This is a genomic window from Stenotrophomonas sp. TWI587, from assembly GCF_039674145.1.
Taxonomy (GTDB): Bacteria; Pseudomonadota; Gammaproteobacteria; order Xanthomonadales; family Xanthomonadaceae; genus Stenotrophomonas; species Stenotrophomonas maltophilia_AY.
Genome location: NZ_JBDJMW010000006.1, coordinates 111,760 through 290,187 on the forward strand (window position 1 = coordinate 111,760; position 178,428 = coordinate 290,187).

Annotated in this window: 146 protein-coding genes, 1 other RNA gene, 1 pseudogene and 2 riboswitches (1 of these 150 only partly in view); of the genes and pseudogenes, 45 read left to right on the top strand and 103 right to left on the bottom strand. The window is 66.3% G+C overall.

Annotated features, from left to right (window positions below; genetic code table 11):
• Together secA and ABE464_RS11810 are read right to left on the bottom strand one after the other, a co-directional pair.
• On the bottom strand, window positions 1-778 hold the 5' portion of the coding sequence (gene secA, locus ABE464_RS11805; protein WP_346472108.1) for a preprotein translocase subunit SecA. It extends 1,955 nt beyond the left edge of the window; only the first 778 of its 2,733 coding nucleotides appear in the window; the start codon lies at window positions 776-778; its stop codon lies beyond the left edge, outside the window.
• Between the two features lie 168 nt (window positions 779-946).
• Window positions 947-1,897 (bottom strand): M23 family metallopeptidase, encoded by a 951-nt coding sequence (locus ABE464_RS11810; RefSeq protein WP_019182479.1) that lies wholly within the window; start codon window positions 1,895-1,897, stop codon window positions 947-949.
• Between the two features lie 12 nt (window positions 1,898-1,909).
• Here ABE464_RS11810 and ABE464_RS11815 point away from each other — a divergent pair, with 12 nt between their 5' ends.
• On the top strand, window positions 1,910-2,350 hold the full coding sequence (locus tag ABE464_RS11815; RefSeq protein ID WP_026069663.1) for a DUF721 domain-containing protein: 441 nt from the start codon (window positions 1,910-1,912) through the stop codon (window positions 2,348-2,350).
• A 296-nt stretch (window positions 2,351-2,646) separates the two neighbouring features.
• Here ABE464_RS11815 and lpxC read toward each other — a convergent pair whose 3' ends face one another.
• The 15 genes from lpxC to mraZ form a co-directional block, all read right to left on the bottom strand.
• On the bottom strand, window positions 2,647-3,558 hold the full coding sequence (gene lpxC, locus ABE464_RS11820) for a UDP-3-O-acyl-N-acetylglucosamine deacetylase (RefSeq protein WP_123728351.1): 912 nt from the start codon (window positions 3,556-3,558) through the stop codon (window positions 2,647-2,649).
• 216 nt (window positions 3,559-3,774) lie between these two features.
• The gene (ftsZ, locus tag ABE464_RS11825) at window positions 3,775-5,007 is read right to left on the bottom strand and encodes a cell division protein FtsZ (RefSeq protein WP_176990394.1); all 1,233 of its coding nucleotides are present in this window, start codon (window positions 5,005-5,007) and stop codon (window positions 3,775-3,777) included.
• Window positions 5,008-5,276: 269 nt separating this feature from the next.
• Window positions 5,277-6,512: a cell division protein FtsA gene (gene ftsA / locus ABE464_RS11830; protein ID WP_017355446.1), complete on the bottom strand. Its 1,236-nt coding sequence runs from the start codon at window positions 6,510-6,512 to the stop codon at window positions 5,277-5,279.
• Window positions 6,509-7,261 carry a cell division protein FtsQ/DivIB gene (locus tag ABE464_RS11835; protein ID WP_088433962.1) on the bottom strand — a complete coding sequence of 251 codons (753 nt, stop codon included), beginning with the start codon at window positions 7,259-7,261 and terminating at the stop codon, window positions 6,509-6,511. Before ABE464_RS11835 ends, ftsA begins: the two co-directional genes overlap by 4 nt.
• Window positions 7,258-8,241 carry a D-alanine--D-alanine ligase gene (locus tag ABE464_RS11840; protein WP_346472109.1) on the bottom strand — a complete coding sequence of 328 codons (984 nt, stop codon included), beginning with the start codon at window positions 8,239-8,241 and terminating at the stop codon, window positions 7,258-7,260. The genes ABE464_RS11835 and ABE464_RS11840 overlap by 4 nt, the downstream gene beginning before the upstream one ends.
• Window positions 8,238-9,674 (bottom strand): UDP-N-acetylmuramate--L-alanine ligase, encoded by a 1,437-nt coding sequence (gene murC, locus ABE464_RS11845; RefSeq protein ID WP_313210226.1) that lies wholly within the window; start codon window positions 9,672-9,674, stop codon window positions 8,238-8,240. Before murC ends, ABE464_RS11840 begins: the two co-directional genes overlap by 4 nt.
• A 37-nt stretch (window positions 9,675-9,711) precedes the next feature.
• The gene (murG, locus tag ABE464_RS11850) at window positions 9,712-10,806 is read right to left on the bottom strand and encodes an undecaprenyldiphospho-muramoylpentapeptide beta-N-acetylglucosaminyltransferase (protein ID WP_346472110.1); all 1,095 of its coding nucleotides are present in this window, start codon (window positions 10,804-10,806) and stop codon (window positions 9,712-9,714) included.
• Complete coding sequence (gene ftsW, locus ABE464_RS11855) at window positions 10,803-12,131, bottom strand: putative lipid II flippase FtsW (protein WP_346472111.1); 1,329 nt, start codon at window positions 12,129-12,131, stop codon at window positions 10,803-10,805. The genes murG and ftsW overlap by 4 nt, the downstream gene beginning before the upstream one ends.
• Window positions 12,131-13,216 carry a phospho-N-acetylmuramoyl-pentapeptide-transferase gene (gene mraY, locus ABE464_RS11860; protein ID WP_088433957.1) on the bottom strand — a complete coding sequence of 362 codons (1,086 nt, stop codon included), beginning with the start codon at window positions 13,214-13,216 and terminating at the stop codon, window positions 12,131-12,133. The genes ftsW and mraY overlap by 1 nt, the downstream gene beginning before the upstream one ends.
• Window positions 13,206-14,600 carry a UDP-N-acetylmuramoyl-tripeptide--D-alanyl-D-alanine ligase gene (gene murF / locus ABE464_RS11865; protein ID WP_346472112.1) on the bottom strand — a complete coding sequence of 465 codons (1,395 nt, stop codon included), beginning with the start codon at window positions 14,598-14,600 and terminating at the stop codon, window positions 13,206-13,208. The genes mraY and murF overlap by 11 nt, the downstream gene beginning before the upstream one ends.
• A complete protein-coding gene (locus ABE464_RS11870; protein WP_346472113.1) occupies window positions 14,597-16,078 on the bottom strand; it encodes a UDP-N-acetylmuramoyl-L-alanyl-D-glutamate--2,6-diaminopimelate ligase in 1,482 nt (493 codons plus the stop codon). The genes murF and ABE464_RS11870 overlap by 4 nt, the downstream gene beginning before the upstream one ends.
• Window positions 16,075-17,919 carry a penicillin-binding transpeptidase domain-containing protein gene (locus ABE464_RS11875; protein ID WP_346472114.1) on the bottom strand — a complete coding sequence of 615 codons (1,845 nt, stop codon included), beginning with the start codon at window positions 17,917-17,919 and terminating at the stop codon, window positions 16,075-16,077. The genes ABE464_RS11870 and ABE464_RS11875 overlap by 4 nt, the downstream gene beginning before the upstream one ends.
• Window positions 17,916-18,179: a cell division protein FtsL gene (ftsL, locus tag ABE464_RS11880; RefSeq protein WP_019182492.1), complete on the bottom strand. Its 264-nt coding sequence runs from the start codon at window positions 18,177-18,179 to the stop codon at window positions 17,916-17,918. Before ftsL ends, ABE464_RS11875 begins: the two co-directional genes overlap by 4 nt.
• Window positions 18,176-19,144: a 16S rRNA (cytosine(1402)-N(4))-methyltransferase RsmH gene (rsmH, locus tag ABE464_RS11885; RefSeq protein WP_346472115.1), complete on the bottom strand. Its 969-nt coding sequence runs from the start codon at window positions 19,142-19,144 to the stop codon at window positions 18,176-18,178. Before rsmH ends, ftsL begins: the two co-directional genes overlap by 4 nt.
• A gap of 14 nt (window positions 19,145-19,158) precedes the next feature.
• The gene (gene mraZ / locus ABE464_RS11890) at window positions 19,159-19,605 is read right to left on the bottom strand and encodes a division/cell wall cluster transcriptional repressor MraZ (RefSeq protein WP_019182494.1); all 447 of its coding nucleotides are present in this window, start codon (window positions 19,603-19,605) and stop codon (window positions 19,159-19,161) included.
• Between the two features lie 324 nt (window positions 19,606-19,929).
• On the opposite strand from mraZ, the gene ABE464_RS11895 reads away from it, so the two are divergent.
• Complete coding sequence (locus tag ABE464_RS11895; protein ID WP_346472116.1) at window positions 19,930-20,691, top strand: NRDE family protein; 762 nt, start codon at window positions 19,930-19,932, stop codon at window positions 20,689-20,691.
• Between the two features lie 179 nt (window positions 20,692-20,870).
• Here the strand turns inward: ABE464_RS11895 and rnpB are convergent.
• An RNA gene (rnpB, locus tag ABE464_RS11900) (RNase P RNA component class A) lies at window positions 20,871-21,221 on the bottom strand.
• Window positions 21,222-21,259: 38 nt separating this feature from the next.
• On the bottom strand, window positions 21,260-22,081 hold the full coding sequence (rsmI, locus tag ABE464_RS11905) for a 16S rRNA (cytidine(1402)-2'-O)-methyltransferase (protein WP_346472117.1): 822 nt from the start codon (window positions 22,079-22,081) through the stop codon (window positions 21,260-21,262).
• A 79-nt stretch (window positions 22,082-22,160) separates the two neighbouring features.
• On the opposite strand from rsmI, the gene ABE464_RS11910 reads away from it, so the two are divergent.
• The 4 genes from ABE464_RS11910 to ABE464_RS11925 are packed head-to-tail and all read left to right on the top strand — an operon-like array spanning window position 22,161 to window position 26,186.
• Window positions 22,161-23,882 carry a penicillin-binding protein activator gene (locus ABE464_RS11910; RefSeq protein ID WP_346472118.1) on the top strand — a complete coding sequence of 574 codons (1,722 nt, stop codon included), beginning with the start codon at window positions 22,161-22,163 and terminating at the stop codon, window positions 23,880-23,882.
• 5 nt (window positions 23,883-23,887) lie between these two features.
• On the top strand, window positions 23,888-24,256 hold the full coding sequence (locus ABE464_RS11915; RefSeq protein WP_346472223.1) for a YraN family protein: 369 nt from the start codon (window positions 23,888-23,890) through the stop codon (window positions 24,254-24,256).
• On the top strand, window positions 24,256-24,795 hold the full coding sequence (locus ABE464_RS11920) for a metal-dependent hydrolase (RefSeq protein ID WP_346472119.1): 540 nt from the start codon (window positions 24,256-24,258) through the stop codon (window positions 24,793-24,795). The genes ABE464_RS11915 and ABE464_RS11920 overlap by 1 nt, the downstream gene beginning before the upstream one ends.
• Complete coding sequence (locus tag ABE464_RS11925; protein ID WP_346472120.1) at window positions 24,795-26,186, top strand: FAD-linked oxidase C-terminal domain-containing protein; 1,392 nt, start codon at window positions 24,795-24,797, stop codon at window positions 26,184-26,186. Before ABE464_RS11920 ends, ABE464_RS11925 begins: the two co-directional genes overlap by 1 nt.
• A 91-nt stretch (window positions 26,187-26,277) precedes the next feature.
• Here ABE464_RS11925 and ABE464_RS11930 read toward each other — a convergent pair whose 3' ends face one another.
• From ABE464_RS11930 to ABE464_RS11970, 9 genes are all read right to left on the bottom strand, one after another.
• Window positions 26,278-29,214, bottom strand: a complete 2,937-nt coding sequence (locus ABE464_RS11930; RefSeq protein ID WP_346472121.1) for an autotransporter outer membrane beta-barrel domain-containing protein — start codon at window positions 29,212-29,214, stop codon at window positions 26,278-26,280.
• A 108-nt stretch (window positions 29,215-29,322) separates the two neighbouring features.
• Window positions 29,323-30,294, bottom strand: a complete 972-nt coding sequence (locus tag ABE464_RS11935) for a hypothetical protein (protein WP_346472122.1) — start codon at window positions 30,292-30,294, stop codon at window positions 29,323-29,325.
• A gap of 106 nt (window positions 30,295-30,400) precedes the next feature.
• Complete coding sequence (locus tag ABE464_RS11940) at window positions 30,401-31,078, bottom strand: hypothetical protein (protein ID WP_346472123.1); 678 nt, start codon at window positions 31,076-31,078, stop codon at window positions 30,401-30,403.
• A gap of 141 nt (window positions 31,079-31,219) precedes the next feature.
• Window positions 31,220-32,221 carry a fimbrial protein gene (locus ABE464_RS11945; protein ID WP_346472124.1) on the bottom strand — a complete coding sequence of 334 codons (1,002 nt, stop codon included), beginning with the start codon at window positions 32,219-32,221 and terminating at the stop codon, window positions 31,220-31,222.
• 64 nt (window positions 32,222-32,285) lie between these two features.
• Window positions 32,286-32,831: a fimbrial protein gene (locus tag ABE464_RS11950; protein ID WP_346472125.1), complete on the bottom strand. Its 546-nt coding sequence runs from the start codon at window positions 32,829-32,831 to the stop codon at window positions 32,286-32,288.
• Window positions 32,828-33,067, bottom strand: a complete 240-nt coding sequence (locus tag ABE464_RS11955) for a hypothetical protein (RefSeq protein WP_346472126.1) — start codon at window positions 33,065-33,067, stop codon at window positions 32,828-32,830. Before ABE464_RS11955 ends, ABE464_RS11950 begins: the two co-directional genes overlap by 4 nt.
• Before the next feature lie 393 nt (window positions 33,068-33,460).
• On the bottom strand, window positions 33,461-34,438 hold the full coding sequence (locus ABE464_RS11960; RefSeq protein WP_346472127.1) for a fimbrial protein: 978 nt from the start codon (window positions 34,436-34,438) through the stop codon (window positions 33,461-33,463).
• Window positions 34,431-34,976, bottom strand: coding sequence for a fimbrial protein (locus tag ABE464_RS11965; protein ID WP_346472128.1), 546 nt, complete (start codon window positions 34,974-34,976; stop codon window positions 34,431-34,433). Before ABE464_RS11965 ends, ABE464_RS11960 begins: the two co-directional genes overlap by 8 nt.
• Window positions 34,973-37,417: a fimbria/pilus outer membrane usher protein gene (locus ABE464_RS11970; protein WP_346472224.1), complete on the bottom strand. Its 2,445-nt coding sequence runs from the start codon at window positions 37,415-37,417 to the stop codon at window positions 34,973-34,975. Before ABE464_RS11970 ends, ABE464_RS11965 begins: the two co-directional genes overlap by 4 nt.
• A gap of 460 nt (window positions 37,418-37,877) precedes the next feature.
• Here ABE464_RS11970 and ABE464_RS11975 point away from each other — a divergent pair, with 460 nt between their 5' ends.
• Both ABE464_RS11975 and ABE464_RS11980 read left to right on the top strand, forming a co-directional pair.
• Window positions 37,878-38,390: a fimbrial protein gene (locus ABE464_RS11975; protein WP_070471763.1), complete on the top strand. Its 513-nt coding sequence runs from the start codon at window positions 37,878-37,880 to the stop codon at window positions 38,388-38,390.
• Window positions 38,391-38,466: 76 nt separating this feature from the next.
• On the top strand, window positions 38,467-39,189 hold the full coding sequence (locus tag ABE464_RS11980; protein ID WP_102789037.1) for a molecular chaperone: 723 nt from the start codon (window positions 38,467-38,469) through the stop codon (window positions 39,187-39,189).
• Window positions 39,190-39,229: 40 nt separating this feature from the next.
• Here the strand turns inward: ABE464_RS11980 and thiL are convergent, their stop codons facing one another.
• From thiL to glyA, 10 genes are all read right to left on the bottom strand, one after another.
• A complete protein-coding gene (gene thiL / locus ABE464_RS11985) occupies window positions 39,230-40,195 on the bottom strand; it encodes a thiamine-phosphate kinase (protein WP_346472129.1) in 966 nt (321 codons plus the stop codon).
• 8 nt (window positions 40,196-40,203) lie between these two features.
• The gene (gene nusB, locus ABE464_RS11990) at window positions 40,204-40,683 is read right to left on the bottom strand and encodes a transcription antitermination factor NusB (RefSeq protein ID WP_346472130.1); all 480 of its coding nucleotides are present in this window, start codon (window positions 40,681-40,683) and stop codon (window positions 40,204-40,206) included.
• The gene (gene ribH, locus ABE464_RS11995; protein WP_019182514.1) at window positions 40,680-41,147 is read right to left on the bottom strand and encodes a 6,7-dimethyl-8-ribityllumazine synthase; all 468 of its coding nucleotides are present in this window, start codon (window positions 41,145-41,147) and stop codon (window positions 40,680-40,682) included. Before ribH ends, nusB begins: the two co-directional genes overlap by 4 nt.
• Window positions 41,148-41,280: 133 nt before the next feature.
• On the bottom strand, window positions 41,281-42,396 hold the full coding sequence (gene ribB / locus ABE464_RS12000; RefSeq protein WP_346472131.1) for a 3,4-dihydroxy-2-butanone-4-phosphate synthase: 1,116 nt from the start codon (window positions 42,394-42,396) through the stop codon (window positions 41,281-41,283).
• Entirely contained in the window at window positions 42,393-42,995 is a 603-nt protein-coding gene (locus ABE464_RS12005; RefSeq protein ID WP_346462872.1) for a riboflavin synthase, read from the bottom strand. Before ABE464_RS12005 ends, ribB begins: the two co-directional genes overlap by 4 nt.
• Before the next feature lie 76 nt (window positions 42,996-43,071).
• Window positions 43,072-43,216, bottom strand: a riboswitch (FMN riboswitch).
• Window positions 43,217-43,404: 188 nt separating this feature from the next.
• Window positions 43,405-44,487, bottom strand: coding sequence for a bifunctional diaminohydroxyphosphoribosylaminopyrimidine deaminase/5-amino-6-(5-phosphoribosylamino)uracil reductase RibD (gene ribD / locus ABE464_RS12010; protein WP_346472132.1), 1,083 nt, complete (start codon window positions 44,485-44,487; stop codon window positions 43,405-43,407).
• 70 nt (window positions 44,488-44,557) lie between these two features.
• Window positions 44,558-45,079: a transcriptional regulator NrdR gene (nrdR, locus tag ABE464_RS12015; protein WP_346462874.1), complete on the bottom strand. Its 522-nt coding sequence runs from the start codon at window positions 45,077-45,079 to the stop codon at window positions 44,558-44,560.
• A 108-nt stretch (window positions 45,080-45,187) separates the two neighbouring features.
• Window positions 45,188-45,601 carry a hypothetical protein gene (locus tag ABE464_RS12020; protein WP_346472133.1) on the bottom strand — a complete coding sequence of 138 codons (414 nt, stop codon included), beginning with the start codon at window positions 45,599-45,601 and terminating at the stop codon, window positions 45,188-45,190.
• A 34-nt stretch (window positions 45,602-45,635) separates the two neighbouring features.
• Window positions 45,636-46,061: a hypothetical protein gene (locus ABE464_RS12025; protein ID WP_346472134.1), complete on the bottom strand. Its 426-nt coding sequence runs from the start codon at window positions 46,059-46,061 to the stop codon at window positions 45,636-45,638.
• Window position 46,062: 1 nt separating this feature from the next.
• Complete coding sequence (gene glyA / locus ABE464_RS12030; protein ID WP_346472135.1) at window positions 46,063-47,316, bottom strand: serine hydroxymethyltransferase; 1,254 nt, start codon at window positions 47,314-47,316, stop codon at window positions 46,063-46,065.
• A 220-nt stretch (window positions 47,317-47,536) separates the two neighbouring features.
• On the opposite strand from glyA, the gene ABE464_RS12035 reads away from it, so the two are divergent.
• A complete protein-coding gene (locus ABE464_RS12035; RefSeq protein WP_346472136.1) occupies window positions 47,537-51,106 on the top strand; it encodes an autotransporter domain-containing protein in 3,570 nt (1,189 codons plus the stop codon).
• Window positions 51,107-51,207: 101 nt separating this feature from the next.
• Here ABE464_RS12035 and ABE464_RS12040 read toward each other — a convergent pair whose 3' ends face one another.
• Window positions 51,208-51,690, bottom strand: a complete 483-nt coding sequence (locus ABE464_RS12040; RefSeq protein ID WP_346472137.1) for an RcnB family protein — start codon at window positions 51,688-51,690, stop codon at window positions 51,208-51,210.
• 235 nt (window positions 51,691-51,925) lie between these two features.
• On the opposite strand from ABE464_RS12040, the gene ettA reads away from it, so the two are divergent.
• Entirely contained in the window at window positions 51,926-53,590 is a 1,665-nt protein-coding gene (ettA, locus tag ABE464_RS12045; RefSeq protein ID WP_346472138.1) for an energy-dependent translational throttle protein EttA, read from the top strand.
• A 93-nt stretch (window positions 53,591-53,683) separates the two neighbouring features.
• Window positions 53,684-55,000 (top strand): NCS2 family permease, encoded by a 1,317-nt coding sequence (locus tag ABE464_RS12050; RefSeq protein ID WP_346472139.1) that lies wholly within the window; start codon window positions 53,684-53,686, stop codon window positions 54,998-55,000.
• A 35-nt stretch (window positions 55,001-55,035) separates the two neighbouring features.
• Here ABE464_RS12050 and bcsZ (ABE464_RS12055) read toward each other — a convergent pair whose 3' ends face one another.
• The 24 genes from bcsZ (ABE464_RS12055) to purL form a co-directional block, all read right to left on the bottom strand.
• Complete coding sequence (gene bcsZ / locus ABE464_RS12055; protein ID WP_346472140.1) at window positions 55,036-56,184, bottom strand: cellulose synthase complex periplasmic endoglucanase BcsZ; 1,149 nt, start codon at window positions 56,182-56,184, stop codon at window positions 55,036-55,038.
• Between the two features lie 100 nt (window positions 56,185-56,284).
• Window positions 56,285-60,766, bottom strand: coding sequence for a cellulose synthase subunit BcsC-related outer membrane protein (locus ABE464_RS12060; protein ID WP_346472141.1), 4,482 nt, complete (start codon window positions 60,764-60,766; stop codon window positions 56,285-56,287).
• Entirely contained in the window at window positions 60,748-61,911 is a 1,164-nt protein-coding gene (gene bcsZ / locus ABE464_RS12065; RefSeq protein WP_346472142.1) for a cellulose synthase complex periplasmic endoglucanase BcsZ, read from the bottom strand. Before bcsZ (ABE464_RS12065) ends, ABE464_RS12060 begins: the two co-directional genes overlap by 19 nt.
• A gap of 2 nt (window positions 61,912-61,913) precedes the next feature.
• Window positions 61,914-64,253, bottom strand: coding sequence for a cellulose biosynthesis cyclic di-GMP-binding regulatory protein BcsB (gene bcsB / locus ABE464_RS12070; RefSeq protein WP_346472143.1), 2,340 nt, complete (start codon window positions 64,251-64,253; stop codon window positions 61,914-61,916).
• Entirely contained in the window at window positions 64,250-66,400 is a 2,151-nt protein-coding gene (bcsA, locus tag ABE464_RS12075; protein WP_346472144.1) for a UDP-forming cellulose synthase catalytic subunit, read from the bottom strand. The genes bcsB and bcsA overlap by 4 nt, the downstream gene beginning before the upstream one ends.
• 99 nt (window positions 66,401-66,499) lie before the next feature.
• On the bottom strand, window positions 66,500-66,859 hold the full coding sequence (locus tag ABE464_RS12080; protein ID WP_346472145.1) for a hypothetical protein: 360 nt from the start codon (window positions 66,857-66,859) through the stop codon (window positions 66,500-66,502).
• Between the two features lie 27 nt (window positions 66,860-66,886).
• Window positions 66,887-67,345, bottom strand: a complete 459-nt coding sequence (locus tag ABE464_RS12085; RefSeq protein ID WP_346472146.1) for a cellulose synthase — start codon at window positions 67,343-67,345, stop codon at window positions 66,887-66,889.
• Window positions 67,346-67,569: 224 nt separating this feature from the next.
• Window positions 67,570-68,748: a nicotinate phosphoribosyltransferase gene (gene pncB / locus ABE464_RS12090; RefSeq protein WP_346472147.1), complete on the bottom strand. Its 1,179-nt coding sequence runs from the start codon at window positions 68,746-68,748 to the stop codon at window positions 67,570-67,572.
• A gap of 111 nt (window positions 68,749-68,859) precedes the next feature.
• Complete coding sequence (locus ABE464_RS12095; protein ID WP_346472148.1) at window positions 68,860-69,696, bottom strand: glycosyltransferase family 2 protein; 837 nt, start codon at window positions 69,694-69,696, stop codon at window positions 68,860-68,862.
• Window positions 69,693-70,559, bottom strand: coding sequence for a glycosyltransferase (locus tag ABE464_RS12100; protein ID WP_346472149.1), 867 nt, complete (start codon window positions 70,557-70,559; stop codon window positions 69,693-69,695). Before ABE464_RS12100 ends, ABE464_RS12095 begins: the two co-directional genes overlap by 4 nt.
• 115 nt (window positions 70,560-70,674) lie before the next feature.
• A complete protein-coding gene (gene gspD, locus ABE464_RS12105) occupies window positions 70,675-72,873 on the bottom strand; it encodes a type II secretion system secretin GspD (RefSeq protein WP_346472150.1) in 2,199 nt (732 codons plus the stop codon).
• A 9-nt stretch (window positions 72,874-72,882) separates the two neighbouring features.
• Window positions 72,883-73,671 carry a hypothetical protein gene (locus ABE464_RS12110; protein WP_346472151.1) on the bottom strand — a complete coding sequence of 263 codons (789 nt, stop codon included), beginning with the start codon at window positions 73,669-73,671 and terminating at the stop codon, window positions 72,883-72,885.
• Entirely contained in the window at window positions 73,661-74,404 is a 744-nt protein-coding gene (gene gspM, locus ABE464_RS12115) for a type II secretion system protein GspM (protein ID WP_346472225.1), read from the bottom strand. Before gspM ends, ABE464_RS12110 begins: the two co-directional genes overlap by 11 nt.
• Entirely contained in the window at window positions 74,373-75,521 is a 1,149-nt protein-coding gene (locus ABE464_RS12120; RefSeq protein WP_346472152.1) for a PilN domain-containing protein, read from the bottom strand. The genes gspM and ABE464_RS12120 overlap by 32 nt, the downstream gene beginning before the upstream one ends.
• On the bottom strand, window positions 75,518-76,381 hold the full coding sequence (locus ABE464_RS12125) for a type II secretion system minor pseudopilin GspK (RefSeq protein ID WP_346472153.1): 864 nt from the start codon (window positions 76,379-76,381) through the stop codon (window positions 75,518-75,520). Before ABE464_RS12125 ends, ABE464_RS12120 begins: the two co-directional genes overlap by 4 nt.
• Window positions 76,378-77,016: a type II secretion system protein J gene (locus tag ABE464_RS12130; RefSeq protein WP_346472154.1), complete on the bottom strand. Its 639-nt coding sequence runs from the start codon at window positions 77,014-77,016 to the stop codon at window positions 76,378-76,380. The genes ABE464_RS12125 and ABE464_RS12130 overlap by 4 nt, the downstream gene beginning before the upstream one ends.
• Window positions 77,013-77,429 carry a prepilin-type N-terminal cleavage/methylation domain-containing protein gene (locus ABE464_RS12135; RefSeq protein ID WP_346472155.1) on the bottom strand — a complete coding sequence of 139 codons (417 nt, stop codon included), beginning with the start codon at window positions 77,427-77,429 and terminating at the stop codon, window positions 77,013-77,015. Before ABE464_RS12135 ends, ABE464_RS12130 begins: the two co-directional genes overlap by 4 nt.
• Entirely contained in the window at window positions 77,426-77,845 is a 420-nt protein-coding gene (locus ABE464_RS12140) for a GspH/FimT family pseudopilin (RefSeq protein ID WP_346472226.1), read from the bottom strand. The genes ABE464_RS12135 and ABE464_RS12140 overlap by 4 nt, the downstream gene beginning before the upstream one ends.
• Before the next feature lie 90 nt (window positions 77,846-77,935).
• Window positions 77,936-78,367 carry a type II secretion system major pseudopilin GspG gene (gene gspG / locus ABE464_RS12145; protein WP_313209244.1) on the bottom strand — a complete coding sequence of 144 codons (432 nt, stop codon included), beginning with the start codon at window positions 78,365-78,367 and terminating at the stop codon, window positions 77,936-77,938.
• Window positions 78,368-78,416: 49 nt separating this feature from the next.
• Window positions 78,417-79,637 (bottom strand): type II secretion system F family protein, encoded by a 1,221-nt coding sequence (locus ABE464_RS12150; protein WP_346472156.1) that lies wholly within the window; start codon window positions 79,635-79,637, stop codon window positions 78,417-78,419.
• Window positions 79,638-79,674: 37 nt separating this feature from the next.
• Window positions 79,675-81,402 carry a type II secretion system ATPase GspE gene (gene gspE / locus ABE464_RS12155; RefSeq protein ID WP_346472157.1) on the bottom strand — a complete coding sequence of 576 codons (1,728 nt, stop codon included), beginning with the start codon at window positions 81,400-81,402 and terminating at the stop codon, window positions 79,675-79,677.
• 125 nt (window positions 81,403-81,527) lie between these two features.
• Window positions 81,528-83,381 carry a S8 family peptidase gene (locus ABE464_RS12160; RefSeq protein ID WP_346472159.1) on the bottom strand — a complete coding sequence of 618 codons (1,854 nt, stop codon included), beginning with the start codon at window positions 83,379-83,381 and terminating at the stop codon, window positions 81,528-81,530.
• Window positions 83,382-83,538: 157 nt separating this feature from the next.
• A complete protein-coding gene (locus tag ABE464_RS12165) occupies window positions 83,539-91,128 on the bottom strand; it encodes an ESPR-type extended signal peptide-containing protein (protein ID WP_346472160.1) in 7,590 nt (2,529 codons plus the stop codon).
• A gap of 450 nt (window positions 91,129-91,578) precedes the next feature.
• Entirely contained in the window at window positions 91,579-95,463 is a 3,885-nt protein-coding gene (purL, locus tag ABE464_RS12170) for a phosphoribosylformylglycinamidine synthase (RefSeq protein ID WP_346472161.1), read from the bottom strand.
• 293 nt (window positions 95,464-95,756) lie between these two features.
• On the opposite strand from purL, the gene ABE464_RS12175 reads away from it, so the two are divergent.
• Window positions 95,757-97,865 carry a glycosyl hydrolase family 18 protein gene (locus ABE464_RS12175; protein ID WP_346472162.1) on the top strand — a complete coding sequence of 703 codons (2,109 nt, stop codon included), beginning with the start codon at window positions 95,757-95,759 and terminating at the stop codon, window positions 97,863-97,865.
• A gap of 99 nt (window positions 97,866-97,964) precedes the next feature.
• Here the strand turns inward: ABE464_RS12175 and ABE464_RS12180 are convergent, their stop codons facing one another.
• Both ABE464_RS12180 and xerD read right to left on the bottom strand, forming a co-directional pair.
• Complete coding sequence (locus ABE464_RS12180) at window positions 97,965-98,744, bottom strand: thioredoxin fold domain-containing protein (RefSeq protein WP_346472163.1); 780 nt, start codon at window positions 98,742-98,744, stop codon at window positions 97,965-97,967.
• Between the two features lie 105 nt (window positions 98,745-98,849).
• Window positions 98,850-99,827 (bottom strand): site-specific tyrosine recombinase XerD, encoded by a 978-nt coding sequence (gene xerD / locus ABE464_RS12185; protein ID WP_346472164.1) that lies wholly within the window; start codon window positions 99,825-99,827, stop codon window positions 98,850-98,852.
• Window positions 99,828-99,897: 70 nt separating this feature from the next.
• Between xerD and ABE464_RS12190 the strand changes: the two genes are divergently transcribed.
• Entirely contained in the window at window positions 99,898-100,374 is a 477-nt protein-coding gene (locus ABE464_RS12190; RefSeq protein WP_346472165.1) for an RDD family protein, read from the top strand.
• Between the two features lie 691 nt (window positions 100,375-101,065).
• Here the strand turns inward: ABE464_RS12190 and lptG are convergent.
• A complete protein-coding gene (gene lptG / locus ABE464_RS12195; RefSeq protein ID WP_346472166.1) occupies window positions 101,066-102,175 on the bottom strand; it encodes an LPS export ABC transporter permease LptG in 1,110 nt (369 codons plus the stop codon).
• Complete coding sequence (gene lptF / locus ABE464_RS12200) at window positions 102,172-103,251, bottom strand: LPS export ABC transporter permease LptF (protein ID WP_346472167.1); 1,080 nt, start codon at window positions 103,249-103,251, stop codon at window positions 102,172-102,174. The genes lptG and lptF overlap by 4 nt, the downstream gene beginning before the upstream one ends.
• Window positions 103,252-103,355: 104 nt before the next feature.
• On the opposite strand from lptF, the gene ABE464_RS12205 reads away from it, so the two are divergent.
• The 5 genes from ABE464_RS12205 to ABE464_RS12225 all read left to right on the top strand — a co-directional run bounded on the left by ABE464_RS12205 (window position 103,356) and on the right by ABE464_RS12225 (window position 109,316).
• Complete coding sequence (locus tag ABE464_RS12205) at window positions 103,356-104,834, top strand: leucyl aminopeptidase (protein WP_346472168.1); 1,479 nt, start codon at window positions 103,356-103,358, stop codon at window positions 104,832-104,834.
• Between the two features lie 85 nt (window positions 104,835-104,919).
• On the top strand, window positions 104,920-105,345 hold the full coding sequence (locus ABE464_RS12210; protein WP_346472169.1) for a DNA polymerase III subunit chi: 426 nt from the start codon (window positions 104,920-104,922) through the stop codon (window positions 105,343-105,345).
• Window positions 105,346-105,390: 45 nt separating this feature from the next.
• Window positions 105,391-105,579, top strand: a complete 189-nt coding sequence (locus ABE464_RS12215; protein WP_346472170.1) for a YqaE/Pmp3 family membrane protein — start codon at window positions 105,391-105,393, stop codon at window positions 105,577-105,579.
• Window positions 105,580-105,622: 43 nt separating this feature from the next.
• Window positions 105,623-108,391: a valine--tRNA ligase gene (locus ABE464_RS12220; RefSeq protein WP_346472171.1), complete on the top strand. Its 2,769-nt coding sequence runs from the start codon at window positions 105,623-105,625 to the stop codon at window positions 108,389-108,391.
• Window positions 108,392-108,491: 100 nt separating this feature from the next.
• Entirely contained in the window at window positions 108,492-109,316 is an 825-nt protein-coding gene (locus ABE464_RS12225) for a DMT family transporter (RefSeq protein ID WP_346472172.1), read from the top strand.
• Between the two features lie 69 nt (window positions 109,317-109,385).
• Here the strand turns inward: ABE464_RS12225 and rimI are convergent, their stop codons facing one another.
• Genes rimI through pssA form a run of 3 tightly spaced genes read right to left on the bottom strand, consistent with a single transcriptional unit; the run spans window position 109,386 to window position 111,135 of the window.
• Entirely contained in the window at window positions 109,386-109,883 is a 498-nt protein-coding gene (gene rimI / locus ABE464_RS12230) for a ribosomal protein S18-alanine N-acetyltransferase (protein ID WP_121042847.1), read from the bottom strand.
• On the bottom strand, window positions 109,880-110,359 hold the full coding sequence (locus ABE464_RS12235; protein WP_346472173.1) for a hypothetical protein: 480 nt from the start codon (window positions 110,357-110,359) through the stop codon (window positions 109,880-109,882). Before ABE464_RS12235 ends, rimI begins: the two co-directional genes overlap by 4 nt.
• A complete protein-coding gene (gene pssA / locus ABE464_RS12240; protein WP_346472174.1) occupies window positions 110,356-111,135 on the bottom strand; it encodes a CDP-diacylglycerol--serine O-phosphatidyltransferase in 780 nt (259 codons plus the stop codon). The genes ABE464_RS12235 and pssA overlap by 4 nt, the downstream gene beginning before the upstream one ends.
• 73 nt (window positions 111,136-111,208) lie before the next feature.
• Between pssA and ABE464_RS12245 the strand changes: the two genes are divergently transcribed.
• The 3 genes and pseudogenes from ABE464_RS12245 to ABE464_RS12255 form a co-directional block, all read left to right on the top strand.
• Window positions 111,209-111,583, top strand: a complete 375-nt coding sequence (locus tag ABE464_RS12245) for a DUF4124 domain-containing protein (protein ID WP_346472175.1) — start codon at window positions 111,209-111,211, stop codon at window positions 111,581-111,583.
• A 98-nt stretch (window positions 111,584-111,681) separates the two neighbouring features.
• Window positions 111,682-113,373, top strand: coding sequence for a proline--tRNA ligase (locus ABE464_RS12250; RefSeq protein ID WP_346472176.1), 1,692 nt, complete (start codon window positions 111,682-111,684; stop codon window positions 113,371-113,373).
• A gap of 152 nt (window positions 113,374-113,525) precedes the next feature.
• Window positions 113,526-113,900 (top strand): annotated as a pseudogene (locus tag ABE464_RS12255) (H-NS histone family protein); the annotation flags it as partial.
• Window positions 113,901-113,989: 89 nt separating this feature from the next.
• Here ABE464_RS12255 and ABE464_RS12260 read toward each other — a convergent pair.
• A complete protein-coding gene (locus ABE464_RS12260; protein WP_346472177.1) occupies window positions 113,990-115,249 on the bottom strand; it encodes a threonine/serine exporter family protein in 1,260 nt (419 codons plus the stop codon).
• Between the two features lie 160 nt (window positions 115,250-115,409).
• Between ABE464_RS12260 and ABE464_RS12265 the strand changes: the two genes are divergently transcribed.
• From ABE464_RS12265 to ABE464_RS12280, 4 genes are read left to right on the top strand one after another with little or no spacing between them, the layout of a single operon-like run.
• Window positions 115,410-116,522 (top strand): ABC transporter permease, encoded by a 1,113-nt coding sequence (locus ABE464_RS12265; RefSeq protein WP_346472178.1) that lies wholly within the window; start codon window positions 115,410-115,412, stop codon window positions 116,520-116,522.
• Between the two features lie 3 nt (window positions 116,523-116,525).
• Window positions 116,526-117,356 carry an ABC transporter ATP-binding protein gene (locus ABE464_RS12270; RefSeq protein WP_346472179.1) on the top strand — a complete coding sequence of 277 codons (831 nt, stop codon included), beginning with the start codon at window positions 116,526-116,528 and terminating at the stop codon, window positions 117,354-117,356.
• 3 nt (window positions 117,357-117,359) lie between these two features.
• On the top strand, window positions 117,360-118,286 hold the full coding sequence (locus ABE464_RS12275; protein WP_121042588.1) for an MlaD family protein: 927 nt from the start codon (window positions 117,360-117,362) through the stop codon (window positions 118,284-118,286).
• A complete protein-coding gene (locus ABE464_RS12280) occupies window positions 118,283-118,942 on the top strand; it encodes an ABC-type transport auxiliary lipoprotein family protein (RefSeq protein ID WP_346472180.1) in 660 nt (219 codons plus the stop codon). The genes ABE464_RS12275 and ABE464_RS12280 overlap by 4 nt, the downstream gene beginning before the upstream one ends.
• Here the strand turns inward: ABE464_RS12280 and ABE464_RS12285 are convergent.
• Window positions 118,920-119,510: an alpha-ketoglutarate-dependent dioxygenase AlkB gene (locus ABE464_RS12285; protein WP_346472181.1), complete on the bottom strand. Its 591-nt coding sequence runs from the start codon at window positions 119,508-119,510 to the stop codon at window positions 118,920-118,922. The two genes, ABE464_RS12280 and ABE464_RS12285, sit on opposite strands and share 23 nt — an antisense overlap.
• 248 nt (window positions 119,511-119,758) lie before the next feature.
• Here ABE464_RS12285 and ABE464_RS12290 point away from each other — a divergent pair, with 248 nt between their 5' ends.
• Complete coding sequence (locus ABE464_RS12290) at window positions 119,759-122,587, top strand: rhamnan synthesis F family protein (RefSeq protein WP_346472182.1); 2,829 nt, start codon at window positions 119,759-119,761, stop codon at window positions 122,585-122,587.
• Here the strand turns inward: ABE464_RS12290 and ABE464_RS12295 are convergent.
• Window positions 122,577-123,206, bottom strand: a complete 630-nt coding sequence (locus ABE464_RS12295) for a CoA transferase subunit B (protein ID WP_346472183.1) — start codon at window positions 123,204-123,206, stop codon at window positions 122,577-122,579. The genes ABE464_RS12290 and ABE464_RS12295 overlap by 11 nt on opposite strands.
• Window position 123,207: 1 nt before the next feature.
• On the bottom strand, window positions 123,208-123,942 hold the full coding sequence (locus tag ABE464_RS12300; protein WP_346472184.1) for a CoA transferase subunit A: 735 nt from the start codon (window positions 123,940-123,942) through the stop codon (window positions 123,208-123,210).
• Window positions 123,943-124,102: 160 nt separating this feature from the next.
• Here ABE464_RS12300 and ABE464_RS12305 point away from each other — a divergent pair, with 160 nt between their 5' ends.
• On the top strand, window positions 124,103-125,452 hold the full coding sequence (locus ABE464_RS12305; protein WP_346472185.1) for a phosphomannomutase: 1,350 nt from the start codon (window positions 124,103-124,105) through the stop codon (window positions 125,450-125,452).
• Window positions 125,453-125,468: 16 nt separating this feature from the next.
• The gene (locus ABE464_RS12310) at window positions 125,469-126,872 is read left to right on the top strand and encodes a mannose-1-phosphate guanylyltransferase/mannose-6-phosphate isomerase (protein WP_346472186.1); all 1,404 of its coding nucleotides are present in this window, start codon (window positions 125,469-125,471) and stop codon (window positions 126,870-126,872) included.
• 135 nt (window positions 126,873-127,007) lie between these two features.
• On the opposite strand, the gene rfbD is transcribed toward ABE464_RS12310, so the two are convergent.
• The 4 genes from rfbD to rfbB are packed head-to-tail and all read right to left on the bottom strand — an operon-like array spanning window position 127,008 to window position 130,423.
• A complete protein-coding gene (gene rfbD / locus ABE464_RS12315) occupies window positions 127,008-127,898 on the bottom strand; it encodes a dTDP-4-dehydrorhamnose reductase (protein WP_346472187.1) in 891 nt (296 codons plus the stop codon).
• Window positions 127,895-128,452, bottom strand: a complete 558-nt coding sequence (rfbC, locus tag ABE464_RS12320; RefSeq protein WP_346472188.1) for a dTDP-4-dehydrorhamnose 3,5-epimerase — start codon at window positions 128,450-128,452, stop codon at window positions 127,895-127,897. Before rfbC ends, rfbD begins: the two co-directional genes overlap by 4 nt.
• Window positions 128,449-129,336 carry a glucose-1-phosphate thymidylyltransferase RfbA gene (gene rfbA, locus ABE464_RS12325; protein WP_346472189.1) on the bottom strand — a complete coding sequence of 296 codons (888 nt, stop codon included), beginning with the start codon at window positions 129,334-129,336 and terminating at the stop codon, window positions 128,449-128,451. Before rfbA ends, rfbC begins: the two co-directional genes overlap by 4 nt.
• 31 nt (window positions 129,337-129,367) lie before the next feature.
• On the bottom strand, window positions 129,368-130,423 hold the full coding sequence (gene rfbB, locus ABE464_RS12330) for a dTDP-glucose 4,6-dehydratase (RefSeq protein ID WP_346472190.1): 1,056 nt from the start codon (window positions 130,421-130,423) through the stop codon (window positions 129,368-129,370).
• A gap of 260 nt (window positions 130,424-130,683) precedes the next feature.
• On the opposite strand from rfbB, the gene ABE464_RS12335 reads away from it, so the two are divergent.
• The 4 genes from ABE464_RS12335 to ABE464_RS12350 all read left to right on the top strand — a co-directional run bounded on the left by ABE464_RS12335 (window position 130,684) and on the right by ABE464_RS12350 (window position 134,757).
• Complete coding sequence (locus ABE464_RS12335) at window positions 130,684-131,430, top strand: electron transfer flavoprotein subunit beta/FixA family protein (RefSeq protein WP_070426566.1); 747 nt, start codon at window positions 130,684-130,686, stop codon at window positions 131,428-131,430.
• Window positions 131,430-132,368 carry an electron transfer flavoprotein subunit alpha/FixB family protein gene (locus tag ABE464_RS12340; RefSeq protein ID WP_346472191.1) on the top strand — a complete coding sequence of 313 codons (939 nt, stop codon included), beginning with the start codon at window positions 131,430-131,432 and terminating at the stop codon, window positions 132,366-132,368. Before ABE464_RS12335 ends, ABE464_RS12340 begins: the two co-directional genes overlap by 1 nt.
• Before the next feature lie 68 nt (window positions 132,369-132,436).
• On the top strand, window positions 132,437-133,795 hold the full coding sequence (locus ABE464_RS12345; RefSeq protein WP_088432057.1) for a UDP-glucose/GDP-mannose dehydrogenase family protein: 1,359 nt from the start codon (window positions 132,437-132,439) through the stop codon (window positions 133,793-133,795).
• Entirely contained in the window at window positions 133,792-134,757 is a 966-nt protein-coding gene (locus ABE464_RS12350; protein ID WP_088432056.1) for a UDP-glucuronic acid decarboxylase family protein, read from the top strand. Before ABE464_RS12345 ends, ABE464_RS12350 begins: the two co-directional genes overlap by 4 nt.
• Window positions 134,758-134,982: 225 nt before the next feature.
• Here ABE464_RS12350 and ABE464_RS12355 read toward each other — a convergent pair whose 3' ends face one another.
• The 13 genes from ABE464_RS12355 to ABE464_RS12415 form a co-directional block, all read right to left on the bottom strand.
• Window positions 134,983-135,579 carry a hypothetical protein gene (locus tag ABE464_RS12355; protein ID WP_346472192.1) on the bottom strand — a complete coding sequence of 199 codons (597 nt, stop codon included), beginning with the start codon at window positions 135,577-135,579 and terminating at the stop codon, window positions 134,983-134,985.
• Complete coding sequence (locus ABE464_RS12360) at window positions 135,576-135,974, bottom strand: GtrA family protein (RefSeq protein WP_346472193.1); 399 nt, start codon at window positions 135,972-135,974, stop codon at window positions 135,576-135,578. The genes ABE464_RS12355 and ABE464_RS12360 overlap by 4 nt, the downstream gene beginning before the upstream one ends.
• Window positions 135,952-136,911 carry a glycosyltransferase gene (locus ABE464_RS12365; protein ID WP_346472194.1) on the bottom strand — a complete coding sequence of 320 codons (960 nt, stop codon included), beginning with the start codon at window positions 136,909-136,911 and terminating at the stop codon, window positions 135,952-135,954. Before ABE464_RS12365 ends, ABE464_RS12360 begins: the two co-directional genes overlap by 23 nt.
• 41 nt (window positions 136,912-136,952) lie before the next feature.
• Window positions 136,953-138,143, bottom strand: a complete 1,191-nt coding sequence (locus ABE464_RS12370) for a hypothetical protein (protein ID WP_346472195.1) — start codon at window positions 138,141-138,143, stop codon at window positions 136,953-136,955.
• A 396-nt stretch (window positions 138,144-138,539) separates the two neighbouring features.
• Window positions 138,540-140,414 carry a methyltransferase domain-containing protein gene (locus ABE464_RS12375; protein WP_346472196.1) on the bottom strand — a complete coding sequence of 625 codons (1,875 nt, stop codon included), beginning with the start codon at window positions 140,412-140,414 and terminating at the stop codon, window positions 138,540-138,542.
• Between the two features lie 2 nt (window positions 140,415-140,416).
• Window positions 140,417-141,328 (bottom strand): glycosyltransferase, encoded by a 912-nt coding sequence (locus ABE464_RS12380; RefSeq protein ID WP_346472197.1) that lies wholly within the window; start codon window positions 141,326-141,328, stop codon window positions 140,417-140,419.
• 68 nt (window positions 141,329-141,396) lie between these two features.
• Entirely contained in the window at window positions 141,397-142,722 is a 1,326-nt protein-coding gene (locus ABE464_RS12385) for an ABC transporter ATP-binding protein (RefSeq protein ID WP_216359442.1), read from the bottom strand.
• Between the two features lie 4 nt (window positions 142,723-142,726).
• On the bottom strand, window positions 142,727-143,533 hold the full coding sequence (locus ABE464_RS12390) for an ABC transporter permease (RefSeq protein WP_346472198.1): 807 nt from the start codon (window positions 143,531-143,533) through the stop codon (window positions 142,727-142,729).
• A complete protein-coding gene (locus ABE464_RS12395) occupies window positions 143,530-144,717 on the bottom strand; it encodes a cystathionine gamma-synthase (protein ID WP_346472199.1) in 1,188 nt (395 codons plus the stop codon). Before ABE464_RS12395 ends, ABE464_RS12390 begins: the two co-directional genes overlap by 4 nt.
• Before the next feature lie 119 nt (window positions 144,718-144,836).
• Window positions 144,837-146,207 carry a pyridoxal-phosphate dependent enzyme gene (locus ABE464_RS12400; protein ID WP_346472200.1) on the bottom strand — a complete coding sequence of 457 codons (1,371 nt, stop codon included), beginning with the start codon at window positions 146,205-146,207 and terminating at the stop codon, window positions 144,837-144,839.
• 152 nt (window positions 146,208-146,359) lie between these two features.
• Entirely contained in the window at window positions 146,360-146,578 is a 219-nt protein-coding gene (locus ABE464_RS12405; RefSeq protein WP_259261749.1) for a YdcH family protein, read from the bottom strand.
• Window positions 146,579-146,945: 367 nt separating this feature from the next.
• Window positions 146,946-147,827 (bottom strand): hypothetical protein, encoded by an 882-nt coding sequence (locus ABE464_RS12410; RefSeq protein ID WP_346472227.1) that lies wholly within the window; start codon window positions 147,825-147,827, stop codon window positions 146,946-146,948.
• A 14-nt stretch (window positions 147,828-147,841) separates the two neighbouring features.
• The gene (locus ABE464_RS12415; RefSeq protein ID WP_183073797.1) at window positions 147,842-148,225 is read right to left on the bottom strand and encodes a DUF4398 domain-containing protein; all 384 of its coding nucleotides are present in this window, start codon (window positions 148,223-148,225) and stop codon (window positions 147,842-147,844) included.
• 97 nt (window positions 148,226-148,322) lie between these two features.
• Between ABE464_RS12415 and ABE464_RS12420 the strand changes: the two genes are divergently transcribed.
• Window positions 148,323-149,450, top strand: coding sequence for a PilT/PilU family type 4a pilus ATPase (locus ABE464_RS12420; RefSeq protein WP_123731257.1), 1,128 nt, complete (start codon window positions 148,323-148,325; stop codon window positions 149,448-149,450).
• A gap of 68 nt (window positions 149,451-149,518) precedes the next feature.
• On the opposite strand, the gene maiA is transcribed toward ABE464_RS12420, so the two are convergent.
• Together maiA and ABE464_RS12430 are read right to left on the bottom strand one after the other, a co-directional pair.
• Window positions 149,519-150,175: a maleylacetoacetate isomerase gene (maiA, locus tag ABE464_RS12425; protein ID WP_346472201.1), complete on the bottom strand. Its 657-nt coding sequence runs from the start codon at window positions 150,173-150,175 to the stop codon at window positions 149,519-149,521.
• Between the two features lie 17 nt (window positions 150,176-150,192).
• The gene (locus tag ABE464_RS12430) at window positions 150,193-151,182 is read right to left on the bottom strand and encodes a fumarylacetoacetate hydrolase family protein (RefSeq protein ID WP_346472202.1); all 990 of its coding nucleotides are present in this window, start codon (window positions 151,180-151,182) and stop codon (window positions 150,193-150,195) included.
• Between the two features lie 388 nt (window positions 151,183-151,570).
• Here ABE464_RS12430 and ABE464_RS12435 point away from each other — a divergent pair, with 388 nt between their 5' ends.
• Window positions 151,571-152,971, top strand: a complete 1,401-nt coding sequence (locus tag ABE464_RS12435) for a DEAD/DEAH box helicase (protein ID WP_121042519.1) — start codon at window positions 151,571-151,573, stop codon at window positions 152,969-152,971.
• Window positions 152,972-153,092: 121 nt separating this feature from the next.
• Here the strand turns inward: ABE464_RS12435 and ABE464_RS12440 are convergent, their stop codons facing one another.
• The 4 genes from ABE464_RS12440 to ABE464_RS12455 all read right to left on the bottom strand — a co-directional run bounded on the left by ABE464_RS12440 (window position 153,093) and on the right by ABE464_RS12455 (window position 161,977).
• On the bottom strand, window positions 153,093-155,399 hold the full coding sequence (locus tag ABE464_RS12440) for a TonB-dependent hemoglobin/transferrin/lactoferrin family receptor (RefSeq protein WP_346472203.1): 2,307 nt from the start codon (window positions 155,397-155,399) through the stop codon (window positions 153,093-153,095).
• A gap of 177 nt (window positions 155,400-155,576) precedes the next feature.
• Entirely contained in the window at window positions 155,577-156,428 is an 852-nt protein-coding gene (locus ABE464_RS12445; protein WP_346472204.1) for an EF-hand domain-containing protein, read from the bottom strand.
• A gap of 248 nt (window positions 156,429-156,676) precedes the next feature.
• Complete coding sequence (locus ABE464_RS12450) at window positions 156,677-159,211, bottom strand: M14 family zinc carboxypeptidase (RefSeq protein ID WP_346472205.1); 2,535 nt, start codon at window positions 159,209-159,211, stop codon at window positions 156,677-156,679.
• Window positions 159,212-159,331: 120 nt separating this feature from the next.
• Window positions 159,332-161,977 carry a TonB-dependent receptor gene (locus ABE464_RS12455; RefSeq protein ID WP_346472228.1) on the bottom strand — a complete coding sequence of 882 codons (2,646 nt, stop codon included), beginning with the start codon at window positions 161,975-161,977 and terminating at the stop codon, window positions 159,332-159,334.
• 188 nt (window positions 161,978-162,165) lie between these two features.
• Here ABE464_RS12455 and queD point away from each other — a divergent pair, with 188 nt between their 5' ends.
• A complete protein-coding gene (queD, locus tag ABE464_RS12460) occupies window positions 162,166-162,519 on the top strand; it encodes a 6-carboxytetrahydropterin synthase QueD (protein WP_176990663.1) in 354 nt (117 codons plus the stop codon).
• A 203-nt stretch (window positions 162,520-162,722) separates the two neighbouring features.
• On the top strand, window positions 162,723-163,088 hold the full coding sequence (locus ABE464_RS12465) for a phasin family protein (protein WP_346472206.1): 366 nt from the start codon (window positions 162,723-162,725) through the stop codon (window positions 163,086-163,088).
• Between the two features lie 93 nt (window positions 163,089-163,181).
• Here the strand turns inward: ABE464_RS12465 and ABE464_RS12470 are convergent, their stop codons facing one another.
• The gene (locus ABE464_RS12470) at window positions 163,182-164,648 is read right to left on the bottom strand and encodes a HAMP domain-containing sensor histidine kinase (protein WP_346472207.1); all 1,467 of its coding nucleotides are present in this window, start codon (window positions 164,646-164,648) and stop codon (window positions 163,182-163,184) included.
• Complete coding sequence (locus ABE464_RS12475; RefSeq protein ID WP_346472208.1) at window positions 164,645-165,367, bottom strand: response regulator transcription factor; 723 nt, start codon at window positions 165,365-165,367, stop codon at window positions 164,645-164,647. Before ABE464_RS12475 ends, ABE464_RS12470 begins: the two co-directional genes overlap by 4 nt.
• Before the next feature lie 146 nt (window positions 165,368-165,513).
• Here ABE464_RS12475 and msrB point away from each other — a divergent pair, with 146 nt between their 5' ends.
• The 4 genes from msrB to ABE464_RS12495 all read left to right on the top strand — a co-directional run bounded on the left by msrB (window position 165,514) and on the right by ABE464_RS12495 (window position 170,161).
• Window positions 165,514-166,020 carry a peptide-methionine (R)-S-oxide reductase MsrB gene (gene msrB / locus ABE464_RS12480; RefSeq protein ID WP_346472209.1) on the top strand — a complete coding sequence of 169 codons (507 nt, stop codon included), beginning with the start codon at window positions 165,514-165,516 and terminating at the stop codon, window positions 166,018-166,020.
• 36 nt (window positions 166,021-166,056) lie between these two features.
• On the top strand, window positions 166,057-167,817 hold the full coding sequence (locus ABE464_RS12485; RefSeq protein ID WP_346472210.1) for a cytochrome c biogenesis protein DipZ: 1,761 nt from the start codon (window positions 166,057-166,059) through the stop codon (window positions 167,815-167,817).
• 11 nt (window positions 167,818-167,828) lie between these two features.
• Entirely contained in the window at window positions 167,829-168,575 is a 747-nt protein-coding gene (gene msrA, locus ABE464_RS12490; RefSeq protein ID WP_346472211.1) for a peptide-methionine (S)-S-oxide reductase MsrA, read from the top strand.
• A 155-nt stretch (window positions 168,576-168,730) separates the two neighbouring features.
• A complete protein-coding gene (locus ABE464_RS12495; RefSeq protein WP_346472212.1) occupies window positions 168,731-170,161 on the top strand; it encodes a PLP-dependent aminotransferase family protein in 1,431 nt (476 codons plus the stop codon).
• 3 nt (window positions 170,162-170,164) lie between these two features.
• Here ABE464_RS12495 and bioD read toward each other — a convergent pair whose 3' ends face one another.
• A complete protein-coding gene (gene bioD / locus ABE464_RS12500) occupies window positions 170,165-170,848 on the bottom strand; it encodes a dethiobiotin synthase (protein ID WP_346472213.1) in 684 nt (227 codons plus the stop codon).
• Between the two features lie 119 nt (window positions 170,849-170,967).
• Between bioD and ABE464_RS12505 the strand changes: the two genes are divergently transcribed.
• Both ABE464_RS12505 and ABE464_RS12510 read left to right on the top strand, forming a co-directional pair.
• Window positions 170,968-171,450 (top strand): GAF domain-containing protein, encoded by a 483-nt coding sequence (locus ABE464_RS12505; protein WP_070471648.1) that lies wholly within the window; start codon window positions 170,968-170,970, stop codon window positions 171,448-171,450.
• Entirely contained in the window at window positions 171,447-171,818 is a 372-nt protein-coding gene (locus ABE464_RS12510) for a TfoX/Sxy family protein (RefSeq protein ID WP_346472214.1), read from the top strand. The genes ABE464_RS12505 and ABE464_RS12510 overlap by 4 nt, the downstream gene beginning before the upstream one ends.
• 37 nt (window positions 171,819-171,855) lie before the next feature.
• Here the strand turns inward: ABE464_RS12510 and ABE464_RS12515 are convergent, their stop codons facing one another.
• Entirely contained in the window at window positions 171,856-172,434 is a 579-nt protein-coding gene (locus ABE464_RS12515; RefSeq protein WP_346472215.1) for a histidine phosphatase family protein, read from the bottom strand.
• A 152-nt stretch (window positions 172,435-172,586) separates the two neighbouring features.
• A riboswitch (cobalamin riboswitch) is annotated at window positions 172,587-172,819 on the top strand.
• A 123-nt stretch (window positions 172,820-172,942) separates the two neighbouring features.
• On the opposite strand from ABE464_RS12515, the gene btuB reads away from it, so the two are divergent.
• Window positions 172,943-174,784: a TonB-dependent vitamin B12 receptor gene (gene btuB, locus ABE464_RS12520; protein WP_346472216.1), complete on the top strand. Its 1,842-nt coding sequence runs from the start codon at window positions 172,943-172,945 to the stop codon at window positions 174,782-174,784.
• 113 nt (window positions 174,785-174,897) lie between these two features.
• Here the strand turns inward: btuB and gph are convergent, their stop codons facing one another.
• Entirely contained in the window at window positions 174,898-175,548 is a 651-nt protein-coding gene (gene gph / locus ABE464_RS12525; RefSeq protein ID WP_346472229.1) for a phosphoglycolate phosphatase, read from the bottom strand.
• 84 nt (window positions 175,549-175,632) lie between these two features.
• Window positions 175,633-176,535 carry a LysR family transcriptional regulator gene (locus ABE464_RS12530; RefSeq protein WP_346472217.1) on the bottom strand — a complete coding sequence of 301 codons (903 nt, stop codon included), beginning with the start codon at window positions 176,533-176,535 and terminating at the stop codon, window positions 175,633-175,635.
• 95 nt (window positions 176,536-176,630) lie between these two features.
• Between ABE464_RS12530 and ABE464_RS12535 the strand changes: the two genes are divergently transcribed.
• Together ABE464_RS12535 and ABE464_RS12540 are read left to right on the top strand one after the other, a co-directional pair.
• On the top strand, window positions 176,631-177,269 hold the full coding sequence (locus ABE464_RS12535) for an NAD(P)H-binding protein (RefSeq protein ID WP_346472218.1): 639 nt from the start codon (window positions 176,631-176,633) through the stop codon (window positions 177,267-177,269).
• 52 nt (window positions 177,270-177,321) lie between these two features.
• Window positions 177,322-178,245 carry an MBL fold metallo-hydrolase gene (locus ABE464_RS12540; protein ID WP_346472219.1) on the top strand — a complete coding sequence of 308 codons (924 nt, stop codon included), beginning with the start codon at window positions 177,322-177,324 and terminating at the stop codon, window positions 178,243-178,245.
• The last annotated feature ends 183 nt before the right edge of the window (window positions 178,246-178,428 follow it).

Here is a 178,428-nt window from a genome sequence, read left to right on the forward strand (position 1 = left end):
CCCAGAAATCGCCCTCGCCTTCCTCGGCTTCCTGCTTGATCAGGTGCGGGACGACGCGATTGACGCGGATGTACAGCTCCGGGGAATCATCGGCCGGGCCGGAAATGATCAGCGGCGTACGGGCCTCATCGATCAGGATCGAGTCGACTTCGTCGACGATCGCGTAGTGCAGGCCGCGCTGGTGGCGGTCCGCGCGCGACAGCGCCATGTTGTCGCGCAGGTAATCGAAGCCGAATTCGTTGTTGGTGCCGTAGGTGATGTCGCTGGCATAGGCCTCGCGCTTGTCGCCATGCGGCATGCCCGGGTAGACCACGCCCACGCTCAGGCCCAGCCAGTTGTAGAGCTTGCCCATCTGCGCCGAGTCACGGCGGGCCAGGTAGTCGTTCACGGTGACCACGTGGACGCCCTTGCCTTCCAGCGCATTGAGGTAGACCGGCAGCGTGGCGACCAGGGTCTTGCCTTCACCGGTGCGCATTTCGGCGATCTTGCCCAGGTGCAGGACCATGCCGCCGATCAGCTGCACATCGTAATGGCGCATGCCGAGCACGCGACGGCTGGCTTCACGGCAGACCGCAAAGGCTTCCGGCAGCACCTTGTCCAGGGCTTCACCGTCAGCGATGCGCTGCTTGAACTCCGGGGTCTTGGCCTTGAGCTGCTCGTCGGAGAGCTTTTCGATTTCCGGCTCCAACGCATTGACCTTGGCGACGATGCGGTTGAGCTGGCGCAGCTGTCGTTCATTACGACTGCCGAAGACGCGGGTAAGCAGGCTGTTGATCATTGAAGGAACCGGTTGGAATGAGACGCCCCAACGGCGGCGCTTTCCCCGGGGGATGCGCACGCCGCAAACGAAACAGGGCGCACCGCGCCCTGTCTATGGCAACACCCATTGTAGCTTGGGACGGGGGTCCGGCGTTTCAAGCACCCCCGTTCAAGTTCGTTACCGTGATCAGCCCCGCGAAACGCGGCCGACCGGGGTGTTGCCGCCATCACCGAGGAACTTGCGCGGATTGACCACCTGGCCGCGTTCCCAGACCTCGAAGTGCACGTGGGCACCGGTGGAACGGCCCGTGGAACCGGCCTTGGCCACTTCCTGACCGGCCCGGACCAGATCGCCCGGCTTCACCACCAGGCGCGAATTGTGCGCGTAGCGGGTCACATAGCCGTTGCCATGGTCCACGTCGACCACATTGCCGTAGCCGCCCTTCACACCGGCGAAGCTGACCACGCCATCGGCCACCGACATCACCGGATCACCGACCTTGGCGTGGAAATCCATGCCCTTGTGGGTGGCCGCACCGCGACCGAACGGATCGCTGCGGGTGCCGAAGTTGGAGGTGATGTAGGTGTTGCGGATCGGCATGCGCGAGGGCACGGCGTTCTGTTCGAGCTGGTGGTCGAACATCAGCGATTCCATCACCGACAGCTGGCGGCCTGAAGCAGCAAAGCGCTGCTCCAGCACCTGTAAGTCGGCGTTGACCGCGCTGACCGGGATGTCCTGGGTCGGGCCGGGCTCGCCTTCACCGAGGCCGGGGGTCTCGTTGAAGTCGAATTCGCCGTCTTCCAGCTTGCCCATCTGGGTGAGCCGTTCGCCCAGGGCATTGAGACGGGTCGCCTGTGCCTGCAGCTCGCCCATCCGCGCTGCCAGCGCGTTGACCTGGGTCTGAGCGTCCTTCTGGGCCTGCGCCAGTTCGCGTTCCTGCTGTGCGACCTTGGCGTGGAGCCGGGAATCGTTGAACATGCTGCCACCGATACCGGCACCGAAGCCGATCAGGCAGCCCACCCCCAGCACACTGCCCAGCAGGGCACGGGGGGAATCTTCGAAGTAGAAACGCAAACGCGCCAGCGGCGTCTTGGCCTGTCCTTCACGCGTTTTGATTACGATCTTTTTGAATGCCATCAGTGAGTTTTCATGTCTGAGCCGAAATCCAGTGCCCGTTCCCCATCCACGCCGAAGCCGGCGCTGGATGCGGTCATGGCGGACAAAGCCGGTAACCCGCTGCGTCGTGCCTTGTGGCTCGACGCGCTGGACCGTCAATTGCGCCCCCATTTGCCGCCTGCACTGGCCACCCGTTGCCGGCTGGCGAATGTAAACGGCGAGCACCTCGTTTTTCTCGTCGAATCTCCCGTGTGGCACGCCAAGGTCCGGCTTGCCGAAGCACAGTTGATCGACGCGGCCCGGTCCATCGGGCTGAAGGTCACCAAGGTGACCGTCAAAACAGCATCTGCCCCTCCCCCACGCTCCCCAGCGATCGATAACAGGAATGGCCCCCACGCTGTTTCAGCCGCCACGCACAAAGGGCTACGCGACGCGTTGGCTTGTCTCCGCGATGTGGATTCGTCCAAATCGTGAAGCCATCGGGGCATCCCGCCCCTTCCCGGCCGCGTCACGATCACGTGAACTTTGGCTGGGAGCCGGTCTGCACTGTAGCGGCGGAACCGCCGCCAGTCGTTAGTGTTTTATTAAATTAACGTTAAATCCGGCAGAAACCTTGATGAGGTTCACAAATCTGTGCGCTGTGCACCCCCACGGTTCATTGACGTCAAGATCACATGGCTCTCAACGCGTCTAAACCCCAGAGAACAGAAACGGCGCCATGGGCGCCGTTCTATTTTGTTTAAAATCAATTACTTGCACAATGACAGGACTCAGGCGTACGCCGGCAGACCGTAGACGACCGGTGCCTCGACCGCGGGCGAGTCATAGCTGACCCACTCCCAGGCACTGGCATCGGCCAGCAGCGCGCGCACCAGCTTGTTGTTGAGCGCGTGGCCCGACTTGAAGCCCTCATACGCGCCCAGCACCTGGCCGCCGGCCAGATACAGATCGCCGATCGCATCGAGGATCTTGTGGCGCACGAACTCATCGGCGTAGCGCAGGCCGTCGTCGTTGAGCACGCGGAACTCGTCCAGCACGATGGCGTTGTCCATCGAGCCGCCCAGGCCGAGGTTGCGCTCGCGCATGTACTCCAGATCCCGCATGAAGCCGAAGGTCCGGGCACGCGAGATTTCCCGGGTGTAGGCCTGGGTCGAGAATTCGATCTCGGCCCGCGATTGCTTGGCCGGGATCATCGGGTGATTGAACTGGATGGTGAAACCGAGCTTGTAGCCTTCGTACGGTTCGAAGCGGGCGACCTTGTCGCCATCGGTGACTTCCACCGTCTTGAGAATGCGGATGAAACGTTTCGGCGCGTCCTGCTCGGCGATGCCTGCCGACTGCAGCAGGAAGACGAACGGGCCGGAGGAACCGTCCATGATCGGCAGCTCGGCCGAGGACAGTTCCACGATGATGTTGTCCACACCCAGGCCGGCCAGAGCCGACATCAGGTGTTCGACGGTCTGGATCTTCGCCTCGTGATAGGTCAAGCCGGTGCACAGGGTGACTTCGGTGACCAGGTCCGCACGCGCAGGCACTTCCACCACCGGGTCCAGATCGACGCGACGGAAGACGATGCCGTGGTTGACCGGGGCCGGGCGCAGGGTCATGTAGACCTTGTCACCGCTGTGAAGGCCGACGCCGGTGGCGCGGATCGTGTTCTTGAGGGTGCGTTGCGGAATCATCGGGGGGCAGGACCAGAAAGCGCGCGGTCAGCGCGACTGTGACAAACAAGAATAACACGCACTACCGCTGTCCCTTCCGTGAACCGTGGTGCGTCGACAGCACTGCCCGGACGTGCGCGATGCACGACGGCGGTCAGACTGCCGGGCCGATCCTGGCCCGGCAGCATGGGACATGGAGGTGCTTACCGGGGAGGACAAGGCCCCGGCACGCGTTGCTCAGTCCGCCTGGCGGCGCAGGAACGCCGGGATGTCCAGGTAGTCGTTCGGCAGTTCAGCAGCCGCCGGACCCGATGCGCTCGGGGCGGTCGGTGCCACGGTGTCGGCGCTCGGACGACGCAGGCCCATGCCCATGCCCATCCCGCCCACGGCCTTGGAGACCGCATCGCCGCCATTGTCGAACTCGCCGAATTCCGGCTGGCCGGTGGTGGCATTGCGGACCAGCTTGATCGGCGCACGCTCGCCCGGACGCTGGGTCTTGGCGGTGACGGCACGGTTCAGGCCGGTGGCGACCACGGTCACGCGGACTTCGTCCTGCATGTCCGGATCCAGCACGGTACCCACGACCACGGTGGCATCTTCGGAGGCGAAGCCATCGATGGTGCGGCCGATCTCGTCGAACTCGGCCATCGTGAAGTCGGCGCCGGCGGTGATGTTGACCAGGATGCCGTTGGCACCGGCCAGGTTCACATCGTCCAGCAGCGGGTTCTGGATGGCCGCTTCGGCGGCAGCCTGGGCGCGGTCATCGCCACGCGCGGTGCCGGTGCCCATCATCGCCAGACCCATTTCGGACATCACGGTGCGCACGTCGGCGAAGTCGACGTTGATCAGGCCCGGACGCACGATCAGGTCGGCGATGCCCTGCACGGCGCCCTGGAGGACGTCGTTGGCGGCACGGAAGGCCTGGATCATGGTGGCGTTGCGGCCCAGCACGGTGATCAGCTTTTCGTTCGGGATGGTGATCAGCGAGTCGCAGTGCTGACTCAGTTCTTCGATGCCCTTCAGCGCGACCTGCATGCGGCGACGGCCTTCGAACGGGAACGGCTTGGTGACCACGGCGACGGTCAGGATGCCCATCTCCTTGGCCAGCTGTGCCACGACCGGGGCTGCACCGGTGCCGGTGCCACCGCCCATGCCGGCGGTGATGAACACCATGTCCGCACCCTGCAGGGCGTCCATGATGCGCTCACGGTCTTCCAGCGCGGCCTGGCGGCCGACTTCCGGATTCGCGCCTGCGCCCAGGCCCTTGGTGACGTTGGTACCCAGCTGCAGCTGCAGCTTGGCACCGCAATTCTTGATGGCCTGCGAGTCGGTGTTGGCGGTGATGAATTCCACGCCGTCCACACTGGTGCTGACCATGTGCGCCACGGCGTTACCGCCGCCGCCGCCCACGCCGATCACCTTGATCACCGCATTGGGTGCCATCTTTTCAATCAGTTCGAAATGCGCCATGTCCGTGTCCTCGTGTTGCCGTTTACGCGGGACGGGGGCTTCGGAGAATCCTTCTCCTGTCCTCCCCACCCATCGTGCCGGCGAGTTGTAGTTGGTATGCCGGGCTGGATAGAGCCAACCGCGACGGTGGTGCCTGCTTCAATGGTCGGCCAGGTGGCCGGGTAACGCGCTTGCTGTGTACGTCGTGTTGCGGTGTTGCATGGACGGTGTGGATTTTTCGGGAACTGCTTATCGCTTATTGCATGTGTACTGCGTGTTGCGAACCGCGCTCAGAATTCGCCGCGGAACCAGGTTTTGAGTTTTTTGAACATGCTGCCGGCGCGCCCTGTGGGCAACGACGGACGGCGCGGGTGTTCGATCTGGCTGCCCATCAGCAGCAGGCCCACGCCGGTGGCATGCACCGGGTTGCCGACTACTTCGCCCAGCCCGGTGACGTGCTGCGGAATGCCCACGCGTACCGGCATCTGCAGCATTTCCTCGGCCAGCTCGACCACGCCTTCCATCTTCGAGGCGCCACCGGTGAGCACCATGCCGGCGCGCACCAGTTCCTCGAAGCCGGAGCGGCGCAGTTCAGCCTGCACCATCTCGAAAATCTCTTCGTAACGGCCCTGCACTGCCTGGGCGAGCGCGTGGCGCGGCATCCGCCGCGGCGGACGATCGCCGACGCTGGGCACCTGGATGCTCTCCTCGGCGGTGGCCAGCTGCGCCAGGGCGCACGCGTAGCGCACCTTGATCTGCTCGGCTTCCGGCGTCGGCGTGCGCAGCATGTGCGCGATGTCGTTGGTGACGTGGTCACCGGCGATCGGCAGCGAGGCGGTGTGGCAGATCGCGCCCTGCACGAACACTGCCAGGTCCGTCGTGCCGGCGCCCATGTCGACCAGCACCACGCCCAGCTCGCGCTCGTCGGCGGTCAGCACGGCCACGCTGGAGGCCAGCGAGGACAGCACCAGGTCATCGACCTGCAGGCCGCAGCGCTGCACGCATTTGGAGATGTTGGCCGCGGCCGACTGTGCGCACACCACCAGGTGGGCGTGCACTTCCAGGCGCACGCCGGTCATGCCGACCGGGTTGCGGATGCCTTCCTGCGAATCGTCCAGCACGTACTCGCGCGGGATCGCATGCAGGATTTTCTGGTCGGCCGGGATCGCCACCGCCTTGGCCGCATCCAGCACGCGATCCAAGTCGCCCCAGGTCACTTCGCCGTCGCGGATCGGCACGATGCCGGGCGAGTTCTTGCACTGCACGTGGTTGCCGGAGATCGAGGCGTACACCGAGCGGATCTCGCAGCCGGCCATCAGCTCGGCTTCTTCGACCGCGCGCTGGATGGACTGCACGGTCGATTCGATATCCACCACCACGCCGCGCTTGAGACCGCGCGATTCGTGCGAGCCGATGCCGATGACCTCGATCGGATTGCCCGGCGAGTACTCGCCGACCAGCGCCACCACCTTGGAGGTGCCGATATCCAGACCAACGATCAGTGATTTGTCACCCTTGCGATTCATGTCCTGTCCTGCGTCCTGTGCGCCACATTGGCCGGCGTGGCCGGTGCGGCCGGAGCCGGGGTACCCCAGCTCAGCGTGAAACCATTGGTATATCGGAGGTCGGCGCGCTCGATCGGCGCCGCCTGGTTGGCCAGCTGCGGCAGCACGCGCACGAAGCGCTGCAGGCGCGAGCGGGCGTCGTCGCGGCCAACGACCACTTCGGTGCCGTTGCTCAGCACCAGCGACCAGCTGCCGCGTGCGTCCATGGTGACCCGCTTGACGTCCACCCCGGCCGGCGCGAACAGCGCGCGCGCATCGTTGTAGAGCGCAACGACTTCTTCGGTCTGGCTGTCCGGACCATCCAGGTCGGGCAGTTCCAGGTCCTGCAGCTTCTTCGGCGTGGCGAACAGCTTGCCCTGCTCGGAAAGCAGACGGTCATTGCCCCAGCGCGCGAACGGCTTGTGCTCGACCAAGGTGATTTCCAGCACGTCCGGCCACTGCTTGCGGACCTGCGCGCTTTCCACCCACGGCAGCGTCTCGATGGCGTCCTGCGCATCCTGCAGCTTGACCGCGAAGAAGCCGGACTTCGCATACGGCAGTACCACCTGCTGCAGCTGCTCGGCCGGGACCCGCTTGAATTCACCGTGCACGCGCAGCTTGGCCAACGGCCACCGCTCGGCACCGACCCAGCCGTTGAGCACCGCCACCACAGGCAGTGCCACGACCGACAGGGCCAGCAACCAGACGAAGATGCGCAGCACCGCGTTCATGCGTGGCTGTGCTCCTGGGCTGCGTGACCCGGCAGGGTCTGCTCCAGCACGCGCCAGACCAGCTCTTCAAAGCCGATCCCGGCCTGGCTGGCCGACTTGGGCACCAGCGAATGGCTGGTCATGCCGGGTGCGGTGTTCACTTCCAGCAGGTAGAAGCGACCCGTGCTGCGGTCGCGCATCACGTCCACCCGGCCCCAGCCACGGCAACCGGCGGCGCGGAACGCGGCCAGCGCGAGGCGGCGGATCTCGATTTCGTCGTCGCCGTCCAGGCCCGGGCACAGGTACTGGGTGTCCTCGGCGATGTACTTGGCGTTGTAGTCGTACCACTGGCCCTTGGGCACGATGCGGATCGACGGCAGGGCCTGGTCACCCAGGATCGCCACGGTCAGCTCGTCGCCGACCACCATCTGCTCCATCAGCAGCTGGCCGTCGTACCGCACCGCCAGCGCGACCGCCTCGTCGAGCCCGGCCTCTTCCACCACGCGGCTGATGCCGACGCTGGAGCCTTCGTTGGCCGGCTTGACCACCACCGGCAGACCGAGCTCGGCCGCAGCGGCGTGCACGTCGGAAGCCTGGTCCAGCGCGATGAAGCGCGGGGTCGGCAGGCCGTGCGACAGCCACACCTGCTTTGTGCGGATCTTGTCCATGCTCAGCGCCGAGCCGAGCACGTCCGAGCCGGTGTACGGCACCCCGAAGGCCTCCATCAGGCCCTGCACGATGCCGTCCTCACCACCGCCGTTGTGGCCGTGGAGGATGTTGAAGACGCGGTCGAAACGCTTCTCGACCAGCGCCAGCGCCAGGGCCGGGATGCCATCGACGGCGATCGCATCGACGCCGCGCGCGCGCAGCGCTTCGATCACGTTGCGGCCCGAATCCAGCGAGACATTGCGCTCGCTGGAGGTACCGCCGAGCAGCACGGCGACGCGGCCGAACATGGCCGGATCGGTGAGGCGCAGCGGGGGGAAGGTCAGCGCGTTCATGCGGCCGGGGTCTCCTGGAAGCCTTCGCCGGCGATCTGCTGGGCGATGTAGCCGATGTCGCCTGCGCCCATCATCAGCAGCAGGTCACCGTCCTGCAGGACGTCGGGCAGCACGTGCGCCAGTTCGGCGGCGTTGCCGACCACGACCGGCTCGCTGCGGCCACGCGCGCGGATGGCGCGCGCCAGCGAACGCGAATCGGCCCCCGGGATCGGCGCTTCGCCGGCCGGGTACACCTCGCTCAGCACCAGCGCATCCACTTCGGACAGCACGGCGGCAAAGGCATCGAACTGATCGCGGGTACGGCTGTAACGGTGCGGCTGGAACGCCACGACCAGGCGCTGGCTCGGCCAGCCGCCGCGGGCAGCGGCGAACACGGCGGCCAGCTCACGCGGGTGGTGGCCGTAGTCGTCGATCACGCGGACCTTGGCGCCGGTGTGCGTGGTGACGATGCCCAGGTCATTGAAGCGGCGGCCGATGCCGGCAAAGCTCTCCAGCGCACGCGCGATCGCGTCCGGGGCCACGCCCAGCTGCCAGCCCACGGCGGCGGCGGCCAGCGCGTTGAGCACGTTGTGCGCGCCCGGCAGGGCCAGCGTCACCGGGTGGCTGCTGCCTTCCGGCAGGCGCAGGGTGAAATGCATGCGCGGGCCGTCCTGGACCACGTCCTCGGCGCGCACGTCGGCGTTGCTGCTCATGCCATAGCTCATGACATGGCGCGGCGTCTGCGCAGCCAATGCGGCCACTTCCGGATCGTCGATGCACAGCACCGCCAGCCCGTAGAACGGCAGGCGCTGCAGGAACTCGGCGAACGCGGCCTGGACGCGGGCGAAATCGTTGCCGTAGTTTTCCAGGTGGTCCGAATCGATGTTGGTGATCACCGAGACCAGCGGGTTCAGGCGCAGGAAGCTGCCATCGCTCTCGTCGGCTTCAGCCACCAGCCACTGGCCACCGCCGAGCTTGGCGTTGGCACCGGCGGCGAGCAGCTGGCCGCCGATCACGAAGGTCGGGTCCAGCCCACCTTCGCTCAGCACGGCAGCGGTCAGGCTGGTGGTGGTGGTCTTGCCGTGCGTACCGGCCACGGCGATACCGCGGCGGAAGCGCATCAGCTCGGCGAGCATCGCCGCGCGCGGCATGATCGGAATGCGCTGGCTGCGCGCTTCCATCAGTTCCGGATTGTCATCGCGGATCGCGCTGGAGACGACCACGCAATCGGTGCCGAGCACGTTGGCGGCCGAGTGGCCGCGCATCACGCGCGCACCCAGGCCGGCCAGGCGACGGGTCGCGGCGTTGTCGGCGTTGTCCGAGCCGGATACTTCATAGCCCAGCGTCAGCATCACTTCGGCGATGCCGCTCATGCCGGTGCCGCCGATGCCGACGAAGTGCACGCGCGGGAACGCGCGTACCAGGTCGTTGGTGTCGTGGAGGCGGCGGATCATGCGCGGCCTCGCGCCAGGCTGACGCGCGTAGCGGTGTTCATTTGGATTCCTCGAGAATGATGTCGGCGATGCGCTCAGCGGCATCGACCTTGGCCAGGGCACGCGCGGCCTTGGCCATCTGCATGCGTCGGGCGGAATGTTCGGACAAATCACGCAACACGCCTTCCAGCTGTGTCGCCAGCGTTTCATCCTGCTTCAGCAACACAGCGGCGCCGCGCTCGACCAGATACTCCGCGTTGCGGGTCTGGTGATCGTCGACGGCGGCTGCGAACGGCACCAGCACGCTGCCCACCCCGACCGCGCACAGCTCGGCCAGCGTGGACGCACCGGAGCGGCACACCACCAGATCGGCCCAGGCAAACGCCTCGGCCATGTCGGCAATGAACGGCTCCACGCTTGCCTGCACGTCGACATCGGCATAGGCCTGCAGCGCTTCGGCATGCAGCTTCTCGCCGCTCTGGTGACGCACCTGCACCGGCATGCGGGCGCCCAGCGCGGCCAGTGCCTTGGGCACCGCGTTGTTGAGTACGCGTGCGCCCTGGCTGCCACCCAGCACCAGCAGGCGCAGCGGGCCCTGACGGTTGGCCAGGCGCAGCTCCGGCGGGGTGATCGCGGCGATCTCGGCACGCACCGGATTGCCGACCGCTTCCTCGCGCTGGGCGAAGCTGCCCGGGAAACCGGCCAGTACCCGGCGCGCGACGCGCGACAGCACGCGGTTGGTCATGCCCGGGGCGCGGTTCTGTTCGTGCACCAGCAACGGCAACCCGTGCAGGCGCGCGGCGATACCGCCGGGGCCGGAAGCGAAGCCACCGAAGGCGATCACCGCACGCGGCTGACGATCACGGATCAGGAAGCCGGCCGCACGGATCGCACGCAGCAGCCGCAGCGGCGCGCCGATCAGGGCCAGCTTGCCCTTGCCGCGCAGGCCGCCGATGGCCAGCGTATCGATGTGGATATCGTGCTGCGGCACCAGGCGCGTTTCCATCGCGCCGTCGGCACCGAGCCAGGTGACCGGCACGCCGCGCTCGCGCAGCACCTTGGCCACGGCCAGGCCGGGGAAGATGTGTCCACCGGTGCCGCCGGCCATGATCATGACCGGGCGCTGGGACGGATCGAGGCGGGGCGTGCTCATCCCATCCTCCCCAGCGTCGGCTCGATGCGTTGCTGCATGCGGCTGGTGCCACGCGTGGCGCTGTCACGCGGTGCGCTATCGCGTGCAGCGCTGTCCTGCATCGCCGCGGCGATGGCACTGGCGCTGTCGGCCTTGGGGACATCGCCCGGCAGCGGACCCTCCTGGTCGGCGCCCATGCGCACGGCCTGGCGGCGCTCGGCGCGGTCCAGTTCATAGGAGACGCGCAGCAGCAGGCCCATCGCCACGCAGGTCATCAGCACGCTCGAGCCGCCCGAGGAAATCAGCGGCAGGGTCAGGCCCTTGGTCGGCAGGATGCCGAGGTTGACCCCGATCGAGACGAAGCTCTGCATGCTGATCCACAGGCCGATGCCGAAGGCGATGTAGCCGGAGAAGTGGCGCTTCATTTCCACGCAGCGCATGCCCAGCCAGAAGGTCCGGCCGACCAGCAGCGCATACAGCGAAATGATCAGGCAGGTGCCCAGGAAGCCCAGCTCCTCGGCGGTGACCGAGAAGATGAAGTCGGTATGCGCTTCGGGCAGGTAATAGAGCTTCTGCACCGAATTGCCCAGGCCCACGCCGGTCCACTCGCCACGGCCCACGGCCATCAGCGCGTTGGACAGCTGGTAGCCGTCGCCCTGCTGATCGGCCCACGGATCCAGGAAGGAGGTGATGCGGCGCATGCGGTACGGTTCGATGATCGCCAGCGCGCTCATGCCGACCATGCCGATGATCACCGGCATGGACATGCGCGGCATGTTGACCCCGCCCAGCACCAGCATGCCGGCGGTGATCGCCAGCAGCAGGGTGGACGAGCCGAAGTCCGGCTGCAGCAGCAGCAGCACCACGAGCGCGCCAGCCACGCCGAGCGGCTTGAGCATTGCCGGCCAGGTGGCATTGACCTCATCGCGGAAGCGGACCAGATAGCTGGACAGCCACACGATGTAGAGCACCTTGACCGCTTCGACGGTCTGGAACTTGGAGATGCCCAGGTTGATCCAGCGGCGGGCACCGTTGACGCTGCTGCCCAGGCCCGGGATGAACACCACCACCAGCAGCGCGAAGCAGCCCAGCAGCAGGATCTGGTTGTACTGCTCGATGCTCTTGAGTTCGGTACGCATGGCGACGATCGCCAGGCCGATACCCACCGCCAGGAAGATCAGGTGGCGGTTGAGGTAATAGAACGGGCTGCTCATCAGCGCGATCGAGCTCGACGCGACCATCACCACGCCAAGCCCGGTGAGCGCGATGATCGCGCCCAGCAGCCACTTGTCGAAGTGGCCTCCGATGGCTTCCAGGCGGGTGGCTTGGCGCGACAGGTCGTTCATCAGCGGACCTTCAACGTGGCCAGGCCGATCAGGACCAGCACGACGGAGATGATCCAGAAGCGCACGATCACGCGCGGCTCCGGCCAGCCCTTGAGTTCGAAGTGGTGGTGGATCGGCGCCATGCGGAACACGCGCTTGCCGGTCAGCTTGAACGAGGCGACCTGGATCATCACCGACAGCGTCTCGATCACGAACACGCCGCCCATCACCACCAGCACCAGTTCCTGGCGGGTGATCACTGCGATCGTGCCCAGCACCGCACCCAGCGCCAGCGCGCCGATGTCGCCCATGAAGACCATGGCCGGATAGGTGTTGAACCAGAGGAAGCCCAGGCCTGCGCCGGCGATCGCCGCGCAGATGATGACCAGCTCACCGGCGCCCGGGATCTGCGGGATCTGCAGGTAGCTGGAGAACACCACGTTGCCCGAGGCATAGGCGAACACGCCCAGGGCGCAGGCGACCAGCACCGTCGGCATGATCGCCAACCCGTCCAGGCCGTCGGTCAGGTTGACCGCGTTGGAGAAGCCGACGATCCAGAAATACGCGATGGCCACGAAGCTGATGCCGGCCAGCGGCAGCGCGATCGACTTGAACATCGGAATGTAGAACGTCATCGCCGCCGGGACATCGGCGGTGTAGAACAGGAACAGACCGGCGGCCAGACCAAAGATCGACTGCAGCAGGTACTTCCAGCGCGACTTCAGGCCGTTCGGATCGCGCCGGACGATCTTGATCCAGTCGTCGTACCAGCCGATCGCGCCGAAGCACAGCATCACCGCCAGCACCAGCCAGACATAGCGATTGCGCAGGTCGGCCCACAGCAACACCGACAGCGTGATCGTCAGCAGGATCAGCGAGCCGCCCATGGTCGGCGTGCCGGCCTTGGCGAAATGGGTCTGCGGGCCATCCGTACGGATCGGCTGGCCGCCCTTGAACTGGGCCAGCTTGCGGATCATCGCCGGGCCGAGCCACAGCGACAGGAACAGGGCGGTGAGCGCCGCGAGGATGCCGCGCAGGGTCAGATAGCCGAACAGCCCGAACAGGCTCTCCAACTGCTGCAGCCATCGGGCCAGTTCAAGCAACATGGGGGGTTTCCTCTCCTTGCGCGAGCAGCGCTTTGACGATCGTGTCCATGGCGCTGCCACGCGAGCCCTTGACCAGGCAGCGCACGCCGGCATGCAGTTCGGTGGCGAGCGCGGCGGCCAGGGCCTGGTGACTCTGGAACGGCTGGCCGCCTTCACCGAAGGCGGTCGAGGCGGCAGCGCTCAGCGGGCCGAGCGTGTACAGCCGCTTCAGGCCGGCCTCGCGGGCGCGGCGGCCGGCCTGGGCATGCAACGCCTCGCCGTCCGGGCCGAGTTCGCGCATGTCGCCCAGTACCAGCCAGCCCTCGTCCTTCGAGGCAGCCAGGGCATCAATGGCGGCGGCCAGCGAACCGGGGTTGGCGTTGTAACTGTCATCGATCAGCACCGCGCCATTGGGCAGCTGGTGCGCGATCTGGCGACCCGGGACCGGCTCGGCGCGGGCCAGGCCGGCGGCGATCTGCGCCACCGCAATGCCCGCGGCCAGTGCCAGCGAGGCAGCGGCCAGCGCGTTGCTGATGTTGTGCCGGCCCGGCAGGCCCAGCGTGATCTCGGCATCGCCCGCGGGCGTGGACAGCACGAACTGGCTGCCCTGCGCGGCCGGGCGGATCGCACGTGCGGTGACATCGGCACTGTGGTCCAAGCCGTAGCGCAGCACGCGGCAGCGCGGCGGCTGACCGACGATGTGTTGTTCGAACCAGATCCCGAAGGCGTCATCGGCATTGATCACGGCCACGCCATCGGACGGCAGCGCCGCGTAGATCGCGCCCTTGGTGGTGGCCACGCCCTGCAGGCTGCCCATGCGTTCCAGATGCGCCGGGGCGATGTTGTTCACCAGTGCGTAGTGCGGGCGCACGATCTCGGTGAGGTAAGCGATGTCGCCCGGCTTGCCGGCGCCCATTTCGTAGACGGCGTAGTCGGCATCTTCCGGCGCGTCGAGCACCGCCAGCGGCAGGCCGATCTCGTTGTTGCGGTTGCCCGGGTTGGCATAGACCACCTTGCGGTCGTCACGTGCCACCTGTTCCAGGATCGCCAGCAGCAGGCTCTTGACGCTGGTCTTGCCGTTGCTGCCGGTGATCGCGAAGACCGCGGTGTCGCGGTCGCGCTGCATGCCGGCGGCGATGCGGCCCAGGGCATGCTCGCTGTCAGCGACCACGATCTGTGGCAGCGCCACATCCAGCAGGCGCTCCACCAGCATCGCCGAGGCACCGCGCGCCAGGGCGTCGGCTGCGAAGTCATGGCCATCGAAGCGCTCGCCACGCAGGGCCACGTACAGGCTGCCCGGGGCCAGCGTGCGGGTGTCATTGCTGATGGCATCGATGGCGGTGTCTTCGCCATGGATCTCGCCACCGGCCCAGTGGGCGATCAGCGAGAGCGGGGTGCGCTTCATGGTGCATCCTCCGCGCGCGCGGCCAGCACACGGCCGGCGACTTCAGTGTCGTCGAACGCGTGCTTGACCCCGTGGATCTCCTGGTAGGGCTCGTGGCCCTTGCCGGCGATCAACACGATGTCGCCCGCGCCGGCCTGGCCGATCGCGGTGGCGATCGCGGCGGCGCGGTCGCGCTGCACGGTGACGGCAGCGGGTGCCTCGAATCCCTTGAGGATGTCGGCCACGATCACGTCGCCGTCTTCACCGCGCGGATTGTCGTCGGTGACGATGACCACGTCGGCATGGCGTTCTGCGATGGCGGCCATCTGGGGGCGCTTGCCGGTGTCGCGCTCGCCACCACAGCCGAACACGCAGACCAGGCGCCCGGCCAGATGGCCCTGCACGCTGGTCAACGCCTGTTCCAGCGCATCCGGGGTATGGGCGTAATCGACCACGACGGTGGGCAGGCCACCCTCGCCGCCCAGGCGGTTCATGCGCCCGGCGATCGGCTGCAGCTGCGAGAGCAGCGCGGCGATCGCGGCCGGGGTGTGATCCAGTGCATAGAGCGCACCGGCCACGGCCAGCAGGTTGTCCACGTTGAAGCGCCCGAGCAGCGGCGACTGCACCGGGTGGCGCTGACCGTCCACGACCAGATCGAAGGCGATGCCGCGGCCGTCCAGGGTGAGCGAATCGGCGCGCAGGGTGGCCTGCGCGGCACCGCGCGAGCTCACACCGATCGGGCGCACGGTCTCGCCGACGGTGCGCAGCAGTTCACTGCCGAAGCTGTCATCGAGATTGACCACGGCGGCCTTGAGCCCGTCGCGGTGGAACAGCTTGGCCTTGGCCGCGCCGTACTGCGCCATGTCGCCGTGATAGTCGAGATGGTCGCGGGTGAGATTGGTGAACACCGCCACGTCGTAGTGCACCGCATCCACGCGGCCCTGGTCGAGCGCGTGCGAGCTGACTTCCATCGCCACGGCCTGGGCACCCCCGTCGCGCAGCTGTGCCAGCACCTCATGCATCTGCAGCACCAGCGGCGTGGTGAAGCCGGTCGGCACGACATCGCCATAAAGTCCGACGCCCAGCGTGCCGATACTTCCACTGCGGGTGCCGAGCAGGTGCCAGGCCTGGGCCAGCAGCTGGACGGTGGAGGTTTTGCCGTTGGTGCCGGTCACGCCCACCATGGTCATCGCGCGCGACGGATGGCCGTGGAACTGGTCGGCCATCGCACCCATGCGGTGGCGCAGGCCGGGCACGGCAATCGCATCGGCCGGCGCAGGCAGCTCGGCCGGGGCCGGCGGATCGAACAGGATCGCCCCGGCGCCATTGGCGCGGGCCTGATCGACAAAGCCCAGCCCGTGCGCGCCGAAGCCGGCGATCGCCACGAAGGCATTGCCCGGGCGCACCGCGCGGCTGTCCAGCACCAAGCCGGTGATGGTCGGGTCGTGGCTCAGCACCACATCGGGAAGCAACTGCGACAGCAACATCATCTGGCTCATTGCGTGCCTCCCTGCGCGGGCGGCACTGTGGCGTGCGCGCTGGGCAGCGCGGCATCGAATTCTGCGGCGGCATCGGGCGCGATCACCGTTTCCGGTGGCGGCGTCGGCAACGACGAGGCGGTATGCCCCAGCTTTCCGGACTGCTGGGCGGCCAGCCACGACTCGATGTCATCCGGCGGCACGTCCATCAGGCGCAGCGCGCCTTCCATGACGTTGTGGAACACCGGTGCGGACACCAGGCCGCCGTAGTACTTGCCGCCCTGCGGGTCGTTGATGACGATGACCGTGGCGAAACGCGGGTTGGTGGCCGGCACCACGCCGGCGAACAGCGCGTTGTAATGGCCACGCTCGTAACCGCCGGGGCCGGCCTTGCGGGCGGTGCCGGTCTTGCCGGCCACGTGGTAACCCAGCACCGCCGCCTGCTTGGCGCCGCCCTGGGTGACCACGGTTTCCATCATCGCCACCACTTCCTTGGCGATGTTCTCATCGATGATCTGCTTGCCTTCGTTGCGCTGGCCTTTGACGAAGGTCGGCGCGATCAGCTTGCCGCCGTTGCCCAGCGCCGAGTAGGCGGTCGCGATCTGCAGCGGGCTGACATTCAGGCCGTAGCCATAGGACATCGTGGTCTTGGACGGACCACTCCAGCGCGCCGGGCGCGGCAGCACGCCGGCCGATTCGCCCGGGAAGCCGCTGTGCGGGGCGACGCCATAACCGAAGCTGTGAATGTGGTCGTAGAAGACCTGGTCCGGCATCTTGGCGGCGATCTTGGCCGCGCCGATGTTCGAGCTGCGGGTGATCACGCCGGTGACGGTGAGCACGCCATTGTTCCGCGGCACGTCCTTGATCGTGTAGCGGCCCAGCGCCATGTAGCCCGGGTTGGTATCCACCGTGGTGTCTTTGGTGACCACGCCGGACTGCAGCGCCGAGGCGATGGTCAGCGGCTTCATGGTCGAACCCGGCTCGACCAGATCGGTCACCGCGCGGTTGCGGCGGGTGTCCGGCGCAGCGCCACCCACGGCATTGGGGTTGTAGGTCGGCAGGTTGACCATGGCCAGGATCTCGCCGGTGGCCACATCCATGATCACCATCGAACCGCCGGCTGCCTTGTTCTCGATCAGCGCGTTGCGCAGCTCCTTGAAGGCCAGGAACTGGATGCGGCGGTCGATGCTGAGGGTGAGGTCCTTGCCCGGCTCGGCGGCGCGCAGCAGATCGCTCTCCACCGTGTCGCCCTTGCGGTTGCGGATCACGCGCTTGGCGCCGGCCTTGCCGCGCAGCCATTCGTCGAAGGCCAGCTCCAGCCCTTCCTGGCCGCGGTCGTCGATGTTGGTGAAGCCGAGCACGTGCGCCATCGCCTCACCCTGCGGGTAGAAGCGGCGGAACTCGCGCTGCGAGGCCACGCCCGGGATCTTCAACGCGACCACTTTCTCCGCATCGTCCGGATTGATCCGGCGGCGCAGGTACATGAATTCCTTATCGGCCTTCTGCGAGAGCTTGGAGGTCAGCTCATCCAGCGGCATGCCCAGCGCGGTCGCCAGCTCGGGGATACGGTCCGGCGAACGCAGCAGTTCCTGCGGGTTGACCCAGATCGAGGCGACCGGGGTGGACACCGCCACCGGTTCGCCATTGCGGTCGGTGATCATGCCGCGCGAGGTGTTGATCGGCAGTTCGCGCAGGTAACGCGCTTCGCCCTGGCGCTGGTAGAACTCGCTGTTGATGATCTGCACGTAGGCGGCGCGGCCGACCAGCGAGACCGAGCACAAGCCGAGCGCCAGCCCCACCCACTTCAGGCGCTGGCGGAGGTTGAAGCTGTTGCGCGCACGGTTGCGACCCGACTTGTTCATGGCCGGATCACCACGACATCGGCCGCTTCCGGGAACTTCATGCCCAGGCGCTCGCGGGCGACGCGGTCGACCCGGGTCGCCTCGGCCAGGGTGGCCTGCTCAAGCTGCAGGCGACCGAACTCGATGTTGATCTCATCGCGCGCACGCTCGACCCGGGACAGCTCCACGAAGGTCTGGCGGTGGCGGTGGCGCATGAACACCACGCCGATCGCCGAGGCGACGGTGCAGGCCAGCAGCACGATCAACAGCAGGCGACTCATCCGGCCACCTCACGCTTTTCGGCGACGCGCAGCACGGCGCTGCGCGAGCGCGGATTGACTGCCAGCTCGTCGTCTTCGGCCTTGATGGCGCCGCCCTGCAGGTCCAGCGTCGGCACGAACGCGGCCAGCTCGGGCAACCGGCGGTTGCTCGGCGGCGCCTTGGCGTAGCGGTTCATGAACTGTTTGACGATGCGGTCTTCCAGCGAATGGAAGCTGATCACCGCCAACCGGCCACCGGGCTTGAGGCGTGCCAGTGCCGCGTCCAGACCGGCTTCGAGATCGGCCAGTTCACGGTTGATATGGATGCGGATCGCCTGGAAGCTGCGCGTGGCCGGGTGGATCTTGTCCTTGCCACGCGGCATCACCGAGGCGATCAACTCCGCCAGTTCGGCGGTGCGGGTGAAGGGCTGCTTGTCGCGGCGGGCGACAATGGCCTTGGCGATGCGACGGCCCTGGCGCTCTTCGCCATAGGTCCACAGCACGTCCATCAGCTCGCGCTCTTCAACGCGGTTGAGCCACTGGGCAGCGCTTTCGCCGCTGTCCGGATCCATGCGCATGTCCAGCGGGCCATCCTTGCCGAAGCTGAAACCGCGCTCGGCGACATCCAGCTGGGGCGAGGACACGCCCAGATCGAACAGCACGCCATCCAGGCCCTCGGCGGTGGCCTCCCAGTGCAGCAGATCGGCGAAGCTGCCACGGAAAATCGAGACGCGCGGGTCCGGCGCGAAATCGCGCTCGGCTACCGCAATCGCCTCGGGATCCTTGTCCATGACCAGCAGCCGGCCTCCAGGACCGAGTTGCTCGAGCACGCCGCGGGCGTGACCGCCACGACCGAACGTGCCATCGAGATACACGCCGTTTTCGATCACCTTCAGGCCATCCAAGACCTGCGTGTACAGGACCGGCAGGTGGCCTGCCGGCGACTGCGACACCGGAAGGTGACCGGTCTGCGCTGCTCCGCGCATCCGGGCACCCCGGCTCACAACTTCAGGTCGAGCAACCCATCGCCGAGATCCTCGTCAGACAACGTCTGCTGGATCAACGCGCGATGAGCCTGCTCGCTCCACAATTCGAATTTGTCGCCCATACCGAGCAGCACCGCCTTCTTTTCAATGCCAACGGCACCACGGTGGCTGGCGGGAATACTGATGCGGCCGTTGCCGTCCAGCTCCAGATGCGCGGCCGAACCGACCAGCTTCTGTTGCAGGAGGCGCACGACGCGCTGTGTGTTGGGCTTGGACATGACGTCGTCACGGACGCGTTCCCATTCCTGTTCGGCGTACAGCCACAGACAGCCGGACTCGAACGGGTTGTAGGTCAGGACCAGACGGTTGTTGCTCACACGCGCGACGAGGTCGCGATGCGCGGTCGGAACCGCCATGCGCCCTTTGTCGTCAACAGTGATGGCCGTCTCGCCTTGAAACACGACGTTTTCACCTTTCCTTCGCCCGGTGAAACATTGAACCACGAAAAACCACAAAAAACCCGGTTTCCCCTCTGATGCCCACCTTAGCAGTGCCGATTGGGTTGTCAACAACTTTGCGAAGGGGAAATCACTTTGAACATCAAGGGCTTGCAGCAATGTTTAGAGACTTGTTCAAGGCTTATCCACAAGTTGCTGTTTCGTCTCATTTTTTGAGATTTCGCCGAAGTTCAGGCCTGTGGAGACCGCGTGAAACATCAGCCCGTATTCATCCCAGCCGGGATCGGCATCGCCTCAGGGCTGCGCAGAACCGGCACAATGTGAGGCATGTGTCTGCTCGCGCTTGCCTGGAAAACGCACCCCCGCTGGCAGCTGGTGATGGCCGGCAACCGCGATGAGTTCCACGCGCGGCCGACCGCCGCCCTGGGCCGGTGGCCCGCGCCGGACGACGCCGTGGCCGCAGGCCGCGACCTGCGCTCGGGCGGGACCTGGGCCGGGATCGGTGCGCACGGACGGATGGCGGTGGTGACCAATGTGCGCGACCCGCTGGCCCGGCAGACCGGCCCCTCACGCGGCGCCCTGGTCGCCGACTACCTGCGCGACGCAGCGCCCGCCGCGTTGTTCGCCGACCAGCTCGCCCGGCGCGCGGTCGAGTTCGCCCCGTTCAATCTCCTGCTGGCCGACCACGTCAGCTGCCAGTTCCTCGGCAACCATCCCCTGCACCGCCACTCCTTGTCGCCCGGCGTCCACGGGATGTCCAACGGGCCACTGGATGCGCCCTGGCCGAAAACCGTGACATTGAACGCAGCGCTGCGCGCATGGGTGGACCAGGGCAACGATGATCCGGGGCCACTGTGGGATGCCCTGCGCGATGAGACCCGCGCTGACGACAGCGCCCTGCCGGAGACCGGCATCGGCCTGGAGCGCGAGCGCTGGCTGTCCTCCGCCTTCATCCGCAGCCCGGAGTACGGCACCCGCGCCAGCACGATCATCGCACTGGACGCCGACGGCCACGGCTTCATCGCCGAGCGCCGGTTCGATGCGGAAGGTGTCTGCGTGGGTGAAACGACGCTGGCAACGCACGACTGATCGTGGTCGGGACTGTGCCGTGATCGGCGAGCACCCAAACCCCAGGACACTCAAGCGGAGCAACAGCCCCCTTTAGTAAGGGGGCGCGCCGTCAGGCGCGGGGAATTGGAGGCTGGTAGCCCGGGGCCCAGGTTTGCGCTGCAAACCTTGGGGCTTTTTTCGCGAGTCCGCGAAAAAAGCGGCGGAGCCGGCCGATAAGCCGGGTTTTGTCGTGGACAGTCATTCTTCTAGGCGATGCGTCACCGCAGCGCTCAAGCAACCTACCCGAACCCGACGCGGGCCACGCCATTAGGTCCCTATTTGGTCTTGCTCCAGGTGGGGTTTGCCGTGCCGGTCTGTTACCAGACTCGCGGTGCGCTCTTACCGCACCATTTCACCCTTACCGGCTTCCCGAAGGAAACGTAGGCGGTATCTTTCTGTTGCACTTTCCGTCGGCTTGCGCCGCCCAGGCGTTACCTGGCACCTTGCCCTGTGGAGCCCGGACTTTCCTCGGCATCCGCAAGGGATGACGCGACTGTCTGGCCGACTCCGCCGTGCGCATTGTCCCACAAAACAAGGTCCATCGCGGTTACCCGCCGTACAACGCCTTGCGCGGGGCACCAGTGATTTCAGCCGCCAGCTTGGCCGCGGTCGAGGGCGGCAGGTGCTCGCTCAGCTTGGCGTACAGGCGCCGGCCCTGGACCAGCTGAGCCTCCTCATCGTCGGCCGCGCCCTGCACCATCACAACGAACTCGCCCTTGCGCTGGTTGTCGTCCGCCTCGACCCGCTGCAGCAGCGAGGCCAGGTCACCGTCGAGCACGGTCTCGAACAACTTGGTCAGCTCGCGCGCCAGCACCGCCGGGCGCTCCGGCCCGAACGCGGCGATCATGTCCGCCAGCGATTCGGTGATCCGGTGCGAGGATTCGTAGAACACCAGGGTGCGGGTTTCACCGGCCAGCGCGTGGAGGCGCTCGCGGCGGCCGGAGGCCTTGGCCGGCAGGAAGCCCTCGAAGGTGAAGCGGTCGCTGGGCAGGCCGGCCACGCTAAGCGCGGCGATCGCCGCACACGCACCCGGGATCGGGCTGACCTTGATCCCGGCATCGCGCGCGGCGCGCACCAGCCGGTAACCCGGGTCGCTGACCAGCGGGGTACCGGCATCACTGACCAGCGCCAGCGACTCGCCCGCCAGCAGGCGCGCCACGATCCGCTGCGACAACGCTTCTTCATTGTGGTCATGCAGCGCCACCAGCGGCTGCTGGATGCCGAAGTGGGCCAGCAGCTGGCCGCTGCGACGGGTGTCCTCGGCGCAGATCGCGGCCACCGAACGCAGCACGTGCTGCGCGCGCGGGGTCAGATCGGCGAGGTTGCCGATCGGGGTGGCAACGACATACAGCGTGGGGACAGCACTCATCAGCGGCTCTTCCGTGGTCAAGGGTAGAATCGTACCGTTCCCCGGCCACGGCCGCTGCCCCCATCGAATGGACCTGATCATGAACAAGCCCGTCGTACGGATCTCCGCCCTTTCGTTGTCGCTGATGCTGCTTGCCGGCTGCGCCACGACCAGCTTCACCAGTGCGCCGGATTCGCCGGCCCAGAGCCAGGCCCTGGCGCTGATCGAGCAGGGCAAGCCGCGCGATGCGGCGGTCCAGCTGGAAGCGCTGGCCAACACCCTGCGCGGCAGTGCCCGCAGCGCCGCGCTGGCCGATGCCGCCTTCGCCTGGCACGAAGCCGGCGATGCCACCCGCGCCCGCACGCTGCTGGCCCAGGTCACTGCGCGCCAGCTCAGCGGCGCCAGCCTGCAGCGGTATCAGCTGACCACCGCCGAGCTGGCCCTGGCCGACAAGCAGCCGGCGCAGGCGCTGGCCGCACTGAAAGAATCGGCCGAGGCGGTCACCCCATCGCTGCGTACCCGCTGGCAGTTGGCGCGCGCCAACGCACTGCAGGCCACCGGCGACAACCTCGGTGCCGCGCTCGAGCGCGCCCGTGCGCACGCCGCGCTGACCGGCAAAGCGCGTACCGACAACCAGCAGGCCATCGCCGGCCTGCTCGGCACGCTGGACGATGCCACCCTGCGCGCCCGCGCGGCGGCACTGCCGGCCAACGAGCCGCTGTACAACTTCGCCGGCCGTGCGCTGATCGCCCGGGGCCTGCCGCTGCCGCGTCCGTTCGATCGCGAAGGCGCCTCGCAGTTCGATACCAGCAAGCGCCCGCCGGCGATGAGCGATGGCTACCGCCCGCCGGTGAAGATGGCGGTGCTGCTGCCGCTCAGCGGCCGCCTGGCCACCGCCGCGCAGCCGGTCCGCGATGGCCTGCTCAGCGGCTATTACGGCGAAACCCGCCGCCGCCCGGACATCCAGTTCATCGATACCGCCGGTACCGCCGCCGGTGCCGTGGCTGCCTACGACAAGGCCGTGACCGCCGGTGCCGATTTCATCGTCGGCCCGCTGGGGCGCGACGAAGTGGATGCCGTGTTCGGCCGCCGCGAGCTGCCGGTGCCGGTGCTGGCCCTGAACCGCGGCAAGGACACCCCGCCGGCCGGCAGCGCCGGTTTCTCGCTGGCCCCGGAAGACGACGGCATCATCGCCGCCGAATACCTGCGCGGCCGCGAGCGCAGCAAGGTGCTGGTGATCCACAGCAACGACGACAACGGCCGCCGTGCCGCCGCCGCCTTCCGCGAGCGCTTCGCGCAGCGTGGCGGGCAGGTGGTGGCCACCATCGGCGTGAGCGACACGGTCGGCGACATCGGTGCGCAGGTGCGCGCGGCAGGCGCCATCGACGGCGTGCTGCTGGCGGTGAAGGCGCCGCAGGCACGTGCACTGACCCCGCAGCTGGCGCTGGCCGGCGCCGGTGGCGCGAGCCGCGTCGGCACCTCGCAGTTGACGGTCGGTGCCGGCAAGCCGGAAGAGGACATGGCGCTGGACGGCATCGTCTATCCGAACGAAGCCTGGAACGTGCGCGGCGTGCCCGGCCTGCCGGCCGCCTCCACCGCCGGGCAGATCCTGCCTTCGGCACGTGGCGCGTCCGGTCGCCTTTTCGCGTTCGGCTTCGATGCCTGGAAGATCAGTGCTTACCTGGACAAGGTCGCGACCGAAGGCGGCCTGGCCGGCGCCACCGGCACCCTGTTCCTGGACAGCAACGGCAACGTGCTGCGGGTGCCGGCATGGTCGACCTTCAGCGGCGGCCGGCCGATGCCGATCGCCAGCAGCAACTGAGCCACGTGCCCACCGGGCGCGCGGTACGCGGTGCGGCGGTGGAAGCCGCCGCACAGCACCATCTTCGTGAGGCCGGGCTGCGTCCGGTTACCACCAACGCGCGGTATCGCCGGGGCGAGATCGACCTGATCATGCGCGACGGCGATGTCGTCGTGTTCGTGGAAGTGCGCTACCGCGCCACTGCCCGCTTCGGCGGCGGCGCGGCTTCGGTGGACCTGCGCAAGCGACGCAAGCTGGTGATCGCCGCGCAGCTGTTTCTGCAGTCCCATCCCTGGCTGGCCGAGCAGCCCTGCCGCTTCGACGTGGTTGAAGCCAGTGGCGAGCCCCCGCAGCTGAACTGGCTGCGCGACGCGTTCCGGCTGGACGACTGCTGATGCCCTCCATCTTCACCCACGCCGCCATTCCGCTGGCGCTGTGGTGCGCCGCGGATCGCGGTCGCATCGCCGCGCCGTTGCTGGCCGCGGGCGTGGTCGCGGCGATGCTGCCCGACGCCGATGTGCTGGCCTTCGCGCTGCACATTCCCTATGCCGACAGCTTCGGCCACCGTGGGGCCAGTCATTCGATCGTGTTCGCTGCGGTGCTGGCCGTGCTCGCTGCGGTACTGCATACGCGCCTGCGCGCCAGTGCAGTGCAGGCCGCCGCGTTCGTTGGCATCAGTGCGCTGTCGCACCCGCTGCTGGACGCGTTCACCTCCGGCGGTCTCGGGGTTGCCCTGTGGTGGCCATGGAGTGGCGAGCGGTTGTTCGCGCCGTGGCGCCCGATCCGCGTATCGCCGTTCGCCGGGCAGTTCTTCAGCGCGCGCGGGCTGGCCACTGTTGTGTCTGAACTGCGTTGGGTGTGGTTGCCGCTGGCCGCCGCCGTGATCGGCTGGCGGCTGATCCAACGCGCCCCTGTGAATTCCCGGAACGCCTGATGTCGACCCCCCCCGCCCTGCCCGCCGCCTTCCTGTCCACCGTGCATGCCCTGCTGGGCGACGACGGGTGGCGCACCGATGACGCGGCACTGGCCGCCCATGCGCAGGACAACTCCTGGCGCAGCCAGCTGCCGCTCGGCGTGGCGTTTCCGCGTGACCGCGAGCAGGTGGTGGCGCTGGTCCGCGCCTGTCGCACGCACCACGTGGCCCTGGTGGCGCGCGGCGCGGGCACCGGCACCACCGGCGCGGCGGTACCGGTCAACGGCAGCATCGTGCTGTCGTTCGCGCGCATGGCGCGCATCCTCGACATCCAACCCGGCAACCGCTGCGCGGTGGTCGAACCGGGCGTGCTCAACGGCGACCTGCAGCAGGCGTTGATGCCGCACGGCCTGTTCTGGGCACCGGACCCGTCCAGCGCCGACATCTGCAGCATCGGCGGCAACCTGGCGTGCAATGCCGGTGGCCCGCGCGCCGTGAAGTACGGCACCAGCCGCGACAACGTGCTCGGCCTGGTGGCGGTCACCGGCGCAGGCGACCTCATCCACTGCGGCGGCGCTTACACCAAGGACGCCACCGGCTACGACCTCACCCACCTGCTGGTCGGCAGCGAAGGCACCCTGGCGCTGATCGTGGAAGCCACGCTCAAGCTCACCCCGCTGCCGGTCGCCCAGGCCGGGTTGCGCGTGCTGTACCGCGATGCCGATGCGGCCGCCGCAGCCGTGTCGCGCCTGATGGCGCAACCGGTGGTGCCCACGCGGCTGGAATTCATGGACGCGCGCAGCCTGGCGCTGCTGCGTCGCAATGGCGCGGACGTGCCCGAGGCCGGCGCAATGCTGCTGGTGGAAGCCGACGGCGACCACGACACCCTGCCCTACCTGCTGCAGGCACTGGCCACCGCCGCCGAAGGCGACGGCCTGCTGGCGCTGGACGTGGCGATGGAAGGGGCCGCGCGCGAGAAACTGTGGGCCGCGCGCAAGGCGCTGTCGCCCGCGCTGCGCAGCATCGCCCCGGGCAAGATCAACGAAGACGTGGTGGTGCCGGTGTCGCGCATCCCTGACCTGGTCGCCGGCGTGCAGGCGCTGGCGCGCGAGTACACGCTGACCATCGTCACCTTCGGCCATGCCGGCAACGGCAACCTGCACGTCAACATCCTGTACCACCCCGACGACGCCGACGAGAACGCACGCGCGCATGCCGCGCTGCCGAAGATCTTCGAACTGACCTTGGCGCTCGGCGGCACGTTGTCCGGCGAGCACGGTATCGGGCTGGCCAAGCGCGATTTCATGGCCCAGGCCTTCTCCCCCGCCACGCTGGCGGCGATGCGGGCGATCAAGCACGCGCTGGATCCGGACGGCATCCTCAACCCGGGCAAGGTGCTGCCGCCGGCATAGACCGCGGGCTCTACAACGGTGTGTCGTTCGCAGAATCGATCAGCGCTCTGCAGGGGTCGGATCCCAGCGGATCCGACCCCTGCAGCACTTCTTACCAGGCCATGCGCAGACCCACCTGGCCACCCACGTTGCGATAGCCATGGTCGCCGCGCTGCACGGTCATCCCACCCCATGCGCCCCAGCGCTGGCCCAGCTTCAGCTCCGCGCCAGCCTGTACCTCATAGCGGTTGCGCGGTACATCCGCACCCAGCGTGTCACCGTTGAACTGCAGCGTGCTGGTGCCGCTGCCACGCAGCCAGTTGACACCCAGGTAAGGCTGCACGATGTTGCCGGCTGCGGTGCCATGGCCGAACACACGCGCGCCCAGGCGCCCGCTCAGACCACCGACATCGGCCTGGTCGATCACCGTGCCGTTCGTTTCCACGTGTCGATCACCACGATAGTTGACATGGGACAGCTGCAGCTGAGGCTGCACATACAGCGCACTGGCAGCGCCCTGCCACACATTGAAGGTGTAGCCGGTCTCCAGCGATGCACTGGCCACGCGCGAATCATAGTGCTCCGGCTCCAGGCCAATGCCTTGCACCCGGTTGTCGAAACGGCCGTACTGCAGGTTCGCATCGATGTAGGCACCCTGCGTGCCATCGGCATCCTGCATCCAAGTGCCGTACACCCCTACCGCGTTACCGCGCACGCGACCCTTGGCGCTGTAGCCGGTCAGCTCGGACACTACGGTGCTGTCGGTGCGGCCGCTGCCCAACATCACGCCAAAGGCGGCATTACCCCGACGCAGCAGGTCGCTGCCAATCTGCAGTACCGACGTATTGCCATCCACCGACAGCTGACCGCCGACCGCGCTGAAATCCGCCTGTTGGCGGCCCATGCGCGCCCATGCAGTGGGACCGTCCTGTAGCGACACCGCGCCAATACGATCGTTCAAGCGATGGGCAAACATGTTGATGGCGGCCGACTGATTGGCCAGGTAGGCACCGGCCTCCGGGCGCAGCACCGGCGGCGGGATGACCGGGTCGCCGCCGCCGCCCTCACCTTCTTCACCGCCCTCACCCGGGTCAGGACCCGGACCGGGACCAGGATCGACCACACAGCCCGGCGCGTTCGGATCATCCGCACATACATCGAACCATTGCGAGCGCAGGTACCAGTTGCCGTCGGAAGGATCGGCAAGACCGCCCTGGAACAGGAAGTACTCATGGGAACCGCCCACCGCACGTCCGGCCAGCGCATAGGTCGCCTGCGATGCGCCATCCACCTCGATGAGCTGGATGCCGTCGGTCGTCTGAGCGCCGGCACCCCCGATGTTCCTCACCGCAATACTGGCATCACCCGAAGTATCGCCACGCACATGCAGGCGATCAAAGAGGCTGTCGTCACCGCCCAGCGTCCCCTGGAACAGGAACGTCGCACCTTCGCTGTGCAGATCGCCGTCCACGGTGAGCGTGTTGAATCGGCCACTACCGTCGGACAACGCCACGCCACTGTTGAGCACCTGCAGGTCACCCACCGTGGCGTCGCTGGTCAGCGTCCACTGGCTGCCGCTTTCGATCGCCATCGTCTGCACCAGATCCGACGAACCCTGCCATAGCGACCCGTCAGCCAGGCGTACATGCACATCGGACTGTGGCACCAGGCCGGCGTCCTCGTCCTCGGGGGTGATGACGATGTCGCCGACCATCTGCGAACCGCCTTGGACCACCACGTCGAAGCGCCCAGCCACTGCCGCGTCCAGCGCAACGGCAATACCATTGCCACCCGACACGTACGCGCCATTGGCCAGGGTCAACCCCGCATCACGGCTGCTGCGCACCCACACGCCGCCATGCTGCGCGCTTGCCAGCGAACCACCGTCGATGCCCAGGCTGCCGTTGTCGTTGATCACCGCGGCCCACGCCCCCTCGCCTTCGGTGCGGACGTGAGTGTTGATCAACGTCATTCCACCGCCGCCGCCGGTCAGTACGCCATGCGCCTGCCGTCCTTCAGTGAGGATGACACTGTCCTGCAGGTGGATGCTGCCGCCCTGGCGCGCCACCGCGCCAATCGCACCCGCGCCCGAGGTGTGAACCTGGGCCGCACGCGCAGTGATGATCGGGCCGGCGCCGATGCCAGTGAAGTCGGCATATAGACCATGGCTGCTCTCGCCGGACGTGGTCACACTCACGCTGTCCAGATCCACCGTACCGGTTCGTGCATCGATGCCGGCCGCACGATCACCCTCACTGATGACGGAACTGCGTGCCATTGCCAGCGTGGAGTCGGAGAACATCTTGACGGTTCCGGTCCCGTTGCCGGTGCTGTGGAAGCTGGAGTCCGCCACAGTGACTGCATTGCCACGGCCATTGATATCCAAGGCAATGCCGCTGGACCTCACGGTGCTTCCTGAAAGGTCGAGCAGGTTGCCATCGCCCAGCCAGATGCCCGACTCGCCTTCAATTGCAACGCCCGCCAAGGTCATGTTCGCACCGGTGGCCGACACCGCGCGGCTACCCAGCCCCATCGCCGAGATCGAGCCACCGGTCATGGTGATGTCACCGCCACCGGCGAGACCGACCGACGACACACCCTCCATGCGGATGTTTACATCCTGCAGCGTGGCCTGGCTGCCGGTATGCGCCACGACGCCCGTGCCGGTGCCCTTGTTGATGACGTCGGTCGCCGTCAGATGCAGTTCACCGCCCGTCGTCGCCAGCGCCGTGGTGGCACCAAAGCCGGTCGTGACCAGGGTCGAGCCGTTCAGTTCGATACGGCTGCCAGCACCTTCGGCACGGGCGGCGGATGCGCCATCGCCACTGGCGCTTACGTTGACCGCGCCCAACGGCACGATGCTGCCGCCGTTGAGCGCATGGAAGGCATGATTGCCGACTCCGGTTGCGCTGTAATCACCCGCTGCAGGGGTTTGTTCATCACCGTCGGCGATGACCTGCTGTGCGTGTGCACGGACGGGAATGCCTGCAGCGAGTACGGCGGCGAGGGCTATGGCCAGCGCTGAGTAGTGAATGTGATGGAATCGCACGTGGGGGGTCTGTGTTTGTCGAGACCGGCATGGTGGATGGCGTGTTGGGCACCCACCATGCAATTAGTTGCAATGTCGAATGGGACGTTTCGAGGCGTACGTGGCCGTTCAACGATGGTCGAGTGTCAACGTTGCTTCGCCACGCAGATATCCAGGCACCAGCGCAGCGTCGGTGCGGATGTACTGGATCTCAAAGGGAACACGCTGTCGACCGGCCGCGGAAAGGCCATGCCGCCAGCGGCTGGCAAACCGGACGGGCGCCCCGTCTCTCAGCAGCCGCAGACGCACTCCCCGGGCCACCGAATCGGTGGTTGGAACCAGTTGCCCGGGCACGCCGCTGTCGCCATGGACATCCGCCACGGTGAGGTTCAGCGGCGTACCCGCCGATCTGCAGTTCACAACGACCTCCAGCGGGCGGGTACCTGCGGTGGCCCCTGGTGTGGACAGATCCACCGCCTGCGCCGGTTCCAGCGCGAGCGCAGCATCGCTCGCCGTGCAGGGCAGTTGTGGCAGGCGGAGCCTCAGCACCACCGTGTACCGCAGTACAACCGCAGGATTGTTCTTCAACGAAAATTCCACACTGCCGCGGAAGGCTGGCACCTCCGTCATCACCCCGCCGCGCGAAAACAGAACCACCCCCAGCATTGGCTCGGCGACTCGGCCGAATCCGGTTTCGATCGTGGTCTCTGTGGACTGGTCGATACGCAGCGGAACCGGTTGGTTCATGGGAAGCCGCAGTACGCGAAACACAATCAAAGGCGACGACGCACTGAATGCGTATGCCGGGTACCACTGCCCCGACCAGAAGACGTCACGGATGTAGGTCAGTCCTGGCATCGACGGACGGATGAGGACCGGTACGCGGTCGCCCGTCGAGCATCCGGTGAAACGGGACACCGTGGGCGCCGACAGTGGCCCATCCAGTGGCACGTCGGCCGTGGGTTCCTGGGCAATGCCACGGTCGCCCCACAGTTCGTGCTCCACTTGATTGACAGCGGTGCAGGCCAGCGCCGGTGCACTGGCCATGGCGGCTGCCCACAACAGGCATAGACGCACGGAACCAACCGGGGACGGTGTCATGTCATCTCCTTGGCAGAAGTCATTTCACCCTCACCGCTGCCACCGGCCCACACCATCGAATCGGTTGCAGAAGCGCGGGCGCCCATGTGCTTGGACATCATGGGCGTTACCGCGCATCAGCGCTGAAGCGGGGCGCAAGATAGTAGTACGCACTGCTGTCCAAGCCTGGGAACATCGGTGAGCGCAGCGAGACCACTCCGGTACGGATGCTGGACGAGTGCATCTGTCCGCCGCGCGAGAACACCAGCGCCGTGTAGTTGATGGTGTATTGCAGGCCATCGCCGGCGCACGTTTCGTACATGATTTCCATCTCCTCGCCCAGGCGCAGCGGCCTGCGGTCGAAAACATTCCAGTACACGTCGAAGGCCAGCAGCGCCGAATCAGCCGAGGTGGCGTAGGACGCATACGTTCGGCCCTCGTACTGCAGTTCACCCACATAGGTAAGCCCCGGGATGTCCAGACGCACGATGACAGGAATCGGCCCACCGGGGAACGGACACTTCCTCATCGCCAAGCGCCCGCGCTCCTGATCAATGAAGATCCGCGGTTGTGTGGGAGCAGACGCATAGAACGAATCAAGCACAACGTCGGGATACGCCGTGTAGTGCTCGCATGCTGCTGCTGTACCGGAGACCATCAGCGCACCGGCAAGGAGCGCCGCCCCCTGCCGGAGTGGGCCGCGCAACACCTGCTTGTTACCGGCGATGGCCACGTCTGGTGCGCGGCGCACGTTGGTTCCGCGCAGTGAAGAGAAAAGTGTGGAACGAATGGACTCAAGTTTCATGTTGGCGCCTTGGCGAAGATCGGACGATCCTAGCCATCGCTGCTGTGCCAAACCATCCAATATGTTGCAGAATCGCCAACGCGCGGGTACCTGTCGGCGATTGCCCCACGCGCATCACCTGCACGGGCGAACTTCACGGTCTTACCAGTAGTCGACGTTGAGCACCGCCTCTCCCTTGATCAGACCAGGCATCAACGGCTCATCGGTCCGGATGTAGCGAGCGGTGAATGCAATGTCATGCGTTCCGCCAACACCCGGTTCGAAATTCCAGATACGTCCGAAGTTCACTTCACTCCCCGCTTGCAGGAGCTGCACCCGCACACCTTTGGCATCTGAATCAGCCGTGGGTGTCAGTTGGCTTCCCGAATTTGTCGGGTCGCCAGCATCGGTCAGGGTGATCTGCGCGCGCGGCGCATCCGTGCCGCAACTCAGGCGGACCGCCACCGGCTTCTCCTTGGCAGTGCTGCCCGGCGTGGGCAACTCTGCCCACTGGACATCCTGAAGCGTTTCAGAGACATCCTGCAGCGGACAGGTCACGGCCGGGAACTGGGGCGCGAGATAGTAGGCCGATGTCACATCAAGCTCAGGGTGTGCCGGCGATCGCAGCGACACCTGCCCGGTCCGCACGCTGGACGTGCGCATGCGCCCGCCGCGCGAGAAGACCAGCGCCGTGTAGTTGATGGTGTTCTGCACGCCATCACTTGAATTGGTTTCATACGGCAACTCCAGTTCCTCGCCCAAACGCACGGGCCTGCGATCAAGGAAGTTCGAGAAGGTATCGAAGGCAAGCAGCGCTGAGTCGGTGGCAGTGGCATAGGATGCGTAGGTCCGCCCTTGGTATTGGATGTCCCCAGCATAGGTCAACCCAGGAACCTCCAGGCGCACGAAGACCGAAACGATGCCACCGGGCAGCGCGCATTTTTGATAGGCAACCCGGCCTCGCTCCTCAGCCATGAAGACATTGGGTCCAGTCGGAGCAGACGTATAGACGGTGTCGAGCAGCACGTCCGGCTTCGCCGAGTATTGCTCACAGGCAACCACGGTACCAGCGGATAGCAGGAGTGCCAGCGAAGTGAACAGTTTCGCGGGGAGCGACATGCGCGTCGATACGCCGGTAGATGAGGTGCGGACAAGGACAGACATACAACGATCTCCATTTCAGCAGATAGCCAGTGGCCGGCGCACATCGCGCGCGTACGGCCATCACTCACTCGTAGTCAGCGGTAACCACGATTTCGGTGGATACCCCGCCGGCGCTCAGCGACGCACCGCTCGGCGCGTGGTAAGCCGCGCGCAGGTCGTAGCGCGCGGTGGCGCCGGTCACCGACACATCGATGCCGGTGTCGCCGTCCTTCAGATAGGTGGTGCCTGTGGTGCCCGACAGCAGCGAGATCGAGACGCCGCTGGCCGGATCGGTGGTCGCGGTGTTCTTCCAGCGCTCGGCATCGCCATCGGCCGCGGTGCCGGCGAAGGACAGCACGGCCTTGCTCACGCCCACGCAGCCGTTGAACTCCAGCGCGCCGGCCTTGATCTGGCTGTCCGCGCCGGGAGTGAGGTCACTGGCCTTGATCTCGTCCAGATCGATCGGCGCGGCGGTCAGCGTGCAGGTGCCGGGCAGCACCCGGCCGGTGATGGTGAGGGTGGCGGTGTCAGCCACGGCCAGCGGCGCGGCGGCCAGCAGGGCGGTGCACAGGGTGATGCGGTTGAACAGGTGCATGCGGAACTCCAGATAGAGAGAGGAAAGGGAACTCAAAACGAGGATTCGCCAGGCGCTTCCAGTGCGGCCTGCAGACCCGGGCTGGGCGCAGGTAGCGGGGTGCAGACCGCGTGGCTCCACGACAGGCCGTAGGCATCGGGGGTGGTGTATTCCAGGCGGTAGGCACGCTCTGGCGCGACCAGACCCAATGCCAGCGATACGGCGGCGGCCGTTGCCAGGCAATGGCGTGCGCGACGAAGAGGCGGAGCGAAGACAAGCGAGCATGCATTCATTGCAACGATGATTCGACGTCGGCTGAAACCGACACCGCCCTGGGGATGAGGGGCGCAGCGTAGGCGCCTACCCCGGGTCATCCCATGCAATTAGTTGCAATGCTCAATGCAATCACCGGAATTAAAGAGATTTTGCCTATCTCAATTTCAAGCGCATTCATTTTCCGAGCACCTCACGCACGAGGATGCCGCGTTGACCTCTTCGCTCTACCCCTGTCTGCCCACGCCGTCGCACGCCTGCCGGATACACCCCGCAGAAGCGACGGAGACCGCGTCCGGCACCGCGATAGGCGCTCACGCCGACGAGGGCATTACCCTGCTCGGCTGCCTGCAGCGCATTCGCCACGCGGTGTTGGCGTTCATGTCAGCGACGGCGGACACCGCCGTGCGGCGCTACCAGTAGTCCGCAGTGAAGATCGCCTCGCCTTTGATGGCGCCAGCACCGAGTGGCTCGCTGACACGGATGTAGCGCGCGGTGAATTCATGATCGTGAACACCATCGGTACCGGGATTGAAGTCCCACGCTTGGCCGAACTGCACTTCGACGCCGCTTCTCAACAGCTGCACCCGGACGCCCTTCGCGTTCGAATCCGCAGAAGGCGTCAGCATGCTGCCGGTGTTGGCGGCATCGCCAGCGTCGGTCAGCATGACATCGGCGCGCGGCACTGCGGCGGCACAGTCCATGCGAATGGCAACCGTTTTCTCCTTGGCGGTGGCGCCCGGCGCAGCCAATTCGGAGGCGGCCACGTCCTGGAGCATTTCGGACGCATCGCGCAACAAACAGGTCGTGGGGGGAAATGTCATCTTGACGCTCACCGGAACCGTCGCATTCAGTGTCGGCTGCAGAGGCGCTGTGAACTGCACGTCCGCCAAGGCCTGAAAGTCCCTCATCCTCCCACCACGGCTGTATACATAAGCGATCACAATCTGGTTGCCATTGGCATCCACCTTTTCGACTCTGTTGTTGCCAATCCGCATCGGGTGGTAAGTCGAGTCAACCGAGAGGACGAATCCGATCAGCGCGGCGTCCGGCCCCACTTCATACAACGGTAATGGACCGGTCAATGGATACGCGGTGAAATCGACATCCGTGACCCAGCGCATGCCCGGCGCACTCACCGTTACGTCGACCTGCATTGGTGTGGCTGCGGGGCACCCGCCAAAACCAACGTTGGTGCCATCGTCCCAGATCATCCTGATGGTATCGGGATGGGTGGATCTGCTCTTGTCGATCACGATGGGGGCCATCACCGTCGCGGTGCACGCCCGGGCCGGCGCTGAGAAAGCCACCAGCCCAAGGAAAGCGAGCGCTGTGCCGGCGAGGCACTTCCTTCCCGCGTGGTCCATCACGTTGCGCAGGGAGCTACTCATAGTCTGCTGTCACCACGATTTCCGTGGACACGTCACCGGCGCTCAATACCGCACCGGTAGGCGCGTAGTAGGCCGCGCGCAGGTCGTAGCGCGCGGTGGCGCCGGTCACCGGCACATCGATGCCGGTGTCGCCGTCCTTCAGATAGGTGGTGCCTGTGGTGCCCGACAGCAGCGAGATCGAGACGCCGCTGGCCGGGTCGGTGGTCGCGGTGTTCTTCCAGCGCTCGGCATCGCCATCGGCCGCGGTGCCGGCGAAGGACAGCACGGCCTTGCTCACGCCCACGCAGCCGTTGAACTCCAGCGCGCCGGCCTTGATCTGGCTGTCCGCGCCGGGAGTGAGGTCACTGGCCTTGATCTCGTCCAGATCGATCGGCGCGGCGGTCAGCGTGCAGGTGCCGGGCAGCACCCGGCCGGTGATGGTGAGGGTGGCGGTGTCAGCCAGGGCCAGCGGCGCGACGGCCAGCAGAGCGGTGCACAGGGTGATGCGGTTGAACAGGTGCATGCGGAACTCCGGATAGAGAGAGGAAAGGGAACTCAAAACGACGATTCGCCAGGCGCTTCCAGTGCGGCCTGCAGGCCCGGGCTGGGCGCAGGCAGCGGGGTGCAGACCGCCTGGCTCCACGACAGGCCGTAGGCATCGGGGGCATCGGGGGTGGTGTATTCCAGGCGACAGCGCTGCGCGCCGTCGGGGTCGACGATCAGGGCACCCTGCGCCGGCGCGCCGCGCAACTGGATCACCCCGCCCTGCCCGACCGCACCGAATGCGCGGCCGGCCTCGTCTTCAACGCGGGCGGCGAACGGCAGGGGCTGGCCCAGCGCGTCGGTGGCATCGATGAACAGCGTGCGCTCGCGCTTGGCGTTGAAGGCCACCCGCACGATGCTGCCGGCGGTGGGGGCGACACGCTGCGAGGTCTGCAGCAGTTCCACATCCAGCGGCAGGCCGGACGGGTCCAGGTCGATCTGGTTCCAGCGGTAGGGGCTGACGTGCGGCAGCAACGCATAGCCATTGCGCGCCACCCGGGTATCGCTTCCGTACCCGACCTTTGCCCCATGCGCACCCTCGGCCTGGATCAACGCAAAGCCGTCGCCCACCGGGGCGCCGAGGTTGACGCCGCCGCCATGCAGCACCACGCTGCCGGCCGCGCTGGCCGACACCGCGCTGTAGTCGCCGGAACGGGTATACCCCGCGCTGAAGGTGCCACGTCCGCCCTGGTAGGTGGTGTAGGCACTGGTACTGCGCTGGCCGTTGCTGGCATCGCTGGCCGACAGGCTGTAACTCAGTGCGCGGTCCTCACCCAGCGTGCCGTTGATGCCCAGCTGCGCCTGGTGACCGGCAGCGGACTGCCCGACCTGGCTGCTCAGGCGCGGCGCACTCGGGCTGCGGCCCAGCGGCACGCTCACGTTGAATGCATAGCGGGTGTCCTGGCGGCCGTTGCCCAACTGGTAGCGCATCGCGGAGATGCCGTAGTTGGCGCGGCCCCAGGTGCTCTGGAAGCGCAGCTGGAAATCGTTCTGGCGGTCGGCGCTGTCCCAGTAGCTCACATGGCCCCCGCTCAGCGACAGCGTGCTGCGCTCGCCCACTCGCTGCGAGAAGTTCACCTGGTAGCGCTGGCGCGCACGGCGGCCATAGCCCCAGTCGTCGCTGCGTGCGTCGGCGAAGTCGGTCAGGGTGAGATAGCCCTGCGTGCTGTAGCGGTGCGCGGCCAGGCCGAAGTTGGTGCCGGTGGCGGCAACATAGCGCTGGAAGTTGAGCCGCACACTGTTGCCGGTCACCTGCTCGCCGTTGCTCAGGCGTGCGCGCGAATGGGTGATGTCGGCACCGAACGCGCCGATCGGCGTGTTCACCGCACCGCCGACCAATGCCGCCTGGAAACCTTCACTGGCCTGTACGCCGCCCAATGCGGTGAAGCGGTTGCTGATGCCGCGTGCGTAGGTGCCTTCGGCAAAGCGCAGGTCTTCACCGCCGCGACGGGAGGCGCGCAGTTCACCAGCGGTGGCGCTGAAGCGGCTGGCGCCGGGGCGCAGCGCCTGCGGCACCGCCGAGAAGCTGACCTTGAAGCGCTGGGTCCGGCCGTCGGCTTCGGTGACAGTCACGTCCAGGTCGCCGCCGAAGTTGGTGGGGTACAGATCCTCGATGGAGAACGGCCCCGGCGCGACGGTCACCTCATGGATGACATGGCTGTTCTGGCGGATGGTGACCACCGCGTTGCCCTCGGCAATGCCCTGCACCACCGGGGCAAAGCCGCGCAGCGAATCGGGCAGCATGCGCTCGTCGGTGGCCACGCGTGCACCGCTGAAGGCCACGCTTTCAAACAACTCGCCGCCGGTGCTGCTCTGGCCGATCAGCAACTGGCTGTTGAGCCACGGCAGGTCGCGCTGCAGGTGGCTGCTGATCACATCGTGTCGCGAACCGTGCGTGCCCTGGCTGAACGACGCGCGATGGCGCAACCGCCAGGCACCCAGATTGATGCCCGCATTGACGCTGGCGTAGGTGTTGTCCTGCCCTTGGCTGCGATTGTGGTTGACGTTGTAGTCGAAGAATCCTGCCGTGACGCCATAGTCGCGCTGCGCCGGTGCCACGTAGCCACGCGCGGTGCTGACCTGTGCGGCCTGCGGAACCGTCACCAGCAGCTGCAACGCGCCGCTGTCGAAGCTGACCGTGGCGCCCGGCACGATGGCCACCAGGTCGACACAGGCCGACGCATCATCACCCAGTGGCGTCAGGTAGGCATCCTTCAGACCCAGTTCGCGCACCAGTGCCACCGGCAGGCACGGCACGGCGCCCTGTTCGCCCGGCACGAAGGTGATGTCGCGGCTTTCGCGGAACGCCCCGTTGACCACCAGGTCCAGCGGGTACACGCCTGGCGCCATCGGATTGCCCTGCGCGTAGCGCTGTAGGTCGATGGCCTCGCCGCCGATCAGGAACCCCTCGCTGAACTGCAGGCCGTCGAGCGGATCGGCCCGGCTTGGCGCGACCATACCCAATGCCAGCGAGACGGCGATAGCCGTTGCCAAGCAGTGGCGCGTGCGACGACGAGGCGGAGCGAAGACTGGCGAGCATGCATTCATGGCGACGATCATTCGACGTCGGCTGAAACCGACATCTCCCTGTGGATGAGGGGTCGCAGCGTAGGGGTCTACCGCGCGTCATCCCATGCAATTAGTTGCAATGCTCAATGCAACCCTTAGAACTAGAGAGATTTTGCCTATCTAAGTTTCAAGCGCATTCATTTTCAGCGTCACCCGATCTGCAGTTTTTGAAATGCGGCGGATTCCCTATAGGTGTCACGCGCGGGCACGGTGCGCCGTGCATTGAACGCCACCTGTACAAACGGCGGCCATTTAAGACACCGCCTATCGTTTGCAACTTATTGCATGGTTCCGAGATATGTCTGGAACGACACTGCGCTCCTCGTATTTTCCAACCCGAGTGCAGATCATGTTGAACAAATTGAATGTAGCGATCATTTCCCTGCTGGCTGCCACGGCCGCACCGTCGGCCATGGCCGAGAAGCTGGAGATCACCGGCGAGCTGATGACCTCCACCTGCGCGGTGGACTCCACCGGCGGCACCATCACCGTGGCCATGGGCCAGGTCGACCTGAAGTCGGTCAACGCCAACACCCGTGCCGGCCAGAAGAACTTCAGCATCGGCCTGGACTGCTCCGGTTCGGGCAGTTCCCAGGAGGTGGGTGTGCGCTTTGGCGGCACGCCGCATGGCAGCACCGGCAACCTGGGTGTCGCTCCGGGCGGCGCGCAGAACGTGGGCGTTGCGCTGTACGACGCCGCCGGTGCGCACCAGAAGATCGGTGAAGATCCCACGCAGTGGGTGGTCATTCCTGCCGACGGCAAAGGCCAGCTGGACTACAGCGCGTGGTACGCCTCGCCGGGCCAGGACGCAACGGCCGGCAAGGCCGATGCCTCCGGTGATTTCGTGGTGCTCTACAAGTAACTCAACGCCCTTTCGCCGTACCTGCCGCACGTGCGGCAGGTACGGCACTTTCTTCTGGAGCAGGTGAGCAATGAACATGCGCATTACATCCCGGGCGTTCGCCCTGGTGACGCTGCTGCTGGCGAGCCATGCCTCGCTGGCCGCGGTTACGCTGCAAGGCACCCGCATCGTGCACGACGCAGGCAAGGGTCGCGACGTCACAGTGAAGGCAAGCAACGGTGGCGACCAGCCGGCCATGGTGCAGGTGTGGGTGGACGCGGGCGATAGTCATGCCCGGCCGGAGAACGTGCGCACGCCGTTCCGGCTTACCCCGGCCGACCCGCGCCTGCTGCAGGCGCATCAGGGCCAGGCCTATCGCATCACCTATGCACCGCGCCCGTCGGAGGCACCGCTGCCAACCGACCGCGAATCGGTGTTCTATTTCAACCTGCTGGACATTCCGCCCAAGCCGACCGATGCCGCAGGCAAGAATCTGCTGCAATTCGCCGTGCGCACGCGTGTGAAGCTGTTTCACCGTCCCGCAGGGTTGCCCGGCAACGCCCGCGATGCCGCGGCTGCGCTGGTATGGACCGGTGCGGGCAATGCCTTGCAGGTCACCAACCCTACCGCCTACCACGTCACCCTGAGCACGCTGACGCTGGCGGACGGCCGCAAGGTGGAGGTGGACATGATCGCCCCGGGCCAGCAGGTGCGCTACGCGCTGCCGGCGGGTGCCCCGATGCCGGCGAAGGTGACGTTCCAGTGGCTGGACGACTACGGCACGCCGCGGGACCAGCAGGCGACCGTGAGCATCCCGTAACACCCGCATCGCGACCGTGGCGCCGGGCTCTGCCGGCTGCTCACTCCGCGAAGTGCTGGTAGCCGCCGGGCCCGGTTTCGCCTTCGCACTGCACGCCCTGCCCTTCCACGATGCGGCCGATGCGGGTGAGCGGCAGGCGCAGCGATTCGGCCACGGCATGCAGCGCCTCGCGCTGGTCGGCGGCGGCGGTGAAACACAGTTCGTAATCGTCGCCGCCGCGCAGGGCACACGCACGCGCGGCGTCGCGGCCAAGCACCGCACGCAGGGCCGGTGACAGCGGCACGGCGTCGGCATCCACTTCGGCACGCACGCCACTGCGCGTGGTGATGTGGCCCAGGTCGGCCAGCAGGCCGTCAGAGATATCCACGGCAGCATGCGCGAAGGCACGCAGGCGCAGGCCCAGCGTCACCCGTGGGGTCGGCCGCAGCAGGCGCAGGCGCAGTGTTTCGTAATCACCCAGCACGGTGGCGGTGGCGATGTTCAACTCGCCGCGCTGCCACAGCTGCAGGGCGCCAGCGGCGTCGCCGAGTGTGCCGCTCACCCAGATGTCATCGCCCACCTGGGCGCGGTCGCGGCGCAGCGCCTGGCCACGTGCCACCTGCCCCATCGCCGTGACCGACAGCGACAGCGGACCACGCGTGGTGTCGCCGCCGATCAACGCGATGGCGTGTTCGTCGGCCAGCGCGAAGAAGCCGTCGGCGAAGGATTCGATCCAGTCCGGGTGCGCGTCGGGCAGCGACAATGCCAGCGTGCACCAGGCCGGGCGTGCGCCCATCGCGGCCAGGTCGGACAGATTGACCGCCAGGGTCTTCCAGCCGATGTCGAAGGGCATGGTCTCGGCCGGGAAATGCACGCCGCTGTTGAGCGTGTCGGCGGTGACCACCAGCTGTTCGTTCGGGCGCGGCTGCAGCAGCGCCGCGTCATCACCGATGCCGAGCACCACGTCGTCGCGCTCGGCGGTGCGGGCACGGATGCGATCGATCAGATCAAATTCGGCAAGGGACATGGGGCCGATCAGCCCCCGTTTTCGACCTTGCGCCACTCGGCGGAAGCACGGTCCAGCACGCCATTGACGTAGGTGTGGCCATGCTCGGAGCCGAAGCGCTTGGCCGACTCGATCGCTTCGTTGATCACGACGCGGTACGGCACGTCCAGGCGGTAACGCATTTCATACGCAGCCACACGCAGCGCGGCGCGTTCAATCGCATCCACTTCTTCGATGCCGCGATCCAGGTACGGATCGATCGCCGCGTCCAGATCCTTGCGGTTGTCGAGCACGCCGTGCACCAGCGCTTCGAAGTAGGCCAGATCCGCGATTTCGCGGGCCTGCTCGTGGGCGAACTGGGCGATGACGCTCTGCGCGTTGCCACCGGAGATCTGCCACGCGTAGATCGCCTGCAGCGCACGACGACGCGCGCGCGAACGCAGCACGGGGTCGACGCCATCACGGCGGACGGGTTTACCGGAGGGCTTGCCCTGGTTTGACTTGTTCATGGCAGCTGCTCCAGAAGATTGACCATTTCCAACGCCGTCAGTGCGGCTTCCTCACCCTTGTTGCCGTGGCTGCCACCCGCGCGGGCTTCGGCATCCTCGACCCGTTCCACCGCCAGCACGCCATTGAGCACCGGCACGCCGAAGTCCAGCTGCACGCGCATCAGGCCCTCGGCGCAGCGGTCGGCCACGTGTTCGTAATGGCGGGTATCGCCCCGGATCACACAGCCCAGGGTGATGATCGCGGCATGCTGATGGGCAGCGGCCAGACGCGCGGCAACCAGCGGCAGTTCCCACGCGCCAGGCACGCGGATCACATCGATGGCGGACTCGTCGATCCCGTTACCGGCCAGGCTCTGGCGTGCACCGGCCACCAGCACGTCGGTGATGCGGGCATTCCAGCGGCTGGCGAGGATGGCGAAACGGGCCTTTTCCGGAGTACGGAGGTCGCCTTCGTAATGGCTCATGTTCGGCGTGGGGTCCATTTAATAGGTGAATATTCTAGCGCATGGCAGCGTGCAGCCGGGTCGCGGCGCGTTACGGGACGGGTCGGGTGCACAAGCCCCCTGAGTCAGGGGGCTGCCGGGAAGCGGCGGGGCGTCAGCGCGGATGCGATGACGTGTTCCCCACCGTCTCGACCACTTCCAGGCCATACCCGGCCAGGCCGACCTGGCGGCGGGGCGTGCCCAGTACGCGCAGCTTGCCCAGGCCCAGGTCCGACAGGATCTGCGCACCGGCACCGTTGCGGCGCCACTGGCTCACGTCCTTGTCCTTGCCCGGCACGACCGGTGCCGGCTGCTGACGCAGGCGTGCCAGCAGGCTGTTGGTGTCGCGCGGCGCGGACAGCACCACCATCACGCCGCGGTCGGCGGCGGCAATCGCGCGCAGGGCATCGGTGGAGGCCACGCCGAAATCATCGCGGCGCCAGTGCAACAGATCGGCCAGCGGGTTCTCGACCTGCACGCGGACCAGGGTCGGCTCGGCATCCGGGGTGCCGCGCACCAGCGCGAAGTGCAGGTCGTGGGCGATCCGGTCGCGGTAGGTGACCAGCGTGAACGGACCGAACTCGGTCTCGATCGCGCGTTCGTCCACACGCTCGACTGTCTTTTCAGTGGCCAGACGGTAGGCGATCAGGTCGGCGATCGAGCCCATCTTCAGGCCGTGCTCGCGGGCGAACACCTCCAGCTCCGGACGGCGCGCCATGCTGCCGTCCGGATTGAGGATCTCCACCAGCACGCCGGCCGGCTCCAGGCCCGCCAGCATGGCCAGATCGACACCGGCCTCGGTATGCCCGGCGCGGGTCAGCACGCCGCCCGGCTGGGCGATCAGCGGGAAGATGTGGCCCGGCTGATGCAGGTCGGCCGGCTTGGCATCAGGCTTCACCGCCGTGCGGATGGTGTGCGCGCGGTCGTAGGCCGAGATGCCGGTGGTGACGCCTTCGGCAGCCTCGATGCTGACCGTGAAGTTGGTCTGGAACTGCGCGGTATTGGCCTGCACCATCGGCGCCAGGCCCAGATCGGCGGCGCGTTCGCGGGTCAGCGGCAGGCACACCAGGCCACGGCCATGGGTGACCATGAAGTTGATGTCCGAGGGCTTGACCAGCTCGGCGGCCATGATCAGGTCGCCTTCGTTCTCGCGGTCTTCGTCATCGACGATGACGACCATGCGGCCGAGGCGGATGTCCTCGAGAATCTCGGGAATGGGGGCGAAATTCATGCGCGTGCTCCTGCACCCAACAAACGTTCGACGTAACGGGCGACCAGATCGATTTCAAGATTGACCGCACTGCCCACGGCCGTCGCGGCGAAGGCGGTGTTGGCGACGGTATGCGGGATGAGGGCGACTTCGAAGCCCTGCTCGTCCACCTCGTTGACGGTCAGGCTGACCCCGTCCACGCAGATCGAGCCCTTCTTGGCGATGTAGCGCAGCAGCGCCGCCGGCGCGGCGAAGCGCCAGCGCTGGGCGCGGGCGTCGTCATGCACCGACAACACCTGGCCCAGGCCATCGACATGGCCGCTGACCAGATGGCCACCCAGGCGATCGGTCGGGCGCATCGCGCGTTCAAGATTGATGACGGCGCCGTCGGTCAGCTGACCCAGCGTGGTCAGGCCCAGCGTCTCGGTGGAGGCGTCGGCCTGGAAGCGGGTGGCGTCATAGGCGATGACGGTTAGGCAGACCCCGTTGATGGCGATGCTCTCGCCCATCTGCACGTTTTCGAACGGCAGGGTGCCTACGTCAAAGGTAAAGCGGACATCGCCGCCAAGGGTGTCGCGTGCGGCCAGACGGCCGACGCCTTCGATGATTCCAGTAAACAAGGAACGTTCTCCGCGGAAAGTGAGCGAAAAACGCCGCAAGGCATATAGGTGCACGCCGAGCACCAAGGCCCGGCCGCACCGTCTTCTTTCATCCGGACTATACCGTCGGCTCCGGCATCGGACCGGATCTGCTGACCTTCCCGCGGACCGGGAAGCGCTCGCGGGCTCGTGCTTGCGCACCTACCGCCGGTGGGGAATCGCACCCCGCCCTGAAGACGTTTGTGTACCGGCGAACCGGCCCGGCTAGTGTAACAGGGCACCCTGACTGGGCGCTTTAAGTTAAATAAGTGTTAAGCTCAACCGCTCAGCTCGCTGCCGATGAACGGTGGGGCAGCTGCATCGCTTACTGATCGGGCTGCGGGGTCCTCGCCGCGCCCTGATCGAACGGGTCCCGCAAGGGGCCCGTTTTTTATGGGCGCAGCAGCAACCGCAGGTCGCTGCCTACCAGGCGCTGGTCCACCACGCGCATCCGCCGCTGCTGGTCCATCGCATGGATACCCAGCCCGGACAGCAGCGGCAGGCCTTGCTCACCGAGCAGCGTCGGGGCCTGATAGAGCAGCAGTTCGTCGACCCAGCCACCGGCCAGCAGCGCGCCGGCCAAGGTCGCGCCGGCCTCGGTATGCACTTCATTGATGCCGCGCTCGGCCAGCAGGGCCAGCACTGCGCCCAGATCCAGCCGACCGTCATGGCTGGGTACGCTGGCGAACTCGGCATCGGCGGCATCCGGCGGGCTGACCGCGGCGTCATGCACGTACAAGGTCGGCGCCCCGCCCTCGCGCACCCGCGCACATTCCAGCGAGCGCAGCCGCGCATCGAGCACCACCCGCAACGGCGGCAGCACCTCGGTTTCGGCCAGCCGCACGGTCAACATCGGGTCATCGGCCAACACGGTCGCCGCGCCGGTGAGAATCGCACCCGCACGCGCACGCCAGTGCTGCACATCTTCGCGGGCCGCCGCACCGGTGATCCACTTGGAGCTGCCATCGGCCATCGCGGTACGGCCGTCCAGACTGGCCGCAAGCTTCACCCGCACCCAGGGCCGGCCGCGCTCGATGCGCGAGAGGAACCCGTGGTTGAGCTCGCGCGCCTGCGCAGCCATCAACCCTTCGGCGACCTCGATGCCGGCCTCGCGCAGCAGCACGAAACCGCCGCCGTCGACCTTCGGGAAGGGATCGCGCATCGCCGCGACCACGCGGCTCACGCCCGCGCCGATCAGGGCCAGGGCGCACGGCGGTGTACGGCCATGGTGCGCGCACGGTTCCAGGGTGACGTAGGCCGTGGCACCGCGGGCCTGTTCACCGGCCTGGCGCAGCGCGAAGACTTCCGCGTGCGGACCACCGGTACGCTGGTGCCAGCCCTCGCCGACCACCACCTCGTCGCGTGCGATGACGCAACCCACCATCGGATTGGGCCGCGCGGTATACGCGGCGCGCTCGGCCAGGCGCAGCGCATGCGCCATGTGCTGGTGGTCGAGAGCAGTGAATTCAGTCATGGCGATAAGCGTCCGGCGGCAGGCAGCCGCGATGGTAGCTCAGCCGTGGTGGCCGCGATGCGGCCCAGTCTCAGCCTTTCTTTTTCTTGGTCAGCGCGATCACATCGCCGAGCAGTTGCAGCTGCTCCGTGCTGGAGGGCAGCTCGCGCTCCAGCTTCTCGATTTCTTCGCGGAAATCGGCGACGTCTTCGAAGCTGCGGTACACCGAGGCGAAACGTACGTAGCCGACATGGTCGAGCTTGCGCAGTTCGTTCATCACGAACTCGCCGACCGTGATCGACGGAATCTCGCGCTCGCCGCAGATGCGGGCCTGCTGCATCACCGCGCGCACCGCCAACTCGATCTTGTCTTCGGGCACCGGGCGCTTCTGCAGCGCGCGGTCGAAGCCACTGCGCACCTTGCGGGCGTCGAAGGCCTCACGGCTGCCATCGCTTTTCACGATCGCCGGCAACTTCAGTTCGATGGTTTCCAAGGTGCTGAAGCGCTCGTTGCAGGCCTCGCACTCGCGGCGACGCCGGATCGTCGCGCCGTCTTCAGAGACGCGCGAATCAATCACACGGGTGTCGGCATGCTGGCAGAACGGACAATACATGGAACGCCTTGCATCAGGAAAACGTCATGCCGTGGTCACGGCAGCGTCGCAACGGTACCTGAGAGGGACCGGCTACAGCAAATGGACAGGGGGAGAGTCCAGCCCTGTCTAGGTGGCCCGCCGACGCAACCACAGCAGGTGCGCCGCACAGGAGAACAGCGGGAGGCCCGCCATCAGGAGCACGACAGCCGCGGGCAAGGCGCCATCGAAGAGATGAACGTGGAAGATCGACCGCAGCAGACCGGCCCAGACAATGCCCGTTGCGACGAGGGCGGCCACCAGACCCGCCCACCATGCCGTCGAGGCGGCCCGAAGGGCGACCGGGCCGCCCTGCCACCAGCGCCGGGCAAGGATGAGCCAGATCAGGACGATGAGACTTGCCGTGCCGAACCATGCCGCTGCCCAGCCCGGCGCGTCGCCCGGCCCGCCGTACTGGTGGAGCACGTCACGCAGGCAGAGCCCGACCCCGATGAACACCGCCACCGCATGGGGCAGTCCAAACACGCCCACGTGCAGCAGCATCCCTCGCCGCTGTCTGCGATGGATCTCCATCCGATCAGGTGCCCTGGGTACGCCGCAGCTGCAGCAGCATGACGGCAGGCAGCAACAGCGGCGGCCCCGCCAGCAGCAGGACCAGCGCCGTTGGACTGGCGGCGGCCTGCCAGACCGCCATGCCGACGACTGCCACGGCGGCCAGTGCTCCAAGACCCAATGCCGCCCACGGCCAAGGCCCGCTGTCGCGCAGGCCGGTGCGTCCCGCTCGAAGATAGCGGCTGCTCAACCATAGCCAGCCGAGGACCCCGATCAGGCCCGCACTGCCCCAGCCCCCGATCAGCAGGCGCGAGGCGCGGTCCAGATAGGCGGGTTCGACGAACGCGACCCAGACCCCGATGGCGGCGAAGGTGCCGCCGCCGGCCATTCCCACGATGCCGCAGATGAGGGCCAGCACGGCGTAGCTACGCCGTTGCCGGCCCTCGTCCATGTCAGCCGTAGACCGGGTACTTGCGGCACTGCGCGCTGACCGCGTCGCGGACGCGGGCGATCACCGCCTCGTCAGCCGGGGCATCGAGTACGTCGGCGATCCAGTTGGCCAGGTCCACGCAGTCCTGTTCCAGGTAACCGCGCGTGGTCACCGCCGGGGTGCCCAGGCGCAGGCCGGAGGTCACGAACGGCGAACGCGGGTCGTTGGGCACGGAGTTCTTGTTGACGGTGATGTGGGCCAGGCCGAGCGCGGCTTCCGCGTCCTTGCCCGAGACATCCTTGCCGATCATGTCGACCAGCATCAGGTGATTCTGGGTACCGCCGGAGACGATCTTGTAGCCACGCGAGATCAGCGTGTTGGCCATTGCCTGGGCGTTCTTGACCACCTGCTGCTGGTAGGCCTTGAAGCCCGGCTCCAGCGCTTCCTTGAAGGCCACGGCCTTGCCGGCGATGACGTGCATCAGCGGACCGCCCTGGATGCCCGGGAACACGATCGACTGCAGCTTCTTCTGCAGGTCTTCGCTGGCGCCCTTGGCGATGATGATGCCGCCGCGCGGGCCGCGCAGGGTCTTGTGGGTGGTCGAGGTGACCACGTGGGCGTGTGGCAGCGGGCTCGGGTAGACGCCGGCGGCGACCAAGCCGGCCACGTGCGCCATGTCCACGAACAGGTAGGCACCGACCTTATCGGCGATCGCGCGGAAGCGCGCCCAGTCGATGACCTGCGAGTAGGCCGAGAAACCGGCGACGACCATCTTCGGCTTGTGCTCCACCGCCAGACGCTCGACCTCGTCATAGTCGATCAGGCCGGCTTCATCGACGCCGTACTGGATGGCGTTGAACAGCTTGCCCGAGGCATTGACCTTGGCGCCGTGGGTCAGGTGACCGCCATGGGCCAGGCTCATGCCCAGGATGGTGTCGCCCGGCTGCAGCAGCGCGAAGTACACGGCCTGGTTGGCCTGCGAACCGCTGTGCGGCTGCACGTTGGCGTAGTCGGCGTCGAACAGCTGCTTGAGGCGATCGATGGCCAGCTGCTCGGCGATGTCCACGTATTCGCAGCCACCGTAGTAACGCTTGCCCGGGTAGCCCTCGGCGTACTTGTTGGTCAGCTGGCTGCCCTGGGCTTCCATCACCGCCGGGCTCGTGTAGTTCTCGCTGGCGATCAGCTCGACATGGTCTTCCTGGCGCTGGGTTTCGGCGGCTATGGCCTTGGCCAGTTCGGGATCGTAGGTTTCGATGCGGACGTCACGCGGGAACATCGGTTACTCCAGGCAGGGAGGGGACAGCAGAGCCCCTGATTGTAAGCGGGCTGGCCTGCCGGGGCGACCGCTGGTCGCGGGGCGCGCCCCGGCCCATGGCACAGCCACCCCTTTCCCGAACCGTGACGCAATTCCTTGTGAAACTGAATTGTTTAGCTGTCCGGCCTAAAGACCCGCATTTCGACGCCGATACGCCCTGTCCAAATCAGGGGATTTTCGCGTGATTCATCCGCACCATGTCTGCTCGTCGGCCACGACGCTGGCCACCCGTCGCACCAGCACCTCCACCACCGCCCGCCGCGCCTCGCTGCTCGCACTCGCCGTCGGTCTGGCCGTCAGCGCCGGCGCGCAGGCCGTCAATACGTCCCGAACGGGCGATGGCGACTGGTATGACGCGACCCGCTGGAGCAGCGGTGTCCCGACTGCCACCAACAGCTGGGCCTACGTCGATGGCTACACGCTGAGCCTGCAGACGCCGGGCGCGCAGTCCTGGCATCTGTACCTGGGGACCTCGGCCGACGCCCATTTCGACATGAGCAACGGCGCCACGCTGGATACCGCAACGGCCACCCTGGGTGCCGTCGCCGGCCACAGGGGTTCTGCCGTGCTCAGTGGCGCCGGGACCTCGTGGGACATCCAGTACGACATCGGCGTGGGCCACCTGGGCCGCGGCGAACTGTCCGTGCTCGGCGGCGCCCACCTGTATACGACCAACGCCTGGATCGGCTCGATGCCGGGCAGCACCGGCCTGGTGCAGGTGGATGGTGCCGCCAGCCGCTGGGACGCCGGCACGATCTACGCGGGCGCCCAGGGTAACGGGCGGGTGGAAATCACCAATGGTGCAAAGGCCACCAGTGACAGGACGATCCTGGGATGGACCAGCAGCGGTGTCGGCGCGGTGGTCGTCAGCGGCACCGGCTCGCACCTGACGTCCACCGACCTACAGGTCGGGGCGGCTGGCATGGGCGAAGTGATCGTGCAGGCCGGCGCAGGACTGCGCAGCACTACCGCGGTCCTGGGCGCCGGCGGCAGTGGCCTGGTCACGATCAACAACGCCGGTTCGCAATGGATCAACGATGGCCTGCTGACCATCGGCAGCCGCGGCCACGGTGACCTGCAGGTCTACAACGGCGCCAGCGTGGTCACCCACGGCCTGCTGGTGGCCACGCAGGGCGGCAGCGGCATGCTGACCATCGGCGCGGATGCAGGCGTCGACAACAGCGGTGCCACGGCCACCTTCGGTGACAGCAACGCGGCCACGATCAACGTCGGCGGTCTGCTGGTCACCGACACGGCCATTCTCGGTCGTGCCGTGGGCAGCTTCGGCGAGGTGCTGGTGAACGGCCCCACCGCCAGCTGGATCAGCAACACGTTGCAGGTAGGCCAGGATGGCATCGGCACCTTCAGCGTCGAGAACGGCGCAACGGCCTCCGTCAGCGGGTCGATCCTGCTGGCCGCGGAGGGGACTGCCCGTGGCTCGCTGGTGGTCGGCAACAACGCGACCCTGGCCGTTGGCAACAGCGCAGGCAACGAAACCATCCGCACCGGCGACGGCACCGGTAGCCTGGAACTGGCCGGTGGTGTGCTGCGCAGCAATGGCTGGGTGACCGTCGGCAGCGACGTGCTGGTCAGCGCTGCCTCGCAGCTGGATACCGTGGGCAACCTGGGCATCCAGGGCGACATCACTGGCAACGGCGCGCTGCGCAAGACCGGTGCGGGCGTGTTGATGCTCAGCGGCACGAACACCTTCAGCGGCGGCCTGCAGATCGATGCCGGTACGTTGTCCTTGAGCGGCGCCGCCTCGGCCGGTCGCAGCGTGGTGACGCTGGGCGATGGCACCTCCCTGGGCCTGGTCAACATGACCACCCTGGAAAACACCGTGCGTCTGCTGGGCACTGCAGGCGTGTGGATTCCCAACGGCAACAGCGTGACCTTCGGCGGCGGGCTGAGCGGCGTCACCGGTGCCGTGCTGGAAAAGAACGACGGCGGTGAGCTGGTGCTGAGCAACGGCGCCTTCAGCGGGGTCACCCGCGTCAACGGCGGCACCGTGCGCGCGATCGGCAATGCCATGCCGACCGGCGATATCGAAATCGGCAGCGCGGGCCGCTTCCAGACCGATACCACCCGGGTGGTCACCTACGCCGGGCGTTTCAGCGGCAACGGGCAGCTGCTCCAGGGGCGCCATTTCCTGGCACTGACCGGCGACAGCAGCGCGTTCACCGGCACCACCGTCGTCGATGGTGGACAGCTGGCCGTGGAGGGCGCGCTGGGCGGCACGGTGCAGTTGGGCAATGCGGCCTGGCTCACCGGCAACGGCCGGCTGGGCGATGTCGAGATCCGCGGCGGCAGCACCCTGTCGCCGGGCAGCAATCTGACCGGGCTCATCGGCCGTCTGTCGATCACCGGCAATCTGGTGTTCGACAGCAGCGCGATCTTCAATGTGGATGTAGCCGCCAATGGCAGCAGCGACCACGTCGATGTGGCCGGCACCGCCACGCTGGGCCAGGCCAACACCGTGGCGCTGGCCTCCGCCGGCGAATGGGCGCCGTCCACCCGCCACACCCTGCTGACTGCGAACGACGGCGTGGAGGGCCGCTTCGCTGGCGCCACCAGCACGCTGGCCTTCCTGACCCCCACCCTGGACTACGACGCCAACAACGTTTACCTGACCCTGGCGCGCAACGACATCGCGATGCCGGACATCGAACTGGCTTTCCCGGACGTAGTGGTCAACACCAATCAGAAGCAGGTCGCCGGCGCAGTGGAAGCGCTGGGCGCGGGCAATGCGGTGTATGACGCCGTGGTACGCCTGGACGTGCCGCAGGTGGTGCCTGCCTTCGACAGTCTGGGCGGTGAAATCCACGCCGCCGCGCGCACCGCACTGCTGCAGGATCACTTCCTGCGCGATGGCATCCATCAGCGCCTTGACGGTGCCGCGATGAGTGGCGTCCTCGCCGGTAATACCGGCGTGTGGGTAGCCGGCAGTGGCAGCTCGCTGCGCCTGGACGCCGATGGCCTGGGCGCGCGTTCGCGTGTGCAGCAGCAGGGCCTGATGGCCGGTGCCGACTGGCGCATCAGCGAGCGCGTGCTGTTGGGCGTGGCGGTGGGCGAGCAGACCGTGACCAATCGACTGGACGCCCGCCAGGCCAAGGCCGACGCGGACGCCACCGAATACGGTGTGTACGGCCAGTTCCAGGGCGAACACTTCGGGTTGCGCGGTGGCGTCAGCCGCACCGACTACCGCATCGACACCACCCGCGAGGTGACTGTCGGCAGCACCTTGTCGCAGTCGTTGGCGGCGCGCTCGGATGCCACCGCCACGCGCGTATTCGCGCGCGCAGGCTGGGACTTCACGGCCCGCACTCTGACGTTGACCCCGGAGATCGAACTGGCCCATGTGCGTCTGCGCAGTGACCCGATCGCCGAAACCGGCGGGAGCAGTGCCTTGCAGGTGCAGGCCAACCGGGATGAGCTGAGCACCGGCGTGGCAGCACTGCGTGCAGTGTGGGACATCAGCGGTGGGCAGCGCGACCGCGCGGCGATCACTGCACGGGTCGGCTGGCAGTATGCCGACGGTGACCTCGGGGCGGCGACGCGTGCGCGTTTCGAGAACGGCGCTACGGCGTTCTCGATGCAGTCCGTGCCGCTGGCGCGCAGCATGGGTCTTGCCGAGCTGGGCGTGGCGGTCAGCCCGACCGCGGCAAGCCGCCTGTCGCTGCAGGCGCAGACCAGCGCCGGTGATGGCCAGCGCGATGTGGGCGTGCAGCTGAACTGGTCCGTCCAGTTCTGATACAGCGCGTTGCTTCAAACGAAGGGCCCGCTTGCGCGGGCCCTTTGTCGTTGTGCCGTTCGAACACCAAGGTCAGCGTGTCAGTGCGATGCCAAGCCTGCTCACCGGTTGATCACGTAGTCCGCAATGATCCCGGTGGCGATGGCGACCAGCAGCAGGTTGCCGCGATCATCGCGGATCCACTGGTGGTCGCGCGGCGGGCGACGCACCGAGTAGCGGCTGTAATCGTTGACCACGTAGACCGGGCCGCCGTAGTACTCACGGTAGCGGTGGCCGCGGGCCCAGCCGTAGGAGCCATACCCCGGCGCCGGGCGATAGACCACACGCGGCGGCGGCGGGGCGTAGTAACGGCGGTCGTTGTGGCGGGCGTCGCGGTAACCCTCCCGGTAGCCGTTGCTGTAATGGCGGCGGTCGTCACGACGGTTGTCGTGGCGGTCATGACGGTCATGGCCGCGGCCACGGTCATCACGCCACTCCCGGCGGTCGTGACCGCGGCCACGGTGGTCATCGGCAAAGGCCGGGGCCACGGTGCCCAGGGCCAGCAGCGAGGCGACCGCCCCTACTACAAATCGATTCATGCGCATGACTGGCCTCGCTTGGTGGGTTGATGGCTCCATCATGCGCACCGCGTCTGAACGGTCTCCGGCTGGAAACGGTTTCCAATTCAATGGCTTTGACCCCGCATTCAGGCGGCGGCAAGCCCCAGCGGGCGGGTGTCCCGGCGGCCCTGATCGCTTCCGGCTATAATTGGTCCATCCTTTTCTTCTTCTGTTCCTGTTCCGTCCGGAACGGGCGCAGGGTTGCGCCTTCGGAGAGCTCATGTCCTCGCAATACATCTACACCATGAACCGCGTCAGCAAGGTGGTCCCGCCCAAGCGGCAGATCATCAAGGACATCTCGCTGTCGTTCTTCCCCGGTGCCAAGATCGGCCTGCTGGGCCTGAACGGCGCCGGCAAGTCCACGGTGCTCAAGATCATGGCCGGCGTGGATACCGATTTCGAGGGCGAAGCCCGCCCCCAGGCCGGCATCAAGGTCGGCTACCTGGCCCAGGAACCGGAGCTGGACCCGACCAAGACCGTGCGTGAAGCGGTCGAGGAAGGCGTCGGCGAAGTGCTGCAGGCCCAAGCCCAGCTGGACGCCGTCTACCTGGCCTATGCCGAGGAAGGCGCCGACTTCGACAAGCTGGCCAAGGAACAGGAGCGCCTGGAGGCGATCCTGGCCGCCGGCGATGCACATACCCTGGAAAACCAGCTGGACGTGGCCGCCGATGCGCTGCGCCTGCCGCCGTGGGATGCGGTGATCGGCAAGCTGTCCGGTGGTGAAAAGCGCCGCGTGGCGCTGTGCCGCCTGCTGCTGCAGAAGCCGGACATGCTGCTGCTCGACGAACCGACCAACCATCTGGACGCCGAGTCCGTGGAATGGCTGGAACAGTTCCTGGCGCGCTACACCGGTACCGTCGTGGCGGTCACCCATGATCGCTACTTCCTGGACAATGCCGCCGAGTGGATCCTGGAACTGGATCGCGGCCGCGGCATTCCGTGGAAGGGCAACTACACCGACTGGCTGATGCAGAAGGACGAGCGCCTGAAGCAGGAAGACAACCAGGAAAAGTCCCGCCAGAAGGCGATCCAGAAGGAACTGGAGTGGTCCCGCCAGAACGCCAAGGGTGGCCGCACCAAGGGCAAGGCCCGTCTGGCCCGCCTGGAAGAGCTGCAGTCGGTGGATTACCAGAAGCGCAACGAAACCAATGAGATCTTCATCCCGCCGGGCGAGCGCCTGGGCGCGTCGGTGATGGAGTTCAAGAACGTCTCCAAGAAGTTCGGCGATCGTCTGCTGTTCGACGAACTCAGCTTCCTGGTGCCGGGCGGCGCGATCGTCGGCATCATCGGCCCCAACGGTGCCGGTAAGTCGACCCTGTTCAAGATGATCACCGGTCAGGAAAAGCCGGACTCGGGCGAGATCACCGTCGGCCCGACCGTCAAGCTGTCCTACGTGGATCAGAGCCGCGACGCGCTGGAAGGCAACCACAACGTCTTCCAGGAAATCGCCGGCGGCCTGGACATCCTCAACATCAACGGCATCGAGATCCAGTCGCGCGCCTACATCGGCCGCTTCAACTTCAAGGGCCAGGATCAGCAGAAGCTGGTCGGTTCGCTGTCCGGTGGTGAGCGTGGCCGCCTGCACATGGCCAAGACCCTGCTGCAGGGTGGCAATGTGCTGCTGCTCGATGAACCGTCCAACGATCTGGACATCGAAACCCTGCGTGCGCTGGAAGATGCGCTGCTGGAGTTCCCGGGCAACACCTTCGTGATCTCGCATGACCGCTGGTTCCTGGATCGCATCGCGACCCACATCCTGGCGTTCGAAGGCGATTCGCACGTGGAGTTCTTCCAGGGCAACTACCGCGAGTACGAAGAAGACAAGCGCCGCCGCATGGGCGACGACGCCGCGCCGAAGCGCCTGCGCTTCAAGGCGCTGAAGTAAGAAAGGAAAAACGGCCGCGCATTGCGCGGCCGTTTTGCATTCCGGTAGGTCACGACCGTTGGTCGTGACACCTTGTCGCCACGAGATTCCCCCATGTCCCTCCCCGAGCGCCTGTTCCAGCTGCAGCAGCACGGCACCTCCGTGCGCACCGAACTGCTGGCCGGCCTGACCACCTTCCTGACGATGTCCTACATCGTCTTCGTCAACCCGGACATCCTGGCCACCACCGGCATGGACCCGGGCGCGGTGTTCGTCGCCACCTGCCTGGCCGCCGCGCTGGGCTCGCTGGTGATGGCGTTCGCGGCCAACTTCCCGGTCGGCATGGCTCCGGGCATGGGCTTGAATGCCTTCTTCGCCTTCACCGTGGTCGGCGCGGCCGGCCTGCCCTGGCAGCAGGCGCTGGCAGCCGTCTTCATTTCCGGCCTGGTGTTCCTGGTGCTGTCACTGACCGGCGTGCGCGCGTGGCTGGTGGCAGGCATCCCGCCCTCGCTGCGTGCGGCGATCGTGGCCGGCATCGGCCTGTTCCTGGCGATCATCGCGCTGCAGAAATCCGGCGTGATCATCGCCAACACCGACACGCTGGTAGCACTAGGGCCGCTCAACACGGCGCCACCGCTGCTGGCGCTGGCCGGCTTCCTGCTGATCGCCATCCTGGAGGCCCGCAAGGTACGCGGTGCGATCCTGATCGGGATTCTGGCCGTGACCGGTGCCGCCTGGCTGCTTGGTGATGTGCAGTTCCACGGCCTGATCTCGCTGCCGCCGAGTCTGGCCCCCACCTTCCTGCAGCTGGACCTGCCCGGCCTGCTGCATCACGACGGCGGCGCGCCGATCGCGGTGTTGCTGCAGGTAGTGCTGGTGTTCGTGCTGGTGGAGGTGTTCGATGCCACCGGCACGTTGTATGGCGTGGTCGGTCGCGCGGGACTGCTGAAACTGCCGGGCGCACCGAAGCGCTTCGGCCGCGCGTTGCTGGCCGACAGCACCGCGATCGTGGCCGGCTCGCTGCTCGGCACCAGCAGCACCACCGCCTTCGCCGAAAGCGCGTCGGGCGTGCAGGCCGGTGGCCGTACCGGGTTGACTGCATTGGTCGTCGCCGCGCTGTTCCTGGCCGCCCTGTTGTTCTCGCCGCTGGCGGCGATGGTGCCCGGCTATGCGACCGCCCCTGCCCTGCTCTTCGTGGCCGGGCTGATGCTGCGTGAGCTGGTCGATGTGGACTGGGGCGACCTGACCGAATCGGTGCCGGCCGCGCTGTGCGCGCTGGCGATGCCGTTCACCTACTCCATCGCCAATGGCCTGGCCTTCGGCTTCATCGCCTACGCGGTGCTCAAGGCCGGTACCGGTCGCTGGCGCGAGGTGCACCCGGCCGTGTGGCTGGTGGCCGGGCTGTTCGTGCTGCGCTACGCGTTGGAATGATGGAGACGGACCGGCCATGGGTCGGTGCGCGCTGATCAGACCCAGGACGGGCGCAGCTGGCCATCCGCGGCGAATCGATAGCGGCCTTCGTACCAGCCCAGGGCGAACAGGCTGAGCACCTGCTCGTAGTAGCGCGGCGGCGCGGCGCGCTGCTGTTCCGGCGTCGGTAGGGCCGCGGCCAGTGCCTTCGCACGATCCGTTTCACCCTGCGCCTGCAGGTACGGTACCAACGCCGCCTCGAAACCGTAGTTGCCCGTGCCTTCGCGCGTCCCGGTCAGTGTGTTGACCTTCTCCGGCATCGGCTGCCCGTCGCGCAGCGCACTCAGCGGTCCGTGCAGCGCCTCCAGCACCGGGCGGAAGCTGGGATCGTTCACCGCAGTCATGCCGGCCCACAGATAACAGCGGATGGCGTCGTAGCTGCCCACCGGCCCTTTGTCCGGGTCGGCGATGAAACCGCCATTGCGCCATGCGGTCCAGTCCGGCGCGAAGCCGTGCGGCGCGGTGTCGCGCAACAGTCGGATGCTGTTGCCGATCACCGTGGTCCACGGCCCGGTCGGGTCCAGCGCGGCGAACCGGCGCAGCAGCGGCAACGGGACGTAGCTGGGATTGAAGCGCCAGGTATCCTCGGTGGCAAAGCCGTTCGGCCCCGGCATCAGCATCGTGCCCAGGCCCGGCACGTTGACCACTTCCTGCGCCAGGATCGCGGCCAACATCGCCTCGGCGGTCTGCCGCAGCGCGGGCCGTTTCCACAACCGCGCCGCTTCGTGCAGCGTGTAGGCCAGCCACACGTCCGAGTCGCTGGCCGGGTTGTCGTCGAGCACCTTCCAGGCGCTGGCGGCGGCATCCCGACCCCACAGCCAGGCCGGCAGGCGCTGGGCCATGCTGCCGCCGGCGAGGTTGTCTTCGGTCCAGCGCAGGATGCGATCAAACAGCGGCTGATCGTTGTCCACCAGCGCGAAGAACAGCGCGTAGGACTGGCCTTCGGAGGTCGAGCGCTGGTCGGCGTTGTTATGGTCGACCATGCGGCCGTCCGGGGTCACGCTGGAGGCGCGCATCACCTGCCACGCCGTCCACGGGCCGGGGCCACGTGCCGGACCATTGGCCGAACAGGCCAGCAGCGGGGTCACGGCCAGCGCCTGCAGCAGGCGGCGGCGCATCGGGTGGAACGCTCGGGAATCAGTCACGGGACATCAGCCTCTTCGCAGCAGGAACCAGCCAAGCCTGCGGGACACCCGCAGCCAGGTAAAGCCTGGCAGCGGGCCGGTCATCAGCGCATGACGGTGATCATTCACCCGAGGCGTACGGCGAGCGCAGCGGCTGCGGCTGCTTGCCCAGCCCGGCGCCGAGGCGGTCGAGCAGGAAGCGCAGGTACAGGCTGGTGCCGAACTGTCGGTAGTCACGCGCGTTGTTGAACTCCATGCGCCCGCCCAGGAACAGCTGCGAGGACAGCTGCCATTCGGCGGCGGCGCTGAGGTTGTAGGACACGCCGGTCTTGGTCTGGCCGGTGTAGACCGGATCGACATACTCCGTGGTCAGGCCGAGCAGCGCGGCCATCGAGGCGGCCTCGTAGGCAGCCTGCTGCATCGCCGGATTGGTCGGGAAGTACGGCGCGGCCTCTTCCTTGAAGTGCTGTACGCCGACGCTGGTATCCAGCTGCCAGGCCACGCGGCCGCTGGACGTACGACCGTTCCAGTGCACCGGGAAGCCGACATCCACATAGCGCTGCGGGCTGAAGTAGCCACCGTGGCCGTAGGTGAAGCCGCTGAGGTTGCGGTCGTACTGCATCGCAGTCAGGTTCAGGCCGGCGGTCAGCGACTGGTTGGTGGTTTCCAGCGCGTGCACGTATACGCCCACACCGACTTCCTGGCGGTCGTTGTCGGCCACGTTCTCACCTTCCAGGCGGTGCCAGGACGCGCTGGCATAGCCGCCGAGCTGTCCGTTGTCGACGGTGGCGGCGAGCTTGGCGCCGCTGGCAGTCACCCCGCCCCAGCGCAGGCCGTTGCGCCCGTCTTCCACCCCGGCGAACGACAGCAGGCTGTCGGTCACGGCGCGGCGCGAGGCTTCGCCGGACCAGGTCAGCGCATCGCCGATCTGGCCGCGGTAGCCGATCCCGCCGACGATCTGGGTGTCATCGAAGCCAAGCGGCGTACTGCCCACATCGGCGCGGAAGCCACCACGTTCGTAACCCACCGAGACGCCGGCACCGCTGGCATCCTGCGAGCTCATCCGTTGCGAGCCGGCCGCATTGGCCACCATCGCGTACAGGGTGTCCTGGAAGGCCTGTGGGGTCTGCGATCCACCACCGCCCTGGGCGAGTGTCTTGAGCTGGGCCTGCTCGGCCGCAGTCAGCCCGCGCACCAGGCCGGCATTGCCCAGCACCTGGGTGGCGATGTCGCTGATCGGTGTGTTGGCCAGGTCACGGCTGAGGATGTAGCTCGGCAGCGGATCGGCAAACAGCAGCGCACGCGCGGCCGCCGCACGTTCGGCCTGGGTGAGCGAACCATCCGTCTGGTTGAACAGCTCCTGGTAACGGCCGTTGTCCAGGGCGCGGTCGTAGATCAGATTGCGGGTGGCATTGCTCTCGCCACGGGTCAGCAGCGTCTGGTACAGCGACGAGCCGACCAGGTCATCGACCGGTGTGCGGTCGGCGGCCAGTGCACCGGCCACGGCGGCCTGCGGGCCACCGCCGAAGCGGCTGGCACTGGTGTATTCGGGATCGGGGCGACCGGCATCGAGCACGGTCGGGGTGACCGTGACCTTGAGCTTGCCATCGCCGACCGCGAACTGCCCTTCCAGCGGCACCTGCAGATCATCGAGTTGGCCCATGCCGGCTTCACCCGCGCGGGTGCGGTATGCCGCGCCGACCGCCAGGCTGCTGCTGTTCTCGGCCTTGAGCGCGCGCAGCTCATCGAGCACGCCGTTGCCAGTGGTAGCCGGCGGCAGCGGGCCAAGCGCGGTGTTGCGCGAGGCGCGCGGTGCGCTCGCCTGGCTGGGCACCTGGCGCGAGCCGGGCACGGGCAACGGCAGCGCGACACCGCCACTGGCCGCAGCCGTGGCCATGACCGGGTCCGGCAGGCCATCGGCATCGATCACCGGAGTGACGCTGGCCGGGCCCAGGCTCATGGCCATCGACGGACCGGCGTCCATCGGCAGCGGTTCGGCAGCCAGGCGTGCAGTGGCGGCCGGCAACGGCAGGCCACCGTCGCGCAGCGCCGCAGTACGGGTGACACCGCCACGGTTGAGCCCGGCGAACGGATTGAAACTGCCACCGCCTGCCAGCATTGCGGTGCTCGCCTGCGGGTAGCCATTGTCGAGCTGGCCACTGCCCTTCGCGGCGGCTGCCAGCGACGCGCGGAAGTAGCTTTCGGCGCGGCGGTTCTTGCCGGCCGCGCGATACACACGCCCTGCCGCCGCCAACACATCCGGCGATTCCGGTGCCTGCTTCAGCGCGCGCTCGAGATACTGTTCGGCCAGGTCCATGTCGCGCATCGCCGCGGCACTGCCAGCCGCGGCGACCATCGCATCCAGATCGCCCGGCGCCAACTGCAGCTGCTGCTGATACAGCGCCAGGGCCTGGCCGTTATCGCCCGCGGCGGCATACAGCCGTGCCAGCGCGGCGATGTTGCGCGGGTCCTGCGGGCGCTCGGCCAAGGCCGGGGCCAGCACCGCATAGGCACCTTCCAGATTGCCCAGCTCACGCAATGCATCGACCTGGCGCAGCACGTAACCGCTGCGCAGATCGTTCAAGCGGGTCTGCTGGCTGGCCGAGAGCGGCACATCGGTGAGCTGGCGCAGGATCGCGGCGACTTCGCCATCGCGACCGGCGCGCAGCAGCACCGAGGCATATTCCAGGCGATTGTCGACGCTGGGCGAACCGCCTTCGATCAGACGCTGCGCGAGCACAAGGGCGCGCTGCTGGCTGCCGATGTCGGCGTAGGCACCGGCCAACGCGGCCACGATGGCCGGATTCTTGACCCGGTCGCCGAGTGCGGCTTCGGCGCGGGCCAGCAACAGCTGCGCTTCGCCGCTGCGCTGGCGCTGCATGAGCGAACGCGCCTGGGCGGCCTGCACCTGCACCCACGCGGTGTCATGCAACGCGGTCATTTCCGAATCACGCGAAGCGGTGGGAATGCGTTCGAGCAACGCGTATGCGCGCGGCCAGTCACTGTTTTCCTGAGCGAACAGGGCCTGCGCATACAGCGAGGTCGCCGAGCTGTCGTCCAGCGCGCGCAGCCCTTCGATCACCCCGTTGGCCTGGTCCGGACGACCCGCGCGCGTGTACAGGCGCGCCAGTTCCAGCCGCAGCCACGGATCGCGCGGCTGCGCCAACAAGGCGTCTTCGAGTTCGATCTGCGCCATCTCGATGCTGCCTTCGGCCAAGGCCTGCTGCGCACGGGCGCGAGCGAGGTTGGCACGCAGCACGGACTGACCGCCGGCGCTTTCCTGCTGGGCCGGGGTCAGCCGGTCGAACAGTGCGGCCGCTTCATCGGCGCGGCCAAGACGGCCAAGCAGGCCGACCAGGCCCTGCAGCGCACCGGCATTGCCGGCATCCAGTTCCAGTGCCTTGCGGTAGCTGCGTTCGGCGGCGGCCGGATCGCTGCCGCTCTGCAGGTCGGCAAGCGCAACGTAACCCGCAGGCTCCTTCGGCTGCAGCGCGATGACCTGCTGCACACGGGCGATGGCATCGCCGCTGGGCTGGCGACGCACGTCCTGCAGGGTCAGCCAGTAGCGCGCGGCATCGGCCGCGCTGCGCCACTTGCCGTTGATCGCAGCCGCCGGGCGTAACAGTTCATTGGCTTCGCCGAAACGTTCCTGACGCAGACGTACCGAACCCAGCCCACCGAGTGCTTCGGCATCGCGCGGCCGCGCGCGCAGTACCTGCGCAAAGCGCGCTTCGGCCTGGGCCAGATTGTTGCTGTCCAGCGCGCGGAAGCCTTCGCCGAGCAGGCGCTGGTTCGGGTCCTGCGGCACGGGACGGCTGGCCACGGCCTGCTCGCGCAGCTGCGCCTGCTTGGCCGCCACTTCACGATCATTCGGCACCACGTCCAGGAAGGCCTGGTACAGCCCGGCATCGGCGGTGGTGGCGTTGAGCCACAGCAACGCCTGGCGCCAGGCTGCACGCGCGGGGCCGGCGGTGTCGGTGGCCTGGCTGAGTGTTCGCAGCTGGGCGATGCCCTCGCGGCGGGTCGGCTCGCGGTAGGTCAGCACCTGGGCCAGCGCGAGCTTGGCCGGGTTGTTGTTGCCGGTGGCGATACGGCGCAGGCCATCGCGCGCGCGCGTCCAGCCTTCCGGCGTACCGGCCAGTACCTGGTAGTACTCCAGCGCCAGATCATTGGGCGGACCGCCCGCACCGAAGGCCTCGTCATAGGCACGGACCGCTTCGACATAGCGACCGGCCGCCGCCGCGCGCCGTGCGGTCTGCAGCTGGTTGCCACCGCCGCCACCGCCGAGCGCCATGCGCAGGCGCGTGGTCTGCGCCGAGGAGGGGTGGCGCGCCTGCAGCTGCTGCAGCCGCTTCTGCGCCTCGGCACGGCGGCCCTGGTTGAGATCGATCAGGCCCAGGCCCAGCAGGGCGTCGGCCTGGTTGGGGTCGGTGGCCAGCAGCTTGCGCCACGCGTCGGCGGCCAGATCCTCACGGCCCTGGTCCTGCCAGTAGTTGCCCTGGCTGACCAGTTGCTGCGTCGAGGACGCGTTCTGCGCGAAGGCCGGCACGGTGAACACACACAGGCCAACCAGGCAAAGAGGTGTCAGGGTCTTGCGGAACATGGCGAACTCCACGCGGGCAGCAGTCGCCCATCGGCAGAAAAACGGTAGCGGCGATCCATCCAGCCCTTGCCGAACAGCACCAGGGCACGATCGTAATAGTTGAGGGTGCCGGCGGCGGGAATCCGCGCCAACTGTGCCTTGGCCAATGCAGGTTGGCCAAGCGCGCTGAGATACGGCAGCAATGCGGCGGCAAAGCCCGGCGACGGCGCCCCGCTGCCCACGCCCAGGCGCGTGTCGATTTTCTCGGCGAAGCCGGTCTGCGCGCGCAGCATCGCCACGGGGCCGGACAGGCCATCGAGCAGCGTGCGGCGCAGCGGGTCGGCCGGATCGGTCATGCCCGCCCAGAGGTAGCAGCGGATCGCATCGTAGCTGCCCGTGCCGCCCTTGGCCGGGTCGACCACGAAGGCCTTGCCGTTCCAGGCGATCCAGTCCGGTGCGAACCCGACCGGCGCGCTGGCGCGCGTCATCGCCACGCTGCGTTCGGCCAGCCGCGCCCACGGGCCACGCGCATCGACGGCGGCGAAGCGGCGCAGCACGAACAGCGGCAGGTAACTGGGATTGAGCGTCCAGCGGTCGGCCTGCACGAAGCCCCGATTGCCCGGCAGCAGCATCGGGCCGAAGCCGGGCAGCTCGACGATTTCGGCCGTGCGCATCAGCGCGAGCGTCTGCCGCCCGGCCTCGACCAGGCCCGGGCGCTTCCACAGGCGGCCGGCTTCCAGCAGCGCATACGCGATCCACAACTCACCATCGGAGGCGGTGTTGGGGTCGAGCACGCGGAACTGTCCATCGGCCGCCTTGCCCCACAGCCAGGCCGGCAGATTGAGATCGGCGCGGCCGCGGCAGAGGTGGCGGCGGGTCCAGGCCAGAATGCGGTCGAACAGCACCGGATCGTTGTCGACCAGCGCGAAGAACAACCCGTAGGACTGCGATTCGGAGGTGCTGCGCAGGTCCGTATTGAGGTGATCGACCACGCGCCCATCCGGCTCGATATGCCGATCGACGAACGCACGCCACTCGCGCCACGGCGTACCGCAGGCCTGGGCCAGCGCATCCAGCGGCAGCACGGCCGCCGCACCCGCCGCCGCGAGCACCTGCAGGAAGCGGCGGCGCGTGGGCGCCACCGCAGGGACGGACAGGTCGCGCATGCTCAGCCGGACACCTTGACGCGTGCGTTGGCATTGCGCTTGAGCAGCCAGCGCGCGATCAGCGCCAGCAACAGGCAGGCCAGCCCCACGAAGCCGGCCAGCAGCAGCGGGCTCTGCGAGAAGTACCAGCGCAGCCAGGTCAGCGGCGGCAGGTGGCCGACGTAGTAACTCTGGTTGCCGGCCAGGCTGCGTACCTTGTCTTTCTGCAGCAGCACCACGCTGCCCTGGAAATCGCGCAGACGGTCCGGATCGAACCACGCCTCGAACAGGCGATTGACCTGGGCCGGGTCATCGGCCATCACCGCGATCACGCTGCGGCCCTTGCGCAAGGGGGATTCAAAGCCCATCAGCACCACATCGCCGGCATCCGGGCGCACCGACACTTCGGCCGTGGTCGGCAGGTCGGTACGGCGTGCATCCGGGGACAGGAACGAGGGCATGCGCTCGAACACCCAGTCCGAGAGCTGGAAGCGGCGCGACTGCCCCGCCTCGCCGATCGGCAGGTGCGCGGCCCATTCGCCGAACAGCGGCTGGCTGCGGCGCGAGCCCAGCACGACCAGATCCTGGTCGGCATGTTCGCCCACCTGGCCCGCCGCGATGATGCGGTTGCGCAGCGCCGGGTAGCCGGTCGAGGCACCCATGCGGCCGAGCAGGGTCAGCACATTGCCCACGTCATCGGCGTTGGGGTTGTCGGGCAGCACCAGCACGGTCTCGGACAGATCGGCCAAGCGCGTGAACGGGTAGCCGGCGTTGCCGAAGGCCGCCAGGTTGGGCATCGCCATGTAATGGTCGAAGCCACTCAAGTCGATGCTGGTATCGCCGTCGATGGCCGCGGAGACATCCGGGAAGGTGTTCTTGCACTCGGCCGCCTGCGGGCGATCGAAGAAGAAGTGGAAGCGCAGCTGGCTGTTGGACGAGAACGGGCCGGTCGGCAGCATCACTTTCTGCTGGATCGGCATCACGCCCGGCGCCTTGATCTTGTTCCACAGCATCTCCGACACCGAGCGCGGTGCCGGGCGGCCGTTCAAGGGCAGCGTGGTGACGAAGGCATCGTTGATGCTGATGTTCAGCGCCGACTTGTTCGCCCCTTCCGGCAGCGTGTAGCGATAACGCAGGTCCAGCGGGATGCCGTCACGACGCCACACGAACAGATCCGGCGGCAACTGCAGGCCGATGCGGATCAGATCCGGGTGGTAGCCGACCACGTTCAACTCGCTGGTCTGCTGGACCAGCTCGGACACGCGTACCGGGCGATCGCTGGGGATCCAGTTCGGCGCGTCGTACGGCTTGCGCGGCGCGATCTCCTTGAAATCGCCGATGCTGGCGGTCGGGCCGGACAGCGGCGTGCCCAGGGTCAGCGCGGTGGCCGCGATGCGCAGTTCACCATCATCGCGGCCGAGCACCAGCAGCAGCTTGCCGTTGGCATCGTTCGGGTTGGCGATCACGGCCAGGGTCGGCCCGCTGATGTCGGGCAGCACCAGGCCGGCCGGCGGGTTGCGCGGGGTCGCCACGACCACCGCGTTGCCTTCCAGCGGTACGGTGTCGATCGAGGCCGGGAACAGCGCGCCGCGATAGCCGGCCAGCGCGCCGAACCACGAAGAGACGATGCCGGCCGACTGCAGCAGCCCCTGCCCCGGCTGCCCGGTGAACACGAACGGCAGCTCCAGCCGGTTGGTGTCACGGGCATCGAAGAACGGCACCGGCAGCAGCGACAGATCATTGGTCAGCTGCAGCGGCGCCCAGCCCAGTTCCAGGTAGCTGCCGGCGTCGATGTTGGCCCACAGACTGGTGTGGTCCGGGTCTTCGCACTCGCGGGTGTAGTGACCGATCAACTGCAGGTTGATGCGGTTGTAGTCGATGATCATGCGCGGATCGATGTCGATGTCGCGCTCGATCATCCGCCCGGCCTGCTCGACCGGCGTCGGCAGGGTCGCCACGGTGACGTCGTTGACGGTGACCTTCAGGTGCGACAGGTCGGGCAGCAGCGCCGGCGAATAGCTGTACTTCAAATGCAGCGAGGCGCGATCGACCACCTGATCGTTGCGCACCGAGAACGGCACGCCCGCGGTGCCCTGGATGCCGCGCAGGGTGATCTCGTAATCGATGCCCAGCTGCTTGAGCGTGGAGCGGCTCTGCCGCGAACCGGCGGCCGGCGCGGCGGGCGGCACGGGCACTGCCGGGGCGGCATCGGCGGGTGCGGCGACCGGTGCGGCCGCTGCCGGTACCGGCGGATCCTGCGCGTAGACCGCGCCACACAGCAGGGTCAGGGTGAACGCCACCGCTGCGGCGGACGGACGCGGCATGCGCACCGGGCGGAACAGGGAACGGTGACGACGGGTCATGCGGAATCTCCGGTGCGCGGCGGGGTGGGGCCATCCTTGCGGCCTCCCGCAAGAACGAAACTGCCCAGGCGGTGGAAGCCGCGCATGCTGGCCTTGAGGACGTCGGTGGTGGAACGCAGGAACGTGTCGCGGTCATGGCGACCCCACAGCTTCACCCAGATGTCGGCACGGGCGAAGGTGGAGGTGACCAGCCAGCGTTCCTGCTCCAGGGTCAGCTCGCCGAACTGGATGCTGATGCCCTGGTCGTCGCGATCGTGCCGCACTTCGGCCGGCAGACGCTCGCTGCGCTGGCGGTGAGCCAGTTCGACCTCGACCTGCGTGCCCGGCTGCACCGGCTGGGACTGGTCCAGCCGCAGCGCCATGCCGCCGGTGGAGAAGTTCAGCGTGCGGCACGGCAGCGCCTGGCCATCGGGCAGGTGCAGCACGGCCCGCATGTTCAGCGGCACCCGGTGCGAGCGGCGGATCTGGCGCTGTTCGCTGGAGGTGGCGATGACCGCGCCCAGCATGATCATGTTGTAGACGGTCCAGCCCAGGTTCAACCAGATCGTATTGACCTCGCCACTGGTATCGGCCATCACCATCCGCACGATGCCGGCGACCACGCCCAGCAGGTTCAGCAACAGCAGCAGCAGGTACGGGCGGGCGATCTGCGCGTCGAAGTAGCTGCGCTGGACCAGGCCGCCCTTGGCGGTCACGTTGAACTTGCCCAGCTTGGGGTTGATCACCGCCATCAGGGTCGGGCGCAGGATGTACCAGGCCAGCGTGGTTTCGTACACCTCGTTCCACAGCAGATGGCGATGCTTGCCCTGCACGCGCAGGTTGGTCAGGTTGGCCATCACGATGTGGGGCAGCGCGTAGGCCAGGATCATCAGCGCCGAGGCGTGGATGACGTGGGCGCCGAAGAACAGGAAGGCCAGCGGCGCGGTCAGGAAGATGATCCGCGGCAGGCCGTAGAAGAAGTGCAGCATCGCGTTGGTGTAGCAGATGCGCTGCATCAGGCTCAGCCCCTTGGCGAACATGGGGTTGTCCACCCGCAGGATCTGCGCCATGCCACGGGCCCAGCGGATGCGCTGGCCGACGTGCGCCGACAGGCTCTCGGTGGCCAGGCCGGCCGCCTGCGGCACCGGGATGTAGGCACTGCGATAGCCGGCGCGGTGCAGACGGATCGCGGTATGCGCATCCTCGGTGACGGTTTCGATGGCCACGCCACCCACTTCCTCCAGCGGGCCACGCTTGATCACTGCGCAGGAGCCGCAGAAGAAGGTCGCGTTCCACTGGTCGTTGCCATCCTGCAGCAGACCGTAGAACAGCTCGCCTTCGTTGGGCACGCGCCCGAAGTTGCCCAGGTTGCGCTCGAACGGATCGGCCGAGAAGAAATAGTGGGGCGTCTGCACCACGGCCATCTTCTCGTCGAACAGGAACCAGCCCATCGACATCTGCAGGAACGAACGGGTCGGCATGTGGTCGCAATCGAAGATCGCCACGTACTCGCCGCTGGTCTTCTTCAGCGCCGCGTTGATGTTGCCGGCCTTGGCGTGGTTGTTGTTGGTCCGGGTGATGTACTTCACCCCGACCTCTTCGCAGAACTCGCGGAACTCCTCGCGGCGGCCGTCATCGAGTAGGTAGATGTTGAGCTTGTCGGCGGGCCAGTCCAGCACGGTGGCGGCCAGCACGGTGGTCCGCACCACCGACAGCGGCTCGTTGTAGGTCGGGATGAGCACATCCACGGTCGGCCACAGCGACTGGTCTTCGGGCAACGGCATCGGTTTGCGATGCAGCGGCCAGGCCACTTGGAAATAGCCGAGCACCAGCACGATGAACGAGTACACCTCCGCTGCCACCAGGCCCAGGCCCAGGGTGAGGTCGACGAAGCTGCTCATGCCCATGGTGTCGGTCAGGCGCCAGTACATGTAGCGCGTGGACATCACCAGCGACAGGCCCATCAACACCAGCGGAATCAACCGGCTCTCGCGATTGCGCAGGCACAGGGCGATCAGGAACACCACGGCCGAGAACAGGAACTGCTGACCGATCTCCATGGGCACGGTGATCACGAAGGCCAGCAGCATGGCGCCGCCGACCACCAGCGCAAGCAGCGCCAAGCGGGCCAGAACGGCATCCCCTCTCGGGGTGGAAGTTTTGCTCATGATGTTCCCCAACACGGCCGCACGCAGCGGCATCCCCTTGCATCAGCCGGCACTCCCGCCCCACCCCGAAGGGCGTGGCGAGCGATCACCGGCTACGTTTCACGCCCCGCGCAGCCGGCTCAGCGGACTGTGCCCCGGCGAAGCACTGCGGGCGCCGGCCAGACGCTGGAACAGCTGCTCCAGCGGTGTGCTCTGAGCCGGTGTGGCCACGACCGGTGTTTCCACCACGGTGGTCTCGACCGGCGCGAACACAGGTGCCGCGCTGACCACCGGCGTCAGGATGGCAGCCGGAATCGGCGGCACCTCGGCGCGCGGTCGTACCGGCGCACTGACCCGGGTCTGGCTGCGGGAAAAATCCTGGTAGGCGCGCGTGTCATCGCGTCCGCCGAGGCGGTTGAACAGGCCAGCCACGTCGTCGTCGTGGCTCTCCGTATCGGCAGGTTTCAGAAGCTTGCTCATGGCACCATCGAAAAGGGGGAGAGAGATTCAGAACACACGCGACAGCGTGTAGGTCGCTACATCCGGGTTGTCGCTCTGCAGGTACCGGACATCCAGTACCGACACCATCCCGGCGGCACGGAACCATTGCCGGTACACACCTTCCAGAAAACCAGTATCCCACCCGACGCGGCCGCCGAGTAACGCCGACAACGGCGCGGCGGCATGGTGAATGTGAACCTGTTCTGGCAATTCCTCAAACGCTACCTGCCCCCACTCGGCAGAGGACCAGACCGCATTGGCGGCATCCTGCAGTTCCTGCAGGGTCGCCACCGCCGGCAGCGCATGGGCACGGCCGAAGCGCTCACCGATCCGCGCCATCAACCGCGCGAGTTCGGCATCGGGCAACGCGCTGTCGAACTCTTCGCAGAGCGCCAGCAGGAAGCCGCGCCACTGCCGGGAGCAGGCGTGGGTTCGGTAGTAATCGAGTGGTGCTGATGAATTCATCCGGGAAGCCTAGACGAACCACGATGCGGAGGCGTTATACGGGACAATTACCGGCATCGATGTCGGTCAAAAGTGTGAACTGCGCCTCATATTATTGTGGCACATCTGGCTTTCCTGCATAGCGAGCGCGACGCGTCGCTTCCTGACGCGCAGCGTCACCTGCCCCGGCCGGGCTGAACGGAATCGTCGAACGGCCGGACGGGCGGGTTGCCCTGCCGTAGTGCTCAGCCCTCGGCGGGCAGCTCGAACACCTGGCGCAGGTAGGCCAGGTAGCCCGGGTCATCGCACATGCTCTTGCCCGGTGAATCACTCAGCTTGGCGACCGGCTGGCCATTGCAGCGGACCATCTTGATGACGATGTTGAGCGGGGTCGGGCCCAGATCATTGGTCAGGTGCGTGCCGACCCCGAAGGCCACCTGGCAGCGGCCGCGGAAGTAATCGAACAGCTGCATCACCTTTTCGATGTTCAGCCCGTCACTGAAGACCAGCACCTTGCTGCGTGGATCCACCCGGCGGCTTTCGAAGTGCGCCAGCATGCGGTCGCCCCAGCTGAAGGGATCACCGGAATCGTGGCGGACGCCATCGAACAGCTTGCAGAAGTACATGTCGAAGTCGCGCAGGAAGGCCTCTAGCCCGACCACATCCGACAGCGCGATACCGAGGTCGCCGCGGTACTCGCGCGCCCAGGATTCCAGCGCGGCCACCTGCGAATCGCGCAGCCGGGGCCCCAGCGCCTGGAAGGCCTGCAGGTACTCATGGGCCATCGTGCCGTGCGGGGTCATGCCGTACAGCCGGGCGAAGTGCACGTTGCTGGTACCCACGAACTGCGCACCCAGCGCATCGCGCAGCATCGGCAGCATCCGCCCATGCCACTCGCGCGAATACCGGCGGCGGCTGCCGTAGTCGGCGATCCGGCACAGCTCGAAGCCGGGGGTATCGCGCAGCAGCGCGGTCTTGGCCTGCAGGCGGCGCTCACCCTCGCTGAAATCCGAGTCGGTGGTGTTGCGGAACCAGACTTCGTTGATGATCGCCAGCAGCGGCACTTCGAACAGGATGGTGTGCAGCCACGGGCCGGTGATGTCCAGGTCGATCTCACCGGGAACGGTGGTCGACGGGCGCAGCGCGATGTATTTGCGGTCCAGGTGGAACAGGCCGAGGAAATCGGCAAAGTCCGGTTTGACGAAGCGCAGGCCGCGCACATAGTCCAGCTCTTCGGCACTGAAGCGCAGGCTGCACAGGTGATCGATCTCAGCGTTGATCTGGTCGATGAACTGCGCCAGGTCGATGCCGGGGGTCCGGCACTTGAACCGGTACTGCACCTGCGCGCCCGGGTGCTGATGCAGCACCGCCTGCATCATGGTGAACTTGTACAGGTCGGTGTCGAGCAGGGACTGGATGATCATGCCGACGATTATGCGCCTGACGTCGTGTACCGACCAACGACGGGCATCAGCCCAGGCAGTGAGCGTTCACGGCATCTGCCGGCCGCCATGGGGGAATCGCCGTCAAGGCACTTACCGGCGACGCAGCAGGCGCGGCACCTGCACCAGGGCATGCGCCCAGATCGCCCCCCACACCGCGCAGCGCACCGGAAAGGCACGTTGCGGCGCCTCGAACTTCCGGAAGTAACGCCACAGCCCGCGGTGCTTGTGCCACTCCACGAAGAACGGCCGCGAGCGGCTGGAGACACCGCGAACATGGGTGACCTGCAGGTCGTTGGCGATCGCGATGACCGCGCCGGCCTCGCGCGCGCGGCGGCACAGGTCCAGATCCTCGGCATGCAGGCGATAGCCGGCATCCCAGCCACCGATCCGGTCGAACAGGGCGCGCGGCATCAGCAGCAGCGCGCCGGACAGGGCTGGCACCCTCTGCAGCGGCTGGCCGTGGTCGGCCGGGATGGCCAGCTTGGCGCCCTGGCCGGGGTTGCGCAGCATCGCGGCGAAGTCCGGATCGCGGCGGCGCACCGCATCGTCTGGCCGGCCATCCTCATCGACCTGCTCGACCCCCAGCAGGCAGTCGCCGAGCGGCAGCGCGCGTTCGCGCAGCAGGGCCAGAGTCTCGGGGCCAACCATCAGGTCCGGGTTGATGAAGGCCAGCCACGGCGCCTGGCTGTCGGCCACGCCCTGGTTGTTGGCCGCAGCGAAGCCGGGGTTGTCCGGGTTGGCGATGAAGCGCACCCGCGGATCGGCGCTGGCATGGCGCTGCACGATCTCCAGGGTGCCATCCGTGGAGTCGTTGTCGACCACGCGGATCTCGGCGATGTCGCGCGCCTCGCGCAGGCGCAGCAGGCAGGCGTCAAGCGTGCTGGCGCTCTGGTAGCTGACGATGATGGCGGCGATGGCAGGGCTCAAACGGGCGACTCCGGGGCGGCAATGACAGGCGGCGCGAACAGATCGCCCTGCGCCTTGGGCATTATCGCCTGCCGATGATGCTGCTGCAGGTCGTGGCGTGCCTGTTGCAGTGGATCGGCCATCAGGAAACCCGCCAAGCGCGGGGGCCAGGCAGGCCAGCGTGTCGCCAGTGCGTCCATGTCGCCCTCGCCGGTCAGGCCTTCGGCAACCCGGGCGACGAAGGCGGTCTCGCACAGCGCGTTGCGCCAGCCGAGGCCGGCCATGCGCAGACTGAGGTCGATCAGCGCTGCGTTCCACGACGCGTAGCTGTGCATGTCCAGCCCGCCAGCCTTGCGCCGGGCATTGCCGCGCAACAACACAGCGTGGGTCACCGCCGAGGGCAGTTCGGGATGCAGCGGCGGCATCGCCGCGCAGGCCTGGGCCAACGGCGCCAGATCCAGATCGTCCGGCAGCGGATTGATCTCGCCCAGGCGCGGCCAGGCGGTCGTCTCACCGGCATTGCACCACGGGGTGGTCGAGCCGATCGAGGCATCGCGGGCCAGACAGGCCTCCATCTGCTGCAGCCAGCCCGGTGCGGGGATCGCATCGGGGGCAAGCACCACGACGTCGGCGCCGGTACACGCTGCAAGCATTTCATCCAGATGCGCGACTTCGCCGATCGCCCGGGCGCGGCGGGTGTACTCGGCCTGCAGTGGGGTCTGTGCGAGCCAGTGCTCGATCACGGCCTGGGCACGCGGCCCGGCCTGGCCATCGTCGGCCAGCCAGATCGCCGTTCCCGGCGCGGTACCGGCATCGAGCGCAGCCAGGCAGCGGTCCAGCGCGGCATCGTCGACCCCGATCGGCAGCAGGATGACCGTGCTCATGCGGACCTCTGCGTGCTGCCGTCTTCGCCGTGTCGCTGTCTCATCGCGGGCTCCCCTGGGCGCGGCCAGCGTAGCAAGATCGGCCCCCGCGGTGACAGCGCGGGCCCGGCATCGCTCAGCGCTTGGCCTTGGGCTCGGGGAACGGCTCCATCGCTCGGAAACGGCTGCTGTACTCGTCGGTCAGGTTCCGCGACTCCTGCGCGTTGCGCACGATGGTCGGGGTCAGCAGCACGATCACCTCGGAGCGCTCGGATTTCTGCGTCTTCCTGCCGAACAGCGCACCGACCACCGGCAACCTGCTCAGGCCGGGCACGCCACTGGACCCCTGGTCGGCGGAATCAGTGATAAGGCCCGCGAGCATGATGGTGTCGCCACTCTGCACCGCCGCTTCGGTGGAGATCTTGCGGGTATTGATCGGCGGGTTGCAGGTGGTGCGGGTCGGGTCGCAGCCGCTCGGGACGGCGCCGGCCGAGCTGACCTCCTGCACGATGTCCAGGAACACCACGCCATCGCGGGTGATGCGCGGGCGTACCTTGAGAATCACGCCGGTATCCAGGTACTGCACCTGGCTGTAGGTGTTGTCCCCGCCCACGCCGGTATTGACCGACACCGAGTTGATCGGAATCTGCGTACCCACGTTGAGCGTGGCTTCGGCGTTGTTGCGCACGAACAGCGACGGGGTCTGCAGCAGGCGCAGGTTGCTGACCTTGTCCAGCGCGCTGACCACGGCGGCCGCGTTCTTGCCGAGGAAGGTCCAGCCGACACTGTCACCACCCACCGTCCCGGAAATGCTGCCCCAGATCGAACGGCCGAGTGCGCTGGGCAGGTCGATGCCGCTCTCGGTCTTGCCGGTGGCCACGGCCTGCTCGAAGAACCAGTTCACGCCGTAGCTGAGGTCACCGGTCAGCGCGACCTCGGCCACCTGCGCTTCGATGTGGACCTGCATCGGCATCACGTCGAGCTTTTCGATCACCTCGCGGATCGAGCGCCAGGCCTGCGGGGTGGAGCGCACCAGCAACGTATTGGTTTCTTCTACCGCCGATACACCGACGGTATCGCCCTGCACTTCCAGGCTGAAGCTGGCGTTGCCGGACTGGCGCTGGGGCAGGCTCATCGTGCCTTCGCCCAGCCCACCACGGCTGCTGCCATTGCTGCTGCCGGTGTTGGAAAAATTATTGTTGTTGCTGTTGCCGTCGCGGCTGCCGATGTCCATCGGCGACGCGCCTGGCGCCAGCGAGCTGCTGCCGCGACCGCTGCGGCCATTTTCGTTGGCGAAGGCCTCGGCCAGGCGCTCGGCCAGGTCCTTGGCCTTGACGTAGCGCAGCTCGTAGGAGAACAGCCGCGCGTTGCCACCGGCGGTATCGATGCGGTCCAGCCACTGCTGGATCTGGTCGAGGTAGCGCGCCTGCGGGGTGATGACCAGCACGGCGTTGGCGTTCTCCAGGGGCAGGAAACGGAACATGCCGGCGCTGGGCGTCTTGCTCTCCTCACCGAATACCTTCTCCAGATCGGCGGCGACCTGTTCCGCCTTGCCCGACTGGATCGGGAACACGCCCACGGACATGCCCGAGAGCCAGTCCACGTCGAAGATTTCCACCGTGCGCAGGTAGTTCTCCAGTTCGCTGCGGGTGCCGCCCAGGGTGATCACGTTGCGACCGTTGTCGACATTGACGATCGCGTTCGGGCGCGCGTACGGCTCCAGCACTTTCTTCATCTCGGTGGCCGAGATGTACTGCAGTGGCACCACGCGCACTTCAAAGCCGCGCGCGTTGGCCGGCGAAGCGGTGCTCGGCGAGACCGTACCGGCCAGCGCCTGGTCGGCGGCCACGATGTTGTAGCGGCCCGCGCTGTAGACCATGCGCGCGTTGTTCCAGCCCAGCACCATTTCCAGCAGGTTCAAGGCCTGCGCCGAGGACACCGGCTTGGGTGTGGCCAGGGTCACGGTGCCCTGCACGCCCGGCGCGATCACGTAGTTCTGCCCGAGGAAGTCGCCCAGGATCGCCTTGACCACCGCATGCACCGATTCGCCTTCGAAATTGAAGGTGGCGTTGCCGGTGGAGGCATTGCCCAGCGAGGGCTGCGGCGCTGCGGCGGCGCTGCGGTTGATCATGGTGCCGGTGCCACGGCGGATCACGGCTTGTGGGGCGCCGGTGCCAGCCAACGGTTCGGCATCGACCCCGTCCCGGGATCCATCACCGGCGACCACCTGATGACGGTCGAGCACCGCATCGCGGCGTACCTCCGGCGCGGGCACGGTGGTGCAGCCCACCAACAGGGCGACAAGGAAAGACACGGGGAAAAGGCGCAGGGTCATGCTGTCACTCTAAGGGTTGTGGCCGGAGCCGCCCGCGGGCGGTTTCTGCGACTGCTGTTGCTGTTGCTGCTGCAATTGCTGGCGGCGCGCCTGGATGCGCTCGCGGATCGCCTTCATCTGGTCTTCGCTGGGGCCCTGCGCGCTCTGTGCGGGGCCCGACGCGTTCGAGGGCGTACCTGCCTGCGGCGCAGGCGGGGCGGCCGGTGGTGGTGCGGGCATGGGTGCCGCCGTGCCGTTGATCGGCCGGGCACCGGTACCGGCCGGCGGAACGCTGGTGAGCGGTGTGCTGCCCAGCACCGTCGGCGGTTCACCGCCCTGCCCGTTGAACACCGGCAGTTCCAGCGTCTGGGTACCGCCCGGCCCGCTGACGGTGGCACGGCGCGGTTCCAGCGCCAGCAGCTGCCAGCCGTTCACCGCTTCACCGTTCAAGCGCAACCGCAGCGACTGACGTTGGTCGGTGGTCAGGATCGCCATGCCGAAGCCGGGCGTGAGCAGCACGCCGGTCAGCGCGACGCTGCTCGCGGTGCCCTGCTCGGTGCCGCCAAGCAGATACGGGCGCGGTTGCCGGTCTTCGGCGAACAGCGGCCGCGCGCCGATCTGCGCGTAGGTGCTGGCCGAGGCCATCCGCTCGGGCGCGGCCGGCGCCAGCTGCGGCAACGGCCCGGGCCCGACATCACCCTCGGTTGCCGGGGCGATGCGGCTGCCCAGCCCGAACAGCGTGGCGATCCAGATCGCCAGTGCCCACAGCGCGATGCCGCCCAGCCACCAGGTGCGCAGACCGGCTGCTTCAAGCTTCATGCTCGACCTCCTCGGCAGCATCCGGCTCGGGCGCCGGTTCGGCCGCGTCGACCGGCGTTGCCGCGCCCGGGTCGGCAGCCTGCTCGGCCGGCAGCGGGAGCGGTGCCTGATCCGGTGCCGCCGCACCGGACGCCAGCGCGGCGCCTGGGCGCAGATAGCCGACCAGCTCGAAGGACACGTCCAGGCCGGTGCCGGTTTCGCCGGGCGATTGCTGGAAGCGCTGCGCGAGCAGATTGAGGTTGTCCACGAACAGGCGAGGGCTGCCGGTCTCCAGCGTGTGCAGCACCGCCGCCATTTCCGGCACGCCACAGCGCAGGCGCACCTGCAGGGCCACGCGTGGGAATGCCGGTTCGCGACTCGCATCGGGCAGCGGCGTGCGATTGCTGATGGTGCAGCTGCGGTTGCCCGGACTGGCCGAGGCCACCGCGTCCTGCAGGCGGCTGGACAGCGCGGCAGCCGCCGATTCGGCGGTCGCCTCGCGCAGGAAGCCGGGGCGACCCTCAAGGGCTGTCTGCACGTCTCGCAGCTGGGTGGCGATCTGGCCGCGCTGCGCCAGCTGTGCCTGCACCCGCTGCTGGCGCTCCTGCACGGCGGCGATGTCGGCCTTGATCGCCAGCAGCGGACGGGTCAACCACGGATGCACCAGCAGCAGGTAGGCCACGGTGATCACCGCCAGCAGCAGACCCAGTGCCAGCCAGCGATCACGGCGCGTCGGTTGTGCTGCCATCGGCAACCTCCTTCGCATTCGGCGTCGCGCCGGGCAGCGGCTGCAGTTCGGCCGTCAGCGTGAACCGGTCGCGGCCACTGGTCGCCCCATCGGCCTGCAGCACACCGGTCAGGTTCACCTTGCGCCACAGCGGCGAGTCCTGCAGCAGCGGTACCAGCTGCGAGGCTTCGCGGCTGAGCCCGATCAGCTGCAGCGAGGTGCCTTCGATCGACATTTTTTCCAGATACGTTCCATCCGGCAGCAGGCGGGTAAGTTCATTCCAGATCTCCACCGTACTGGCGTGCTCGGCACGCTTGCCCTCGAGGAACGCGGCGCCCTCGACCAGGCTCTGAAGCTGTTGCCGCTCGGCGGCGACCTGGCGTGCGTCACGCGCGGCGGTATCGACCTGCTCGCGCAGCGCATCCGCCGCCGACCGCCGATTCTCAAGCACCTGATGCCCGGCCAGCGCGAGCAACACCACCGCGCTGATCGCCAGGATCCAGTTCCAGCGTGCCATGGGATCGCGATACGGCTGACGCTGTGCGACCGGCAGCAGATTGACGTCCAGTGGCTGTCCATCGGCGTCGACGGCATCCACGCCGGCCACAGCCTGGGCCCATGGCCCGGCCTGCTGTGCCCAGTGCTCCAGTTGCTGGCGCGGGATCACCACCAGTTCCACCTGCAGCTGGCCATCCGGCAACGCACCCAGATCACGCACGTCATAGCTGACCTGGCTGGCATCGAACGGGGTTTGCCGATCGATTTCGAAACCGACCACATCGCGCAGTCGCTCGGCGGCCGCCGCCGGCAACCGCAGCGGGCGACGCAACACGCTGCCGGCCGGCAGCAGCCAATGCCGCGGCAGGCTGCGCAGGCGTGCATCCAACAGGTTGTCCAGCGCGGCCGGCGACACCGGCCAGGGCAGTTCGGCAATCGCCTCGAGCTGTTCACCGGTCTGGCGCTGAACGTGCAGCACCTCACCGTCGCGCTCGAGCAGCAGCCGTGAGCGTGACCAGCCCATCGCCCATTGCCAACGCACCGGCAGCCAGGCCAGCAAGGATTGCCGCCACCAGCGCAGGCTGCTGCCCACGCCAGGCGACAAACGCCCGCGGGCCCGCACCAGACTGTCACGCCATGCCGTCATCTTGCTGCCATTCCCTGTTCCCAGCGAAGTACTGTGTATGCCGCTCCCGGCGTGCCTGCCGAGCCCATCCTCACCACGGCGCGCAGTACCGATATCCGGCCGCGTTCGTCCGTGGCGCGACTCTCGATACTATAGGTGCCACTGCCACCTGCAAGCGGTGCGACCGGTAATCCTGCGTCATCTGCGGCTGCGGCACGCTCGCGCTCGGCCAGCAGACGCTCCGCATCCAGTCCCAGCGCGGTCAGTACCGGACCGGCGGCAAAGCGCGGGTCAGGCCGCGCCTGGCGGCTGTACAGGGTCAGCATCGGCTCGATCCGCGCATACAGCCCCGCCTCCATGCCGAGCACGCGCTGCAGCTCGCCCACCGTCTCAAAGCGCGCGTTGCGTGCGCCATACGGCAGGCCCGCGGCGACGTAATCGGGCGTCTCGGCGCCACCTCCGGGCTGCTTGAGGCTGTCGGCATCGCGCCAGTCGACGATGGCACCGGCCAGCTGCTGGGCGCGGCCGGGCTCTTCCCCCATCGCGCGCAGGAACGCGGTGAGGAAGTTGGCATCGGCCAGGTTCAGATTCACTTTGCCGTTCTCATCGAGGATCGCCAGATCGATCCGGCGTTCGTCGAAGGTCCAGCGGTAGCGGCGGCCGTCGGCCACCCAGGCCGGCTGGCTGGCACGCGGCTGCAAACGATGCAGGGCGTATTCCAGGCCCGCGCGCGCGTACTCCTGGCCGATGGCATCGTCGCCGATCACCCGCTGCTGCATGTGCTCCACGCGTGCGCTCAGCGCGAATGCGCCGATCACCGCCGTGAGCAGGGCGATCAACCACAGCACCAGCACCAGCGCCGCACCGCGCGCGCGCCTCATGGGCGATCTCCGCGTGGCGGCGGCAATGCCGCGATCATCGGCGGCCACGCTGGCCCCTGCAGCGGGATGATCTCGATCGAGACCAGCAGTGGCAGCCGGCGGGTATCGTCCCAGCGGTCCAGCCAGTCGGTCATCTGGCCAGTGCGCGGATCGGTGCCGCGGTAGCGGAAGCGGACCTCGCGCAGTTGGTCGGCCAGCATCTCCGGTGGTCGTGGCGGATCTTCTTCAATCGCTTCACCGTTCTGCAGCAGGGTCAGACCTACCTCCAACTGTTCTTCCCCACCCGCGCGACGGACCTGCAGCTCGTGCGCATAGGGCCCCCCGCGGCCCAGGTAGCCCGGCAGATCGGAGACGAACAGCATCCGCTGCGGCTCGCCGACGAAATACACCGGGTCGCGGGTGGGATCGGGGGGCGAGGTGGCAATGACCAATGCGGTTGACAGTCGACGGCGCAGGAAGCCCTCGACCGCGCGCATGCGTTCGTTCTGGGCGGCCATGCGCTCACCGCGCTGGCTGATCGCCATCGCCGAGCGCACGGTGGCGAAGGCCAGTGCCAGCCCGCCCACCAGCAGCGCGGTAGCCAGCAGGATCTCGATCAGCGTGAAGCCGCCGGCGCGGCGTGGGCGCAGCGTCATCGCGGTGCGCCCGGTACCGGCGGCAACAAGCGCAGGCTGCGCCACTGCAACTGCTCGCCATTGCCTTCGCCCCAGCGCACCTGCAGCGTGATCTGCGCCAGGGTGGGGCCGCCGACGTCGGTGGTCGCCGGTGCGGTGGTGGTACGCGGCCCCGCGTAAGGCTCCACCTGCAATCGCCAGCGGTACTTGCCCTGCTCCCACTCGCCCTGGGTGTTGCCTTCCTGCAGCGGCGTTTCCACCCCGGTACTGGCCAGCAGCGACTGCGCATACAGCGTGGCCCGGCTGCGCACATCGGCCTGGCCCACCTGGCGCGCCGCACCGGACAGACTGCCCAGCAGCAGCGTCAACGCCAACGCCAGCAGCGCGAAGGCGATGATCACCTCCAGCAGCGAATAGCCACGCTGGCGCCTCATCGGCCCTCCCGGCGCGGGCCCGCACGGACTTCACCGGTGATCCAGCCGACGTGGATTTCCCACACTGCGCCGCGCGTGCTCAGGTCGATGCTGCCGCCACTGGCCGCGCCGTCGGCGAAGAAGGCGATGCTGCCCTGCCCCGGTGCGGTGCTGAGCTGGCTCGCCCCGCGGAACTGCACATCCAGCGCGGCCGGAAGCTGCCCGTGACGACCATTCGCCGCCTGCCAGGTTCGCGCACGCGGGTCGATCACGAAGCGCTGGGTCTGGCCGGTGGCAATGGCCTGGGTACGCGTGTAGCGCAGCTGGGTGGCGATTTCCTTGCCGGCGTTGCGCAGGCGCATGCCATCGATGCCGCCGTTCATCGCGGTGGCGGTCACCACACCGATGATGGCGATCAGAGCGACCACCAGCAGCATCTCCAGCAGCGACAGACCGCGTGCATGGGTGCCCGCGGGCACGCGATGCGGCGGTCTGCTCGGCACGGGCCACAGCGCTCCCAATGCCGATTACTCGTACCGGATGTCCGCGTCGTAGCTGCTGCCACCTACCTTTCCGTCCTTGCCCAGGCTGATCAGGTCATACGGCTGGCTTTCGCCCGGCACGCGGTACTCCAGCGCGTGGCCCCACGGATCGTTGAGGTCGGCCGGCTTGGCATACGGGCCGAGCCAGCCCGCGCTGCCGCTGGGCTGGGTCACCAGATCATCCAGCTTGGCCGGCAGCTTGCCGGTGTCCAGCTGGTAGTTGTCGATCTTGCCGGCCATGGTCTGCACCTGCGCCTTGGCGATGTTGGCCTTGCCGCGGTCGGCGCCGCCGAGCACACGGCTGCCGACCAGGGTCAGCACCGCGCCGATCAGCACGATCACGATGATGATTTCCAGCAGGCTCATGCCGGACTGGTGGCGCGCGGAAGAGAAGCGGGTCAGGCGACGACGTTGCATATGGCAGGCTCCTTGCATCGAAAACATCGGGGTGTTCACCAGCGGCCGGTCAGCCGATGGCATTGGTCAGGTCGTACAGCGGCACCAGCACGGCCACGATCACCAGGCCGACCACCGAGGCCAGCACCAGGGTGATCACCGGCACCAGCGCCGACAGCAACCGGTCGATCGCCCGCGCGCTTTCCTGCTCGAACGTATCGGCGGCCTTTAGCAGCATCGTATCCAGCGCGCCGGATTCCTCGCCGACCTGGATCATCTGCAGCGCCAGGCGTGGGAAACGCTTGCCGCGCGACAGCGACGCCGACAGGCCGTTGCCGTTCTTCACCTCGTCACTGGCTGCATCGACATCCGCAGCCAGCGCGCGGTTGCTGAGCACGTTGCGGGCGATGCCCAGGCCGGACAATAGCGGCACGCCGTTGCGCAGCAAGGTGCCCAAGGTACGGGCCAAGCGCGCGGTTTCCAGCTTGGCCAACAGCGAGCCGATGCCCTTGCGCTGCAGCAGCCAGCCATCGACGGCCAGGCGCGTGGTCGGTTGCCGCAGCCGCCGTTCCACCACCAGCGCGATCACCGCCGGCACCACGATCATGACGATCCAGCCTTCGCGCACGACCAGGCCGGCGGTGAGCACCCACTGGGTGAACCACGGCAGGGCGACGTCCAGGCTTTCGTACATCAGCGCGAACTGCGGCACCACGTAACCGAGCAGGAACAGCAGCGCGCCGCCGACCACCGCCAGCAGGATCGCCGGGTAGATCAGCGCGTTGATGACGCGCCCTTTCAGCTCAGCGCTGCGCTCCAGGTAATCCGACAACCGCTGCAGGGTGTCATGCAGGCTGCCCCCGGCTTCACCGGCGCGCACCATGTTGATGTACAGCCGCGAGAACAGGCCGTGCTGGCGTTCCAGCGCGGTGGAAAGCGGCGCGCCGCCGCGCACGATGTCGCGGATGTCGGTGACCACCCGGCGCGTGCGCTCGTCTTCGGGCAGCTCGAGCAGGATGCTCAGCGCGCGGTCCAGCGGCTGCCCCGCACCCAGCAGCGTCGCCAGCTGCTGGGTGAACTGCACCAGCCCGCCGCCGTCGAACGGTTTGCGGCGCAGCAGTGCCGCCCAGGACGAGGCACCGGCCACGCCCTCGCTGGCCAACCGCGCTTCCATCGGCATGTGCCCTTGGTCCTGCAGGCGCGCCGCCACCTCGGCTTCGCTGGCCGCCTCCATCTGCCCGTCGAACAGCTCGCCATGCGCGTTGAGCGCCTTGTAGCGGTACTGGGCCATGCTCAGCCGCCCACCCGGTACCGACCGTGCGCGCGCATCAGGAATCCTCCGTCACGCGCAGCACTTCTTCCAGCGTGGTGTAGCCCTGCAGCGCTTTGGACAAGCCATCTTCGTACATGGTGCGCATGCCGGCCGCACGCGCGATCTGTTCGATCTCGCCCATCCCGGCGCGCCGCATCACCGCACTGCGCAGCGCATCGTTCATCACCAGGAACTCGACGATGGTGGTCCGGCCGAGATACCCCGTGGGCGCGATCGCCGAGGGCTGCGCGCGGTACAGGAAGATCTCGCCTTCCGGCTGCAGCCGGCGCAGCCCGAACTTCTCGATCTCCTCCGGCGAGGCGGGATAGCGCTGTGCATGCTGCGGCTCCAGCCGGCGCACCAGACGCTGGGCGAGGATGCCGTTGATGGTGGAGGTCAGCAGATAGTCCTCCACGCCCATGTCCAGCAGGCGGGTGATGCCACCGGCGGCGTTGTTGGTGTGCAGTGTGGAGAGCACCAGATGACCGGTGAGCGCAGACTGGATCGCGATGCGCGCGGTTTCCAGATCGCGCATTTCGCCAATCATGATGATGTCCGGATCCTGGCGCACGATGCTGCGCAGCGCATTGGCGAAATCCAGCCCGATCTGCGGCTTGGCCTGGATCTGGTTGATGCCTTCGATCTGGTACTCGACCGGGTCTTCGACGGTTATGATCTTCACGTCGGCGGTGTTGAGCTGGCTCAGCGCCGTGTACAGCGTGGTGGTCTTGCCCGAGCCGGTGGGGCCGGTGACCAGCAGGATGCCGTGCGGCTGCTCCAGCACCTTGCGGAACTGCGGCAGGAATGCCTCGGTGAAACCCAGCCGATGGAAATCGAACACCACCGTATCGCGGTCGAGCAGGCGCATCACCACGCTTTCGCCGTGCGCGGTCGGCACGCTGCTCACGCGCAGGTCCAGCTCCTTGCCCTGCACGCGCAGCATGATGCGGCCGTCCTGCGGCAGGCGGCGTTCGGCGATGTTGAGCCGCGCCATGATCTTGATGCGGCTGATCACCGCCGCGGTGAGATTGACCGGCGGGCTTTCGCCTTCGATCAACACACCGTCCACGCGGTAACGCACCTTCAGGCGGTTTTCGAACGGCTCGATATGGATATCCGAGGCGCGCAGTTCCACTGCCCGCTGGATGATGAGATTGACCAGGCGGATGACCGGCGCTTCGGAGGCCAGATCACGCAGGTGTTCGATGTCATCGACCGCAGCACCTTCGCCATCGGCGGTTTCGATGATCGCGCCCATCGCGCTGCGGCCCTGACCGAACCAGCGCTCGATCAGATCATCGATCTCCGAACGCAGGCCCACGTGAAGGCGTACCGGCAGCCCCATCGCGAGCTGCACCGCGTCGGCCGTGTACGGGTCCTGCGGATCGGACAGCCACAGATCCAGCGCATCGTCGTGCAGCGCCAGCGGACAGACGTGGAATTGTTTGAGGAAGCGCAACGTCAGCGGCAGCCCCTCGAGCAGCGCCTCAGGCGGCGACTCCGCTACGCCCTTGGCCTCCAGCAGCGGCAGGCCGAGCACCTCGGCGCAGGTCTGCGCGTGGTCGCGCTCGGAGACCAGCCCCAGGCGCACCAGCAGGCCCAGCAGGCTGCCGCCGGACTCACGATGCAACGGACGTGCCCGGGCCAGGTCGCTGTCCTTGAGCCGACCTTTCTCCAGCAATACCCCGACGATGCGGGATTCGGCAGTGGATTCTGCAGTGGGATCCTGGGCAACCGCGTTCAAGAACATTCTCCTGGCAACCGCTGCGACTTTAGCAGTTCACTGCGATGCTACGCGGGTTTGCGCGCGCTCCAGATGCAAAAACGGGAGCCCGTCACATGACGGACTCCCGTTGGGTTTTACCTGTCTTACTGGTTGGCGAGGATGCTCACACCGCTGAACGCGGACTCGCCGACCACCTTGATGTAATACGTACCGGCAACCGGCGCGGTAAAGCGCACGGTTTCACTGTTGCCCGGACGCGTGGACTTGGCGTCGAACGCTGTCGCGGTCGGCTCCTTGCCCTGGCTCACATACACCGACACATTGCCGCTGCCGCCGTAGGTGAGCAGGCTCAGCACCTTGCCGGCCTGCGCCTCGAAGCTGTACAGCACTTCGCTGCCACCCGCACCGCTCAGGCCACCGACGGCGACCTTGTTGGTCAGCGGCGTGGCCACCGGCCCGCAGTTCTCGGTGCACTCTGCTTCCAGCGCTTTATCCAGGGCGGCCTTGGCATCGACGATGCCGGTGCCGATCGGGGTGGCGGTCGGGATGGTCACCGGGAAGGCCCGGGCGGTCTGCTTGAGCAGCGCTTCCAGTGCAGCCGGGGTGAGCGGATCCTTGCCGGCCGCGGCCACCGCGCCCTGCACCAGTGCTGCCACCGCCGCCACGTGCGGGGAGGCCATCGAGGTACCGGCCATGCCCATGTAGCTGTAGGCACCCGAGGTCGGCGTGGTCAGGCCGTTGTAGCCGGACTGCCACACATAACCACCCGGATTGCCGTCCACGCTGCCACCGCCGCCAGGACCGGACAGATCCACCGCCGTGCCGAAGTTGGAGTAGTAGGCGATGCCACCGGTGATGCGGGTCGCACCAACGGCCACTACGTTGGCGCAGCTGGCCGGACGGAAGTTGGCTGCGTTGGAGGCCGAGTTGCCGGCCGCGACCACGACGGTGGTACCGCGCGACACGGCGCCATTGATGGCGTCCTGGTACAGCGCATCACACGCGCCGCCGCCGCCCAGGCTCATGTTGATGACCTCGGCCGGATTGGCATTGGCCGGCACACCGGCCACCGTGCCACCGGAGGCCCAGGTGATCGCGTCGGCGATGTCGGACAGGTAGCCACCGCACTTGCCGAGCACGCGCACCGGCAGCACGCGCGCCTTGTAGGCGACACCGGCCATGCCGACGCCGTTGTTGGTGGACTCGGCGATCGTGCCGGCCACATGGGTGCCGTGCCAGGAGCTGTCATCGGCCAGCGAACCGGCATAGCACTCGTTGTCGTTCTCTACCCAATCGCCGTAATCCAGCGCACCCGGGACGCGCTCATCGGTCGGGCGGCGCGACGTTTCCGCATCGCTGATGAAGTCGTAACCGGCCAGCAGATTGCCGGAGAAATCCGGATGCTGCGGCAGGATGCCGGTATCGAGCACCGCCACCACCACACCCTCGCCCTGGGCGATGTCCCACGCGGCCGGCGCGTTGATGCCGCCGGTGGCACTGTTCAGATGCCACTGGTACTGCGCGTAGTACGGATCGTTCGGCACCAGCTGCGGGGTGGCGTCACGCGGGCGCACATCGGTGCGCTGCAGTTTCACGTCCACTTCGGCGTACTGCACGGAGGGATCGGCCTTGATCTCGGCCAGCACCTTCTGCAGTTCGGCCGGGCTCAAGCGGCCCTGCAGGCGGATCAGATCGGCACCGACACCGAGTTTGCGCACGATCTGCGGGTTCACCGCACTGGCACGGCCCGCGGCGGAGCCACCGACACTGGCGCGGGCGACCGCCGACTGCACGGCCGTCAGCTTGGCCGAACGATCCGTGGCCGCAGCCGTGCCCGTGCGGTACTTGACGATGATGCGCTCTGCGCCCTGGGCGGCAGCCGGCTGGCGCACCGGCTCCTTGGCCGGCAGGCCCGCTGCATAGGCGCTGGCGCCTGCGGACAACGACAGCACGGCGGCTGCCAGCACATTGATGCGAAGGTTCTGCTTACTGGTCACGTTGACGTCCTCTTCAAGGTCATGGATCAAACGACTGTTCAGGCCAACACTCCATGCGAGCTCCCTGGCCGGCCCTGGCCAGGGTTCCCGTGACCCGCCCCCTCAGGCCTTGCATTGCGTTGCAGCGGGGCCGTGCACGGCCCCGCGTTGAAGCGGCTTACCAGCCAAAGCCGGCGCCCACGCCGACCGAGCTGTCATCACTGCTGAAGGCACCGCCCAGCGTCACCGTGGCGCGCTCGCTGAGTGCACGCTGGTAGCCCAGCGACAGTGCCGATTCGCCGCCCTGGAAACCGACGCCGACACCGACGCGGTTCTGGGTGCGTACCCCGGCTGCGCTGGTGGCCATGTTGAGCATCGCCGCGCTCATCGCACCCTGGCGGTCGATGCGACGGTCCTGGTGACGCAGGCGCTGGTCGATCTCGCCCTTGTAGATGTCGAAGCTGTCGGCCATCGAGGTGAAGCGCTGGTCGGTGTAGCTGTTGGCAGTGGCGATGCCCCCGTCCAGCTGGCCCTTGTTGACCGCATCGGTGGCCTGCGTACCGGCGGCGACGTTGGCGACCTGGCGTTCATTGCCAACGCTGCCGACCGACACCGTATCGGCCCGATCAGCGACCGAACCCTGCCCCAGTGCGACCGAGTTGGCGGCCGATGCGGTCGCACCCTGGCCGATCGCCGTGGCCGATGCGCCGCTGGCGACCGCACCGTCCCCCATCACCACCGCATTGACGGCGGCAGGTGCGGCGGCCGGCGCGTTGATCGGCTGACTGCTGCCGACACTGGCAGCGGTCGGCGCACCTTGCACGTTGGCGACGGCGGTGTCGTTGGCGGCGCTGATGACGCTGGCCTCCTGCACAGTGTTGGTGTCCGCTGCGACGCTGGCAGTCGCCAGCGAGGCAGTCCGTGCACGTGCACTGCCACTGCTGCCACCGGCAACACGCTGATCAAGGTCGCTGACCTTGCGGTCCAACGCACCCAGTGCATCGCCTACGTTGCTGTACGTCGCGCCCTGGATCACATAGTTCGGCGCGACGAACACGCCCTGCATGCCGACGCTGGCCCCGCCACCGAGGAAGGTGGCGACATCGGTCAGCGACTGGAACAACTGCCCACCGTTGATCGCCTGGCGGCTGCCGGACGCGATCGAACCGCTGCCAACGTTATCCAGAGTGGTGCCCTGCAGACCCGACAAGGTCACTGTGTCGCGGCTGCTGTCGTCGTAGGTCAGCGCATTGGCGGTGACGTTCTCGACCGAGCCGATGCGGGTGTCGATATCACCGACCTGCGTCTCCACCGCCCCCACACGCTGGTTGGTAGTGTTGAGCTGGCCACCGGTGACGGCATCGGTGCTGCCTGCGGCGATGCGACCGGCACCGACGTTGACGATGCGGCGCGTGGCCGGACCATCGGTACCGTTGCCACCACCGACCGAGACGACATTGGCTTCGACGGCACGAGACCCTGCACCGAGTGCCACGGCGTTGGCACCGGAGACGCCCGCCGCCGACCCGATCGCGATGCTGTTGGCCCCGTTGCTGGCGAATGCGCCGTTGCCGATCGCAACGCCGTTGGTGGCATTGGTCGAGGCCTGGCGGCCCAGCACCGTGCTGTTGGCACCGCGTGCCGAGGCATCAGCGCCGACGGCCGTGGCACCGGCAGCCGAGGCGACGGCCGCAGTACCCAGTGCACTGCTGCGGGTTGCGCTGGCGGTAGCACCGGAACCGGCGGCGAGCGCATCGCTGCCGCTGGCCGTCGCCACGCCGCTGCCGCTGGCCTGGAAGTGCTTGCCGACCGCATCGGCGGTGGCGGCGACCGAATCGAGCTGCGACTTGGTGACTGCATCGCTGGCATTGACCGCCTCACCCACGTTGGTGATGCGGCGCGTGGCCGGACCGGTCGTGCCGTTGCCACCACCGACCGAGACCACATTGGCCTCGCTGGTACGTGCACCGGCGCCGAGCGCAACGCTGCCTGCGCCACTGGCCGACGAGCTGGTACCCACGGCCGTGGCATTGATGCCGCTGTAGGCATAGCTGTCCTGACCGATGGCCGTCGCGCCCTGCGAGGTCGCCCAGGCCAGCTGCCCCACTGCCGTGGTGCGTGCGGCGGTGGCCCAGGCATTGGAGCCGGCGGCGACGCTGTTGTCGCCCGTGGCCTGCGATGCGTAACCGATCGCATTGGCGTAGCTGCCCGAGGCAGTGCTGCCCCAGCCGAGGGCGGACGCGTAGTCACCACTGGCCTCTGCCCCGTAACCCAGCGCCGTGGTGCGTGCACCACTGGCTGCGCTGAAGGTGCCGACGGCCGTGCTGTAGTCACTACCGGCCTCGGCGCTGTAGCCGAAGGCCGACGACTGCAGCCCCGCTGCGGTGGACCCGGCACCGGTGGCGGTACTGAAGCTGCCCTCGGCCTGTGCGCCGGCGCCGAGTGCAGTGGAACCGACGCCATTGGCGCTGGTGGCCTGGTCGAGCAGCACGTTGCCATTGTCATCTTCGTAGTACAGCGCACCACCGATCGCCGTGGCCGAATCCGCCGTCGCGGAGGCATTGAAGCCGGATGCGGAGGCATTGCGGCCGGCGGCCAGCGCGCCGCTGCCGTAAGCCGAGGCCCCGGTGCCGAACGCGTTGGCGGCCTCGCCCGCCGCAGTGGCGTACGCCCCATCGACGTAGCTGCCGACGTCATCGCCATTGCCGCTGCCCGACGCCTGGAAGTACCGGCTGGTGGTTTCGGCCACATCGGCGACTGCATTGAGCTGATCCACGTTCACCGCATCGGTACCTTCGGTACCCGCGGCGACGTTGGTGATCTGGCGTTGGGCGGTGGCCGTGCCGACCGAGACGGAATTGTCACGGTCCGCGGTAGAACCGGCACCGAGGGCAACACTGTTCACGCCTTCCGCGCTGGCACTGGCGCCCAGGGCGGTGGCATTGCCTGCATCGGCCCACGAGTTCCAGCCGATCGCGGTGGCGTAGTCATCAGTCGCCCAGGCGCCTGCACCGAAGGCGGAGGCACCGGTGCCCGAGGCACGCGATGGCAGCAGACCGTAGAAGGTCGTGCCACCGATGGCCACGCTCTCATCGCCGGTGGCTTCGGAGTATTCACCGACCGCCACCGCACCCGAGCCGGACGCGGTGGATGCTGCACCCACTGCGACGGCGTAGGCGTTGGAGGCCACCGCGCCATAGCCCAGCGCGGAGGACAGCTGGCCCGTCGCCTCGCTGTAGCTGCCAAAGGCCGAGGCACCGGCTTCGGACGCACTGGCGCGGAAACCATTGGCGGTGGCCTGTTGGCCTGCCGCCGTGGACTGGCTGCCGGTAGCCGTGGCATACGCGCCGCCGGCCTGCGCACCGGCACCCGTGGCGCTGGCGCCGATCTCGCTGGCGCTGGCGCCGTTGCCGATGGCCACGCTGTCTTCGCCGGTGGCCTGCGCATCGCTGCCCAGTGCCGCGGCACCGTCAGCGCTCGCCAGGGCGTTGAAGCCAACGGCGGTGGCATTGTCGGCAATGGCGGTGGCACCGCTGCCAAGCGCGCTGGCGCCGTTGCCGATGGCATTGGATGCCTCACCGGCAGCCAGCGCATTGTCACCTTCCACGTAGGCACCGGCGTCGCTGTCATCACTGCCGCTGGCCTGGAAGTACTTGCTGGTCGTCGCGGCCGCATCGGCCACTGCATTCAACTGATTCACGTTCACCGCATCGGTGCCGTCGGTACCGGCGGCGACGTTGGTGATCTGCCGCTGTGCATCGGCACTGCCGACCGAAACGCTGTCATCGCGATCAGCGATCGAGTCCGCACCGAGCGCTACGCTGTTCGCACCGCTGGAGGTGGCCGCATTGCCGAGCGCGGTGCTGTTCACGCCCGGTGACCATGCACCGCCGCCGACAGCCGTGGAGTAATTGCCCGAGGCTTCAGTAGGCAGCAGGCCGAACAGCGCACCGCCGACAGCGACGCTGTTCGTACCGCTGGCCAGGCTGCCCTGGCCGGTCGCGGTGCTGTAGGCACCGGAGGCCTCGGCATCGCCGCCGACCGCCACGCTGTTGGAGCCGGTCGCCTGGGCGAAGCTGCCCAGTGCGGTCGCGTTGAAGGCCGAGGCCACCGCATAACCACCGATCGCAGTGGTGTAACTGGCGGTCGCTTCGGAGGCGAACCCGTAACCGGCCGAAAGGGTGCCGCTGACCACGCTTTCCGCACCCACCGCGGTCGCGCCATCGCCGCTGGCACTGCTGAAGTAGCCCAGAGCCACGGATTCTTCACCGGCCGCGTCAGACAGCGCGCCACCGGCCAGACTGCCGGCGCCGGAGGCGACGCTGGCCGCACCCGTCGCGGTGCTCTGCTCACCCGACGCCAGGCTTTCCGCACCGGTCGCCGTTGCGTATTCGGCGGTCGACTGCGCGTTGGCGCCCGTTGCGGTGGCGTTGGCGCCGCTGGCAACGGCATTGAAGCCGACCGCACTGGCGTTGTCGGCCAAGGCGAAGGCGCCGCTGCCAATGGCCGATGCACCCGTGCCTGCCGCGAAGCTGCTCGAACCGACGGCGGTGGCGTAATCGCCCTCCGTAGCCGCGTTTGCACCGGCGGCCACACTTTCCTCGCCCCCGGCGACGGCAACCCCCTCGCCGCTGGCCTGGAACTGATCCGTCGCTGCGGTCAGCTGATCCAGATTGACGGCATCGCTGCCCTCGGTCCCGGCGGCAACCTGGGTGATCTGGCGCTGCCGGCCATCGTTGCCGACCGAGACGGTGTAGGCACGGTCGGCAATCGACCCGGCGCCAAGCGCCACGGTGTTGGACGCACTGGCATTGCTGCCCGCACCGATGCCGATCGCGCTTTCACCGCCGGCCACCACGTTCGTGCCGATGGCGATGCTGTTGATGCTGTTGCCAAGCGCCTGGAAACCGACCGCGACACTGTTGTCACCGTAGCTGAAGGCGCCGCGACCGAGCGCGGTGGAACTGCTGCCGCGCGCCCAGCTGTTGTAGCCGATCGACGTGGCGCCGGTGCCACTGGCCCAGGCCGACTGACCGACGGCGGTGGCGTTGGCTTCGGTCGCCCATGCACTGGAACCGAACGCGGTGGCGCCATCGGCGGTGGCCCAGGCATACGCGCCGGTCGCCGTGGTTTCTTCACCGCTGGCGAGGGCATTGTCGCCCTGCGCCACGCTGTAGTCGCCGGTCGCACGCGCCTTGTAGCCGCTGGCCAGGCTGTTGCTGCCGGTTGCCTGCGCGCCACTGCCGAACGCATTGCTGGTGGTGCCCGTCGCCTGTGCGCCAGCACCGACGGCCACGCTGTCCGGCGCCGCAGTGGCACCGATCAGGATCGCATTGCCCTGGTCATCGATCAGCGGCTGGTTGTACTCGTCATACGCCTGGCCGAGGCCACCAATGGCGACACTGCCGTTGCCGGTGGCGCTGCTGTTGCGGCCCAAGGCCACCGTGTCATCCCCGACCGCCGTCGCACCACCGCCCACGGCGGTTGCGCCGGCGCCCAGCGCATTGCTCGCTTCACCGGCTGCCAATGCATCCTCGCCGTCGGCGAACGCTCCGACCGCACCGCTGGCCGCACCGTTGGCCTTGAATTGCGCGGAGGTTGCCGATGCCGACGTCGCGACCGCATCGAGCTGCGCTTTGTTGACCGCATCAGTGGCTTCGGTACCCGCGGCGACGCTGGTAATCTGGCGCTCGTTGCCAACGTCACCCACCGAGACCGTGTTGGCACGGGTGGCGGTGGAATTGGCGCCCAAGGCGACACTGTTGGCGCCGCGTGCGGCGCTGTAGAAACCGACCGCCGTGCTCAGCTCACCGCTGGCCCAGGTTTCCGCGCCGAGCGCCGTGGCACCTTCGCCCGGCGCGTAGGCGAAGTAGCCCACTGCCGTGGCTTCCGTGCCGGAAGCTTCGCTCAACGTGCCGTTGGCCACGGCGTAATCGCCACTGGCGATCGCGCCGGCACCGACCGCAGTGGCGGCTTCGCCACTGGCCTGGGTCTGCACGAAGAAGCCCAGACCTGGGAGCAGATCCGCCGGACCACCGATGGCGGTACTGCTGTTGCCGGTCGCCAGGCTCTGCGTACCGACCGCCGTGGAATAGTCGCCGGTGGCATTGGAGACCGCGCCGAACGCCGACGCCTGTGCACCCGAGGCATAGGCACCTACGCCGTACGACGACGACGCGAAGCCTGCGGCTTCCGCACTCGCGCCGACCGCCGTGCCACCAACACCGGCGCTGGTTGCACCGGTATCGACCGGCACGCCGCCGTTGGTGATCAGCGGGTTGCCATCGGCATCGACTGCTGCACCGCCGACCGCCACGCTGCCCGGACCATTGGCCTGCGCATTGGTGCCGAAGGCCGCACTGTTCTGACCGGTGGCGCTGGCGTTGTAGCCGACGGCCGTCGCGTTCTGCGCGGTGACCGTGGCGCCGCTGCCGAGCGCGGTCGCGCCGTCGGCCAGCGCGTTGGACGCCTCGCCGATCGCGGTCGCGTTATCGCCTGCTGCAAACGCACCGGCATCGCTGTCGCTGCTGCCGGTGGCCTGGAAATACGTGTCCGTGTTGGCGGCAACCGCGCCAACCGCGTCGAGCTGCGCCTTGTTCACCGCATCGCTGTCTTTGGTGCCATCGGCAAGGTTGGTGATCTGGCGACGCAGGCCGTTTTCCGCGTTGCCGACAGATACCGTGTCGACGCGATCCGCATACGATCCGGCACCGAGTGCCACGCTGCCCACCGCGACGGCCGCCGAGTTCGCGCCGAGCGTTGCGCTGAAATCCGCGACCGCAACGCTGAACGCGCCGACCGCCACGGAGGCCTCACCGGCACTGGCCGCTCCACGGCCCAGCGAGGTACTGCCCGGCCCGATGGCCAGTGCACCACCGCCGATCGCGGTCGCGCCATCGGCGCTGGCTTCTGCCAGACCGCCAATCGCGGTGGCGGCGCCGTTTTCACTGGCTGCCACGGCGGAAGCACCGAGGGCGACATCGCCCAGACCGAATGCCGCCGCGCTCTGGCCGAGCGCGATGCTGGCATCACCGAAGGCCATGCTGCCCTGACCGAATGAACTCGCCCCAAGGCCAACCGCGAGTGCCTGGTTGCCGACGGCAGTGGTGGCATTGCCGATCGCCTGGCTGCTGTTGCCCAGTGCCGTTGCGCCGTCGCCATCGGCGTTGGCGCTGGCACCTGCGGCCAGTGCACCCTCGCCATCGATCGTCGCCGCATCGGCGCCGGTGCCGTCACCATCGGCCTTGAAATAGCGGGTCGCGCCTTCGGCAGCGACCGCCACCTTGTCCAGCTGTGCCTTGTTCACCGCATCCGTCGCAGCGGTACCGGCCGCCACGTTGGTGACCTGGCGCTCCTTGCCGGCATCACCGACGGACACCGTGTTGGCGCGGTTGGTCTTCGAGCCGGCGCCGAGCGCCACGCTGTTGGCGCCCGAGGCGGTGCTGTTGCTGCCGATCGCCACCGCATTGGTGCCCGAAGCCGTGGCGTTGCCATCGACCACGCAGCTGTCGACGATGTTGCTGTTGAGCACCAGGCAGTTGGCATTGCCGCCGACCTCCACCGACTGCGCGTAAGCGGTCTGCGACGCGCCTGCCGCGCCTAATCCGAGCGTCAACGCGATGGCGGCCGAGAGCAGTGCACTGCTGCGTCCGCCAGCAGTTCGGCGTTGATCGATGACGACACCCGAGGACTGGCTGCTGGCCAATTCCGAGGCGACGACCATCTGCCCCAATGCTTTGTTCCAGACCTTGCGATAAATCCGATTCATCGATGCGGCTCCTGATTAGGCTGGTTTTAGGCAAAGCGACGCCAACGCCGGACCGCGTGGTCCAACGTCCCCTGGGGGCGTTTTTTCGCTTGATTTACTGCGTTGTGCGCAATGGCTGGCAGATACCTACAGCGTGCACGCCATCCATGCGGTTACTGTGGAACTGAACGCTGTCGAAATGAGGATGCAGTGTTAACGTACAGTTTCAATAACGTCAAGACTTTGACGTTGATTTTCATATGACCGTGTCACGCGTCACAAAACCGCCTCGTTATTGAGCATTTTTGTTAGCTGCATGTGAGCAAACGATATAACGCATTTTCACGTTGTAACGCTGTGTAACTCATTGCTCCCGATCAGTTTGTCGGCCGTGCAAAAGAAAACCGCCGGACAAGCCGGCGGTTTCTTCACGCGATTTTCACCGCGTCGCATTCGAGCTCGTGCGCAGTATCAGCCGCACCATACTCTTGCGTTGCGGAACATCCGCAGCCACGGCGAATCGCCGTTCCAGTCGTCCGGATGCCAGCTGTGGTTGATCGCACGCGGGGTACGTTCCGGGTGCGGCATCATGATCGTGGTGCGGCCATCGGTGGTGGTCAGACCGGTGATGCCATCGGGCGAGCCGTTGGGATTCAGCGGGTACTGGCTGGCCACGTTGCCATCGCCATCGATGTAACGCAGCGACACGCGCGCGGCCGCCTGATCGACTGCATTGGCGAACACGGCCTGGCCTTCGCCATGCGCCACCGCGACCGGCAGGCGCGAGCCGGCCATGCCACGCAGCAGGATCGAGGGCGATTCCACCACTTCCAGCAACGCCGTGCGGGCCTCGAACTGCTCGCTGCGGTTGCGGCGGAACTGCGGCCAGTGCTCGGCACCGGGAATGATGTCCTTGAGCTGGCTCATCATCTGGCAGCCGTTGCACACCCCCAGCGCGAAACTGTCCTCGCGGGCGAAGAACGCCGCGAAGGCATCGCGCAGCGCGCTGCGCTCCAGCACCGAGGTGGCCCAGCCGCGGCCGGCACCGAGCACGTCGCCGTAGCTGAAGCCGCCACAGGCCACCAGGCCGGTGAAATCGGACAGCGCGACACGGCCTTCAATGAGATCGCTCATGTGCACGTCGAACGAGCTGAAGCCGGCACGTTCGAAGATGTTCGCCATTTCGATCTGGCCGTTGACGCCCTGCTCGCGCAGCACCGCCACGCGTGGGCGCGCACCGGTGTTGATGAAGGGCATCGCCACGTCTTCGTTGATATCGAAGGTCAGCTTCGGCTTCAGGCCCGGCGCGTTGAAGTTGCGCGCGATCGCACGCTCCTGGTCGGCGTTGTCCGGGTTGTCGCGCAGCTTCTGCATGGCATGGGTCACCGACCACCAGGCATCGAACAGCGCTTCCCAGCGCCACTCGACCAGGCTCTCGCCCTGCAGCGAGACACGCACCACCGGGGCGGTGGTCGGGCGTGCGATGCGCTGCGCGCATTCGGTCAGTGCATGACGTTCGACCAGATCAGCAAACGCGGCGCGGTCTTCCTTGGCGATCTGCACCACCGCACCCAGCTCTTCATTGAACAGGCTGCGGAACGGATCATCGCCCCAGGCATCCAGCGTGATGTCCAGACCAAGACGCGAGGCGAAGGCCATCTCGCACAGCGCGGCGAACGCGCCGCCATCGCTGCGGTCGTGGTAGGCCAAGAGCAGGCCGGCCTGGCGCGCATCGCGGATCAGTTCGAAGAAAGCGCGCAGACGCTGCGCATCGTCCAGATCCGGCACGGCACCGGCGAAGGCCGGCAGTGCGGAATGGTCGGCGTGCACCTGGGCCAGGATCGAGCCACCAAGACGCTGCTTGCCGGCACCCAGGCCGATCAGCCACAGCTCGCTGTCGGCATCACGGTCGAGCAGCGGGGTCAGCTGGCCGCTGGCATCGGCGACCGGCGCGAATGCCGAGATCACCAGCGACACCGGCGACACCGACTTGTGGGCCTGGCCGTTGTCCTGCCACTGCGCCTGCATGGACAGCGAGTCCTTGCCGACCGGAATGCTCAGGTCCAGCTGCGGGCACAGCTCCATGCCAACCGCACGCACCGCGTCATACAGCAGCGCGTCTTCGCCGTGATGGCCAGCTGCGGCCATCCAGTTGGCCGACAGCTTCACCGTTTCCAGCGCATCGACCGGGGCCGCGCACAGGTTGGTGATCGCCTCACCGACCGCCATGCGCGCCGACGCGGCCGCATCCAGCAGGGCCAGCGGGGTACGCTCGCCGATCGCCATCGCTTCACCGGCCACGGTATCGAAACCGGCCAGGGTGATGGCGACGTTGGCCAGCGGCAGCTGCCACGGGCCGATCATCTGTTCGCGTGCGGTCAAGCCGCCGACGCTGCGGTCGCCGATGGTGACCAGGAAGTTCTTCGAGGCTACCGAGGGATGCGCCAGGACGCGCAGACCGGCTTCGTACAGGTCCAGCCCGGCGGTCTTCAGCGCCGGCCAGCGCGGTGCCGCCGGGTGCACGGTGTCGCGGTGCATCTTCGGCGCCTTGCCGAACAGCACGTCCATCGGCAGATCGATCGGGGCATCCACCGGGGTATTGCCCACGGTGGCGCCGTACGCCACGACGAGACGCTCCTCCGCAGTCGCCACGCCAACGGCGGCGAACGGGCAACGTTCCCGCGCGCACAACGCGGCGAACTCGGCCAGGCGCGCCTGCGGCACACCGAGTACATAGCGTTCCTGCGATTCATTGCACCACAGCTGCATCGGCGACAGCGACGGGTCATCCGCCGGAACCTTGCCCAGATCGATCACACCGCCCACGCCGGAGTCATGCAGCAGCTCGGGAATCGCGTTGGACAGGCCACCCGCGCCCACGTCATGGAACCAACGGATCGGGTTGTCCAGGCCGAGCGCGACGCAGCGGTCGATCACTTCCTGGCAGCGACGCTCCATTTCCGGGTTGTCGCGCTGCACGCTGGCGAAATCGAGGTCTTCGGCACTTTCACCGGAGGCCACCGAGCTGGCGGCACCGCCGCCCAGGCCGATCAGCATTGCCGGGCCACCGAGCACGATCACCGCATCACCGGGCTGCAGGCGCAGCTTCTCGACCTGGTTCTGGTCGATCGCGCCGAGGCCACCGGCCAGCATGATCGGCTTGTCGTAGGCGCGGGTCAGGCCCTCGCCTTCGGGCAGTTCGAAGCTGCGGAAGTAGCCAAGCAGGTTCGGGCGGCCGAACTCGTTGTTGAACGCGGCGCCGCCGAGCGGGCCGTCCAGCATGATGTCCAGCGCCGGGGCCATGCGCGGGTTCAGCGCGCGCGGCGCCTCCCACGGCTGCGGCAGGGTCGGAATGCGCAGGTGCGAGACCGAGAAACCGGTCAGGCCGGCCTTGGGCTTGCCGCCGCGGCCGGTCGCGCCTTCATCGCGGATTTCACCGCCGGCACCGGTGGCCGCACCCGGGAACGGGGCGATCGCGGTCGGGTGGTTGTGCGTTTCCACCTTGATGCAGAACGCCGAATCCACCACGGCTTCGCTGCGGTACTGGCCGGTGGCCGGGTCCGGGCGATAGCGCGCGGCCGGGAAGCCAGCAACGACCGCGGCGTTGTCGCTGTAGGCGCTCAACGTGTGCTGCGGGGTCTGCTGGTGGGTGTTCTTGATCATCCGGAACAGCGAGTGCGACTGGTCGGCACCGTCGATGGTCCAGCTGGCATTGAAGATCTTGTGGCGGCAGTGCTCGGAGTTGGCCTGCGCGAACATCATCAGTTCCACGTCCGACGGCTTGCGGCCCAGTTCGCCGAAGCGCTGGCGCAGGTAGTCGATCTCGTCCTGGGCCATGGCCAGGCCGAGGCGGCTGTTGGCCGCTTCCAGATCATCCAGGGCGATGCGTTCCAGCTCGCCGCGCGCCGGGGCGCTGAACAGCGACTGCGCCTGGGTGGTCTCGGCCAGCACGGATTGAGTCATCGGGTCGTGCAGCGCGCGGATCACCGCTTCCTGCGCGGCGGCATCGGCCGGCCAGCCGACCAGGTCGATGCGCAGGCCGCGTTCCACGCGACGAATCGGCTGCCCGGCACCGCGGACCAGCTCCGTTGCCTTGCTCGACCACGGCGACAGGGTGCCCAACCGCGGCACCACGAAGCGCGATACCGCCCCGTCCTCACGCCCGGCCAGCGTCGGCTGAGCTTCCAGGATCCGGCTCAGGATCGCCGGTTCCGGGGCCGCATCGCCCTCGGTCTGGATGAAATAGACGTGCCAGGCACCGGTGATGCGCAGATCGGCGGCCAGGGACTGCAGGCGGGATTCAAGACGTTCGCGGCGGAACGGCGAAAGGGCGGATGCGCCCTCGAGGACCATCATGTCCGGGGAACCGTGGTTGGGAACGGGGCCCACTATTGTACCCAAGTCCGCCGCCGCGGCCCGACCGCCGGGTTCGGCCTGCCCGGGCCGGGGCCAATCCTGTTCACACCCGAACCATGCACTGGTTCACGGATTGCACCCGGATTACATGACAACGTTATCACCACCTGGCCCAGCGCCAGGTGCTGTCCGTCCCCCATGTCGTTGCCGGCCTCTCTCACCGGCGCCCGGACCTGCTGCACGCATGCCGCCATCCCGGCGGCATGCGCACACCACCTGATCGGAGACCGACCATGCCAGACCCGATTGCGCGCCGTGCAGTGACATCGTTTACCTCCCCTGCCCCCACCCTGCGCCGACGGCGCTGGCTGCTGGCGCTGGCCTTGGCCGCTGCGGCCGCCATGCCCACCCTCGTGCAGGCCGCGAACTGTACCGGGGTGCCCGAATGGAACGGGGCCGCCATCTACCTGGCTGGCCAGACCCTGCAGAAAGGCGGCGTGCTGTACCGCGCCAACCAGGACATCTGGAACGCCCCGCCCGACCACCCGGCCGGTGCGCCCTACTACACCAACCTCGGTGCCTGCGATGGCAGCGGCAGCAACCAGCCGCCCAGCGTCGCGCTGACCTCGCCCGCCGCCGGGGCCAGCTTCACTGCCGGCAGCAGCATCACGGTCAGCGCCACTGCCAGCGATACCGACGGCACCATCAGCAAGGTCGAGTTCTTCCGCGGTGGCACCTCGCTGGGCATCGACACCAGCGCGCCCTACAGCGTGGTCTGGAGCAATGCCGCGGCCGGCAGCCACACCTTCAAGGCGGTCGCCACTGACAACAACAACGCCGTGACCTCCTCGGCCACGGTCAATGTGACCGTCACTGCGGCCAGCAACGACATCACGCCCCCCAGCGTCCCGGGCGGGCTGGCGTCCCCCTCCAGGACCGCGACGACGGTGAACCTGGCCTGGAACGCCGCCACCGACAACAGCGGTGGCAGCGGCGTGGCCGGCTACGACGTGTACCGCAACGGCAGCCTCGTCGGCTCGCCCAGTGCCACCCAGTACACCGATGGCGGCCTTGCCGCGAGCACGGCCTATACCTACACGGTGCGAGCACGCGACAACGCCGGCAATGCCTCGGCGCAGAGCGGCTCGATCAGCGTGACCACAGCCGCCGGTGGCGGTGGGGGCGGCAACAAACGCGTGATCGGCTACTTCACCCAGTGGGGCATCTATGGCCGCAACTACCAGGTCAAGAACATCGACACGAGTGGTTCGGCAGCGAAGCTGACCCATATCAACTACGCCTTCGGCAATGTCCGGAACAACCGCTGCGAAGTCGGCGTGACCCAGACCTCCGACCCGAACACCGGCGTGGGCGGCGATGCGTACGCCGATTACGGCAAGTCCTTCGCTGCCGGTGCCAGCGTGAGCGGGACCGCCGATACCTGGGACCAGCCGCTGCGTGGCAACTGGAACCAGCTCAAGCAGCTCAAAGCCAAGCACCCGAACATCAAGGTGCTGATCTCGCTCGGCGGCTGGACCTGGTCGCGCGGGTTCTCCAGCGCGGCGCAGCCGGCCAACCGGCAGGCGTTCGTGGCCTCGTGCATTGATGCCTACATCAAGGGCAACCTGCCGGTGGCCGATGGTGCGGGCGGCGCGGGTGCGGCGCTCGGCGTGTTCGATGGCATCGACATCGACTGGGAGTACCCGGTGGCCTGCGGGCTGAGCTGCGGTACGCCGGCCGACAATGCCAACTTCACTGCATTGCTGGCCGAGTTCCGCCGCCAGCTGGATGCGGTGCGCCCGGGTCTGTTGCTGACGGTCGCGGTGGGCGCAGGCGTGGATAAGATCCGCGTGACCGATCCGGCCAGCTACCACCCGTACCTGGATTTCATCAACGTGATGACCTACGACTTCCACGGCGCGTGGGATCCGCAGACCAACCACCACTCGGCGCTGTTCGATTCACCGGCCGATCCTTCCACCGGCGACCAGAAGTTCTACAACAGCAACGATGCGATGGAGGCCTTCCTCAGCCGTGGGGTGCCGGCCAGCAAGTTGAACCTGGGCATCGGTTACTACGGGCGGGGCTGGACCGGCGTGGCCAGCGGCAACAACGGGCTCTACAAGAGCGCCAGCGGCGCCGCACCGGGCACGTATGAAGCCGGCATCGAAGACTGGAAGGTGCTGAAGAACCTCAACTGGCCGGTCTACACCGACAACGTCGCCAAGGCCACGTGGATCTCCAACGGCACCACTTTCTGGAGTCTGGACACGCCGGCCATGGTCACCGAGAAGATGGGCTATGTGAAAACACAGGGCCTGGGCGGTGCATTCTTCTGGGAGTTCAGCGGGGATGACGCGCAGGGCACCCTGACCAAGGCGATCAGTGATGGCTTGGAGTAAGCCCGCCTGGCACGGGGCGCTGCCCCGCTGATCCCGCAGGGGACATGCCCCGTTGATCGCAACAACGAGACGCCCCGGCCTGGCCGGGGCGTTCTGTTTTCAGCGGCTGCCGCCTGCCGAGACGCGCTCCAGCGCGGCCTTGAGCTGCGCCGGCGGCAGGTAGCCGCCGAGCTGGGTGCCGTCGGCGGCGAAGATCGCCGGGGTGCCGTTGACGCCCATCTGCTGGCCGAGCTTGTATTGCATCGCCACCGGGTTGGTGCAGTTCTTCGGGGTGACGGCCTTGCCGGTCTTGGCAGCGGTCAGGGCCTGCTTGCGGTCGGCGGCGCACCAGACCGAGATCATGTCGGTGTAGTCCTGGCTGCCCAGGCCCATGCGCGGAAATGCCAGGTATTCCACCGTGATGCCGTTGCGGTTGAGCTCTGCGATGTCCTGGTGCAGCTTGCGGCAGTAACCGCACTCGATATCGGTGAAGACGCTGACGGTGTACTTGGCATTGGGCGCGGCAAACACGATGCGCTCGTTGTGCGGCACGCCATCGAGCAGCTTGCGGCGGTAGCTGAGCAGGCCCTGGCTGCTGACCGGCGCCTTGTTCTGGATATCGTACGGCTGGGACTGCATCAGGTAGCGACCGTCGTCGGACACGTACAGCACCTGGCCACCCACCAACACCTCGCGGAAACCGGGGAACGGCGCCGCGCCGATGAAGTCGGGCTTGAAGTTGGGGTCCAGCTGCTGGAGCGCGGTGCGCACGCGCTGATCGGCATCGCCGGTAGCGGCCGGCGCCGCGGCAGTGGATTTCGCCGCCGGGGCGGACGGTTGCTGCGCGCAGGCAGTCAGGCTGAGCGCGCCGAAGAGCGCCGCAATGGCAACACGGAGCATCGAGCATTCCGGTGTGAGGAGTCAGGCTGGATTCTCGCACAGCTGCCTGCTCACACAGCTGGACCGCAGTGGAACGGTGACGCGCGGCCGGGTTTGGCCCCCGCCTCAGCCGCGCGGGTGGTGCTTGGCGTGCAGCTTCTGCAGGTGCTCGCGGGCCACCAGCGTGTAGATCTGGGTAGTGGACAGTGAGCTGTGGCCGAGCAGCATCTGCAGGGCGCGCAGATCGGCGCCCCGGTTGAGCAGGTGGGTGGCGAAGCTGTGGCGCAGGCCGTGGGGGCTGATCCGGGCGGGATCGATCCCGGCCAGCACGGCATACTTCTTCACCAGCCCCCAGAACTGCTGGCGGCTCAAGGGATGCAGCGAAGGCTCCAGGAACATCGGCACGGCACCGTCCTGCGGGGTGGGCACGTTGCGTTTGCCGGTGAGCTGCGGGCGCGATTCAGCCAGATAGCGTTCGAGCCAATGCTGCGACTCTTCGCCGAGCGGAACCAGCCGTTCCTTGCTGCCCTTGCCAGTGACCCGCAGGACGCCCTGGCGCAGATTGACGGCATTGGCCGGCAGATTGACCAGTTCGCTGACGCGCAGGCCCGCCGCATACATCAGCTCCAACATGGCGCGGTCGCGCAGCCCGAGCGGCGTCTCGATGTCGGGACTGGCCAACAGCGCATCGATCTGGCTTTCGGCCAGCGCCTTGGGCAGCAGGCGGGGCAACTTGGGCGGATCGAGCAGCGCACTGGGGTCATCACTGCGCTCGCCACGGCGGACAGCATCGGCAAAGAACGCCCGCAGCGCGGAGAGCAGCCGGGCGTTGCTGCGCGGCGACCAGCCATGGCGCGAGCGCCAGGCCAGGTAGTCGAACAGCCCGGCGCGATCGAGACCGGCCAGCCCCCCGGCGGCGCCGTCACGCCAGCGCGCGAGACCTTCCAGATCGCGCCGGTAACTGTCCAGACTGGCACGCGCCAGGCCGTGTTCGGCCCAGGCCGTGTCGAGGAAGCGCTGGATGCGGACATTGTCGTCGTCGCGCAGCGCCGGCAGGTGTTGGATGAGCTGGCGGCGCAGTGCGGGGGTGGTGGCATCGGACATGCGCACAGCATACGGAGCAGCGGGTACATGGGCCATCGAACGCGGACGGCGGGCCGGGTATGCTCCGGACATGACCGATACCGCCCTGTCGTCCCCTGCTGCTGATCGCCCTGCATCGTTGCTGCTGTGGCGGCTGCTGTCGTTGTTATACGACTTCTTCCCCGCGCTGGCGCTGTGGATGCTGCTGGGGGCGGTGTTCGTGGCGATCTATACGGTGAGCGGTCACGCAGAGCGGGAGAACATCGCCCCGTTCAGTGCGTGGCAGTGGGCGTTGTGGGCGTGCTGCTGGGTGGTGACGGGGCTGTACGCAACGATGAGTTGGCGCCGCGGGGGCCAGACGCTGGGGATGCGGCCGTGGCGGTTGCGGGTGGTATCGCTGGACGGCACGCTGCCGACGCGCAGGCAGTTGTGGCGGCGGTATGCGGTGGGGACGCTGTCGGTGTTGGCGGCCGGCCTGGGGTTCTGGTGGGCACTGGTGGATCGGCAGCGGTTGACCTGGCATGACCGCGCCAGCGGGACGCGGGTTGTTCGGCTGCCGAAGCGCTGACGCTCTACAGCTCTGACGCTCTGACGCTCTGACGCTCTGACGCCTTACAGAACAACGCGAAAAGCAGCGTTTCCACTCTCTCTGCGTTTGCGGAGAGGCGCAACCCATTTCTGGGCCCGCCGCAAGTACGTCCCTGTAGGCTCGAAGTGCGCCATCCATGGCGCACTACGGCCCTGAAATGGGCTGCGCCTCTCCGCATTGACAGATTGCGAAATGCGGTTGGTCAAAGCGGATTTGCTGCGCAGCGGATGTTTCGCTTCGAGCACCGATTCTCACGCACGACACGGCTTAACGAGCGCAACCTTGATAGCGACGTTCAACCTTCGCTCAATTGATCAAGCCTTCGTCGATAAATTGCTCAGTCGCTCAGTCGCTCAGTCGCTCAGTCGCCAAGATTGAACGCGAACAGCGGCACTGCGCCAATCCACCAGACCGCGAAGACCCGCACCATGCCGGCATGCTCTTGCTCTCCCTACCCCAACCAGCACACGGTCGGAGGCGCGGCGGGATTGCCAAGCCGGGACCGTGTGCTGCCATGGATGGCAGCACACGAGCCTACATGGACGTACTTGCGGCGGGTCCCGGAATGGCGAGCCCGTCGCGCCTGGCTCGAGAGCACATGGAGGCCGCTTCGGCTTCGGCTTTTGACTTCGGCGTTTGACGTCTGGCGTCTAGCGTTCGAGCAGAGCAATCAGCCCGACTTACGTCGGAACAACAACCCCGAGACCACCATCATCACGATCGGCGGCAGCGCATACGCAATCCGGTAATCGAACTTCAACGCACCGGCCATACGACCGAAGAACAACTGCAACAACCAGAAGCCCAACGCAAACAGAATGCCCAGGAACAACCGCTTGCCCATCCCGCCACTGCGCAACGAACCGAACGCGAACGGCACCGCCGCCAGACACAGCGCCAGCACATTCAGCGGATAGAACCACCGGCTCCAGTACACATCCTCGTAATCGCGCGAATCCAGACCGTTACGCTTCCGATACTCGATACTCGTCCGCAGATCCGACGCCTTCAGATTGCGCGGCTTGGAAATGCCACTGGCCAACGCCGCCGCATCCAGACGCGACGCCCACGGCTCGGATTCCACAGTCTCGCGCGTCGCCGAACGCTCACCGAACGTATCGCGACGGACCTTGTTCAACACCCAGCCGTTCTTTCCATGCTCGGCGGTGGCAGCGTAGGTCAGCGACGCCAAGCGACCATCGTCGGCGATCTTGTACAGACGCACGTCGTGCAGGACCAGGCGCGTGCCGCCAGCGGCCTCCAACTGCTCGTCGCCGCTGAGCGCATTGAGGAACGTATCGCCTTCGCGTGCCCACACCCCCGAATACCGGGCCGTGCTCAAGCTGTTGCCCCACTTGGCACTGGCCTTGATCTCGTCCGCCTTGCTCTGCCCCCAGGGGCCGAGCGTTTCACCACTGAACACCATCACCGCGGTCATCAGCGACAGCGCGATCGCCACCGAGGCGCTCAGCCGCTTGCGCGACAGGCCCAGCGCGCGCAGCGCGGTCAGTTCGGAGGTGGCGGCCAACTGGCCCAGACCCATCAGCGCGCCGATCACGGCGGCGGTCGGGAAGAAGGTGTAGGCGCGGCGGGGCACGGTATAGAGCACCCAGGCGGCGGCATGGCCGAGGGTGTAGCTGCCCTTGCCGACGTCCTTGAACTCGCCGGAGAAGGCCATCACCACGTCCAGCCCGACCAGGACGGCCCAGGTCAGCAGGACAGTGCCGAACACGGCACGGCCCAGGTACAGATCAAACCGCATGGGGCGGAACAGGGTCATGCGGTCCTCCGGGGACGCGACAGTTTGCCGTCGCGGAAATACATCCACAGCGCGAGCGCCAGCAGTGGCAGGGTCAGCCACCACAGGCCGGCCGCGCCGGGCAGCTTGCCATCGGCGATCCAGCGGGTGCCGATGAACATCAGGTTCATGCCCACCATGTAGGCCAGGAAGGCCAGCATCATCCGGCCGTAGCGCTGCTGGCGCGGCGAGCTGCGGGCCAGCGGCAGGGTCATCAGGGCGAAGGCCAGCGCGATCAGCGGCGGTGCGATGCGCGAGTGCAGCTGGGCCTGGGCCTCCGGGCGCTCGTCGCCGAACAACTGCGTGGTCGGCAGCAGCTCGGGATCGTCGTCCTTGCGGGTCTCGGCACCGTCGGGCATGGCCACGTCGTTGCGGGCGAAGGTCATCAGCTTGTAGTCCAGCGCGCCATTCGCCGGGCCCTGTACCTGATGACCCTCGTCAAGCTCCAGGTAGCGCTGCTTGGCCCCTTCGAAGTACATCCGGCCACGATCGGCGGAGATCACCTCGATGGTGTCCTCCTTCTGGCGCTGCATGAAGACCTTGCCCAGCTGGGTGCCGTCGGGGGAGACCGAGGACAGGTAGACCACGCCGCCATTGGGCAGGGAGGTGAACTTGCCTGCCTCCAGGCCGGCCATGACCACGCTGCGGTTGGCCTCGTCGATCATTTTCTCACCGGTCCGGTCGGCCCAGGGGCCCAACCACAGCGAGCACAGGGCGATCAGGCCGACCACCGGCACCACCAGCATCAGCAGGGGGCGCAGCAGGCGCTTGGGACCAACGCCGATGGCGGTGATGACCGCCATTTCCGAATCCCGGTAGAGCCGGGCCGTGGCCAGCAGCAGGCCCAGCATCAGCGCCAGCGGCAGGATCAGCGGCATATAGACGATGAACTGCAGGCCCAGCTGGGAGAACAGCAGGCGGGCGGGCAGGCGGCCGTCGGCGATGTTGCCGAGGATGTCCACCAGGACACCGCCGACGCTCACCACCAGCAACACGATGAGGGTGGCCAGGAAACTCTGGACGAAATCACGCAGGAGATAGCGATCGAGCTTCGACATGGGGCGGTGGTTTAAACTCTCGGATTCGTTCGCGATGCTGCCCAGTCTACTGACGGGACGTAAACAGCTCGCGATTGTACGGATTTGCCAACGGAATCTGATCAATGGCCCTGGAATTCACCCTGAACCACGCAGCGCCGGCCTCGGCCGAGTGCGATTGCGTCATCGTCGGCGCCTATGCCGACCAGACCCTGAGCCCGGCGGCACAGGCCCTGGACACCGCGTCCGGTGGCCGCCTGTCGGCCCTGATTGCCCGCGGCGACGTGGGCGGCAAGACCGGCAACACGACCCTGCTGCACGATCTGCCCGGCGTCACCGCCGCACGCGTGCTGGTGGTCGGGCTGGGCGAGCCGGCCAAGTTCGGCGTGCCGCAGTACCTCAAGGCGGTCGGCGATGCCAGCCGCGCCCTGAAGAGCGGGGTCAACCACCATGCGTTGTTCACCCTGACCGAGATCGAGGTCAAGGGCCGCGATGCCGCCTGGAACATCCGCCAGGCCATCATCACCGCCGACCACGCCGCCTACCGCTACAGCGCCACGCTGGGCAAGAAGAAGGCCGACGAGCCGGGCCTGACCACGCTGGCCATCGCCGGTACCGACACCCAGGCACTTGCACAGGGCCAGGCCATCGCCGCCGGCGTGCAGCATGCCCGCGAGCTGGGCAACCTGCCGCCGAATGTCTGCACCCCGGCCTACCTGGCCGAGTCGTCCGTCGCGTTCGCGAAGGCGCATGAAGGCGCCGAAGCGGAGGTGCTGGACGAGCACCAGATGGAAGCGCTGGGCATGGGGTCGCTGCTGGCCGTGGCCCGTGGTTCGGCCAATCGCCCGCACCTGGTCGTGCTGAAGTGGAACAACGGCGGCGACGCCAAGCCCTACGTGCTGGTCGGCAAGGGCATCACTTTCGATACCGGTGGCGTCAACCTGAAGACCCAGGGTGGCATCGAAGAGATGAAGTACGACATGTGCGGTGGCGCCAACGTCATCGGCACCTTCGTCGCGGCCGTGACGGCCAAGCTGCCGCTGAACCTGGTGGTGGTGGTGCCGGCGGTCGAGAACGCCATCGACGGCAACGCCTACCGCCCGTCGGACGTGATCACCTCGATGTCGGGCAAGACCATCGAAGTGGGCAACACCGACGCCGAAGGCCGCCTGATCCTGTGCGACGCCCTGACCTACGCGCAGCGCTTCGAGCCGGCCGCGCTGATCGACGTGGCCACCCTGACCGGTGCCTGCCTGGTCGCCCTGGGCCACCAGACCGCCGGCCTGATGACCAAGCACGACGATCTGGCGAACGAACTGCTGGCCGCCGGTGAGCACGTGTTCGACCGTGCCTGGCGCCTGCCGCTGTGGGACGAGTACCAGCCGATGCTGGATTCCAGCTTCGCCGACATCTACAACATCGGCGGCCGCTGGGCCGGTGCGATCACCGCCGGCTGCTTCCTGTCGCGCTTTGCCGAAGGCCAGCGCTGGGCCCATCTGGACATCGCCGGCGTGGCCAGCGACGAAGGCAAGCGCGGCATGGCCACCGGCCGCCCGGTCGGCCTGCTGAGCCAGTGGCTGCTGGACCAGGTCGCCCGCGCCTGATGCCCTGCCCGATCGCGGCCGCCCCACGGTGGCCGCGGTCCCGCCCGGCCTGGCGCCGGGTTCTCCCTCCGCTCCAGGCCCTGCCATGTCCCGTGCTGATTTCTACCTGATCGCCAAGCCCCGCTTCCTGACCGAGCCGTTGCGCCTGGTCTGCGAGCTGGCCCGCAAGGCCAACGACGCCGGGCTGTTCACCCTGGTGCTGGCGCGCGACCAGGCCCAGGCCGAAGAGCTGGACGAGCTGCTGTGGGCGTTCGACAGCGATGCCTACATCCCGCACCAGATCGCCGGCGAAGACATGGACGAGGAAGAGGCGCTGGTGCTGATCGCCGTTCCCGGCACCGAGGCGCCGGCCCGGCCCTTGGTGATCAACCTGCGCGACGATCCCTACCTGGCCGCCTGCGACCGCGTGCTGGAAGTGGTGCCGGCCGACCCGGAAGCGCGCGAACCGCTGCGCGAGCGCTGGCGCCAGTACAAGGCGCTGGGCTTTGACCTGAACAAGTACGACATGTAACCCGCGCGGCGCCCGTCCGGACGCCGCCGCCCCCGGAGACCCTTGATGCGCCTGTTGATCGCCCTGATCTTTCCCTGGTTCGCCTTCTTCACCATCGGCCGCCCGATCGCAGGCATCCTCTGCCTGATCCTGCAGATCACGCTGATTGGCTGGCTGCCCGCCGCGATCTGGGCCGCCTACGCGGTCTCGCAGTTCTATACCGACCAGAAGATCCGTCGCGCCTTCGGGCGCTGAGCTTCCGGCACCCCCACCTTCCGTATTTGATCCTGGTTCCCGCATGACCCAACTCGCCTCCAGCTACGACCCGAAAACCTTTGAAACCGCGCTGTACGACGCGTGGGAGAAGGCCGGCCATTTCAAGCCGTCCGGCAAGGGCGAGCCGTACACCATCCTGCTGCCGCCGCCGAACGTGACCGGCACGCTGCACATGGGCCACGCCTTCCAGCAGACCCTGATGGATGCACTGGTGCGTTACCACCGCATGCGCGGCTACGACACGTTGTGGCAGGTCGGCACCGACCACGCCGGCATCGCCACCGAGATGGTGGTGTCGCGCAACCTGGCGCTGGCCGGCAATGGCGAGACCCGCGATTCGCTGGGCCGCGACGGCTTCATCGAGAAGGTGTGGGAGTGGAAGGGGCAGTCCGGTGACACCATCGAGCGCCAGATGCGCCGCCTGGGCACGTCCAGCGACTGGTCGCGCAGCACCTTCACCATGGACCCGCAGCCGTCCGAAGCGGTGGTCGAGGCGTTCGTGCGCTGGCACGAGCAGGGCCTGATCTACCGTGGCCAGCGCCTGGTCAACTGGGACCCGGTGCTGAAGACGGCCATCTCCGATCTGGAAGTGGAAAGCGTGGAGGAAGACGGCTTCCTGTGGTCGATCAGCTACCCGCTGGCCGATGGCAGCGGCACCCTGACCGTGGCCACCACCCGCCCGGAAACCATGCTGGGCGATACCGCCGTGATGGTGCACCCGGACGATGAGCGCTATGCGCATCTGATCGGCAAAATGGTGAAGCTGCCGCTGACCGACCGCGAGATTCCGGTGATCGCTGACGATTACGTGGACCGCGAGTTCGGTACCGGTGTGGTCAAGGTCACCCCCGCGCACGATTTCAACGATTACCAGGTCGGCCTGCGCCACAGCCTGCCGATGATCAACCTGTTCACCCCGGAAGCGGCGATCAACGACAACGCCCCGGAGAAGTACCGCGGGCTGGACCGTTACGAAGCGCGCAAGGTGATCCTGGCCGAGCTGGAAGACCTGGGCATCCTGGTCGAGACCAAGGCACATAAGCTGCAGGTGCCGCGTGGCGATCGCACCCAGCAGGTGATCGAGCCGTACCTGACCGACCAGTGGTTCGTGAAGATGGACGTGCTGGCCAAGCGCGGCCTGGAGCTGGTCGAGAACGGCGCGATCCAGTTCGTCCCGGCCAACTGGATCAACACCTACCGCCACTGGATGGAGAACATCCAGGATTGGTGCATCAGCCGCCAACTGTGGTGGGGCCACCGCATTCCGGCGTGGTTCGACGACGCGGGCAACTGCTATGTCGGCCGCGACGAAGCCGAAGCGCGCGCGAAGAACAACCTCGCTGCCGACCTTGCCCTGCACCAGGACAGTGACGTGCTGGAAACCTGGTTCTCGTCGCAGCTGTGGCCGTTCTCCACCCTGGGCTGGCCGAACGAGCAGGCGATGGACGCACGCGGTTTCGAGCGCTATCTGCCGTCGTCGGTGCTGATCACCGGGTTCGACATCATCTTCTTCTGGGTGGCCCGCATGATCATGGCCACCGACAGCTTCACCGGGAAGATTCCGTTCAAGGACGTCTACATCACCGGCCTGATCCGCGATGCACAGGGCCAGAAGATGTCCAAGTCCAAAGGCAACGTGCTGGATCCGCTGGACATCATCGACGGCATCTCCATCGAGGACCTGGTGGCCAAGCGCACCACCGGCCTGATGAAGCCCAAGGACGCGCCGAAGATCGAGAAGGCGACGCGCCGCGAATTCCCCGAGGGCATCATCGCCCACGGTGCCGATGCGCTGCGCTTCACCATCGCCGCGCTGGCCACCCACGGCCGCGATATCAAGTTCGACATGAACCGCGCCGAGGGCTACAAGAACTTCTGCAACAAGCTGTGGAACGCCAGCCGCTTCACCCTGATGAACACTGAGGGCAGCAGCTTCACCGGCGTGCCGCAGCCGCGCACCGATGCCGAGCGCTGGATTCTCGCGCGCCTGGCCGCGGTCTCGGCTGAAGCGCAGACGCATTACGCCAACTACCGCTTCGATCTGCTGGCGCAGTGCCTGTACGAATTTGCCTGGAACGAGTTCTGCGACTGGTTCCTGGAACTGACCAAGCCGGCCCTCAACGGTGCCGACGCCGATGACGCCAACAGCACCCGCCACACCCTGCTGTACGTGCTCGAAGCGCTGCTGCGCCTGCTGCACCCGCTGACCCCGTTCGTCACCGAGCAGCTGTGGAGTCAGGTCGCCCCGCGCCTGGGCCTCACCGACGACACCATCTCGCTGCGTCCCTACCCGACCGCCGAGGAATTCGCGGGTGATTTCGCCCGCGCCGAAGCCGACGTGGAATGGCTGAAGTCGATGGTCAACGCGCTGCGCCGCGTGCGCAGCGAGTTGAACGTGCCGCCGTCCAAGCTGGTGCCGCTGCTGCTGCAGGGTGGCAACGACGATGATCGTGCGCGCATGACCCGCTTCACCTCCTCGCTGTCGTTCCTGCTCAAGCTGGAGCGCATCGAGTGGCTGGCCAACGGCAGTGACACGCCGCCGGCGGCGGCCGCGATCGTGGGCGATCTCACCCTGCTGGTGCCGCTGGAGGGCCTGGTCGATCTGGGTGCCGAACGCGCGCGCCTGGACAAGGAAATCGCCCGGGTGGAATCGGAGAAGGAAAAGAGCGAGACCAAGCTGGCCAAGTTCACCGACAAGGTGCCGGCGGCGGTGGTGGAGCAGGAGCGCGTGCGCCTGGTCGAATGGACCGCCCAGCTGGATGGCCTGCGTTCGCAGCGCGCGAAGCTGTAAGCGCATGGGCGGCCGACCTGTCGGTCGGTCGCCTTTCAAAATGCCCGCGCATCTGCGGCATGATGCGGGCTCGTCCACGGAATGAATGATCGCCTGCACGATGTCGCTGTCCCTCTTCTGCATCGTGCTGTTCGCCGCCCTGCTGCATGCCAGCTGGAATGCGATCGTCAAACGCGGCACCGACACCCTGCTGACCACGATCCTGGTCACCGGGTCGGCTGCCCTGATCGCGGCGATCGCGCTGCCGTTCGTACCGGCCCCCGCGCCACAGAGCTGGCCATGGCTGGCCACCTCGACCCTGCTCCAGACCGGGTACTACGTCCTCGTCGCGCGCACCTACCAGCTGACCGACATGAGCGCGTCCTACCCGCTGATGCGCGGCTGCGCGCCGATCCTGGTCGCGCTGGTCAGCACGCTGTTCCTTGGCGAGCACCTGGCGTGGATCGCCTGGAGCGGTATCGCGCTGATCTGCCTGGGCATCCTGTGCATGACCCGCGGCACCTCGCGCCAGCATCTATGGCTGCCGCTGCTCAACGCCGGTGTCATCGCCACCTACACACTGGTGGATGGCTGGGGCGCGCGTCATTCGGGCGCTGCGGTCAGCTACACGCTGTGGCTGTTCCTGCTCTCCGGCCTGCCCCTGCCGCTGTGGGCGTTGTACACCCGCGCGGGCGCGCTGCGCGACTATGCGCGCCGCAACTGGGGCTACGGCATCGTCGGTGGCGTCGGCACGCTGGTCTCATACGGGCTTGCCCTGTGGGCCATGACGGTCGCACCGATCGCGATGATCTCCGCCCTGCGCGAAACCTCGATCCTGTTCGGCATCCTGATCTCGGCCTGGGTACTGCGTGAACGCGTTACCGGCCAGCGCTGGATCGCTGCAGGCCTGATCGTGCTGGGCGCGGTGGTGCTTCGGCTGGCGTAGCGCCAGCCCATGAGTGGCTGCACGCCAACCCGTGGACGGTAGTGCCGGCCGCTGGCCGGCAACCCAACATCAGAGCGGCGGCATCACCTGGATGTCGTCGTCCACCAGTTCGATGGCCATCACCAGCGCATCCTCGCGGCCGTCGCGGGCGGGGTAATAGCGCGGCCGTCGGCCGATCTCATTGAACCCTTCGCTGTGGTACAGCGCGACGGCCGAGGTATTGGACGGGCGCACTTCCAGGAATACGCGGTGCGCACCGTGGTCACGCGCCAGCTTCACCAGCGCGCGCAGCAGGTAGCGGCCATGACCACGCGACTGGCACAGCGGGTCCACGCAGATGTTGAGGATATGGGCTTCGTCGGCGGCGATGCTGAGCAGGCCGTAGCCCATCAGCAGGCCGTCTTCTTCCATCGCCAGGCCGGGATAACCGGCACGCAGGCAATCCTGGAAGATGCCGCGGGTCCAGGGATAGGGGTAACCGCGCACCTCGATGGCCATGACCGCGTTGAGGTCGCTTTCGCGCAGCGCGCGCAGCGACAGCGGCCGCGGCGAGCTCACCGCGCTCATGCGCGGCCCCGTTTGCGCAGGGCGCGCAACTGCGGCCACAAGGCGCGCTTGGCGGCGGCACTGCTGCGCAGTTCGTCCAGGTTCCAGCTGGCCATCAAGGCCTGGGTGTCCGGCTCGGCCGGGTTGCAGCCGGAAGCGCGCAGCAGGGCGATCTGCAGGCGGTCAGGCATCCGCACCGCGGCGCGGCGGCCGCCTGCACGTGCCGGCGCGGCCGCCGACGCGGTGGCGGGTGCTGGTTCCTCCACCGTGCGCGGGGCACTGCGGCGTGCCGGCGAAGGCGTGTCTGCCGGTGGTGCCTGCCGCGACGGGCGCGCAGGCGCCGGTGGCTCGGCAACCGGGGCCGCGCGCAACTCGACCTCCGGCACCATCGCCGCTTCCGGCTCGACGCTGCCGTCGACGAACACCGTATAGCCCATCGCCTGCAGCCAGGACTGCTGCGCCGGCGACCACAATGGCGGCAGCGCCTGCCCGCTCACGCGTTCGGCTCGACCGTCTTGCGGGTGCGCTGCCAGACCCAGTAACACGGGCCGGACAAGGCATACACCACGCCCACCGCGAACAGCACGCGCGGCAGATCAATGACCATGATCGCAATGGCGATCGGCACCAGGGCCAGCGCCAGGAACGGCACGCGGTCCGCACGCGGCCCCTTCTCGCCACTGCCCTTGAAGCTCCAGAAGCGGATCCGGCTGACCATCAGCAGCGCCGACACCAGGGTCACGCCCAGGGCCACATAGCGCAGCTGGTTACCGTCCCAGCCGAGGTTGCCATCGGCAAACGCCCAGACGAAGGACATCATCAGGCCAGCTGCGGCCGGACTGGCCAGGCCGATGAACCAGCGCTTGTCGACCACGGTGACCTGGGTGTTGAACCGGGCCAGGCGCAGCGCGGCGCAGGCGGCGTAGAGGAAGGCGACCGCCCAGCCCACCCGGCCAAGCACCGGATCGTCGAATTTCAGCCAGGACAGCGACCAGTGGTACATCACCAGGGCCGGGGCCATGCCGAAGCTGACCAGGTCGGCCAGCGAGTCGTACTGCACGCCGAATTCGCTGCTGGTGCCGGTCAGGCGGGCCACACGGCCGTCCAGGCCGTCCATGACGGCCGCGACGAACACCGCGATGGCGGCATTGACGAAGTCGCCATTGGCCGCGGCGATGATCGCGTAGAAGCCGGCGAACAGGCCTGCGGTGGTGAACAGGTTGGGCAGCAGGTAAATGCTGCGCGAGCGCGGCGGGGGTTTCATCTGATCCATGCGGGGAGTTTAGCTTGCCAGCACCGGCCCCGGGGTGCTGCAATCGCGCTTCTGCCCCGTTCCCGGAGTTGCCATGCGTGCCCTGTCCCGTCTGAGCGCCCTGCTGCTGCTCGCCAGTGCCACGGCCAGCGCCGGCACCGTCTACAAGTGGAAAGACGCCAACGGCGTGACCCAGTACTCGGAGAAACCGCCGGCCGGGCAGAAGTACGAGGCCCGCGAGGTCCAGGCGCGCGACCCGGCCGCGCGTGAGGCCGCCGCCGCCCCGGCCGAGAACAAGGCCTGCACCGATGCCCGCGGCAACCTCGCCCTGCTCAACGGGTCGGGCAAGGTCATGCAGGACACCGATGGTGACGGCAAGGCCGATACCGCGCTGACCGAGGCGCAGCGCAGCGCCCAGAAAACTCTGGCCGAGGCCGCCATCCAGGCCTACTGCACGCCTAAGGCCTGAGCCGCTGAACCGGGTGGAGGGGCCAAAACCGCCCGCAACACCCATCGCGGCGGCCGGACTGGCAGAATATCGGCTTCTGCCGTTCAGCGAAGCCGACGATGCGCCTCTCCCAGTTCCACCTGCACACCACCAAGGAAACCCCCAGCGACGCGGAGCTGACCAGCCACCGCTTGATGCTGCGCGCGGGCATGATCCGCAAGCTGGCCTCGGGGCTGTACACCTGGTCGCCGCTGGGCCTGCGCGTGCTGCGCAAGGTCGAGCGCATCGTGCGTGAGGAAATGGAGCGTGCCGGTGCGGTGGAATTCCAGATCCCGACGATCCAGCCCAAGGAACTGTGGGAAGCCACCGGCCGCTGGGAAAAGTTCGGGCCGCAGCTGCTGAAGATCAAGGATCGCAAGGAGCAGGTGTTCTGCTACAGCCCGACCGCGGAAGAAGCCGCTGCCGATTTCGCGCGCCAGGAGCTGTCCAGCTACAAGCAGCTGCCGGTCAATTTCTTCCAGATCCAGACCAAGTTCCGCGATGAGATCCGGCCGCGCTTCGGCGTGATGCGCTCGCGCGAATTCCTGATGAAGGATGCGTATTCCTTCCACCTGCACGATGAGTGCCTGGTGCGCGAATACGAGAACATGAAGTCGGCCTATAGCCGCATCTTCACCCGCCTGGGCCTGGATTTCCGCATGGTGAAGGCCGACTCCGGTGCGATCGGTGGCGATGCGTCACAGGAATTCCACGTGATCGCCGATTCGGGCGAAGACGCGCTGGTGTTTTCCACCGGCTCGGATTACGCGGCCAATATGGAAGCGGCCATCGCCGCGGCCCCGGGCGAACGCCCGGCCGCCAGCGAAGCGCTGCGCAAGGTCGATACGCCCACGCAGAAAACCTGTGAGGCCGTAGCCGCCCTGCTCGGCCTCGGGCTGGAGCGCACCGTCAAGTCGATCGCGATCATGAGCGAAGGCGGTTTTGTCCTGGCCCTGGTGCGCGGCGACCACGACGTCAACGAAATCAAACTCGGCAAGGTCGCGGGTCTGCAGGGGTATCGCATGGCCAGCGAGGCGGAAATCGCCACGCACCTCGGCAGCGAGCCAGGCTTCCTCGGCCCGCTCAACCCGGCACAGCCGATCCGCATCGTGGCCGACCGCGACGTCGCAGCGCTGGCCGATTTCGTTATTGGTGCCAATGAAGCCGGTTTCCACATCGCCGGCGTCAACTGGGGCCGTGACCTGCCCGAGCCGGAAGTGGCGGACATCCGCAACGCCAAGGCCGGTGATCGCGCTGCCGATGGCGGTGAACTGAAAATCGCACGCGGCATCGAAGTCGGCCATGTGTTCCAGCTCGGCCGCCAGTATGCGCAGGCGTTGAATGCAACCGTCCTTGACGAAAACGGCAAGGCTGCGGTGTTGGCGATGGGGTGCTACGGCATCGGCATTTCGCGCATCGTCGCCGCGGCGATCGAACAGAATCACGACGACGCCGGCATTATCTGGCCCGATGCGATGGCGCCGTGGCAGGTCGTGGTCTGCATGATCAATCCCAAGCAGGACGAAACGGTGTCGTCCACGGCTGCCGAACTGCTGGCGCAGCTGCAGGCTGCCGGCCTGGATGTGGCGCTGGATGATCGTGGCCTGCGCCCGGGCGCGATGTTCGCCGACATGGAACTGATCGGTGTGCCGCACCGGATCGTGGTGTCCGAGCGCGGCGTCGCCGCCGGCACATTCGAATACCGCGCGCGCAGCGCGGCCGAAGCGGAGGTCCTCGACCGGGACGCACTGCTGGCCAGATTGACGAAGTGATGACAGGGCCGGGTGCAATATCCCGGCCTTTTCAATGGTGCCGCCGGTTTCAATATGTCCGGTTTGTTTGTGTATTTCGCAAAAGAGAATGTATGCTGTTTCCGATGCCAAGGACCGGCTCACCCTGTCCTTAATATATTGCGGAGTAGTAGATGAGTATCGACCTGAGCGGCCTGTCCGCCAAAGAGCTGGGCGCGCTGATCAAGAACGCCAAGAAGCAGCAGACCATCGTGGCCAAGCGTCCGGCGATCACCAAGGTCCGTGCGCAGCTGACCAAGCTGGCCAAGGCCCAGGGCTATTCGGTGGAAGAGCTGTTCGGCGGCGCCGCCCCGGCCTCGCGTGGCCGTGCCGCGAGCAAGGCCACCAAGGCCCCGGCCAAGGCCGTGCGCAAGCTTGGCAAGGTCGCCCCGAAGTACCGCAACCCGGCCAACCCGAAGGAAACCTGGACCGGCCGTGGCAAGCAGCCGCGTTGGCTGGCCGCGCATACCGCCAAGGGCAAGAAGGTTGAAGAGTTCCTGATCAAGAAGTAAGCCGATCAGTCACTGCTGCATATGAAAACGCCGGCCTCGCGCCGGCGTTTTCTTATCCATTGATCGAGCGGGCCTGGCCCGGGCGGTCAGAGATTCTTGCGCGCCGGGATCAACAGGTTGCCGAACAGCAGGCCGGCCACCAGCGCCATCACCACGTTGAGCACGGTCATCAGCACGGTCTGGCCGGCACTCATGTCCTGCTGCTGGACCAGGGTCAGCACGCCGCGCAGGCTGGTACTGCCGGGTACCAGCATGATGATGCCCGGCAGGCGGATGATCGCGCCCGGGCGCTGCGCCAGGCGGCCGAACAGATTGCCCGCCGCGGTGAGCAGCATCGCCGACATGAAAATGCCGGCGGGTATGCCCCAGGCCTGGCCGGCGAATTTGGAAATCGCATAACCGGCGACTGCCGCCGCCATTACCCACGGAAAATCGCGACGGTTGGCCTTGAACAACATCGCGAACGCGAACGCTGCCAGCAGCAGCGCCCCCCATTCGACCCAGTCCGCCTGCGGCCGCGAGGCACGCACCAGCGGTTCCAGCCCGACGATGTCCGCCAGTGTCACCGCGATCACCGCGCCCACGGTCAGTTTCAGGATCGTGGTCACCGCACCGGCAAACCGCGCCGTGCCGGAGACCCAATGCTGGCTGGCCAGCTCGTTGACCGCATTGGTCAGCGACATCCCGGGCAGCAGCACCACCAGCGAGGCGATGATCACCGTATTGAGGTTGAGCGCCCCGATGAAGGAGGCCACCAGCGTCGCCACCGAGCCGGCCAGCAGCGCCGCCAACGCTTCGTTGGCCTCGCGCGTGGCCGGGCGGCGGTCGGTATACATGCCCATGACGCCGATCAGCAGACCGATCACGCCGGCGGTGGCGATATCCAGCCACGGCAGCTTCCACAGGCCGGCCACGCCTGCCGCGCCCAGGCTGTAGGAAAGAATGGTGCGGATCTTGCCCCAGCGGCCCGGATCCTTGTCCAGCTGGCGCAGCGCGGTATGGCCCTGCGCGATGCTCATGGTGCCGTTGGCCACCGCATCGGTGATCTGATCGGCGATGCTGAGTTTATGCAGGTCGTTCTCGCCCGGTGCCAACCGGATCACGCGGGTGATGTCCGACGAACCGATCGCCTTGGTCGGGTCGCTGAAACTCAGGATCAGCCCGGTCGGGTTCGACCACGGCTCGCAATCCAGGTCCAGCCGCTGCGCCAGCGCGACCACGGCCGCTTCCAGCCGCTGCGCGGTAGTGCCATAGCTGTGCAGGCGCCCGGCCATTTCCGAAACGAAGGCCACGCGCTGTGCGTAGGTGGCCGGTGGTGCAACGATGGTGGGGGCGTCGGCAGACATGCGGCGTAGTATTACCCGAACGCGCCCCGGCCTGAAGAATCCTGATGGCCCCGCGTGTCCACGCGCGTGATCGGCCCATCACCAGCGACGCGTTCAGCCCGCCACGGCGCATACGCGAGCCATGCACCCGGACAGGGTATGCTGCGCGCAGGACGCCTACATGACCTCAGACCAAGCCCCCCATCTCGAGCAGGATGCCCAGGACCCCGGCCTGATCCGGTTGTCTGGCCATTGGACATTACGCACCGCGCTGGACGCGGCCGAAGTGCTGCGCGGCCTTCCGGAGAACGTGACCGGTCTGGATGCCAGCGGGATCACCTCGCTCGACTCGGCCGGCGTGCTGCAGTTGCTGCGCGTGGCCCATCGCGCTGATCTAGGCGAGGACGCGGTAACGTTCCGCGAAGAGCATCGCGCGCTGGTCTCCACCATCGAGGAAGTCGCCGACGACCGGCCCAAGGCCAAGCGCGACTTCGGTGTGCTGGCCGCGCTGGAACGGCTCGGTGTCAGCGTGCACGGCATGGGCCACAACATCGTGGCGCTGGCCAGTTTCCTTGGCGAGAACCTGGTCAAGGGTGCGCGCCTGATCAAGGAACCGCGCCGCTTCCGCCTCACCGCTACCGTCGCCCAGATGGAACAGGTCGGCCTGGATGCGGTACCGCTGGTCGCCCTGCTGTCGTATCTGGTGGGCGCGGTGATCGCGTTCCTCGGCTCCACGATCCTGCGCGACTTCGGCGCGGAGATTTATGTGGTCGAACTGGTCAGCATCGCCTTCCTGCGCGAGTTCGCGGTGCTGCTGACTGCGATCGTGCTGGCCGGCCGCACCGCCAGTGCGTTCACCGCGCAGATTGGTGCGATGAAAGCCCGCGAAGAAATCGACGCCATGAAGACACTGGGTCTGGACCCGGTCGATCTGCTGGTGCTGCCGCGCTTGATCGCCCTGCTGATCACCCTGCCGCTGCTGACCTTCATCGCGATGGTCGCCGGCCTGGCCGGTGGCATCACCGTAGGCGCGTTCGATCTGGATATTCCGCCGCAGATGTACATCGCGCGGATGCACGACACCATGGAAGTGCGCAACATGCTGGTCGGCCTGGCCAAGGCCCCGGTGTTTGCGCTGGTGATCGGCCTGATCGGCTGTCTGGAAGGCCTCAAGGTCGAAGGCACCGCGCAGTCGGTCGGCGAGCGCACCACCTCCAGTGTGGTGCAGGCCATTTCGCTGGTGATCATCCTCGATGCGTTCGCCGCGCTGTGGTTCATGAAGATGGGCTGGTAACCGATGATCACCGACACCGCCCCGGCCCTTGACCGCGACGACACCACCACCGCTGACGGTGAACTGCTGATCCGCGTGCGCGGGCTGACCAACCGTTTCGGCTCGCAGGTCGTGCACGACGGGCTGGATCTGGACGTGCGCCGCGGCGAGATCCTCGGCGTGGTCGGCGGCTCGGGTACCGGCAAATCGGTGTTGATGCGCAGCATCCTCGGCCTGCGCACGCCCGACGATGGCCAGATCGAGGTGCTGGGCGTCGATGCCCGCTCCAGCGACCCGGCCAACCGCCTGCATATCGAACGCAACACCGGCGTGCTGTTCCAGGATGGTGCGCTGTTCTCCTCGCTGACCGTGGGCGAGAACGTGCAGGTGCCGCTGAAGGAACACCACGGCGAGCTGCCCGAGCGCTGGCATTACGAGCTGGCCCTGCTCAAGGTGAAGCTGGCCGGCCTGCCGGCCGATGCGATCAACAAGCTGCCCTCGCAGCTGTCCGGCGGCATGCGCAAGCGCGCCGGCCTGGCCCGGGCGCTGGCGCTGGACCCGCCGCTGCTGTTCCTGGATGAGCCCACCGCAGGGCTGGACCCGATCGGCGCGGCCGCTTTCGACCGCCTGATCAAGACCCTGCAGGAAGCGCTGGGCCTGACTGTCTTCCTGATCACACACGATCTGGACACGCTGTATGCGATCTGTGACCGGGTGGCGGTGCTGGCCGACAAGAAGGTCATCGCCAATGCCCCGCTGCACGAGATCGAACAACTGGACCACCCGTGGATCCAGGAGTACTTCCACGGACCGCGCGCGCGTGCTGCGCGCGATGCAAAGCACGAGAGCGAGTAAGCCATGGAAACCAAAGCCAATTACGTCCTGATCGGCGCGTTCACCCTGGTGGTGGGGCTGGCGCTGCTGGCCTTCGGCCTGTGGGCCGCCAAGTACTCCTCCGACCGCACCTGGACGGAATACCGCGTGGTCTTCCGCGAGGCCGTCACCGGCCTGTCGGTGGGCAGCCCGGTCCAGTACAACGGCATCGCGGTCGGCTCGATCACCGAGTTGAACCTGGTGCCGGACGATCCGCGCCAGGTGGTCGCGCGGATCCGCCTGAACTCCAATACCCCGGTCAAGACCGACACCCGTGCCAAGCTGGCCATCACCAGCCTGACCGGCCCGTCGATCATCCAGCTCAGTGGCGGCACGCCGCAGTCCGCTGCGCTGACCGCGGTCAACAAAGACCCGGCCCCGATCATCCCGACCACCCCGTCGGCGCTGCAGAACATCACCGACGTGGCCAACCGCATCGTCGAGCGCATGGACCAGGTGTTGAGCGACCGCAACGTGGCCAGCATCAACGCGACCCTGGCCAACCTGGAAACCATCAGCGGCGGCCTGGCCGACCGTGACCAGGGCACCCAGGCGTTGCTGCTCAGCGCGCGCGATGCCGCGCGCAGCCTGGACGTCACCCTGAAGAGCACCAACGGCACCATCCAGCGCCTGGACAAGAACCTGGTGCAGCAACTGCCGCCGATCCTGGACAAGCTGGAGACCACGCTCAGCAAGCTGGACTCGGCCGCCGGCAACGCCGATTCGATCCTTGGCGAGAACCGCGCCGCGATCAACAGCTTCGCCAACGACGGCCTGGCCCAGCTCGGCCCGACCCTGACCGAGCTGCGCGGCCTGATCCGCGACCTGCGCCGGGTCAGCGACCGCCTGGACAACAACCCGGCACGTTATCTGCTCGGCCGCGACGCACCCAAGGAGTTCGAACCCAAATGAGCCGCCCGACCTTGTTCCGGCCTCTGCTGCCGATCGCCCTGATCGCCGCGCTTGGCGGCTGCTCGCTGCTGGGCAGCAACGAGCGCAGCGCGGTGACCATCTATTCGCCCGTGGTCCGCATCCAGGCCGACCCGAGCTGGCCGACCGTCGATTGGCAGCTGGTGCTGGTCAAGCCCAGCGCCGCGCGCGTGGTCGACAGCCCGCGCATCAACGTGCGCCCGACCCCCTCCGAACTGGAGGTCTACAAGGGCGTGAGCTGGGCCCAGCCGGCCACCGACATGCTCGATGACGCGCTGGTGCGCGGTTTCGAGGATTCCGGTCGCATCAACGGGGTGGCCCGGGTCACCACCGGCATCCGCGCCGACTACAAACTGGCGATGGACGTGCGTCGCTTCGAAGCCGATTACCGTGGCCAGACCACGCCGACCGCGCTGATCGAGGTCAACGCCAAGCTGATCCACGTGATCGACCAGCGGGTGGTCGCCGATCGCACCTTCCGCCAGGAAAACCCGGTCAGCAGCACCGACGTCGCCCAGGTCACCGCCGCACTGGAACAGGGGCTGCAGACACTGACCACGAACGTGGTGGGCTGGACGCTGGTCACCGGCGATCAGGATCACGCCCGCAACGCGGTCACCCCTGCCCGGGTGCGGTAATCCAGCGGAAGGTCAGATTGAGGCGCTCGGCCAGCGGCCGGGCGCTCTTCGGCAGGGAATGCTGGTAAAGGCGCTGTGTCTGCCCGCCCATCACCAGCAGATCGCCATGGTCGAGCAGCACCTCGGCCTTCTTCGCATGGTCGTCCCGACGCCGTAGCAGGAACCGGCGGGCCGCGCCCATGCTCAGTGACGCGATCACCGGCGTCGGCCCCAGTTCGGGCTCGTTGTCGCTGTGCCAGCCCATCCCATCATCGCCATCGCGGTAGCGGTTGAGCAGCACGCTGTTGAACGGGTGGCCGCAGAAGGCGGCCAGCTGATCGCGCAGCGGCAGCAGCGCCGGATGCCACCGCTGCGGCACGAACTCGGTGCCGGAATAGCGGTAGCGCGCAGCCGGGTCGCCCATCCAGCAGCTCAGCCGCGGGGAATCGACCTGGCGGCCGAACATGCGGATCTTGTGCACCTCCCACGGGACGTCGTCGCGGAGGGTGCGTTGGAGGGTGTCGGCGGCGGCGTGGGGCAGCCAGTGGCGGTGCCAGTGCACCTGGGCGTCGGGGAGGTGGAGATCCATGGGTGAACGCTAGCACTCCTTCCCCGGTGTGCGTATCCCGTCCAGGGCAGGATCCTGCGGATTTGCCCCCTGTCCACCAAAGATCGAAAATGACCGTCTGCCGGACCGGCATCGTTGAAAGAGCATCCCATGGCCCCACTTCGCCTCAGCGCTTCAAACACCGCGCCGGCTACCAGCGAGGCTGTGCCCAGCGCGCGCCACGTCGCTGCCCCAGCGCCGCTCGCTGCGCGCCACCAGGATGTGATGCGATGACCTCCTCTGTGAACCGCGCGGTCCGTGCAGCCAGCCAAGCGGTCTCCCGACATGGCGGTGGGCTGACCGGGCTGTGGTCGGTCCTGCGGCGCGCTTTCAAGGTCGCCTCTGCGATGGGTGTTCGTGGGCTCGTCAATCGATTCAAGCAGGCCAGTGCATCACGGATCCAGGTTCCGCAGCCAGTGGAGCACCTGTTTCCCGCACCCGTGCCCCTGGCCCGGTTCCAGCAGCGCGTCGGGCTCATGGCGCATGTGTACTACCCAGATCTGATAGAAGAGTTCGCCGAGCTCTTGGCGCACATCCCCTTGCCGTTCAAGTTGCTCGTGTCCGTGATGGACGATATGGCCAAGGTCCAGGCCGAAGAGCGCTTTGCAAGGCTTCCCCATCTTTCTGCATTGCACGTTCGCGTTGTGCCCAATCGGGGTCGCGATATCGCGCCGCTGCTGGTCACGTTCCGCGCCGAAATCATGGCCTTGGATATCGTCGGCCATATCCACACCAAGAAGTCGTTGTACACGGGCAGCGAGCAGGAGCAGTGGCGGCGTTACCTGCTGCGTTCGCTGCTGGGAAGCGAGACGCGGGTCGCCTGGATTCTGGGCATGTTCGCCGCCGATCCGCGCCTGGGTATGGTCTACCCGGAAACCTATGAAAGCCTTCCGCCCTGGGCCCACACATGGCTAAGCAACGCCGATGTCTGCGCAGCATTGGCGGCACAGCTGGGCATGGAAGTAGACCACACTGCCTACATCGATTATCCGGCAGGCTCCATGTTCTGGGCACGGGTCGACGCGCTGCGCCCCCTCTTCGCATTGAATCTGACTACCAGCGATTTCCCCGCCGAAACCGGCCAAGTGGATGGCACCCTGCAGCATGCAGTGGAGCGCCTTCTGGCCACCATCACGCGTCACCAGGGTCTGCTTGTGGGTGTACTTGCCCCGGGCGACACACCGCACCTGATCAGCGAAGGGCAGCGCAACTGGACAGCGGCGTTCGCCACACCGGTTGCCACCCGCATCCGGCTCTCTGCGCTGGATGCGGACCTGGTCACTACCGATGTATTCGATACGCTGGTGACACGTCCGTTCCTGTCACCCCACGCTTCGCGTGATTATCTCTCCTTCAAGGCCCTGGCCCAGTTCGACGTCGATGATTTCTCTGGCGCCCGCCAGCTAGCGGAGGAGCGCGCGCGCATTTCAAGCGGACGCGACCCCACACTTTCGGAGATCTACGCGCAGTTCCCTGCGTTGGAATCCCCCGTGGATCCGCAGGCGCTCTTGGAACTGGAAGTCACCACCGAGCAGCGTCTACTCCGTCCGCGCGAAGGAGTGCTGGCGGCCATGCAGGCATTGCGAGGCAAACGCCTTGTCGCGCTATCGGACATGTACCTGCCGGCCACATTGCTCAGACGGGTGCTGCCGCCTGCCGTGTTGGCGCTCACCTCGGAATGGTGGGTGTCGTGCGAGACAGCGATGCGCAAGGACGATCCCGCCACATGGACCTCGATCTCACAGCGTGAAGGCGTCCCGATGAAACGCTGGCTGCATGTAGGCGACAACGAACACGCCGACGTGCAGATTCCTCAGTTGCGCGGCCTCATTTCCCCCGTTCATATCGTTCGGCCTTCGGCGTTGCTGGACATGGTGCCGGCGCTGCGCCCGCTTCGGCATGCAGCCGGACTCAACGCACCGTGGCCTGAGCAGTTGTGGCGGGGTCTGCTCGCCAACCATTTCGCCGCAGTGGGCGATCGAAATCCGACACATCTCTCGCCGCGCCCCACACTGGATGCCTGCAGTGCTGGATACACCGTTCTGGGGCCTGTGGTTCTGGATTACCTGGTCTGGCTGGCGAAGCTCGCGAAAGAGCGCGAGGTCGGAACGTTGCTCTTCCTCAGCCGCGAGGGGTTCTTGCTGCAGCAAGCATGGGACATCCTGGCCGGCAGCGCACCTGCTCTCCAATCGCTGACGTCGTCTTACCTCTTGGTCTCCCGACGCGCCGCTGGCATGGCCAGCCTGCGTGAAGCAGGCGATCTTGAGCGGCTGCTGCACGGTACGTATACGGGCCCCTTGGTGAACCTTGTTGCCTCACGCTTGGGCGAAGAGGCCGCTGTGGCCGTACGTGAGCAGGTGGGGACCCTGGCATATCGCGACATCTATCTACCTGAAATGCTGGATCAGGCCATCGCGATGCTGGCGCCAGCGCTCCCCTCCCTGCTGATCCTCTCAGCGCGCGAACGCGACGCTTACATGGACTATTGGCGCGAGACCGCTGGAGACGATGCAGCCCTGGTCGCAGATATCGGCTACGCCGGCACCATCCAGACCTATCTGTCGAGCATCATTGAACGCCCCTTGGGCGGAGCGTACTTTGCATTGCGTGCCACCGCCCGGAAGGTGGAGGGACATGGTTGGGCCGCAGCCCGGTATCACGACGCGCGTACGGCGCCGGACGAGGACTCGCCGATTCTTGCCCACGACCTGCTGCTTGAAGCGTTGCTGGCAGCGCCAACCGGTCAATTCTGCGGCTTCAAAAACACCGACAATGAACGCGAGGCGATGTTCGCGCCGCCAGAATTGTCAGCAGCCGGTCAGGCGTCCCTTGCCCAGGTCCATCAGGGGGCGTTGGCCTTCATCGCTGACACCTGCGCGGCCTTGGGAGAGGATGTGCAACACCTGAACTTCGACCCCAAGGGTGTGCTGCTGCCGCTTCAGTGCCTGGCCGATGGACATTGGTCTGCTGGCCCTTGGCTGGAAACGCTCGCAACGGAAGACAGTTTCACCGGCCGCGGCAAAATCGCGGCCGGTGTCTCCGGACCGGTCAGTCGCTGAACACCACGCCGGTCTTTTCTTTCAGCTCATCGATACCCACGCCCGGGGCCGCCTCGACCAGCACCAGCCCCTTGTCGGTGATATCGAACACGGCCAGCTCGGTGATGATGCGATCCACCACACCGACGCCGGTCAGTGGCAGCGTGCACTCCGGCAGGATCTTGTGCTCGCCGCTTTTGGCGGTGTGCTCCATCAGCACCACCACGCGCTGCACGCCGGCGACCAGATCCATCGCCCCGCCCATGCCCTTGACCATCTTGCCCGGCACCATCCAGTTGGCCAGATCGCCCTTGTCGGTGACCTGCATCGCGCCGAGGATAGCCAGATTGATGTGGCCGCCGCGGATCATCGCGAAGCTGTCGTGGCTGCCGAAGTAACTGGCGCCCGCACGTGCGGTCACTGTCTGCTTGCCGGCATTGATCAGGTCGGCGTCGACTTCCACCTCGGTCGGGAACGGGCCGATGCCCAGCAGGCCATTTTCGGACTGCAGCCAGACATCCACGCCGTCGGGAATGTGGTTGGCGACCAGGGTCGGCAGGCCGATGCCCAGGTTCACGTAGGCGCCATCGGTCAACTCGCGCGCGGCGCGCTGTGCCATTTCATCGCGGGTCCAGGCCATCTCAGTTCGCCTCCTGGCGCACGGTACGCTGTTCGATACGCTTCTCGGGCTGCGGGTTGTGCACGATGCGGTGCACGTAGATGCCCGGCAGATGCACCTGGTCCGGGTCGATACTGCCCACCGGCACCACCTCTTCGACTTCCACGATGCACAGCTTGCCGGCCATCGCGCAGGCCGGGTTGAAGTTGCGCGCGGTCTTGCGGAACACCAGGTTGCCGGCCGCATCGGCCTTCCACGCCTTGACCAGCGCGACATCGGCCCGCAGTGCCGTCTCCATCACGTAGTGCTTGCCATCGAACTCGCGGGTTTCCTTGCCCTCGGCCACCACCGTGCCGTAGCCGGTGGCGGTGAAGAAGGCAGGAATGCCGGCGCCGCCGGCACGCAGCCGCTCGGCCAGGGTGCCCTGCGGATTGAACTCCAGTTCGAGCTCACCGGCCAGGTACTGGCGCTCGAATTCCTTGTTCTCACCCACGTAGGACGAGATCATTTTCCGGATCTGGCGGGTCGCCAGCAGCTGGCCGAGGCCAAAGCCATCCACGCCCGCATTGTTGGAGATCACGGTCAGATCCTTGGCACCGGTATCGCGCAGCGCGGCGATCAGTGCCTCGGGGATGCCGCACAGGCCGAACCCGCCGACCGCCAGGGTCTGACCATCGGCGATGGCACCTTGCAGCGCCTCGGCCGCACTGGCGTACTGCTTGCCACGTCGCCCGGCGTTGTCTGGGGACTTGCTCATCTACGCCCTCACCTCGTTGATGTAAGCGGCCATTGTAGCCATTGCCCGAGCCTTTCCCCTGCCCCGGGGTCCTGCGTTGCCTCGACCCGCCCCGGTGAAAACGATTCCCATACACGGCAGCGGCTAAACTACTGCGCTGACTGTCAGAAGGACTGAAAAGATGACGCTCCCCGCTTTCAAGGCGTACGACATCCGCGGCCGGGTTCCGGATGAACTGAACGAAGATCTAGCCCGCCGCATCGGTGTGGCGCTGGCGGCGCAGCTGTCGCCCGGCACGGTGGTCGTCGGTCACGATGTCCGCCTGACCAGCGGTGCCCTGCAGGACGCTCTAGCTGCCGGCCTGCGCGGCGCCGGCCGAGAGGTACTCGATATCGGCCTGTGCGGAACCGAGGAAGTCTATTTCCAGGTCGATCACCTGAAGGCCGCCGGTGGCGTGATGGTCACCGCCAGCCATAATCCGATGGATTACAACGGGATGAAGCTGGTCAAGGAGCAGGCACGCCCGATCAGCTCCGATACCGGCCTGTTCGCGATTTCCGACGCGGTCGAGGCCGACAAGGCGCCTGCCGCCGCGCCGAGCGCCGGCCTGCAATCGCACCCGGACAAGAGCGAGTACATCGCGCATCTGCTCAGCTACATCGAGCCGAAGGCCCTCAAGCCGCTGAAGCTGGTCGTCAATGCCGGCAACGGTGGCGCTGGCACGATCGTGGATCTGCTCGCCCCGCACCTGCCGCTGGAGTTCATCCGCATCTGCCATGAACCCGATGGCAGCTTCCCGAACGGCATTCCGAATCCGCTGCTGCCGGAAAACCGCGAACTCACCGCGCAGGCCGTGCGCGAGCACGGCGCGGACTTCGGTATCGCCTGGGATGGCGATTTCGACCGCTGTTTCTTCTTCGACCATAACGGCCGCTTCATCGAAGGCTATTACCTGGTCGGCCTGCTCGCGCAAGCCATCCTGGCACGCCAGCCCGGCGGCAAGATCGTGCACGACCCGCGTCTGACCTGGAACACCGTGGAAATGGTGGAGGAAGCCGGTGGCCAGCCGGTGCTGTGCAAGAGCGGCCACGCCTTCATCAAGGAAAAGATGCGCTCTGAAAATGCCGTCTATGGCGGTGAAATGAGTGCGCACCATTATTTCCGCGAGTTCGCCTACGCCGACTCCGGCATGATCCCGTGGCTGCTGATCGCCGCGCTGGTGTCCGAATCCGGTCGCTCGCTGGCCGATCTTGTCGAAGCACGCATGCAGAAGTTCCCCTGCAGCGGCGAGATCAACTTCAAGGTCGCCGACGCCAAGCGTTCCGTTGCCCGCGTGATGGAGCACTATGCTGCGCAGGCACCGTCGCTGGACCATACCGATGGCATCAGCGCCGATTTCGGCGACTGGCGCTTCAACCTGCGCAGCTCCAACACTGAGCCGCTGCTGCGCCTGAATGTTGAAACCCGCGGTGACGCAGCACTGCTGCGCGCACGCACCGATGAAATTTCGCAGTTGCTCAAGGACGCCTGAGGCGAGTACCCCCACCATGCAGAACCTTCTTCCCGTCATTCTCTCCGGTGGCTCCGGCACCCGCCTGTGGCCACTGTCCCGGGAGTCCTACCCCAAGCAGTTCCTCGCCCTGGCCGGTGAGCAGACCATGCTGCAGGCCACCTGGCAGCGCGTCGCCCCGATTGCCGGCCGTGCGCCGCTGATCGTCGCCAACGAAGAGCACCGCTTCGTGGCCGCCGAGCAGCTGCAGCAGCTGGGCGTGGAGCCGCAGGCGATCCTGCTGGAGCCCGTCGGCCGCAACACCGCACCGGCCATCGCGGTGGCCGCACTGGAAGCGACCCGCGATGGCGATGATGCGCTGCTGCTGGTGCTGCCCTCGGACCATGTGATTGCCGACGAGAATGCGTTCCGCGCCGCCGTCCTGCGTGCGGTGCCGGCAGCAGACTCCGGCAAGCTGGTGACCTTCGGTATCGTGCCGACCGGCCCGGAAACCGGCTATGGCTACATCAAGGCCGCCTCCGGCGGCGATGTCCGTGCCGTGGACAGGTTTGTCGAGAAGCCGGATGTGGAAACCGCAAGCACGTATGTGCAGTCGGGTGAGTACTTCTGGAACAGCGGCATGTTCCTGTTCAAGGCCTCCCGCTTCCTGGCCGAGCTGGAAACGTTCCATCCTGCGATGCTCGCTGGCAGCCGCGCTGCCTGGCAGCAGGCACGTCGCGACAGCGATTTCACCCGTCTGGACAAAGACGCCTTCGCCGCAGTGCCGTCGGATTCCATCGACTACGCGGTGATGGAAAAGACCGCCGATGCCGTGGTCGTGCCGCTGGATGCCGGCTGGAACGACGTCGGTTCGTGGACCGCGCTGCGTGACGTGTCCGAACAGGATGGGGATGGCAACGCGCACCACGGCGACGTGATCGCGATCGACTGCCGCAACACCTTTGCCTACGGCGAGCGCCTGATCGCGCTGGTCGGCCTGGACGACGTGATCGTGGTCGAAACCGACGATGCGGTGATGGTCGGCAAGAGCGACCGCATGCAGGAGATCAAGCAGGTGGTCGCGCGGATCAAGGCCGATGGCCGTCCCGAAGCGACCTGGCACCGCAAGGTGTACCGCCCGTGGGGCGCCTACGACTCGATCGACAACGGTGCCCGCTTCCAGGTCAAGCGCATCACGGTCAAGCCGGGCGCGACGCTCAGCCTGCAGATGCATCACCACCGTGCCGAGCACTGGATCGTGGTCAGCGGAACGGCTGAGGTCACGCGCGGTGACGAGGTGCTGCTGCTCACAGAGAACCAGAGCACCTACATCCCGCTGGGCGTGACCCATCGCCTGAAGAACCCGGGCAAGCTGCCGCTGGAACTGATCGAAGTGCAGTCCGGCAGCTATCTGGGCGAAGACGATATCGTGCGGTTTGAGGATACTTACGGGCGTACCTGATCGACGGCAAACAGATAAACAAAAGCCCGGCCAAGGCCGGGTTTTTTGTTGCCTGTAGAGCCACGCCATACGTGGCTGCCCTGCCTATGATCCTGACACCGCGTCAGCCACGCATGGCGTGTCTCTACGCCTGAGTCAGCATTCCGCGATGACCCGCTTCAGGCCTTGCTGCCAGCTTGGCAGCGTGATACCAAAGTCCTTCTCCAGCTTTGCCACGTCCAGGTGCGAATACGCCGGACGCTTGGCCGGCGTCGGGTACTCGGCCGTGGTGATCGCCTCGACCTTCGGCGCACGCGGTAGTACGCCTGCTGCCATGGCCTCAGCAAAGATCGCGTCGGCAAAGCCGTGCCAGCTCGTTTCGCCCTTGGCGGTCAGATGCCAGGTGCCGGACAACCCGCCGCCATGCTGCAGCACCTGCGCGGTCACATCGGCAATCAACGCTGCAGGCGTCGGCGTACCCACCTGGTCGGCGACCACGCGCAGCACGTCGCGCTCCGCGCCCACCCGCAGCATGGTGCGCAGGAAGTTGGCACTGTGCGAGGCATACACCCATGCCGTACGGAAGATGAGGTGCCGCCCACCGCCCGCACGGATGGCGTCCTCACCGGCCAGCTTGCTGGCGCCATACACGCCCAGCGGCGCCGTCGCATCATCCTCGCGATAGGGGCGCGTGCCCTGCCCGTCGAAGACGTAATCGGTGGAGTAATGCACCAGCGGGACGCCGGCCTGCGCGCACCAACGCGCCAGTACACCGGGTGCCTCGGCGTTCGCACGGAAAGCGGCCTCGCGGTCGTCCTCGGCCCGGTCCACCGCAGTGTAGGCGGCGGCATTGACCACCAGCGTAGGCCGGACGCGGTCCAGCAGTGCGGTCAGCGAGCCGGGCTGGTCGAAGTCAGCCACCTCGCACCCGTTACCGTTGGGCAGCGTGCCGCTGCGCGTGGTCGTAACGATCGTGCCCTGCGGAGCCAGCGCACGTCGCAGTTCCTGACCCAGCTGACCGTTGGCACCGAGAAGCAGGATCGTCATGGCTGGTAGACCGGCAGGCGGTCCTCGGCAATGTCTTTCAGGAACGGCGCAGCCTCATCCTTGGCCGAGAGCGTCGGTGCGCTGATCGGCCAGTCGACGGCGATGTCGGCATCGTTCCAGCGGACGCCTGCGTCAAAGTCCTTCAGGTACACCTCGGTGCAGAGGTAGCTGAAAACAGCCCGTTCGGAGAGCACGGCAAAACCATGTGCGAAGCCTTCCGGAATCCAGAACTGCTTCTTGTTCTCCGCACTCAGCACAACAGCAGCCCACTGACCGAAGGTTGGCGAGCCACGGCGAATATCTACCGCAACGTCGTAGACCTCGCCTTCGAGCACGCTGACGAGCTTGCCCTGCGGTCGCGGCCATTGGTAATGAAGGCCGCGAAGCACACCCTTGGCCGAGCTGGAAACGTTGCTTTGCACGAATTTCGTCGGCAGTCCATGTTCGCCGAAACGGGCCGCATTCCACGTCTCGAAGAAAAAGCCACGCTCGTCGCCGAACACAGCCGGCTCGATAACCACGCAACCGGGCAACTTGGTTTCAATGATCTTCACGGTACAACTCCTCGCACTGCCAGCTTATGCAAATATTGGCCGTAGCCGTTCTTGATCAGCGGCGCAGCCAAAGCTTCAAGCTGATCGGACGTAATCCAACCCTGTCCAAAAGCGATTTCCTCTGGGCAACTGACTTGAAGACCTTGGCGGGTCTGAATCGTCTCGATGAAGTTGGAGGCTTCCAGTAGTGACTGGTGGGTACCGGTGTCCAGCCACGCGTAACCGCGCCCGAGCGGTTCCAGATGCAACGCTCCTTCGTCCAAGTAGCGCTGATTGAGGTCAGTAATCTCCAGCTCACCGCGTGGCGAGGGTTTAAGTTCAGCCGCATAGTCGCTGGCTTTGCCGTCGTAGAAGTACAAACCGGTCACGGCATAGTTGGAACGAGGTTCGGTAGGCTTTTCGACAAGACCAATGACCTTGCCATTTTTGTCGAACTCAGCCACACCGTAACGTTCCGGATCATTGACCCAGTAGCCGAACACCGTTGCGCCGCTTTCGCGGGCATCGGCGCGCTTGAGCACCTCGGTCAGGCCATGTCCGTGGAAGACGTTGTCGCCCAGCACGAGGCAACTCGGCTTCCCGTCAAGGAATTCGCGGCCGATCAAATAGGCCTGCGCCAGCCCGTCGGGGCTGGGCTGCGCGGCGTACTGGATATCCATGCCCCACTGCGAACCATCGCCCAGCAGCTGCTGGAACAAGGCCTGCTCGTGCGGCGTGTTGATGATGAGTACTTCCCGGATACCCGCCAGCATCAGCACGCTGAGCGGGTAATAGATCATCGGCTTGTCGTACACGGGCAGCAGCTGCTTGCTGACGCCCTTGGTGATCGGATACAGGCGCGTGCCCGAACCACCCGCGAGGATGATGCCCTTGCGTTGAGTCATGCGGTTGTCCTCTCTCTGGTGATCACCGCCCTCAGGCGGTGGTGCCGATGCGCTGCAGGCGGTAGCTGCCGTCGAGCACGCCGTTGACCCAGTCCTGGTTGTCCAGGTACCAGTCCACGGTGAAGCCGATGCCCTGCTCGAAGGTGTACTTCGGCTCCCAGCCCAGCTGGTCCTTGAGCTTGGAGGCATCGATCGCGTAGCGGCGATCATGACCGGGGCGGTCGGTCACATAGGTAATCTGGCTGGCGCGCGGCTGGCCATCCTCACGCGGGCGGCGTGCATCGAGCAGTGCGCAGATCGCCTGCACCACCTCGATGTTCTGCTTTTCGGAGTTGCCGCCGACGTTGTAGGTCTCGCCGACCTGGCCCTTGGCCAGCACGGTGCGGATCGCTTCGCAGTGATCGCTCACGAACAGCCAGTCACGCACCTGTTTGCCATCGCCATAGACCGGCAGTGGTTCCCCGGCCAGGGCCTTGGCGATCACCAGCGGGATGAGCTTCTCGGGGAAATGGTACGGGCCGTAGTTGTTGGAGCAGTTGGTGGTCAGCACCGGCAACCCGTAGGTGTGGTGGAACGCGCGCACCAGATGATCCGAGGCCGCCTTCGACGCCGAGTACGGCGAGTTGGGCGCGTACGGGGTCGTCTCGCTGAACTTGCCGGTCTCGCCGAGGGTGCCGTACACCTCATCGGTGGACACGTGCAGGAAGCGGAACGCCTGGCCCTTGTCCGTCGGCAGCGCCTTCCAGTAGTCGCGCACGGCCTCCAGCAGCGCCAGCGTGCCGACCACGTTGGTCTGGATGAAGGCGCCGGGGCCGTCGATGGAGCGGTCCACGTGGCTTTCGGCGGCGAAGTTCAGCACGGCGTCCGGGCGGTGTTCGGCCAGCAGGCGCGAAACCAGCGCCTGGTCACCAATGTCGCCCTCGACGAATACATGTGCCGGATTGCCCTCCAGGGAAGCCAAGGTTTTCAGGTTGCCCGCATAGGTCAGCGCATCGAGATTGATGACACGCACGCCCTTCGCGACGGCTTCGAGGACAAAGTTACCGCCAATGAATCCGGCACCGCCGGTGACAAGCCATGTGGGCACTACCCATTCTCCTGTTCGATGTGCGTGCTGGGGGCGGCCTGCGCCCCAACTCAGCGCAACAGGATACATGGGGTCCGTCTTCACGACTGCCCGTCAAGCGTGAACAGCAGGCGTTTTCCGTCGATTTCATGCCGCACTGCAGCACAACCATACGCATTCGCATGGTGACCTTGCGCCAGTTAGAATCGGTGTCCCACCCCCGAACCGGTTGCTAGTCAAAGAACCGGACGTTTCCCCGTTATTGAAGGATCCAGCACCAGATGAAAATCCTCGTCGCGTACAAGCGCGTGGTGGACTACAACGTCCGCATTCAGGTCAAGCCGGACGGTTCCGGCGTGGTCACCGACGGCGTCAAGCTGTCCCCCAACCCGTTCGATGAAATCGCGCTGGAAGAAGCGTTGCGCCTACGTGACAAAGGCATCGCCACCGAGGTCGTGGTCGCCACGATCGCACCGGCCGATGCCCAAGCGCACCTGCGCAACGGCCTGGCCATGGGCGCCAACCGCGCCATCCACGTGGTCACCGACCAGGCCATCCAGCCGCTCACCGCCGCGCGCACCCTGCTCAAGCTGGTCGAGAAGGAACAGCCGGACCTGGTGATCCTGGGCAAGCAGGCCATCGACGACGATGCCAACCAGACCGGCCAGATGCTGGCCACGCTGTGGGGGCGCCCGCAGGCGACCTTCGCCAGCAAGCTGGAGATCGCCGACGGTAAGGCCACGGTCACCCGTGAAGTCGACGCCGGCCTGGAAACGCTGGAGGTCGACCTCCCGGCCGTGGTCACCACCGACCTGCGCCTGAATGAGCCGCGCTTCATCAAGCTGCCCGACATCATGAAGGCCAAAGCCAAGCCGCTGGAGACCCTGCAGCTGGCCGACCTCGGTGTTGAAGCCGCCGATACCTTCAAGACCACCCAGTACGCCGCGCCGGTGAAGCGCAGCAAGGGCGTGATGGTCAAGGACGCGGCCGAATTAGTCGCTGCACTCAAGCAGAAGGGGTTGCTGTAATGACCAAGATCCTCGTTGTCGCTGAACACCACGACGGCAAGCTCAACGCCGCCACCGCCAAGACCGTCAGCGCAGCCGCTGCGATCAGCGGCGCCAGCATCGATGTGGTGGTGCTGGCCGCGGACCCGACCGCCGCCGCCGCTGAAGCGACCCAGCTGGCCGGCGTCGCCAAGGTGCTGACCGTGGCCAACGCCGCCAATGCGCAGGCGCTGGCCCAGGTGCTGGCTCCGCAGATCGCGAAGCTGGCCACCGGCTACACCCACGTGTTCGGCCCCTCGACCACCTTCGGCAAGGACCTCATGCCGTGCGTGGCCGCCCTGCTGGGCGTCAACCAGGTCTCCGACCTGATGACCGTCGAAGGCAGCCACAGCTTCAAGCGCCCGATCTATGCGGGCAATGCAATCATCACCGTGGACGTGCCGGCCGACCAGATCGTGGTCGCTACCGTGCGTGCGGCCTCCTGGCCGGAAGCGGCCAAGGGTGGCAGCGCCAGCGTGGAAGCGGCCAGCGTTGACGCGGCCCTGCCGAGCCACACCCGCTTCGTCGGCCTGGCCGCCGGTGCCACCGACCGCCCGGACCTGCAGAGCGCCAAGCGCGTGGTCTCCGGCGGCCGTGGCGTGGGCTCGGAAGAGAACTTCAAGGTGATCTTCCAGCTGGCCGACAAGCTGGGCGCCGCCGTCGGTGCCTCGCGCGCCGCCGTGGACGCCGGCTACGTGCCGAGTGACCTGCAGGTTGGCCAGACCGGCAAGATCATCTCGCCTGAGTTGTACGTGGCCGTCGGCATCAGCGGTGCCATCCAGCACCTGACCGGGATCAAGGATGCCGGCACGATTGTCGCGATCAACAAGGATGCTGAATCACCGATCTTTGAGATTGCCGATATCGGGTTGGTGGGGGATCTGTTTACGATCCTGCCGGAGCTGGAAGCAGCGCTGTAAACTCTTGAGCTGCCGCCATGACGCCCCGTCTATCGACGGGGCGTCGTCCGTTCTAGAAGAGGTCATTGATGAAAGTAGCAATTTTTGGTGCGGGCTATGTTGGATTGGTCACAGCCGCATGTTTGGCAGAGGTTGGCCATGACGTGATCTGTGTTGATACCGACGCCGGCAAGGTCAAGCGACTTGAGCAGGGAATCATTCCGATTTACGAGCCGGGGCTCGAGTCGATGATCACTGCCAATGTCGCTGCAAATCGTCTGTTGTTCACGACGAGCGCAGAAGCCGCAGTGCGACATGGCAATATCATCTTCATCGCTGTGGGAACCCCTCCAGGTGAAGACGGAAGCGCCGATCTCACCCATGTCCTGGCTGTGGCTGAGACTATTGGCCGACACCTGGACCACGATGCGGTGATTGTTGACAAATCAACCGTACCCGTAGGCACCGCTGGAAGAGTTGAGCAGCAGATCGCACAGGCACTTTCCGGGACCGGACGGAAAGTCGCATTCCACGTGGTTTCCAACCCCGAGTTTCTCAAAGAAGGCGATGCGATCCGCGACTTCATGCGTCCGGACCGGATCATCATAGGTACTGCGGTGCCATCTGCTGCTGATCAGATGCGGGAGCTCTATCTCCCGTTCAATCGCAATCACGACCGCCTGATCGTGATGGACGTGCCGTCTGCGGAGCTCACCAAGTATGCGGCAAATGCCATGCTTGCCACCAAGATCAGCTTCATGAACGAGATCGCCAACATCGCCGAACGCGTTGGCGCGGACATCGAACAGGTTCGTAAGGGTATCGGCTCCGACAGCCGAATCGGATATTCCTTCATATATCCCGGCGCCGGCTATGGCGGATCGTGCTTTCCCAAGGACGTACAGGCGCTGGGAAGGACATCGGATTCGGTCGGCTATCAGGCCGAGCTGCTCAACGCAGTCGAAGCGGTCAACTACCGCCAGAAGCAGAAACTGTCGCAACTGATCGCTCGCCACTACGCCGACGATGTCAGTGGTAAGACATTTGCAGTGTGGGGGTTGTCCTTCAAACCAAACACAGACGATATGCGCGAGGCACCAGCACTCGTCCTCATTGCAGACCTGATCGCTCGCGGCGCTAAGGTGCGTTGCTACGACCCTCAAGCCATGACAGAGGCACGCCACCTGCTTTCCTCCTGTGGCGATGCGGTTTCGTTCGCCAGTTCTGCGGATCAGGCACTGATCGCTGCAGATGCACTGGTCATAGTAACCGAGTGGAAACAGTTCCTACTTTCCAGCTTCGAGCCGCTACTGCAGCTGCATGACCGTGTCATCTTCGACGGCCGCAACATGTATGACCCTGCCAAGGTGGAATCCATTGGAATTGCGTATTACGGCATTGGCCGGGGCCGCTCCGTGACCTGCGACAGAACCGGGAATGTGAAATGAAAAACTACAACAGTCGAAAGCGTGTGCTGGTAACGGGTGGAGCCGGCTTTCTTGGCTCCCACCTGATCGAGCGTCTGCTGGATCGCGGTAATGAAGTCATCTGTGCCGACAACTTGTTCACCGGCAGCAAGCGCAACATCGAGCACCTGCTGCCGAATCCTCATTTTGAGTTCCTGCGGCACGATGTGACGTTCCCCATCTACGTTGAAGTCGACGAGATCTGGAACCTGGCCTGCCCCGCGTCGCCGATCCACTACAGCCACGATCCGGTACAGACCACGAAGACGTCGGTTCACGGAGCAATCAACTTGCTTGGCCTTGCCAAGCGGCTCGACTGCCGCATCTTTCAGGCCTCGACCAGTGAAGTGTATGGCGACCCCAATATCCATCCGCAACGCGAGGAATACTGGGGCAACGTCAATCCGATCGGCCCTCGCTCGTGCTATGACGAGGGTAAGCGCTGCGCGGAAACCCTGTTCTTCGATTACCACCGGCAGCACGGTCTGGACATCAAGGTCGCACGCATTTTCAACACTTACGGCCCCCGCATGCACCCCAATGACGGGCGGGTTGTCTCGAACTTCATCGTGCAGGCCCTTCGCGGCGAAGACATAACTATCTATGGCGAGGGTAAGCAGACGCGTTCGTTCTGCTACGTGGATGATCTGATCGAAGGCTTCCTGCGACTGATGGACAGTGAGCCTGGCTTCACCGGGCCATGCAACCTTGGAAATCCCGGCGAGTTCACCATTCGCGAACTCGCCGAAAAGGTCATCGCACTGACCAACTCCGGATCAAAGCTCGTATTCAAACCCTTGCCGGTTGACGACCCGATGCAGCGTCAACCTGACATCACGCTTGCCAAGAAGAAGCTTGACAACTGGGAGCCACAGATCCAGCTAGAAGAGGGCCTGCGCCGGACGATCGCATACTTCGACAATCTGCTCAGCGAGAACAACTGAATCGAGCGGGCTGAAAATGACAAGGGGCGCCTTTAAGGCGCCCCTTCTCTTTGCAGCAAGATTCAAAGTCATTGGATCCGTTGCAATGGATTCCCCACATCATTCACTGATATCAAGAAGCGGCAGACAAATCCGCAGGGCCGGTCTCTTGCCCCCCCTCTTCGGACAACTCGACTGTGCTTGAAAGCGCATCAGGATTACAACAGCAATGCAGCGCCCTTTCTTTCACCTACAGCGATAGTCCACGTTCTCAAGGCTATGCCGGAAAGGGTCCGTAAGGTCATCGGAATAGACACCAAGCAGGAGCCTACGTTTAGGCAGCAGATTTTTGCGATAGAACCTGCTCAGCGTAGCAATGCGTTCACCCTTTTCCGTCAAGCGGACGCACCCATTGACGATCTGTACAGTTCCGGAGCTCTCCTGCTCAGTCAAGCGCACATCGACCAAGCGATGTTCGACCATGTACTCCTTGATGAACACATCTTGGAAGGCATCCTGGCGGATCCCGCCTCCGCGCTGTTCCAGCTTTTCCAAAATGTAGAACGAAAGCGACCGGTCGACCACCGTAGGAACGGAGATCGCAAAAGAATACCCTCCCAGCAGCCAGATGACGCAGAGAAGAAATCTTTCCAGGCCGGACAGGGACCCGAACCAGGGCAGCAGCAGCAACAGGCCGGTGATGGCAAGGGCAATGAACGCGTCCCCGATCGCCGCGTAGAACACAACATCGACAGCGAAGTAGCGCATGTGGGTCACATACACGGCAAGCAGCACGACGATATAGACACCGGTCAAACCGGCCGCCTTTAGGAACTTATTCATACCTTGAATACCAACATACGATTGCCTAGGAAAGAAAGAACAAGTTGAACGCCGCTGATTGCAACGAAGCCGATCCGATAATCGAAAGCAAGCACGTCAGCCCATAGAGCCATTAGCGCCCCGCTCAGAAACGCCAATGCCGCATACAATGCGGAGAACCTGAGAAGTTCCTTGCGAATGCTGCCTGTCTTCGACGCGAATACGAAAAAACGATTGCCCATAAATGATGCAAAAATCCCAAATACCGCTGCAATGGAATTAGCCACACCCTTGGATTCCACGTGCATGACCTCAACCAGAAAGGTCAGCACCCCAAAATGAACCGCGGTCGCAGCCAATCCATTCGCTATGAATCGGGCAAACTGGCGAAGATCAACGCTGCGCAGCACTGCCACGCACCTCACTCGCGCATGTGATGTAATCCATGAATGCTCCCCTCTTCTGGATTCCACCGCGAACAATGCCACTAAGCATGAGTGTCATGAGTGTAAGCGTGCCCGTCTGCAGGAACACAAGGAACAGGACGCCTAGTGCCATCGAGAACCAGCCGGGAGTTGCGTAGCCCGCCAGCTTCAAGAGAGTTGCCACAACTGCAAACATGATGGAAACGGAGGAAACCACGACACACATCAGACCGACCCTGACCAGCACATCCTCTGCAAATACCATGAGGGCGCGGAAACCATGCAGCGTCAGTCCGACAAAGTTCATTTTGCTGTGACCCGCGTAGCGAGGTCCCCGGTCTATGGGGCACACGGCTAGGCGCAGCTTGCTAGCAATGATCCCGCCAGCGACGTGTGTCCATACCTCGTGCATTGCATTGGCCCGACAAACGGCTGGACGCTTCAGCGCCATGAAATTTCCGAAACTGATCGATCGGCCGGTCAGCAACTGGAAAATGAACTTGTAGACGATATAGAAGGCCTTAAATCGGAGTGTCTCCACCCGACTTTTCCGCTGCGCCACCGCGACATCCACATTTTCGGCTTCCAGTGCGCAGAGCAATTCGGCAATAGTAGCCGGCAAATCCTCACCGTCCGAGTCCATTACCACGACACGTTGCGCATCGGGCAACGTGCTTTCCACATAACTGAGCCCAATGGCAATGGCCTTCTGGTGACCCACATTGCGGCGCAACGTAAGCACCACGCCGTTAACGCCCGCCACCTCGAGATGCTCAGCAAGTACTGGCTCGCGCAATGAGCCATCATCAACCGCAACTACGTAGACGCGGTTGCCGTAGCAGGATGCAAGCTCGCTGAACAGTCGGCTCGACGCAGTGCGATCCTCGTAGACCGGAGTAACGACTACGAACTCGAACTCGGGTTGCATATATGACCTCGGATATCCAAGAGAAGAAAATTGGCACGCCCCTACTCCCGCTCATGCTTGGGAGTTAGGTCAACGAGCAGAGCGCAGGTCGCGAGAAGCCACACGGGTAGCAGAGTGCGGTCCGCGCTGGTGGAAAGATGCCAGGCAAGGTCATTCGGAGTGCTCATGTAGACCGCAAAAAGAACTGCGACATATGTGCCGCATGCAGGCAGCACATAGAGCGAAATGCTGTTTCTCCGAGCGGCAAAGGCGATGACCAGTAAGGGCGGCAGCAAAATCATGCTCGGCAGGCGAAGCAGTAACGACTCGATCAGCAGCGAATAGGAATGGACGCTCCGAAGCCTGCCAGATATCTGACCCATTAAGTCGGAGCCGGCGAGATCGTTGGACAGACCTGCATGGGAGACGCTCAGCTTCCAAGCCAGCAGAGGCAACAATGCCGTAGCAAGGCAGACCACCATTCCAAGCTTCACTCCATGCCTGCGCACAAGCGTACCAACGAGTCCCGCCAGCGTAGCGCACAGAAGCAGCGCGGCGCCTTCATTCTTTACGAGTGCCAAGATCGCTGCCGTCAGGGTCAGCTGCAAGTACTGCCCAAAACCAGGCCGATCGGCCGCCATGATCTCATTGATCAGAAGAAAGGTCGCAACGAAGGACAACGCAAGCAGAGCATCAACGTAGCCATCGACAAGGTGATTCCCACCGAGAACGACCAGTACCACAAGGAACACCATGCGCCACTCTAGCCGGGGAATCCGGGGAAGGATGACCAGTAGTGCCGGCAGCATCGCCAATGGGACAACGACTTTCGGAAAGACGTCATTCCAATAACCGAACACATGCGCAACTGACGCCATAAGCGCTGGGACGAATGAGGGATAGTCGTTGTGACTCCAGATCGCGTAATTGTCCAACTGCGCGTAGAGCGAGGCGTCGTAGAAGATCCGTTTCCCATGGAACAACCAGATTGAACGCGCGTCCCATGCGGGCGATGGGCTGGCTAGCGCTATGAGGGATAGAGCTAGAACGAAAACGACCGCCAGTGAGTTCTGTCGAGAGAACAGGTGCGTAAAAGCAACCACCAGGAACATGCCCAAGCACGCCACCACCAAGGCGGTGAGCAGCACGCCCCCTGCACCCGCTGCATAAAACAAATAGACAAGAAGCAGCGATGCACTGAGCCAGGTCGAAGGATGGGTTCGTGCATTATCCGCAATCGAAGATACGCGCATGGGCCCCCTCCGACTTCAGCCGGCACGCCGGCACAGCGGTAGCTACATCCGTAGCCAATACGCAGCTATCGCTGCTCGAATCAATTCTCACGGGGTAGATGGCCTCATAACTCCGTTGCATCAGCAGGCTGTCCGACGCCACTTCTTGGCTAAGCGAACAAGAGACCGGCACCTTGGGCTGGATACGCAGAAGGCGTGCGAACTCGCCCACTGCCGGCGGCAACGACTCCGACTCCCCAGCGAGCGGCTGAAACGCGGTGCGCAGAATCTCAACTGAGGCGCCCGATGAGGTTCCCAGCGACGAAAGCTGCCAGATAAGCAGAACCCCCAGCATCAGGCGGATCGCCGAAGTGAATGCGCGTGACGTGTCATGCTCGTCGCGACTATTCCTTTCCGTCATTTCAGACCCCGTAGAATGCGGGTCCACTTCCAAGAGGACGACTGCAGAAGCTGCCTGATATGAAAATCAAGATCTGCCTCATTCATCAGCCAGATGCGAGGTGGACGCACCCAAGGCCTGCCCTTCAAGGCGCTAAGCAACACTCGCAAAGGCGCGGTGATCTGCCAGGATTTGGAGGTAGTGAGTTCGTAATAGCGCTCCCTGAGCTCGGCGAGCCTTTGCTCATCGTCAAGTAGCACACCATTTGCCAAGGATTCGACACCCTCTTCGGCACCGACGTCAACATCGCCCTTCAGACGCTGCAACTCCGCGTACATGTTGCGCAGTCGGTTCGCTGAGCCCTTTGGGAGTAGGAACGGTCGGTCGTTCAGTTTCTTGAGCGTATTCAGATAGTTACTGGTCCACTCGAACTGCGAATGGGACGTGTAGGACGTACCCGTAGTCCAGTGTCGGTAGATGCAGCCCACATCGGTTGAGCTGCTCACGCCGCACAATGGGGCAGCTCGGATGATGAGATCCCAGTCCTCAGCGGTACTGTGACCTGGATCGAACTGGAAACCGAGATGGCTGAACAGTGCCCTCGGGAACGCGATGGAGTGAAGCGGCGTCCGGTTCTCCACGATGTGCGCAAAGAGATCGAAATTTGCGGGATAGATGGACCTCATGCCACCGATTGATCTGGAAGCTGCATCGCATCCAGTAACCGCAACCCGGTCCCAGTCCTGTGCAACGGTGCACTGCCGTAGCAGTGCCCCAGGCGCTCTTTCCGCCAGCTTTTTGAAGGTCTCGACCCAACCACCGAACAGCAGATCGTCGTCGTCAAATGCGACCACGTAATCTCCGCTCGCAGCATTAAAGCCTGTATTGAGCGGCACGGAGCGACCGCCACCGTCCACACGTACAAGACGGACCCGATTGCGGAACGCAGGATGTAGATGCTCAATGAGGCGCTCGACCTCGATCTGAGCCGGTATCTCCAGATTATGTCCGACGATCAGAACTTCAAAATCCTGATCACTCTGCGCAGAGAGGCAGAGCAGGCCCTCGCGGAGGGTACCAATCCTCATTCCCGTCGTGCGGATCACAACGCTTAGGAAGGGCTTCACCTCATTCCCAACCACACCAGCGACATCCGCGCCCACCTTGGGCATAGGGCCTGGCAGGTATGCCCTAATGAACTGATTCACGTAGCCGTACTGATCCGCGCCCTCCCTCAACAGGGCAAGGAACTGGCCCAAAGGAGTGTCACCAGACAGGCCCGGCAAATTGCCCGGAAAGTGTTGATCGCTTTTTCTGAGGCTGAAATCGTGCTGATAGACCTCGTGCCACCCGTGATCACGCGCCAGCCGTACCAGTGTATCGTTGGTGAAGAAACGGATATGCGTGCGATCTAACAGACCAGCATCGGTCCAGTCGAAACGACCAAACGCGAGTTTCGTCCCAACATCCCGATGAGAGACATTTGGGACCGACAGGATTAAAGGTGCATTCCACGGTGCGGCGATCAACGCCAAGTCGGCCAACAGCTGTCCGGGATGGTTGATATGCTCTATGAAGTCGAGCGCGGTGATCGCAACGACTCGGGCGCCCGCCGGTAGTGCAGCGGAGATCTGCGCCGCCAGATCCTGCTGCCCTGCTATGAACTGGACCGCATTGAATCCCCGTGAACGCAGCGACTCAAGGGACTCGGCGTCCGCGTCCAGGCCCAGATACTCAATACCAAACCTGTCGCGGAGTATTTCCGCAATGCGTCCGTAGCCGCATCCGATGTCAACAATGTAATCACCCTGGCGGGGCTCAAAACGCGCCACCAGTTGAACCACATGCCCATACGGATTGCTTTCTGAGAAAGCGTTGTCGTAGATATCCATCTTCAAACGAACCTGTGACGAGCGTAGAGGCCATCGCGGAAGTACGCGATCTTGTGATCGGAATCAAGTCGATCAGGCAACGTTCCATCTTCCCGGCGCTTCTCGAATGATGCCAGCGCATCAAGCCACACCTGATCGCCACTTTCCGCGAAGAATGTGGAGATCTGCTTTACGCGATCATCCCGGCAATACTTGTACGCCATGAGCAGCCCCGCTTCCGCCGAATAGAACTTCTCGGCCCAACCAACTGGGCGCTCGCCACCGAACTGCATTCTCTTGTCATGGAAGACCGCCGCCTGCGGGCAGTAGATAAGCTTGTAGCCCTTCAGGCGCGCACGCCAAGAAAGATCCACATCGTCACAATAGAGAAAGAAGGTGCGCGCATCGTAACCCTGAAGCTCGCTCAGCACCGTGCGCCGGACAAGGGTACAGGCCCCCGACGCCCATGGCGTTTCCCCTGAAGCCGGGTTGTATTCCTTGGGATGTTCAAAAGGCAGCTGCTTGGGCTCGCTCATGCCTACAGAAGGGTCAGCAAATGGGCGTGCGAGTTCGATCAGGGCATCTGGCGCAAACATGATGTCCGGGTTCATCAGAATGGTGAAGTCCGTCTGATCGAGTTCCATCAAGGCATTATGGCCGCCAGCAGAACCCATGTTCTTCCCAAAATGGACGTATTCGACATCTGCAAGGGCGCTACAGGCTGCCCCTGCATCTTCAATCACCGAACGCAGGGAATCGGTCGGCGATGAGTCACCGTATGCAAGTGTCACTCGACCAAAGGCACCTACCTGAATCGCAAGCTCCGCGGCCCGATCCAAATGCTGGATCGTACGTAAAATAGATTCCGGCTCGTTTCCGTAAAGAACAGCCTGCACACGCAGCCGTCCAAGTTTTGGAAGCTCTTTGTTTTCCATCGTTGCCTCTCCAATGCATTGCGGCGATCGAGCGCCAATCACGTACGGCCCTGCGCTATAGGGCAGGTCTAATTGGCGACATCCATTCTGATATCCAACATCGGTATCCCGATAAGACCGGTTGACACGCTGGTTGATCGGCTTGAAAGGATGAGCGCGTCATGAATCCACTGGTGCATGACATGCTGCTTCTGAGTTCCATCGCTGACAGCAACACTGATGGCATAGTCTCCTGAAGGCAGCACGGGCATGCGGAAAGTAAAGGCTGCCGTGCAGACACCCTGCGCATCGAGCGCCAAAGGGTTGTCCAGATAGGTCAGCTGGGTATTCTCGCCGAACAGAGGCTGCCCCTGTTTGTCTTTGACAACGAAGCCGACCAGCATCGAGTGGATGGCGACATGTGCCCTCAACTGAAGTCTCAGCGTCACCAGCTCGCCGCCAACGACCCAATTGAGCCTGCGTCCGCCTTCATCGAAGAGCCCACCGGCCTCGAACACAACACCACCCGACCCGAAGTCATGCTGAATCGCAAATGGAAACACTTCGATATCGTTGCGCAAGGAGGTTGTGTTGATCCACGCAAGACGTGCATCGACCTCATCGGCGGTGAATGCCGTGATCGGAGCGTCGCGTGCGGCGGCCGAATTGACGGCCTCTGTTGCGCCGGCCTGGTCATATAGATCCGCCAGATATGCCCCCGCTACCTCTTTCGGCGGCGCATCCATGAACACCCGACCGTCCTTTAGCCAGATGACGCGGTCACATAGCGCAGTGACCGCACCCATGTCATGGCTGACGAACACCAGGGTACCGCCATTGTCGCGGAAACCGTGCAGGAAGCGCATACACTTTTGCACGAAGAAGGCATCGCCCACCGCCAATGCCTCATCCACGATGAGCACGTCTGCATCGACGTGAGCAACGACCGAAAACCCCAAACGGGTAAACATGCCGCTGGAGTAAGTCTTCACCGGGCGGTCAATGTAATCGCCGATATCCGCGAACGCAATGATGGAATCCCTGCGGGCATGTATCTGCCCCTCGGTCAGCCCATAGATCTGTGCGCAGAGATCAATATTCTCGCGACCAGTCAGTTCAGGATTGAAGCCTGCCCCCAATTCAAGCAACGCCGCCACTTTCCCATACGTGCGGGCCACTCCGTTATTGGGGGTGAGCGTGCCGCACAAGATGCTCAGCAAGGTCGACTTGCCTGCGCCGTTACGACCTACAAGGCCGAGCGTCTGGCCTCGCGGAACTTGGAAACTGATGTCCTTAAGAACCTGATGTTCGCGATAGAACGTCCGCCGATTGCCCGCCAACATCTGCCAGAGCCGGTGGGATGGTTTGTCGTACAACAGAAAGCTCTTGTCGACATGGGCGACTTCAACGATCAACTGATCAGAGCACATCGGCAAAGCCCTTGCGCGTACGCATGAATGTCCAGTATCCGAGGCTCATCACTAGCAGCGCCACCACGGAGTAAATGGCTAGAGTGAGGAAGTCAGGCATCTGGCCATGTATGGCTACGGCTCTCACCTGCTGGATGATCACGGTAGTCGGATTCAGATAAAGAAACGGGCGATACTGCTCAGGTACCATTTCCATCGGGAAAAAAATGGGGCTGGCGAACATCATCAACGTCAGCACCAATGGAACAACTTGCTGAGTATCGCGGAGAAAAACCGCGAATGCAGACAGCAGCCATGACAGTCCCAAAAGCAGGGGCAACGCCGGCAGGAGTACAACAAAGATCAACGGCCAAGTTGGTGGGACACTGCCGACGATGAGCAGCTGACCAACCAAAAGAATCGACAAGTTCACGCAAAGATGAAACGCAGCCGTTGCCAGCGTCATCCAAGGCAGCACAGTTAGTGGGAACACCACTTTTTTCACATAGGTGGCATGCTCGAATATTAACCCCGAAGAGCGCCCGATCACTTCTGCGAAGAAGAGATGGGTAATGAGGCCAGAAAAGAGAATCACGGGGAATGCAGCTTGCGGGGCCGAGCCGAAGCGAGCCTGCAAAACCACTCCCAAGAAAAACCAGTACGCGCAGAGCAGCAGCAACGGCGTGGCGAATGACCACAGCGTACCGAAGATCGACCCCTGATAACGACCACGGATATCCCGCTTGATCATGCGCCTCAGCAGCGCGCGGTGATCCCACACGTCGCGAAGCGGGCCACGTCCGTCGACAGTGCTCATCGGTCAGCCAGCGCCTCTTCCAGATCCACCTGCAGATCCCCCAACTCCTCAACCCCAACACTCAGCCGTACCAGCGCATCACTGATCCCCAGCTTTTCCCGGCGTTCCACCGGAATCGAGGCATGCGTCATCACCGCGGGATGATTCACCAGGCTTTCCACGCCACCCAGCGACTCGGCCAGGGTGAACAGCTCGGTCTTCTCGCAGAAACGCTTGGCCGCCTCGTAACCGCCCTTCAGCACGATCGAGACGATGCCGCCGTAGCCGTTCATCTGGCGGGTCGCCAGTTCATGCTGCGGGTGCGAGGTCAGGCCGGGGTAGATCACCTTCTCCACGGCCGGGTGCTTTTCCAGCCACTGGGCCAGGGCCAGCGCGTTGGCGCAGTGCGCCTTCATGCGCAGCGGCAGGGTCTTCAGGCCGCGCAGCGCCAGGAAGCTGTCGAATGGGCCCTGCACGGCACCGATGGAGTTCTGCAGGAAGGCCATCTGCTCGGCCAGCTCGGCGTTGTCGCCGACCACGACCATGCCACCGACCATGTCCGAGTGCCCGTTGAGGTATTTGGTGGCCGAGTGCAGGACCAGGTCCGCGCCTTGCTCCAGCGGACGCTGCAGCATCGGCGAGGCGAAGGTGTTGTCGACCACCACCAACAGGTTGTGGCGCTTGGCGATCGCAGCGACCGCGGCGATGTCCACGATCTTCAGCATCGGGTTGGTCGGGGTCTCGATCCAGACCATCTTGGTCTGCGGGGTGATCGAGGCTTCGAACGCGGCCAGGTCGGTCAGGTCGACGAAGCTGAACTGCAGGCCGGCGGTGCGCTTACGCACGCGCTCGAACAGGCGGAAGGTGCCGCCATAGATGTCATCCATCGCCACCACATGGCTGCCGGCGTCCAGCAGTTCCATCACCGTGGAGCTGGCGGCCATGCCCGAGGCGAACGCGTAACCGCGGCTGCCGCCTTCCAGAGAGGCCACGCAACGCTCATAGGCGAAACGGGTGGGGTTGTGGGTACGCGAGTACTCGAAGCCCTGGTGCTCGCCGGGGCTGGACTGGGCGTAGGTGGAGGTCGCATAGATCGGCGGCATCACCGCGCCGGTGCTCGGATCCGGCGACTGGCCGCCATGGATGGCCAGCGTGGCCAGGGCGAGCGAGCGGTCGCCGTGCCCGGAAGAAGCGTGATCGGACATGTTGTTTCCCAGCAAGAGGAGCCCCCATAGGGGCCCCCGCAAAAGGAGCGGAAGTCTATCAGCGGTGGCTTAATCGGCCGTTGACGCGGATAAACATGGGTTCATTGCGACATAGCCGCTTACTGTACCCGGCGGCGCAGGTAGTTCAGCAGGTCGATGCGGGTGATCAGGCCGAGGAAGTTGGCGCCGTCCATGACGATGGCGACCTGGCCACGGTCGAACACCGGCAGCAGGGCCTCGATCGGGGATTTCACGTCCAGGCGGTCCAGCTTGCTGACCATCGCGGTGGCGACCGGGTCGCGGAAGCGGGCTTCGTCGCCATAGACGTGCAGCAGAACGTCGCTTTCATCCACGATGCCGACCAGCTGGTCGCCGTCCATCACCGGCAGCTGCGAGACGTCGTACAGCTTCATGCGCTGATAGGCCGTGGTCAGCAGGTCGTTCGGGCCGATCACGACGGTGTCGCGCTGGCCGTACGGGCGCAGGATCAGGTCGCGCAGGTCGCCGGACTGCGGGCGCTCCAGGAAGCCGTTGTCCAGCATCCAATAGTCGTTGTACATCTTGGACAGGTATTTGTTGCCGGTGTCGCAGACCAGCACCAGCACCTTCTTCGGGGTGGTCTGCTCTTTGCAGTACTTCAGCGCCGCGGCCAGCAGGGTGCCGGTCGAGGAACCACCGAGGATGCCCTCCTTGCCCAGCAGCTCGCGCGCGGTATGGAAACTCTCGGCATCGGTGATCGCGTAGGCCTTGGTGACGCGGCTGAAATCGGCGATCGAGGGCAGGAAGTCCTCGCCGATGCCTTCCACCAGCCAGCTGCCCGACTTGTCGTTGAGCACGCCGTCATTGATGTACTCGGCCAGGATCGAGCCGACCGGGTCGGCCAGGACCAGCTCGGTCTTCGGCGACAGGGTGGAGAAGGCGCGCGACAGGCCGGTCATGGTGCCGGAGCTGCCACAGCCGAACACGATCGCGTCCAGGTCGCCGTCCATCTGCGCCAGGATTTCCGGACCGGTGCCGAATTCATGGGCGGCCGGGTTGTCCGGGTTGCCGAACTGGTTGATGAAGTACGCGCCGGGGGTTTCCTCGGCCACGCGCTTGGCCATGTCCTGGTAGTACTCCGGGTGCCCCTTGGCCACGTCCGAACGGGTCAGGCGCACTTCGGCGCCCATGGCCTTGAGGTTGAAGATCTTCTCGCGGCTCATCTTGTCCGGCACGACCAGGATCAGCTTGTAGCCCTTCTGCTGGGCGACCAGCGCCAAACCCAGGCCGGTGTTGCCGGCGGTGCCCTCGACCAGGATCGCGCCCGGCTTCAGGTCGCCACGCTGCTCGGCGGCTTCGATCATCGACAGGCCGATGCGGTCCTTGATCGATCCTCCGGGATTGGCACTCTCGAGCTTCAGGTAAAGCTCGCAGACACCGGTATCCAGGCGCTGGGCCTTGACGATTGGGGTCTGGCCAATGAGTTCGAGTACGGAGGAGTGGATTGCCATCGGTTCACATCGATTCGCGCCGCTGGGCGGCCGGACCAGTGATTATCCGACGGTTGGCGGCGAAAGTCAGGTTGCCGCGTTCATCAAGCGGCGCGGACGGCACCGGTCGACGAGGAGACCGGAACCGCCCGCGACGTACGGTGGTAAAGGGGTTAATGCATGGGGGAGGCGTACAACCGTTCCAGCTTCTGCTTGGCCAACAGCTTTTCTCGCTTCATCTGTCCCAGGGTGAGACGGTCTATAGGAAGTACGCCCAGCTCGGCATCCATGCACTTTTTGTTCAACTTCTGGTGCCGTTCGTACAACGCCTTGAATTCCGGATCACGCTGGCGCCGTGCGTCGATATCGCTCTGGGGCTGACCTTCAAACATGATGAACCTCCTATCGCTTCTGCTGAAACAAGAACGCCCCGGCCTGACGGCACGGGGCGCTGCTTGGGGCGGAGTACCGCGCATCCTTGGCCTGCGAACCCGCAGCGCCCTCCAGCACATCGCGCTGGACCTGGGACTGCGGTGATTCGTGGCGCTGGTGCATTGCCGGCCCTCCAATCGTCCGGGCCGCGGAAGGCGACCCGGACAACTGACCCTACGCTTGCTTCGGGGTCGGTTCAACCCTTTCAAACGATATCGTTGGCGCTGCCTAGGCAGGGTTCAGCCTGAACACGCAGAACAACGAAAATTAAACAAAAACAAGGATTTGCGTCACAACCTATGGGTATGAGCAGACCCGCAACTGGCATCAGGGCGCGATGATGACCTCGGCCGATCGCGCCTTGGTCGCCGCCGCCTTCTTGCCACTGACCTGCAGGCGGCTACTGCTCACACCGGCCGCCACCAAGGCATCACGCAAGGCCTCGGCACGCTGCTGGCCGACACCGGCCGCGGCGTCGTAGGCCTCGATCCGGACCCGGCCCTTCTTGCCGATGTTCAGGTACTCGGCCAAGGCCTTGGCCTGGCCCTTCGCGCCACCGGACAGGCTGCCCTTGCCGGCAGCGAAGGCGTCGCCATTGAAGGTGAACACTTCGCCGCGGCTGTCGAACTTGGAGCCCGGCAGTTTGCTGCCCGCCACCAGTTCGGCTTCCTCGCGGGCCAGCTTGGCCGCGTTCTGCTGGGCCGCGCTCAGGCGGGCGGTCTGCTTGCCGGCCACGCTGGTCAGCGCGGTCTCGGCGTCCTGGCGGGCCAGGGCTTCCTGCTCAGCCGCCTGACGCAGGCGTTCGCTTTCCTCGGCCTGGATCTGGGCCTGCACGCGCAGGCGCTCGGCTTCCTGGCGGGCACGCTGGGCATCGCGGCGGCTCGCTTCGATCAGCAGCTCGCTGCGGGTGCGCTCGAGCTGGTCGACCTCACGCTGGGCCAGCGCGGCACGCACGCTGGTCTCGGCGATCTCGACCCGGCGCTCGGCCAGGTAACGGGCCTGGTCCAGATCCCGGCGCTTGGCCTTGGCCAGATCGGCCACGGCCTGCTGGGCCTGCAGGCGCTCGAAGGCAGCCAGCTGTGCGGCATCCGGGTTGGCCTGGATGGCCATCAGGCGCTGGGTCAGCTGGGCCACGGCCGGGTCGTCGGCGGCCTGGACCATCAGCGGCAGGCTGAGGCTGGCGGCCAGCAGCAGGCAGGGCATGCGCATCTTGGTGGACATCATCAGCGGTCTTCCCCGGTGGCGAGCTGGCGCTGCAGCTGGCTGACTTCATTGCGGCGCAGCTGCAGCTGGGCGGTGGCGGTGGCTTCTTCGCTGCGGGCGCGGGCCAGGTCAGCATCGACCGTGGCACGAACGGCCAGCATCGGCGCGTTCTTGCGCTCGCGGCGGTCACCGGCGGCGCGCTGGGCCTGTTCCAGCCCTTGGCGGGCCACGGCGATCAGGTCCGGGGCGTACTGGTCGGCATCGGCCTGGGTGGCCTTGTCGACCGCCTGCCGGGCCTGCATCAGTTCCAGGGCGCCATCCTGCGCCTGTGCGGCACCAGAGAGCGCGAATGCGCACACCGTCACATACAGGGCCCGTCGTATTTGTGCGAAGCTAGGTTTCATTGGGGGTGCCGTCGCCAGAGTTGTGTGCGCGGCCATTGTCGGAAGCCTGCGGTGCGCTTGCAATGGCAAGCCGCTGATTGTTGGGGAAACATTTCGCATGGATATCGGCTATTTCCTGAAGCTGATGACCGAAAAGAACGCGTCGGACATGTTCTTGACGACGGGAGCACCGGTATACATCAAGATCGAGGGGAAACTCTATCCGCTCGGCAATACCGGTCTGCCGCCCGGGATGGTCAAGAAGATCGCCTACTCGTTGATGGATGAGGGCCAGGCCCCGCAGTTCGAGCGCGAGCTCGAGCTCAACATGGCCATTGCCCTGCCCGACGCCGGGCGCTTCCGCGTCAACGTGTTCAAGCAGCGCGGCGAGGTCGGCATGGTGATCCGCGCGATCCGCAGCAAGATCCCCAGCATCGAAGAGCTGAACCTACCGCAGGTGCTCAAGGACGTCATCATGACCCCGCGCGGGCTGGTGCTGGTGGTCGGCTCGACCGGCTCGGGCAAGTCGACCTCGCTGGCCTCGATGATCGACCACCGCAACAGCACCACGACCGGGCACATCCTCACCATCGAGGACCCGATCGAGTACCTGCACAAGCACAAGATGTCGATCGTGAACCAGCGCGAGGTCGGGCTGGACACGCATACCTTCCACCACGCGTTGAAGAACGCGATGCGTGAAGCGCCCGACGTGATCCTGATCGGCGAAATCCTGGATGCAGAGACCATGGAGGCGGCGATCGCCTTCGCCGAAACCGGGCACCTGTGCCTGGCCACCCTGCACTCCAACAACGCCGACCAGACCATTGAGCGCATCCTCAACTTCTTCCCCGAGAGCGCGCACCGCAACGTGCTGATGAACCTCTCCCTGAACCTGCGCGCGGTCGTGTCCCAGCGCCTGGTCAAGGGCAAGGACGGGCGCCGCCTGCCGGCCACCGAAGTGCTGATCAACACGCCGATGATCCGCGACCTGCTGCGCCGCGGCCAGGTGCACGAGATCAAGGCCGCGATGGAAGCTTCGCTGGAAGAAGGCATGGAGAGCTTCGACCAGTGCCTGTTCCGGATGGCCAAGAACGGCATCATCGAACAGGAGGAAGCGCTGCGCGCGGCCGACTCGCGCGATGGTCTGGCGCTGAAGTTCCGGCTGTCCGAGGGCGGCAACGAGCACGATCCGTATGCGGATTACTCGGCCGCCTCGGCACCGGCGATCACGCACGGGTTCTGACGGGTAGGTCCCCACCGTTGGTGGGGGCAATGAGCCAGGCGCATCGACCAACGGTCGATGCCTGCCTGTCACCCTGCGTCGATCTGATTCTCCGGCCGTGCCGCATCGAATGCCGGCAGGTCCAGACACGCCGCTTCAATCCGCTGCAGGGTCGGGTACGGCGCCAGATCCAGGCCGAACCGGTGCGCGTTGTACAACTGCGGCACCAGGCAGGCATCGGCCAGCCCGGGCTGATCGCCATGGCAGAACGTACCGGTCGCCGCATGGCCGGCCAGCAGCGTTTCCATCGCCGCCAATCCCTCCGCCATCCAATGCAGCGTCCACTGCGTGCGAGCCTCGGCGCTTGCCTGCAGCGTGCGCTCCAGATACTGCATCACCCGCAGGTTGTTGAGCGGATGGATGTCGCAGGCCACCAGTTGGGCCAGCGCGCGGACGCGCGCCCTGCCCTCCGCATCGACCGGCAGCAACGGCGTGGCCGGGAACACCTCGTCGAGGTACTCCAGGATCGCCATCGACTGCTGCAGAACTTGATCGCCGTGGCGCAGGGTCGGCACCAGTTCCTGCGGGTTGAGCGCGGCATAGGCCGCGCTGTGCTGCTCGCCGCCCTCACGGACCAGGTGCACCGGGGTGATCCGGTGCGGCAGGCCTTTGAGATTCAGACCGATGCGCACACGGTAGGCCGCACTGGACCGCCAGTAACTGAAGAGTTCAATCGGTTCCATCACCGCCTCCGCCGGGGCGATCAGGGCTTGGCCGCCTGCTCGATGCGCTGCTCGATCGCACCGAAGATGCTCTCGCCCGCCGCATCGAACATCTCGATCCGCACCACGTCGCCGAAGGACATGAACGGCGTGCTCGGCTTGCCGTCGCGCAGGGTTTCCACCGTGCGCTGTTCGGCGAAGCAGGAAGCGCCCTTGCTGGTGTCTTCGTTGGCGATGGTGCCCGAGCCGACGATCGCACCGGCGCCCAGCGGGCGGGTCTTGGCCGCGTGCGCGACCAGCTGGGCGAAGTTGAACTGCATGTCCACGCCGGCTTCCGGCGCGCCGAACCAGGCGCCGTTGATATGCGTGACCAGCGGCAGGTGGACCTTGCTGTCCTGCCAGGCGTCACCCAACTCATCCGGGGTGACGAATACCGGCGACAGCGCCGAACGCGGCTTGGACTGCAGGAAGCCGAAGCCCTTGGCCAGCTCGCCCGGGATCAGGTTGCGCAGCGAGACGTCGTTGACCAGGCCGATCAGCTGGATGTGGCCGGCCGCCTGCTCCGGGGTCACCGCCATCGGCACGTCGTCGGTGATCACCACCAGCTCGGCTTCCAGATCGATGCCGTAGTCCTCGCTGACTACCTTGACCGCATCGCGCGGGCCGTAAAAGCCGGCGCTGGTGGCCTGGTACATCAGCGGATCGGTGTAGAAGCTCTCCGGCACCTCAGCGCCACGGGCGCGGCGTACGCGGGCCACGTGCGGCAGGTAGGCGCTGCCGTCGACGAACTCATACGAACGCGGCAACGGGGCGGCCAATGCCTGCAGGTCGATATCGAACACGCCGTCGGCGTCGCCGTCGTTCAGCGATTCGTACAGGGCGTTCAGGCGCGGCGCCAGGTGGCTCCAGTCTTCCAGCGCCTGCTGCAGCGTCGTAGCGATGCCGGTGGCGCGCACGCCCTGGCGCAGATCGCGCGAGACCACGATCAGGGTGCCGTCGCGGCCGCCTTCCTTCAAAGAACCAAGCTTCATGGGTGGGTATCCGGGATCGCGAAAATAGGTTTCAAGTGTAATCAAATGCTTGGCGGGCCTACCAGCTGCACCGCCGCATTGCCTTACCGTAACCCCTCCCAAGCTGAACAGGGGGATTTGGTATGGGTCTCAAACATCCGTTAGACTATCCGGGTCTGCAGCGGCCGTCCGTTTCCCTTCGGGATCGCCGGCGATATGGATCATTGATCCGTCGCCCGCCCCCACTCCGACGCCATTCGTCATGCATTCCAGTCTTCGCACCGCGTCGACTGCACCCAATTCTCGCAGCGCGGTTTACGGGAACGCTCCGAGTCAGCCGATCACATTGATCTGCCTCGCGTCCGGCCATTCGGCCTGGCGTTACTTATGTCTTTGGAGCTTCCACCCGATGTCTTTTGAATCCTTGGGCCTTGCCCCGTTCCTGCTGCGCGCGTTGGCCGAGCAGGGCTACGAAACCCCCACCCCGATCCAGGAGCAGGCCATCCCGCTCGCCCTGGAAGGCCGCGACCTGCTGGCCGGCGCACAGACCGGTACCGGCAAGACCGCCGCGTTCGGCCTGCCGCTGCTGCAGCACCTGGGCACCAACCCGCAGGCCGTCGATGGCCCGCGCCGTCCGCGTGCACTGGTGCTGACCCCGACCCGCGAGCTGGCCACCCAGGTGCATGACAGCCTGCGCGGCTACAGCAAGTACCTGCGCATCCCGAGCGCCTGCATCTACGGCGGCGTCGGCATGGGCAACCAGTTCGATGTGCTGCGCCGTGGCGTGGACCTGCTGGTCGCCTGCCCGGGCCGCCTGATCGATCACATCGAGCGCCGCAGCGTCGACCTCTCCGGCATCGAAATCCTGGTGCTGGACGAAGCCGACCGCATGCTCGACATGGGCTTCCTGCCGTCGATCAAGAAGATCCTCGCCAAGCTGCCGCGCCAGAACCGCCAGACCCTGCTGTTCTCGGCGACCTTCGAAGAGAGCATCAAGCAGTTGGCGCTGGAGTTCATGCGCAACCCGGAGCAGATCCAGGTCACGCCGAAGAACACCGTTGCCGAGAACATCAGCCACCGCGTGCACCCGGTCGATGGCCCGCGCAAGCGCGAGCTGCTGCTGCATCTTCTGGCCCAGGACAGCCGTGAGCAGACGCTGGTGTTCGGCCGTACCAAGCACGGCTGCGACAAGCTGGCCATGTTCCTGGACAAGTCCGGCATCAAGACCGCGGCGATCCACGGCAACAAGAGCCAGGGCCAGCGCCTGCGTGCGCTGGGTGACTTTAAGGCCGGCCGCGTGACCGTGCTGGTGGCCACCGACATCGCCGCGCGTGGCATCGACATCAACGAGCTGCCGAAGGTCATCAACTATGACCTGCCGATGGTGGCCGAGGATTACGTGCACCGCATCGGCCGTACCGGCCGTAACGGCTCGACCGGCCAGGCGATCTCGCTCGTCGCGCAGGACGAAGCCAAGCTGCTGCGCCAGATCGTACGCCTGCTCGACAAGGACATGGACATCCGCGACGTGCCGGGCTTCGAGCCGCAGACCCCGATCCGCTGGGGCAACAGCGCGCCGGGCAAGGCCGAACTGCCGGGTGGCGATCGTTCGCCGCGCAAGCACGCGCGTCGCCCGCACGCCGAGGCCCCGCGCCACGCCCATGCCGGCCCGAAGAAGGCCGGTGGCGGTCAGCGTGATGGCGCCGGCCGCGGTGCACCGCGCGGTGGCCAGCCGCAGGGCCAGCGCCGTGGCGGTGGCAATGCCGGTGGTGGCCGCAGCCAGGGCGGCGGTGGCGGTCGCGCCAGCTGATTCCTTCGGGCATCGCTGAAACATGAAAAGGGCGACGCATCAGCGTCGCCCTTTTCGTTTGTCGGGAGTCGGCCAGCGGCCGGCACTACCGGCAGCTCGGCCCAGTGTCGGTGCACCGGCTTCAGAAGCTGTAGGCCACCGTGATCCGCGCATTGCGGCCCGGCTCGCTGTAGCGGCCGATGCCTTCATCGTTGACGTAGCCGTACAGCGTGGTGGTGCCCTTGTTGACGTTGCGCACGCGCTGCCAGAGGTAGTACTCCTCGTTGGTCAGGTTGTAGATGCCGGCGCTGAGCTTCCACTGCGGGGTGACGTTCCAGGTGCCGTACAGATCCAGCACGGTGTAGCCGTCAGCCTTGTCGACGAAGGCCGGCGTGGTGACCCTGCCGGTGGCGGCATCAGTGGTGTAGGCATCCTTGGCCCTCTTGGCCACGGCGTGGGTGATGCTGGCGGTGACGTTCCACACCGGGGACGGTGCATAGCGCACGCCGAGCACGGCACTGGCCGGCACGATGCTCTCCAGCGGATCGCCGTTGCGCTTCTCGCCTTCGCTGTACGAGGCCGCCAGGCGCGAGGACCACGCATCGCTGATCTGCCAGCGCCCTTCCAGTTCCACCCCCTTGACCGTCACTTCGCCCGCGTTGGTCGGCATGGTGTAGTTGCGCGAATACAGCACCGGGCCGGTCGCGGCGGTGCGGAAGCCGCCGGGTACCGACTGCACCAGGTTGGTGTATTCGATGAAGTTCTCGTAGCGGTCGCGGAACACCGACAGGCCCAGCTGCGCACGGTCGGTACTCCAGCGGTAACCAAGTTCCAGGTTCAGGCTCTTTTCCGACTCCAGGTCTGGATTGGACACGGTGTCATTGAGCAGCAGCAGCTGGCCGTTCTGCGCGTTGATCACCTGGGTGGCGCTGGTCGGCGAATACATGTCCGCCACGGTCGGCGCACGGAAACCGCGGCCCACCTGGGCCCACAGCGCGTGGTCGGGCAGGAAGCGATACTCGACGCCGGCCTGCCAGCTCGGCGAGGCGAAGCTCACATCGCGCACGGTGCCGGTGCGGTCCACGAACGTGGCATCCACCTGCGGCGCGTAGTCGTAGCGGTCATACCGGGCGCCGGCGCTGAGGGTCAGGCGTTCGTCCAGCAGCTGCACGCTGTCACGCAGGTACAGGTTCCAGGCGGTCACATCGGTCTTGGGCACCTGGCGCGGATCGATCTCCACCGATGCCACGGCACCGGCGTCATTCCAGCGGGTATCGACGGCAGTGAAATCGATGTCGCGCTGCTGCCAGGCCAGGCCGTAGACCACGTCATGACGTGCACCGGCGGTGGCGAACACCTTGCTGAAATCGGCCGCGGCACGGTCCAGGGTCTGCTCGGTCGAGCGGTTCTCGCTGCGCAGGCACGGCGTGGTGCCGCCCGGGCAGCCGCTGCCGGCCACGATGGTGGTGATGCCGCGGCTGTCGGTCACCTGCCGGTCCAGCTGCGCGTCCAGGGTATCGAACAGCGCGTTGTCGGCCCGCCACTGGTAGTTCACCCCATAGCGATCACGGTCGTTGGTGTCATGGCCTTTGCGCGACAGGTAACCCGGCGCATAGACACGCGACAGATTGTCCACGTCGTTGGTGGCGCGGCCGCGCTCGTACAGGAAGCCCAGCGTATTGGCCTCGTTGAGCTGCAGGTCGAGCTTGCCGAGCAGGTTGTCGCGGGTGCTGTCGACCGGATCCGGCGTGCGCCGGCCAATGCCGATGCGGTCATTCGTGGTGTCGTACCACGCCTCGGATTCGTGGCCTTCGCGACGGGTGTACACCAGCATCGATTCGACGATGCCGGTGCGGTTGGCGAACGTCAGCGTGCCCATGGTCTCGTCATTGGCACCGGAGTACCCCGCCTTGAACCCAAGGTGGGTATCGTTGCCGCTCGCCTTGAGATGGTCCGCCGGATCCTTGGTGGTGAACACCACCGCACCGCCCAGCGCACCGCTGCCGGCGCTGATCGAGTCGGCGCCCTTGATGATGGCCAGGCTCTTGAGCGTATCGATGTCCACATCACCGCGGCCGCCACGGAAGAACTCATAGGAGCGTGCGGTTTCCACCGATTCGCCCAGGCTCAGGCCATCGACGGTGATCGCCACGCGGTCGCTTTCCAGGCCGCGGATGTTGAAGCCGTTGTCGCCGAAGCGGCCCATGTCCACGATGCTGACGCCGGGGATGTAGCGGATCGCCTCCTCCATCGTGTTGGCCATCTCGTTGTCGAGATCGGCCGAAGTGAGCACGGTGACGTTCTGGTTGGTCGAGCGCGTTTTCTTGGCGCGCTCGGCCTGCACGCGCACGGTATCGAGCGTACTGGCGTCGGCGGCGGTTTCAGCGTGCACGGTGGCGGACAGGCTGGCGGCAACCGCCAAGGCCAGCAGGGTGAGGGACGACTTCATGATCAGACTCCGCAGGATAGAAAGGGAATGGCGTAAGCGCCGCGGTGGCGGCGGGCCGTTCCTGGCTGCGGCGATCAGTGGATCGAGCGGGGCTGGGAGGCACAGCGGCGCGCAGGCAGGCGCGCGCCGGAATCATCGTTGGCTGATGCGTGGGACGTGCACGGCACGCCCGGGTCGCTAGCGGTTGCCGTTGGCCGAGTGCGCGCCGGCGACCGGCTCGGGATCACGCCCATCGACGACGCCGTCACCGTTGCTGTCGGCGCGGTCGAACATGCGCTTGCCCGAGAGCTGGTACTCGATGAACGTCATGCGGCCGTCGGCGTCCTTGTCCAGCGAGGCGAAGCGCACCCGCGCCTGGCGCTCGGCATCGGCGCGCACGCGCTGGCGCTGCTGATCCAGGCGGCCTTCGAACTCGGTGGTGTACTCGGCCAGCGACAAGGTGTCGTTGCCGTCGGTATCGGTGGCGGCGAAGCTCGCTGCACGCACCGCATCGAATTCCTCACGATCAACCACGCCGTCCTTGTTGCGGTCGTACAGCTCCAGCATGCCGTTGGCGGTATGCGAGGTCGGCATCTTCAGTGGATCGCGCGAAGAGGCCGCGGCGGTCTCCTGCGTGGCGTTCTGCGACGTCTCGTAGCCCGCCCAGGTGCGTTCGCCGGCCGCATCGTACTCGGCGCGGCTGATCACGCCGTTCTTGTCGCGGTCCAACGCCTTGAAGCGGGTGTCGGTCTGGCGCAGGTGGCCGGCACGTGCGTCGGCCAGACGCACATCGAAGCGCTTCAGGTACTCATCGACGTATTCCTGCTCGTCGACATGACCGTCATGGTTGCGGTCGGTGTCGGCATAACGCTGTTTGCGGAAGGCCTCGAACTGGGCCCAGCTGACGCTGTCGGTCCCATCGGTGGCGAACTGGGCGAGGAAGGCGGCCGCGGTCGGCGAGGCGGTGGCGGTCTTGCTGGCCGGCTGCGCGAGGACGGCCGGGGCCAGCACCAGCGCCATCAGGGCAGTGGTGAGCGGGACGATCTTCATGGTGGTTCCCCTGGAAGGACGGCTGCGGGTCGAGCCGGCGGGCGCCATCCTATTCGTATTGAGAATGATTCGCAATACGGAATTTTCACATGGGCTGTGATGGGTGTCTGACAAGCAGCAACAGCCGACGCTGGTCGGCTGTTGCTTGGGGGATAGAGCCCCGCCATCAGGTGAGTGCGGCGGAGCTGCGCGTCGCGTGGTAAGGGTCCGGAGCCGGCCAGCGGCCGGCACTACCGGTACCCGGCGCGTCAGCCGCGCGGCTTGGTGGGGTTGAGCTGGTTGCCGAAGAAGATCGCGTTCAACAGCAGGCGCTCGGTGCCGTGCCAGTACTTGCGGTGCGCCGGGTCATCGGCGAACAACACCACATTGCCCTGCCCCTGCGGCGACACCACCAGCCACGCGGCACCGGCGACGCGGCTGCGGTTGCGTTCGGACAGGTAGCCGTTGACCTTGGGCGTGTCGTCGATGCGCACCACGGTGGAGAATGGATTGCGGCTGGGCTGGAAGCTCAGCCCGTTTTCCTTGTTCACCGCCAGCTGCCGGCGCGGTACGCCGAAGCCCAGCGGATGCGTGTTGTCCACGTCTGCGCTCAGGATGTTGCCGCTCACGCGCTCGATCGCCGCGATATCGCGCTGATCACCGAACGCACGACGTGCGGCTTCCGGTTCCTTTTCCTCCGGACCCAGCACTTCGTCGCTGAGCTTCTGTTCGATCGCCCAGCGGGCGGCCGTACCGTAGGTGATCAGCGAGCCACCGGCGTTGATCCAGCGCTTGAGCGCAGCGACGGCGGTGGCATCCACGCCGGCATAGGTCCCGCCGGCCAGGACGATCGTGGTGTAGCGATCCAGGGTGATCTTGCCCAGCTGGGCCGGGTCGATCTTGCTGGCCGGCAGTTGCAGGTGCTGGTCGAGCAGGAACCACGCCGAGCCGATCTCGGTGGCGCTGACGCCCTCGCCCATGACCAGTGCGACCGCCGGTTTGCGCAGCGCCTTGACGCTGTCACTGCCCAGATCGATGCCGCCACGGCTCTGCCCGCTGGACAGCGCCTGGATGTGCACGCCACTGCTGCGTGCGGCCGCGTCGACCGCGGCGAGCAGCTCGGCACCGGCCAGCGGCTGACCTGCCACCGGCACCACCACGCTGCCATAGCCGAATGACTGCTCGCCCTGCGCGGTGGCCGCGGTGAACGGCTGGAACGCCGCGCGGGTCAACACGCCCTTGGCCTGCAGCGCGTACAGCGCGCGGCTGGCGTTGTAGTCGCGCCAATCGAACACGTAGGCGTAGCCCGCCTGCCCACCGACCACGCTCCCGTTCGCGACGGGGACGCTGGCCACGCGCTCGCCACCGGCAATCCGGCTGCGGCTCGCGGCGAAGGCGATGCCGTAGGCCGGCGCGATCGCATAGGAGGTGCTGCCGTAGAACACATCGCCCTTGATCGGCGGGGTGTCGGCGAAGATCGAATGGACCAGGCGGAACTGCGGCTGCGCAGCCTGGACCACGTAGGCGCTGCCCGGCTCGAAGCGTTGCCCATCCACGGTCACCGGGGCACTCAAGGCCTGCACGGTGATCTGGTGCTGCAGCAGCAGATCCAGCAGGCGCTGGGTCAGGCCCGGATCGGCCGCGTCGCCGAACACGAAGGACTTCACCGGCTGCTGGTTGGCCTGCTTCAGCGCGGACTGGAAGAACTCCTTCTGCAGCTTCAGCAGCCCATCGCGTTCGGTCACCGCGCCGCGAACGGTGCCCAGACCGGTGGCCACCTGGTTGCGGATGGTGAAGCCGAAGGTCAGCAGGCCATTGACCGATTCCTGCACGCGTCCGCGCGAGCTGGCCTGCTCCACGGTCACCCCCACTGCGCCGTGGAAATCCGGGTAGGTCGAGCCATACACCGGCGAAAAGTTGTCGTAGTTCTCGCCGGTGTAATACAGCGAGCCCAGGGCATCCAGCGACTGCGCGTGATACTTGGCCAGGGTCTTGTTGAAGTCATACGACGACGCCGGAATCAGCGGGCTGTGCATGCTCGCCGGCGAGGGTTCGAAGTAGTAGGTGCTGTCCTTGCCCATCTCGTGGAAGTCGATCTGGACGTTGGGATACCACTGGTGGAAATAGGCGATTTTCGGCCGCGTGTCCTGCTGGGTCAGCGCCAGCCAGTCGCGGTTGAGGTCGGTGAAGTAGTGATTGGTGCGGCCCTGCGGGAAGGGCTCGACATGTTCCTTGTCGGCCGGATCCGCCGACGCCGGCGAGGAGGCATACGCGTTATGCCAGCTCGCCGCCCGGTCGCGCCCATCCGGGTTCTGCGCCGGGTCGAACAGCACCACTGCCTGCTGCAGCCACTGCGCGGTCTCCGCGCTGCGGTTGGCGACCAGGTAGTAGGCGGTCAGCATCGCCGCTTCGCCGCTGGAGGTTTCATTGCCGTGCACGCTGTAGCCCAGCCATACCACCACCGGGCTGCTGCCGGCGGCCGAAATCGGCTGCGCCGGATCGGCCAGGGTGACGTGCTGGCGGCGCAGCGTGTCCAGATTCTGCAGGTTCTGCGCCGAGGTCACCGTGGCGATCAGCAGCGGGCGGCCCTCGTAGCTGCGGCCGATCTCCTCCACCTTGATCTTGTCGGAGTGTTTCGCCAGTTCGTTGAAGTAGGCGACCAGCTGATCGTGCCGCGTGTACCGGCTGCCGATCTCATAGCCGAGGAACTGCTGGGGCGTGGGCACGGCGGGATCGAAATCACCGCCGGCCGGGAAGAAGTACGCGCTCTGCGCGGAGGCGGGCGCAGCAGACACAGACAGCACCAACGCCAACCAGGCGATGGGAGAAAGCAGACGACGTTGCAAAGACACAGCGATTCCCCGAAAGACGGGCCGGTTCCTTCCGGCCCTGTGGATGCGCACGCTCCGGTGCAGTGGATGAGGTCAGAAGCGGTAGTCGAAGCCGACCGTGAAGTAGCGGCCGCGCAGGTCGTACTGACTGAAGTCGTACGGCGCACGGATGCCCGGGAACGAGGCGTCATACGGCGGTTCTTCGTCGGCCAGGTTCTGGATCTTCGCGTACAGGGTCAGCTTCTCGATGCCGGTGTAGCCCAGGTACAGATCGAACTGGTTGTAGGCATCGACCCGATCCTGCACGGCAGTGGCCGCGGCGCTGGCCTTCTGGTCATACCCACTGGTGTAGTACCAGGTCAGCGCGGTGCGGAAGTCACCGTAGCTCCAATCAAAGGTGGTGGTGGCCTTGTTCTTGGGCAGGGTGGCACCGAGGTTGCTGCCGGCGTAGTCCACCAGCGGACCACCAACCACGGTGGGTCGGCTGTAGTTGCGCACGTGGGTGAAGGCCGTGCTCAGGCCGAAGTCGCCGGCCTGCGTGGTCGGGAAACGCTGGCGCAGTTCGACATCGAAGCCGGAGGTCTTCAATTCGCTGAGGTTCTGGTAGCGGTTGAACACCGCCAGCAGCTTGCCGCGCTCATCACGGCTGACCGCACCCGGCACGTCATTGGTGACCAGCGTCTGGGTGTTGTTGGTGCCCACCAGGTTTTCCAGCTCGATGCGGTAGTAATCCACGCTCAGGCTGGTGTTGGACCACGGCGAGAGCACGATGCCGGCATTGAAGCTCTTGGTACGCTCGGGCTTGAGATCGTTGTTGCCGACGGTGAAGAAGGTCGGGTTCTGCCGCGAGCCCGGCACGTCCGGGTCGCGCGGATCGATCACGCTGCCGTAGGCGATGCTGGTGCTGTTGGAGTTCTCCGACAGCGACGGCGCACGGAAGCCCTTGGAGGCGGCGGCACGCACCAGCAGGATGTCCCACGGCTGCCAGCGCAGGCTCAGCTTGGGCGAGAACGCGTCGCCGAAATCGCTGTAATGATCGGCGCGGGCAGCGGCCTGCAGTTCCAGACGCTCGGCCAGCGGCACGTTCACTTCGGCATAGGCCGCGGTGACCTTGCGCTCGCCATGCACCTCGGCGATCGCCGGGCGGATCTGCAGGCCTGCATCGATCTGCCAGGGATTGTTGGAATCAAGCTTCTCGCGGCGCCATTCGGCACCGGCGGCGAACCCGATCTCGCCGGCCCAGGTGTGGCCGATCGCCCCGGAGATCTTGGCATCCACGCCCTGCAGCACCGACTCGGCCGGGCGCAGCGTGCTGATGTTGATCGCGTTGAGCACGTCCTGCGAGGTCGCCGACGGATTGAGCAGGTTGTAGCTGCCGGTGGCGAGCGCATCGGCCAGTGCATAGCGGTTGGCAAAGCCGCCGGAGACGGTCTCGCGCTCGCTGCTGCGCGCGCCGAAGGCACCCACTTCCCAGTCCCAATTCTGCAGGCTGCCGCGCAGCCCGACCAGGCCACGGTAGGCCCGCGAGCGGTTGGTCTTGATCGTGCCGCCCAGGTTGAAGAACGTGTACTCGATCGGCACCGCACGGCCGTAGGGGTTGTACGGGCTGCTCGCCGGCAGGTTGGAGGACACCGGCTCGGCCAGACCGGTATCGGCGTTGAGCGCGAAGCGGCCACTTTCCAGGGTGAAGAACGGGCTGCTGCCGAACCAGGAGACCCCCTTGATATCGCTGTAGAGCACTTCGCCGAACGCTTCGACGTTGTCGTTCACGCGGAAAGTGCCGTTGACGTAGGCCTGGTAGCGCTTGGTCGAGGGGATCAGCGTGGTGTACGGCGCCTGGTTGAACCCGCAGGTGTTGCCGGCCAGGCCATCGATCGGCGCGCTGGCCACCAGCGTGGTGCCGTCCGGGCAGTTGCCGCTGGCATCGAGCATCGGCACCGAGATGCCGTTGACCAGATAGCGCGCGCCCTTGGCCGACCAACCGTTCCAACGGCCGCCGGGCTTGTCGGTGTAGATGCCCGATTTGGTCAGGTCGCGCTCGTCCTGGTCCAGGCGCTCGCGGTTGTAGCCTTCCAGGCTGACCAGGATGTTGTAGCCATCCGTGTCCAGATCACCGATGCCGCCGATGAACTTCAGGTTCTGCTCGTCCAAGCCACCCTGATCGGCGGTACCGACGCTGCCACCGAGTTCGGCGCCCTGGAAGTTCTGCCGGGTAATGATGTTGACCACACCGGCCACCGCGTCGGAGCCGTACACGGCCGAGGCGCCGTCCTTGAGCACTTCGATGCGTTCCACCGCGACCAACGGCAGTGCGTTGAGATTCACGAAGGTGTCCGACAGGCCGCCGGCCGGGAAGCCGTAATTGGCCAGGCGGCGGCCGTTGAGCAGCACCAGCGTGTTCTTCTGCGACAGACCACGCAGGCCGATGCCCGCCGAACCGGAGGCCCAGCCATTGTTGGTGGTTTCGTTGTTGGCATTGCCGGTGTTGGCCGAGATCGAGCGCAGCAAGTCGGCGACGGTGGCCTTGCCGGTCTCCTCCAGCTGCTGACGTTCGATCACCTGCACCGGGTTGGCCGACTCGGTATCGGTGCGCTTGATGTTGGACCCGGTGACCCGCACGGCGGCGAGGGTCTTGCTGTCGCCGGTGGCGGCGGCATCGGGGGCGGCGTCGGCAAACGCGGTCAAAGGCGTTGCCAGAGCGACGGACAACGCCGCTACAAGAAGAGTGTGCTTGGGCATGAACTTCAGTGGGGTGGTGGACGACAAGTTCCGCAGTAGTCCATGCCTGGCTGAACCACGGCCAATAACATCTCTTCATACGGATATAAGAGAAACTACCATCTCTTCATCCGGATGGAAATGTTTTCGTTAGCAACAATTAACGGCCGGCCCCTCTCATGCCCCTGGCCCGCCGCTACAATGCAGCCATGGAAATCTTCAAAGTCTTTACCCTCGAGGCCGCTCACCACCTCCCCAACGTGCCGCCGGGCCATAAGTGCGCCCGCCTGCACGGCCACTCGTTCCGGGTGGAACTCAAAGTGGAGGGCGAGCCCGGCGAGCAGACCGGCTGGATCATGGATTTCGGCGACGTCAAAGCGGCCTTCCAGCCGATCTATGACCGTCTGGACCACCACTACCTCAACGATATCCCCGGCCTGGAGAACCCGACCAGCGAACGGTTGGCGATCTGGATCTGGAACGAACTCAAGCCGGCCCTGCCGGAGCTGAGCGAAGTCACCGTGCACGAAACCTGCACCTCCGGCTGCCGCTACCGCGGTTGATCGGTGGCGCGCGGGCACCACACGGCGCGGTAGTGCCGGCCGCTGGCCGGCTCACAGCCCATCGCCACCACCCGCAATCGCTCGTAACCTATTGATCTGTAAACGATCAAGATAAAACCGGACCATCAATGGCAACGGAATGTTGCAATGCAATATTTTCGGCGTATGCTGCATTGCATCAACGTTCTCGAGCCGTCCTGACCATGGCGTCCGCGTTCACCGATTCCTTCAGCGACTACACCCGCCAGCTGGCCGCCACGGCCACGCGTGCCAACCGGCTCGCACTGGAAAATGCCGAAAGCATGTTCGGGGTGCAGTTGAAGACGCTGGAGAAGAACATCACCGCCACCAGCGGGTTCTTCGGTGAAATCGTGCAGTCACAGGATTCCGGCACGCTGCAGTCGCTGCTGCCCAAAGGCGCGCAACTGGCACGTGACAACCTCGCCCGTTGGACCAGCGCCAGCCAGGAAGTGGCCGGCCTGGGACTGAAGGCCTCCGAAGCCTTCAGCGAACTTGCCCGGCAGCCGTTCGCGGCCGCCACGCCCAGCGCAGGCAAGACGCGCGGCTGAGCCAGACAACATCGAATTTGCGTGGGTCCCTCCCCCCACGCAATCCCAGACCCGACAGAACCCTCCCTCTGTCGGGTCTTTTTTTGGGCGGCGTTATCGCATGCCCGGCAGCGAAAACACGAACAATGCCCCCTCGCGGCTCTCCAGCAGGCGGATGTCACGCCCGTGCAACTGCAGGATGCGATGCACGATCAGCAGTCCCAGCCCGCCGCTGTCCGGCCGCTGGCTGCTCAGTGCGGGCATGGCCGTGAACAGGGCATCGCGCCGTTCCGCGGGGATGCCGGGGCCGCTGTCGGCCACGCTGACCTGCACTTCGCCGTCCGCCGCACGCAGGGTAACCGCGATACGGCCGCCTTCGGGCGTATGCCGGATCGCGTTGTCGAGCAGGTTGGTCAGCACCCGCTCGATCAACGCCAGATCCGCGATCACCGGTGGCAGACCCGGCGCAATGTCGGCGGTCAGCGTCTGCCGGCGCGACTGCGCCGCGAGCTCGAACTTCTGGAACACATCCTGGATCAGATCGGGTAGCGAGAACGCCTGGCGGTCCAGCACCACCCCGCCATGTTCCAGCCGGGCCAGCTCGAACAGCGCCTGCGCCAACCGACCGACCTTGTGGCTCTGCGACAAGGCAATGGACAGGTAGCGCTGGCGTTCCTCGGCACTGAGCGTGGCGTCCTTGAGCGCCAGCGTTTCCAGATACCCGTGCAGCGATGACAACGGCGTGCGCAGGTCGTGGGAGATGTTGGCGACCAGCTCGCGCCGCTGCAGGTCCTGCTGGCGCAGTTGCTGCCACTGCTCACCCAAGCGTTGGGCCATGTGCCCGAAGCTGTGCTGCAGGATGGCCAGCTCATCGCGCTCGCCGGTGCGCAGCGGCGCCGGCGGCGGCGCGGCATCGGGTGTGGCGGCATCGACATCGAAGGACTGGATGCGCCGGGTCAGCTGGCGCAGCGGCCGGGTCACCCAGCGGAACGCGACCAAGCCACCGAGCAACCCTACCACGGCGACAATCGCCAGCGACCACAGCGTGGTCCGCAGCGTGCTGTTGGCGGCGATGTTGGCGGCCAGTGCTTCGCGCTGTTCCCCGACCAGCACCACGTAGATGTACCCTGCCTGGCGCCCCTGTACCCACAGCGGCGCTGCATTGAACACCTTGCGGCCGCTCGCGCTGCGCGGGTCGTCGCCAAGGATCGGCAGTGGCTCGTCCCGCAGCAGTGCCCGTACGGGAGCGAGATCGACGCGGCTGCGCTTGAGGTGTCCGTCTGGCGCGTCATGGCCCAGGATGCGGCCCTGGTCATCGAGCAGGTACACCTCCACGCTGGGGTTGACCGCCATCAACTTGCCGAACAGCGCGCGAACTTCGCCATTGCGCATGCCACGGCCATCCATCAGCTCGCCACTGCGCGCGATGTGTTCGGCCAGGCCTCGCGACAGGCGCTGCACGGTTTCCTGCTCATGCACGGTGGTGCTGCGCATCTGGATCCAGAGCAGCGCACCACCACACAGCAACAGCAGCGCGAAGAAAACGGCGGACAAGCGCTGGGACAACGTGAGCCGGATCATGCGTCTGCATCCTCGTCGGCATCGACCAGCTTGTAGCCGCGCCCCCACACTGTCTGGATGCGCTGCGGGTTGGCGGCATCGCGCTCGATCTTGTTGCGCAGCCGGTTGATGTGGGTGTTGACGGTGTGTTCGTAACCGTCGTGCTGGTAGCCCCACACCTGGTTGAGCAGGTCCATGCGCGAATACACCTGGCCGGGATGACGGGCAAAGAAATAGAGGAGGTCGAACTCGCGCGGGGTCAGTTCCAGCGGTCGGCCCTCCACCAGCGCCGTGCGTGCGACGGGGTCGATGCGCAGCCCGGCCACCTTGATCTCACCGGCATCGATGCGCGCGTTCTGGGCCATTGCTTCCACCCGGCGCAGCAGCGCTTTCACGCGGGCGACCAGTTCCAGCATCGAGAAGGGCTTGGCCAGGTAATCGTCCGCGCCCAGCTCCAGGCCGAGGATGCGATGCACTTCGCTGGCGCGCGCACTGGTGATGATGATCGGGGTGTAGCGCGTCATCGCGCGGGCACGCTTGCAGATCTCCAGGCCGTCCACGCCCGGCAGCATCAGGTCCAGCACCAGCGCGCTCCACGGCTGCGCCTCCAGCAGGGCCAGGCCGTCGTCGCCGGTGGCGGCATGGGTCACCTCATAGCCTTCATCGCGCAGGTGCATGCGCAGCAGGTTGGCGATGTGGACATCGTCTTCGACGATCAGGACACGCTTGGCACTGCTCATCGGCTCAGGGGGCGGCAGGAGGGCATGGCGGCATTGTCGACGGATCGCGACCTGAATGTGTCACGGAAAATTTAACCCTGCGTGAGGATTCGTTGACCGGGCCGGGCGCAGCATGGCCGCATCGTCCCCGTGCCCGGAGATCGGCCATGCGTTACACACGTCGCAATGTGCTTGGAATGGGGGGCATGGCTGCCGCGGCCGGCCTGTTCGGACTGACCGCCTGCAGCAACCCCGCCCCGGCGGCGCCTGCCGCACCCGCGCGCCAGTTCGAGGTCATGCGCAGTGATGCGCAGTGGCGCGAGCAGCTCACGCCGGCCCAATACAGCGTGCTGCGCCGGCAGAGCACCGAGCGGCCGTTCAGCAGCCCGCTCAACAAGGAGCATCGGCGTGGCACCTTCACCTGTGCCGGCTGCGCGCTGCCGCTGTTCTCCTCCTCCACCAAGTTCGACAGCGGCACCGGCTGGCCCAGCTTCTGGGCGCCGCTGCACGATGCGGTCGGCGAAGACCGCGACACCACCCTGGGCATGGTCCGCGTCGAAGCGCACTGCAAGCGCTGCGGCGGCCATCTTGGCCATGTCTTCGATGACGGCCCGCGCCCGACCGGGCTGCGCTACTGCATGAACGGCGTGGCCATGAATTTCGTCGCGGCCTGAGTGCCGCACTTCCCTGTGTCATAGAAGGACCTCTCCATGCTTCTGCTCGTGCTGGCCTACCTCGGTGGCGTGCTCACCATCCTCAGCCCCTGCATCCTGCCGGTGCTGCCGTTCGTGTTCGCACGGTCCGACCGCCCCTTCCTGCGCAGTGGCCTGCCGCTGCTGATCGGCATGGCACTGATGTTCGCGGTGGTCGCCAGCCTGGCGGCGGTGAGCAGCCAATGGGTGGCGCAGGCCAACCAGATCGGGCGTTGGATCGCGCTGGTGGTGATGGCGGTGTTCGCGCTGGCGCTGCTGTGGCCGGCGCTGGCCGACCGCCTGCTGTCACCGTTCCAGCGGCTGGGCGCGCGGCTGAGCGCCTCGGCCGATGCGGCCAGTGACGCTGGCCGCGGGGGCGTGGGCACCTCGCTGCTGATCGGCATCGCCACCGGCCTGCTGTGGGCGCCCTGCGCGGGCCCGATCCTTGGCCTGATCCTGACCGGCGCAGCACTGCAGGGCGCCAGTGTCGGCACCAGCGGGCTGCTGCTGGCCTATGCGTTGGGTGCGGCCACCTCGCTGGCGCTGGCGATCTGGATCGGCGGGCGCGTGTTCGCCGCGCTCAAGCGCCGCCTCGGCGTGGGCGAGTGGGTGCGCCGTGGGCTGGGCATCGCCGCGTTGCTGGCGGTGGTCGCGATCGCGATGGGCTGGGATACCGGCGTACTGACCCGGCTCTCCACGGTCAGCACCGCCAAGCTGGAACAGGGCCTGCTCGACGTGCTTCCAGCACAGGAGCCGGTCGCCGGCGCGGCGATGATGCGTGCCGCTGCGAGCACGCCCGGGCAGCCACTGCCGGTGGAAGGCACCCTGCCCTCGCTGGCCGGTGCCACCGGGTGGCTCAACAGCCCGCCCTTGGATGCACCGGCGCTGCGCGGCAAGGTGGTGCTGGTCGATTTCTGGACCTACTCCTGCATCAACTGCCTGCGCGCGATGCCGTACGTGCGCGAGTGGGCCGAGCGCTATCGCGACCACGGGCTGGTAGTGATCGGCGTGCACGCACCGGAGTTCGCCTTCGAGCGCAACCTGGCCAACGTGCAGCGCGCGGTGAAGGACCTGAAGGTGACCTACCCGGTGGCGATCGACAACGACTTCGCCATCTGGCGCGGCTTCAACAACAAGTACTGGCCGGCGCACTACTTCATCGATGCGCAGGGCCAGATCCGTGCGCATCACTTCGGTGAAGGCAACTATGCGCAGTCCGAGCAGATCATCCGCCAGCTGCTGCGCGAGGCCGGGAACACCCTCCCCGGTGATGACGCACCGGTGGCGATGGCACTGGATGGCGTGGCGCGCCAGGCCGACATGGGCAACCTCAAATCGCCGGAGACCTACCTGGGTCACGCACGCGCCGAGAACTTCGCCTCGCCCGGTGGCCAGCGCCAGGACCAGCCTGCCGACTACACCGTGCCTGCCACCCTGCAGCACAACCAGTGGGCGCTGGACGGACGCTGGACCGTGGGCAACGAAGACGCCCGGCTGGAGACGGGCGGCGGCCGCATCGCCTTCCGCTTCCATGCACGTGACCTGCACCTGGTGCTGGCCCCGGGCGAGGACGGCAAGCCAGTCAGGTTCCGCGTGCGCATTGACGGGCAGGCGCCGGGCGCGGCGGCCGGCGGTGACATCACCGCCGATGGCGACGGCCGCGTGGATGAAAACCGTCTGTATCAGCTGATCCGCCAGTCCGGCACCGTGCAGGAGCGCACCTTCGAGATCGAGTTCCTCGATCCGGGCGTGCACGCCTACGCCTTTACGTTTGGTTGAGGAGCTATCGCATGAAGATCGCGTTCGACAAACTCGTGGCAGGCGGCATCGCTGTCGCCATCGCGGCACTTACCGCCAGCCTGGTGGTGGTCGGTCTTGATCGGCCGGCACACGCTGCCGCGGCCGCCACGACCGTGGCCTTGCCTCCCCCTGCCGGCAAGGCGGACCTGCGCCAACCCGGCGTGAAGCGCGCGCAGGTGGTGTTCGCCGGTGGCTGCTTCTGGGGCGTGCAGGGCGTGTTCCAGCACATCAAGGGCGTGGACAGCGCGCTCTCCGGTTACATCGGCGGCAGTGCGGCGAACGCGACCTACCCGCGTGTCGGCAGCGGCAGTACCGGCCATGCCGAAGCGGTGCAGGTCACCTACGATCCCGCGCAGGTCAGCTATGGCCAGCTGATGCAGGTGTTCTTCTCGGTGGCGCATGATCCGACCCAGCTCAACCGGCAGGGCCCGGACCGAGGCACGCAGTACCGCTCGGCGGTTTATGCCGACGATGCGGCCCAGCGCGATGCCACCCGCGCGTACATCGCACAGTTGCAGCAGGCGAAGACCTACGCTGCGCCCGTGGTGACCCAGGTGGATGGCGGCAAGCCGTTCTTCGCTGCCGAGGGCTATCACCAGAACTACCTCACCCTGCATCCGGAATCGCTGTACATCCGGATCAACGACCTGCCCAAGGTGGCCGCGCTGAAGCAGCAGTATCCGGCGCTGTACCGCGAGCAGCCGCGCCTGGTCAGCACCGCCATTTCGGCACGCTGATCCGGCGGCAGGGAAAAGAAAAAACGCACGGCACACACTGCCCTGCCGTGCGTGGGGGAAGTCATCGAGCACCATGGTAGGCTGGCGCCGGACGCGGATACAGATGCAGATGATCGGTATCCGCACGGTTACAGATTCCGTGGATGCAGCTACCGATGGCCACCAACCTCTATCAATCCCTGGCCGATGAAATGGCGGATGCGATCCGCAGCGGGCGCTTGCCGGTGGGCACCCGCCTGCCGTCGCTGCGCGGGCTCGCCACGCAGCGCAAGCTCAGCCTCAACACGGTGATCGCCGCCTATCGGCAGCTGGAAGACGCCGGGCTGGTGCTGCCACGGCCCAAGGCCGGCTTCGTGGTCAGCCCCCGTCTGCCCGAACCCACGCAGTCGCTGCGCCAGACGCCCTCTCCACCGACCGCACCGGCGCAACACGCGATGATGGCGCGCGTGCTGGCCGCGCAGCTGCAGCCCGGCATCGTGGATCTGGCGTTTGCCGGGCCGCGCGGCAAGCGCTTCTATCCCGGTGCGCAGCTGGCCCGCAGTACCGCACAGGTGCTGCGCCGTGCCGCCACCACGGTGGAGACCTACGCACGTCCCAACGGTGCAGCACGGCTGCTGACGCAGATCGTGCAGCGTGGCCCACGGCTGGGGCTGCACACCACCACGGACCGGGTGGTGCTCACCCATGGCGCGATGGAAGCCCTGCAACTCGCGCTGCGCGTGGTGACCCAACCTGGCGATGCGGTCGCGATCGAAGCGCCCTCGTACTTCAACATCTACCCGCTGCTGCGCAGCCTGGGCCTGCGTGCGATCGAACTGCCCACCCACCCGCGCGACGGGCTCGATCTGGATGCGCTGGAGGTCCTGCTCGACGCCGGTGGCATCGCCGCGATCATGGCAATGCCGACCGTACACAATCCACTCGGCGGCAGCATGCCGGTGCCGAACAAGCAGCGCCTGGCCGCGTTGGTGAACCACTACCAGGTGCCACTGATCGAAGATGCGGTCTACGCCGAACTGCAGTTCAAGGAACCGCTGGAGCCGTTGGCCAAGAGCTTCGACCGCGATGGCTGGATCATGGTGTGCAGCGGGTTCTCCAAAACGCTCGCCCCGGACTACCGGATTGGCTGGCTCGATGGTGGCCGCTTCGCCGCCGATATCCAACTGCTGAAGTTCCACTCTTCCGGTGCCGAATCACGCCTGCTCGGCGACGCGGTAGCCGCATTCCTGGAGGCCGGCAACTACGAACACCATCTGCGCGGGCTGCGCCGGCTCTACAGCGACCAGGTCAGTCATGTGCGTGGCCTGATCGCACAGCATTTCCCGCCGGGCACCTCGGCCACCCAGCCCACCGGGGGCTTCCTGCTGTGGGTGGAGCTGCCGGCCGCGATCGATACCGGGGAGCTGTTCGAGCAGGCCCTGGCCGAGGGCGTGGTGTTCATGCCCGGCCAGGTTTACTCACGCGGGGCGCGTTACCGGCACTGCCTGCGCCTTTCATGCTGCCAGGAACTGGACGAGCGTTTCGTCGGTGCCATCGCCACGGTGGGCCGGCTGGCCACCGCGCTGCAGGCGCGCGCGGCGACCTGAGGCTCAGAACACCAGACGGTCTGCCAGACTGGCCGGGGCCGCGCCCGGCGCATACGGCAGGCGCCCCCAGCATGGCATCGGCAGCCGCGCGGTGAGCAGTGCAACGTTCTCGTCGCGGCGTGCCATGGTGGGATCCACTTCGTTGGCGATCCAGCCGATGCAGCGCGCGCCACGCGCGGCAATCGCCTCGGCGGTGAGCCGTGCATGGTTGAGGCAGCCCAGCCGCAGCCCGACCACCATCACCACCGGCAGCTCCAGCGCCTGGACCAGATCGCTCTGGTCCAGCGTGGCCGACAGCGGCGCCAGCCAGCCACCGACGCCCTCCACCACCACCGTGTCCGCACTGGCGCGCAGCCGCGCGAACGCGGCCTGGATCGGCGCCAGCGACAGTTGCACGCCCGCCTCCGCCGCGGCGATCTCCGGGGCCAGCGGCTGCTCCAGCGCAAACGGGTTGAGGTCGGCATACGCGGGCAGCGGCAGGCTGGCAGCCATCAGGGCGGTGGCATCCTCGTTGCGCAGGCCCTCGGGCGTACGGTCGCAGCCACTGGCGACCGCCTTCATGCCCACCGCGGTGCCGCCGTGCCGGCGCAGGGCGTGCAGCAGCACACAGCTGCTGAAGGTCTTGCCGATGCCGGTATCGGTACCGGTGACGAACAGGGCGGCGGGACGCGGCGCAGGCAGGGACATGGGGACGACCGGGAGCGGAAACGCGGCATTATCCGCGCTTACGGCGGCGCTGCGATGCGGTCCGCTGCGTTCTGCCCGGCCCCGGCGCAGTCGGGCGTTGCGCTTGGTAGACTGCGGCCATGTTCGATACTTCCACGCTCACCGGCAGCAAGCCGGAACAGTACGGCCAGCTGCTGGCCCAGGCCCGCGCCCTGGTGCACGGCGAGCGCGACCGCATCGCCAATGCGGCCAACCTGTCTGCGCTGGTCTACCACGCCCTGCCGCACCTGAACTGGGTCGGCTTCTACTTCTTCGATGGCAAGGAGCTGGTCGTCGGCCCGTTCCAGGGCTTGCCCGCCTGCGTGCGCATTCCGCTCGACAAGGGCGTGTGTGGCGCTGCCGCCTCGCAGCGGGTCACCCAGCGCATTGAAGACGTGGACGCGTTCCCGGGCCATATCGCCTGCGATTCGGCCTCGCGCTCGGAATTGGTCGTGCCGCTGATCCACAACGGCGAGCTGGTCGGCGTGTTCGACCTGGACAGCCCCTCGCTGGCGCGCTTCGATGCTGAGGACCAGGCCGGTCTGGAAGCGATCGCGGCCGTGTTCGTCGAGGCACTGGGATGAGTGGCGCCAAGCTGCGCAACATCGGCCCGAAGAGTGCAGCATGGCTGCGTCAGGTCGGTCTGCGTACGCCGGAAGACCTGCTGGCGGTCGGCGCCGTCGGTGCCTTCGTCAAGGTGCGCCGCGCCGGCTTCAAGCCGAGCTTGAACCTGCTGTATTCGCTGGAAGGCGCACTGCAGGACTGCCATTGGCAGGAGCTGCCGGAAGCACGCCGCACCGTGCTGGTGGCCGAGTACGAAGCCATCATCGCCGACCAGCCGCTGAAGAAGGCGCCGCCCGCCTCCGGTCCGGTCTACGACCGCACCGTGGAGCATCGCGACGATGACGGCGACGAAGCACCGCCGTTCGAGACCGACGACGACGAGCGCTGATCCGCGGGTACCGATGCACCGTCGGTACCCGCGCGCTTCACACCTGCTGCAGCTCCAGCAGCTCACCCCACAGTTGATCGTCCTGGCGCTCCACGCGCAGGCGCAACCGCGTGCCGTGATCGATGCGCAGTGCCCAGCACATCGCCATCGGCAGGCCGCATACCTGTGACAGCACCATCCGCAGCGGTCCGCCGTGGCTGACGATCAGCGTTGGTACCGGCTCGGGCTCATCCAGCAACCGATGCAGGCCGCGCGCGATGCGGCGCTCGAAGTGACCCCAGCTTTCGCCATGCGGCGGCGGGTTGGCGTGCGGGTCCAGATGGAAGGCTGACAGCGCATCCATCGGCAGCGCCTCCAGCGCGAGCCCGTCCCAGTCGCCGAAATCCAGTTCTTCCCACTCCTCATCGGCCTCCACGTCCACCGCGTGGGGCGCGGCCAGTGCCTGGGCGGTCAACAGCGCTCGCTGCCGTGGCGAAGACAGCACACGCTGCCAGGACAACCCGGCGTAGCGCGCGCACAGGGCCTCGGTCGCACCCTCGTGCAGCGGCGGATCGGTGCGCCCATCGAGATGATCGTCGCGGCCGGTGCTGGCGTGGCGGATCAGATCGAGGATCATGCCCGGCCCCATCTGCGACCCGCTGCGGCCGGCCAGTGCGGGTCACGGGCGTCGGTGCCGGGGTGCTGCAACCACGTTGGGGTCATGGAGTTCACATCGAAAAAGCGAGGCGCATTCTAACCGGTGCGCTCCACCGGCCCGGCCGATGGCTTAGACTGCGCCCACTTTCAGGTGACCTGGGGCTGCAACGCCGCCAGGTTGAAACGGGAAGCCGGTGACGCGTCAGGCCCTGTGCCACGCCGCCACTCCGGCGCTGCCCCCGCAACGGTAAGCGAGGAAACACCAGGCAACACGCCACTGTGCTCCGGCATGGGAAGGCGCCTGGCACGATGGCACCGCCATCGGCCCGCGAGCCCGGAGACCGGCCTGGAAGACGACTGGTTGCGATGCGGCGGGCATGGCGGCGGCAAGCAGGCGCCTGCGCGCGTCCGCCCACCGTCGAACACCCCTGCAGCGCGATCATCCCCACCCCTTGCCGCGCGGGCGTGCGCGGTGCATGGAGTCATCGATGAAGCTGCAAACCCGCGTTCTTTCCCTGGCCGTGCTGTCGGCCCTGCCCCTGCTGGCCTCCGCACAGGACGACGCCACCGCGCTGGACCAGGTGCTGGTCACCGCCACCCGTACCCCGATCGCCCTGCAGGACAGCATCTCGCCGGCGCAGGTGATCGACCGCGCCGAGATCGAGCGCAGCCAGGCGCCTTCGCTGCAGGATCTGCTGCGCGGCCGTGCCGGCATCAACCTCAACAACAGCGGCGGCCTGGGCAAGCAGAGCTCGCTGTTCCTGCGTGGCACCAACTCGGCCCACACCCTGGTGCTGATCGATGGCGTGCGCATCAACACCGGCGATCTCGGCCTGGCCATGATCCAGGACCTGCCGCTGGCGCAGATCGAGCGCATCGAGATCGTGCGAGGCCCGCAGTCCAGCCTGTACGGCGCCGATGCGATCGGTGGCGTGATCCAGATCTTCACCCGCCGCAACGCCGGCCAGTTCGCCCCGCACCTGCAGCTGGGCGGTGGGAGCAACGGCCTGCGTGAGGCCAGCGGTGGCTTCGGTGGCAGTGGTGAGCGTGGCTGGTTCGGCACCGACATCGCCTACCAGCACACCGATGGCATCAACGCCTGCCGCGGTGACGCGGCCACGTTTGCCGGCTGCGGCGCCGATGAGCCCGACCGCGATGGCTACCGCAACCTCTCCATGAGCCTGCGCGGCGGTTACGCGCTGACCGACACGCTCAGCCTGGAAGGCACCGCGCTGCGCGCCGAAGGCGAGAACCATTACGACGGCTACTACAACTACTCCGAGACCCTGCAGCAGGTGCTCGGTGGCAAGCTGCGCTACACGCCCAGCGAGCGCTTCAACCTGACCGTGAACGTTGGCCGCGCCGACAATGAATCGGACAACTTCAACGGTGATACCTGGCTGGGCAACGCCCAGACCCACCGCGACAGCGCCTCGGTGCAGGCCGATATCGGCATCGCCGACGGCCAGCTGCTGAGTGCCGGCGTGGACTGGAGCCAGGACAACCTGGACGGCAGCAGCGCTGGCTATCTGGTGGACAGCCGCGACAACACCGGCTTGTTCGTGCAGTACCAGGGCCGCTTCGGCGCGCACCACCTGCAGGCCAGCGTGCGCAACGATGACAACGAGCAGTTCGGCAACCACACCACCGGCAGCCTGGGCTGGGGCCTGGAGCTGGGCAGCGGCTTCCGCCTCAACGCCAGCTACGGCACCGCGTTCAAGGCCCCGACCTTCAGCGATCTGTACGATCCGTGGAGCGGCGTGCCGACCCTGGATCCGGAGAAATCCAAGAGTGCCAACCTCGGCATCACCCAGCAGGGCGACGGCTGGCGCTGGGGCCTGGATGTGTACGAAACGCGCATCGATGACCTGATCACCTACGACGCCACCACCTTCATGATGTCGCAGGTCGAAAAGGCACGCATCCGCGGCGCCGAACTGACCGGTGCGATCACCGTCGCCGGGTTCGACCTCAACGCACAGCTCAGCCACACCGACCCGCGCAACCGCACCGACGGCAGCGCACAGTTCGACAACTGGCTGGCGCGCCGCGCACAGAACACCGCGCGTCTGGACGTGGACCGCCGCTTCGGTGACTTCCGCGCCGGCCTCACCGCCAACGGCGCTGGCAAGCGGTACGACAATGCGGCCAACACCGTGCGCCTGGGCGGCTACGGCACCGTGGACCTGCGCCTGGAATATGCGCTGACCCGCGACTGGTCGGTATTGGGTCGGGTCAGCAACGTCTTCGACCGCGACTACGAAACCGTCGCCTGGTACAACCAGCCCGGCCGCGAGTACCGCCTGAGCGTGCGTTACCAGCCGAAGTAAGCGCGCGGGGCGGCGGCACCACCGCCGTCCCACCCTCGATAGGTGCCGACCCTCGGTCGGCACGCCCCATCATCGGTAGGTGCCGACCGTTGGTCGGCACGCGCCTCAACGCGTTACAGCCTCAGCAATTCCCGCAGATCATCCACCACGGCTACCGCCTCGACGTTGTCCAGGTCCAGCCCGCGCGGATAGCCATAACGCACCAGCGCCACCGGCATGCCCGCATCCACGGCCGCGCGATAGTCCGTGATCGAATCACCCACCATCAACGCTGCCTCGACGGCCACGTTGAAGTGCGCCGCGATGTGCCGCAACGGCGCACCACTCGGCTTGCGCTCCGGCAGGGAATCCCCGCCGAGCACGAGCGCGAATACACCCTGCAGACCGAAATGCTGCAGCAAGGGCGCCACCAGCGCCGACGGCTTGTTGGTGCAGATCGCCAGCGTCACCGAACGTTCGCGCAAGGCGGCCAACGTCTCGCTCACGCCATCGAACAGACGTGGACTGCGCAACAGGCACGCTTCGTAGTGCCGCATGAAGCCGGGCATCACCTTGTCCAGATCGATAGCACTGCCGGCTGCAGTAAACGCCTGCTCGACGAGCCGTCGCACGCCATCACCGATCCACGTCAATACCGTCGTCTCGGGCACGCGCGGCAACTGCCAGTCTTCCAGCGTGCGGTTCAGTGCCTCGGCGATATCGGCCGCGCTGTCCACCAGCGTGCCATCCAGATCGAACACCACCAACGGATACGGATACGACAAGGCGACACTCACTTCAACGACGTGGGGGCCCATTGTACGGCGGCGCCAGCGCGTCTCCGCTCATGCACCGTTGACGCCAGACGGTCAGAGCAACGCCAGAAACTGCGGGCTGCTGAAACGCTCCACCAGGAAATCCAGGAAACTGCGCATGATCGTCGGCAGCTGCCGGCGCGAGGCGTATACGGCGTACAGACCCAGTAGCTCCACCTCATGGTCCGGCAGCACGGCAACCAGTTCCCCCGTGCGCAGCAGCGGTGCGATCTGATACATCGGCAGCATCGCGATGCCCGCACCGGCGCGCACCGCTTCGAGCAGCAGCGATGCCTCATTGGCACTGATGTTGCCACCCACCGCCACCGCGATCTTCCGTCCCTCACGCTGCAGATGCCACACGCTCTTGCCGACGTAGTGGTGGGTCAGGCAGTTGTGCGTGGCCAGCGCGTCGGCCGTGGTCGGCGTGCCGCGCTCGGCCAGATACGCCGGCGCCGCGCACAGCACCGAGCGGCACTGCGCCAGCGGACGCGCGATCAGGCTCGGGTCGATCGCACGCGAGATGCGCACCGCGATGTCCACGCGCTCCTCCACCAGGTTGACCACCCGATCCACCAGCAGCAGTTCGACGCGTGTAAGCGGATGCCGTTTGACGAACTCGGCCACCGCCGCCGCCAGATGGCTCTGCCCAAACGAAACGCTCGCGGTGACCCGCAGCAGGCCATGCGGCTCGGGGTTGTCCGTGGCCAGCTCCCCGCGCAGCTCATCGCCGATGGCCAGCATCTGCCGGAAGCGCAGCAGCGCCGCCTCCCCGGCCCCGGTCAGGCTGATCCGGCGTGTGGTCCGGTGCAGCAACCGGGCGCCCAGCCAGCGCTCCACCTCGGCCAGATAGCGCGTCACCATCGCCCGCGACATCTCCAGCGCGTCAGCGGCAGCCGTCAGACTGCCGCGCTCGGCCACCTCAACGAACACGTTCATGGCGGTCATCCGGTCCATTTGATCGATCCGTGCAACAAATTAGGCCGTTATACGCGGTTTTTCGTTCGATTCCAGAGGCATACGCTGGCCTTCCTTCCTCAACGGACCTCCCCATGAAAATCGCTCTCGTTGGTGCCACCGGCAACATCGGCCGTGAAATCGCCCGCCAGGCCCTCGCCCGCGGCCACCAGGTCACCGCAATCGTGCGCCGTGAGACCGACCTTCCCGCCGAACTGGACGGCGCACAGCTGGCCGTGGCCGCGCTGGACGACACCGACGCCCTGGCGGCTGTGATCGCCGGACACGACGTGCTCGCCAGCGCCTTCGGCCCGCGCCCGGGCGATGCCCCGACCACGGTGACCAGCACCAGCGCCGCTCTGGTCGCCGCTGCGCGCCAGGCCGGCGTACCCCGCTTCATCATGGTAGGTGGCGCCGGCAGCCTGGAAGTCGCCCCCGGCGTGCAGCTGGTGGACACCGAGGGCTTCCCGGATGCCTACAAGCCGGTTGCCCTGGCCGCCCGAGAAACGCTTACGCAGCTGCGTGCCGTTGAAGACCTCGACTGGACCTTCTACTCCCCGGCCGCCGAAATCGGCCCCGGCCCGCAGCGCGGCGGCTTCCGCACCCAGGCGAAGAACTTCCTGGTCGGTGATGACGGCCACAGCCGCATCAGCTACCCGGACTACGCCGATGCCTTCGTCAGCGAGATCGAAACCCCGCAGTACCGCCGCCAGATCGCCACCGTCGCGTACTGAGCCCTGCCCGCCCCGGCGATCCCCGCCGGGGCCCTGGAAGGAACCACCCCCAATGACCACGCTCTCCCGCGCCACCCTGGCCCTCAGCCTCGCCCTGATCACCGGCCTCACCGCACTCAGCCCCGGCACCAGCCATGCCCGGCCCGCCGCGAATGCGCAAGCACAGGCCACCCCACTCGCGGTGCAGCCCTACCACCCCGGCGACGACGCCCTCTTCGCGGTCTCCTCCACCCTGATCACCGGCCGCCACGACGCCATCCTCGTGGACGCCCAGTTCGCCGCCACCGATGCCGCGCAGCTCGTGCAGCGCATCCGCACCTCCGGCAAACGCCTGACCACGATCTACATCAGCCACGGCGACCCCGACTACTACTTCGGCCTGGCCACCCTGCAGGACGCCTTCCCCGACGCCCGCATCCTCGCCACCCCCACCACCGTTGCCCACATCAACGCCACCCAGGCCGCCAAACTCGCCTACTGGGGCCCCCAGATGGGCGCAGGCAAGCCGAGCCGCATCGTCATCCCCACCCCACTGGACGGCGACACCCTCACCCTCGAAGGCCAACCGATCAAGATCATCGGCCTGACCGGCCCCACCCCGGACCGCACCGTCCTGTGGATCCCCGCCCTGCGCACGATCCTCGGCGGCATCCCCATCGTCGCCGGCGAACACGTCTGGATGGCCGACACCCAAAGCGCGCAATCGCACGCCGACTGGCTGCAGACACTGGCCACCCTCAAAGCCCTGAAACCCACCCGCGTCATCCCAGGCCACTACGCAGCCGATGCCGCCTTGGACATCAGCGCCGTGGATTTCACCGCCAACTACATCCGCGCCTTCGACGAAGAAACCACACGCAGCAACGACGCCAACGCACTGATCGCCGCGATGAAAAAACGCTATCCGAACCTGGCGGGTGAGAGCTCACTGGAACTAAGCGCCAAAGTAGCCAAGGGTGAAATGCAGTGGCCGTAAGGGCGCATTCGTAGAAGCCCAACGTCATTGCGCACATTGAAAAGCGCGACGCGTTTCCTCTCTGCGCACCGACCCAGTGTCGGAGGGACGGCGCGGGGGGGGGGTAGGGGGCGGGGGTTTTGAAGGGGGGGGAAACACAAACCGAACAAGAAGGGGAAAGGGGGGGGAGAGAAAACCCCCCCC

What these genes read in the sequence shown, in the direction of transcription:
- ABE464_RS11810 (WP_019182479.1), bottom strand. Translation starts at nt 1,897, where the DNA reads ATGGCATTCAAAAAGATCGTAATCAAAACGCGTGAAGGACAGGCCAAG.
- ABE464_RS11815 (WP_026069663.1), top strand. Translation starts at nt 1,910, where the DNA reads ATGTCTGAGCCGAAATCCAGTGCCCGTTCCCCATCCACGCCGAAGCCG.
- lpxC (WP_123728351.1), bottom strand. Translation starts at nt 3,558, where the DNA reads ATGATTCCGCAACGCACCCTCAAGAACACGATCCGCGCCACCGGCGTC.
- ftsZ (WP_176990394.1), bottom strand. Translation starts at nt 5,007, where the DNA reads ATGGCGCATTTCGAACTGATTGAAAAGATGGCACCCAATGCGGTGATC.
- ftsA (WP_017355446.1), bottom strand. Translation starts at nt 6,512, where the DNA reads ATGAATCGCAAGGGTGACAAATCACTGATCGTTGGTCTGGATATCGGC.
- ABE464_RS11835 (WP_088433962.1), bottom strand. Translation starts at nt 7,261, where the DNA reads ATGAACGCGGTGCTGCGCATCTTCGTCTGGTTGCTGGCCCTGTCGGTC.
- ABE464_RS11840 (WP_346472109.1), bottom strand. Translation starts at nt 8,241, where the DNA reads ATGAACGCGCTGACCTTCCCCCCGCTGCGCCTCACCGATCCGGCCATG.
- murC (WP_313210226.1), bottom strand. Translation starts at nt 9,674, where the DNA reads ATGATCCGCCGCCTCCACGACACCAACGACCTGGTACGCGCGTTCCCG.
- murG (WP_346472110.1), bottom strand. Translation starts at nt 10,806, where the DNA reads ATGAGCACGCCCCGCCTCGATCCGTCCCAGCGCCCGGTCATGATCATG.
- ftsW (WP_346472111.1), bottom strand. Translation starts at nt 12,131, where the DNA reads ATGAACGACCTGTCGCGCCAAGCCACCCGCCTGGAAGCCATCGGAGGC.
- mraY (WP_088433957.1), bottom strand. Translation starts at nt 13,216, where the DNA reads ATGTTGCTTGAACTGGCCCGATGGCTGCAGCAGTTGGAGAGCCTGTTC.
- murF (WP_346472112.1), bottom strand. Translation starts at nt 14,600, where the DNA reads ATGAAGCGCACCCCGCTCTCGCTGATCGCCCACTGGGCCGGTGGCGAG.
- ABE464_RS11870 (WP_346472113.1), bottom strand. Translation starts at nt 16,078, where the DNA reads ATGAGCCAGATGATGTTGCTGTCGCAGTTGCTTCCCGATGTGGTGCTG.
- ABE464_RS11875 (WP_346472114.1), bottom strand. Translation starts at nt 17,919, where the DNA reads ATGAACAAGTCGGGTCGCAACCGTGCGCGCAACAGCTTCAACCTCCGC.
- ftsL (WP_019182492.1), bottom strand. Translation starts at nt 18,179, where the DNA reads ATGAGTCGCCTGCTGTTGATCGTGCTGCTGGCCTGCACCGTCGCCTCG.
- rsmH (WP_346472115.1), bottom strand. Translation starts at nt 19,144, where the DNA reads ATGCGCGGAGCAGCGCAGACCGGTCACCTTCCGGTGTCGCAGTCGCCG.
- ABE464_RS11895 (WP_346472116.1), top strand. Translation starts at nt 19,930, where the DNA reads ATGTGTCTGCTCGCGCTTGCCTGGAAAACGCACCCCCGCTGGCAGCTG.
- rsmI (WP_346472117.1), bottom strand. Translation starts at nt 22,081, where the DNA reads ATGAGTGCTGTCCCCACGCTGTATGTCGTTGCCACCCCGATCGGCAAC.
- ABE464_RS11910 (WP_346472118.1), top strand. Translation starts at nt 22,161, where the DNA reads ATGAACAAGCCCGTCGTACGGATCTCCGCCCTTTCGTTGTCGCTGATG.
- ABE464_RS11920 (WP_346472119.1), top strand. Translation starts at nt 24,256, where the DNA reads ATGCCCTCCATCTTCACCCACGCCGCCATTCCGCTGGCGCTGTGGTGC.
- ABE464_RS11925 (WP_346472120.1), top strand. Translation starts at nt 24,795, where the DNA reads ATGTCGACCCCCCCCGCCCTGCCCGCCGCCTTCCTGTCCACCGTGCAT.
- ABE464_RS11935 (WP_346472122.1), bottom strand. Translation starts at nt 30,294, where the DNA reads ATGACACCGTCCCCGGTTGGTTCCGTGCGTCTATGCCTGTTGTGGGCA.
- ABE464_RS11940 (WP_346472123.1), bottom strand. Translation starts at nt 31,078, where the DNA reads ATGAAACTTGAGTCCATTCGTTCCACACTTTTCTCTTCACTGCGCGGA.
- ABE464_RS11945 (WP_346472124.1), bottom strand. Translation starts at nt 32,221, where the DNA reads ATGTCTGTCCTTGTCCGCACCTCATCTACCGGCGTATCGACGCGCATG.
- ABE464_RS11955 (WP_346472126.1), bottom strand. Translation starts at nt 33,067, where the DNA reads ATGAATGCATGCTCGCTTGTCTTCGCTCCGCCTCTTCGTCGCGCACGC.
- ABE464_RS11960 (WP_346472127.1), bottom strand. Translation starts at nt 34,438, where the DNA reads ATGAGTAGCTCCCTGCGCAACGTGATGGACCACGCGGGAAGGAAGTGC.
- ABE464_RS11970 (WP_346472224.1), bottom strand. Translation starts at nt 37,417, where the DNA reads ATGGTCGCGCCAAGCCGGGCCGATCCGCTCGACGGCCTGCAGTTCAGC.
- ABE464_RS11975 (WP_070471763.1), top strand. Translation starts at nt 37,878, where the DNA reads ATGTTGAACAAATTGAATGTAGCGATCATTTCCCTGCTGGCTGCCACG.
- ABE464_RS11980 (WP_102789037.1), top strand. Translation starts at nt 38,467, where the DNA reads ATGCGCATTACATCCCGGGCGTTCGCCCTGGTGACGCTGCTGCTGGCG.
- thiL (WP_346472129.1), bottom strand. Translation starts at nt 40,195, where the DNA reads ATGTCCCTTGCCGAATTTGATCTGATCGATCGCATCCGTGCCCGCACC.
- nusB (WP_346472130.1), bottom strand. Translation starts at nt 40,683, where the DNA reads ATGAACAAGTCAAACCAGGGCAAGCCCTCCGGTAAACCCGTCCGCCGT.
- ribH (WP_019182514.1), bottom strand. Translation starts at nt 41,147, where the DNA reads ATGAGCCATTACGAAGGCGACCTCCGTACTCCGGAAAAGGCCCGTTTC.
- ribB (WP_346472131.1), bottom strand. Translation starts at nt 42,396, where the DNA reads ATGAATTTCGCCCCCATTCCCGAGATTCTCGAGGACATCCGCCTCGGC.
- ribD (WP_346472132.1), bottom strand. Translation starts at nt 44,487, where the DNA reads ATGACTGAATTCACTGCTCTCGACCACCAGCACATGGCGCATGCGCTG.
- nrdR (WP_346462874.1), bottom strand. Translation starts at nt 45,079, where the DNA reads ATGTATTGTCCGTTCTGCCAGCATGCCGACACCCGTGTGATTGATTCG.
- ABE464_RS12020 (WP_346472133.1), bottom strand. Translation starts at nt 45,601, where the DNA reads ATGCTGCTGCACGTGGGCGTGTTTGGACTGCCCCATGCGGTGGCGGTG.
- ABE464_RS12025 (WP_346472134.1), bottom strand. Translation starts at nt 46,061, where the DNA reads ATGGACGAGGGCCGGCAACGGCGTAGCTACGCCGTGCTGGCCCTCATC.
- glyA (WP_346472135.1), bottom strand. Translation starts at nt 47,316, where the DNA reads ATGTTCCCGCGTGACGTCCGCATCGAAACCTACGATCCCGAACTGGCC.
- ABE464_RS12040 (WP_346472137.1), bottom strand. Translation starts at nt 51,690, where the DNA reads ATGCGCATGAATCGATTTGTAGTAGGGGCGGTCGCCTCGCTGCTGGCC.
- ettA (WP_346472138.1), top strand. Translation starts at nt 51,926, where the DNA reads ATGTCCTCGCAATACATCTACACCATGAACCGCGTCAGCAAGGTGGTC.
- ABE464_RS12050 (WP_346472139.1), top strand. Translation starts at nt 53,684, where the DNA reads ATGTCCCTCCCCGAGCGCCTGTTCCAGCTGCAGCAGCACGGCACCTCC.
- ABE464_RS12060 (WP_346472141.1), bottom strand. Translation starts at nt 60,766, where the DNA reads ATGTTCCGCAAGACCCTGACACCTCTTTGCCTGGTTGGCCTGTGTGTG.
- bcsZ (WP_346472142.1), bottom strand. Translation starts at nt 61,911, where the DNA reads ATGCGCGACCTGTCCGTCCCTGCGGTGGCGCCCACGCGCCGCCGCTTC.
- bcsB (WP_346472143.1), bottom strand. Translation starts at nt 64,253, where the DNA reads ATGACCCGTCGTCACCGTTCCCTGTTCCGCCCGGTGCGCATGCCGCGT.
- bcsA (WP_346472144.1), bottom strand. Translation starts at nt 66,400, where the DNA reads ATGAGCAAAACTTCCACCCCGAGAGGGGATGCCGTTCTGGCCCGCTTG.
- ABE464_RS12080 (WP_346472145.1), bottom strand. Translation starts at nt 66,859, where the DNA reads ATGAGCAAGCTTCTGAAACCTGCCGATACGGAGAGCCACGACGACGAC.
- ABE464_RS12085 (WP_346472146.1), bottom strand. Translation starts at nt 67,345, where the DNA reads ATGAATTCATCAGCACCACTCGATTACTACCGAACCCACGCCTGCTCC.
- pncB (WP_346472147.1), bottom strand. Translation starts at nt 68,748, where the DNA reads ATGATCATCCAGTCCCTGCTCGACACCGACCTGTACAAGTTCACCATG.
- ABE464_RS12100 (WP_346472149.1), bottom strand. Translation starts at nt 70,559, where the DNA reads ATGAGCACGGTCATCCTGCTGCCGATCGGGGTCGACGATGCCGCGCTG.
- gspD (WP_346472150.1), bottom strand. Translation starts at nt 72,873, where the DNA reads ATGACCCTGCGCCTTTTCCCCGTGTCTTTCCTTGTCGCCCTGTTGGTG.
- ABE464_RS12110 (WP_346472151.1), bottom strand. Translation starts at nt 73,671, where the DNA reads ATGAAGCTTGAAGCAGCCGGTCTGCGCACCTGGTGGCTGGGCGGCATC.
- ABE464_RS12120 (WP_346472152.1), bottom strand. Translation starts at nt 75,521, where the DNA reads ATGACGGCATGGCGTGACAGTCTGGTGCGGGCCCGCGGGCGTTTGTCG.
- ABE464_RS12125 (WP_346472153.1), bottom strand. Translation starts at nt 76,381, where the DNA reads ATGAGGCGCGCGCGCGGTGCGGCGCTGGTGCTGGTGCTGTGGTTGATC.
- ABE464_RS12130 (WP_346472154.1), bottom strand. Translation starts at nt 77,016, where the DNA reads ATGACGCTGCGCCCACGCCGCGCCGGCGGCTTCACGCTGATCGAGATC.
- ABE464_RS12135 (WP_346472155.1), bottom strand. Translation starts at nt 77,429, where the DNA reads ATGAGGCGCCAGCGTGGCTATTCGCTGCTGGAGGTGATCATCGCCTTC.
- ABE464_RS12140 (WP_346472226.1), bottom strand. Translation starts at nt 77,845, where the DNA reads ATGCTGCTGGTGGTCGCTCTGATCGCCATCATCGGTGTGGTGACCGCC.
- gspG (WP_313209244.1), bottom strand. Translation starts at nt 78,367, where the DNA reads ATGCAACGTCGTCGCCTGACCCGCTTCTCTTCCGCGCGCCACCAGTCC.
- ABE464_RS12150 (WP_346472156.1), bottom strand. Translation starts at nt 79,637, where the DNA reads ATGGCCCAGTACCGCTACAAGGCGCTCAACGCGCATGGCGAGCTGTTC.
- ABE464_RS12165 (WP_346472160.1), bottom strand. Translation starts at nt 91,128, where the DNA reads ATGAATCGGATTTATCGCAAGGTCTGGAACAAAGCATTGGGGCAGATG.
- purL (WP_346472161.1), bottom strand. Translation starts at nt 95,463, where the DNA reads ATGATGGTCCTCGAGGGCGCATCCGCCCTTTCGCCGTTCCGCCGCGAA.
- ABE464_RS12175 (WP_346472162.1), top strand. Translation starts at nt 95,757, where the DNA reads ATGCCAGACCCGATTGCGCGCCGTGCAGTGACATCGTTTACCTCCCCT.
- ABE464_RS12180 (WP_346472163.1), bottom strand. Translation starts at nt 98,744, where the DNA reads ATGCTCCGTGTTGCCATTGCGGCGCTCTTCGGCGCGCTCAGCCTGACT.
- xerD (WP_346472164.1), bottom strand. Translation starts at nt 99,827, where the DNA reads ATGTCCGATGCCACCACCCCCGCACTGCGCCGCCAGCTCATCCAACAC.
- ABE464_RS12190 (WP_346472165.1), top strand. Translation starts at nt 99,898, where the DNA reads ATGACCGATACCGCCCTGTCGTCCCCTGCTGCTGATCGCCCTGCATCG.
- lptG (WP_346472166.1), bottom strand. Translation starts at nt 102,175, where the DNA reads ATGACCCTGTTCCGCCCCATGCGGTTTGATCTGTACCTGGGCCGTGCC.
- lptF (WP_346472167.1), bottom strand. Translation starts at nt 103,251, where the DNA reads ATGTCGAAGCTCGATCGCTATCTCCTGCGTGATTTCGTCCAGAGTTTC.
- ABE464_RS12205 (WP_346472168.1), top strand. Translation starts at nt 103,356, where the DNA reads ATGGCCCTGGAATTCACCCTGAACCACGCAGCGCCGGCCTCGGCCGAG.
- ABE464_RS12210 (WP_346472169.1), top strand. Translation starts at nt 104,920, where the DNA reads ATGTCCCGTGCTGATTTCTACCTGATCGCCAAGCCCCGCTTCCTGACC.
- ABE464_RS12215 (WP_346472170.1), top strand. Translation starts at nt 105,391, where the DNA reads ATGCGCCTGTTGATCGCCCTGATCTTTCCCTGGTTCGCCTTCTTCACC.
- ABE464_RS12220 (WP_346472171.1), top strand. Translation starts at nt 105,623, where the DNA reads ATGACCCAACTCGCCTCCAGCTACGACCCGAAAACCTTTGAAACCGCG.
- ABE464_RS12225 (WP_346472172.1), top strand. Translation starts at nt 108,492, where the DNA reads ATGTCGCTGTCCCTCTTCTGCATCGTGCTGTTCGCCGCCCTGCTGCAT.
- rimI (WP_121042847.1), bottom strand. Translation starts at nt 109,883, where the DNA reads ATGAGCGCGGTGAGCTCGCCGCGGCCGCTGTCGCTGCGCGCGCTGCGC.
- pssA (WP_346472174.1), bottom strand. Translation starts at nt 111,135, where the DNA reads ATGGATCAGATGAAACCCCCGCCGCGCTCGCGCAGCATTTACCTGCTG.
- ABE464_RS12245 (WP_346472175.1), top strand. Translation starts at nt 111,209, where the DNA reads ATGCGTGCCCTGTCCCGTCTGAGCGCCCTGCTGCTGCTCGCCAGTGCC.
- ABE464_RS12250 (WP_346472176.1), top strand. Translation starts at nt 111,682, where the DNA reads ATGCGCCTCTCCCAGTTCCACCTGCACACCACCAAGGAAACCCCCAGC.
- ABE464_RS12260 (WP_346472177.1), bottom strand. Translation starts at nt 115,249, where the DNA reads ATGTCTGCCGACGCCCCCACCATCGTTGCACCACCGGCCACCTACGCA.
- ABE464_RS12265 (WP_346472178.1), top strand. Translation starts at nt 115,410, where the DNA reads ATGACCTCAGACCAAGCCCCCCATCTCGAGCAGGATGCCCAGGACCCC.
- ABE464_RS12270 (WP_346472179.1), top strand. Translation starts at nt 116,526, where the DNA reads ATGATCACCGACACCGCCCCGGCCCTTGACCGCGACGACACCACCACC.
- ABE464_RS12275 (WP_121042588.1), top strand. Translation starts at nt 117,360, where the DNA reads ATGGAAACCAAAGCCAATTACGTCCTGATCGGCGCGTTCACCCTGGTG.
- ABE464_RS12280 (WP_346472180.1), top strand. Translation starts at nt 118,283, where the DNA reads ATGAGCCGCCCGACCTTGTTCCGGCCTCTGCTGCCGATCGCCCTGATC.
- ABE464_RS12285 (WP_346472181.1), bottom strand. Translation starts at nt 119,510, where the DNA reads ATGGATCTCCACCTCCCCGACGCCCAGGTGCACTGGCACCGCCACTGG.
- ABE464_RS12290 (WP_346472182.1), top strand. Translation starts at nt 119,759, where the DNA reads ATGACCTCCTCTGTGAACCGCGCGGTCCGTGCAGCCAGCCAAGCGGTC.
- ABE464_RS12295 (WP_346472183.1), bottom strand. Translation starts at nt 123,206, where the DNA reads ATGGCCTGGACCCGCGATGAAATGGCACAGCGCGCCGCGCGCGAGTTG.
- ABE464_RS12300 (WP_346472184.1), bottom strand. Translation starts at nt 123,942, where the DNA reads ATGAGCAAGTCCCCAGACAACGCCGGGCGACGTGGCAAGCAGTACGCC.
- ABE464_RS12305 (WP_346472185.1), top strand. Translation starts at nt 124,103, where the DNA reads ATGACGCTCCCCGCTTTCAAGGCGTACGACATCCGCGGCCGGGTTCCG.
- ABE464_RS12310 (WP_346472186.1), top strand. Translation starts at nt 125,469, where the DNA reads ATGCAGAACCTTCTTCCCGTCATTCTCTCCGGTGGCTCCGGCACCCGC.
- rfbD (WP_346472187.1), bottom strand. Translation starts at nt 127,898, where the DNA reads ATGACGATCCTGCTTCTCGGTGCCAACGGTCAGCTGGGTCAGGAACTG.
- rfbA (WP_346472189.1), bottom strand. Translation starts at nt 129,336, where the DNA reads ATGACTCAACGCAAGGGCATCATCCTCGCGGGTGGTTCGGGCACGCGC.
- ABE464_RS12335 (WP_070426566.1), top strand. Translation starts at nt 130,684, where the DNA reads ATGAAAATCCTCGTCGCGTACAAGCGCGTGGTGGACTACAACGTCCGC.
- ABE464_RS12340 (WP_346472191.1), top strand. Translation starts at nt 131,430, where the DNA reads ATGACCAAGATCCTCGTTGTCGCTGAACACCACGACGGCAAGCTCAAC.
- ABE464_RS12345 (WP_088432057.1), top strand. Translation starts at nt 132,437, where the DNA reads ATGAAAGTAGCAATTTTTGGTGCGGGCTATGTTGGATTGGTCACAGCC.
- ABE464_RS12350 (WP_088432056.1), top strand. Translation starts at nt 133,792, where the DNA reads ATGAAAAACTACAACAGTCGAAAGCGTGTGCTGGTAACGGGTGGAGCC.
- ABE464_RS12355 (WP_346472192.1), bottom strand. Translation starts at nt 135,579, where the DNA reads ATGAATAAGTTCCTAAAGGCGGCCGGTTTGACCGGTGTCTATATCGTC.
- ABE464_RS12365 (WP_346472194.1), bottom strand. Translation starts at nt 136,911, where the DNA reads ATGCAACCCGAGTTCGAGTTCGTAGTCGTTACTCCGGTCTACGAGGAT.
- ABE464_RS12370 (WP_346472195.1), bottom strand. Translation starts at nt 138,143, where the DNA reads ATGCGCGTATCTTCGATTGCGGATAATGCACGAACCCATCCTTCGACC.
- ABE464_RS12375 (WP_346472196.1), bottom strand. Translation starts at nt 140,414, where the DNA reads ATGGATATCTACGACAACGCTTTCTCAGAAAGCAATCCGTATGGGCAT.
- ABE464_RS12380 (WP_346472197.1), bottom strand. Translation starts at nt 141,328, where the DNA reads ATGGAAAACAAAGAGCTTCCAAAACTTGGACGGCTGCGTGTGCAGGCT.
- ABE464_RS12390 (WP_346472198.1), bottom strand. Translation starts at nt 143,533, where the DNA reads ATGAGCACTGTCGACGGACGTGGCCCGCTTCGCGACGTGTGGGATCAC.
- ABE464_RS12395 (WP_346472199.1), bottom strand. Translation starts at nt 144,717, where the DNA reads ATGTCCGATCACGCTTCTTCCGGGCACGGCGACCGCTCGCTCGCCCTG.
- ABE464_RS12400 (WP_346472200.1), bottom strand. Translation starts at nt 146,207, where the DNA reads ATGGCAATCCACTCCTCCGTACTCGAACTCATTGGCCAGACCCCAATC.
- ABE464_RS12405 (WP_259261749.1), bottom strand. Translation starts at nt 146,578, where the DNA reads ATGTTTGAAGGTCAGCCCCAGAGCGATATCGACGCACGGCGCCAGCGT.
- ABE464_RS12410 (WP_346472227.1), bottom strand. Translation starts at nt 147,827, where the DNA reads ATGCGCATGCCCTGCCTGCTGCTGGCCGCCAGCCTCAGCCTGCCGCTG.
- ABE464_RS12415 (WP_183073797.1), bottom strand. Translation starts at nt 148,225, where the DNA reads ATGAAACCTAGCTTCGCACAAATACGACGGGCCCTGTATGTGACGGTG.
- ABE464_RS12420 (WP_123731257.1), top strand. Translation starts at nt 148,323, where the DNA reads ATGGATATCGGCTATTTCCTGAAGCTGATGACCGAAAAGAACGCGTCG.
- ABE464_RS12430 (WP_346472202.1), bottom strand. Translation starts at nt 151,182, where the DNA reads ATGAAGCTTGGTTCTTTGAAGGAAGGCGGCCGCGACGGCACCCTGATC.
- ABE464_RS12435 (WP_121042519.1), top strand. Translation starts at nt 151,571, where the DNA reads ATGTCTTTTGAATCCTTGGGCCTTGCCCCGTTCCTGCTGCGCGCGTTG.
- ABE464_RS12440 (WP_346472203.1), bottom strand. Translation starts at nt 155,399, where the DNA reads ATGAAGTCGTCCCTCACCCTGCTGGCCTTGGCGGTTGCCGCCAGCCTG.
- ABE464_RS12445 (WP_346472204.1), bottom strand. Translation starts at nt 156,428, where the DNA reads ATGAAGATCGTCCCGCTCACCACTGCCCTGATGGCGCTGGTGCTGGCC.
- ABE464_RS12455 (WP_346472228.1), bottom strand. Translation starts at nt 161,977, where the DNA reads ATGCCCAAGCACACTCTTCTTGTAGCGGCGTTGTCCGTCGCTCTGGCA.
- queD (WP_176990663.1), top strand. Translation starts at nt 162,166, where the DNA reads ATGGAAATCTTCAAAGTCTTTACCCTCGAGGCCGCTCACCACCTCCCC.
- ABE464_RS12465 (WP_346472206.1), top strand. Translation starts at nt 162,723, where the DNA reads ATGGCGTCCGCGTTCACCGATTCCTTCAGCGACTACACCCGCCAGCTG.
- ABE464_RS12470 (WP_346472207.1), bottom strand. Translation starts at nt 164,648, where the DNA reads ATGATCCGGCTCACGTTGTCCCAGCGCTTGTCCGCCGTTTTCTTCGCG.
- ABE464_RS12475 (WP_346472208.1), bottom strand. Translation starts at nt 165,367, where the DNA reads ATGAGCAGTGCCAAGCGTGTCCTGATCGTCGAAGACGATGTCCACATC.
- msrB (WP_346472209.1), top strand. Translation starts at nt 165,514, where the DNA reads ATGCGTTACACACGTCGCAATGTGCTTGGAATGGGGGGCATGGCTGCC.
- ABE464_RS12485 (WP_346472210.1), top strand. Translation starts at nt 166,057, where the DNA reads ATGCTTCTGCTCGTGCTGGCCTACCTCGGTGGCGTGCTCACCATCCTC.
- msrA (WP_346472211.1), top strand. Translation starts at nt 167,829, where the DNA reads ATGAAGATCGCGTTCGACAAACTCGTGGCAGGCGGCATCGCTGTCGCC.
- ABE464_RS12495 (WP_346472212.1), top strand. Translation starts at nt 168,731, where the DNA reads ATGGCCACCAACCTCTATCAATCCCTGGCCGATGAAATGGCGGATGCG.
- bioD (WP_346472213.1), bottom strand. Translation starts at nt 170,848, where the DNA reads ATGTCCCTGCCTGCGCCGCGTCCCGCCGCCCTGTTCGTCACCGGTACC.
- ABE464_RS12505 (WP_070471648.1), top strand. Translation starts at nt 170,968, where the DNA reads ATGTTCGATACTTCCACGCTCACCGGCAGCAAGCCGGAACAGTACGGC.
- ABE464_RS12510 (WP_346472214.1), top strand. Translation starts at nt 171,447, where the DNA reads ATGAGTGGCGCCAAGCTGCGCAACATCGGCCCGAAGAGTGCAGCATGG.
- ABE464_RS12515 (WP_346472215.1), bottom strand. Translation starts at nt 172,434, where the DNA reads ATGATCCTCGATCTGATCCGCCACGCCAGCACCGGCCGCGACGATCAT.
- btuB (WP_346472216.1), top strand. Translation starts at nt 172,943, where the DNA reads ATGAAGCTGCAAACCCGCGTTCTTTCCCTGGCCGTGCTGTCGGCCCTG.
- ABE464_RS12530 (WP_346472217.1), bottom strand. Translation starts at nt 176,535, where the DNA reads ATGGACCGGATGACCGCCATGAACGTGTTCGTTGAGGTGGCCGAGCGC.
- ABE464_RS12535 (WP_346472218.1), top strand. Translation starts at nt 176,631, where the DNA reads ATGAAAATCGCTCTCGTTGGTGCCACCGGCAACATCGGCCGTGAAATC.
- ABE464_RS12540 (WP_346472219.1), top strand. Translation starts at nt 177,322, where the DNA reads ATGACCACGCTCTCCCGCGCCACCCTGGCCCTCAGCCTCGCCCTGATC.